Source organism: Nocardioides palaemonis, from assembly GCF_018275325.1.
In the GTDB taxonomy this organism is placed as follows: Bacteria; Actinomycetota; Actinomycetes; order Propionibacteriales; family Nocardioidaceae; genus Nocardioides; species Nocardioides palaemonis.
Genome location: NZ_JAGVQR010000001.1, coordinates 1965376 through 2193005 on the forward strand (window position 1 = coordinate 1965376; position 227630 = coordinate 2193005).

Sequence of the window (227630 nt, forward strand, 5' to 3'; positions counted from 1 at the left end):
TCGACGACGATCGCGTCCGTGGGGCCGAGTGCGGCGACCGCGCGCGAGGTGATGCCGCCAAAGAGGTCGCGCACCTCGTCGCGGTGGGTGTCGGGGTCGGTGCCGGACACCCCGAGGCGACGGATGACGTAGGGCAGGGTGCCGCCGTAGAGCAGGAGCGACACGACGGCGACCACGAAGGCGACGGTCACCAGCAGCGTGCGGTCGTCGATCTCCTCGCCGATGGTGAGGGCGGCGGCCAGCGTGACGACGCCGCGCATGCCGGCCCACGACAACACGGCTCCACCGCGCGCGGTCACCGGCTCGCTCTCCTGGTAGGCCACGTCCGCGCGGCCGCGCTCCACGCGGCGCCGGAACTGGCCGATGCGACGCTCGCCCCGCGGTCCTTCGAGCCGGGGGCTGGGTCGGTCGGAGAGCGAGTCGACGCGGTCGCTGATCTCGTCGAGGCGCTCACGCATCGCGTCGAGCCTCGGCTGCTGGCGGCGCTCGCTGAGGACCTGCACGCCGACGAACCCGACCCGGAGCACCAGCAGGAGCGCGAGGATGACGGCGGACACCACGGCGACCTGGCCGGGGGTGTTGTTGGAGTTGTCGAGGTCTCGGAGCAGGCCCTCGAGCTGGAGGCCCATCAGCAGGAACACGCCGTTCTCGACGAGGAACTGCAGGGTGAGCCAGTTGGTCCGCTCGGTGAGCCGCTCACGCGCGGTGAAGCGGCGCGCGCCGTGGTGACCGGTGACGAGGCCGGCCACGACGACGGCGACGACGCCCGAGGCCTCGGCCTCCTCGGCGGGGAGGAAGGCGAGGAACGGGACGATGAAGCTGACCGCGGTCATGAGGACCGGGTCGGCCAGGCGGGCGCGCAGCCAGACGGTCGCGTGCCCCACGACGTAGCCGATCACCAGCGCGAGCACGACCGCGCGGACGAAGTCGAAGAGCGCGTCGGTGAGGCTGAAGCCGGCGGTGACGGCGAGGAGGGCCGTGCGCAGGACCACCAGCGCGGAAGCGTCGTTGAGCAGGCTCTCGCCCTCGAGGACGGTCATCAGGCGATGGGGGAGCCCGAGCCGCTTGCCGATCGCGGTGGCGGCGACGGCGTCGGTGGGGCTCACCACCGCGCCGAGGGCGACCCCGGCGGCGAACGAGACGCCCGGGACGAGCAGGTGGACCACGGCGCCGACGGCGAGCGCGGACACCACGACGAGGGTCACCGACAGCCACGTGATCATCCCGAAGCTGCGGCGCAGGTCGAGGACCGGCACCTGGACCGCGGTGGCGTAGAGCAGCGGCGGCAGCGCGCCGACCAGGATCCAGTCCGGCTCGAGGACGAACTCCGGCGTGCTCGGCACCAGGCTGAACACGATCCCGACGACCAGCAGCACGAGCGGCGTCGCGATGCCGGTGCGCCGCGACAGCACCGCCGCGACCACGATGGCCATGAGCGCCGCGATGGCGAGGGTCAGCAGCTCCACGTGGTCAGGGTAGGTGGGGGTGGGGCGTGGTAACAGCGGTGTAGTTCTCGGGGGTGCTGCCGGATCCGCTATCTGACATAATGTCAGTTATCGGCGGTATTGCTCGGGCGGGCGATCCCCGGCTGACCGGGGATCGCTGAACATGTCAGGCCGTGCATGCCCTGACATGTTCAGCGAGAGCCTGACCGACCTGAACCCTGGAGAACGCCGCTGGGAGAACGCCGCTGGGAGAACGCCGCTGGGAGAACGCCGCTGGGAGAACGCCGCTGGGAGAACGCCGCTGGGAGAACGCCGCTGGGAGAACGCCGCTGGGAGAACGCCGCTGGGAGAACGCCGCTGGGAGAACGCCGCTGGGAGAACGCCGACGGGAGAACGCCGACGGGATTGGTCAGAAGACCGTGGAGTCCCTGCGTCACCTGGTGGCACCAGGGCTTCACGATCGCAGCAACTGACATAACGTGACGCCCGCTCAGGCGAACTTGCCGTACTTCTTGTGCATCGCCTGCTTGCTCACGCCCAGCATCGTGCCGATCTCGGCCCAGCTGAAGCCGTGGATCCGGGCGCGGCGCACGGCGACGGCCTCGGCCGCGGCGAGCTCGTGCTTGGCGCGGGCGATGCGCATGAGCTCCTCGAGAGGGCTCTCCTCCCCCGGCTCCTCGGCGTCGACAGCGGTCCCCATGCGTCAACCATGATTGACGAAGGACGGAAAGTCAACCCTTGTTGACGGACTGGTCCTGGACGAGGTGCAGCAGCCACTGGGTGCCGCCGGTGTGGATCAGCGCGAAGCGACGGGTCGAGGTCCGGCCGGACAGCACGAACAGCAGCCGGCGGTCCGTGCGGTCCTCGAGGGTCCACGTGCCGGTGTCGGCGATGGACTTGTGCTCGTCCTCGAAGTCGACGTGGTCGAGCTCGTGGTCGTCGACGGCGATCGCCAGGCGGTCGTGCGCCGGGTCGTCGGGCAGCCCCTTCGGCACCGCCCAGCTGCGGAGCACGCCGTCCTCCTCGAGTCGCAGGTCGAAGTGCGGGCTCGGGCGACGGTGGTCGTGCAGCACGAAACGGGACGGCACCGGCCGATCAGTCCTTCGGCCGCTCGTCGACGATCCGGCGCATCTTGCCGACCGACCGCTCGATGCCGAACGGCTCGACGACCTCCACCTCGACGCTCACGCCGATCATCCGCTTCACCAGGTCGGCCACGTGGCGTCCGGCGGCGTCGCCCACCTCGGTGCCGACGTGCTCGCGGCGCTCGATCCGGACGGTGAGCGTGTCGAGGTTGCCCGCGCGACGGCGTACGCACTGGAAGTGCGGGGTGAGCTCGGGGACGCCCAGGACGAGCTCCTCGATCTGCGTCGGGAACAGGTTGACCCCGCGCAGGATGATCATGTCGTCGGTGCGGCCGGTGATCTTCTCGATCCGGCGCATCGGGCGCATCGACCCCGGCAGCAACCGCGTCAGGTCGCGCGTGCGGTAGCGCAGGACCGGCATCGCCTCCTTGGTCAGCGAGGTCAGGACGAGCTCGCCCTCCTCGCCGTCCGGCAGCACCTCGCCGGTCGTCGGGTCGATGATCTCCGGGTAGAAGTGGTCCTCCCAGACGTGCAGTCCGTCCTTGGTCTCCACGCACTCCTGCGCGACGCCGGGGCCGATGATCTCCGAGAGGCCGTAGATGTCGACGGCGTGCATGTCGAGGCGCTCCTCGATCGCCCGGCGCATCTCGTCGGTCCAGGGCTCGGCGCCGAAGATGCCGACGCGCAGCGAGCTCGCGCGCGGATCGAGGCCCCGGCGCTCCATCTCGTCGACGATGTTGAGCATGTAGGACGGCGTCACCATGATCACCGCCGGCCGGAAGTCCTCGATCAGCTGGACCTGCCGCTCGGTCATCCCGCCGGAGACCGGCACGACGGTGCAGCCGAGCTTCTCGGCGCCGGCGTGCGCGCCGAGCCCGCCGGTGAAGAGCCCGTAGCCGTACGCGTTGTGCAGCACGTCGCCCGGTCGTCCGCCCGCGGCCCGGATCGAGCGCGCCACGACGGTCGCCCAGACGTCGAGGTCGGCGCGGGTGTAGCCCACGACGGTCGGCTTGCCGGTGGTGCCGGACGAGGCGTGCAGGCGCACCACCTCCTCGCGCGGCACGGCGAACATCCCGAACGGGTAGTTCTGCCGCAGCGTCTCCTTCGTGGTGAACGGCAGCCGCGCCAGGTCGGACAGCTCCCGGATCTCCCGCGGGTCGACCCCGGCGTCGTCGAGGGCGGCGCGGTAGTGCGCGACGTTGTCGTACGCGTGGCGCACCGACCAGCGCAGCCGGTCGAGCTGGACGCTGCGCAGCTCGTCGACGGAGACCTGCTCGATCGGGTCGAGCCGGTCGTCGGGTGGGATCGCTGCGGGCACGGGCGTCCTCCTGCTCGGTTTCCTGACCTCCCGGTCAGCATGTCACCGATGGGATCAGCCGGCACCCACCGGCGCGCGCACCGAGCGGAACGGTGACGCGGCCAGGGCGACGGCCACGAGCGCGAAGACCACGACCGCGGCAGCGAGCACCACGCGTACGCCGAGGGCGTCCGCGAGCAGGCCGGCGACGGGGGCGACGACCACGATGACGGCGCGGTTGGCCGAGCGCAGCGTGGTGTTGGTGCGGGCCTGGAGTTCGTCGGGCGTCACCAGCTGGCGATAGCTCATCTCGTGGGAGTTGCTCGCGCCCATCGCCAGCCCGAAGAGCGCCTGTCCGGCGGCCAGCACGGCGAAGGCGCCCGTCGCGGAGCCGACGCCGCCGGCGAGCAGCATCACCGCGATCCCGCAGGTCGTCACGACGTGGCAGGCGATGATCGTGCGGCCCGTGCCCAGCCGCCTCCCCACGGCGGTCGTGATCGACGCACCGACGAGCGCCCCGACTCCCCCGGCCGCACCGACCAGGCCGAAGCGGGCCGCCGAGAGGTCGAGCGTGACGAGGGCGTACGGCGCGAGGACGACGCCGACGATCGCGCTGCCGACGAACCACCCGTGGGTGACGAGGGCGAGGGTGCGCAGCCCGGACGGTCCGTAGGCCCAGCGCAACCCCTCGGCGACGTCCGCGAGGAGCCCGCGGACCGTGACGCCGGTCCGGGCCGGCGGCTCGTCGACCCTGATCCGGCGCAGCGTGAGCGCGGAGAAGAGGTAGGTCAGCGCGTCGACGACCACGGTGAGCGGCGCGCCGACGGTGCTCACCAGCAGCCCGCCGAGTGCCGGCCCCGCGGTCGACGACACCGCGTCGGCCCCGTCGATGCGGGCGTGCGCCCGCTGCAGGTCGGCGCCGTCGACGAGACGGGGCAGGAACGACATCGACGCAGCCATGTTGACCACGGCGGCGGTGCCGTAGGCCACCACGACCACCAGCAGCACCGGCAGCGACAGCGCGTCGAGCCACCACAGCAGCGGGATCGTGAGCAGCAGCACGGCCTGCAGGAGGTCGGTGCCGACCATCAGCGGGAGCCGGCGCCGGCCGTCGACGAGCGCACCGACGAGCAGCCCGACCACGAGGTACGGCAACCAGCGCGCGGCGTTGAGCCAGCCGACGTCGCCGGCCGTGCCGTCGAGGGTCAGCAGCACGAGCGCCTGGAGCGCGAGCAGGGTGACGTTGGTGCCCATGCCGGACACGGCGTCGGCCCGCCAGTAGCGGGCGAAGTCGGCCGAGATCACCCGAGCCGGCGCACCTGGTAGGTGCCGGTCGTGGTGGCGACCACCTCGCCGGACGTGTCGGTGAGCGTCGCCTCGAGCACGAACTCGCCCCTGCCGGTGGCGAGCGCGTCGCGCCGCACCCGTTCGGCGTCCGCGGGCGACAGCGTGGCCTCGGCGCGTACGACGCCGAGTGCGGGCCGGCGGAACCGGATGGTCGACTCCTTGACCAGCGGCACGAACCCGGCGAGCTCGTCCTCGAGGTCGAACGTCGCCAGCGCGAGGACCCCGCCGAGCATCTCGGCCACGCTGTAGAGCGAGCCCGCGTAGGTGACGCCGAAGTGGTTGCGGTTGGGCTCCGCGGGCAGCTCGGCGACGGCGTGCCCGGCAGCGACCTCGACCAGCCGGACACCCATCGCGTCGAGGATCGGGACGGAGGAGACGGACGCGGCCCGCACCGCCGCTGCTTCCTCCACTCTCAACGTATAGGCCATCAGGGGGCTTGCCGCAAGGCCCCGGGGAGGCCCCACACTGCACGGCGTGATGCACCCGGACACCTTCCCCTTCGCCCTGCCCGACGCCCTCTCCGCCAAGTCCGACCCCGCCCTGATCGACGCCGACCGGGAACACTTCCGCGCCCTCGGCGCCAGCCTCCGCGACGCGGTCGCCGACCTCGAGGCGAGCCTCGCCGAGGTCCGGCGCGCGCCCGCCCGGTACGGCACCGCAGCCCTCGAGCGCGACCAGGAGGTGCACCGGGTGTCCGCCCGGCTGCGCGCCCTGCGCCGCTACGACCTCGACCTCTGCCTCGGCCGCGTCGTGCACGCCGACCGGGACGAGGTGACCTACGTCGGGCGGTTCGGGCTCGCCGCCCGCGACGGGCGGCGACTGCTGGTCGACTGGCGCTCCCCCGCCGCCGAGCCGTTCTTCGCCGCCACCCACGCCCGGCCGCACGGGCTCGCGAGCCGTCGCCGCTACCGCTGGACCGGCGGACGGATCGTCGACTTCTGGGACGAGGCGTTCACCGAGGAGGCGTTGAGCCACACGGCGGCCCTCGACGACCAGTCGGCGTTCGTCGCCACGCTCGGCGGCAGCCGCACCGCTCGGATGCGCGACGTGCTCGGCACCATCCAGGCCGACCAGGACGCGATCGTCCGGGCGCCGTCGAGCGGGGCGCTGGTCGTGGACGGCGGGCCGGGCACCGGCAAGACGGTCGTCGCGCTGCACCGCACCGCGTACCTGCTCTACGCGGACCCGCGGCTGGGCCACCGCCGCGGCGGCGTGCTGTTCGTCGGTCCGCACCAGCCCTACCTGGCCTACGTCGGCGACGTGCTGCCCAGTCTCGGTGAGGAGGGCGTGCGGACCTGCACGCTGCACGACCTCGTGCCGGAGGCGGCGACCGCCACGCCCGAGGACGACGACCGCGTGGCGGCGCTCAAGGCCGACCTGCGGATGGTTGCCGCGATCGAGCCCGCCGCCGCGCTCTACGAGGAGCCGCCGACCGAGCCGCTGCTCGTCGAGACGCCGTGGGGCGACCTCCTGCTCTCGGCGCAGGACTGGGCGGAGGCGTTCGACGCCCCCGACCCCGGGACCCCGCACAACCTCGCCCGCGACGACGTGTGGGACGAGGTCCTCACCATCCTCGTCGACCGCGCCGACGGGCTCGACGAGGTGGGTCCCGACGACCTCCGGACGGTCCTCGACCGGCACCGCGGACTGCGCGACGCGTTCGACCGCGCGTGGCCGCTGCTCGAGCACACCGACCTGGTCGGTGACCTGTGGACCGTTCCGGCGTACCTGCGCCACTGCGCTCCCTGGCTCGCGCCCGACGAGGTCCGCGCGCTGCGGCGCAGCGACCCCGAGGCGTGGACCCACGCCGACCTGCCGCTGCTCGACGCCGCCCGGATGCGGCTCGGCGACCCCGAGGCGTCGCGCCGGCGTCGCCGGGCGCGGGCCGCCGAGGCCCGCGAGCGCGCCCGGATGGACGAGGTGGTCGACGACCTCCGCACGACCGCCCGGGAGACGGGGGCGGACGAGTTCGGCGAGGGGCTGGTGACGATGCTCGTCCACGACGACCTGCAGACCGCGCTGGTCGACGACGGCGCCCTGCCCGACGAGGACGCCGACCCGCTGTCCCAGCCGTTCGCGCACGTCGTCGTCGACGAGGCGCAGGAGCTCACCGACGCGGAGTGGGCGATGGTGCTGCGGCGCTGCCCGTCGCGCAGCCTCACCATCGTGGGCGACCGCGCGCAGGCGCGTCACGGTTTCGACGGGACGTGGGCCGAGCGGCTCGCGCGGGTCGGGCTGCCGGCCACCACGGTGATGCCGCTGACGGTCAACTACCGCACGCCCGCCGAGGTGATGACGGCCGCCGAGCCGGTGATCCGCGCCGCGCTCCCGGAGGCCAACGTCCCCACGTCGGTGCGCGAGAGCGGGATCCCGGTGCGCCACGGCGCCGCCGGCGACCTCGACGCCGTCGTGGCGGGGTGGCTGGACTCCCACGCCGAGGGCACCGCGGTCGTGATCGGTGCGGGAACTGACGATCGCTGGGGCCCTCGGGTGCGCGCGCTCACGCCGGTCCTGGCGAAGGGGCTCGAGTTCGACCTCGTCGTCCTCGTGCAGCCGGACCGGCTCGGCGACGGCGTCACCGGCGCCGTCGACCGCTACGTCGCGATGACCCGCGCGACGCAGGAGCTGGTGGTGCTCAGCGGCTGACCTCGTCGCGCACGAACGCGCTGGCGTAGGACGTGGTGCCGACCGCGATCGAGTACTCCTCGTAGTAGTCGGAGATCCCGTTGCGCTGGGCCGCGCGGTGGCGCGGGTGTTCGCGCCACCCGCGGTGGCTCTCCTCGTCGGAGAACGTCACGATCGTGGCCCGCTCGCCGTCGTCGGCGACGAACGTCTTGGTCTCGACGAAGCCGGGCATCGAGCGGGCCAGGTCGGCCACGACCTCGAGCTCGGCGGCATAGGCCTCGCGTGCAGGCTCGCGCAGCCGGTTGCGGAACACCGTGACGACCTGTCCGGTGTGCGGTCGGGTGCGGTCGGCGGTCACCGGCCGAGTGTCGCACGCAGGGCGGACACGTCCTCGGGCCCGACCCGGCAGCAGCCGCCGACCAGACGGGCCCCGTCGGCGACCCAGGACGCCACGTCGGCGGGATCGAACGCGGACTCCCCCGTCCAGGCGCGCGCCTGCGCGTCCCACCCCTGGCCGGAGTTGGGGTAGACCACGGCAGGGCCCCGCTCCCTCGCCAGCGCGACGACGGCGGTGGCGTCGGACGGGGTGGTGCAGTTGACTCCGACGGCGAGGACCTCGGCGACGTCGGCCGCCATCGCGAACGCCTCGGCGAGCGGTTCGCCGGCGCGGGTGCGGTCGCCGGCCACGGAGAGCGACAGCCACGCCGGCACGCCGGTGCCGTCGAGCTCGGCCAGCACGGCCTCCACCTCGGCCAGGCACGGGACGGTCTCGACGGCGAGGACGTCGGCCCCCTCCCCCACGGTCGCGGCCAGCACCTCCAGGCGTGGACGGTGGAACGCGCGCAGCCCGGCCACGTCGAGGTCGTAGTCACCGCGGTACTCCGACCCGTCGGCGAGCACCGCGCCGTACGGTCCGACCGAGGCGGCGACCCAGCCGCCGGGGGCCACGGCGTCACGGGCGGACGCCGCGAGCGCGACGCTGCGGCGCAGCAACCGGGTGACCTCCCCGGCGTCGACGCCGTCGGAGCCGAAGCCCTCGTAGGACACCTGGTAGGACGCGGTCGTCGCGACCTCGGCGCCGGCCTCGAAGAACTCGCGGTGCGCGGCCTCGACCGCGTCCGGGTCGTCGCGCAGCAGGCGGGCCGACCAGAGGTGCGAGGACAGGTCGTGGCCGTGTCGTTCGAGCAGCGTGGCCAGGCCGCCGTCGAGGACGACGGGTCGTTCGGCGACGGTGTCACGCAGGGAGGGACGGGCGGGGGCGCTCATGCCCCGATCGTCTCACCGCCGCAGGCGCAGCCGGCTCGGCGTGCCGGCCGTGGACGGTGGCAGTGCGAGGCCGCGCCGTCCGGGGCTGAACCGGCCGGCCACCCGGGCGGGGTGCGCACCCGTGGAGACGGGCACGCCGTGCCAGGACAGGAACCCCAGCAGGCACCACAGCACGGCCTCCTTGCCGTCCGCCGGCAGGCCGTGGGCCTCGCTCCGGACGAGCGGCACGTCACCGAGATGGCGCTGGAGCGCGGCCATGAGGACCGGGTTGGCGGTGCCGCCACCCGAGGCGACGACCTCGACGGGACGCGCATGGAGCACCGCGTCGGCGACCGTGGCGGCGGTCAGCTCGACCAGCGTGGCCTGCACGTCCGGCCACGGCTGACCGTCGAGCTGCCCGTCGAGCCACGCCGCCGAGAACACCTCGCGCCCGGTCGAGGTGCCCGCCCCCGGCTGGAGGTGGGGGTGGCGGAGCAGGCGCGCCAGCAGCTCGTGGTCGACCCGCCCGCGGGCGGCCAGGGCGCCGTCGCGGTCGAACGGCTCGCCCGTCACCCGCTCCGCCACCACGTCGAGCAGGCAGTTGGCCGGGCCCGTGTCGCGGGCGGCGGCGCCGGTGGGCCCGACGACGGTGATGTTGGCGATCCCGCCGAGGTTGAGCGCCGCGCGGACGTCGCCGCCCGCGAGCCACAGGGCGTCGAGCACGACTGCGAGCGGTGCGCCGTGGCCTCCCGCGGCCACGTCGGCGGTCCGCAGGTCGCTCACGACCGGCAACCCGGTGGCCTCGGCCACCCAGGCCGGCTGCCCGAGCTGGAGGGTGGTCAGGCACCGCTCCCCGACCACCTCGTGGTGGACGGTCTGACCGGGCGACACGACCAGGTCGGGCCGGACCGGCGCGTCCTCGCACGCGGCACGGGCGACGGCCGCCACGGCCTGTCCGACCGCCGCGTCGAGCAGCGCGAGGTCGCGCGCGGTGGTCACCGCCGGCGGCAGCACCGCGAGGGCCTGCTCGCGGACACCGTCGGGCCAGGGCGCGGCCGAGGTCGAGAGCACCTCGGCCTCGACGACCCCGTCGTCGAGCGACAGGTCGACCAGCCCGACGTCGAGCCCGTCGGCCGAGGTGCCCGACGCGACGGAGAGGACAATCACGACGTGGCCCGCACCAGAGGCCGCGCGAGCTCGACGGCCACGCGGGCCCGGCCCCCGCCCTCGGACAGCAGCCGGTCGGCCTCGGTCGCGTCGACCCCGGCCAGCACGGCGACCAGGGCGGTCTTGGTGCGCCAGCCGGAGGCCTCGAGCGCCGCGAGGGCGGTCGGGTCGTCGACCCCGGCGGCCTCGCGGACGATCCGGCGCGCGCGGCGGCGCAGCTTCTCGTTGGACGCGGCGACGTCGACCATCCACGCGCCGTAGGCGTGGCCTGCACCGACCATGGCGCCCGTCGAGACGACGTTGAGCACGATCTTCTGCGCCGTGCCTGCCTTCAGCCGGGTCGAGCCGCCGAGCACCTCGGGGCCGGTCAGCACCTCCACGGCGACGTCGGCGGCCGCTGCGACCGGGCTGTGCGGGTTGTTGACCACCGCGACGGTGGCGGCACCGGCGGCGCGGGCGTGCTCGAGCGCCGCGAGGACGTACGGCGTGCGACCCGACGCCGTGATCCCGACGACCAGGTCGCGCGCGGTGAGCCCGCGCGCGTCGAGGTCGGCGACGGCGGAGCCGCGGTCGTCCTCGGCACCCTCGACCGCCTGGGTGGCGGCGCCCTCGCCACCGGCGGTGAGCGCCACGACCTGGTCGGGCGTCACACCGAAGGTCGGTGGGCACTCGGCGGCGTCGACCGCGGCCAGCCGACCGGGGGTCCCGGCCCCGACGTAGAGCAGGCGTCCGCCGGAGGTCAGCGCGCCGCGGGCGAGGTCGACGGCCCGGGCGAGCGCCGGGGCCGCGGCGGAGAGCGCCGCCGGGACCGTCGCCTCGGCGTCGAGGAGCACCTGCACGAGCTGATCGGCGTCGTAGGTGTCGAGGTCAGCGAGGTCCGGGCGGCTCTGCTCGGTGGCGAGCACGTCGACGTCATCGACCGACGAGGTGCGCGGCGCGGCGACGTGGATCGGGCCGCAGCGGACCACCGCCTCCTCGTGGGGCAGGTCGGTGAGCTGGGCCAGCAGGAGGGCACCGGCAGCGGGGTCACCCGCGGCGCCGACCAGGTGCACCTCTGCCGGCCACGTCGGGCTGGCGGCGGCCGCGAGCCCGCCCACCAGCGCGAGCTCGGGCACACCGGCCGCCTGCACGGCGCTGGTGCCGAGCTCGACCCAGCTCGCGAGCGCGCGGGCGACGACGTCGGCAGCGGCCTGGTCGTCCTCCGCCGCGGCGGCGAGGACGTCGGGCGCGAAGGTCGCGGTCGTGCGGGCGGTGCTGCCCGCCGCGGCGAGCGTGGCCGGCAGTGCCTGGAGGTCGCCGAAGCGCGCGGTGGCCGCAGCGGTCAGAGCCGTCGCCGGCCCCCGTCCCTCACGGTGCATCAGCACCGCGCGCAGTCCCTCGCGACCGATCCACGCGCCGCTGCCGTCGTCCCCGAGCCAGGGTCCCCAGCCGTCGACCTGCGTGCGACGCCCGCCTGCGTCGACGGCGAGCGCGACGACGCCGGTCCCGAGCGCGAGGACGGCGCCGGGGCGCCCGCCGAGGGCGCCGACGTGGGCGGCGACTGAGTCGGACGTCACCGCGGTCCGGGCGCCGGGGAGCGCCTCGGCCAGGGCACGTGCGAGCTCGCGCGCCGCGGCAGGAGCGGCCTCGGCGCCGGCCGCCCCGACGGCGACCGCCTGGACGGCGACCGCCTGGACGCTGCCGGACCGCGGCAGCTCGTCGAGCACGGCGAGGACCGCCCGCAGCGCGGCCTCGACGCCACCGTGCTCGGCCAGCCCGGGCGCACCGGTCCCGGCGGCCTCGATGCCCGCGTCCGTGCGGGCGCGGCAGCCGGTCTTCCCGAGGTCGACCCCGACGATCACATGTCCTCCTGCGTGTCCGTGACGAGTGCGTGGCGCACGGCGAGGGCGGCGGCGCGCCCCCCGGCGTGGCTGGTGAGCTGGTGGGTGGCGGGCGGCGCGTGCGGGTCGTCGGGCCCCAGGTGGACGACGAGCGTGTCGGCACGCTCGGCCAGGACGGCCTCGACGACGGCCCGGCTGCGCGGCCCGCTGCGCCCCTCGACCGCGACGACCGGTCGGCCCTCGCGTCCGCGCACGTGGCGCAGCGCGGCGTCGGGGTCGTCGACCGCCACCACGTCGTCGAGGTGGCGGGCCAGCTGGGACGGACGGGTGCCCGCCGCGTACGCGGTCTCGCTGGGCGCGAGCAGCACCGGGACGCCGGGCGCGAGGCCGACGTCGCCGCGGCGCGACAGCGCCGCGCCGGCCGCACGGACGCCGAGCGCGAGGGCCTCGGCGTCGGTCGGAGCAGCTCCGGGGGCCGGCATCCGCAGCGCTGAGACCCGGGCGGCCGCCTCCTCGAGCCGCTCGCCCGGGACGCCGAGCGCGATCGCGTCGACGAGCTCGCGGGCGGCGGCCTCGTCGTCGTAGCGCTCGGGGAAGACCGGGTTGCCGACGCACACGAGGTCGACACCGGCCCGCAGCGCGGCGGCGGCGCCGCCGGCACGTCCGACGCGGGCGCTGAGCGCCTTCATGTCGATCGCGTCTGTCATCACGACGCCGTCGAACCCGAGCTCGTCACGCAGCAGCCCGAGGACTCGCGGCGACGTGGTCGACGGCTGGTCGTCGAGGGCGCGGACGACGACGTGGGCCGTCATCACGCAGTCGACACCGGCCTCGACCGCGGCGGCGAACGGCGCGAGGTCCCGTCGCCGCCAGGTGGCCTCGTCCACGTCGAGCTCGGGCAGCGTCAGGTGGGAGTCGGTGCGGGTGGCGCCGTGGCCGGGGAAGTGCTTGGCGCACGCCGCCGCTCCCCCGGCGTGCAGGCCGCGCACGAACGCCGCGGCGTGGCGGGCCACCAGGTCGGGGTCGGCGCCGAACGAGCGCTCCCCGATCACCGGGTTGTCGGGCTCGGAAGCGACGTCGGCCACCGGCCCGAGCACCACGTCGACGCCGAGCGCGCGGGCTCGTGCGCCGAGCCCGCGGGCGACCTCGGCGGTCACCGCGACGTCGTCGAGCGCGCCCAGGGTCGCGTGTCCGGGCCACGGTGAGCCGGCGGCCACGTCGAGCCGCGTGACGGTGCCGCCCTCCTCGTCGGAGGTGACCAGCACGCCCGGCCGGACCGCGTGGAGGGAGTCGGTGAGGGCCCGGACCTGCTCGGGATCGGCGACGTTCTGGCCGAACAGGCACACGCCCGCGAGGCCGTCGTCGAGCAGGTCGAGGAGCCAGGGCGGTGCGGTCGTGCCGTCGAAGCCGGGGACCAGGACCGCGGCCGCCAGCCGGCGCAGCGTGGGGTCGATGCTCATCCCTTCACCGCCCCCGCGACCATGCCCTCGGAGAGCCGCTTCTGGACGACGATGAAGAAGATCATGACCGGGACGGTGATCAGGGTGGAGCCGGCCATGACCGAGCCCCAGTCGGTGCCGTACTGGGTGAAGAACTGGCGCAGGCCCGCGGCGACGGTGAACTTGTCCTCGTCGTCGAGGAAGGTGATCGCGAAGACGAACTCGTTCCACGCCGTGATGAAGGAGAAGACGCTCGTCGCGACCAGACCGGGTCCGACGAGCGGGAACAGCACCGACCAGAACATCCGCGGCCACGACGCGCCGTCGAGGTAGGCCGCCTCCTCCAGCTCGGGCGGCACAGCCGCGACGAACCCGCGCAGCATCCAGATCGCGAAGGGCAGCGAGAAGGCGACGTAGACGACCATCAGGGCGATGAGGCTGTTGAGCTGGCCGAGCGAGCTGACCTGGATGAACAGCGGGATCACCAGTGCCTCCAGCGGCACCATCTGCACGACCAGCACGAGCACCAGCACGGTGGTGCGCAGCCGGAACCGGAAGCGGGCCACGGCGACCGCGGCCAGCAGGGCGAGCAGGCCGCTGACCACGACGGTCCCGAGCCCGACCGCGAGCGAGTTGAGCAGGTAGCGCCCGAAGCCGCCCTCGCCGAGCACGAAGGAGAAGTTCGCGAGCGACAGGTCCGACGGCAGCAGGGCGCGCGAGCCGTCGTTGGCGCGGCTGTCGAAGGCGGTGGAGACCATGATCAGCACCGGGAAGATGCTGAAGGCCAGCACCACCACGAAGCCGAGGCCCTCGGCCAGGCGGACCGCCGGGCGCTTGCGCACCCTGGGCGGGCGGGCACCTGTCGCGGCCGGCGCGGTGCCGGTCGTGGTGAGGGCGCTCATCAGAGCTCCTTCTGCTTGAAGAGGGTGCGGAGGTAGACGCTGGTGACCGCCAGCAGCAGCACGGTGAGGACGACCGCGACGGCCGCGCCGTAGCCGAACCGGTTCTGCGAGATGCCCTCGAGGTAGGACCACGTCCCGAGGTTGAGCAGGTCGCGGTCGGTGCCGGACCCGCCGGGCATGAGGTAGATCTGGGTGAAGACCTTGAAGTCCCAGATGGTCGAGAGCACGACGACCACGGCGAAGATCGGCTTCATGATCGGGTACGTGATGTGCCAGAAGCGTCGCCACGGCCCGGCGCCGTCGATGGCGGCCGACTCCAGCACCTCCTTGGGCACGGTGAGCAGCCCTGCCAGCACCGTCACCGCGACGAACGGGAACCCGTGGTGCACCACGTTGAGCGTCGCGATGGAGTAGAACGCGAGCCGGTCGGTGAACCAGTTGGTGGTGTCCGGGTCGGCGAGGCCGACCGAGGACAGCAGGCGCATCACCATGCCGTCGCTGGTGTCGAAGACGTAGACCCAGACGTACGTCCCGCTGACCGCGGGCATCGCCCACGCCGCCATGATCGCGGTGGTCAGCACGCCGCGGCCCCACGGCCCGAGCCGGGCGAGCAGCAGCGCGACGAGGGTGCCGACCACGACCGTGAGCACCACGCACACCGCGGCGAACACCACCGTGTTGGGCAGGGCGGTGCGCCACAGCGTGGGGTTGGTGAGGATCTCGGCGAAGTTGTCGAGCCCGGTCCAGTGGAAGCCGCCCTCGCGCAGCTCGCGCAGGCCGAAGTCCTGCACGGACAGGGAGAAGACCCACAGGAGCGGGTAGACCAGCAGGCCGCCCACGACGAGGAGCGCGGGCGCCAGCAGCGCCCACGGCAGCCACCCGGGGGTGAGCCCCCGGTGGCGCCGCGGGGGCGGTGTCGGTGCCGCCGGAGTCGTGTCCCGGCGCGCGGTGTCGTCGTGGACGACCTGCTGGGTGGTCATGCGGGTCAGCTGCCCTTCTGGAAGATGTCGTCCATCTCGTCGGCGGCGGCCGAGCTCGCCTCCTCGACGCTCGCGTCGCCGGAGAGGATGCTCTGGAGCATCGCCGAGACGGTCTTCTTGCCCTGCACCTGGCCGTAGAGCGGGGTCACCGGGACCGACTTGCCGGCCTCCGAGAACTGCTCGGCGAAGGGGGCGACCACGGGGTCGTCGGAGCCCGCGACGTCGGCGACGAGGTCGTTGGTGCCGGGGAAGAACCCGGTCTGCTCGCCCCACTCCGCGCCGTACTCGCCCGTGCTCATCAGGCGCACCAGCGCGAAGGCGAGGTCGGCGTCGTCGGTGGTGTCGAACACGCCGAGGTGCGAGCCGCCGAGGAACGACGGCGACAGGCCACCGTCCGGGCCGGGGATCCGGAAGGCGCCGATCTTGCCCTCGAGGTCGGGGTTGGCCTCGACGAGCGCGGCCGGCGTCCAGCTGCCGGCGATCATCATCGCGACGTCGCCGCGGCTGAAGGCGTCGGACAGGTCGGCCTCGTCCCACGTCGTGGCGGCCGGGGTGGAGAAGCCGTGCTCGGTGGCGAGGCCGGTGTAGAAGGAGATGCCCTCCTGCGCCTCCGTGGAGTCGATCTGGGAGGTCCAGGTGCCGCCCTCGTCGGTCGCGACCTCGCCGCCGTTGCCCCAGACCCACGGGTAGAGGCCGTACTCGCTGTCGCCCGGGACCGGGAAGGTGATCATGTCCGGGTTGGCCTTCTTCAGCGTCTCCCCCACCTCGACCAGCTCGTCCCACGAGGTCGGCGGCTCGACGCCGGCGTCCTCGAAGACGTCGGTGCGGTAGATCACGGAGCGGACGCCGGCGTACCACGGCATGCCGTAGAGGCCGCCGTCGACGGTCCCGGCCTCCTGCAGCCCGGCGACCAGGTCGCCGTCCAGCCCGGCCTCGGAGACGGCGTCGGTGAGGTCGACGAGCGCTCCGGCGTCGGCGAACTCTGGCGTCCAGGTGGTGCCGACCTCGGCCACGTCGGGCGTGGTGCCGCCGGCGATGGCCTTGACGAACTTGTCGTGCGCGTCGGCCCACGGCACCATCTGCACGTCCAGCTCGGCGCCGGTCTCCTCCTCGAACGCCTTGCCCAGGTCGTCGAAGTAGGTCGTCGCGTCGGCGTTGGTGCCCTCCATGATCCACACGTCGAGGGTCTTGCCGCTGCCGTCGACGTCACCGCCGGCGTTGTCGATCTCGGTGTCGCCGCCGCCGGTGCCGCCCGCGCAGCCCGCGCTCAGCAGGGCGAGGGCCGCCAGGGCGGCCGCTGTGCGTCGTTGCCTCATGCCGTTCCTTCTTTCGTCCGAGTGGTGTCGACCGGGTCCGCCGGCGACGGGGGGAAGATGTCGACGACGATCCGGTAGCGGTCGCCGCGGTAGGTGGAGCGGACGAACTCCGCGACCCGGCCGTCGGCCAGTCGCGAGGTCCGCTCGAAGAGGAAGACGGGGTCGCCGGGTGCGACGCCGAGCAGCCCGGCCTCCTCGTCGGGCACGAGCGCCGGCTCGACGCTCTGGGTGCCGGACACGACGCGCGTGCCGTAGCGCTGCTCGAGGAGGTCGTAGAACGATGCCCCCTCGAGGTCCGCGCCGGTGAGGCCGGGCGCGACGCTCGCCGGGACGTGCAGGTCCTCCAGCGCCATCGGTACGTCGTCGGCGAGGCGCAGGCGTCGCACGCGCAGCACCTCGGTCTGGGCCGGCACGCCGAGCACGGCCGCGAGCATGGTGCCCGCGGGCGCCAGGCGCGTCGACACGGTGTGGCTGTCCGGCCGCAGCCCGCGCGAGCGCATGTCCTCGGAGAACGACGACACCGCCAGGCGCTGAGAGACCTTCTCCTGGCCGGCCACGAACGTCCCCGAGCCGGGCCGGCGGACCAGTCGCCCGTCGGCGACGAGGGTGTCGATGGCGCGGCGCAGCGTCATCCGGGCGACGCCGAGCTCCTGGGCCAGGACCCGCTCCGCAGGGAGCAGGTCACCGGGACCGAGGCTGCGCAGCCGCTCGTCGATGGCGGCGCGGAGCTGCTCCTGCTTGGAGCCGTCGGCGCGTTCGAGGGTGGTCATCGCCCGCCCTTCGTGGGGTGGTGGTGGCGGTGGGTGGTGCGCGAGGCCGGGCGGCTCTCGCGGTGAGCCCGGTCGAGGGCGGTCACGACGTACGTCGTGGTGGCGCCCGCGCGCGCCCCCGTCCAGGAGGTCGAGCCGTCCGCGACGACGGCGACGAGGTGCGCGGCGTCGGCGAGGTCGCACGCCGAGGCGCGGCGGCCGGGGACGGCGTAGACGGCGTAGCGCTCGGCGCCGCGGACCGCGCGCCAGTCGACCCGCACGGCGTCGCGGCCCTCGTGGACCCGCAGGTGGTGGACGCCGCTCGGCGCCCGACCGGGGACGTCCTCGGTGACCGGCAGGAGGGCCGGGCGTGAGTAGTGGTCGGCCTGGACGAGGTCCATGTGGCCGAGCCGGTTGGCCCGGACGTCCTTGGCGGAGAAGTAGATGTCGCCGTCGACCTCGGGCACGTCGCGGTTGAAGGTGAGGTGGCGGCTCATCTCCCCGGGCTCGAGCCACGCCGGCGACTGGGCCGGGGTGACGCCGACCTTGTAGGTGGCCTGGCCGACGTAGAGCTGGACGTCGGTGTCGCGGACCTGGTCGGCCCACCACGGCACCAGGACGGCGTAGTCGGCGACGGCGAAGCCGATGTTCCAGTAGACCTGCGGCGCGACGTAGTCGAGCCACTCCTCGCGCACCCAGCGGCGGGTGTCGGCGTAGAGGTCGTCGTAGGTCTCGGCGCCGGCCTGGGTGGCCGAGCCCTCGGGGTCGGTGCCGGCGTTGCGCCACACCGCGAACGGCGAGACGCCGAAGAGCACCCACGGCTTCGCGGCGTGGATCCGCTGGTCGAGCCCCTCGACCAGCAGGTCGGTGTTGTACCGGCGCCAGTCGGCGCGACCCTCGACCGTGTCGGGGAAGCCCGCGCCGTGGGCGGCGAACGTCGCGTCGTCCGGGAAGTCCTGGCCGGCGACCGGGTAGGGGTAGAAGTAGTCGTCGAAGTGCACGCCGTCGACGTCGTAGCGCTCGACGACCTCGAGGATCACCCGTGTGGTGAGCTCGCGGACCTCGGGCAGCCCGGGGTCGTAGTAGAGCTTGCCGCCGTACTTCACCACCCAGTCCGGGTGCTGCGCGGCGGGGCTGCCGGGGTCCAGCGCGCTGCGATCGGTGTCCATCGCCACGCGGTAGGGGTTGAACCAGGCGTGCAGCTCGAGGCCACGCTCGTGCGCCGCGCGCACCGCGAAGGCGAGCGGGTCCCAGCCGGGGTCGGCGCCGGGCGTGCCGGTGAGGTAGCGCGACCACGGCTCGAGGTCGCTCGGCCAGAAGGTGTCGGCGGTCGGTCGCACCTGGAGGACGACGGCGTTGAGCCCGCGGGCGGCGGCCTGGTCGTACAGAGCGACCAGCTCGTCGCGCTGCTGCTGGGCCGTGAGGCCGGGCTTCGATGGCCAGTCGATGTTGACGACGCTCGCGATCCAGTCGGCGCGCATCTGCCGCTTCGGCGTGGCCGCGGACGGTGCGCAGTCTCCGTGCCCGTGTCCGCCGCCCGGGTGGCGGGCGGCGGTACCAGCAGGGGCGGCGCCCGGAACGGCCAGGCAGAGGCCGGCGGCGAGGACGGTGGCGGTGGTGAGCGAGGATGCTGGCCCGAGCAGGCGCATGGTCATGGAGGTCCCTTCCCGAGATAGACCTTTGGTCTAGTCCAAACCTCCACCGAACCGCGTCGAGTTGTCAACCCCCGCGCCGTCCCGCCCCTCCGGGTGGGAGTCTTGGCGCGGCTCGGCAGGATCGACCCGTGCCAGAGGGACACACCATCCACCGCCTCGCGCGACGTCACGCGCGCCTCCTCGGTGGGCAGCGAGTCACCGCCGACAGCCCGCAGGGCCGCTTCGAGGACGGTGCGAGGCTGCTCGACGGTCGCGTCCTGGACGCGACGGACGCCTGGGGCAAGCACCTCTTCCACCGCTACGACGACCTCTGGCTGCACGTGCACCTCGGGCTCTACGGCAAGTTCCGTGACGGCGCACTGCCCGCTCCCCCGCCCCGCGGCGCGCTCCGGCTGCGCCTGCTCGGCGAGGCGTCGTGGCTCGAGCTGCGGGGGCCGACGGCGTGCGAGGTCCTGACCGACGCCGAGCGGAGGGTGGTGCTCGACCGGCTCGGCCCGGACCCGCTGCGGCGCCGTCCCGACGTCGACGCCTTCGTCGACCGCGTACGCCGCAGCCGGGCTCCGATCGGCCGCATGCTGATGGACCAGGCGGTCATCGCTGGCGTGGGCAACATCTACCGCGCCGAGGTGCTCTTCCGGCAGCGGATCGACCCGTTCCTGCCCGGCCGGCAGGTCGAGGAGTCCCTGGTGCTCGCGGTGTGGGACGACCTGGTCGGCCTGCTGCGCGCCGGCGTCCGGGCCGGGCGGATCGTCACGACCCACCCGGAGGACCGCGAGCGGCCGTCAGGGCGCCCGCGTCGCGTCGACGCCCACTACGTCTACGGCCGCGCCGCCTTGCCGTGTCGGGTCTGCGCGACGCCGGTGCAGGACGCCCTGGTCGCGGCCCGGCGGCTGTTCTGGTGCCCGGTCTGCCAGGCCTGACCGGGCTCAGGCGCCGACGTAGTCCTTGAGGTGCTTGCCGGTGAGGGTGGGCTCCCCCGAGGCGACCATGTCGGCGGGCGTGCCCTCGAAGACGACGGTGCCGCCGTCGTGGCCGGCGCCCGGGCCGAGGTCGATGATCCAGTCGGCGTGCGCCATCACGGCCTGGTGGTGCTCGATGACGATGACCGACTTGCCGGAGTCGACGAGCCGGTCGAGGAGGCCGAGCAGGTTCTCGACGTCGGCGAGGTGGAGGCCGGTCGTGGGCTCGTCGAGGACGTAGACGTCGCCCTTGTCCCCCATCTGCACGGCGAGCTTGAGGCGCTGGCGCTCGCCCCCGGAGAGCGTGGTGAGCGGCTGGCCGAGGGTGATGTAGCCGAGCCCGACGTCGACGAGCCGGTCGAGCACCTTCACCGCGGCGGGGATCTTGGCCTCGCCCTCGCTGAAGTGCGCGAGCGCGTCGTCGACGGACATCTCGTGGACCTCGGCGATGTCCTTGCCGCCGAGCGTGTGCTCGAGGACCTCGGCCTTGAACCGACGCCCCTCGCACTCCTCGCACGGCGACTCCACGGTGGCCATCGGCCCGAGCTCGGTGAAGATCACCCCGGCGCCGTTGCAGGTCGAGCACGCGCCCTCGGAGTTGGAGCTGAAGAGGGCGGGCTTCACGCCGTTGGCCTTCGCGAACGCCTTGCGGATCGGCTCGAGCAGGCCGGTGTAGGTCGCGGGGTTGCTGCGCCGCGAGCCCTTGATCGCGCCCTGGTCGATGACGATGACGTCCTCGCGCCCGGCCAGGGAGCCGTGGATGAGCGAGCTCTTTCCCGACCCGGCGACCCCGGTGACGACCGTGAGCAGGCCGAGCGGCACGTCGACGTCGACGTCCTTGAGGTTGTGGGTGCTCGCGCCGCGGACCTCGATCGCGCCGCTCGCGGAGCGGACGGACTCCTTGAGCCGCGCCCGGTCGTCGAGGTGCTTCCCGGTGGTGGTGCCGCTGGCACGCAGGCCGTCGACGTCGCCCTCGAAGCAGACCGTGCCGCCGCCGGAGCCGGCGCCGGGGCCGATGTCGACGACGTGGTCGGCGATCGCGATCGTCTCGGGCTTGTGCTCGACCACGAGCACGGTGTTGCCCTTGTCGCGCAGCTGGAGCAGCAGGTCGTTCATCCGCTCGATGTCGTGCGGGTGCAGCCCGATGGTGGGCTCGTCGAAGACGTAGGTGACGTCGGTGAGCGGGGAGCCGAGGTGGCGGATCATCTTGGTGCGCTGGGCCTCACCGCCTGACAGCGTGCCGGCGGGTCGGTCGAGCGAGAGGTAGCCCAGGCCGATCTCGGAGAACGAGTCGAGCAGGTGCTGCAGGCCCTTGAGCAGCGGGCCGACCGACGGCTCGTCGAGGTCGCGCACCCACGCGGCGAGGTCGCTGATCTGCATCGCGCACAGGTCGGCGATCGACTTGCCGTTGATCGTCGACGACCGGGCCTCGGGCGTCAGGCGGGTGCCGTCGCACTCGGGGCAGGTCTGGAAGGTGACCGCGCGCTCGACGAAGCGCCGCACGTGGGGCTGCATCGCCTCGGGGTCCTTCGACAGCATCGACTTCTGGATCTGCGGGATCATCCCGGTGAAGGTGAGGTTGACCCCCTCGACCTTGAGCTTGGTCGGCTCCGACCACAGCATCGTCTCGAGCTGCTTCTTGGTGAAGGAGCGGATCGGCTTGTCCATCGGCAGGCCCATGCCCTCGAACAGCCGGCCGTACCACCCGTCCATCGAGTAGCCCGGCACCGTGAGCGCGCCGTCGCGCAGCGACTTGTCCTCGTCGTAGAGGGCGGTGAGGTCGATGTCGTTGACCTTGCCCATGCCCTCGCAGCGCGGGCACATGCCGCCGAGGTAGACCTCCTGCTTGGCCACCCGCCGCAGGGTGCGCCCGCCCTTCTCGGTGGTCATCATCCCGCTGGCCTTGCGGGTCGGGACGTTGAAGGAGTACGCCGTCGGCGGCCCGACGTATGGGTCGCCGAGCCGGCTGAAGAGGATCCGCAGCATCGCGTTGGCGTCCGTGGCGGTGCCGACGGTCGAGCGCGGGTTGGCGCCCATCCGCTCCTGGTCGACGATGATCGCGGTGGTGAGGCCCTCGAGGTGGTCGACGTCCGGCCGCGCGAGGGTCGGCATGAAGCCCTGCACGAAGGCGCTGTAGGTCTCGTTGATCAGCCGCTGCGACTCCGCGGCGATGGTCGCGAAGACCAGCGAGCTCTTGCCCGACCCGGAGACCCCGGTGAAGACGGTGAGCCGCCGCTTGGGCAGGTCGACGTCGACGTCCTTGAGGTTGTTCTCCCGCGCGCCCTGCACGCGGATCACGTCGTGGTCGTCGGCGGCGTGTGTCGTCGTCATGGCGTGCTGTCTCCCCTGTGTGCTCGCGTCCCGCGCTCCCGTGGCTGCGGGTCATCCTGCCAGTTCGACGACCGGCGGAGCGTCGGTGTGACCGGCCCCGGTGACCGCCCGTGCGGATGGTGTGTCCCGGCCCGGACGCGTGCGAGTGTCGAGGGCATGACCGACCACGACGACCAGCTCGGGACCGTTGCCGAGATCATGCGCAAGACCGACATCGCGGTGCTCACGTACGTGTCGCTCGAGGGGGCGCTCGTGTCGACGCCGATGGGCACCCAGGACTTCGAGGAGCCGGCCACCACGTGGTTCCTCACCGAGGCCAGCTCGGACAAGGCCCGGGCGATCGAGGCGGACCCGCGGGTCAACGTGGCCTACTCCAGCAAGGCGGGCTGGGTCTCGCTGTCCGGCACGGCGCGGGTCAGCCGGGACCGCGACAAGCTGCACGAGCTGTGGGACGCATCGGCCGGCGCCTTCATGAGCGGCGGTCCGGACGACCCGGACAACGTGCTGCTCGAGATCGACGGCGCGACCGCGGAGTACTGGGAGTCGCCGGGCAAGGTCACCGCGGTGGTGCAGATGGCCAAGGGCCTGCTGCAGGACTCCCGTCCCGACCTCGGCGACAACGACACCGTCATCCTCTGAGGCCCGCGTGCTCGTCGACGCGCACGGCCCCGCCCACCCCGACGAGGTGTGGCGGCGCTTCACCATCCCGGCCGAGTGGCCGGGCTGGGCGCCGCTGATCCAGGACGTCGACTGCGCCGACGACGTGGTGCGCCCCGGCACGACGGGTGTCGTGCACGGGCCCGGTCCGGTGGCGGTGGACCTCGAGGTGACCGACGTCGACCCGGTCCTGCGCTCGTGGACCTGGCGGGTCTCACGCGCCGGCGTGTCCGTGACCATGGACCACCACGTGCTCCCCGCCCCGGGCGGCGGCAGCCGCGCCCAGCTGCGGGTCCGACCGCCGTCGACCGCCCTGCTCCAGCCCTACCGGCTCCCCGCGGCCGGGGCCCTGCGCCGCCTCGTCGGCGATCCGGGTGGGCATGCCGGGGGCGCGGCCCCGGAGCCGGTCCGGACGTTCGACCTCGCGTTCGCCCCGGCGTACGCCCTCGCCGGCCGCGCCTTCGGGATCAGCCCGGCCACCACGACGGTCGAGGTCGGGCCACAGTGGCTCTACGTCCGCTACGGCCCGTGGCGCCTGGTCACGCCGCGGGCCAACATCGCCTCGGCCGAGCCGAGCGGCGGCTTCTCGTTCGTGAAGACCGCCGGTCCCCCGCACCTCTCGCTCGCCGACCGGGGCGTCTCGTTCACCACCAACGGCGACGCCGCGCTCTGCCTGACGTTCCACGAGCCGGTTCCGGCCATCGACCCGACCGGCGTGATCCGCCACCCCGGCGCCACGATCTCGGTCGCCGATCCGCACGCGCTGGCGGAGGAGCTGGGGTTCGGGATCTGAGGCGGTCGTGGCCGGTCTTCTGGGGTAGGCCGCAGCACGAGCCGTTGTCGGTGGCGGCACCTACAATCGAACACATGCCCGACACCCTCCTCGACCTCGACCCGCACGGCCTGCTGGCCGCGGCGGCGGACGCGGTCCGGGAGCGGCGTCTCGCGGAGGTGCGTGATCTCGAGCTGCTCGCTCAGTGGGCGGCGGTGCACTCGACGGACCCGACCGAGGGACCCGACGGTGCTCGTGCCCGTCGGGTCGGCAACGTGCTCGTCGAGCTCGGCGGCGACGGCACGCCGCGCGTCCAGGACTTCTGCCTGGGCCAGATCGCGCTCGCGCGGGGCACCGGCGTCACTGCCACGACCAATGCGCTGGCCGACGTGCTCGACCTCCAGCACCGGCTGCCCCTGACCTGGGCCGCCGTGCGCAGCGGCGAGGCCGAGGTGTTCGTGGCGCGCCGGGTCGCGCGCCTCTCCCGGCACCTCCCGGCCGACCGGGTCGGCGTCGTCGACTCCGCGGTGGCGCGGACCATCGCCCACGAGGCCGGCGGGCGCGTCCTCGCGGTGGCCGAGGCCAAGATCATCGAGGCCGACCCAGCGCTCCACGACGAGCGCGCGGAGGCCGAGCGTGCCCGGCGCTACGTCGGCTACGGCCGCACCGACGAGCACGGTCTGCGCACGGTCATCGCCCGCATCGAGGCGGGCGACGCGGCTTGGATCAAGGCGACCCTCGAGCGCGTGGTGGAGATCCTCTCCCCCACCCACCCCGACACCTGCGCCGACGAGCTGCGCGCGATCGCCTTCGGCTACCTCGCCCGCCCCGCCGAGCTGCTCCAGCTGCTGCTCGAGCACGCCGACCCGACGCTCGACGTCGACCTCGGGTCCGAGGGCGCTCCCAGCCGTGCGACCGCGTTCCCCGAGGACCTGCTCGACGCCCTGCGCGAGGCGGACCTGTCGGTGCTGCGCCCGAAGGCCGTCCTGCACGTCCATTTGCACGAGGCCGCTCTCACCGGAGCCGCCGCCGTCGCCCGGGTCGAGGGTCTCGGTCCCGTCCCGCTGTCCGCATTGTGCCGGCTGCTCGGCCGCACCGGCCTCGTGGTGCGGCCAGTCCGGGACCTGTCCTCCCGCGTGCGCTCCACTGCGTACGAGCACCCGGAGTCGCTGAAGGAGCAGACCTACCTCCGCACGGTCGGCGACTACTGGCCCTACGCCACCTCGATGAGCCGCGACGTCGACTACGACCACCCCACGCCCTACGACGACACCGGGCCCCCCGGCCGGCACCAGACCGGCTCGCACAACTCCGGCCCGCTCGGTCGGCGACACCACCGGTGGAAGACCCACGCGGGCTACCGGTCACGTCAGTGCGGCGACGGTCGCTACGTCTGGACCACACCCGACGGCCTGGCGTTCCTCGTCGACCACCTCGGCACCCACGCGATCCACCCCGACCGGGCGGAGGCGATCATCGACGCGCCTCCCGGCGTGGACATCTACTTCGCCTGAACGCCCGCCGGAAAGCGGCTTGTGCGGACGTCGAGGACCTCGCGGAGCGTCATGGCCGCTGGCTGCGCCCGCGACAGTCGTCCATGACGTCATGAGAATCGCCGGTTCGAACCGCGAGAGCTCATGACGTCCTGACAGTGGCCGGAGCAGACGCGCGGGTCGCGATCTCGTCAGTAGCCTCCCGGCATGTCCTTCGACGTCTTCTTCCAGCGGTTCCGCGACGGTGACGCCGCCCCGGGAGGGGGTGCGGCCATGCGGTCGGTCCTCGCTGCCCACGTCGCTCGCGACGAACCGGACAGCTCCTTCGCGCACGTCGTCGTTGGTGACGGTGCTGCTGATGTCTACCTCTCCGATGACAGCATGCTGGCCAACAACATCACTGGCGAGCAGTCTTGGGACCTGCTCGTCGAGGGAGCGAAGGCCGCTGGGTGGGCGATCATGCCGGTCGGCTGTCCGGTGCTGATCACAGACGAGTCTGGTCGCGCGCACCTGCCCGACGGGCTCGGCAAGGACGCGGTGCACGTCTCTACCGGAAAGGACGTCGTGCGCGCGATCATCGGGTCTTGATGGCGCGTCGGCGTCTCGGCGGATCCGGTCGAGCTGATCGTGGCGAGAGCGTCGTTGCTTCCGAACCCTTCGGGTGTCTGCAGACCTCACGGCAGTCACGTGGTGCGAGACTCCGCCTACACCACAGAACGGGGGCCGCATGAGTCATCAGGAGCCGAGCGGGCAGGACGAGCCACCTCGCCATTCGCGTGCTTGGCGTCTGCTCCTGAATCGACGTGGTGCAGCTGCAGCAGCCCTCTTGGTGGTGGGTCTGGCGATCGGCTACATCGCAGGGCAGCAGCGCCCTGCCATGCACGAGGCGGAGGTCCGGTGTCTGTCGGCCATCGACACCATCTCGTGCACCGACGACCCCGACCCGGGTCACGGCGAGTTCTGGGTCCCGCGCGACGTCGCCTGGATCGATTCCACGGGAGGCTTCCACATGGGCGGGCGTCCCGAGTGCCTCCCTCCCACCGGCCGCGGGACCGAGGGGCCGATCGCGATCACCTGGGTCACGGTCGAGGCATCGGGGAGATCATGGAAGCAGGCTGTCGGCGTCGAGTGCTGACGGCCGCCAACTGACGCACGCCCACCGCCGCAGCCACGACACACACGACCGTGCCGACCGGCCTAGGGTGGCCGCCATGGGAATCGTGCACCGCGGAGCGTCCATCACGCCGACCAAGCAGGAGCTCGTCGAGGCGTGGCTCCCGAGCCGACCGTGGGCGGGCGGGCGACTGATCGCGGAGAAGGTCGCGGAGTACCGACTCGACGACCCGGCCGGCGAGGTCGGCGTCGAGACCATCGTGTGGCGCACCGACGACGGTGTGCTGCTCCAGGTGCCGCTGACCTACCGGTCCGCCCCGCTGCCCGACGCCGCGGAGCACCTGGTCACCACCATGGAGCACTCGGTCCTCGGCACGCGGTGGGTCTACGACGGCTGCGGCGACCCGGTCTGGGCCGACACCCTCGTCCGGACGGTCCTCACCGGCGGGCGCCAGACGCCGATGTTCTTCGAGAAGGACGGCGAGCGCGTCGACATCCCGTCTCGGATGGAGGTGCGCGGCAGCGGCGACGCCGCCGACACCCCGCAGATCGACCGGATCGAGGCGCTGCGCGACGAGGGAGCGACGACCGTCGTCGACGCTGGCGGGCACCACGTCGTCCTCGCCCGCGTCCTCGGCACGCCGCTGGGCGAGGGCCCGCACCTGGCCGGCGCCATCGGCGACGATCCCGAGCCGCACGTGCTCGCCGTGCTGCGCGTGGGCTGGCCCGCCTAGCGACCGATCCGGCTCCGCCTGCGGCGGCGTGGCGCCGTGACGGCACCGGCGGCCTGCTGACAGTGTGCGTCCCCGGAGCGGACGATGGTCCGCGAGGCACCGGGGGGTCCGCTTGTCCGACACCGTCATCGAGACGCGCGCGCTGCGCAAGGAGTTCCGGTCGCGCCGCGGCCAGCTCCGCGTGGCCGTCGCCGGGCTGGACCTCTCGGTCCCCGAGGGCGGGGTGCACGGCTTCCTCGGCCCCAACGGGTCCGGCAAGACGACGACCATCCGGATGCTCCTCGGCCTCGCCGCCGCCACGTCGGGCTCCATGCGCCTCTTCGGCACCGAGGTCCCCCACCAGCTCCCGGCGGTGATCGACAGGGTCGGCGCCGTCGTCGAGATGCCGAAGTTCCTGCCCAACTTCACCGGCCGGCAGAACCTCGAGCTGCTGGCCCGCACCCGCAGCATCGCCCCGGCGCGGATCGACGCGGCGGTCGAGACCGTCGGTCTGACCGGGCGCGACGGCGACCGCTACAAGTCGTACTCGCTCGGCATGAAGCAGCGGCTCGCGATCGCGGCAACCCTGCTCAAGGACCCCCGTCTGCTGATCCTGGACGAGCCGACCAACGGCCTCGACCCCTCTGGCATCCGTGAGATCCGCGAGACCATCACGGCGCTCGGCGAGCAGGGCGTGACGGTGCTGCTGAGCTCGCACATCCTCGCCGAGGTGCAGCAGGTGTGCGACGGCGTGACGATCATCGGCAACGGCCGGATGCTCGCCAGCGGCCGCGTCGACGACCTGCTCGGCGGCAGCGCCGGACACCGCGTCGTGGTCGCCGACCCGGAGCGCGCCGCGACCGTGCTCGAGCGCGCCGGCCTCAGCCCCACCCGCGAGGGCGACGCCCTGCGCGTCGAGACCGACCGGGCGCCCGAGGAGATCACCCGCGTCCTCGCCGCCGAGGAGATCTGGGTACGCGAGCTGGGCCCGCTGCGGGCCGACCTCGAGACCGTGTTCCTCCAGCTGACCGAGGGCGAGGCCCTCGGCCAGGCGGCCGCCGCAGAGGCCGGTGACGACGCATGATCGCGCTGGTCCGCACCGAGATCACCCGGCTGCGCTGGCGGCGCGCCGTCCTCGTGCTGCTCGCGGCCGCCGTCGTCGTGCCGCTCCTCATCGCCGCCGGCACGGCGTGGTCGACCCGGCCCTACTCCGACGCCGAGGTCGCGCAGGCCACCGAGCTGGCCCGGTCGCAGCCGGGCTTCGACCGCGAGGTCCGCCGCTGCGAGAAGCACCCGCGCCGCACCGGCGTTGCCGACGCCGCGGACTGCGAGGCCCAGATCACGGAGTGGTGGAGCGGCCTCTACCGCAAGCCGCTCGACCTGCGCGACCAGCTCCGCGAGTCCAGCATCGGCGCCGCGAGCGTCCTGCTCGCGCTCGTGGTGCTGATGGGCACCACGTTCGCCGGCGCCGACTGGGCGTCGGGCTCGATGAGCAACCAGCTCCTCTTCGAGCCCCGCCGGCTGCGGGTCTGGCTGGCCAAGGGCACTGCCGTGGGCCTGGTCGCCACCCTCCTCTCGGCGGTCGTGATGACGCTCTACTGGCTGGTCCTCGCCGGCGTGGCGGCGTCCCGCGACATCGCTCCACCACCCGGTGTGACCGGCGAGATCGCCTGGCAGGTCGCGCGCTCCACCTTCCTGGCCGCGGTCGGTGCCGGCGCGGGCTACGCCCTCACCATGCTCTCGCGCAGCACCGTGTTCACGCTCGGCGTGGTCTTCGCGGTCTCCGCCGCCGGCACCGGCCTCGTGGCCGCGCTGCCGCTCGGCGACGAGAAGGAGCGCTGGTTCCCGCCGACCAACCTCCTGGCGGTCCTCCAGGGCCGTGCCACCTACTACCGGCCGCCGCCGGCGGAGTGCTCGCTCCCCGGGGCCGACCCTGCCGCGTGGGACGCCGCGATGCGCCAGATGTGCAACGGGACCGGCTTCGTGACCCTGTGGCAGGGGCTGGCGTACGTCCTGGTGCCGGTGGTGCTCGTCGTGGTGCTCAGCGTCTGGTCGTTCCGGCGCCGCGACGTCTAGGGCCGCGCGACCTCGAGCCCCAGCCACTCCCCCAGCGCGTCGAGCTCGGCGTGCACCCGGCGGCGGCGCGCTGCCGACCAGTCGCCGTCCTCGTGGACGGCGTCGACGAGGAGCACGCCGGCCTCCCGGTCGGCGGTGGCGTCGACCTTGCCGACGAGTTCGTCGCCGTCGAGCAGCGGCATCGCCCAGTAGCCCCAGCGGCGCGCGGCCGCAGGCTTGTACATCTCGAGCTGGTAGTCGAACCCGAACAGCTCCTCCATCCGCTTGCGGTCGAAGACCAGCCGGTCGAGCGGCGACAGGACGACCGTGCGGCCCTCGAAGTCGTCGTCGAGCAGCGACGGGTCGACCCGCCAGGTCCCCCGGACCCCCTCGACCCGCGCCGCCTCGCCCACGTGGCGTACGTCGTAGGGCTCGTGCCAGGCCTCCAGCGCCCGCGGGCGGGCCAGCCCCAGCGCCCGGAGCCGGCGCCGGGCGAGCTCGACGTGCGCCTCCAAGGCCGGCACCGCCGGATCGCCCGGGTGGACCCGGCTCGCGAGGTCCCACCGGCGCTCGCGGCCCTCGCGGGAGGCGACGGCGACCTCGCCGCGCGCCTCGAGGCACTCCAGCAGCTTCATCACGTTCTTGTCGTTGGTCCACCCGCTCGAGCGCCACGGCACCTCGCAGGTGTCCGGGAGGTCGCGGGCGGCGGTCGGGCCCTCGGCGCGCAGGTGCGCCAGCACGTCGCGGCGGCAGCCGTCGTTGGCCGCGACCCAGTCGGCCAGGTCCTCCTGCCACTCCTTCAGCGGCGGCTCGCCAGGCCAGGCGTCCATGTCGGCGCGGAACAGCGCGACGTCCTCGGCCGGCCGCAGCAGCGCCTGGAGCTCGACGACCGCCCCGTCGCCGAGCAGGTCCTCGAGGTCGTCGGGTGCGTACGCCGCACCGAGCCGGCTCCACAGCGCGAGGTCGGCGTGGTGCGCCACGACCCGCGTGAGGTCGACCTGCAGGAAGCCGAGGTGGTGCACGACGTCGAGGACGCCGGTCGGGCGCGGGGCGGAGAGCAGCTGGGCACGCACCGCGATCCTCCGGGCCTGCACCCGGGTCAGCTCGCGCACGACTCCCCCTGCCGACATGCCCCGATCGTAGGGCGACGGGCATGGTCCGTTCGGGTCATTGGGCCCCGAAATCGGGCACTTCCCCGCGAATCGCGCCTGAGCGCCCGGCGCCGGTGCCACCCTCGAAGACAGACCGGGCGATCATCTCGGACCGCCGAACTGCTGTGGGGAGCACCATCATGTGGGACACCGTCGAGACCGGGTCGAGCCACCTGTCGCACGACCTGCCGTGCAGCGCGTGCGGCCACGCGGGCCACACCTACCTGCCCTGCTCGGACACGTGCGACTGCGCGCACGGCCATCTCCTCACCGCTGTCTGACGCCGTCGCGCACCTTGTCGCGCACCCGGCGTCGCAGCCCCCGACCGAAGCGCTGCCGCACCGTCTCGTGGGCCGGCGGGCGCCCGTCCTCGTCGAGCTCGTAGCTCGCCACCTTCGCCAGCCGTGGCCGGTCGTGGGCATCGACCACCTCCCCGGTGACCCACCACATGCGCAGCCCGCGGCCGGCGAGCTGCAGGCAGGCCAGGTTGTTGTCGAACCACGGGCCCTCCGCGTAGCGCCAGGTCAGCGGCGCGTCGGGCACCCGGGTCGACTTCGACGCCAGCCGCCCGATCGGGCCGGCAACGCCGTAGGACAGCACCGCCGTCGCGAACCGCATGTTGCGCGAGAGCGGGTTGCGGATCGGTGAGCAGACCGCCTGCAGGAGCGTCGACCGCACGCGCCGGTGGCTGTCGGCGGGCCGCGCCTCGCTGACATAGCTGTGGTGCACGTCGCCGGACAGGAAGGTCACGGTCGACGGCGCCCGACCGCGCCTGCCGTCGGCCACCTCGAGGACCTGCGCGCAGACCTCCTGGAAGCTGCGCTGGAAGGCGCCCCAGTGCTCGAGGTCGACCGTCTGGCGCACCTTCTCGCCGAAGCGCGCCCCGCGCTCGCCCCACGCGCCACCGGCGAGGGCCTCGCCGAACGCCTCGAGGTGGTGCAGCCCGCGGGCCAGGAGGAACGGCAGGGACGTCGCGACCAGCAGGTGGTCGACGTCGCCGCGCAGCTGCTCGTCGAGCCACGACGCCTCGTCGGGGTCGAGCAGCGCGCGGTGGTGCTCCTCGAGCTGACGGGCGGCGCGCGAGTCGACCACGACGAGCCGCGCCTGGGTGTCGAAGTCGCGGGTGTAGCTCCAGCGGTAGGTCGCGGGCTGCTGGTCGACGCGTTCGGCGAACGCGTCGAGCGTCTCGCCGAGGTCGTGCTCGTCGTCACCCTCGTACGCGACGACCTGGCGCCAGATCTCGTCCTGCGCCCGCTCGGCGGGCGACAGGTTGCCGATGTGCTGGTAGACCCAGTACGACGCCAGCCCGGCCACGATGCGGCCGTGCCACCACGACGTGGCCTCCATCTCGCGGCGCCACTCGATCGAGGTGTTCCAGTCGTCGCGGATGTCGTGGTCGTCGAAGATCATCGAGCTCGGCACCGTCGAGAGCACCCAGCGGTTGGCGGGGTCGGTCCATGCGAGCTGGTAGAGGTGGGCGTACTCCTCGTAGTCCTGGAGCTCGGTCCACGGCGGCTGCTCGATGTCGCGGCGCGACTCGATGAACGCCTGCATGTCGGCGGTGGTCTCGTCGGCGTAGACCTGGTCGCCGAGGAACAGGACGAGGTCCGGCAGCTCGGGTGCGAGGTCGGGGTCGGCGGCGTCGGCGGGCGCGACCTGGTCGGCGAGGCGGAGCGCCCAGGCACGCAGGGCGTCCACGCCGTGGGTCCGGTTGCCCTCCTCGTCGTGCGAGACCGCCGTCCGGCACGACCCGAACGCCATCCGCAGGGGCCGTCCGGCCTCCAGCGTGGAGATCACGGGTGCCGGGAACGGCGAGCCGGCCTCCGGCCACACCTGCTGGTCGTCGACAGCGACCGTGTAGGGCTCGGACGACCCCGGCGCGAGCCCGTCGAGCTCGACCAGCGCGTAGTGGTGGCCGTGCACGGCGAACGTCCGCGCGTGGGCGACGTGCTCGCCGCGCGTCACCGTCACCGTCGCGCGCTCGCGCGTCTCGACCCACACGGCGGCCGTCGTCTCGTCGACGTGGCGCAGGAGGGGACCGAGGGCTAGCAGGCCGTCCGACCCGCTCACGGCTGCAGCAGGACCTTGGTCGCGCGGCGCTCGTCCATCGCGCGGTAGCCCTCGGGCGACTGCGACATGGGCAGCGTCAGGTCGAACACCAGGCCCGGGTCGATCGACCCGGACAGGACCCGCTCGAGCAGGTCGGGGAGGTACGCACGCACCGGCGCGATGCCGCCGGCCAGGCCGACGTTCTTCTGGAACATCCGGCGCACCGGCAGCTCGACGCCGTGGGGCACGCCCACGAACCCGACGGTCGATCCCGGCCGGGCGATGGCGAACGCGGTCTTCATCGACTCGTCGGTGCCGACGCACTCGAGCACGGCGTCGGCCCCGACCCCGTTGGTCAGCTCGGCGATCCGCTCGCCGCCCTCCTTGCCGCGCTCGGCGACGACGTCCGTGGCGCCGAAGGCGCGGGCGATCTCCTGGCGGCTCTCGTGGCGCGACATCGCGATCACCCGCTCCGCGCCCATCTCGACGGCGGCGAGCACGCCGCAGAGGCCGACGGCGCCGTCACCCACGACCACGGCGGTCCCGCCCGGCCGGACGCCCGCGGACACCGCGGCGTGCCAGCCGGTCGGGAAGACGTCGGAGAGCGTCAGCAGCGACGCGATGAGCTTCTCGTCGGGCATCCCGTCGGTCTTCACCAGGCTGCCGTCGGCCTGGGTCACCCGCGCGTACTCCCCCTGGCCGCTGGCGGTGAACCCGCCGTTCTGGCAGGCCGACTGCACGCCGGCGAGGCAGTGCGGGCAGGTGTTGTCGCTGTGGCAGAACGGCACGATGACGAAGTCGCCCGGGCGGAAGTCGCGCACGTCGGCGCCGACCTCCTCGACGACGCCCACGCACTCGTGGCCGATCGTCGCGCCCGGGTCGATGTCGTTGTGGCCGCGGTAGGGCCACAGGTCCGAGCCGCAGATGCAGCCGGCGACGACCTTCACGATCGCGTCGGTCGGCTCCTCGATCGTCGGGTCGTCGACCTCCTCGAAGCGGATGTCACCGGGGGCGTGGATGGTCGTTGCGCGCATGCTCGGATCCTGCCACGCTCCCCCACGCCCCGGCGGGTGGGCCGGACCACCCCCGGCACGCCGCGACTGGCTTTATCTCATATCTGAGATACCTTGGTCGGCATGGCTGACTACAAGGGCCGCATCGGCAACCTCATCCGCGACGCCCGCAAGCACCGCGGGCTCACCCAGCACCAGCTCGCCGAGCTCCTCGGCACGAGCCAGAGCGCCATCAACCGGATCGAGAAGGGCCACCAGAACCTCTCCCTCGAGATGCTCGCGCGCATCGGCGCCGCCCTCGACTCCGAGATCGTCGCGCTCGGCGCCGGCCCGACGCACCTGCGCGTCGACGGACCCACCACCCTCTCCGGCTCCATCGACGTCAAGACGTCGAAGAACGCCGGTGTCGCGCTGCTGTGCGCGTCCCTGCTCAACAAGGGACGTACGACGCTGCGCAAGGTCGCGCGGATCGAGGAGGTCAACCGCCTGCTCGAGGTGCTCAACTCCCTCGGCGTCACCACCCGCTGGCTCAACGACGACAACGACCTCGAGATCATCCCGCCGGCCGACCTCAACCTGGTCGCCATCGACGAGGCCGCCGCCCGGCGCACCCGCTCGGTGATCATGTTCCTCGGCCCGCTGCTCCACCGCTACGACACCTTCAACCTGCCCTACGCCGGTGGCTGCAACCTCGGCGAGCGCACCGTGGAGCCGCACATGTCGGCGCTGCGGCCGTTCGGCCTCGAGGTCAAGGCGACCGACGGCGCCTACCACGCGAGCGTCAACCGGGCCATCGAGCCGGAGCGCCCGATCGTGCTGACCGAGCGCGGCGACTCCGTGACGGAGAACGCCCTGATGGCCGCGGCGCTGCACCCCGGCACCACCGTCATCCGCAACGCCTCGTCCAACTACATGGTCCAGGACCTCTGCTTCTACCTGCAGAAGCTCGGCGTGGAGATCGAGGGCGTCGGCACCACCACCCTCCGGATCACGGGCAAGCAGTCCATCGACGTCGACGTCGACTACGCGCCGGCCGAGGACCCGATCGAGGCGATGTCGCTGCTCGCCGCCGCGATCGTGACCAAGTCCGAGATCACCATCCGCCGGGCGCCGATCGAGTTCCTCGAGCTCGAGCTGGCGATCCTCGAGGAGATGGGCTTCCGCTACGACCGCTCCGAGGAGTACGTCGCGCTCAACGGCGAGACCCGCCTGGTCGACCTCACCACCCACCCCTCCGAGCTGCGCGCGCCGCTCGACAAGATCCACCCGATGCCCTTCCCGGGCCTCAACATCGACAACCTGCCGTTCTTCGCCGTCATCGCGGCGGTCGCCGAGGGCCAGACGCTCCTGCACGACTGGGTCTACGAGAACCGCGCGATCTACCTCACCGAGCTCAACAAGCTCGGCGCGCAGGTCAAGCTGCTCGACCCGCACCGGGTGCTCGTCGAGGGTCCGACGCACTTCTCCGGCGCGGAGATCGTCTGCCCGCCGGCCCTGCGCCCGGCGGTCGTGCTGCTGATCGCGATGCTCGCCTCGAAGGGCCGCAGCGTGCTGCGCTCGACCTACGTCATCCACCGCGGCTACGAGGACCTCGCCGAGCGGCTCAACGAGCTCGGCGCGAACATCGAGACGTTCCGCGACATCTGAGAAGCCTCGCTGGTTGAGGTGTGAGGAGCGCCAGCGACGAGCCTCGAAACCTGCGTCCGGTGGTGTGGTTTCGAGGCTCGCTGCGCTCGCACCTCAACCGCCGAGCAGGTGGTGTGGTTTCGAGGCTCGCTGCGCTCGCACCTCAACCACCGACTGGGTGCGCTCGCACCTCGACCACCGAGGCCCGGCTCAGCCGAAGAGCGTCTCCACCCAGGCGCGCGACTGCTTGCCGACGGACGGCGGAGCGGTCATGTCGGCGGTGATCCGCGGCATCGGGGCCGTGTGCTGGCCGGCGTTGGCGTGCCAGTCGTTCTCGGCCTCGACGAGGACGCCGAGGTCGGCGCGCGAGAGGAAGACGCCGTGCCCGTCGGGGCACTGGGCGACGGTGGCGCCGCCGAGCGCACGCTCCTGCATCTCAGCGCCGCAGCGGGGACACGTCATGCTCTCCATCTCCGTCTCCATCCTCCGAAGGTACTCCTGCCCCCATACTTCTGGGCGTGAACCCACCGGGCTACCTCGACGCGCCGCTCCCCCTCGCCTTCGCCCACCGGGGCGGGGCCTACCACCCCGAGATCGAGGGCCTCGAGAACACGCTGACCGCCTTCGCCCACGCGGTCGCGCTGGGCTACACCTACCTCGAGACCGACGTCCACGTCACCCGTGACGGCGTCCTGCTCGCCTTCCACGACACCGTCCTGGACCGGGTGACCGACCGGACCGGGAGCGTCGCGGAGGCGACGTACGCCGAGGTCCAGCAGGCGCTCATCGGTGGGTCCGAGCCGGTCCCGACCCTCGGCGAGCTCTTCGACGCCTTCCCCGAGGCACGCTTCAACATCGACCTCAAGTCGGCCGGGGCCGTCGACGCGCTCGCCGCCTTCGTCGAGGAGCGCCGCGCCTGGGACCGGGTGCTGGTCGGGTCGTTCTCGGCCCGGCGGCTCGAGGCGTTCCGGCGTCGTACGCGCGGGCGCGTCGCCACGTCCGCCCACCCGCTCGAGGTGGCGGCGTTCGTGCTCTCCCCCACCGCCGCGGTCGCCCGGCGACTCACCCGCGGGCAGCCCCGGGCCCTCCAGGTCCCGCACCGGCAGGGCCGGTTCGTGGTCGCGTCCGAGCGCCTGGTGCGGCTGGCGCACGCCGCCGGGGTGCAGGTGCACGTCTGGACCATCGACGACCCGATCGAGATGAACCTCCTCCTCGACCGTGGTGTCGACGGCATCATGACCGATCGCACGGACATACTCAGGGACGTCCTCCGCGCACGCGGACAGTGGAGAGGTGACACATGAGCCAGATGGACGGCATCGCCGACCTCCGCCCCCTCGCGCAGGCGAAGGAGCAGAAGGCCTGGTACTGGTACGACTGGGCCAACAGCGCCTACGTCACCACCGTCAGCACCGTGCTCTTCGCGCCCTACATCATCGCGATCGCCAAGGAGGCCGCGGTCGACAACCGGATCTCCCTGCTGGGGATCTCGGTCGCGCCGGGCTCGCTGCCGTCGTACCTCGTGACCATCTCCACGATCATCTCCGCCATCGTGCTGCCGCTGATGGGCCCGGTGGCCGACCGCACCGCCGACAAGAAGCGGCTGCTGGCCGTCTTCGCCTGGCTCGGCGCGCTCAGCGGCTCGCTGATCTTCTTCGCGACCGGCTCGAACTGGCAGATCGGCGCGATCGGCTTCTTCCTCGCCAACATCTTCCTCGGCGCCTCGCTGGTGGTGAACGACTCGATCCTGCCGCTGATCTCCGACGAGGAGAACCGCGACCGGGTGTCGTCGCGCGGCTGGGCGTGGGGCTACCTCGGTGGCGGCCTGCTGCTCGCGGTCAACCTCGCCGTGGTGACGCTGCTGCCCTTCGGCCTGTCGACCGGCGAGGCGGCGCGCCTGAGCATGCTGTCGGCCTGCATCTGGTGGGCGGCGTTCACGCTGATCCCCTACCTCCGCCTGAGCAACCACGACCCGGTCCCGCTCGCCGACGCCGACGGCGGCAACGGCGGGATCTTCGCCCAGAGCTTCGGCCAGCTCGGCAAGACGCTGCGCGAGCTGCCGCGCTACCCGGTCGCGCTCAACTTCCTGCTCGCCTACCTCTTCTTCAACGACGGCATCCAGACCGTGATCGCCTCGGCCTCCACCTACGGCTCCGAGGAGCTCGGCTTCGGGCAGTCGGTGCTGATCGGCACGATCCTGCTGGTGCAGTTCGTCGCCTTCGGCGGGGCGCTGGTCTTCGGCCGGCTCGCGGCCCGCTTCGGCTCCAAGCACACGATCCTGGGCGGCCTCGTGGTGTGGATGCTCATCGTCACGGCGGCGCTGTTCCTGCCGGAGAAGGGCCTGGTGCCCTTCCTGCTGCTCGGCGTGGCGATCGGTGTCGTCCTCGGCGGCACCCAGGCCCTCGCCCGGTCGTACTTCTCGCTGCTCATCCCGCGTGGCAAGGAGGCGGAGTACTTCAGCTTCTACCACGCGATGGACCGCGGTACGTCGTGGTTCGGCACGCTGGTCTTCGGCCTGGTCTTCCAGCTCACCGACTCCTACCGGCCGGCCATCTTCGCCCTGATCGTGTTCTTCGTGCTCGGCGGGCTGCTCCTGCTCCGGGTCGACACCGAGCGCGGGATCCGCGACGCCGGCAACGAGGTCCCGGCGGTCATCTGAGCCACTGCACCCTTGAGGGTGAAGTTCGTCTCGCCTGAGCGTGGAGGTGGCGCCCACGAATCCACGGAATGTGGACGATCCCGCTACCGTTGAAGGATCAAGGAGGGACGAGCGCGTCTTCACGAGCGGCGTCATGGATCACCGTCCGGCCCGTCCCCTCACTGCCCGAACACACAATCAACGGGGTCAGCAACCCATCTGGAGGTGGCTACGGTGGCGGAGCGCACACTGCGTGGCGCGAGGCTCGGCGGCCAGAGCTTTGAGGACGAGCGCGGCATCGAGTTCGCAGCCCGTCAGCAGGTCGGCTACAAGTGCAAGCAGGGTCACGAGTTCGAGGTGACCATGTCGGTCGAGGCCGACATCCCGGCGGTGTGGGAGTGCCCCCGCTGTGGGGCCGAGGCACTCAGCACCGCTGGCATCCTGCCCGAGGAGAAGGTCGAGAAGCCTGCCCGCACCCACTGGGACATGCTCCTCGAGCGTCGCTCGGAGAAGGAGCTCGAGGACATCCTCAAGGAGCGGCTCGAGCTGCTCCGCGGCGGGGAGATCGGTCCGGCGCACCTGCACCGGGCCAACGCCAAGAAGCGCAAGGTCTCCTGACCGCAGACGTCAGTCGACCACGTCGCCCCGGACCACCGGCCCCTCGGGACCCGGTCCGGGGCGTCGTCCATCTCCGGGTCCTCCGGGGACGGTCCCCGGGACCATGACGAGGCGGCGTTCCACCACGGAGGTGAGCAGCCGCCGCGCGACCGGTCGGGTGAAGGGCAGGATCAGCAGGATCCCGGCGACGTCGAGCACGAAGCCGGGGCTCAGCATCAGCGTCCCGCCGATCAGGATGAGTGCACCGTCGGCGATCTCGCGGGCCGGCATCCGGCCCTCCTGGAGTGCCTGGCGCAGCGCGCGCCAGGCGCGCCCGCCCTCGCGCTTGATCAGCCAGGCACCGACCATGCTGTCGAGGACGAGCAGCACGATCGTCCACCACGCACCGATCAGCTGCCCGACCTGGATGATCACCCAGACCTCGGCCAGCGGGATCGCCACGAAGGCGGCCGCGAGCAGCGGCCGCAGCCAGCCGCGCCTCACGTCCGCCCCCACCGCCGGCGCAGCTGCGCGCGACGCTCCGACAGGCCCCACCGGGTGATCTTCTTCAGCGACTCGCTCGCGACCTGTCCGCTCATCTTCGAGTCGCCGCGCACGCGCTCGATGAACTCGATCGGCACCTCGGTCAGGCGCAGCCCGCGCGAGACGGTGCGGTAGGCGAGGTCGGTCTGGAACACGTATCCAGTAGACCTCACCGACGCAAGGTCGATCGTCTCCAGCGTCGTCCGGCGGAACAGCCGGTAGCCGGCGGTCGCGTCCTTCACGCGGATGCCGAGGAGCAGGCGGACGTAGAGGTTGCCGCCGCGCGAGAGCAGCAGGCGCTGGACCGGCCAGTTCACCACCGACCCGCCGGGGACGTAGCGCGAGCCGATCACCAGGTCGGCGTCGTGGAGCGCGTCGAGCAGCCGGTGGAGCTGCTCGGGCTGGTGGGAGCCGTCGGCGTCCATCTCCCCGACCACGTCGTAGCCGGCGGCCAGGGCGACGTCGAAGCCGTGGAGGTACGCCGCGCCCAGCCCGGCCTTCTCGGTGCGGTGCACGACGCTGACGGCCTCGTCGGACGCGGCCAGCCGGTCGGCGATCGCCCCGGTGCCGTCGGGGCTGTTGTCGTCGACGACCAGGACGTCGACGCCGGGCTGCGCGGCCCGCAGCCGGCCGACGATCCACTCCAGGTTCTCCGACTCGTTGTAGGTCGGGATGACCATGACGCAGCGGCCGAGTCCGTCGACACTCACGCGGGATACCTCACTCAGGGGCTTCGGTGCGGGCAGGCGCGGGCGGCGTCCCGCGTCGGCGACGACGATAGGCGATCAGCACCCACACCGTGTGCGCCACGAGGAAGGTCATCACGAGACGCGACGGCCACGTCCCGAGGCGCACGGCCGGAGTGATCGAGGTGCTGAGCCCGACGCGCTCGACGAGCACCTCCTGCCCGCGCGCCGGGACCGAGGCGACGACCGACCCGTCCGGTCGGACGACCCCCGAGATGCCGTTGATCGCCGCGACGACCACCCAGCGGCCGGTCTCCTGGGCGCGGAGCCGACTGATCTCGAACTGCTGGGCGAGCTGGCCGGTCCGGCTGAACATCGCGTTGCTGGTCTGCACCGTCACCAGCTGCGCGCCACGCGCCACCTGGCCGCCGATCCCCTCGTCGTAGGCGACGTCGAAGCAGATCGCGTCGGCGACGCGGATCCCGGCGACCCGGATCGGGTCGAGGGTGGTGCCGCGGACCATGTCGCGCGGGACCTCGGTGAGCCGGCCGTAGGTCGAGGGCATCAGCGGGTTGCCGCGGAACGGGACGTACTCGCCGTAGGGCACCGGGTGCCGCTTGGTGTAGCGGTCACCGCCGCCCACGCCGGGCTGGAACACGATGCCCTGGTTGAGCACCTGCGTGTCGTCGAGCGGGTTCGTGTTGGTGCCGCCCACCACGATCGGGACACCGATCGCGTCGGACGCCGACACGATGCCGGCGTGCACCTGCGCGTCGAGGAACGGGTCGACCGCCGTCGAGTTCTCCGGCCAAAGCACGAAGTCGGGTCGCGGCTCCTCCCCCGCGTCGACGGCGTCCGCGAGCTCGGTGGTGAGACGGACGTGGTTGGCGGTCACCTCGCGGTGGACCGCCGGCACGTTCAGGCCGGTGCCCGGTACGTCGCCCTGCACGGCGGCGACCGTGGCCGAGCCGCTCCGCTCGACCGGGGGGTGCACCAGTGTCGGCGCGAGCGTCACCACGACCAGGGCGCCGACGGCGACCAGGGCCCGGCGGCTGGCCGCACGACGGGTGAGCAGCAGCCACGCGAGCGTCGTGCCGCTGAGGGCGACCAGGAAGCTCACGCCGACCATCCCGACCCACGGCAGCGACTGGCCCCACGGGGTGTCGGCGGTGGCGTAGGCCAGCCGGCCGAACGGCATGCCGCTGAACGGCCAGCCGCTGCGCCACGTCTCGACGCCGACCCACCACAGGGCGGTCCACACCGGCCAGAGGCGCAGCCGCATGCTCCACGCGAGCCCGAGCCCGAGCGGCACGAAGAACGCGGTCTCGACCGCGCACATCGCGATCCAGGCGTCGGTGCCGACCGAGCGCATCCAGACCATGACGGCGTAGATGAAGGTGAGCCCGAAGAGCACGCTGGGGATCCACGCGCGGGCGGGGCGCAGGCCGTGGACGCTGAGGACCAGCGCGGCGATGCCGAGCGGCATCAGGACGGCCCATCCGACCGGCTCGAACGCGGCTGCCAGGACGAGTCCGCCGACGAGGGCGAGGAGGCAGCGCTGCGGCACGGGTCAGACCGTAGCCGACCGGGGCGAGCCTGCAGCGGTGCGGGAGGGACGACGACGCTTCGGACCGACGCACGACCGCCTGGCTGACGATCGCGCGAAGTTGTCTACGGCGTCGGGGTCCCTCCCGCATCCGGCCCCCGCAGGGCACTGTCGACGGGTCGTTCGACGGCGGTCATCGCTGGCGCTGCGATCCGCATGTCTTGCTCCCCGTTGCCGACAACACCGCCTACGGGCTGCACAGGCGGACGCGGGAACCCTGCCTCGCTGCACGCGCGCTGTCAACAGCGCCCTGACCTGCGACTTTGCGCATCGGTGCAGGTCAGGGACGGGCGCGCCGAGGTCGGGACCTTCGGGCAATTTCTCCGACACCGGCGTGTCGCGGACAACACGCCGGGACCGCGGTGCGGGTGTGACGAGTGGGGTCGTCACGCGATCCTCAGCGGGGCGGGACGACGACCGTGCCGGTGGCCGTGGTGGCGACCACCGGCGGGTCGAGGACCTCGGCGGCGCCCGGTGCGTCGGCCGTGGGGGCCCCGCGCCCGACGACGTGCACGGCGAAGTCCATCACCCGGCTGCGGGTGCCCTCCTTCACCAACGTGGCCGTGATCTCCAGGACGTCCCCCGCGCGGACGGGTGCGCGGAACTGCACGTCGGAGTAGGACGCGAACAGCCCCTCGTCGCCGTCGAGGACGATGCACATCTCGGTCGCCACGTCGCCGAACAGCCCGAGGCTGTAGGCACCGTCGACGAGGTTGCCGGCGTAGTGGGCGTGCGCGTAGGGGACGTAGCGACGGTGCGTGACGACGGTGCCGACGCGGCTGGTGGGCTCGCTCACGAGGCCTTCTCCTGGTTCCTGGCGGGACGGGGGCCGGCGATGCGGTGGACGATGAACGAGGCGACCTCGCCGGGCGTGGTGCCGCGGGTGAACACCCGGTCCACGCCGAGCTCGTCGGCCATCGTCTCGTCGAAGCGCGGACCGCCGACGACCAGCAGCGGCCGCTTGTCCGAGGGGTACGCCTCCCGGAACGCCGCCGACATCTCGCGGGTGTTGAGCAGGTGGGCGTCGCGCTGGGTGACGACCTGCGAGACCAGCACCGCGTCGGCCTTCTCCGCGCGGGCGGCCTCCACCAGCTGCGGGACGGAGACCTGGGCGCCGAGGTTGACCACCTTGAGCTCGCGGTAGTACTCCAGGCCCTTCTCCCCCGCGAACCCCTTGATGTTGAGGATCGCGTCGATGCCGACGGTGTGCGCGTCGGTGCCGATGCACCCGCCCACCACGACCAGCCGGCGCCGCATCGAGCGCTTGATCGCGGCGTTCGCCTCCTTGGGCGTCAGGAGCGGGTAGTCGCGCTCCACGACCTCGACCGTGCTCGGGTCGACGAGGTGGTTGACCCGGCCGTAGACGACGAAGAACGTGAAGCCGTCGCCCATCGCCTTGGCGTGCACGACGAGAGCGGGGTCCATGCCCATCTTGTTGGCGAGCTGGACCGCGGCACCCTCGGCGACCTTGGAGTGCTCGATGGGCAGGGTGAAGGACAGCTGGACCATGCCGTCGCCGGTGGTGTCGCCGTAGGGGCGGATCAGGTTCATGCTCACGGCTGGTCTCCGTCCAGGATCTCGGTCGCGGGGTTGTAGTAGCCGTCGGCCTTGCGCGCCACGCCGTCGAGGCCCTTGCCCTTGTCGGCGGGGCGCTTCATCAGGCCGAACGTGCCGTCGGCGATCGCCGACAGCAGCGGCGGCTCGCCCGGCACGCTGCGGTCTGCCTTGATGTCCTCGAGCAGGTCGATCGCCTCGCCCAGCACCTCACGGGCGCGGCTGGCGATGAAGCCGTCGGGGGCCGGGTGGAAGTCCTCGCGCAGGTTGCCCGCGGCGTTCATCACGTAGCGGACGTTCTGCAGCGCGAGGTCGCGGTCGGAGATCCAGGGCGTGACCACGGCCTCGGTCATCATCCCCACGAGCAGGATGCCCTGGCCGGTCATGGCGCCGACGAGGTTGAAGAACCCGTCGAGGAGGTAGCCCTTGAAGATGTCGCCGGTCATGTGGCGCGTGGGCGGCATCCACTTCAGGGGCGCGTCGGGGAAGAGCTCGCGCGCCAGCATCGCGTGGGCGAGCTCGAGGCGGAACGAGTCGGGGACCTCGGGGTCGATCTCGAAGGCGTGGCCCAGGCCGAGCTGCCAGTCCTCGAGCCCGGCCTCCTTGGCGAAGTACTCGTTGAGCAGCTGGCTGGTGGTGACGGTGTGCGCCGCCTCGACGGCGTCGGCGGTGGTGAGGTAGTTGTCCTCGCCGGTGTTGATGATGATGCCGGCGCGGGCGTGCACCTGGCGGCTGAAGCGCTGGTCGACGAACGTGCGGATCGGGTTGATGTCGCGGAAGAGGATCCCGTACATCGAGTCGTTGAGCATCATGTCGAGCCGCTCGAGGCCGGCCAGGGCGGCGATCTCGGGCATGCAGAGGCCGGAGGCGTAGTTGGTCAGCCGGACGTAGCGGCCGAGCTCCTTCGACGTCTCGTCGAGGGCCGCGCGCATCAGGCGGAAGTTCTCCTGCGTGGCGTAGGTGCCGGCGAAGCCCTCCCGGGTGGCGCCCTCGGGCACGAAGTCGAGCAGCGACTGGCCGGTCGAGCGGATCACCGCGATCACGTCGGCGCCCTCGCGGGCCGCTGCCTGCGCCTGCGGGATGTCCTCGTGGATGTCGCCGGTGGCGACGATCAGGTAGATCCAGGGCTTGCTGGGCGCGTCGCCGACCTTCGCGATCATCTTCTCGCGGGCGACCCGCTGGCGGTCGACCTGCTTGATCCCGGCACCGACCGCCTTGCGCGCCGCGCTGGTGGCGCGCGCGGCGTCCTTGCCCTCGGGGACCCGGAAGGTGACGGACCCGGCGGCGGCCTTCTGCGCGAGCGTGGTGAGGTCGTCGCCCTCGGCGCGCAGCAGCGCGTCCCAGACCGGGAGGCTCACGCCGTGCTCGAGGCCCACGTCGGCGCGCACGGCGTCGGCGAGCCGGTTGACCCACGGGGTGCCGTCGGGGTCGGCGCCGCCGAGGCCGGCCAGGCGCAGGGTGGCGCGCTCCACCGACACCGTGGTGTGGCGCTGGGCGAGGTCGACGATCGGCTTGCCGACCTGACGGGCGAGGGTGCGCGCGCGGCGTACGTCGGCCCGGTCGATACCGAGCTGGCTCGGCGACTTCGTGCGTGCCATCAGATCCTCCGCTCGAACAGTCCGCGGACGCCGGCGTCCGCGCGCAGCAGCTCCATGGCGTAGGCCGCGTGGCCCGGGACGTAGCCGTTGCCGACGAGCATCCGTACGTCGGCGGCCAGGCCCTCCGCGCCCAGGGCTGCGGCGCTGAAGCTGGTGGCCATGGAGAAGAAGATGACGGTGCCGCCCTCGGCGGTCGCGAGGATGGCGCCGCCCTCGCAGCCCGGGACGTCGACGCACACGACCGTGACGTCGGCGGGACCGCCGGCCGCGGTGACCGCGTCGCGCAGGGCGACCGGGTCGCGGGCGTCGGCGATCGTCACGGCGTCGGCCAGTCCGGCCCCGGTCAGCAGGTCGTGCTCGCCCTGGTGGGGCACCACGCCGATGGTCCGCGCGGCGCCGGCCGCGCGGGCGGCGGCCAGGCTGAGCGAGCCGGACTTGCCGGCGCCACCGATGACGGTGACGGTGGGGGCCTGGCCACGCGCGGCGTACTCCTCCACCACGCGGGCGGTGAGCGCCGGGGCGCCGCAGACGTCCATCACGCTGAGCGACAGCGCGGGGTCGAGGTCGTCGGGGATGACGGCGGCGATGGAGCGGCCGAAGAGCACGGCGTAGCCGTCGCACGGCACCTGCTCGCTCGCGCCGTCCCAGCGCGCGAGGCCGTCCTCGATGACGAGCGGGGTGAGGCTCAGGCTGACCAGCGTCGCGACGCGGTCGCCGACGGAGAGGCCGAGCGGCGAGTCCGGGCCGACCTCCTCGACCGTGCCGACCAGCATGCCGCCGGAGCCCGTGACCGGGTTCTGCATCTTGCCGCGGGTGGCGACGATGTCGAGCACCTCGGCGCGCACGGCGTCGCCGTCGGTCTCGCCGAACCGGGTGTGCTTGCCCTCGAGCTGGCGGAAGGACGCTGCGTCGAGGTTGAGCCGCTCGACCCGCACGCGCACCTCGTCGGGCCACAGGTCGGCACGGGTGTCGAGGCGCTGCGCGGCCTGCGGGAGCACGGTGGCCTCGTCCAGGACGCGGTGCAGACCGGTGGGGTCACCGGCCCTCTGGTCCGTTCGGATGTCCGAGGGGGTGGTCAATTCAGGTCATCCTTCTCGTTCTGCGCTGTCAGGCCGGAAATATTGCGGCGTGGCATTGGACGCACCGCACTTTCTCCGCGTACTCTCCCAGATGTGGCGCCGCCCATACAACCGGCACGCCGTCAGCCCGCTTCAAGGAGATCTCATGAGCATCGAGACCGCCAGCGCCCCCGGCCAGGCACTCGACACCGGCCAGCCCTACCCCTACCAGCGGGTCGAGCTGGTCGAGCCCGACTGGACCCGGTTCCCGGGCTGGGCCGACGTGACCGCCGCCGACTGGGCCTCGGTCCAGTGGCAGCGCGCCCACTGCATCAAGAACGTCAAGCAGCTGCGCGAGCTGATGGGCGACCTGCTCGACGAGCGGTTCTACGCCGACCTCGAGCGTGACCAGGCCGAGCGCGCCACGATGTCGATGCTCGTGCCGCCGCAGATGATGAACACGATGGTGCCGGCCGTGACGCCCGCCGGCGCCGGCTCGCTCACCGAGGCGTTCTACGCCGACCCGGTGCGCCACTACATGATCCCCGTCTTCAGCGACCGCCGCACCGACTGGCCCTCGCACCCGCACGCGGCGCGCGACTCGCTCCACGAGCACGACATGTGGGCGACCGAGGGGCTCACCCACCGCTACCCGACCAAGGTGCTCGCCGAGCTGCTGCCGACCTGCCCGCAGTACTGCGGCCACTGCACCCGCATGGACCTCGTCGGCAACTCCACGGTCGTCATCGACAAGCTCAAGTTCGCCGGCAAGCCCAACGACCGCCTCGGCGACATGCTCGACTACCTGCGCCGCACGCCGTCGGTGCGCGACGTCGTGGTGTCCGGCGGCGACGTGGCCAACATGCCGTGGCCCCGCCTCGAGGCGTTCCTCATGTCGGTGATGGAGGTCGAGAACATCCGCGACATCCGCCTCGCCACCAAGGCCCTCATCGGCCTCCCCCAGCACTGGCTGCAGCCCGACGTCGTCGAGGGCGTCGGCCGGGTCGCCGCGGTCGCCCGCTCGCGCGGCGTCTCGCTGGCGATGCACACCCACGCCAACCACGCGAACTCCGTGACCCCGGTGGTCGCCGAGGCAGCGCGGGCGATGCTCGACGCCGGCCTGCGCGACGTGCGCAACCAGGGCGTGCTGCTCAACGGCGTCAACGCCGACCCGCACGCGCTGCTCGACCTGTGCTTCCGCCTGCTCGACGGCGCGCAGATCATGCCCTACTACTTCTACATGTGCGACATGATCCCGTTCTCGGAGCACTGGCGGGTCTCGCTGGCCGACGCCCAGCGCCTCCAGCACCACATCATGGGCTACCTCCCGGGCTTCGCGACGCCGCGCATCGTGTGCGACGTGCCGTTCGTCGGCAAGCGCTGGGTGCACCAGAACGCCGACTACGACACCGAGCACGGCATCTCCTACTGGACGAAGAACTACCGCACGTCCATCGAGGCAGACGACGCCGAGGCCCTGTCGCGCTTCTACGAGTACTACGACCCGATCCACACGCTGCCCGAGTCGGGCCAGCAGTGGTGGGAGCAGCACGGTCGCCTCGACGAGGCCTCCCTCAAGGCCGCCGAGATGGCCGAGGCCTCGCGCCGCACCGCCGCGCTCCAGGCGTACTGAGGGTTTCCGGGGTCTCCCGGGCCTCCTTTCAGCGATCCCCGGTCAGCCGGGGATCGCTGAACTTGTCAGGCCGTGCAACCCCTGACAAGTTCAGCGAAAGCCTGACCGAAGTCTCGAGACGTCCGCTCACCGTACGGGCCGCTCGGTGTCCACAGGCGCCCTTCGGACGGCACCGTCCACAGCCCGCGGCGATCTCGGTCGCGAGCACTCGGTCCACGCGCCACCGTGTGCCCATGGACGCACACCTGAGAGCCCTCGTCGCCGAGCACGGAGTCTTCCTCCGGAAGGAGGCGCTGGCCGCCGGCTACCACGACCACGCCATCGTCGCCCTCGTCCGCAGCGGCGCCTGGGTACGCGTGCGTCGTGGCGCGTACGTCTTCGGGGACGGCTGGGCGTCACTCACGGCCAACCAGAGGTACGCCGTGCTGTGCCGCGCCGCGGTCCGGCAGGCCAACACCGAGGTGGTGCTCAGCCACACGAGCTCGGCCGGCGAGTACGACGCCCCGCTGTGGGAGTGCGACCTGTCGCTGGTCCACCTGACCCGTCCCGACCGGCGAGCCGGGCGCGCCGAGGCGGGCATCCGTCAGCACCGCGGTCTGCTGATGGAGGGCGACGTGGTCGAGCGCAACGGGCTGAAGGTGATGAGTGCCGAGCGCACCGCGCTCGAGCTCACGCTGGTCCTCGACGTCGAGCACGCGATGGTCGAGATCGACCACCTGCTCCACCAGGGCTTCACGACGGTGGCGGACCTCCGCACGCGCTACGAGTCGATGACGCACTGGCCGGACAGCCTCACCACCGACCTCGTGCTCCGTCTCGTCGACGCGCGCTCGGAGTCGGTCGGCGAGACGCGCGCCCGCCATCTGTGCTGGGCGCAGCACCTGCCCGCGCCGATCCCGAACTACCCCATCCTCGACGAGCGCGGCGTCGAGATCGCTCGCGTTGACCTCGCCTGGCCGACGCTCGGGGTGTTCCTCGAGTTCGACGGCAAGGAGAAGTACCTGAGGCACCGCCGCGAGGGTGAGTCGGTCGTCGACTGCGTGCTGCGCGAGAAGCAGCGCGAGTCGCGCATCTGCGAGCTGACCGGCTGGCGCTGCGTACGCATCACCTGGGCCGACCTCTACCGCGCCGACGAGGTCGCGGGGCGGGTACGGGCGCTGTTCCGCGCCACTGCCGCCTGATCGGTCAGGCTCTCGCTGAACGTGTCAGGCCGTGCATGCCCTGACAAGTTCAGCGATCCCCGGTCAGCCGGGGATCGCTGAAAGGGCCCCGGCCTCCCCCGGATCAGAGGCGGGGCTCGAGGACGGCGGCACCGGGGCCGGCGAGCTCGTCAGCGGTGACGGGGCGGTGGTAGACCAGGCGCAGGGCCGCCTCGACGGAGAGGGTCACGTCGGGGCCGGAGCCCCACGACCAGTCGGCGTCGGGGACGACCAGCCGCACGCCGGACACGCGACGCCGGGCGCTGCCGCCGATCACGCCGGCGAGCGGGCCGGGGGTGGCGAGGGCGAACCCCGCCACCGAGGCGAGCGCGTCGGGCGGGACGTCGTGGGCGAGGCCGAGCGGGCGTCGTACGTCGATCGCGTGGACCACCGCGTCGGCGAGCGCGGCGACGGGCGGCATCCCGAACGGCCGTGCGGCCGTCGCGCCGTTGTCGCGGAGCTGGTCGAGGATCGCCTCCGTCCCGCGGGTCGACCAGTCGACCGCCGTGCCGGCGATCATCCGGTTCACCGAGAAGCGGTGGCGGGCCATCGCGGACAGGGCGCCGGACGGACCGAGGACCGGCATCCACGCGAGGTGGGCCGCGACGTCGACCGCGCCATCCCGCGCAGAGCGAGGGGGCGTCCCACTGCGCATCCGTGAGCCCGGCCAGCGTGTCGACGAGCGCGAGCCGCTCCGCCCGCGTGAGTGCGTGCAGGTCGGCCATGGCGACTCCTAGTCCAGCGGGCGGTTCTCGTAGGGCGTGGAGAGCACGATCGTGGTGCGCGTCGACACGCTCGCGGCCCCGCGGATCCGGGCCAGCAGGTCCTCGAGGTCGCGGGGGGTCGCCACCCGGATCTTCAGGATGTAGGACTCCTCCCCCGCCACCGACCAGCACGACTCGATCTCCTGGATGCCGACCAGCCGGTCCGGGTAGTCGTCGGGCTGCGAGGGGTCGATCGGGGTGATCGAGATGAACGCCGTGAGCGGCCGGCCGAGCTGGTCGTGGTCGACGGTCGCGCCGTAGCCCTTGATCAGGCCGCGCTGCTCGAGCCGCTTGACCCGCTGGTGGACCGCGGACGTCGAGAGGTCGGTGGCCTTGCCGAGGTCGGTGAACGACATCCGCCCGTCGGTCGCCAGCAGGGCGAGGATCTGCCGGTCCTTGGACTCGACCTCCGATGTGCTCACAGCCACACCCTAGTGCGATCCGGAGAGGGCCTCCACGAGGCGCACGGCAGACGAGCCGAGGCCCCAGCGCTCGTCGAGCGCGAGCAGCGCGTCGTGGTCGGCCGGCGTACGTGGGCGGGTGAGGTCGGGCGACCCGAGGTCGAGGTCGCGGCGCACGGCGACCACCTCCGGCGCGACGTCGAGGTAGTCGACGGCTGCCTTGATCTTGCCGCGCGGTCCCGGGCCCATGTCGGAGTCGGGGTCGGCGGCCGCGGCGACGATCGCGTCGACGTCGCCGAAGCGGTTGATCAGCGTCGCCGCCGTCTTGTCACCCACACCTGCCACGCCCGGCAGGCCGTCGGAGGTGTCGCCGCGCAGCGTGGCCAGGTCGGCGTAGTGGGCGGCGTCCACGCCGTACTTCGCCCGCACCCACGCGTTGTCGACGCGCTCGTGCTTGCTGACGCCGCGCGCGACGTAGAGCACCCGGACGCCCGCCTCGTCGTCGACGAGCTGGAACAGGTCGCGGTCGCCCGTGACGATGTCGACCGGCATCCCGGCGTCGGTGGCGAGGGTCCCGATGACGTCGTCGGCCTCCATCTCGGCGTGGCCGACGACGGGGATGCCGTAGGCGGCCAGCACGTCGAGGATGACCGGCACCTGCGCCTGCAGCGGGTCGGGCACCTCCTCGACGTCCGGGCGGGGGCCCGGGACCTCCCGGACCACGCGGTGCGCCTTGTAGGACGGGATCAGGTCGACGCGCCACTGCGGGCGCCAGTCCTCGTCCCAGCAGCAGGCGAGGTGGGTCGGGTCGTACTCCCCCACCAGCCGGCTGATGAAGTCCATCAGCCCGCGCACGGCGTTGACCGGGGTGCCGTCGGGCGCCTTCACCGAGTCGGGCACGCCGAAGAACGCGCGGAAGTAGAGGGACGCGGTGTCGAGCAGCAGCAGGCGGTCGGTCACGCGGGTGAGCCTGCCACAGCCCACCCACGGCTCACCGACGGCTCACTCGGCCAGCACGCTGTAGGCGATCACGCCGCGCTTGAGCGCCTTCGCCGTGGCCCGGGCCGTGTTCCGCAGCGGCGCCTCGCCGGCCGCGTCGGCCACCTGGCCGCACAGGTCGAGCAGCTGCTTCATCCAGCGGACGAAGTCGCCGGCCGACAGGCCGGTCGCCATCAGCACGTCGTCGAGGTCGTCGCCCTCGGCCCAGCGCCACGCCGCCCACGCGAAGCCCACGTCGGGCTCACGCAGGAAGTCGAGCTTGTGGTCGCGCTCGAGGGCGTCCAGCTGGCCCCACAGCCGGACCAGCTCGCCGAGCACGGGACGCACCTGGCCGCCCGGCAGCTTCGGCGAGGACGCGTCGTCGGCGCGCCGCGCCTCGAACACCAGGGCGGACAGGACGGCCGCGAGCTCGGACGGTGCGAGGTCGTCGAGGAGCCCGGCCCGGATCGCCTCGGCCGCCACGAGATCCATGTCGGTGTAGATGCGTCGCAGGTGGACGCCCTTCTCGGTGACCGTGTCGCCCTCGAGGTAGTCGAGCGCGGTCAGCACGTCGCACACGCGGTCGAAGGTCCTCGCGACGGTGTTGGTGCGGTTCTCCACGCGGCGCTTGAGCGTCTCGGTGTCGCGCTCGAGCTTGAAGTAGCGCTCGGCCCAGCGGGCGTGGTCCTCGCGCTCGGGGCACTGGTGGCACGGGTGCGCCTTGAGGTCCGCCCGCAGCCGGCCGATCTCGCGGTCGGTGGGGGTGTCGCTGAAGGAGTCACGCTGCTTCTCGCGGCGCGGGCCGGGCGCGTCGAACGAGTCGGCCCGGGCACGCAGTGCGTTGGCGAGCTCGCGCCGCTGACCGGGGTTGCGCCCGTTGAACGACTTGGGGATCCGCAGCCGGCCGATCGACTCGACCGGCACCGGGAAGTCCATCATCGCCAGCCGCCGGGCCTGGCGGTCGGCCGTGACGACGTAGGGGCGCGGCTCGTCGCCTGACGCGCCCGGGTCGATGACGACCGCCAGCCCGCTGAACTTGCCGGCAGGGACCCGGATCACGTCGCCGGGGCGCAGCCGGCCGAGCGACGCGGCGGCCTCGCCACGGCGGTCCTGGCGCCGCTCGCGGGCGGCGCCCTTCTCGAGGTCGGAGATCTTCCGGCGCATCGCGGCGTACTCCATGAAGTCGCCGACGTGGCAGGTGGCGGCCTCGCGGTAGCCGTCGAGCGCCTCCTCGGCCTTGTGGACCTGACGCGCGAGGCCGACGACGGCCTTGTCGGCCTGGAACTGCGCGAACGACTGCTCGAGCAGCTCGCGCGAGCGCGCCCGTCCGAACTGGTGCACGAGGTTGACCGCCATGTTGTAGGACGGCCGGAACGACGAGCGGAGCGGGTAGGTCCGGGTCGACGCGAGGCCGGCGACCTCGCGGGGGTTCATGCCGGGCTGGTAGAGCACGACGCCGTGGCCCTCGATGTCGAGGCCGCGACGCCCCGCGCGCCCGGTCAGCTGGGTGTACTCCCCCGGGGTGAGGTCGGCGTGCGTCTCGCCGTTCCACTTCGACAGCTTCTCGATCACCACGGTGCGCGCGGGCATGTTGATGCCGAGGGCGAGGGTCTCGGTGGCGAAGACGACCTTGACCAGACCGTCCTGGAACAGCTCCTCGACCACCTGCTTGAACGCCGGCAGCAGCCCTGCGTGGTGGGCGGCGATGCCGCGGGTCAGCCCGTCGAGGAACTCGTGGTAGCCGAGGACGTGCAGGTCCTCCTCCGGCAGGGTGCGCGACGCCTCCTCCACCCGCGCGAAGATCTCGTCGCGCTCCGCGGCGGTGGTGAGGCGGGTGTTGGCCTGCACCAGCTGGGTCACGGCCGCGTCGCAGCCGGCCCGGCTGAAGATGAACACGATGGCCGGCAGCAGCCCCTCGCGGTCGAGCCGCTCGACGACGTCGACGCGGGTCGGGATCCAGACCCGCCGGCCGTTGCCGACCGCGCGGGGGTTCTTCGACGAGCCCGGCTTGCCCTTGCGTGGGGAGCGGCGGTCGCGCATCAGCCGCGAGCTGGCCCAGTCGTCGCGGGCGATCCGGGTGAGCTCGTCGTTGACCGGCGCGCCCTCCTTCACGAACCCGGCGCTGGCGTCGACGTCGGAGGAGGCGAACAGGTCGAGCAGGCGCCGGCCGACCATCACGTGCTGGAACAGCGGCACCGGCCGCTTCTCCTCCAGGATGGTGGTGGTCTCGCCGCGCACGGTGGCCAGCCACTCGCCGAACTCCTCGGCGTTGGACACGGTGGCCGACAGCGACACGAGGGTCACCGACTCCGGGAGGTGGATGATGACCTCCTCCCAGACCGCGCCGCGCATCCGGTCGGCGAGGTAGTGCACCTCGTCCATCACGACGTAGCCGAGGCCGAGCAGCGTGCGGGAGCCGGCGTAGAGCATGTTGCGCAGCACCTCGGTGGTCATCACGACCACCGGCGCCTCGCTGTTGACGACGTTGTCGCCGGTCAGCAGGCCGACGTTCTCGGAGCCGTAGCGCTTGACCAGGTCGTGGTACTTCTGGTTCGACAGCGCCTTGATCGGGGTCGTGTAGAACGCCTTGCGTCCGGTCTGGAGCGCGAGGTGGATGGCGAACTCGCCGACGATCGTCTTGCCGGAGCCGGTCGGCGCGGCGACCAGCACGCCGCGCCCGTCCTCGATCTCCTGGCAGGCCCGCACCTGGAAGTCGTCCAGCGCGAAGCCGTAGAGCCCGGCGAAGTCCTTGAGCATCGGGTACGGCTTGTCGCGGCGGAAGGCGGCGTAGCGCTCGGCGGGGCTGAGCTGCTCGTCGTCCGGGGTGCCGGTGCTCATGCGATCACCTCCAGCGCGCCGGGCACGCACTCGACGGTCAGCGGCAGCGGCCCGAAGCGCTCGCCGTCGGCGTAGGACACGATCCCGGGCGCGGCGACGGTCACGCGCTTCACGCGGTGGTGCACGTACTCCTCCACGCCGTCGATGCGGCCGGTGAACAGGCGCGGGTAGGACCGCACCAGCTTGGTCTTGGACATCCGGGTGATCACCACGACGTCGAGCATGCCGTCGTCGAGCAAGGCGCCCTCGGTGATCCGCAGCCCGCCGCCGAACGACGGACCGTTGCCGACCGCCACCAGCATCGCCTCGTGCTCGACGCTCTCGGGCCCGGACCCGCGGTCGAGCTCGAGGACGTACGGGATCGGGCGGAACGTGCGCAGCTCCGCGAGGGTGGCGAGGTTGTAGCGCATCTGCCCGCGCGGCCAGGTCATGGCGTTGGCGCGCTCGTTGACGATGGCGTCGAACCCGGCCGCGAGCACAGTCACGAACCAGCGGTCCCCGCTGCGGGCCAGGTCGATCGTGCGGCGGCGGGAGGCCACCACCCGGTCTGCTGCGGCGACCGGGTCGGTGCGCGGGAGGTCGAGGTAGCGGGCGACGTCGTTGCCGGTGCCGGCGGGGATCAGCCCCAGCGGGACCCCGGTCCCGGCCACGGCCTGCACGCCCAGGTGCACGAGGCCGTCGCCTCCGCACACCACGAGCGCCTCGACGCCGTCGGCGACGCAGCCGCGGGCGAGGTCGGCCGCCTCGTCGGCGTCGCGGCCCGCGAGGTTGCGCACGACGAATCCGCTCTCGCGCAGCCGGGCGAGCGCCGCGTCGCGGTGACGGGCACCGCGACCCTTGCCGGCGGTGGGGTTGGTCAGCAGCGCGATCTCGCGCCCGCGCACGGGTCCGGGCGCTGTCGGGTCGTGCATGAGCGCGACCCTATCCCCGGTGCTAGCCGCCGAGGCGCAGGAGGGCGGCGTAGCTGCCGACGTGTGCGCCCACCGACCGGGCGAGGCGTCCGAGGGCGTCGAGGACCAGGTCGGGGTCGAAGCGCGTGCCGGGCACGGCCAGCACCATTCGGCCGCCGACCTCGCCCACGACGACCTGGCCGTGGCGCCAGGCCTGGTGCACCGCCGTCCGGGTGTCGGCGTCGACCACGGGCTCGGGGTACGCGTCGTCGACCGCGAGCAGGTCGCACACCAGGTCGGTCTCGCCGACGGCGGTCAGCCGACCGGCGACCAGGTGACCCGTCGCGAGCCCCTCGTCGGAGCGCCAGACGACGTCGGCGGTCCCGAGCCACTCCGGCAGGTCGAACGGGTCGACGTGGTCGATGGTGGCGTGCATGGAGCCAACCCTGTCAGACGCCCCCGGCGAGGGTGGCGGCGCGTGCGCGCGCACGCCGGCGGTCGTTGAGCCGGGCGATGACCTCGGAGGCGAAGAAGAGCAGCATCATCGGCACGGCCATCAGGCACATCGAGAACGGGTCGGTCGACGGCGTGGCCGCCGCGGCGAAGACGAACGTGCCGATCACGATCCAGGGGCGGTAGGCGGCGAGCTGCCTGCCCTTGACCACGCCCGCGAAGTTGAGCAGCACCACGAAGACCGGGATGTTGAACGCGAGGCCGAAGACCAGCAGCGTGCGGGTGAAGAACTGCAGGTAGTCGTTGAAGTCGATCAGGTTGGTGACCCCGTCGGGGTTGAACCCGATCAGCACCTCGAGCGCGACCGGCAGCGTGAAGTAGCCAAGTGCGACCCCGACGAGGAACAGCGGACCGGCGATCGCGACGAAGATGCGCGTCATCTTGCGCTCCTGGGCGTAGAGCCCGGGGAGCACGAACGCCCAGATCTGGTAGAGCCAGTAGGGAGCCGTGACGACGACGGCGGCGAAGCCGGCGAGCTTGAGCCACAGCGTCAGACCGGCGCCGGCGCCGCTGGTGGTGGCCTCGGTGACGCCGTCAGCGAGCTTGCGCTGGGCGTCCTCGTAGGGGCCGAAGACGGTGTCGAGCAGGACGTGGCGGAACACCAGCGCCACCGCGAAGGCGACCGTGAACGCGAGCAGGCAGCGCAGCAGGCGCGCGCGGAACTCGCGGAAGTGGTCGGACAACGCCATCCGACCGTCCGGCCCGACGGCGTGGCGCGGGCCTCCCCTGAACAGGCCGACGAGGCCTCCGAGCCTCACTCAGGCAGTGGTGTCGTCGCGGCGCTCGCGGAGCACCTCGCCCGAGGTCTCGTCGTGCGCGTCGGCCTGGGCGTTGCGCGCCTGGATCTCGCGCTCGGCCTCGAGCTTCTGCGCGTCGTCGTCGTCGCGCAGGCCCTTGGTCTCGGACTTGAAGATCTTGAGCGCCTGACCCGAGCTGCGGGCGAGCTCGGGCAGCTTGGCAGCACCGAACACGAGCACGACGATGGCGAGGATCACCAGCCACTCCGCACCCTGCGGCATGCCGATCATCGGGTTGATCATGGAAGTCACTCCGTCATTGGGGTTGGGGGCGGTCCGTCGAGGACCCCTACGAGTCTACGCCGTCGTCCTGATAGAGCCTGAGCGCCGCCCGGGCCTGGTCGGCGAACGTCTCGACCCACGCGGCGGGGGCGAGGAGGGTGCCGTGGGGCGCCAGCCGGAACAGCAGCGCCTGGGCCCACTGCTCGCTGGCGACCTCGAGGTCGACGTCGATCGTGCCGTCGGGACCGGGGCGCTGGTCGGTGACCTGGTAGTACTCCACGACCCACCGCGCCGGCGGGGCCAGCCTCAGGGTCACGGTGGTGGTCTCCGCGTCGGTGAACCAGCCGCCGGTCAGGTCGCGCGGGCGCGCCCCCTTGTCGGCGACGTCGGTGTCCAGCTCGGTCGCGGCGAGGATGCGGTCCACGCGGAACGCGCGGTCGCCCTGCGCGGTGTGGCACCACGCGTCGAGGTAGAGCAGGTCCTCCACCCGGGCGATGCCGCGCGGGTCGACGACCCGGACGGACTCCTGGTCGCGCGAGGGCACGTGGTAGGTGATCTCGACCTGGTGCCCGTGGGCGATCGCCGAGCGGAGCACCGGCACGACGGCGCTGGCCTCCAGCGGCGTCGGCGTGACGTGCAGGCGCAGCAGGTCCTCGCCCTCCGCGCCGGCGGCCGCCTCGAGCTTGGCGAGCGTGCGCGCGATCACGTCGGCAGCGCCCTCGGGTGCCGAGTCGGCCATCGTGCGCAGCGCCACCACCAGAGCCGTCGCCTCTGCCGGGGAGAACCGCACGGGTCGTGCGAGGTAGTCGGCGTTGTCGACGCGGATGACCCGGTCGCCCTCGAGCGCCTCGAGGTCGACCTCGATCAGGTCGCCCGGGAGCCCCGGGGACAGGCCGGTCATGAACAGCAGCCGCAGGTCGCGCTCGACCTGCTCGGCGTCGGTGCCGAAGTGGGCCGCGGCGTCGTCGAGGCGTACCTCCCCGCGAGCGAGGAGGTAGGGCACCATCGCCAGCAGTCGCGCGACCTGGTCGGGGGCGGTGTCGCCCTGCGTGCTCATCGGGCACCCTCCACGATCGAGCGGAGGCGGGACACGACCTCGTCGCGCAGCGCCTCCGGTGCGTCGACGACCACGTCCGCGCCGTAGGTGAGCACCTCGTCGGCGAGCTCGTGGACCGGGCCCTCGACCGTGACGGCGTCCCAGCCCGGGCGGTCGGCGAGGGCCGCGACGGCCTCCGCGCGACGCCGGAGCCCCACGCCGGTCCCCTGCCGCACCCTCAGGTCCGCGCGGACCGTGGGGAAGGTCCGCGAGAGGCGGCGGGCCATCGCCCGTACGTCGGTCCCCGGCGGCACGGTGTAGGCGCCCGACTTGCCGGTGGCCCGGACCGGGCCCACGATCCGGGAGAGCCGGAAGACGCGCTCGGCGCCCCGGTCGACGTCGTGCCCCACGACGTACCAGCGGCCCGAGGAGCGCGCGAGCCCCCACGGCTGGAAGCGTCGGTTGGTCGGCTCGGTCTCGTCGGCGCGCTGGTAGGGGAAGGCGACCTGGCGCCGCTTGCCGATGGCGTCCCAGAGCGGCTCGAAGGCCGGCTCGTCGGCGCTGATCGAGGGGGCGACGACCTCGAGCCGGCTCGGGTCGATCTCGACGCCCTGTCCCTTGAGCTTGGCCAGCGCCCGACCGGTGGCCTTGGCCAGGGTCGCCTGCTGCCACACCTGCGCGGCCAGGCCGAGCACGGCCGCCTCGTCGGACTCGAAGCGGATCTCGGGCAGCGAGGTCTGCTCGGTCGGGATGCGGTAGCCGATCTCGTCGTCGAAGAACGCGTCCGCGCTCCCGACCTCGATCACGGCACCGATCTGGCGCAGCGCGTCCTTGTCCCGCTCGAAGGCGCGCTCGAACGCCTCGTCGCCGGCCGGCCCGTGGGCGTGCTCGGGATAGCACGCCGCACGGATCACGTCCTTGCCGACGAACCGCTTCGCACCCAGCAGCAGGATGTGCAGGTTCATCAGCCGTTCGGCCCTGGGCTGCGCCATCCGGGTCAGCTCCGGGTCACTTCACGCCGAGGATGTCGACGACGAAGAACAGCGTGTCGGTGCCCTTGATCCCGGCGCCCTCGTTGCCCGTCGCGCCGTAGCCGTCGGCTGGCGGGATCTCGAGGATCACCCGCGAGCCGACCGTGCGGCCGACGAGGCGCTCGTCCCACCCCTTGATGACCGAGCCGACGCCGATCGGGAACTCGGCGGGCTCCTTGGTGTAGGACTCGTCGAACGGCGCCTTGGCGTCGTAGACCTGGCCGAGGTAGTCGACGGTGATGGTCTGCCCGCTCTTCACCTTCGCGCCGTCACCCTTGACGAGCGTGGTCGCGATGAGCTTGCCGCTCGGCTGGTGGGCGTCGGTGAAGTCGAGGCCGGTGATCACGCCGTCCTTCTCGATGAGGGTCGGCGCCCAGCCGGCGGGCTTCTTGTCCTCGCCCTGCGGGCCGTCGAGCGGCGGCACCGGGGGCACGGTCTCCTTGGCGCCCATGATGTCGACGACGACCAGCACGGAGTCCTTGTTGCCGATGCCGATGGACGGGTTGCCCGCCTCGCCGTAGGCCTGGTCCGCCGAGGTCAGCACGACCACCCGGTCGCCGACCTGGTTGCCGATCATCGCGTCGCGCAGGAAGGGAAGCACGTCCTTCGTGAGCTCGACCGACTGGGTGGCGTCGGCGTCCTTGGTGTAGGTGCTCTGCGCCTCCTCCTCGGTGAAGCCGTTGCCGATCCACCAGTTGGCCTCGACCGTCTGGCCGTCCTCCACGGTGTCGCCGTCACCCTCGACGAGGACCTCGGTCTCCTCGTCGGAGCCGTCGAGGCGGCCGTCGAAGGTGACCTTCGGCTCCACGCCCTGCTTGCCCTCGATGGTGACCGAGCTCAGGGACTTGCCGCCCTCCTCGCTGTCGCTGGAGGACGACCCGCACGCGGCGAGTCCGACCAGGCTGAGGGAGAGCAGGCCGCCGAGCGCGGCGGAACGTACACGGGTCACGGGTCCAAACCTCATCAGTCGTCACAGAGTTGCCGGGTCACCCTATCCAGCACGGCCCAGCACGCGGGCGGACACTCCGGTTCGGGGGACGACCGGGGTCACATCCCGTCGATCAGCCGCTGCACGCGCTCGTCGTAGGCCTTGAACGGGTCCTTGCACAGCACGGTGCGCTGGGCCTGGTCGTTGAGCTTGAGGTGGACCCAGTCCACGGTGAAGTCGCGGCGGCGCTCCTGGGCCTTGCGGATGAACTCGCCGCGCAGGCGGGCCCGGGTGTCCTGGGGCGGGACGCTCTTGGCCTCGAAGACCTTGAGGTCGCTGGTCACCCGCGCCACCGCGCCCCGCTTCTCGAGCAGGTAGTAGAGGCCGCGACCGCGGTGGATGTCGTGGTAGGCGAGGTCGAGCTGGGCGATCCGGGCGTCCCCGAGGGACAGCCCGTGCTTGGCGCGGTAGCGCTCGATCAGCTTGAGCTTGATCACCCAGTCGATCTCGCGGTCCACCAGCCCGAGGTCGTCGGACTCGACCGCCTTCAGGCCGCGCTCCCACAGGTCGAGCGCGCGCTCGATCGTCGGCGTGGAGATCTGGCGCCGGTCGACGAAGTCGCGCGCCTTGGAGAGGTACTCCGCCTGGATCTCCAGCGCGCTCGCCTCCCGCCCGTTGGCCAGGCGGACCTTGCGGCGCCCGCTCGGGTCATGGCTGATCTCCCGGATGGCGCGGATCGGGTTCTCCATCGTGAGGTCGCGCATCACCACGCCCTCCTCGATCATCCGCAGCACCAGGTCGCACGAGGCGACCTTGAGCATCGTCGTGGTCTCGCTCATGTTGGAGTCGCCGACGATGACGTGCAGGCGCCGGAACCGCTCGGCGTCGGCGTGCGGCTCGTCGCGGGTGTTGATGATCGGCCGGCTGCGGGTGGTGGCGCTGCTGACGCCCTCCCAGATGTGCTCGGCACGCTGGCTCACGCTGTAGGACGCGCCCCGCGGGGTCATCACCACCTTGCCGGCGCCCACCACGATCTGCCGCGTCACGAGGAACGGGATGAGGATGTCGGCGAGGCGGCTGAACTCCCCCGCCCGGCCCACGAGGTAGTTCTCGTGGCAGCCGTAGGAGTTGCCGGCCGAGTCGGTGTTGTTCTTGAACAGGTAGATGTCGCCGGCGATCCCCTCCTCGTGGAGGCGGTTCTCGGCGTCGAGCAGCAGCCCCTCGAGGATCCGCTCCCCCGCCTTGTCGTGGGTGACCAGCTCGACGACGTCGTCGCACTCGGGCGTGGCGTACTCCGGGTGGCTGCCCACGTCGAGGTAGAGCCGGGCGCCGTTGCGCAGGAACACGTTCGACGAGCGGCCCCAGCTGACGACCTTGCGGAACAGGTAGCGCGCGACCTCGTCGGGGCTCAGGCGGCGCTGGCCCTTGAACGTGCACGTGACGCCGTACTCGTTCTCGATCCCGAAGATCCGACGGTCCATGACCCCACCCTAGGTCCGCACACCACGTCTGCCGCCGGAACCGAGGCGAAATCGCGTCCCGGGCGCGCCGTCCGGGTTGTCCGGGCTGCCAAGGTTGTCGGCATGACCGCCCCGACCCGCACGTCTCGGACCCCTGACCTCACCGACCTGGCCACGGCCGCCGCCACCGGTGCGATCACCGCGTGGCTCCCCGCCCACCGCTGGAGCCGGCGGGCGCAGTGGAGCATGCACGGCGGATTCGGCGCGCTGGCGGCCACCGGGGCGCTGGTCGGAGGGCGGGTGCGCCGCCGGGACCCGCAGGCCGAGCCGGTGCCCATCGCCACGCTGGCCGGCCTCGCCGGGGCGCTGGGACTGCTGACGACTGCCGTCAGCCGCGGCGGGCAGGGCGCCGACGCGTGGGTCGAGCGCCGGCTGGCCGCACGGGGCGTACGCCGCCCGCGGCTGTGGATGGGGGTGGGTGCCGCCGGCATCTCGCTCGCGATGAGCGTGGCCGAGCGCCGGGCAGCGACCCGCCCCGAGCGTCCCGCGCCCGAGGACACCACCCTTGACGGGCCCGACGCCCGCGGGTGAGCGTGGGGCCATGGGAGCCCGCCACCTCGTCGCGACGGTCCTCGCCGACCCGGCGGTGGTGACCGACCTCGAGCTGCGGGTGATGACCGACGACCTGTGGCTGTGGCCGGTCCGCACGGCCCCGGTGGTCCTCGACGGTCCCCGCCTCGAGTTCCAGCTGAGGCGGCGGCTGGTCGAGCAGCGCCGGGGCGAGTGGGACGACGCGGCCGGGTGGACGCCGGTGTGGATCGGGTTCGGCGACGCCTGGCACGAGTTCGGGCCGGACGGCAACGTGCGTCCCACCGGGCCGCTGCCGTGGGCGGCCCACCAGCGGCTGTGGGGCGCGCTCGAGGAGTTCGCCCCGTCCGTGCGCTACCGGCGCCGGCTCAGCGGGATCCCCACGACGCCGACGCAGCAGTGGCCGGGGCTCAACCTGCGCTAGCCCTGACCGGGCTCCACCGGCGGTGCCACCGGCGCACCAGGTGCCTCGGGCGCCTCCGACGCGGCCGCTCCCCGCTCGCCCAGGATCTCGGCGAGACGCGACTCGCGCAGCCGCAGGAACTTGCGGGGCTGGGTGCGGGTGCGGTCGAGCACGGCGACCTCGAGGTCCTCGACCGGGATCACCCGGTCGTCGGTCTCGCTGTGGCCGAGGGCGGCCACCGCGAGGCGCAGCGCGTCCTCGAGCGACGCGCCGCCCTGGTAGTGCTCGCGGAGGTGACCGGCGACGACGTCCGCCGCGCCGCCCATGACCGCGAACCCGTGCTCGTCGGCGACCTGGCCGTCGTAGGTGAGGCGGTAGATCTGGTCGTCGGCCTCGTTGTCGCCGATCTCGGCGACGAAGATCTCGACCTCGTAGGGCTTCTCGCCGCCGGAGGAGAAGATCGTGCCGAGGGTCTGGGCGTAGGCGTTGGCGAGCCCGCGCCCGGTGACGTCGCGCCGGTCGTAGGCGTAGCCCCGCATGTCGGCGAGCCGGACGCCGGCGATGCGCAGGTTCTCGAACTCGTTGTAGCGCCCGACCGCGGCGAAGGCGATCCGGTCATAGATCTCGCTCACCTTGTGCAGCGCCTGCGAGGGGTTCTCGGAGACGAACAGGACGCCGTCGGCGTAGTGGATCGCCACGACCGACCGGCCGCGGGCGATGCCCTTGCGGGCGAAGTCGGCCCGGTCCTTCATCAGCTGCTCGGGCGAGACGTAGAAGGGCATGCTCATGCGAAGGGGCTCCTGGCTCAGGTCAGGGAGGCGGCGGGACCGTCGGGGCGCTGCATCCGGGAGGCGAGCATCGCGTCGGCGATGACCGAGACCTCCGAGTCAGGCATCCGTCGGCCGCCGGCCGGGGTGATCACGTGCACGACCGGGAAGATCCGCCGGGTGATGTCGGGCCCGCCGGTGGCGGAGTCGTCGTCGGCGGCGTCGTAGAGCGCCTGGATGACCGCGGTGACGGCCCCGGTCTCGTCGAGGTCGTCGCGGTAGAGCTTCTTCAGCGAGCCGCGGGCGAACAGCGACCCGGAGCCGACCGAGTGGAACGCGGTCTCCTCGTAGCGGCCGCCGGTGACGTCGTAGCTGAAGATCCGGCCCTGGTCGGCGACGAGGTCGTAGCCGGCGAACAGCGGCACCACGGCGAGGCCCTGCATGGCGAGGCCGAGGTTGCCGCGGATGAGGGCGGCGAGCCGGTTGGCCTTGCCGTCCATCGACAGCGTGCTGCCCTCGATCTTCTCGTAGTGCTCGAGCTCGGTCTGGAACAGCCGGACCATCTCGACCGCGAGGCCCGCGGTGCCGGCGATGCCGACGACGGAGAACTCGTCGGCCGGGAAGACCTTCTGGATGTCGCGCTGGGCGATGATGTTGCCCATCGTCGCGCGCCGGTCGCCGGCCATCACGACGCCGCCGGCGAAGGTCGCGGCGACGATGGTGGTGCCGTGCGGCGCGAGGTCGCCCGCGTCACCGGCGGGGACGGCACGCCGTCCGGGCAGGAGGTCGGGCGCCTCGGCGCCGAGGAAGTCGGCGAAGCTCGACGTGCCCGGCGCCATGAACGAGGTGGGCAGGCGCGGGTCGCCGGTGCGGCTCACTGGCCGCCCTTCTGGATGAAGGACTTCACGAAGTCCTCCGCGTTGGTCTCGAGCACCTCGTCGATCTCGTCGAGGATCGCGTCCACGTCCTCGTCGATCATCTCCTTGCGCTCGGCGACGTCCGTCTCCACGACCTCCTCGGTCGAGGTCTCCTCCTGCGAGGACCTGCGCGGCTGCTTCTGCTCCTGGGCCATGGCTCGACCCTATCCACTCCCACCGACGCCACAAGCGCGTTCACCGTGGGCGGACGGCGCGTCGCGCGCCTCAGCGGGTGATCGCCGCGACCAGCTCCTGGGCGGTCGCGCTGCGGTCGATCAGCTCCCCGACGTGGGCGCGGGTGCCGCGCAGCGGGTCCAGGGTCGGCACCCGCTGCAGCGACTCGCGTCCCGGGAGGTCGAAGATCACCGAGTCCCACGACGCCGCGGCCACCGAGTCGGCGTACTTCTCCAGGCACCGGCCGCGGAAGTACGCGCGGGTGTCCGACGGCGGCTCGTGCATCGCCGCCTCCACGGCGGCGTCGTCGAGCAGCCGCTCGATGCGGCCCGAGGCGGCGAGGCGGTGGTAGAGCCCCTTGTCGGGCCGCACGTCGGCGTACTGCAGGTCGATGAGGTGCAGCTTGGCGTCGTCCCATGCCAGCCCGTCGCGGTCGCGGTACTGCTCGAGCAGCTTGAGCTTGGCCACCCAGTCGAGCTCGGTGGCGCACTCCATCGGGTCGCGCTCGAGCCGGGTCAGCACCGACTCCCAGCGCTGGAGGACGTCGCGGGTCTGGTCGTCGGCGTCGGCGCCGTAGCGGTCCTCGACGTACTTGCGGGCCAGGTCGAGGTACTCCATCTGGAGCTGGACCGCGGTCAGCCGGCGTCCGTCGCGCAGCGCGACCAGGTGCGTCAGCGTCGGGTCGTGGGAGACGTCGCGCAGCGCCCGCACCGCCCCCTCGACCGACAGGTCGGTGCCGATGAAGCCGTCCTCGATCATCGCGAGCACCAACGCGGTCGTGCCGGACTTGAGGTAGATCGAGGTCTCGGCGAGGTTCGCGTCGCCGATGATCACGTGCAGGCGGCGGTAGACGGCCGGGTCGGCGTGCGGCTCGTCGCGGGTGTTGATGATCGGGCGCTTGAGCGTCGTCTCCAGGCCGACCTCGACCTCGAAGTAGTCGGCGCGCTGGCTGAGCTGGAACCCGCGCTCGGGGGTCGTGTCGCGGCCGTCCTGGCCGATGCCCACCCGCCCAGCACCGGTGACGACCTGGCGCGAGACGAAGAACGGCGTGAGGTGCCGGACGATCTCCGCGAACGGCGTCGAGCGCCGCATCAGGTAGTTCTCGTGGGCACCGTAGGAGGCGCCCTTGTTGTCGGTGTTGTTCTTGTAGAGCAGGATCGGCGCCGCACCCGGGACCTGCCCGGCCATCCGGGACGCGTCGAGCATGACCTGCTCCCCCGCCTTCTCCCAGCGCACCACGTCGAGCGGCGAGGTCACCTCGGGGGAGGAGTACTCGGGGTGGGCGTGGTCGACGTAGAGCCGTGCGCCGTTGGCGAGGATCACGTTGGCCAGGCCGAGGTCCTCGTCGGTCAGCTGGCTGGGGTCGGCCACCTGCCGGGCCATGTCGAAGCCGCGGGCGTCGCGCAGCGGCGACTCCTCCTCGAAGTCCCAGCGGGCCCGACGGGCGCGCACCGTGGAGCTGGCGTAGGCGTTGACGACCTGGGACGAGGCGACCATCGGGTTGGCGGTCGGCTGCCCCTGCACCGAGATGCCGTACTCGACCTCCGTGCCCATCACGCGTCGTACGCTCATGGTCATGAGCCTACGGCTGTGGGACGAACGCGTGGTGCCCCGCCTGACCGACGCGAGCCTGCGCGGCCACGAGGTCGGCGAGCTGCGCGGGCTGACGTGTGCGGGGCTCGCCGGTCGGGTGCTCGAGATCGGCTTCGGCAGCGGGCTGAACGTGCGGTGGTGGCCGCCTGAGGTCACCGCGGTGACCGCGATCGAGCCGTCCGACCTCGGGTGGCAGCTCTCGCAGCGACGCCGCGAGCGCTCGACGGTGCCGGTCGAGCGCGCCGGGCTGGACGGGCAGGCGCTCGACCTCCCCGACGACTCCCACGACGGCGCGCTGGTGACCTTCAGCCTCTGCACGATCCCCGACCCGGTCCTCGCGCTGCGCGAGGCGCGGCGGGTGGTGCGACCTGGCGGACGGCTGCACGTGCTGGAGCACGGCAGCGCGCCCGACGAGGACGTACGCCGCTGGCAGCGCCGCCTGGAGCCGGTGCAGCGCGCCGTCGCCGGCGGCTGCCACCTCACGCGGGACGTGCCGGCGATGGTCCGCGAGGCCGGGTGGACGGTCGAGGAGGTCGTGCAGGACTACCTCCCCGGCCCGGCCGTCTCGCGGCCCTGGGTCCACGTGACCAGGCTCAGCGCCCGCGCCGCAGGAACCCCATGAGGAACAGCACGACCAGCACGACGACGACGATGATGAGGATGGTCTTCATCCGGTCAACCTAGTGCGCCGGCCCCCTGCGCACCCCCTCCTCCGGGGTGGCGCGCTCAGCGCCCGCGCGACTGCCAGGCGTGGGCGACGTTGACCGCGACGATGCCGGCGAGCGTCACCAGCAGTGCCAGGAACTGGTCGTTGACGCCGAGCACGATGCTGATCGGGATGAAGGCCACCAGCGACACGATGCCGAGGGCCAGCTGGCGGGCGCCGCCGCCGGCGACCGCCGCCGCGCGTCGCTGCTGGAGCGCCACCTGGTCCGCGACCCGACGGTCGACGGCCCGCTCGATGCGCTCGGCGAACCCGTCCACGAGCTCGGCGTCGTAGCGGGCGCCGAGCTCGCGCCGGGTCGCGAGGGCGGCCTCGATGTCGCCGTGGCCGAGACCCTCCTCGCGCTCCATCACGTCACAGGTACTGGCCGGTGTTGGCGACCGTGTCGATGGACCGCCCCGGCTCGGTGCCCTGCTTGCCGGTGATGAGCGTGCGGATGAACACGATCCGCTCGCCCTTCTTGCCCGAGATCCGCGCCCAGTCGTCCGGGTTGGTGGTGTTGGGGAGGTCCTCGTTCTCCTTGAACTCGTCGACGCACGCCTGGAGCATGTGCTGGACCCGCAGCCCCCGCTGGGCGGGGTTGAGGTCGCTGTCGAGGTAGTCCTTGATCGCCATCTTCTTGGCGCGGTCGACGATGTTCTGGATCATCGCGCCGGAGTTGAAGTCCTTGAAGTAGAGGACCTCCTTGTCGCCGTTGGCGTAGGTCACCTCGAGGAAGCGGTTCTCCTCCGACTCGGTGTACATCCGCTCGACGGTGGCACGGATCATCGCGTTGACCGTCGCCGCGCGGTCGTCGTGGAACTCGGCGAGGTCGTCGGCGTGCAGCGGCAGCGTCGGGGTGAGGTACTTGGAGAAGATGTCGCGCGCCGACTCGGCGTCGGGACGCTCGATCTTGATCTTCACGTCGAGCCGCCCGGGACGCAGGATGGCCGGGTCGATCATGTCCTCACGGTTGGAGGCGCCGATCACCAGGACGTTCTCCAGCGCCTCGACGCCGTCGATCTCGCTGAGCAGCTGCGGGACGATCGTGTTCTCCACGTCGGAGGACACGCCCGAGCCGCGGGTGCGGAAGAGCGAGTCCATCTCGTCGAAGAACACGATGACCGGCGTGCCGAGCGACGCCTTCTCCCGCGCCCGCTGGAAGACCAGGCGGATGTGGCGCTCGGTCTCGCCGACGTACTTGTTGAGCAGCTCGGGGCCCTTGATGTTGAGGAAGTACGACTTCCCCGACGCGCCGGTGCGCTCGGCGACCTTCTTGGCCAGCGAGTTCGCGACGGCCTTGGCGATCAGCGTCTTGCCGCAACCGGGCGGGCCGTAGAGCAGCACGCCCTTGGGCGGCTTGAGCTCGTGGTCGGTGAACAGGTCGGGATAGAGGTAGGGCAGCTCGACCGCGTCGCGGATCGCGTCGATCTGCGCGGTGAGGCCGCCGATCGAGCCGTACTCGATGTCGGGGACCTCCTCGAGGACGAGCTCCTCGACCTCGGACTTCGGGACGACCTCGTAGACGTAGCCGGCACGCGTGTCGAGCAGCAGCGAGTCGCCGGCCCGGATCGTGACGTCCTCGGCGCGCAACGGCTCCGCGAGCCGCACGACCCGCTCCTCGTCGGCGTTGGCGATCACGAGCGCGCGCTCGCCGTCGGCCAGGATCTCCTTGAGCATCACGACCTCGCCGACCTGCTCGAAGTCGAGCGCGGCGACGACGTTGAGCGCCTCGTTGAGCATGACCTCCTGGCCGCGCACGAGCCCGTCGAGGTCGACGGCCGGGCTGACGCTGACCCGCAGCTTGCGACCGCCCGTGAAGACGTCGACGGAGTCGTCGTCGTTGCGCGTCAGGAAGGTGCCGAAGCCCGCCGGCGGCTGCGCCAGCCGGTCGACCTCCTCCTTGAGCGTGGTGATCTGGTCGCGGGCGTCGCGCAGGGTCTGCGCGAGCCGCTCGTTCTGGCTCGACACCGCGGCCAGCGAGCGCTGCGCCTCGTCGAGCCGGTGCTCGAGGCCGCGGGCCTGGCCGGGCGCGTCGTCGAGACGGCGGCGCAGGTCGGAGACCTCGGCCTCCAGGTAGCGCACCTGGGTGGCCAGCTGCTCTCGGGTGGGCTCGGACATCTCGGTCATCTCGCACCTCCTGTCCAGTGACACTACCCACCAACCGGAGGGACCGACGGCGATATCTCGGAGTGTTGGTCAGCCAATCGGGTCGTTGAGCCGACGGATCGCCGCGAGCTCGGCCTCGCTGAAGGCACCGGACGCCTCCAGCACCTGCTGGAGGACGGCCGACTTGCCGGCCAGGTAGGTGTCGATGTCCATGTCGGGATCGGCCGCGAGGGCGCGCTTGACCGAGCCGTACGCCTCGCGCAGGTCCGGGTCGCGTCGCAGCACGTCGCGGACCGCGAGGTGGTTGCGGACGTTGGCGGTGCCGTCGGTGCAGACGTACACGTGGCGCCGCGGGTCGTCGTCGGGCGCGTGGAACGCCTCGCGTCCCGCCACCCCGAGGTCGCCCCGGTGGACGTAGCCGACCGACTCGAGGGCGGCCACGGCAGCGGACGCGTCGGCGGCGTCGACCACCACGTCGACGTCGAGGATCGGCTTGGCCGCCAGCCCCGGGACCGACGTCGAGCCGACGTGCTCCACGCGCGCCGACGCCACGTCGGCGAGGGCGTCATGCAGGACGGCGGCGACCGCCCCGAACTGCTCCGCCCACCGGGGAGACCAGTCGACGACCTCGATGGCGCTCACTGGTCGGCGTCTGCCCGCGCGGCCGTCACGTCCTCGAGGCTCGGCACGTCGGCCGGACGCGGACCGGTGTAGTCGGGGCCGTACGCGCCGGGGGCGGGGCGGCGGGTCTTGCGCGGCGGCCGCTCCCCCGGCGCCATCCGGCGGGCAGTGACGAGGAACGCGGTGTGGCCGATCATCTTGTGCCCGGGGCGGACGGCCAGACCCTCGACGTGCCAGTCGCGCACGAGGGACTCCCACGGCTGCGGCTCGGTGAAGCCGCCGTGCGCCCGGAGGGTCTCGACGACCCGCGACAGCTGCGTGGTGGTGGCGACGTAGGCGCACAGGATGCCGCCCGGGACCAGCGCGTCGGCGACCGCGTCGACGCAGTTCCACGGGTCGAGCATGTCGAGGATGACCCGGTCGACCTGCGTGCCGAGGGCGGGCAGGCCCTCCTTGAGGTCGCCGAGCCGCAGGTCCCACGCCGGGTGGGTCTGACCCTCGGGGGCGGAGAAGAACTGGTGCACGTTGCGGCGGGCGACCTCGGCGAACTCCTCGCGCAGCTCGAACGACGTCACCGATCCCCAGGGGCCGACGGCCCGCAGCAGCGAGCAGGTCAGCGCTCCCGAGCCGGCGCCTGCCTCGACGACGCGCGCGCCCGGGTAGATGTCGGCGAGCGCCACGATCTGCGCGGCGTCCTTGGGGTAGACGACCGCCGCGCCGCGCGGCATCGAGACCACGAACTCGTTGAGCAGCGGACGGAAGACGAGGTACTGCCCGCCGGCCGACGAGGTGACGGTGAAGCCCTCCTCGCGACCGATCAGCTCGTCGTGGTCGAGGTGGCCCTTGTTGGAGAAGAACCGCTTGCCGGCGACCAGCTCGAAGTTGTGCTTGCGCCCCTTCTGGTCGGTCAGCCGCACCCACTCGCCCTCGCGGAGGGGGCCGCGGTGGACGCCCGACCACGCCTCGGCGGGGACGTCGGACCGGTCTTCGGTGGTGCGCTCGGACATGGCGCAGACCCTAGTGGCCGAGGGGCCGATCCACTCAGCCGGCGGCGTTCGCTCGGAAGGCCCGGTCGACGTCGGCGGTCGACAGCACGCCGTAGATCCGGCCGTCCTCCTCGACGAGGAGGTACTCCTCGGCCGGGCGGCGGCTGATCGCGAGGATCAGCTCCTCCCCCGCCACGGTGGCGGGCAGCGTCAGGCCCTCCTCCAAGGCCCGCGCCACCGTGGACACCGCGACCCACGGGCGTCGCTCGGGCGGCATCGCGGCCACGGCGGCCTCGCTGACGATGCCGAGGGGGCTGCCGTCGGGGGCGACCGTGACGATGCTGCCGGCTTGCGCCTCCTGCGCCCGCCGGACCGCCTCCGCGAGCGGGAGGTCCTCCGGGACGGTGAGCGTACGCCGCGCGAGCGGGCGCGCGACGAGGGCGGGGAGACGCTGGCGCATGCGGGCGTGGGCGAGGGCGGCGGTGGCGCCGGTCCACAGGAACAGACCGAGGATGAAGACCAGGACGAGGTCGAGGATCGTCGGCGGCTCACCGATGACCCGGTCCTGGACGAGCGGCCAGGCGAGCAGGGCGAGGGCCACCACCCGTCCGCCCCAGGCGGCGACGATCGTGGCACGGTGCTGGTTGCCGGAGGCGCCCCAGACGAGCGCCTTCAGCACCCGCCCGCCGTCGAGCGGCAGACCCGGCACGAGGTTGAGGACCCCGATCACCAGGTTCGCCCCGGCCAGGCCCTCGACGGCCACCTGCAGCAGTCCGTCGGGCACGACGAACCACAGCCCGACGGCCGCGACCCCGATCGCGATGGAGGTCAGCGGCCCGACGACCGCGATCCAGAACTCGTGGCGCGGGCGACGCGACTGGCCGTCGATCTCGGTCATCCCGCCGAGGAAGTGCAGCGTGATCGAGGTGACGCCGTAGCCCAGCCGCTTGGCCGTGACGGCGTGCGAGGCCTCGTGGAGCAGGACGGAGAGGTAGAGGATCACCGCGAACACGAACCCGGCGACGTACTTCAGGACCCCGAGGCCCGGCTGCACGACCTCGATGCGGGGGGCGAACGTGACGGCGATGAGGAACGCCACGACGAACCACGAGCTGGTGATCAGCACGTCGATGCCCGCGATCGAGCCGATCCGGAGCGTGCCCGGAGGGCGGGGCGGTGCGGGGGTGGACACGGGACGACCCTAACCAACGCGGCCCACGCCCGGCTCGTCGCGCGGGTCTGTCGGTGCCGTCGCCTAGAGTCGCCGCGTCATGACCGCACCGACGCAGGACCCGTCCCCCGCCGAGCGCCTGTCGACGCCGGTCGACGGCGTCGAGGTGGTGGGTGCGCTGTCGCCGAGCCGGGCGGGCGACTTCATGGCCTGTCCCCTGCTCTACCGCTTCCGCACCATCGACCGGCTCCCCGAGGAGCCCTCGCCCGACGCCACGCGCGGCACACTGGTCCACAAGGTCCTGGAGGACCTCTTCGACCTTCCCGCCCCCGACCGCACGCCCGAGCGCGCCGCGGAGATGCTCGCGCCCCGGTGGGACGCGCTGCTCGAGGCCGAGCCCGCGCTCGCCGGGATGTTCGGCGACGAGGGGCCGGACGTCGTGGCGTGGATGGACTCGTGCCGGACCGTCCTGAGGCGCTACTTCGACCTCGAGGACCCCCGTCGCCTCGAGCCGGCCGACCGCGAGCTCTACGTCGAGGCCCTGCTCGACTCCCGGCTGCTGCTGCGCGGCTTCGTCGACCGGGTCGACGTCGCCCCCGACGGCCGGATCAGGGTGGTGGACTACAAGACCTCGCGGTCCCCCAAGGAGGGCTACGAGGCCAAGGCGCTGTTCCAGATGAAGTTCTACGCGCTCGTCCTCTGGCGGCTGCGCGGCGTGGTGCCGTCGGTCCTCCAGCTGATCTACCTCGGCAACGGCGAGACCCTGCGCTACGAGCCCGACGAGGACGACCTGCGCGCCACCGAGCGCAAGGTCGAGGCGATCCACCGGGCGATCGCCCTCGCCCGCGAGACCGGCGACTGGCGCCCGAGCCCGTCACGGCTGTGCGACTGGTGCTCGTTCCACGCCTACTGCCCGACCAAGGGCGGCACGATCCCGCCGCTGCCGGACCTCGAGCCCGAGCCAGTCGACGCCTCGGTCGACGAGTCCGACGACTGACCTCCCCGGACCCGACGCCGAGCGGACGTCGGGAGCGGTGGCTGAGCCACATTCCGCGTCCCCGAAGTGTGGGTGGGGCACCGCTGCCAGCGTGGCGTACACGCGCCCGTCCGATGGCGGTGGCTGAGCCACATTTCGCGGCCCCCGAGTGTGGGTGGGGCACCGCTGCCAGCGTGGCGTACACGCGCCCGTCCGATGGCGGTGGCTGAGCCACGTTCTGCGGCTCTGGAATGTGGGTGGGGCACCGCTGCGGCGGGCTAGGGCGCGATGAACGCCTCCGGCGGCACGTCGGGCTCGGCCGGGGCCGCGAACCCGTCGGTCACCAGCTCGGGAGCGACCTCGTGCCGCTGGATCTCCCCCGCCGCGATCTGCTCGGCGAAGTGGCAGGCCACCCGGTGGCCGGGCGAGACCCCGTCGACCTCGACGACCCGCAGCTGCGGCCGCTCGGTGTCGCAGCGCGTCTCCTGGCGCCACGGGCAGCGGGTGTGGAACCGGCAGCCGGTGGGCGGGTTGGCGGGTGAGGGCAGGTCGCCGGTGAGCAGGATCTGCTCGCGGCTGTCCTCGACGGTCGGGTCCGGCACCGGCACGGCCGACATGAGGGCCCGCGTGTAGGGGTGCAGCGGGACGTCGTAGAGCTCGCCGGCCTCCGACTCCTCGACCAGGCCGCCGAGGTACATCACGCCGATCCGGTCGCTGATGTGGCGCACCACGGCCAGGTCGTGGGCGACCACGAGGTAGGTCAGCCCGAGCTCGTCCTGGAGGTCCTGGAGCAGGTTGATCACCTGCGCCTGGATCGAGACGTCGAGCGCGCTGACCGGCTCGTCGGCCACGATCAGGTCAGGACCGACCGACAGCGCCCGCGCGATCCCGATGCGCTGGCGCTGGCCGCCGGAGAACTCGTGGGGGTACTTCGACAGCGCGGACGGCGGGAGCCCCACCGACGACATCAGCTCGCGCAGCCGGTCACGCGTGGCGGCCTTGTCCTGGTCGAGCCCGTGGGCGCGCATCCCCTCCAGGAGCAGCGACTCCACCGTCTGGCGGGGGTCGAGGCTCGACATGGGGTCCTGGAAGACCATCTGGAAGCGCTTGCGCTCCTTGCGCAGCACCTCGCCCTTGAGGGAGGCGATGTCGCGGCCGTCGAACACCACCGACCCGGCCGTGGGCGGCTCCAGGTTGAGGATCGCCTTGCCGAGGGTGGACTTGCCGCACCCGGACTCCCCCACCAGGCCGTACGTCTCGCCGCGACGGATCGTGAGGTCCACCCCGTCGACCGCGCGGACGTGGCCGACGGTGCGGTCGAACACGATCCCGCTCTTGATGGGGAAGTGCACCTCGAGGCCGCTGACCTCGACCAGCACGTCCTCGTCGTGCGCCGGCCGGTCCTCCATCTTCTCGTCCTGCACCGTGCCGCTCACTGCGCGCCTCCCGTCGGGTTGAAGCAGCGGTAGCCCACCACGTGGTCACCGTCCCACTGCGGGGTGTGGCTGGTGCACGTGTCGAGCCTGCGCGAGCACCGCGGTGCGAAGGCGCAGGCCGAGGTCCACGGCAGGTTGTCGGCGACCGAGCCCGGCACCGGCGACAGCTTCTCGCCCCGCTCCGCGTCGAGCCGCGGGATCGAGTCGAGCAGGCCGGTGGTGTAGGGGTGGCGCGGCTGGCGGAACAGCCCGTGCCGCTCGCCGCGCTCGACGATCTTGCCGCCGTAGAGCACGTTGACCTCGTCGCACAGCCCGGCCACGACGCCGAGGTCGTGGGTGATCATCACCAGCGCGGTGCCGGTGTCGACCACCAGCTCCTTGAGCAGCGCCAGGATCTGCGCCTGGATGGTGACGTCGAGCGCGGTGGTGGGCTCGTCGGCGATCAGCAGGCGCGGGCTGCAGGCGAGCGCCATCGCGATGAGGGCGCGCTGGCGCATGCCACCGCTGAGCTGGTGGGGATAGTTGACCAGCCGTGCCTTCGGGTCCGGGATGCCGACCCGGTCCAGCAGCTCGGCGGCCTTGGGGGTCGCCTCGCGGCGGCTCAGGCCCTGGTGGCGCTCCATCACCTCAGTGACCTGGCGCCCGATCGTGACGACCGGGTTCAGCGACGACAGCGGGTCCTGGAAGATCATCGCGATGTCGGCGCCGCGCCGGTCGCGCATCGCCAACGGCGACAGCGCCAGCAGGTCCTCGCCGTCGAAGACCGCGCGGCCCTCGACGGTGTTGCCGCGGTCGGGCAGCAGGCCCATCACGGCGAGCGAGGTCACCGACTTGCCGCAGCCGGACTCGCCGACCAGGCCGACGGTCTGGCCGGGGCGTACGTCGAAGCTGACGCCGTCGACGGCGTGGAACGGCTCCTGCCCGCGCCGGGCGAAGGTGACGCGCAGGTCCTGGACGGACAGCAGCGGCTCGGAGCCGCTTGTGGGGTGGCGGGTCATGCCGGTCACCTCCGCGACTTCGGGTCGAGGGCCTCGCGCAGCGACTCGCCCATCAGCGTGAAGCCGAGCGCGACGACGATGATGCAGCCGGCCGGGTAGAACGCCAGGTGCGGTGCCTCGGAGATGTACTGCTGGGCCAGGCCGAGCATCTGCCCCCATTCGGGTTGTCTCTGGTCGGGGTTGCCGAGTCCGAGGAAGGACAGGGCGGCGGCGTCGATGATCGCGACGGCCAGCGAGAGCGTGGCCTGCACGATCACCGGACCGAGCGAGTTGGGCAGCATGTGCCGGAACACGATCGCCCGCGGTCGTACGCCGAGCGAGCGCGCCGCGAGGACGTGGTCGCTGGAGCGCTGGGCGAGCATCGACCCGCGCAGCAGGCGGGCGAAGACCGGCACCTGGATGATCGCGATCGCGACCACCAGCGTCCACTGGCTGGGGCTGCGGGCGAGCGAGGCGATGGTGAAGGCCAGCAGCAGCGACGGGATGGAGAGCATCACGTCGACGACGCGCATCACGAACGAGTCGACCCAGCCGCCGAAGGCACCGGCGAGGGTGCCGAGCGTGAGCCCGCCGATGAGGCCGAACAGCGTGGCGAAGACGCCGACGATCAGGGTCTGCCGGCTGCCCACGATGAGCCGCGACAGCAGGTCGTGGCCGCGGTCGTCGCCGCCGAGGAGGTGGCCGGCCTCGGGGCCGGGGACCGGGTTGGTCTGCGGCCGGACCTTGTCGAGCAGCGGGGTTGCGGTGGGGTCCCACGGCGCGACCCACGGAGCGATGATCGCCAGCACGACGAAGGCGAGCGTGATGCCGGCGCCCACGAGGAACACGGGGTTGCGGCGAAGCCGCTGCCAGGCGCTGCGCAGGAGGGAGACGCCCTGCTCCTCGGCGGCCGCGCCGGCGGCGAGCGTGTCGATCCGCTCGCGGCGCAGCCCGCCGTAGGTGGGACGGTCCGTGCGGTCGGGGCGGTCAGTGGGTTCGGTGGGTTCGGTCACCGGGCTCACCTCGTCCGGATCCGGGGGTCGATCACCGCGTAGGCGATATCGACCAGCAGGTTGACCAGGACGTAGATGACCGCCGCGGCGAGGATCAGCACCTGCAGCACGGCGTAGTCCTTGTCGCGGAACGCGGTCGCGAGCGCCTGTCCGACGCCCTGGTAGGAGAAGACGGTCTCGGTCAGCACCGCACCGGCGAGCAGTCCGCCGACCTGGAGGCCGATGGTGGTGACCACGGGCAGCATCGCGTTGCGCAGCACGTGGCGGGCGCGGATCACCTTGGTGGTGAGGCCCTTGGCCTCGGCGGTGCGGACGTAGTCCTCGTCGAGGACGTCGAGCACCGAGGCGCGGGTGATCCGGAAGATCACCGCGAACGGGATCGTCGCGAGCGCGACGGCCGGCAGGATCAGGTGCTTGAGGGCGTCCCACGCGGCGTCCCACTCGCGGGTCAGGATGCCGTCGAGGACGAACATCCCGGTCACGCGGGTGGCGTCGAGGCCGGTGCTCTGGCGCCCGGAGACGGGCAGCAGGTTCCACTCGACGGCGAAGAAGTACTTCAGCAGGAACGCGGTGAAGAACACCGGGACAGCGACGCCGACCAGCGAGAAGATGACGGCGCCGGTGTCGGCGGCGGAGCCGCGGCGACGCGCGGCCATGTAGCCGAGCGGGATGCCGAGGGCGACGGCGATCAGCAGGGCCAGCGCGGACAGCTCGATCGTCGCGGGGAGCCGGTCGAGGAAGATCTGGAGCGCGTCCTCGCCCGGCAGCACCTTGGTGGAGACACCGAAGTTGCCGTGGACGGCGCGGTCGAGGAACTTGAGGTACTGCACGGGCAGCGGCTGGTCGAGGCCGAGCGCGGCCTCGAGCGCCGCCCGGCGCTCCTCGGTCTGCCGCTCTCCGAGGATCGCGGACACGGGGCCGCCCGGCAGCGAGCGCAGCCAGGCGAAGACGAGCATGGACAGCACGACGACCACCAGCACCATCTGCAGGAGCCGTCGTACGACGAAGCGAACCACGAGGGGGATCTCCTCACACGCCTGCGTGGGCCGGCGGCCGCCGATGACGGCGACCGCCGGGCCTCACGCAGATGGATCGGTCAACGGGTGGGCGTCAGCGCCCTCCCGTCACTGCCCGCCCTCGACCGACACCGAGGCGAACTCCTCGGCGGTCAGCGGGCTCGGCACGACGCCGTCGACGCCGGGACCGACGACCAGGGCCGGCGGCGAGTGGCTGATCGGCAGGCCCGGGAGGTAGTCCTCCATGATCTGCTGGTTGATGTCCTCGAACGCCGCCGCGCGCTGCTCGTCGTCGACGATCGCGTCGGCCGACTTCAGGTCCTCGGAGAGCTGCTGGCCCCACGGGTAGGCCCGGGTGCCGAAGTCGTTCTCCTTGAGGTTGCCGAAGAACGTGCCGATGAAGTTGAACGGCGAGTCGTAGTCGCCGGTCCAGCCCAGGATGTAGGCGTCGTAGCGACCGGCGGTGACGTTGTCGAGGTAGCCGCCGTTCCAGGAAGCCGTCTTGACGTTGACCTTGATGCCCACGGCCTCGAGGTCGGTGCGCAGCGCCTCGTAGATCTTCTGCGGGTCCGGCATGTAGGGGCGGCTGACCTCGGTCGGGTACGCGAAGGTGAGCTCCATTCCCTCGGCGCCGGCCTCCTTGAGCAGGCGCTTGGCCTCCTCGGGGTCGTACTCGTAGGGCTGCAGGTCGGTGTTGTAGCCGCTCACCGTGTCGGGCATGAACTGCGTGGCCTCGGTCGCGCCCTCGGGGAGCTGGGTCTGCACCAGCTGCTCGCGGTTGAGCGCGTGGTAGAGCGCCTGGCGGACCTTGAGGTCCTTCAGCTGCGGGTTGGCCTCGGGGTTGAGCCCGAGGTAGAGGATGTTGAAGGCGTCGCGGATCTCGACGCTGTTGCCCGCGTCCTCCAGACCGGCCCAGTCGACCGGGTTGGGGAGGTCGTAGCCGTTGATGCTGCCGGCCTCGAGCTCCTGGCGCCGGGTGCTCTCGTCGGGGATGACGCGGAAGACGAGCTCGCTGACCTGGGCCGGGTCGCCCCAGTAGTCGTCGTTGCGCTCGAGGGTGATGGTGCCGTTGGCCTCGTCGTACTCGCCGAAGGTGAACGGGCCGGTGCCGACCGGGTTGTCGGCGTAGTCGGGGAAGCTGAAGCCCTCGCCCTCGGCGGCGATGCCGTTGGCGTCGCCCTCCTCCATCGCGGTGGGCGACTGCATGGCCAGCGACGCGAGCGACAGCATCGTCGGGAAGCCGGAGGTCGGACCGCTGATCGAGATCGTGGCCTCGAACTCGTCGGTCGCCTCGCAGCCCTGGTAGAGCGAGTTCGCGGCGTCGTTCTTGAACGAGCCCATGACGTAGCCCCAGTACTCGCCGGCGGTCTGGCCGGCCTCGTTCTGGTCGAACATCCGCTCGAAGTTGGCGCAGACGGCCTCGGCGTTGAAGTCGGTGCCGTCGTGGAAGGTCACGTCGTCGCGGAGCTCGAAGGTCCACTCGGTGCCGTCGTCGTTGGGCGTCCACTCGGTGGCGAGCTCGGGCACCACCTCGGCGGTGCCGGGCTCGATGCCGACGAGGCCCTGGAACATCTGCCGCGTGACCCGGAAGGTCTCGCCGTCGGTGGCGTAGAACGGGTCGAACATCTCCGGGGCGCCGGCCGCGCCGAACACGAAGGTCCCGTCGTCGCCACCGCCCTCGCTGTTGTCGTCGCGCTGGCTCTCCGCACAGCTCGCCAGGGTGGCGGCGGTCAGCACTGCTGCCGCCAGGGTCGCCGCGGTACGTCGTGGAGACATCCCGAGATCCTTCCGTCCGTTATCCGGTCCAAGTTGTCCCGAACCCTATGCGCACGGACGTGATCCGGGCCACACCACCCCGGTCACGTCCCGATCACGAACGCATCACGCGTCGCGGGCCAGCTTGGCCAGCGCATCGGTGTCGACTCCCACCAGGGTGTCGGCGAACACCCGGCGCTCCCCCTCCAGGATCGGGACGTGGTGGGGCACGCACACCACCGTGCAGCCGGCCGCCACCGCCGACTTCGCGCCGGTGTTGGAGTCCTCGATCGCCACGCACTCCGCCGGGTCGACGCCGAGCTCGGCGGCCGCGGTGAGGTACGGCTCGGGGTGCGGCTTGCCGAGCTCGACCCGGTCACCGGTCACGACGGTGCTGAACGACCCCTCGGGCAGCTGGGCCAGGATCGGGTCGACGAAGCGCTGCCACGACATCGTCACCAGCGCGCACGGGACGCCGCGCCCGACGAGGTCGGTCAGCAGCTCGCGGGCGCCGGGACGCCACGGCACCTCGTCCTCGACGCGGGCGACGACGCCGTCGAGCAGCTCGTCGACGATCTGCTGCGGGGTGCGGTCGATGCCCATGTGGACCCGGATGTAGTCGCCGGAGTCCAGCAGCGCGCTGCCGACCAGGTTCATCGCGTGCTCCTGCGACCAGGTGCCGCCGTACTTCTCGGCCATCGCGTACTCGGTCTCGATCCAGTACGGCTCGGTGTCGACCAGCGTGCCGTCCATGTCCCACAGGACGGCGGCCGGCAGCTGGTGGTCGGTCAGGGGCGCTGTGGAGGTCTCAGGCACCCGGACATCCTGACACCCGGCCTCAGTCCTCCGGGTCGTAGCCCAGGTTGGGCGAGAGCCAGCGCTCCGCCTCGGCGAGGGTCCAGCCCTTGCGCTCGGCGTAGTCGGCGACCTGGTCACGCGCGAGGCGGCCGACCACGAAGTACTGCGACTGCGGGTGGGAGTAGTAGAAGCCGCTGACCGACGCACCCGGCCACATCGCCATCGACTCCGTCAGCCGGATGCCGGTGTGCTCCTCGACGTCGAGCAGCTCCCAGAGCGTCTGCTTCTCGGTGTGCTCGGGGCACGCGGGGTATCCCGGGGCCGGGCGGATGCCGTCGTACTGCTCCTTGATCAGCCCCACGTTGTCGAGGTGCTCGTCGGGCGCGTAGCCCCACAGCTCCTTGCGCACCCGCTCGTGCAGGCGCTCGGCGAACGCCTCGGCGAGCCGGTCGGCCAGTGACTCGAGCAGGATCGCGTCGTAGTCGTCGAGGGACTCGCGGAACGCCTTCACCCGCTCGCCGAGCCCGTCGCCAGCCGTCACGGCGAAGGCCCCGACGTGGTCGCGCAGGCCGGAGCCCTTGGGCGCGACGAAGTCCGCGAGCGCGCGGTTGGGCACGCCGTCGCGGTGCTGGCCCTGCTGACGCAGGTGGTGCAGCGTGGCGTGGACCTGCGACCGGTCCTCGCCGAGGTAGACCTCGACGTCGTCGCCGACCGACGCCGCGGGGAAGAAGCCCACCACGCCGTGGGCGCGGATCCACCGCTCCTCGACGATCCGGTCGAGCATCGCCTGGGCGTCGTCGTAGAGCTTGCGGGCCGCCGGACCGGAGCTGGGGCTGTTGAGGATGTCGGGGAACGCGCCCTTCATCTCCCACGCGTTGAAGAACGGCTGCCAGTCGATGTAGCGCCGCAGGACCGAGAGGTCCTGGTCGCGGATCACGCGGACGTGCTGGGTGACGGCCGTGCCGGTGAGCGGCGACACGGCGTGGTCCTGCTGGAGCAGCATCCGCGGCCTGGGCGGGTGGTAGCCGGTCCAGTCGATCGGCGTCGCGTTGGCGCGGGCCTGGTCGAGGGTGATCAGCGGCCGGTCGTTCTTGGCCGCGTGGCGGGTCCGGAGCGAGTCGAAGTCGGCCTGCACGTCGGCCATCAGTGTGTCGCGGCCGGTCTCGTGCAGCAGCGCCGCCGCGGTCGGCACCGAGCGCGACGCGTCCTTGACCCAGACGACGGGGCCCTCGTAGCGCGGGTCGACCTTGACCGCCGTGTGCGCCCGGGAGGTCGTCGCGCCGCCGATCAGCAGCGGGATGGTCAGCCCCTGGCGCTGCATCTCGGTGGCGACGTTGACCATCTCGTCGAGCGACGGGGTGATCAGGCCGGACAAGCCGATGATGTCGGCACCGACCTCCTGGGCGGTGTCGAGGATCTTCTGCGCGGGGACCATCACGCCGAGGTCGATGACCTCGTAGTTGTTGCACTGCAGCACCACGCCGACGATGTTCTTGCCGATGTCGTGGACGTCGCCCTTGACCGTGGCCATGACGATCGTGCCGTTGGTGTCCTTCGCGGTGGCCAGGTCGGGGTTGTCGAGCTTCTCCTGCTCGATGAAGGGGATGAGGTAGGCGACCGCCTTCTTCATCACGCGTGCGCTCTTGACGACCTGCGGCAGGAACATCTTGCCGGCGCCGAAGAGGTCGCCGACGACGTTCATCCCGTCCATCAGCGGGCCCTCGATGACCTCGATCGGGCGCCCGCCGCGCTCGGCGATCTCGGCGCGGAGGATCTCGGTGTCGGACTCGACGTGGGCGTCGATGCCCTTGACGAGGGCGTGGGTGATCCGCTCGCCGATCGGGAGGGCGCGCCACTCGTCCTCCGCCGCCTCCTCGGACGCGGCGGTGCGGTTGTGCGCCTCGGCGACCTCGAGCAGCCGCTCGGCGGCGTCGGGGCGGCGGTTGAGGACGACGTCCTCGATCCGGTCGCGCAGCTCGGGGTCGACCTCGTCGTAGACCGCGAGGGCGCCGGCGTTGACGATGCCCATGTCGAGGCCGGCGCGGATGGCGTGGAACAGGAAGACCGCGTGGATCGCCTCGCGGACCGGGTTGTTGCCGCGGAAGGAGAACGACACGTTGGAGATGCCGCCGCTGACCTTGGCCCCGGGGAGGTTCTGCTTGATCCAGCGGGTGGCCTCGATGAAGTCCTCGCCGTAGGTGGCGTGCTCCTCGATGCCGGTGGCGATCGCGAAGACGTTGGGGTCGAAGATCACGTCCTCGGGCGGGAAGCCGACCTCGTCGACGAGGATCCGGTAGGCCCGCTCGCAGATCGCCTTGCGCCGCTCGAGGTTGTCGGCCTGGCCGTCCTCGTCGAACGCCATCACCACGACGGCTGCGCCGTACTTGCGGCACAGCCGGGCGTGCTCGCGGAACGGCTCCTCGCCCTCCTTCATCGAGATGGAGTTGACGATCGGTTTGCCCTGCACGCACTTCAGGCCGGCCTCGATGACCTCCCACTTCGAGGAGTCGACCATCACCGGGACGCGGCTGATGTCGGGCTCGGCGGCGATCAGCTTGAGGAAGCGGTCCATCGCGGCGACGCCGTCGATCATGCCCTCGTCCATGTTGACGTCGATGACCTGCGCGCCGGCCTCGACCTGCTGGGCCGCGACGCCGAGCGCCGTGTCGTAGTCGCCGTCCTTGATGAGGGTCCGGAAGCGCGCCGACCCGGTGATGTTGGTGCGCTCGCCGACGTTGACGAAGAGGCTCTCGGCGGTGATGGTGAGCGGCTCGAGGCCCGAGAGCCGCATCACCGGCTCGACCTCGACCGGGGTGCGCTGCTCCTTGTCGCGCACCGCCGCGGCGATCGCCGCGATGTGGTCGGGCGTGGTGCCGCAGCAGCCACCGACGAGGTTGAGGAAGCCGGCCTCCGCGAACTCCGCCAGCACGGCCGCCGTCTGGTCGGGGGTCTCGTCGTACTCGCCGAACGCGTTGGGCAGGCCCGCGTTGGGGTAGACGCTGACGAACGTGTCGGAGAGGCGGGAGAGCTCGGCGACGTAGGGCCGCATGTCGCGGGCGCCGAGCGCGCAGTTGAGGCCGATCGCGAGGGGCCGGGCGTGGCGCACCGAGTTCCAGAACGCCTCGGTGACCTGGCCCGAGAGCGTACGGCCGGAGGCGTCGGTGATGGTGCCGGAGATGATGACCGGCCAGCGGCGCCCCTGCTCCTCGAAGAGCGTCTCGACGGCGAAGATCGCGGCCTTGGCGTTGAGGGTGTCGAAGATCGTCTCGATCATCAGCAGGTCGGCGCCACCGTCGACCAGCCCGCGGGCCGCGACGAGGTAGGCGTCGGCGAGCTGGTCGAACGACACGTTGCGCGCACCCGGGTCGTTGACGTCGGGCGAGATGGAGGCCGTGCGGGTGGTGGGGCCGAGGGCGCCGGCCACCCAGCGCGGGTGCTCGTCGGTGGCGACCGCGTCGGCGGCGGCCCGCGCCAGGCGGGCCGACTCGAGGTTCAGCTCGTAGGCGAGGTCCTCGAGGCCGTAGTCGGCGAGCGAGACCGCGTTGGCGTTGAAGGTGTTGGTCTCGATGACGTCGGCGCCTGCCGCGAGGTACTCGTCGTGGATCGCCCGGATGATCTGCGGCTGGGTGATCGTCAGCAGGTCGTTGTTGCCGACCAGGTCGCTCGGGTGGTCGGCGAAGCGCTCGCCGCGGTAGCCGGCCTCGTCGGGCCGGTCGCGCTGGATCGCCGTGCCCATCGCGCCGTCCAGCACCATGATCCGCTCGCGCAGGATGGCCGTCAGGGCGGCGGTGGCGTCGGGACGGTGCTGCGGCTTCACGGGTGGGGTGGTCCTCTCGGGCGTCGATCACGACCAGCCTAGGAACGGTGTCCGACAGACGGACCGGTTTCCCACATGGTGGCACCGCGCGCGACGGCCAGCGAAATCTCCACGGCTCGCTGGGGGAAGCGCCCTAGGCTGGGCAGGTGATCGAGTTCGACGACGTGCAGGACCTCGACTCCCCCGTGGTGATCGCCGCCTTCGAGGGGTGGAACGACGCGGCGGACGCCGCCTCCGGGCTCGTCGACCACCTGATGGAGCAGTGGCAGGCCGAGGTCATCGGTGCCGTCGACCCGGAGGAGTTCTACGACTTCCAGGTCAACCGCCCGGTCATCGGCACCGACCAGCACGGGCACCGCCGGCTGACCTGGCCGACCACCCGGATCGCGGTGGCCCGCCCGGCCGACCTCGGGCGCGACGTGATCCTCGTGCGCGGCATCGAGCCGAACATGCGCTGGCGCCAGTTCTGCGCCGAGCTGCTCGCCGCCTGCGACGACCTCGGCGCGGAGCTCGTGGTGACGCTCGGGGCCCTGCTGGCCGACAGCCCGCACACCCGCCCGATCCCGGTCTCCGGCACCGCCAGCGAGCCCGAGCTGGTCGACCGCCTCGACGTCGAGCAGTCCAGCTATGAGGGCCCCACCGGGATCGTCGGCGTCTTCAACGACGCCTGCACCCAGCTCGACATCCCGTCGGTCTCCTACTGGGCGGCCGTCCCCCACTACGTCGCGCAGCCGCCGTGCCCCAAGGCGACCCTCGCGCTGCTCCACCGGCTCGAGGAGCTGCTGCAGGCGCCGATGCCGCTCGGCGACCTCCCCGACGACGCCAAGGCGTGGGAGCGCGGCGTCGACGAGCTCGCCGCGGAGGACGAGGACGTCGCCGACTACGTCCGGGCGCTGGAGGAGACCCGCGACACCGCCGACCTCCCCGAGGCCAGCGGCGAGGCGATCGCGCGGGAGTTCGAGCGCTACCTCAAGCGCCGCGACACCGACTGAGCAGCGGCGTCTACCGCTGCTCGAGCGGACGTATGGCCGCCTGACGCACGCCATGGCGGTCGACAAGCGTCCACGGCGGTCGACAAGCGTCCACGGCGGTCGACAAGCGTCCACGGCGGTCGACAAGCGTCCACGGGTCTACTCGAGCGGACCTACGTCCGCTCGACAGCCCGTGCCGCGGTGATGGCCCCGTCCAGCAGCCGGAGCGAGACCACATCCGCGCACGTGCGGCGGTTCGCGCCCTCGCCGATGTCAGCGCGGGGCCACCTCCACCGCACGTGCGGTTGTCCGTGCGGACGCGCGGCTCCTTCATGACGTCATGACAATCCGCGGTTCGAACCGCGAGAGCTCATGACGTCCTGGCATCGACCGATCCGGTCGTGGGACGTCAAGGGCATCCTGGAGCGAACGCCCTGCGTCCGCCCGGCGGCACCGCCCGTGCGGGACGGCGTACGTCAGAGCGCGAGGCCCAGCGCGGCGTCGAGCAGCCGGTGGACCGTCGCGGCGGCGTCGCGGTCGGAGGTGTCGGCCAGGCCCGTGGTGCCGACGGTCGCGTCCACCCACTCCTGCACGGCGGCGACGGCGGTGGGGGCGTCGAGGTCGTCGGCCAGCGCGGCGAGCACCCGCTCGACCACCGGCGCCGACGGGGCGCCGGCGCCGAGGGACAGCGCACGCCGCCACGTGGCGAGGGTGTCGACCGCGTCCCAGAGCTGGTCGTCGGTCCACTCCCAGTCGCTGCGGTAGTGGTGGCGCAGCAGGACGAGGCGGATCGCCATCGGGTCGACGTCGCTCATCCGCAGCGCGGAGACGAAGACGAGGTTGCCGCGCGACTTCGACATCTTCTCGCCGTCGTAGGCGACCATCCCGGCGTGGGCGTACGCGCGCGCGAACCGCTCCCCCGGGTGCGCGACCTGGGCGTGCCCGGCCGACATCTCGTGGTGCGGGAACACCAGGTCGCTGCCGCCGCCCTGGACGTCGAACGAGGTGCCGAGGTGGTCGAGCGCGATCGCGGAGCACTCGATGTGCCAGCCGGGACGACCGGGGCCCCACGGGCTGTCCCACGCGGGCTCGCCCGGGCGCTCGGCGCGCCACAGCAGGCAGTCGAGCGGGTCCTTCTTGCCGGCGCGGTCGGGGTCACCACCGCGGTCGGGGAAGATCTGCAGCATCGTGTCGCGGTCCCAGCCGGAGACGTCACCGAAGGCGTCGTCGGAGGTGACGGAGAAGTAGAGGTCGTCCTCGACGCGGTAGACCGAGCCGGTCTCCTCGAGCCGCTGGATGAGCGCGATGACCTGCGGGATCGACTCGACGGCGCCGGTGTAGTGGTGCGGGGCGAGGACGCGCAGCGCCTCCATGTCGTCGCGGAACAGCTGGGTCTCGCGCTCGGCCAGCTCGACCCAGTCGACCTTGACCTTGGCGGCGCGCTCGAGCAGCGGGTCGTCGACGTCGGTGACGTTCTGCACGTAGGTGACCTCGTGCCCGGCGTTGCGCCACGCCCGGTGGAGCAGGTCGAAGCCGACGTAGGTCGCGGCGTGGCCCATGTGGGTGGCGTCGTAGGGCGTGATGCCGCAGACGTACATCCGCGCCGGGCCCTCGGGCCGGGTCTCGACGAGCGTGCCGCCAGCCGTGTCGTGCACCCGGACGGCCGGGCCGGTCACGGGGAGCTCGGGAACCTCGGGGGACGTCCAGGCGCGCATGGCAGGAAGACTATCGACCGGCCGTGCGCCACCGGGAGAAGGGGCGCGGCGTCAGAACGGCGGCCAGGGGATGACCGGGTACGACGAGGAGGCGGGCGCCGGGAACTCGCCGCGCGCGAGCAGCCGCTCGACCCGACGACGCGTCACGGCGACCTCCGGACCGGTCAGCAACCCGGCCAGCGCCTGGCCGAGGTCGCCGTCGAGCGCGGCGGCGAGGCGGCGCAGGCCGTCGAGCTCCTCCTCGACCAGGGCCTCCCCGACCCACCCCCACAGGACGGTGCGGAGCTTGGTCTCGACGTGGAAGGTCAGCCCGTGGTCGACGCCGTGGCGGTGACCGTCGGGCATCGGCAGGACGTGGCCGCCCTTGCGGTCGGCGTTGTTGACGACCACGTCGAACACCGCCATCCGGCGCAGCGCCGGGGAGTCCTCGTGCACCAGCGAGACGCCCCGGTCGTGGGCGTCGAGGCCGTCGAAGACGTGCCGGAACCCGTCGGGCACGGTGCCCTCGGCGACGATGTCGACCGGCGCCTGGTCGGGGTCCTCGTCCCGCCAGAGCTGGACCATCCCGATGCCGTGGGGGCCCTCGCGCAGGACGGTCGGCGGGACGACGTCCCAGCCCAGCGCCTCCGACACGGCGTGGGCCGCGACCTCGCGGGCGGCGAGGGTGCCGTCGGGGAAGTCCCACAGCGGCCGCTCGCCCGCCACCGGCTTGTAGACGACCCGTACGCCGTCGACCTCGCCGACGAACGTCGCGTTCGACGCCGGCAGGACCCGGCCGTGCAGGGTGATCTCGCCCTCGGGGACCTGCGCGTCGACGGGTCGGTCAGGGCTCACGGCGGCGGAAGCCGTTCGCACGCACGCAGAGGTGCCCGTCGGGGTCGACGGGCTCCCCGCAGAACGGGCAGTCCGGGCGTCCGGCGCCGATCACGGTGCGCGAGCGCTCCACGAACGACCGCGCAGCCGCCGCGGTGATGCGGACCAGGAAGATCTCCTCGGGCTCTGGCTCGAGGAGGTCCTCGAGGTCCTCCTGGAGCTGCTCGGGCGACACGACTGCCGCCTCGGAGAAGGGGAAGACCTCGATGACGACCCGCTCGTCGTCGGAGTCCCACGACAGCGTCATGGTGCCGGCGCGGAACTCCTCCTCGATCGGCTGTTCGAGCGGCTGGTTGTCGACCAGGTCGCGCGGCGCGATCGCCGGGATCAGCACCTCGTCGCCGGCGGCGCCCATCAGCTCGTCGAGGAGCTCGTCGACGCGCTCGGCCAGCGCCGAGACCTGCTGCTTCTCCAGCGACACGCTCACCAGGCGCGCACCCTGGCGGGCCTGGAGGAAGAAGGTGCGCTGGCCGGGTTCCCCGACGGTCCCGGCGACGAAGCGCTCGGGCGGGTCGAAACGGTGGACGACGGGCATGTCACTCACCCTAGGACCTCTCCGTCTGCGCACCAGGTCCGGCTCCGCCGCCGACGGCCGCGTCGCCGCTGCGGGCTCGCGCGCCGCGGCGGGCCTTCTTCGGCGGGGTCAGCCACGACAGGTCACCACCGTGGGTGTTGGTGCCGAGCACGAAGGGCCGCGACTCGGTGTAGCGGATGACCGAGACCGACGCCGGGTCGACGTGGATGCGCTGGAAGAGGTCGAGGTGGGTGCCGAGGGCGTCGGCGAGGACCGACTTGATCACGTCGCCGTGGCTGACCGCGAGCCACACGGCGTCCGGTCCGTGCTCGGCGGTCACCCGCGCGTCGTGCCGGCGCACCGCCGCCACCGCCCGGTCCTGCATGGCGCGCATCGACTCCCCGCCGGGGAAGGTCGCGGCGGACGGCTGGGCCTGCACCACCTTCCACAGCTTCTCCTTCGCGAGCTCCTTGAGCTCCCTGCCCTGCCAGTCGCCGTAGTCGCACTCGGACAGCTGCTTGTCGGTGCTGGGACGCAGCGGCTCTGCCTGGCGCCGGAGGACCTCGCGGGCGGTCTCGCGGCAGCGCTCGAGCGGACTCGTCACCGCCGCGGAGAGGCGTACGCCGGCGAGCCGGTCGCCGACCGCGGCGGCCTGCGCCACCCCGGTGTCGTCGAGGTGCACTCCGGGGAGCCGACCCGCGAGCACGCCGGTGGCGTTGGCGGTCGACCGACCGTGGCGGACGAGGATCACGGTTGCCATGTCCCGACCCTAGTGGTGGCTGCCGAAGCGGCGCGCTCCCAGCGACTAGCCTGACGAGGTGATCGTCGACAACGCCCTCTACCACCGCGGCCAGCGGGTCCCGCTGGGCGCGGAGGGGCACGAGAGCCTGGGCCACGCGCGGGTGCCGTGCGACCCGGGCGACTTCCAGTGGATCGGCGTGCACGACCCCACCGCCGACGAGCTCGACCAGATCGCCCGCACCTTCGACCTGCACCCGCTCGCGGTGGAGGACGCCGGCGACTCCCACCAGCGCCCCAAGCTCGAGCGCTACGGCGACACGCTGTTCCTGGTCCTCAAGACGCTCTGGTACGTCGACGAGGAGGACGCGGTCGAGACCGGCGAGATCAACATGTTCGTCGGCCCCGACTTCGTGGTGACCGTCCGCCACGGCCAGGGCATCGACCTGTCCTCCGCGCGCCGCGACCTCGAGCGGCGCGCCCAGGTCCTCGAGCACGGCCCGATGGCGGTGCTCTACGCGATCTGCGACCGCGTGGTCGACGAGTACGAGCGCGTCGGCGCCGCCCTCGAGATCGACGTCGACGAGGTCGAGGCGTCCGTCTTCTCCCCCGCCCGCACCGACGACTCGACCCGGATCTACGTGCTCAAGCGCGAGATCGCGGAGGTCCGACGTGCCGTCCTGCCGCTGCGCGAGCCGATGCGGAAGTTCGCGATGGGCGTCGACGAGCGGATCACCCCCGAGACCGCGACCTACTTCCGCGACGTCGCCGACCACCTCCAGCGTGTCGCCGAGGTCGTCGACAACCTCGACATGCTGCTGTCGACCGCCTTCGAGGCACACCTCGCCCGGATCTCGGTCCAGCAGAACGAGGACATGCGCAAGATCTCGGCCGGCGCCGCGCTCGTCGTGGTGCCGACCCTCGTGGCTGGCGTCTACGGCATGAACTTCGACCACATGCCCGAGCTGCACTGGCGCTACGGCTACCCCTACGCACTGCTCGTCATGGCGTCGATGGTCGCGGCGCTCTGGGCGTTCTTCAAGAAGTCCGGCTGGCTGTGAGCCGCACCCCGCCGTCCGCGTGGCGGGTGGTGTGGTGGTTCGGGTTCGTCAGCCTCGCGGCCGACATGGTCTACGAGGGTGCCCGGTCGGTCTACGGCCCGCTGCTCGCCGCGCTCGGGGCGTCCGCGGTGGCGGTCGGGCTGGTCACCGGGGCCGGCGAGGCCGCGGCACTGGTCGCGCGCCTGGCGTTCGGGTCGCTCGCGGACCGCACCGGCCGCTACTGGAGCCTGACCATCGCGGGCTACGGCCTGACTGCCGTGTGCGTGCCGCTCCTGGCGCTCGCACCGCGGCTGGGGGCCGCCGGGCTCGCGTTCGCCTCGACGATGATCCTGCTCGAGCGGCTCGGCAAGGCGGTCCGCTCGCCCTCGAAGTCCGCGCTGCTGGCCCATGCCGCGTCCGCCGTCGGACGCGGACGGGGCTTCGGCGTCCACAAGGCGCTCGACCAGGTCGGAGCGTTCGCCGGTCCGCTCACGGTCGCAGCCGTCGTGTCGGTCGGGTCGCTGTGGTGGGGCGTCGGGGTGCTCGCGGTGCCGGGGGCACTGGCGATGCTCCTGCTGCTCGCGCTGCGCCGCCAGGTGCCGGACCCGGCCGTCTACGACGACGCGCCCGCTGCTGAGCACGTCGCCCCCGACCCGCCCCGCGGGTGGTGGGCGTCGGCCGTCGGCGCCGGGCTGCCGCGCGAGTTCTTCCGCTACGCCGTCGCCGCGTCCCTCACCACGGGCGCGCTCGTGACCTTCGGGATCATCGGCTACCACCTCGTCACCGCGGACCTGCTCCCGGTCGCCTCGGTGCCCCTCGTCTACGCCGCCGCCATGGCCGTCGAGGCCGTGGCGGCGCTGGGCGTCGGAGCCGTCTACGACCGCACCGGACCGCAGGTCCTGCTGGTCGTGCCGGTCCTCGTCGCCCTCGTCCCGGCGCTGGCGCTGGGGTCTGCGCTCGTTGCCGTGCTGCTCGGCGTCCTCGCGTGGGGCTTCGCCCAGGGCGTGCAGGACTCGACGGTCAAGGCGGTCGTCGCCGAGCTGGTCGAGGCACCGCGGCGCGCCACCGCGTACGGCGTGTTCGCCGGCGTGCAGGGTCTCTTCGCCGTCGTGGGTGGCGTGGGCGCGGGGTGGCTCTACGAGCGCTCGCTGCCGGCCCTGGTGGTGGTCGTCGTCCTCACCCAGGCGCTGGCGCTGGTGCTGCTGCTGGGCACCGTCAGGCGCTCAGCACGCCCGCGCCCAGCAGGATGAGGGTCGCCGCGCCGAGGGCGATCCGGTAGAGCACGAACGGGGTGTAGGAGCGGGTGCTGACGTAGCGCAGCAGCCATGCGATGGCGGCGTACCCGACCACGAACGAGACCACCGTCGCGGTGATCGTCGGTCCCCAGCCGAAGTCGTTGTGCCCGTGCGGGATCTCCTTGAGCTCGAAGAGCCCGGCTCCCACGACGGCCGGGATCGCGAGCAGGAAGGCGAAGCGGGTGGCGGCCTCCCGCTCGAGGCCGAGGAAGCGCCCGGCCGAGATCGTGGCGCCCGAGCGCGAGACGCCCGGGATGAGCGCCAGCGCCTGCGCGGCCCCCATCAGGACGGCGTCCTTGAGCGTGATCTTGCCGAGCGAGCGGTCGGTGCGCCCGACGCGGTCGGCGATACCGAGCACGACGCCCAGGACGATGAGGGTGGTGCCGATGATCCAGAGGTTGCGGAAGTCGCGCTCGATGACGTCCTTGAGCAGCACGCCGAGCACCACGATCGGCAGCGAGCCGACGATGATGTACCAGCCCATCCGCGCGTCGAGGCCGCCGCGGTACTCGGGCTGGAACAGCGAGCGGACCCACGCGCTGCCGATGCGCCAGATGTCCTTGCGGAAGTAGATGAGCACCGCGAGCTCGGTGCCGATCTGGATCACCGCGGTGAAGGCGGCGCCCGGGTCGCCCCAGCCGAAGAGCTCGGGGAAGATCCGCAGGTGCGCGCTGCTCGAGATCGGCAGGAACTCGGTGAGCCCCTGGATGATGCCGAGCACGACCGCTTTGAGGAGATCCGTCACAGCGGGTCAGCCTACGGGCGCGTCCGTGCCGCGCCACGCACGACCCGTGGCTACCCTCACCTCCATGCAGCAGCGTTCGCTCGGCGCCACCGGCCTCAAGGTCTCCCGGCTCGGACTCGGCACGATGACCTGGGGTCGTGACACCGACGAGCACGAGGCGCGCGACCAGCTCGTGGCCTTCGTCGAGGCCGGCGGCACGCTGCTCGACACCGCCGCGGGCTACGGCGACGGCGCGAGCGAGGAGCTGATCGGCAGCCTCCTCGGCGACGTGGTCGCCCGCGACGAGGTGGTGCTGGCCACCAAGGCCGGCATCTCCCGCCGCACCGGCGAGCGGGTCACCAACACCTCGCGCGGCCACCTCCTGCCGGCCCTCGACGCGTCGCTGAAGCGGCTCGGGGTCGACCACGTCGACCTGTGGCAGGTGCACGTGTGGACCGACGAGACGCCGCTGGAGGAGACGCTGTCCGCGCTCGACCACGCGGTCACGTCCGGACGCGCGTCCTACGTCGGGGTCTCCAACTACACCGGCTGGCAGACCGCCCAGGCGGCGACGTGGCAGCGCGCCGTCCCGGGGCGTACGACGCTCGCCTCCACCCAGGTCGAGTACTCCCTGCTCAACCGGACGATCGAGCACGAGGTGCTGCCCGCCGCCCAGGCGCTCGGCCTCGGCGTGCTGCCGTGGTCGCCGCTCGGGCGCGGGGTGCTCACCGGCAAGTACCGCACCGGCACGCCGTCGGACTCACGGGCCGCCACAGAGCACTTCGGACGCTTCGTCGGGACCTACCTCGACGAGCGCGGTCGCGGCATCGTCGAGGCCGTCGCGCGCGCGGCCGACGGGCTCGGCTGGTCGCCGCTGGAGGTCTCGCTGGTGTGGGTGCGCGACCGCGCCGGGGTGACCGCCCCGATCGTGGGCGCCCGCACCGCGGCCCAGCTCGACGGCGCCCTCGGCGTCGAGGACCTGACCCTTCCCCCCGAGATCGTCGCCGCCCTCGACGACGTCTCGGCCGACTGACCACCGACGAGAGGAGACCGCCATGGCCAGGGTGCACCGCCGTCCTCCGGGGCGCGGCATCGAGTGGGAGTTCGAGACGCTCGTGCTGCCGAAGGACTTCTCGCGCAACGTGGTCACCCGACTGCTCGTCGAGCGCGCCGAGCACGGCGGCTGGGAGCTCGACCGGCTCCGCATCGGCAACGACGGCAAGCGCCGCGTCGTCCTGCGCCGCAAGATCATCCGGCAGCGGCTGACCCTCTTCGCCGGCTGACGTCCGACGGGCGCCGGTCCCACCATGGGGTGAGGACCCCATGGCGCCCCGCGCCCGCCCGTGGTCTGCTCGGGAGGAGGGGTCGCTCGGGCCCCGCCGAGGGGATGAGGCAGATGAGCAGGTTCTCCCGTACGACCCGTCGACCGGCCATCGGGATCGTTGAGCTGGCCGTCGACCCGGCCGACGTCGACCGCGAGACCTACCCGGTGCGGATGCGTCTGACCCGCGCCCTGACCGCCTACGAGGTCGACGCGCTGGCCGCCAGCCAGCCGGACGTGCGCAGCGAGGGCGACGCGGTCGTCCTCCCCCGCGCCCGGCTCGACGACGTCGCCCGCGAGGTCGACGCGTGGACCGCGCGTCTCGAGCAGGCGCAGGCCCGCGCCGACGAGCTCGAGGGCGAGTCGTGGGTCGCCGACGACCGGCGTATCGCCGAGCAGCAGCGGCACGGCTCGCACCTGCTCAGCCAGCAGGTCGACGACCGCGGCCTGCACTGAGCGGGCGGCACCGACCGGCTGGGGTCACCAGCCCGAGGTGCCCGGCGCTCCCTTGAACGGCCCGGTCACCCGGGACGTGATCCAGCCGCCGTAGAAGCTGCCGGGCTGGGGCTGCACGACCTCGCCGTCGACGGTGCACCGGTCGACCCGACCGGGGTAGAGCGCGACGTGGTCGACGAGCGCCTCGAAGCCCTTCGACGGCGTCGGGTACGTCCAGGCGATCGCCGGCAGCACCTCGTCGCCGACGACGAGGTCGAGGTAGGACGCCTGGCCCTTCCACTCGCACCACGACGCGCCGTCGCCGGGACGCAGCACGCCGTCGGCGAAGGCGCTGCGCGGGAGGTAGTAGGTCGGCGGGTGGCTGGTCTCCAGCACCCGCAGGCTCGCCGTGGTGTCTGCCACGACGACCCCGCCGTGGGTCACCACCACGTGCTCGTCGCTCGGCTCGACCCGCGGCGGGCGCGGGTAGTCCCACACGGACTCGGTCGGCTCGGTCATGGCGCCACTCTAGGAACCGCCGCCAATCCGGCGCCCGTCCTCCACACCCCCCGGACTACCGGGGTGGGTCAGGCGGGTCTGTGGACGGACGCTCAGCCCGGCTCGTGTCCCGGCGGGTACGCGCGCCACTCGCCGCGGCTGCCCGGGTGGTCCCGCAGGTGCTCCTGCACCCGACGCAGGTCCGCCTCCTCCTGCAGTCGCGTCGGGCTCTCGGGCGTCTGGCTGGGCTCGAGCTCGTAGGTGTAGTAGACGAGGTAGGGCGCATCCGCCGCCTCGGCCTCGGCGAGCGCGCGGCGCAGGTGCTCGGCCGCGCCGTCGAAGGAGCCGTGGATGGGCCCGACGAGACTGCTCCAGTCGTCCTCCGTCATGACGATCTCGACGCGACGCCGGCCGGTCCGGAGACGAATGCGTCCAGGGGTCGAGGCGTCGACCTCACCCATCCTCGCCAGCAGGTCCAGGAGCCGCTCCCAGAGGCGCGCGTAGGGCTGCATCAGCCCGACACCGAGGCCGCCGTCGTCCGCAGCGCCTCGACCATCGCGTCCGGGTCGTCGGCGGAGTAGACGGCCGACCCGGCGACGAAGACGTCGGCGCCGGCCTCCGCGCAGCGCTCGATCGTCTCGAGCGAGACGCCGCCGTCGACCTGCAGCCAGGTCTCGACGCCGTGCTTGTCCATCAGGGCGCGGGCGGTGCGGATCTTCGGCAGGCACAGGTCGAGGAACTTCTGGCCGCCGAAGCCCGGCTCCACGGTCATGATCAGCACCATGTCGAGCTCGGGCAGCAGCGCCTCGTAGGGCTCGATCGGGGTGGCCGGCTTGAGGGCCATCGACGCTCGGGCCCCCTGCGCCCGGATCTCGCGGGCGAGCCGCACCGGGGCCTTGGCGGCCTCGACGTGGAACGTCACCGAGCCGCAGCCCGCCTCGGCGTACGCGGGCGCCCACCGGTCGGCGTCCTCGATCATCAGGTGCGCGTCGAGCGGCTGCGCGGCGTGCCTGCTGAGCGCCTCGACGACCGGCAGCCCGAGCGTCAGGTTGGGGACGAAGTGGTTGTCCATCACGTCGACGTGCACCCAGTCGGCGCTCGGGATGCGCGCCACCTCGTCGGCGAGGCGGGACAGGTCGGCGTTGAGGATGCTCGGAGTGATCTGGATGCCCACGACGACGATCCTAGGGACTCGTCGTCCCGTCCATCCGCGCGGCACCGCTCCCCCGCGGCACGACGACGTGCAGCGCGTTGCGGTCGACCTCGAACGTGGCGGGCGTGGTCGCGGCGATCTCGCCGTCGAGGTTGACCTCGAGCGGCTCGTCGGTGACCAGCCGGACCCGGCGCCCCGTCACGTGGTGCACCCGCTCGTGCTCGACGAGGTGGCCGGTGCGGAGCAGGCGCGCCACCGAGACGTGGTCGCGCAGGCGGCCCCGCTCCACGGCGTAGACGTCGAGGAGGTGGTCGTCGATCGACGCGGTCGGCGAGACGGTCAGCCCGCCTCCGTAGTGGCGCCCGTTGCCCACCGCGACGTGGAGCAGGTCGTCGAGCTCGAGGGTGGCGCCGTCGGCGAGCTCGAGGCGGGCTGCGAACGGGCGGTGCGAGCGATAGGCGGCGAGCGTGGCGACGGGGTACGCGAAGCGCCCCAGCCGGCGCTTGAGACCCGGGGTGAGCCGGCGGGTGACCGCGACCGACAGCCCGAGCGACGCCACGTTGAGGTACGCGCGACCGTCCACCCGACCGAGGTCGACGTCGACCACGTGGCCGTCCGTCAGGGTGCGGACCGCGGCTGGGACGGCGGTCGGGATGCCGAGCGTGCGGGCGAAGTCGTTGGCCGTGCCCAGCGGGAGCACGCCGAGGGCGGTGCCGGTGTGGGCGACCCGGGCCGCCGCGCAGCCGATGGTGCCGTCGCCGCCGCCGACGACGAGCAGGTCGGGGCCGTCGGCGAGCGCCGCGTCGAGCGCTGCGGCGAGGCCGCCACCTCCCTCGGCCGCGTGCACGACGACGTCTCCGGCGCGGCCGCGCAGCGCCTGCTCCACCAGCGGCAGCGCCCGGGCTCCCGAGCGGGCGGCCGTGTTGACGACGACCGCGACCCGGTCGGTGGACGGCTGGGTGTGCATGCCGTCGAACCTAGGCAGCGTGCGTGAGAGGACCGTGAGGACGACCTGTGCGCCGCCTGAGACGCGGGTGTCGGCTGCCTCACTCCTCGGCGAGGTCGGGCGTCTCTCGCCCCTCGGCCTCGTCGCGGTCGGCCCACTCGAGCAGCGGGGCGATGTCGAAGGGGTGGGCGTCGATGTCGCCGTGCAGGTCACCGATCTCGGCGAAGCGCCCCGGCACGGTGTCGATCGTGAAGTCGTCGGGCGCGCAGTCGTCGACCTCGTCCCACCGCACCGGCGCCGACACCCGCGCGTTGGCGACACCGCGCACGGAGTAGGCCGCGGCGATGGTGTGGTCGCGGGCGTTCTGGTTGTAGTCGACGAAGAGCTGGGAGGGGTCGCGGTCCTTGCGCCACCACGCGGTGGTGACGTCTCCCCCGGCCCGGCGCTCGACCTCCCGGGCGAAGGCGAGCGCGCCGCGGCGTACGTCCTGGAAGCCGTGGTCGGGCGGGATCCGGACGTAGACGTGGAGCCCGGACCCGCCGCTGGTCTTGGGGAACCCCGTCGCCCCGAGCTCGTCGAGCACCTCGTGGACGACGTGGGCGACCCGCTGGACCGTCGCCCAGTCGCAGTCCGGCCCGGGGTCGAGGTCGATGCGCCACTCGTCGGGCTTCTCGGTGTCGTCGCGGCGGCTGTTCCACGGGTGGAACTCGACCGTCGACATCTGGACCGCCCACACCACGCTGGCGAGCTCGGTCACGCAGAGCTCGTCGGCGGTGCGCTTCCAGCGCGGGAAGAACAGCTGCACGGTCTCGACCCACTCCGGCGCTCCGGCGGGCAGGCGCTTCTGGTGCACCTTGTCGCCGGCGAGACCCTTCGGGAACCGGTGCAGCATGCAGGGTCGTTCGCGCAGCGCGTTGACGATCCCGTCGCCGACGCTGAGGTAGTACTCGACCAGGTCGAGCTTGGTCGCCCCGGTCTCCGGGAAGTAGACCCGGTCGGGGTTGGTGACCTTGACGACCCGGTCGTCGACCTCGACCTCGATGAACGGAGACGCCACGGGCCGACCCTAGCGCCGACGGCTACTGCGTCGACTGCGTCTGGGACTCGGGCGTGGCGGAGCCGCGCACGGCCGGTGCGTCGACCGTGACCGGGTCGGACCAGCCCTCGTCGGCGTACTGGCTCTGCGGGCGGTGCCAGCGGTACTGCGTCGTCTCGGTGACCTGCACGGTCGCTCGGGCGACGCCGTCGGGGTCGGCGAGCACGGGGCCGCCCTCGGCGCGCCACGCGCCGCCCGCGGTGCGCGACTCCAGCACCAGCGGGTCGCCGGTGAGTCGCCCGGACGGATCGGTCACGCGGCCGGAGACGACCACCGCGTCCTGCGAGCGGTCGACGGCGGCGGTCGTGGCGAGGGCGACGCCCTCGAAGTCGATGGCGGCTCCCCCGGTGCTGATCGCGTCGAGGTTGAAGGCGTGCCCGTCGCAGCCGAAGCCGGTCACCACGAACCCGGGACCGTCGCCGTGCTCGGCGGCGAACGCGGCCGGCGTCGCCGACCCGGCACGGGAGATGGTGGCACGCGTGCCGAGGTCGACCAGGGACCAGTCGAAGGTCAGGTCGTGGGCGGCGATGCGGGTCCACGACCCGGGGGCGACGCTGAGGCCGGAGCGGCCGACCCACGCCGTGCCGGGCGGGTTGGCGGCGGTCACGGTGACGAGGTGCGCCACCCCGGTGGTCCCACCGGTCGCGGCGACCTCCAGCGACGCGTCGACAGCCGCGATCGAGTCGATGCGCGCGTAGGGGCCGGACGCCGTGCCCCCGCCCCGGGGCACCAGCCCCAGCGAGCGTCGTCCGACGGGAGCGTCGTAGGGACCGAGGTTGATCCGCGGCACCGGTGCGGTGCCCGCGCCGAACACGTCGTCGCACGAGAGGTAGGTGAGGAACAGCCCGTCGTCACCGGTGGAGGGACCGCTGACCGTCCGCGGCGCGGCCTGCGCCGGCCCGGCGACGGCGACCGCCGCCAGGCTCGCCGCGGCGAGCATCGTCCCTGTCCTGCGCACCCGCATACGTCTTTCCTGCTCCCCGTGACCTGCGGCACCCCTCCGATGCCGCGAGCGTGCACCCATCATGCTTGCCCACACCAAGGATGGGAACCCGCGACGCGCAGCGGAAACCCCCAAATGTGGGGTGGGTGCCGGAACCGGGTGGCTAGGTTCGGTCCCATGCCGCTGAGGAGCACGCCCGTGCCGCGTCACCCGGTACGCCGGGTGGAGGCGCGCGCCGGCCACGGGCTCGCGCCGGACGCCTATCCCGCCTCGATCCCCGCGGTGCGCCAGGTCCTCGCCGACGGGCTCGACCTCGGTCCGGGCGTGACCCTCCTCGTCGGGGAGAACGGGTCCCGCAAGTCGACGCTGGTGGAGGCCGTCGCGACCGCGTTCGGCCTGTCGCCCGAGGGCGGCACCACCGGCAGCAGGCACTCGACCCGGCCCACCGAGTCGGCCCTCGGCGACGCACTGCACCTCGTGCGCGGCGTGGGCTCGAGCAAGCGGGGCTTCTTCCTGCGTGCCGAGACGATGCACGGGTGGTACTCCTACCTCGAGGAGCACCCGTCGACGAGCAAGGACCCGGAGCCGGAGCCGCGCTTCCACGAGATGAGCCACGGCGAGTCGTTCCTGAAGGTGCTCGAGTGGCGCTTCTCGGGCTCCGGGCTGTTCTGCCTCGACGAGCCGGAGGCGGCGCTGTCGTTCTCCTCCACGCTGGCTCTGGTGGCGGTGCTCCAGCGGGTCGCAGCGCAGCGCGGGCAGGTGCTGTGCGCGACCCACTCCCCCGTGCTCGCGGCGCTGCCGGGCGCACGGATCCTCGAGGCCGGCCCGTGGGGCCTGCGCGACACCACGTGGGAGGACCTGGAGCTGGTCGACCACTGGCGCCGCTACCTCGCGGACCCGACGGCCTACCTGCGCCACCTGTCGGACTGATCCGGTCGCCGATCCGCCGGGCGGGATCAGGAGCGACGGCGCAGGGTGGCGGCGTACATCGCGTCGGTGCCCTCGCGGTGCGGCCAGAGCTGGAAGTCGTCGACCCGGTCGGTGTCGTCGCGGCGGCCCAGGACCGCGTCGACGACGTGGGTCGTCTCGGCCAGGACCGGCGAGCAGGTCGCGTAGACGACGACCCCGCCCGGGCGCACCGACTCCAGCGCGACGTCGAGCAGGACCTGCTGGAGGCCGACGAGCACGTCGACGTCGGCCGGCGAGCGGCGCCACCGCGACTCCGGTCGGCGCCGCAGCGCCCCGAGCCCCGAGCACGGCGCGTCGACCAGCACCCGGTCGAAGGTGCCCGGGGTCCAGGCGGGTCGGGTCCCGTCGCCGGCGAGCACGTCGACGGAGCCTGCGGGCAGGGCAGCCATCGCCGACGCGACCAGCGCCGCACGGTGCGGCTGCCGCTCGTGGGCGACGAGGCGCGCGCCCCGCTGGGCGGCGAGGGCGGCCAGCAGCGCGGCCTTGCCGCCGGGCCCGGCGCACAGGTCGAGCCACCGCTCGTCGCGGCCGTCGAGGTCGGCGTCGGCGAGCGCGAGCGCGACGAGCTGCGAGCCCTCGTCCTGCACGCCGGCGCGGCCCTCGGCGACCGCCGGGATGGCCGCGGGGTCGCCGCCCGCCAGCACGGCACCGTGGGGCGAGAGCCTGGTACGCGTCGCGCCGGCCGCCTCGAGCTCGCTGACGTCGGCGAGACCGGGCCGGGCGACGAGCGTGACGCGCGGCGCAGCGTTGTCGGCGGCGAGCAGGTCGTCGAGTTCGTCGTCCGAGCCGAGCGCCTCGGCGAGCAGGTCCACGACCCAGCGCGGGTGCGACTGCGCCACAGCCAGGTGGCCGTGGAGGTCGAGGTCGCGGTCCGGGGCGACCTCGGCCACCCACTCCTCCCGCGAGCGCCGGCTGATGGTGCGGAGCACCGCGTTGACCAGGCCCGCCGGTCCCTGTCCGACGGTGGCCCGGACGAGGTCGACGCTCGTCGAGATCGCCGCGTGGTCCGGCACGCGCATGGACAGCAGCTGGTGCACGCCCAGGCGCAGCACGTCGCGCACCTCGGCCTGGAGCCGTGGCTTCGTCAGGCACGCGTCGATGACCGGGTCGTAGAGGCCGTGCATCCGGATCGCGCCGGACGCGAGCTCGGTCGCCAGCGCCGCGTCGCGGCCCTCGAGGCCGTGCTTGCGCAGGACCTGCGGCAGCTCGAGGTTGGCGTAGGCCCGCTCGGCGCGGACCGCGGTGAGCACGTCGAGCGCGGCCCGGCGGGGCCGGTCGACCGGCCGCCTGCGTCGCTCAGCCACCGAGGTGCTCCTTCACCAGCCGCTTCGGCGCGCGGTGGGCCCACGCCTCGGTGATCACCTCGACCAGCTCGGTCCGGCTGATCTCGCCGAGCCGGGACTGCTGGACGAGGACGGCGTTGTAGCCGCGGAAGTGGTCGATGGTGAAGAACGGTGTCGCGTCGTCCTCCACCAGCGCCAGCTTGTCGGCCTCGGTGGGGGTGACGATGACGACCAGGTCGTCGTACATCTCGCCGGTGTCGGGGTCGACCGCGGTGTGGTGCGGGTGGCGGTAGAGCACGAAGCCCTTGCCCTTGTCCCCGCGCGGGACCTTCCACGTGGGCACGTCGCCCCACGACGTCCCCAGCTCGGTCTCCGGGAGCGCGGCGCAGATGTCGTCGACGTCCTCGGGCACGGCGGGCCGGTCGTCCGGGGCCGTCACGCCGTCACGCCCCGTCGCCGAGGCGTGCGCCGGACTCCAGCCGCACGCCGCGGGCCCAGTCGGCGGCGCGCATCTGCTTCTTGCCGAACGCCTTGACGTCGCCGAGCTCGACCGGCGCGGTCGCGGTGCCGACGAACACGGCGTTCTTGGTGACGTCCAGGACCCCCGGGCCGAGGGGCTCGCGGTCGGTGGGACGCACCGGACCGAGCTTGATCCGTTCGCCCTCGAACGTGCTCCACGCCCCCGGCGCCGGCGTGCAGGCGCGCACCTGCCGGTCGATCGCGACCGCCGGGTGGGACCAGTCGACGCGCGCGTCGTCGACGAGGATCTTCGGGGCGAAGGAGACGCCCTCCTCCTGCTGCTCGCGGGCCTGGAGCGTGCCGTCCTCGATGCCGTCGAGGGTCTGCACCAGCAGCCCGGCGCCGCCCTCGGCCAGGCGGGCGAGCAGGTCGCCGGCGGTGTCGTCGGCACGCACCCGCTCGGTCATCACCCCGAAGACCGGGCCGGCGTCGAGCGCCTTGACGATCCGGAAGGTGGTGGCGCCGGTCACCTCGTCGCCGGCCCACAGCGCGTGCTGCACGGGCGCGGCTCCCCGCCACGACGGCAGCACCGAGAAGTGCAGGTTGATCCAGCCGTGCGGCACGAGGTCGAGGGCCGACTGCGGCAGCAGCGCACCGTAGGCGACCACCGGGCAGGCATCGGGGCGCAGCGCGGCCAGCTCGGCCTGGAAGTCCGGGTCGCGGGGGTGCTCCGGCTTGAGCACCGGTACGCCGAGCTCCTCCGCACGCTGCGCGACCGGGCTGGCGACGAGCCTGCGTCCGCGACCGCTGGGCGCGTCGGGCCGGGAGACGACGCCGACCAGCTCGTGGCGGCTGCCTGCGATCGCGTCGAGGGCGGGCACGGCGACCTCGGGGGTGCCGGCGAAGACGACGCGCATCAGCGGTGCCCCCTCATCGGCCGAACCCGTGCGTCGCGTGGGGGCTGACCTTGACCGTGGGCTTCTCCAGGCCGAACCACTCGGACTCGCGGATCTCCTTCATGGCCGCCTTGCGGGCCGCGGTGTCGAGCTTGTCGATGAAGAGGATCCCGTCGAGGTGGTCGGTCTCGTGCTGCATGGCCCGGGCGAGCAGGTCGGAGGCCTCGATGCGCTGCGGCTCGCCGTGCATGTCGAAGCCGGTGGCGATCACCGAGAGCGCGCGGAGGCAGTCGTAGGTGAGCTCGGGCAGCGAGAGGCACCCCTCGGCGCCGTCCTGGGTCTCGTCGGAGAGCTCCAGCGACGGGTTGACGAGGTGGCCGACCTCCCCGTGGACGTTCCAGGTGAAGACGCGCAGCCCGACGCCGATCTGCGGGGCGGCGAGCCCGGCGCCGGGAGCGGCGAGCATGGTGTCCGTCAGGTCGGTCACGAGCTGGCGGACCTCCTTGTCGAAGTCGTCGACCTCGACCGCGCGCTGGCGCAGGACGGGATCGCCGAAGAGACGGATGGGCTGGACGGCCACGGAGCTCCTAGTGATGGCATGGATGGGCGGTGCACGAACGCCCCAGTCTAGGGACGCGTGGACCGCGCGCCCCAGACGGGCGGCGCCCCGCTAGATGGTGAGGGGGTCCACCTGGACCCGCACCGGGTCGAGCTTGCGGGCCGACCGGAGCCGCTGCAGGTCGCCGAGCGCGCCGGACAGGGCCGGACCGTGCGCCCACGGCACCCGCAGCACGACGCGGTGCTCGTCGGCCACCGGTACCGGCCCGAGGACCTCGGCACCGTCGGGGAGGTCGAGCAGGTGCAGCGCGTCGTCGAGCGCACCGAGGTCGCCGGCGAGGGTCGCGATGCGGGCCGCCGGCGGCAGGTGCGCCGCGGCGCGCTCCTCCGCCTCGCGCCGGGCGAACCCGGCCGGGTCCCAGCGGACCAGCGCCTGCAGGATCGGGTGGGCCGGGTCGCCCACCGCGACGACGTGGCCGCCCGCGCGCACGAGCGCGGCCGCGTTGAGCCAGCGGCGCAGCGCCTCCTCGGTGGCGCGCAGGTCGTCGCGGGCCAGCGTCAGCCACGTGTCGAGGACGACGACGGCGGCATAGCCCTTCGCGGCGACCGGTTCGGCGCCGACGGTCGCCACGACGACGTCGGCACGCTCCCCCACCGACGCGAGCACCCGGTCGCCGCTCGAGCTGCGGACCGTCGTGCCGGGGAACATCCGGCCGAGCTCCTCGGCGGTGCGTGCCTCGCCCCGCACCGGCGCCCGCAGCCCGCGCCCGCCGCAGGTAGGACAGGCCCACGCCGGCTCGGTGTGGCCGCACCAGCGGCACTGCGGTGGGTCGACGGGACCGGGGACGCTCAGCGGACCGGTGCAGACCGAGCAGCGGGCCGGGGTGCGGCACGTGTCGCAGGCGAGGGCGGCGGCGTAGCCGGCGCGCGGGGTCTGCACCAGGACCGGCCCGGACTCCAGTCCGCGGCGGATCGCCTCGTAGGCCGGCCTCGGGATGCGGGTGCCGACGGCGCGGTCCTCGGCGGGGACGGCCTCGACGCGGACCCGGGCGCGGAGGACGGACCGCGGGGTGGCCAGCTCGCGGGCCCACCCGGAGGCGAGCAGGTGCTGGGCCTCCGGGGTGCGGGCGACCGCCCCCAGCAGCGCCGCGGTGCCCTGCTGCTCGGCCCGCGTCAGGAGCACCTCGCGGGTGTGGGGGTAGGGGGCGCGGGGCTCGGCGTGCAGGTCGTCCCCGTCGTCCCAGACCACGACCAGGCCGAGGTCGTGCACCGGCGCGAAGGCCGCCGAGCGGGTGCCGACGACGACCCTGCGGGCGCCCCGCGCCACCGCGAGGAAGTCGCGGTAGCGGGCGGCGGGGCCTCCGTCCGCGGTCAGGCAGACGTGGTGGCCCTCCCCCAGTCGTGCCGTCAGCGCGGCGTCGACCCGATCGACGTCACGCCGGTCCGGGACGCAGACCAGCGCGCCGCGGCCAGAGGCGTACGCCGTGGCGACGGCGTCGGCGACCATGGCCGGCCAGTCGTCGGCTGGTGCCGCCGACCACACCGCGCGAGGCGCCTCGGCCGCGGCGAGGCGGCGCAGGAACGCATCGGCGTGCGCGACGTCGCCCCACGTCGTGGTCGGCCCGCCGGTGAAGGGAGGCGCCGGGACGGAGGTGTCCTTCTCGGCGCGGGCGTGCCGCGGCGGCACGGCGAGCCGGAGGACGTCGGAGCGGGCGCCGGCGTAGCGCCGGGCCAGCGTCTCGGTCAGCCGCACCACCTCCGGCAGCAGCACCGGCTCCGGGCTGACCACACGGCGCAGCGGCTGGAGCCGCCCGGTGTGGTCGGTCGTCGAGGCCCGCTCGACGACGAACCCGTCGACGTCCTGGCCGGCGAAGCGGACCTTCACCCGCGCGCCGGGCGCGGCCGTGTCGGCCATCGTCTGCGGGACGGCGTAGTCGAAGGGACGGTCGAGGTGGGCCAGGGCGATGTCGACGAGCACCCGCGCGACCGGGTCGGTGGTGGCAGGCTCCCAGTCGGCGGCCTTGCGGCGCCGCGTCGCGGCCGCCTTGGCGCGGGCGTCGTCCACGGCAGCACGAAGCCCCGGGAGCATGTCTGCTTCCGGGGCCTCGTGCGACGTCATGGCCGCGATTGTGTCAGCGTCCACCGACGCCGGATGTCATACCCCAGCGGCAGCCTTGAGCTTGTCGGCCCGGTCCGTGCCCTCCCAGGTGAAGTCCACGAGCTCGCGGCCGAAGTGGCCGTAGGCGGAGGTCTGGGCGTAGATCGGGCGGAGCAGGTCGAGGTCGCGGATGATCGCGGCGGGGCGCAGGTCGAAGACCTCGAGCACCGCCTCCTGGATCCGCTCGTCGGGCACCACGCCGGTCCCGAACGTCTCGATGAAGACGCCGACCGGGGCTGCCTTGCCGATGGCGTAGGCGACCTGCGCCTCGCAGCGACGCGCGAGCCCGGCCGCGACCACGTTCTTCGCCACCCAGCGCATCGCGTAGGCCGCGGACCGGTCCACCTTCGACGGGTCCTTGCCCGAGAAGGCACCGCCGCCGTGGCGGGCCATGCCGCCGTAGGTGTCGACGATGATCTTGCGGCCGGTGAGGCCGGCGTCACCCATCGGGCCGCCGATGACGAACGTGCCGGTGGGGTTCACCAGCATCCGGTAGCCCTCGGAGGGGATGTCGAACGTCGCGAGGACCGGGTCGATCACGTGCTGCTTGATGTCGGCCTCGAGCGTGGCGTGGTCGATGCCCGGGTCGTGCTGGGTCGACAGCACGACGGTGTCGATGCGCAGCGGCCGGTCGTCCTCGTCGTACTCGATGGTGACCTGGGTCTTGCCGTCGGGACGGAGGTAGTCGAGCGTGCCGCTCTTGCGCACCTCGGTGAGCCGCTGGGCGAGGCGCTGGGCGATGGTGATCGGCAGCGGCATGAGCTCGGGGGTGTCGTCGCAGGCGTAGCCGAACATCAGGCCCTGGTCACCCGCACCCCGCTTGTCGAGCTCGTCCTCGCTGGAGCCCACGCGCGACTCGTGGCCGGCGTCGACGCCGGCGGCGATGTCGGTGGACTGCGCACCGATGGCGACCTGCACGCCGCACGTGGTGCCGTCGAAGCCCTTGTCGGAGGAGTCGTAGCCGATGTCGAGGATCGCCTTGCGCACGATGTCGGCCACCGGGGCGTACGCCGTCGTGCGGACCTCGCCGGCCACGACCACGAGGCCGGTGGTCAGCAGCGTCTCCACGGCCACGCGCAGGTTCGCGCGGTCGGGGTCCTCGGCCATGAGGTGGTCGAGGACGGAGTCGCTGATACGGTCAGCGATCTTGTCGGGGTGCCCCTCGGTCACCGACTCGGAGGTGAACAGGCGTCCAGCCACGTTGGATCTCGATTCTCGTGTCGATCAGTTGACTTCAAATCTACCCGGCGCCCGGCATCCGGGACGGCCGTCTCAGTCGACGACTCGCCGTACAACCTCGTCCCAGATGACGTGCGCGAGCGCCGTCTTGCTCCCCCGCGGCACCTCGACGGCAGCACCGTCGGCGGCGAGGATCACGGCCTCGTTGTCGGCGCTGCCGAAGACCGCACCGCCGCTGACGTCGTTGACGACCAGCAGGTCGCAGCCCTTGCGCGCCAGTTTGGCGCGACCGAGCTCGAGGACCGTGCCGGTGTCGTCGCCGGTCTCGGCGGCGAAGCCCACGATGACCGCTCCCGGACGGGCGCGGTCGTGGGAGATCTCGGCGAGCACGTCGGGGTTCTGGGCCAGCTCGATCGCCGGCGCCGAACCGTCGGGAGCCTTCTTGATCTTGGCCTCGCTCACCGCCGTCGGCCGGAAGTCGGCCGGCGCCGCGGCCATCACGACCGCGTCGGCGGTGGCGGTGGCGGCGAGGACGGCGTCGCGCAGCTCTGCCGTCGTCTCGACGCGCACCACGCTCACGCCCGCAGGGTCGGGGAGCGTCACGTTGGCGCTCACCAGGGTGACGTGCGCGCCCCGCGCCGCGGCGGCACGCGCCAGCGCGTGGCCCTGGAGGCCGGACGAGCGGTTGCCGAGGAAGCGCACGGGATCGAGGTACTCCCGGGTGCCGCCGGCCGAGACCACGACCTTGCGGCCGGACAGGTCCTGGGGTGCGGCGTGCCCGCGCTCGAGGACGGCGCTCGCGAGCTCGAAGATCTCGGCCGGGTCGGGCAGGCGGCCCTTGCCGGTGTCGGCTCCGGTCAGCCGGCCCTCGGCGGGCTCCACGACCACCACGCCGCGCGCGCGCAGGGTGGTGACGTTGGCCTGGGTCGCCGGGTGCTCCCACATCTCGGTGTGCATCGCCGGCGCGAGGACCACCGGGCACCGTGCGGTGAGCAGCGTGTTGGTGAGGAGGTCGTCGGCCAGGCCGTGGGCCGCACGGGCGAGCAGGTCGGCCGTCGCCGGGGCCACGACCACCAGGTCGGCCTCCTGGCCGATCCGCACGTGCGGGACCTGGTGGACGTCGTCCCACACGTCGGTGGAGACCGGCTTGCCGGACAATGCCGCCCACGTGGGGGCGCCGACGAACTCCAGCGCGGCGGCCGTGGGCACGACGGTGACGTCGTGCCCCGACTCGGTGAACCGGCGCAGCAGCTCGCAGGCCTTGTAGGCCGCGATGCCGCCGGCGACCCCGAGGACCACCTTCGGCGCGGGACGCGCCTCGCGGCTCATCGCGGTGCCCGCGTCACTCCGTGGCGTCGCCGGCGGCGGCAGCCTCGGCAGCAGCAGCCTCGGCGGCGGGGTCGATGTCCTCGCAGGTCAGGAGGTCGTCGTTGATCTCGCGCAGGGCGATCGAGAGCGGCTTCTCCTGCACGTGGGTGTCGACGAGCGGGCCGACGTACTCCAGCAGGCCCTCGCCGAGCTGGGAGTAGTACGCGTTGATCTGGCGGGCACGCTGGGCGCTGTAGAGCACCAGCTTGTACTTGCTGTCGGTCTTGGTGAGCAGGTCGTCGATCGAGGGGTTGGTCACGCCCTCGGCGGCGATGGTGGGAGAAGCCACGGTGTGGGTGCCTCGCTAGTCGTGTTCGTCAGGATGTCGGTGAAGCCGGTCCGACCATCAAGGCTACCAACTCGTCCGCAGCAGCGTGAACTTCGTGGTTGACGATGGTGACGTCGAACTCCGGCTCGGCGGCGAGCTCCTCGCGCGCGGTCTCCAGCCGGCGCTCGCGCTCGGCCTCGGTCTCGGTCCCGCGGCCGACCAGCCGGCGCACCAGCTCCTCCCACGACGGCGGCTTGAGGAACACGAAGAGCGCCTCGGGCATCGTCTCGCGCACCTGGCGGGCGCCCTGGAGGTCGATCTCGAGCATCGCGGGGTGGCCCGAGGCGAGCGCGAGGTCGACCGGTCCGCGGGGCGTGCCGTAGCGGGCCGCCTTGTGGACGACGGCCCACTCGAGCAGGTCGCCCTTGTCGACCATGGCGTCGAACTCCTCGTCGGAGACGAACCAGTAGTGGACGCCGTTCTCCTCGCCGGGGCGCGGGGCCCGGGTGGTGGCCGAGACGGAGATCCAGACCTCGGGGTGCGTCTCGCGCACGGCGGCGGCGACGGTGCCCTTGCCGACGGCCGTGGGTCCGGCGAGCACGATCAGCCGCGAGCGACCCGGGGCACTGTCTGCTGCCGGTCCGGTCACGACGCGTCGGGGCCGAACTCGCGCTCGAGGGCGGCGATCTGCTTCACGCCGAGCCCCCGCACGCGCCGGCTCTCGGCGATGTTGAGCCGCTCCATCACCTGGCGCGCGCGCACGCGGCCCAGGCCGGGGACCGACTGGAGCAGCTCGACCACCCGCATCTTGCCGATGACCTCGTTGGTCTGGCCCTCCTGGAGGACGTCGAGGATCGAGCCCCCGGAGTTCTTCAGGCGGTTCTTGACCTCGGCGCGCTCACGGCGCGAGGCCGCAGCCTTGTCGAGGGCTGCCTGGCGCTGCTCGGGCGTCAGAGGGGGCAAGGCCACGAAAGCTGTCCTTCGTCGGGTGTGGTCGGCGGGTGCGGGTCAATCTAGTCAGGTCCGACGGAGGCAGGCAATCGAGCGCCCGGCCGCCCGGCGCAGAGGTGATGTTCACCATGTCCGGGCCGACTCGTCAGCGCGCGAGCGGGGTCCCGCAGACGTCGAGGGCGTGCTGCTCCACCGCGACCATGGCGGTGACCGTCCGCTCGGAGCCGACCTCCCGGGCCGCTGCCTCGATGTCGCGCCGGGCGGAGGGGTCGAGCCCGGCAGGCGGGTCCTCGGCGGAGTACGACGAGGGGTCGACGTCGTGGGCGTCGAGGACGTCCTGCAGGTCGTGCAGCGGGGTCACGACGGCGTCCCAGTCGTCGGCGACGTCGCGCGGCGCCTGCTCGGCGAGGTCGTCGTAGGCGTCGAGCGCGTCGAAGAGGGCGCCGGTGTCGTCGGAGGCAGCCACCTCGGTGAGGTCGGCCTGGTGGTCGCGGACCGCCTCGCAGTAGTCGGCCTGCGGGTCGTCCGAGCAGGCGACGGTCGCCAGCGGGAGCGCCAGGGTGACGGCGCCGAGGAGGAGACGGGCCCGGGTCACGCCCCCAACCCTCGCACGGCGTCGTTGCCGCGGAGCGCGGCGTCGCGCAGGGCGGCCACGTCCGGTCCGGCGCGGAGCACCTCACGGCTCGAGCTCGGCAGCGCCCACCGCGCGGCACGACCGAAGATCCGCTCCAGGTCCGCGACGGTGCCGCCCTGGGCGCCGTAGCCGGGGACCAGGAGCGGTCCGTTGACGTCGAGGTCCTCCCCCGTCTCCCCGATCGTCGCGCCGACGACCGCCCCGAACGACCCCACCGGCTCGGCGCCGGCGTTGAGCTCGCGCAGGCGCGCCAGCACGGTCCCGGCCACCGTCCCCTCCGACGTCCGTGCGTGCTGGACCTCCGGACCCTCCTTGTTGGAGGTCAGCGCGAGGACGAACAGCCCGGCGCCGTGGCGCCGGCACGACTCCACCATCGGGTCGAGCGAGCCGAAGCCGAGGTAGGGGCTCGCGGTGATCGCGTCGCACGCGAGCGGCGACGTCGGGTCGAGGTACGCGTCGGCGTAGGCCTGGCTGGTCGAGCCGATGTCGCCTCGTTTGACGTCGAGCAGCACGAGCGCGCCGGCGGCGCGGGACTCCGCGACCACCCGCTCCAGCACCGCGACCCCGCGGCTGCCGAACCGCTCGTAGAACGCGCTCTGAGGCTTGACCACCCCGACGACGGGGGCGACCGCCTCGACGACGGTCAGCGCGAACCGCTCTAGCGAGGCGACGTCGTCGCCGAGGCCCCACTCGTGGAGGAGCGCGGCGTGCGGGTCGATGCCGACGCAGAACCGGCCGCGGTCCTCGATCGCCTGGGCCAGCCGGGTGCCGAACGGGGTCATGCGTCCTCCTGCGGGTCGGAGTGGGAGACGTGCTGCGCGGCGAGGTCGGCGCGCAGCCGGGTGACGGTGGTGGGGTCGTGGACGAGGGCGGAGCCGACCTGCACCGCGACGGCGCCGGCCTCGAGGTAGATGCGGGCGGAGGCGACGTCGTGGACGCCGCCGCACGCGACGACCGGGACCGCGGGCAGGGCCCGCGCGACGGCGAGCACGCAGCGCAGCGCGACCGGAGCGGCCGCCGGTCCGCCCAGACCCGCCGACCGGCCGTCGGGGAAGGCGGCCGGCACGGCGTTGCCGACGACCACCGCGGTGGCACCCGCCTCGTGGCAGGCGCGGGCGCCCTCGACCACCCGCGAGGCGTCGGGGCGGAGCTTGGCGAGGACCGGGCGGTCGGCAGGGAACTCGCGCCGCACGGCCGCGACGACGCTGGCGGCGTGGAACGGCTCGCGGGTCTCGAACACACCGGCCGCGACGTCGTCCGGTGAGCCGAGGTGGACCTCGAGGCCGGCCACGCCCGGTGCCCGCGACAGCCGGCGCGCGAGGTCGGCGTACTCCCCCATCGTGGAGCCCGCGACGGACACGACGACCTCGACCCCGGCGCGCACGAGCCACGGCAGCTCGGTGGCGAGGAAGTGCTCGAGGCCGGGGTTGGGCAGCCGCACGTCGTGGAGCAGGCCGCCGGGCACCTCCGCCACGCGCGGGTCCGTGCTCGCCGGGCGCGGGTCGAGGGTGAGCGACCGTGTCACGAACACCAGGCCTGCGAGGCCGTCGGGACCGGCGTACGCCGCGAGCTCGCGGCCGGTGCCGCCGCAGCCGGCCGCGACCATGACCGGCCCCGGGACGACGGCGCTCACAGGACGTCCCAGCGGACCCGGTCGCCGCGGACGACCGGCCCTTCGGTGCAGGCGCGGACGACGCGGTCGACGGAGTCCTCGCCGACCACCGGCAGCGGGCAGCCGTGGCACAGCCCGGTGCCGCAGGGCGTCGGCACCTCGACCGCGACCTGGCTCCACGCGCCGTGGCGCTCGGCGGCCGCGGCGACGGCGCGCAGCACCGGGGCCGGACCGGCGGCGTAGACGACGTCGACGTCCCGGGCGACGAGCTCGTCGGCGTGGTCGGCCGCGGTGCCGCGACGACCGACCGACCCGTCGGCGGTCAGCACCGTGACCGAGCGCGCGGAGCGGCGGGCCTCGAGCGCGGAGAGGAGGCGGGACTCGTCGGGCGCGGAGACGACCAGCGCGACGGCGCAGCCGCGCTCGCGGAGCCGCTCGGCGAGGGGGAACATCGGCGCGGCTGCGTAGCCGTCGCCGACGAGGAGGCACGCGACCGGGTCCTTGGGCAGGGCGAACGGCCGTCCCAGCGGGCCGGTGAGGGTGACCGGCGTCCCGACCGGCTGGGAGGCCAGCCACGTCGTGCCGGGGCCCGTCGGCTCGACGACGACGTCGAGGGTGGGGCCGTAGGCGCTGGACGCGCGCACGCGGTGCACCCAGAGCGCGCGGCGCGCGGTGTGGCCGGGGACGCTGACCGCGACGAAGGTGCCCGCGCGGAAGCGTTCGGGGACCCCGGGGGCGGTGAGGGTGAGGTGGCGGTAGGCGCCGGCGCGCCTGGTGGCGACCATCTCGCCCACGACGTGGACGGGCTCGTGCGGCCCGACCGCCACCCGCTCAGCCACCCGCGACCAGCCCCCGCACGATCCGCCGTGGCCACAGCGGCCCCTCGTAGACGAAGGCGGTGTAGCCCTGGAGCAGGTCGGCGCCGGCGGCCAGGCGCCGCCGGGCGTCGTCGACGGTCGTGATCCCGCCGACGCCCACCAGCGTGAGGCCGGGGCCGACGCGGTCGCGGAGCATCCGCACGACGTCCTCCGACCGGGACGTCAGCGGCCGGCCGCTGAGGCCCCCGGCGCCGATCCGCTCGACGTCGGCGGCCGCCGTGGCGAGGCCCTCGCGGCTGATGGTCGTGTTGGTGGCGATGATCCCGTCGAGGCCGGCGGCGGTGGCGAGGTCCGCGACCGCGAGCACGTCGTCGTCGCTGAGGTCGGGCGCGATCTTCACCAGCAGCGGGACCCGGTGGTCGGGGCGCACCTCGTCGGCCCGGCGGCGTACGGCCGCGAGGATCGGCTCGAGCTTCTCGACCGCCTGCAGGTCGCGCAGGCCCGGGGTGTTGGGCGACGACACGTTGACCACGAGGTAGTCCGCGTGCGGAGCGAGCAGGCCGGCCGACTTCTCGTAGTCGCGGGCGGCCTCGGCCTCCGGGACGACCTTGGACTTGCCGATGTTGACGCCCAGAACGGGCGGACCGAGGAACGAGGTCCGGCCGTGATGCGAAGCGGCCTCAGCCACCGGGGGGTTACGTGATCTCCAGGCAGCAAGCCGGCGCGCCACCACCTCGGCGCCGTCGTTGTTGAAGCCCATCCGGTTGACGATCGCGTGGTCGTCGGTCAGCCGGAACAACCGCGGTTGCGGGTTGCCGGGCTGGGCCTCGCCCGTGACGGTGCCGACCTCGACGTGGCCGAAGCCGAGCGCGGCGAGCCCGTCGATGCCGACGGCGTTCTTGTCGAAGCCGGCGGCGAGGCCGAGCGGGTGCGGGAAGGTCAGGCCGAGTGCCTCCACCGGCGCCGACGGCAGCCGCACCGCGCGGCCGGTCAGCGGTGCCGCTGCCCGGATCGCGCGGAACGCCGCGTGGTGGATCCGCTCGGGGTCGACCCGTGCGAGCCCCTGCCGGAACAGGACGTCGTAGGGACGTGGTCTCGAGGCTCGCTGCGCTCGCACCTCAACCACCGATGGTCGGGCTCGTGGTCGGGGTGGTGGTCAGACGGCCCGCCCAGTCCTGCAGCGACCGCACGCCGATGTCGCCGCGGCGCATCGCCTCCAGGCCCTGCACGGCGGCGCCGAGGCCCTGGATGGTGGTGATGCACGGGATGTCGGTCAGCACCGCGGCCGTACGGATCTCGTAGCCGTCGGCGCGCGGCGACCCGCCGCTGGTGGCGCCGTGGGGCGTGTTGATCACCAGGTCGACCTCCCGGTCCAGGATCCGGCCGACGATGGACGGCTCCCCGTCGGGGCCCTCGCCCTCCGACTGCTTGCGCACGACGGTCGCCTCCACGCCGTTGCGGCGCAGCACCTCGGCGGTGCCCGCGGTGGCGAGGATCTCGAAGCCCATGTCGGCGATCTGCTTGACCGGGAAGATCATGTGCCGCTTGTCGCGGTTGGCGACCGACACGAAGACCTTGCCGGCCAGCGGCAGCGAGCCGTAGGCCGCGGCCTGCGCCTTGGCGAACGCGGTGCCGAAGAAGGCGTCGAAGCCCATCACCTCACCGGTCGAGCGCATCTCCGGCCCGAGCAGCGCGTCGACGGTGCGGCCGTCGGCGGTCTTGAAGCGGTCGAACGGCATGACCGCCTCCTTGACCGCGATCGGCGACCCGTCGGCGAGGTGGCCCCCGTCGCCCTCGGCCGGCAGCACGCCCGCGACCCGCAGGTCGGCGATCGACTCCCCCAGCATCACGCGGGCCGCGGCCTTGGCGAGCGGCGTCGCGGTCGCCTTGGAGACGAACGGCACGGTGCGCGAGGCGCGGGGGTTGGCCTCGAGGACGTAGAGCACGTCGGAGGCGAGCGCGAACTGGATGTTGAGCAGCCCGCGCACGCCGAGCCCCCGGGCGATCGCCTCGGTGGAGCGGCGGATCCGCTCGATCTCCTCGCGGCCCAGCGTGATCGGCGGCAGCGCGCACGAGGAGTCACCGGAGTGGATGCCGGCCTCCTCGATGTGCTCCATCACGCCACCGAGGAAGAGCTCCTCGCCGTCGAAGAGCCCGTCGACGTCGATCTCGACCGCGTCGTCGAGGAACCGGTCGACGAGGACCGGCTGGCGCTCGTTGATCAGCCCGTTGGCGACGTACTTCTCCAGGTAGGCCTCGAGCGCGGCGTCGTCGTAGACGATCTCCATGCCGCGTCCACCCAGGACGTAGGACGGGCGCACCAGGACCGGGTAGCCGATCTCGTGGGCGATCCGCTGCGCCTGCGGGTACGACGTCGCGGTGCCGTGCTTGGGCGCCGGGAGGCCGGCGTCGGCGAGCACCCGTCCGAAGGCGCCCCGCTCCTCGGCGAGGTGGATCGCCTCGGGGGTGGTGCCGACGATCGGCACGCCCGCGTCGGCGAGCCCCTGCGCGAGGCCCAGCGGGGTCTGGCCGCCGAGCTGGCACACGACGCCGGCGACGGGGCCGGCCTGCTGCTCGGCGTGAACGATCTCGAGCACGTCCTCGAGCGTGAGCGGCTCGAAGTAGAGCCGGTCGGAGGTGTCGTAGTCGGTGCTGACAGTCTCGGGGTTGCAGTTGACCATGATCGTCTCGTAGCCCGCGTCGGCGAGCGCGAGCGAGGCGTGGACGCACGAGTAGTCGAACTCGATGCCCTGGCCGATGCGGTTCGGGCCGGAGCCGAGGATGATCACGGCCTCCTTGCCCTCCGCGCGCGGGCGCACCTCGGTCTCCTCGTCGTAGGAGGAGTAGTGGTACGGCGTGCGGGCGGCGAACTCGGCCGCGCAGGTGTCGACGGTCTTGAACACCGGGCGGATGCCGAGCGCGTGGCGCACACCGCGGATCACGTCGGCGCTCAGGCCCCGGATCTTGCCGATCTGCTCGTCGGAGAAGCCGTGCCGCTTGGCCAGCCGGAGCAGCTCGGGGGTGAGCTCGGTGGCGTCGATGAGCTGGACCGCGACCTCGTTGATCAGCGCGAGCTGGTCGACGAACCACGGGTCGATCTTGGTGGCCTCGAAGATCTCCTCGGGCGTGGCACCGGCGCGGATCGCGTCCATCACCTTCTTCAGGCGACCGTCGTGCGGGACCGTGATCTCCTCGAGCAGCGACGCCTTGTCGAGCTCGACGAACTCCTTGTGCCAGTCGAAGGGCGCGTGCTTGCTCTCCAGCGAGCGCAGCGACTTCTGCAGGGCCTCGGTGAAGTTGCGGCCGATCGCCATCGCCTCGCCGACCGACTTCATGTGCGTGGTCAGCGTCGGGTCGGCCTCGGGGAACTTCTCGAAGGCGAACCGCGGGACCTTCACCACGACGTAGTCGAGCGTCGGCTCGAAGGAGGCCGGGGTCTCCTCCGTGATGTCGTTCTGGATCTCGTCGAGGGTGTAGCCGATGGCCACCTTCGCCGCGATCTTGGCGATCGGGAAGCCGGTGGCCTTGGACGCCAGCGCCGAGGAGCGCGACACGCGCGGGTTCATCTCGATGACGATGAGCCGGCCGTCGGCGGGGTTGACGGCGTACTGGATGTTGCAGCCGCCCGTGTCGACGCCCACCGCACGGATGATGGCGATCGCGAGGTCGCGCATCTTCTGGTACTCGCGGTCGGTGAGCGTCAGCGCCGGCGCGACGGTGATCGAGTCGCCGGTGTGGACGCCCATCGGGTCGAGGTTCTCGATGGAGCAGACGATCACGCTGTTGTCGGCGCGGTCGCGCATCACCTCGAGCTCGTACTCCTTCCAGCCGAGGATCGACTCCTCGAGGAGCACCTCGGTGGTCGGGCTCGCGGCCAGGCCCGCACCGCCGATGCGGCGCAGGTCGGCCTCGTCGTAGGCCATGCCGGACCCGGTGCCGCCCATCGTGAACGACGGGCGGACGACCATCGGGTAGCCGAGGTCGCCGGCGGCCGCGAGCAGGTCGTCCATCGAGTGGCAGATGACGCTGCGGGCCGACTCGCCGCCGAGCTCCTCGACGATCTTCTTGAACTGCTGGCGGTTCTCGCCGCGCTCGATCGCATCGATGGAGGCGCCGATCAGCTCGACGCCGTACTTCTCGAGGATGCCGGCCTTGTCGAGCGCCATCGCGCAGTTGAGCGCGGTCTGGCCGCCGAGGGTGGCGAGCAGCGCGTCGGGGCGCTCCTTCGCGATCACCTTCTCGACGTAGTCCGGCGTGATCGGCTCGACGTAGGTCGCGTCGGCGAACTCCGGGTCGGTCATGATCGTCGCCGGGTTGGAGTTGACCAGGATGACCCGCAGGCCCTCCTGGCGCAGCACGCGGCAGGCCTGGGTGCCGGAGTAGTCGAACTCGCACGCCTGGCCGATGATGATCGGCCCGGAGCCGATGACGAGGACGGACTGGATGTCGGTGCGCTTGGGCATCAGAGGGTGCCTCCCATCAGGTCGCAGAACCGGTCGAACAGGTACGCCGCGTCGTGCGGGCCGGCGGCGGCCTCCGGGTGGTACTGGACGGAGAAGCTCTTCAGCGCTCCGTCGGGCCCCCGCAGCTCGAGGCCCTCGACGACGTCGTCGTTGAGGCAGACGTGGCTGACCGACACCTCACCGAACTCCGTGGTGGTCGAGCCCTCGAGCGGGGCGTCGACCGCGAAGCCGTGGTTGTGCGCGGTGACCTCGACCTTGCCGGTCGTGCGGTCCATGACGGGCTGGTTGATGCCGCGGTGGCCGTACTTCAGCTTGTAGGTGCCGAAGCCGAGCGCGCGGCCGAAGAGCTGGTTGCCGAAGCAGATGCCGAAGTAGGGGATGCCGGCGCGCAGCGCGTCCTGCAGGAGCGCGACCTGGCCGGTGGTCGCCGCCGGGTCGCCGGGGCCGTTGGAGAAGAACAGCCCGTCGGCGCCGGTCGCCTGCACGTCAGCGAGCGTCGCGGTGGCGGGCAGCACGTGGACCTCGATCCCGCGCTCGCTCATCATCCGCGGCGTGTTGGCCTTGATGCCGAGGTCGACCGCCGCGACGGTGAAGCGCTTCTCGTCGACGGCAGGGACGACGTACGCCTCGCTCGTGCTCACCGCCTCGCTCAGGTTGGCGCCGGCCATCTCGCCGGACTCGAGCACCCGGGCGAGCAGGCGCTCGGGGTCGGTCTCGGTGGTGGAGATGCCGACCCGCATCGCGCCGCGCTCGCGCAGGTGGCGCGTGAGCGCGCGGGTGTCGACGCCGCTGATGCCGACGACGCCCTGCTCGCGCAGCGAGTCGTCGAGGGTGCGGGTGCTGCGCCAGCTGCTCGGCACGCGGGCGGGGTCGCGGACGACGTAGCCGGCGACCCAGATCCGGGAGGACTCGGGGTCCTCGTCGTTCATGCCGGTGTTGCCGACGTGCGGGGCCGTCATCACGACGACCTGGCGGTGGTAGCTGGGGTCGGTCAGCGTCTCCTGGTAGCCGGACATGCCGGTGGAGAAGACCGCCTCGCCGAAGGTCTCGCCCTCGGCACCGAAGGACTCACCGCGAAAGATGCGCCCGTCCTCGAGGACCAAGAGCGCTGGGGCAGGCAGAGCCATGCCGTACCTCCTTCTCCGCCTCACGGGACGGATCGTTAAAGGATGTTCGAGCCGTCCGCGACACTACCAGCGCGAGGCCGTCACGGCCTCATCGCGTCCACGCCGCGAGTCCCAGCTCCGGGCCCTCCCAGCGGCGTCGCAGCCAGCGGTCGTGCGAGGCGAGCACGACGCCGCCCGGAGCCGTCGCGAGGGCGTCCTCGAGCTCGCCGGCGAGCGCCAGCGAGACGTGGTTGGTCGGCTCGTCGAGCAGCAGCAGGTCGGGCGCGGCGGCGATCGCGACCGCGAGCAGCAGCCGCCGCCGCTGGCCCACCGACAGGCTCCGCACGGGCGTGCGGTGGTCCCGCGGGTGCAGCAGGCCGAGGTCGCGCAGCGCGGGTGCGCCCGGCAGCGCACGGACCGCGTCGTCGTACGTCGCCGCCGCCGACCGCGTCGGATCGGCCACGTCCGGGTCCTGGGTCAGCTCGCGGACGGTGCGGGCGGTGACCTCGAGGGTTCCCGCGGTCGGTGCCAGGCGGCCGGACAGCACGCCCAGGAGTGTCGACTTGCCGGCCCCGTTCGCGCCTTTGACGAGCAGGTGCTCCCCCGCCGCGAGGTCGAGCCGCGGCAGTCGCAGCCGCCCGTCGACCACGACGTCACGGGCCTGCACGAGCCGGCCGGTGGCCGCGGACGTCAGGTCGCCGCGGAACCGCAGCGGCGCGGCGGGCTTGCGGACCTGCTCCCGCTCGGCCACCTCGAGGCGGCGCTGCGCGTCCTTCTTGCGCCGCGAGAGGGTCTGCTCGACCCGCGCGCCCTTGAAGCCGTAGATGTACTTGTCGCCGTCGGTCGGCCCCCGGTCGTGGGCGATCGTGCCGGTCCCGATCCGCGTCGCGGCGCGGAGCCGGGCGATCTCCTCCTGCTGCGCGGCATAGGTCTCCTCCCACCGGCGGCGGGCGTCGGCGCGCGCCGCCTCGTAGGCGCTCCAGCCCCCGCCGAAGCGCCGGCCCCCGCTCCCGTCGGTGCCGAGCTCGCCGGCGTCGAGGTCCACGAGGTCCGTGCACACGTCGTCGAGGAGCACGCGGTCGTGGCTCGCCAGCAGCACCACGCCCGGCAGGTCGAGGAGGAACTGGGTGAGGACCTCGATCGCGTCGTCGTCGAGGTGGTTGGTGGGCTCGTCGAGGAGCAGGCAGGTGGGGCGGGTGGTCATGATCGTCGCGAGGGCCAGACGGGTGCGCTGGCCGCCCGACAGCGTGCCGACCGGTCGGTCGGCGTCGATCCCGTCGAGCCCGAGGCGGGCCGCCGCCACCGTGGCGCGACGGTCGGCGTCCCAGGCGTCGTGCGCGACCGCGAGCTCCAGCGCACGCTCGTACGCCGCGGCGCCGTCGTCGGTGTCGAGGTGGGCGGCGAGCCGCTCGACGTCCGCGACCGCGGTGCGCAGCGGCGCCAGCGTCAGGGCCAGCACCTCGGCCACGGTGTCCGTGTCGCGGAATGGCGGCTCCTGGCCGAGCAGCACCAGGTCGTCGGGAGCGTCGATGCTGCCCGCGAGCCGCGCCCGGTCGGGAAGCCGGCCGGCGACGGCGCGCAGCAGGGTCGACTTGCCGGCGCCGTTCTCGCCGACGAGCCCGATCCGGCGCCCCGGCTGGGCGAGCAGGTCGATCCCGCTCAGCACGGTGCGGTCCGGGAAGCTCACCGAGAGCCCGGTGACGACGAGGGGTGCGACGCCCGGGACGGGGCGGGTGGAGGCGGATGACATGCGGAGTCCTTGCGGGTCAGCGGGTGGACTCGCCGGGCACGGGCGCACGGGGTGCGCCGCCGCGGTCGCGAGTCGGGTCAGTCCTGGATCCACATGGTGGGTCGAGCCTAGCCGCGGCGGTGCTGCCCGCCAACCGGTTTTGCCCACGCGCAGGTTTGCGTCGCCCGCGCGGCGGGCAGCACCCGTCGCATGACCCCCTCCACGACCGTCCTGTCCCGCGTCGCTCTCGCTGCGGCCGCCCTCGTCTGCCCCGCCGCTCTGGTGGCGGCACCCGCCCACGCCGAGGTGGTCATCGACTGCGCCGGTGGCGCCGTGACCGTCGACCAGAGCGTGGAGACGGTGACCCTGACCGGCACCTGCACCGACGTCGTGGTCTCGGGCAGCAACACGGTGGTGACGATGCCGGGCGCCACCAGCCTGTCGGTGACCGGGGCCAACACCGACGTCACGTCGTCCGGGCCGGTGGGCGACCTCGAGGTGTCGGCCGGCAACAGCTCGGTCACCGCGCCCGCCGCCGGCACCGTGACCCTCGGCGAGGGCAACGACTCGGCACGGATCGCGGGCACCGTGGGCCGGGTGCGCCTGCTGGCCGGCAACACCCGCCTCGTCGCGGGCCGTACCGGCGCCGTGCTCGTGCGCACGTCCAACGCCACCCTCCGCGCCGACCGCGCCAGCAAGGTCGTCGTGCGCGGCGCCAACAACACCGTGCGGGTCGGTCGCCTCCCGACGCTGAAGGTCGTCGGGGCCAACAACCGGGTCACGGTGGCGAAGGGGCGTACGGCCGTGACCGTGCGCGGCGCCAACAACGTGGTGCGGGTGCACCGGAAGGCCTGAGCCCGGGGGCCGAAGGTCCCGTGGATGCTGCCCGCCGACCGCCCCGGCTGGCACGCTGGACGCATGCGCGTCGTCGACCTCGGCCAAGCCGTCCGCGCAGTGCGGGAGCACTGCGGATACCTGACCTCGCCCCGCGTGGTGACGAGCGGCAACTTCGCGTCGCCGGTGACGGTGCTCGGCCCGCTGCTGGCCGAGCTGCCCGCGGCCCGGTTGCACGCGCTCAACGCCCAGGCCTCCCTGCCGCTGCACGACGGGATCGTCCCGGAGACGACGTTCGTGGGCCCCGGCTACCGGCGCCACCCGCGTCTGTCCTACGTCCCGTGCCGGCTCTCGATGGTGCCCCGCTTGTTCCACGGACCTCTGGCGCCCGACGTCGTGGTCGTGCACACGACGCTGCCGCGTGACGGCAAGGTCTCGCTCGGCCTCGAGGTCAACGTGCTGCCCGCCGCGGTGGAGGCGGCCCGCGCCCGCGGCGCGCTGGTCGTGGCGCAGCTCAACCCGCGGATGCCGTGGACCTTCGGCGACGCCGAGCTGGCGCTGGACGCGTTCGACCTAGGCGTGGAGGTCGACGAGCCCATGGCCGCGCACGTCGCGGCCGCCCCCGGCGACGACGCCCGCCTGATCGGGTCGCTGGTCGCGGCCGAGATCGGCGACGGCGCGACGCTCCAGGCCGGGATCGGCGAGGTGCCGGACGCGACCATCGCCGGCGTCCTCGAGCGGCGCGGCCTGCGCGTGTGGACCGAGATGTTCAGCGACGGCGTGCTGACCCTGGAGAAGGCGGGCGCCCTCGACCGGGGCACGCCGGTGCGGACCTCGTTCGTCTTCGGCAGCCACGAGCTCTACGACTGGGTCGACGACAACCCGCGGGTGCGGATGCTGCGCACCGAGACGACGAACGCGCCGGCCGAGATCGCGCAGCAGCCGGCGATGACCTCCATCAACACCGCCCTCCAGGTCGACCTGTTCGACCAGGCCAACGCGTCGCGGATCGGCGCCCGGATCCACAGCGGGTTCGGCGGCCAGACCGACTTCACGGTCGGGGCGAGCCACTCCCCCGGCGGCCGCGCGTTCATGGCGCTGCGCAGCTGGCACCCGAAGGCCGACGTGTCGACGATCGTCCCGCTGGTGGACGAGCCGGTGACGTCCTTCCAGCACAGCGCGGTCGTGACCGAGCAGGGCGTGGCGTGGATGTGGGGGCGCGACGAGCGCGAGCAGGCGCGGAACCTGATCGAGCAGGCGGCCCACCCGGCCGTCCGCGAGGATCTCTGGGAGGAGGCGCGGGCGCTCGGGCTGGCCTGAGCGGGCCCGTCAGAGCCAGGGCTGGGCCGAGACCTGCGCCACCGTGCCGTCGGCCTCGCGCCACACCACGACCGCCAGCGCGCCGTCGGGGTCGTCCGAGAGGATCCGGCCGAGGTCGGCGCACGGCACCACGGGAGCGGCCACGTCACCGGGCAGCGCCAGCACGCCCGTGCACACGGCAGGCGCGGCGTCGACACGCTGCGGCGGCCCGGACGCGACGGCGCGGCCGCCCCGGACCAGGGCGGCACGCACCGTCAGCGTCGTCCCCCGCACCTCCTCGGCGACGACGAGGTCCCAGGTCGCCTCGGCGGGGATCCGGGCTCCGTCCTCCCGGAACCTCGCCCCGTGCAACACCTGCGCCGTCTCGGCGTGGCCGGTGAGGTCGCGCGCGAGCACCTGCTCGTCCTCGAGGAACCACACCTGCGGGTCGAAGGTCGACCCGTCGGTGCACGAGGCGTGCCACCGGTCCCACGCGGCGTCGTGTCCGCCCAGGAGCCGGGTGCCCGATGCCGTCAGCCGGTCCGACGGCGGACCACCACGTCGGTCGCGCGACCGACCGGGCACTGCGCCGTCTCGGTGCCGTCGTACCAGCCGGCGTGCCGACCGGGTGCGTAGTCGCCGGCGCCCCGGGGGCCGGGCAGGTCCGGGCCCCAGGCGATCCGGATGCCCGCACAGCTGCGTACCGCCCGGCCCGGCGGCAGCAGGCACAGCGAGGTCTCCGCGACGCCCGCCACGGGGTGGGCCGAGCGCAGAACGTGCCACCCGTCCGGGACGGGGACCACGAGGTCCGGGCCCGCGCCCACGACGCGGTGCGGCTTGGTTGCATCCGTCGGGCTCGCGGCGGTCGGGCTCGCAGCGGTCGAGGTCGCTGGTGCGGGGGACGGGGACCTCGCCGCCTCCCGGCGGCGCAGGCCGGGAGGGCCAGCAGGACGGTCACGGCCAGCAGCCGCAGCGGCGTACGTCGGATCACCCCGGTGGGACGCGCCTGCGCCGCGTCGGGTTGTCGTCGCGGTGCATGTCGCGCTGGGTGTCGGTCAAGCGACGAACACGCAGAAGACGTGACCGGCCGGGCTGGCGTAGGCCCGGAGCGGCTCGTCGGGGTCGTCGGTGCGGTCGAACCGCAGCTCGCCGCCCAGCGCGAGCACCCGGTCGTGCGCGGCGTCGAGGGCCGCCCTCGTCGCGACGGTCGTGTCGAGGTGCGAGACCGACGGGTGGCCGGGCTCGGGCCAGCGGCTCGGCTCGAGCGCGTCGACCCCCTGGATGGCCAGGATGCGGGTGCCGTCCGGCCGGGTCAGCACCAGCCAGTCGGCGTCATCCGGACCGTCGGACGGCACCTCGTCGCCGGCGCGGTAGGCCAGGTCGAGCAGGCGCCGCCAGAACTCCGCCTCCCCGCGGACGTCGACGGCGTCGAGGACGGTGTGCAGCAGCTGCGGGGCGTCGCTCATCACCCGACCCTACGAGGGTGTCAGGATCGGGGCCATGGTCCCGTGGATCCAGATGTTCCTCGACACCCCCGCCGTGCACCTCGACGAGGCGGTGACCTTCTGGTCCGCGGTGACGGGCTGGCGGCCCTCCGAGCGGCGCGGGGAGGACGGGCAGTTCCTGACGCTCCTGCCCGGTTCCGGGCCGGGCTGGGTCAAGCTCCAGGCGGTCGACGGCGCGGGAGGGGTGCACCTCGACCTCGACTCCGACGACCGACCGGGCGCGACCGAGGCCGCGCGCGCCCTCGGCGCGACCCACGCGTGGACCTACCACGACGTCGAGGTGATGCGCTCCCCCGGCGGTCTCACGTTCTGCCAGACCCTCGTCCACGGCCCCACCATCCTCGAGCGGGACGGTCGCACGATCCTGGACCAGGTCTGCATCGACGTGCCGCCCGCCCACTGGACCGCCGAGGTCGACTTCTGGTCCGGCCTCAGCGGTCGTACGCCGGAGGTCGGCGCGCTCCCCGAGTTCGTCCGGCTCGTCGAGGCCGGCAAGCCCCGGATCCTGCTCCAGCGCACCGCTGACGCCGACGGGCCGGTGCGCGCGCACCCCGACCTCGCGACGGCCGACCGCGCGTCCGACACGGTCCGGCACCGCGAGCTCGGCGCGGTCGTCCGCGCCGAGCACGACTTCTGGACCGTCCTCGAGGCCCCCGGCGGTCAGGTCTACTGCCTCACCGACCGGGATCCGGGGACCGGCGGCCGCGCCTGAGCCGAGCGACCCTCGACCTTGAGTCTCTGAGCGACTCACGTGTCCAGGGTCGCCCCGACACGCCCGGCCCGCAGGTTGAGTCTCTGAGCGACTCAGGTGCCCAGGGTCGCCCCGACACGCCCGGCCTGCAGGTTGAGTCTCTGAGCGACTCAGGTGCCCAGGGTCGCCCCGACACGCCCGGTGTGCAGGTTGAGTCTCTGAGCGACTCAGGTGCCCAGAGTCGCCCCGACACGCCCGGCGTGCGCCGTGAGTCTCCGGGAGACTCAGGTGCGCAGGGTCGCTCAGGCGAGCGCGCCGTCGCGCACCGTCACCCGGCCGCCGTAGACGGTGTGGACGACGTGCGAGGTCAGCGTCTGACCGTGCCACGGGTTGTTGCGCGACAGCGACGCCGAGGCGTCACGGTCCACCGTCACGGAGGCGTCGGGGTCGACCAGCACGACGTGCGCGGGTGATCCCGGCTCGAGCGCGCGGCCCTGGTCGGCGAGGCCGGCGATCCGGGCCGGCGCCACCGACATGACCCGCGCGAGGTCGGCCCACGACAGGTCCGGCATCGCGGTCCGGACGACTCCGAGGGCCGTCTCGAGGCCGAGCATGCCGAAGGCGGCGTCGACGAACGCGTGCTCCTTGTCGTGCCGGGCGTGCGGCGCGTGGTCGGTGGCGACCGCGTCGATGGTGCCGTCGGCGAGCGCGGCACGCAGCGCGTCGACGTCCTCCTGCGGACGCAGCGGCGGGTTGACCTTGTAGGTCGGGTCGTAGCCGGTGAGGAGGTCGGTCGTCAGGAGCAGGTGGTGCGGCGTCACCTCGGCCGTGACCGACCAGTGCCCGTCACGTTCGGACTGGGCCTTCGCCCAGCGCAGCACCTCCACCGACCCCGCGGTCGAGACGTGGGCGACATGGACGCGGGAGCCGGTGTGCCGCGCGAGCATCACGTCGCGGGCGACGATGACCTCCTCAGCGATCCCGGGCCAACCGGGGAGGCCGAGCCGGCCGGAGACCTCGCCCTCGTGGCAGCAGGCGGTCGGGCCGGCGAGGGCCGGGTCCTGGGAGTGCTGGGACACGACGCCGCCGAACGCCTTGACGTACTCCAGCGCGCGGCGCATCACCCGGGCGTCGTGGACGCACTTGCCGTCGTCGGAGAAGACCGTGACGCCTGCGCGCGAGCGGTGCATCAGGCCGAGCTCGGCGAGCTCCTCACCGGCCAGCCCGCGGGTGACCGCACCGACCGGCTGCACGTGCACCAGCCCGGCCTCGCGCCCGAGCTCCCAGACGCGGGTGGCGGCCTCGGCGGTGTCGGTCACGGGCGAGGTGTTGGCCATCGCCAGCACCGCCGTGTAGCCGCCGAGCGCGGCGGCGCGGGAACCGGAGAGCACCGTCTCGGCGTCCTCCCGGCCGGGCTCACGCAGGTGGGTGTGCAGGTCGACGAGGCCCGGCAGCGCGACCAGGCCGTCGGCGTCGATCGTCTCCGCGCCCGCGGGCGGGGCGTCGACGAGCATGCCGGCGTCGTCGACGTAGAGGTCGACGGTCTTCTCCCCGAGCAGCGAGGCTCCGGTGATCACGAGCGACATCAGCTGATCCCTCCGTCGGATTCCCCTGCCAGCAGGTGGTAGAGCACGGCCATCCGGATCGCCAGCCCGCTGGAGACCTGCTCCAGCACGACCGACTGGGCCGCGTCGGCGGCGTCGGCGGCGATCTCGAGGCCGCGGTTCATCGGGCCGGGATGGCAGATCGGCACGTCGGGCCGCAGGCGCGAGAGCCGGTCGCGGGTCAGGCCGTAGCCGACGGTGTACTCCCGCGGGCTGGGGAAGAAGCCGCCCGACATCCGCTCCCGCTGGACGCGCAGCATCATCACCGCGTCCGCCTCGGGCAGCACCGCGTCGAGGTCGTACGACGTCTCGAAGCCCGCCGACTCCGACCAGGCACGGATGCCGCTGGGCATCAGCGTCGGCGGGGCCACCACGGTGACGTGGGCCCCGAGCTTGGTCAGGCACTGGACGTTGGACCGGAACACGCGGCTGTGGGTGAGGTCGCCGACGATCGCGACGTGGCGCCCGGCGAGGGAGCCGAGGCGGCGCTGGAGGGTGTACGCGTCGAGCAGCGCCTGGGTCGGGTGCTCGTGCATCCCGTCGCCGGCGTTGACCACCGCGGCGTCGACCCACTGGCTGACCTGCAGCGCCGCACCGCTGGCGGGGTGGCGGATCACGAGACCGTCTACGCCCATCGCGCAGACCGTCAGCACGGTGTCGCGCAGGCTCTCGCCCTTCGATGCGCTCGAGCCCTTGGCGCTGACGTTGATGACGTCGGCCGACAGCCACTTGCCGGCGATCTCGAAGGACGACCGGGTGCGGGTGGAGTCCTCGAAGAACATGTTGACGACCGTGCGGCCGCGGAGCGCGGGGAGCTTCTTGACCTCGCGGGACTGCACGTCGTGCATGTCGGCGGCGGTGGCGAAGATCGCCTCGACCTCGTCGGTGGACAGGTCGTCCACGGAGAGCAGGTGCTTCACGAGATGGTCACCTCGTCGGTGCCGTCGACCTCACTGAGCCGGACGCTGACCCGCTCGGCGAGGGCGCTCGGGAGGTTCTTGCCGACGTGGTCGGCCCGGATCGGCAGCTCGCGGTGGCCGCGGTCGACCAGGACCGCGAGCCGGACGGCCGACGGCCGCCCGAGGTCGGCCAGCGCGTCCAGGGCGGCACGGATCGTACGACCGGAGAAGAGCACGTCGTCGACCAGCACGACCACCTTGCGGTCGATGCCACCGGCGGGCAGCGCTGTCTTGTGGGCGCGCCGCGTGGGCTGGGAGCGCAGGTCGTCGCGGTACATCGTCACGTCGAGCTCGCCGACCTCGACCGGCGCGCCCTCGACCGCGGCGATCTTCTCGGCGATCCGCCGGGCGAGCGGCACGCCGCGGGTGTGCAGCCCGAGCAGCACGAGGTCGCTCGCGCCCTTGTTGCGCTCGAGCAGCTCGTGGGAGATGCGGGTGAGGGCCCGGGAGATGTCACGGGCGTCGAGGACGGTGCGGTCCGTCCGGGCGGACTCGTGTCCAGGTGGGGCATCGGGTGCAGGCATCTGCGCGCCGGACCTCCTTCTCCGCCTCACGGGACGGCTCGTTAAAGGATGTCGATCGGCCCCGACCCTACCGGATCGAGCGGGCACTCATCGCTCGAGGATCGCCACCACGCCCTGGCCGCCGGCGGCACAGATCGAGATCAGCGCGCGGCCCGAGCCGCGCTGCGCGAGCAGCTTGGCGGCCACCGGCAGGATCCGGCCCCCGGTCGCGGCGAACGGGTGCGCCGCGGCCAGCGAGGAGCCGTTGACGTTGAGCTTGTCCCGGTCGATGGCACCGAGCGGCCCGTCGAGGCCCAGGCGCTGCTGGCAGAAGACCGGGTCCTCCCACGCGGCGAGGGTGGCGAGAACCTGGGACGCGAACGCCTCGTGGATCTCGTAGTAGTCGAAGTCCTGGAGGGTCAGGCCGTTGCGCGCGAGCATGCGCGGGACGGCGTAGGCCGGGGCCATCAGCAGGCCCTCGTGGCCGTTGACGTAGTCGACGGCGGCGGTCTCGGCGTCGACGAGGTGCGCCAGCACCGGCAGGCCGCGCTCCTCGGCCCACTCGTCGGAGGCCAGCAGGGCGACGGACGCGCCGTCCGAGAGCGGGGTGCTGTTGCCGGCCGTCATGGTGGCGGCCGACCCCCTGCCGAAGACCGGCTTGAGGGTCGCGAGCTTCTCGACCGTCGAGTCGGGGCGGAGGTGGTTGTCCCGCTCGACGCCCCGGAACGCGGTCACGAGGTCGTCGTGGAAGCCCTCGTCCCACGACCGCGCGAGGTTGTGGTGGGAGCGTGCCGCCAGCTCGTCCTGGGCCTCGCGGGTGATCCGCCACTCCAGCGCGGTCAGGGCAGCGTGCTCACCCATCGACAGGCGCGTGCGCGGCTCGCCGTTCTGGGGGATGTCGAGACCGATGTCGCCGGGCCGGATCGCACCGAGCGCCTTGAGCCGGCTCGCGGTGTCCTTCGCCGCGTTGACCTTCATCAGCTTGCGCCGCAGCCGGTCGCTGATCGCGACGGGGGCGTCGGAGGTGGTGTCCGTGCCGCCGGCGACCCCGGCGTCGATGACACCGAGCGCGATCTTGTTCGCCACCTGGATCGCCGCCTGGAGACCCGTCCCGCACGCCTGCTGGATGTCGGTCGCGGGCGTCTCCGGCGCCAGCCGCGAGCCCAGCACCGATTCGCGGGTGAGATTGAAGTCGCGCGAGTGCTTGAGCACCGCCCCGGCCACGACCTCGCCGAGCCGCTCGCCGCGGAGGTCGAACCGCTCGACCAGCCCGTCGATCGCGGCGGTGAGCATCTCCTGGTTGGACACGCCCGCGTAGACGGTGTTGGAGCGGGCGAACGGGATCCGGTTGCCGCCGACGACGGCGACGGGGCGGGTGGTGGGCTGCATGTTCCTATCCTTGCCCGTGGGCACCGGTCCGCCAACGACGTGAGGGACACGTCACGAAAAGTGGACTCCGAGTCGAACACTGAGTTACACACGACTCGTCCCACCCCGGCAGAGCCGTCACGCAGAGGAGAGCACGTCAGATGAGCGACCGCTACCAGGGCTTCGCGTCCTCCCCCATCGGCCGACTCGTGGTCAGGAACCTGGGCCTGCCGAACCCGACGGCGCTCGAGCGCTGGCACGACGGCGCCCCCCTGGTCGACGGCCTCGTCGTCGTCGGGGGTGACGGCCGGCTCGCCGGGGCGCTGCCGACGGTCCTCGACGACCTCGGCGTGGCCTCGACCACCACGCTCGACGACGGCGTACGCGCCAAGGGCCTCGTCCTCGACGCGACCGGCATCACCGACACGCCCGGCCTGGCAGCGCTGCGGGAGTTCTTCACCGCGCTCCTGCGCCGCCTCGAGACCTGCCCCCGCATCGTCGTGCTCGGCACCCCGCCCGAGCAGTGCACCGGCTCCGAGCGCGTCGCGCAGCGCGCGCTCGAGGGCTTCACCCGCTCCCTCGGCAAGGAGGTGGGCCGCGGCGGCACCGTCCAGCTGGTCTACGTCGCGCCCGCCGCGGACGGCGCGATCGCCTCCACGCTCGCCTTCCTCCTCTCCCCCAAGTCGGCCTACGTGTCCGGACAGGTCGTCCGGATCGGCGCCCACGGCTCGACCGCCCCGGGCGAGGTCAGCGACTGGTCGCGCCCGCTCGAGGGGCGGGTCGCGCTCGTCACCGGCGCCAGCCGAGGCATCGGCGAGGAGATCGCCCGCGTCCTGCACCGCGACGGCGCGACGGTCGTCGGCGTCGACGTGCCGCAGGCGGCCAGCGAGCTGCAGACCCTCATGACCGAGCTCGACGGCGACCACCTCGTCCTCGACATCACCGCCCCCGATGCTCCGCAGCGCATCGCCCACCACCTGCGCGAGCACCACGGTGGCGTCGACGTCGTGGTGCACAACGCCGGCATCACCCGCGACAAGAAGCTCGCCAACATGGACGACGCCCGCTGGGACAGCGTGATCGCCGTCAACCTCACCGCCCCGGAGCTGATCAGCCGCGAGCTCCTCGACGCCGGCGTGGTCAACGAGGGCGGGCGGATCATCGGCGTCGCCTCCATCGCCGGGATCGCCGGCAACGTCGGCCAGACCAACTACGCGACGTCGAAGGCGGGCGTCATCGGGCTCGTCGAGAGCCTGCGCGACGAGCTGGGCGACGGCATCACCGTCAACGCCGTCGCGCCGGGGTTCATCGTCACCCAGATGACCGCCGCGGTCCCGTTCGCGACCCGCGAGGTCGGCCAGCGGCTCAACGCGATGGCCCAGGGCGGCCTGCCGGTCGACGTCGCGGAGACCATCGCGTGGTTCGCCAGCCCGGGGTCCGGAGCCGTCAACGGCAACGTGGTCCGGGTCTGCGGACAGATGATGCTGGGCGCCTGATGGCCACCCCGCGCACCCTCACCGGACCGTCCGGCGGCGTCGCGACCCTGGTCCGCGCCGCGCTGCCGGCCGTCCCGGGGTTGAACCTGCTGCCGGGGGTCCGCAAGGCGCCCGCCAAGGGCTTCGGCGGCCTGACCTGGCGGCGGCCGGGCGTCGTCGTCGACCGCGACCACGTCGAGGCGTACGCCGCGGTGTGCGGCTTCCCGCGCCGCGAGGCGGTGCCGGTGACCTACCCCCACCTGCTCGCGTTCCCGCTGCACATGGCGATCATGTCCGACCCGGCGTTCCCCTACGCCGCGCTCGGCATGGTGCACGTCGAGAACGTGATCACCGCCCACCGCGACGTCGCCGCCGGCGAGCGGCTCGACGTCCGCGCCTCCGTGGGACCGGCCCGCCCGCACACGCGCGGCGTGCTCCTCGACTTCGACACCGTCGTGACCGCGGGCGGCGACCCGGTGTGGGAGTCCCGGTCGACCTACCTGCGCCGCGGCCGCACCGTCGAGGGCGAACCCGCTCCGGGGCTGGAGGTCCCGGACGCCCCGGTCGGGGTGCTCGAGTGGCGCCTGCCCGCCGACCTGGGTCGGTCGTACGCCGCGGTGTCCGGCGACCACAACCCGATCCACCTCCACCCCCTCACCGCGCGGGCACTGGGCTTCCCGCGCCAGATCGCGCACGGGATGTGGACGCTGGCGAGGTCGGTGGCCGCGATCGAGAACCGCCTGCCGGCGGCGGTCACCGTCGAGGCGGCGTTCCGCAAGCCGGTCTTCCTGCCGGGCACCGTCGCCCATGCCGCCCGGCGCGACGGCGACGCGATGACGTTCTCGCTCACCCGTCCCGCCGACGGTGCCCCACACCTCGTCGGGAGGGCGACACCGGCCTGAGCGGCCGACGGCTCGCTACGCGCGGGCGTCGCGCATCCGGATCAGGCCCTCCTGAGCGACGGTGGCGACCAGCTCGCCGGACTGCGAGAAGACCCGCGCGAGCGCGAGGCCGCGCGCACCGCCGGCGAACGGCGAGAACTGGTCGTAGAGCCACCACTCGTCGGCTCGGAACGGCTTGTGGAACCAGATCGTGTGGTCGAGCGACGCCGGCTGCAGCCGCGGCGAGGCGATGTGGACCCCGTGCGGCACCAGCGCGGCGCCGAGGAGGGTGAGGTCGCTGGCGTAGGTGAACGCCGCCACCTGGACCGTGGGGTCGTCGGACAGCCGGTCGTCGACCCGGATCCAGAGCCGCGCCTGTGCCGGGTGCTCCGGGTCGTCGGGCAGCCCGCGGCCGGTGATCCCGACGTGGCGGACGTCGAGCGCCGACCACTCGCGCTCCCAGTGCTCGGCCGCCTCCGCCCCGCGCTCGCGGGCGATCTCGACGAGCGGCAGGCCCTGCTCGGGCGGCGCGACCTCCGGCATCCGGTCCTGGTGCTCGAGGCCCGGCTCGGGGATCTGGAAGTTCGCCGTCATGTAGTAGATCGGGCGCCCGTGCTGGCGGGCCGACACCCGCCGCGTCGCGAACGAGCGTCCGTCGCGGATCCGCTCGACGTCGTAGACGATCGGCACAGCCGGGTCCCCGGGGCGCAGGAAGTAGGAGTGCAGCGAGTGCTGGACGAAGTCGCCCTCGACGCTGCGGGTCGCGGCCACGACGGCCTGGGCGGCCACCTGCCCGCCGAAGACGCGCTGGCGCTCGGTGCGGGCCTGGCCGCCCCGGAACAGGTCGACCTCGAGCTGCTCGAGCTCGAGCAGGCTCGCGAGCTCGGCGGCGCTGCCGGCCATCAGCGGTCCTCCCAGCCGGTGGCGTCGTCGTCGGCCTCGCCCTTGCCGGGCTCGTCGAGCTCGGCGAGGAACGCCTCGAACGCGCTGCCGATCTCCTCGCCGGTGGGCAGCGGGCCGTCGCCGGCCAGCAGGGACGAGCCGGAGGCCTCGGCCTCGCGGAAGGAGTCGTACTGCTGCTCCAGCCCGCGCACCACCTCGCCGACCTCGTCGTGCGAGGCGAGGTAGCGGTCGACCTCGGTCTCGGTGATCTCGGCGGCCTCGCGGACGTCGGCGAGGTCGATGGTGAGCCGCCCGCCGATCTCGAGGTGCTCGAGGAGCACCAGGGCGGCCTGGGGGTACTCCATCTGCGCGAGGTAGTGCGGGATGTGCGCGACGTAGCCGAGCGCGTCGAGGCCCCACTCGCCCAGCCGGAGCTCGAGCAGCGCCTGCGCGCTCGCCGGGACCCGCAGCTCGCCCTGCCACGGGCTCTCGCCCGGCACCAGGTCCGGACGGTTGGCGTGCGGGGTGATCGCGATCGGGCGGGTGTGCGGCACGGCCATCGGCACCGCGCCGAGGCTCACCGTGCGCGCGACACCGAAGTGCTCGACGACCTCGCGCACCGCGCGGGCGAACGCCTCCCACCGGATGTCCGGCTCCGGGCCGGTCAGCAGCAGGAACGGGGTGCCACCGGTGTCGCGCAGCGCGCGGACGACCAGGCGCGGCGCCTCGTAGTCGGCGTAGTGGTCGCGCACGAACGACATCGGCGGGCGGCGGGCGCGGTAGTCGTGGAGGGCGTCGACGTCGAAGGTGGCGACCACCTTGCCGGCGCCCTGCCCGCGACCGAGCCCCGCGAGGTGGGAGGCGGCGAGCTCGGCGGACTTCCCGGCGTCGAGGAAGCCGGTCAGCACGCAGACCAGGGTGAGGTCGCCGGCCTCGGCCAGCACCTCCGCGTCGTCCACGATGTGCACGAGTCGTTCGACCATGGGGGAAGCCTAGTGAGTCGGACGCCGTGACCCGACACACACCCGCGTGTCTGGGCAGGCATTGTTACCGAGGGGTAACGTGATCCCACCCTGTCCGTACCTTCACCCAGGAGCAGCCAGTGCCCCGTCCCCAGCGTGAGGTCGTCTTCGTCGACGGCGTGCGCACCCCGTTCGGCAAGGCCAAGGGCCAGTACGCCGAGACGCGCGCCGACGACCTCGTCATCAAGTGCATCCGCGAGCTGATGCGCCGCAACCCGTCCCTGCCGCCCGAGCGGGTCGACGAGGTGGCGCTCGCCGCCACGACCCAGATCGGCGACCAGGGCCTCACCATCGGCCGTACGGCCGCGCTGCTCTCCGGCCTGCCGCAGAGCGTCCCGGGCTACTCGATCGACCGCATGTGCGCGGGCGCGATGACCGCGGTCACCAACACGGCGTCCGGCATCGCCTTCGGCGCCTACGACGTCGCGATCGCCGGCGGGGTCGAGCACATGGGCCGCCACCCGATGGGCGAGGGCGTCGACCCGAACCCGCGGATCCTGTCCGAGCGGATCGTCAACCCCGACGCGCTCGTCATGGGCAAGACCGCGGAGAACCTGCACGACCGCTTCCCCACGATCACCAAGCAGCGCGTCGACGCGTACGCCGTGCGCAGCCAGCAGAAGACCAAGGCCGCCTACGACGCCGGCAAGATCCAGCCCGACCTGGTGCCCGTCGCGACCCGCTCGGCCGACGCCGGCTGGGGCCTCGCCACGCTCGACGAGCCGATGCGCCCCGAGACGACGCTGGAGTCGCTCGCCTCGCTGAAGACGCCGTTCCGCTCGCACGGCAAGGTGACCGCCGGCAACGCCGCGGGCATCAACGACGGCGCGACTGCCGCGCTGCTGGCCGACGAGGAGACCGCGCGCGAGCTCGGCCTCCCGGTCAAGATGCGCCTGGTGACCTACGCCTTCGTGGGCGTCGAGCCCGAGGTGATGGGCGCCGGCCCGATCCCGGCGACCGAGAAGGCCCTCAAGCTCGCTGGCCTCACCATCGACGACATCGACGCGTTCGAGGTCAACGAGGCCTTCGCCGTGCAGGTGCTCGCCTTCCTCGAGCACTACGGGATCGCCGACGACGACGCCCGCGTGAACCCCTACGGCGGCGCGATCGCCATGGGCCACCCCCTCGCGTCCTCCGGCGTGCGGCTGATGAACCAGCTCGCGCGGCAGTTCGAGGAGCGCCCCGAGGTCCGCTACGGCCTCACCACCATGTGCATCGGCATCGGCATGGGCGGCACCGTGATCTGGGAGAACCCCCACTGGAACGGAGACACCAAGTGAGCACCGACATCTTCGAGCGCGCGCAGGCGATCGTCTCCGACGCCGAGCGCGTCACGCAGGCCCACCTCCGCAAGGTCACGCTGCCCGGCGTGACGTTCGGCCTGATCACCCTCGACAACGGCGAGGACCACACCAAGCCCAACACGTTCGGTCCGGGCTCGCTGCTGGCCCTGAACACCGCAATCGACGCGGCGCTCGCCGACGACTCGATCGACGCGATCGCCGTCACCGGCAAGCCGTTCATCCTGGCTGCGGGCGCCGACCTCACGTCGATCCAGGGCGGCGGCCCCGACGCCGTGCGCACGGTGGCCGAGCTCGGCCACGCGGTCTTCCGCAAGCTCCAGGACGGCGGCAAGACGTCGTTCGGCTTCGTCAACGGCCTCGCCCTCGGCGGCGGCCTCGAGGTCGCGCTGCACTGCCACTACCGCACGATCATGGACTCCGCGCCGGCCGTCGGCCTGCCCGAGGTCATGCTCGGCCTGGTCCCCGGCTGGGGCGGGGCCTACCTCGTGCCCAACCTCGTGGGCGCCGACCAGGCCGTGACGCTGATCCTCGAGAACCCGCTCAACCAGGGCAAGACCCTCACCGGCCAGAAGGCCTTCGAGATGGGCCTGGCCGACGCGGTGTTCAACGGCGCCGACTACCTCGAGCAGTCGCTGCTGTGGGCGGCCTCGGTCGTGCGCGGCGAGACCACCGTCGAGCGGCCCGAGGTCGACCGGGGCGAGGCGTGGGACGCCGCGATCGAGCGCGCGAAGGGCATCGTCGCCAGCAAGACCGGCGGCGCCTCACCTGCGGCCGCGAAGGCCGTCGAGCTGATCGCCGCCGCCCGTGACACCGACCGCGACGCCGGCTTCGCCGCCGAGGACGACGCCCTCGAGGCCATGTCGCAGACCGCCGAGCTGCTCGCGTCGCTCTACGCCTTCGACCTGGTGCAGAAGCGTGCCAAGCGCCCCGCCGGTGCGCCCGACACGTCGTTGGCCCGCCCGGTGACCAAGGTCGGCATCGTGGGCGCGGGCCTGATGGCCAGCCAGCTCGCGCTGCTGTTCGTACGCCGCCTCGAGGTGCCGGTCGTGCTGACCGACCTCGACCAGGAGCGTGCCGACAAGGGCGTGGCCTACGTGCACGCCGAGATCGACAAGCTGCTCGCCAAGGGCCGGATCAACCAGGACAAGGCCAACCGCCACAAGGCGCTCGTCTCGGGCGAGACCGACAAGCAGGTCGCGTTCGGCGACGCCGACTTCGTCATCGAGGCCGTCTTCGAGGAGATGTCGGTCAAGAAGACCGTCTTCGCCGACGTCGAGAAGGTCGTGAGCGCCGAGTGCGTGCTCGCGACCAACACGTCGTCGCTGTCGATCACCGAGATGGCGTCCGACCTCGAGCACCCCGAGCGCGTCGTCGGCTTCCACTTCTTCAACCCGGTCGCGGTCATGCCGCTGCTCGAGATCGTCAAGGGCGACGCCACCGACGACGCGACGCTGGCCACGGCGTTCGCCACCGGCAAGGCGCTGAAGAAGACGACCATCCTGGTCAAGGACAGCCCGTCCTTCATCGTCAACCGGCTGCTCGGCCGGTTCATGAGCGAGGTCGGCCGGATCGTCGACGAGGGCACGCCCCTGCAGGTCGCCGACGGCGCGTTCGCCGGCGTCGCCCCGATGCCGCCGTTCTTCCTGCTCTCCCTGGTGGGCCCGGCGATCGCGCTGCACAACAACGAGACGCTGAAGGGCGCGTTCCCCGACCGCTTCTACGTCTCCCCCGCCCTCGAGCGGGTGGTCGCGGCGAAGAAGTCGTCGTACTACCTGCCCGACTTCTCCATCGACCCCGAGGTCGAGGCGCTGCTGGAGAAGCCGGAGCAGCCGGTCGTGCTGACGGCCGAGGAGGTCCGCGCGAAGACCCTCGCCGGTCTCGCCGAGGAGGCGCGCCTGATGCTCGACGAGGGCGTCGTGTCGGCGCCGCAGGACATCGACCTGGCGATGATCACCGGCGCCGGCTTCTCTTTCTGGAACGGCGGGCTGACCTTCATGCTCGACGTCGCCGGCATCTCCGAGAAGGCGACCGGCCAGCGGTTCCACTGACCGAGCGCTGACCCATTCGGCGCGACCGAGGGGCGGTGCGCCAGCCACATTCCGTACGCGGGAAAGGTGGCTGGCGCACCGCCCCTCCGCGTGTCGGCCCTCGACACGCCCGAGAGCGGTGACGGAGCCACACTCGCCGACCGCAGAATGTGGCTGGGCCACCGCCCGACGAACCGGATCGCGTGGTCAGGTCGTCGGTAGGGGTGACCCACTCCCACCCACGAGGAGCACCCATGACCCGACGCGACCCGGCGGACTTCGCCGAGTTCGTGGCTGCGCGGTCCACGGCGCTGCACCGCACGGCGTACCTGATGGTCGGCGACCGCGGCCTGGCCCAGGACCTGCTGCAGGAGGCGCTGACCAGGACCTACGTCGCGTGGCCGCGGCTGCGGGACCCCGGAGCGGCCGAGGCCTACACGCGCAAGGCGATCACCACGACCGCTATCACGTGGTACCGCCGCCGCAGCTGGGGCGAGCGTCCCACCGACACCGTGCCCGAGCGAAGGTCGAGCGCCGACCACGCCGATGACGTGTCGACCCGCGACCTGCTGTGGTCGGCGCTGCAGGCGCTGCCGCCACGGCAGCGCGCCGTGATCGTGCTGCGCTACTACGAGGACCTCTCCGAGGCCCGCACCGCCGAGGTCCTCGGCTGTGCGCCCGGGACCGTCAAGAGCCAGGCCTCGGCCGCGCTCCGCAAGCTCCGTGACCACCTGGGCGAGCGCGCCGACGGCGACCTGCTCCCCCTGCACCTGCTGGAGGTGACCCGATGACCGGGATGCTGCAGGACCTGCTCCACGAGCGCGCCGACGAGGCCGGCGCACCGCACGTCGACCTGGCGTCGATCACCCGCGACGGCGAGCGGCGCGTACGCCACCGGCGCACCGCCGTCCTCGGCGGGCTCACCGCCGCGGCCGTCTCCGTCGTCGCCGGCGTCGCTCTCCTCGGCGGCGGCCCCAGCCCCTCACCCGACTCTGGTCGGGATCGGCTCGCCGACGGCACCGACTCCACCCCCGTCGCGCTGTCCTGGGTCGAGGGGACGACGCTGCACCGTGCCGGCCAGCCCGACGTCGACCTCGGCGTCGAGGTCCGCGCCTGGGTGTGGGCGGGTGACGACGTCGTCTTCACCGACCCCGATCTCCGGGTCCGGGTCTGGAGCGGTGACGCGCTCGACGTGGTGGGCGAGGTCGCGAAGCCGCCGAGCGACGAGGCCGAGCTGGTCGCGGACGGCACGCGCGTGGCCTGGGCCGACCCGCAGGGCAGGCCCGTACGCCTCGACGTGTCCACCGGGGAGGTGGTGACCGGGCCGCGCCTGCCCGGACGTGACCTGCGGGTCACCGCGATCGACGGCGCCGTGGTCTACGCCGCTGGGTCCGGCGGTGTGCACGTGTGGCAGCCGACCAGTCCCGACGGCTTCGAGACGCTCGTGGACGACGCCCGTGGCACCGTCATCGACGCCGAGGGCGGCACCCTGGTCCGGGAGACCGGGGACCGGGAGGCGCGGGTGACCGGGCCGGGTGGACGCGTCCTCACGCTGGCCACCGACGGCTTCGCGAACCTGTCACCCGACGGCTCCCACGTCGCCTCGGAGAGTGACGACACGGGCGTGCTCCTCGACACCGACACCGGCGCACAGGTCACCCTGGACACTGGCTTCGCGTGGGCGCTGCCCTACCAGTGGCTCGACGACGACACGGTCGTGGTCCTCGCCTTCTCCGGCCTCGACAGCAGCCAGGACGAGGTGCCGCACCTGCTGACGTGCGAGGTGCCGACGGGCGCCTGCGGCGACGCCGTCACGTTGCCGAGCACGTTCCAGCTGCCGATCGGGATCCACCTCGAGCCCTGACGAGCGGTGTCCCACCCACGTTCCCGCGCCCAGGAATGTGGGTGGGGCACCGCTCGGGCCGGATGCGGAGCCGGCGTAGGTCAGTCGCGGGCGGAGTAGTCGCGCGCCGGCTCGCCGATGCCCTGGCCGACGCGGCTGTGCTTGTAGCCGTAGCCGAAGTAGATCGCGAAGCCGAGCGCCATCCAGACCAGGAACCGCAGCCAGGTCTCGGCGGTGAGGTTGAGCATCAGGAAGACGCAGATCGCAGCCGAGAGCCAGGGCAGGAACGGCGAGAACGGCACCCGGAAGGACCGCTCGAGGTCGGGACGGTTCTTGCGCAGGATCGGCACTGCGATCGACACGAGCGCGAACGCCGAGAGCGTGCCGATGTTGACCATCTCCTCGAGCTTGCCGATCGGCGTCAGCGAGGCGACCAGCGCGACCACGAAGCCGATGGCGAGCGTGATCCGCACCGGCGTGCCGGTCCGCGGGTTGACGTGGGCCAGCGCGGTCGGCATGAGTCCGTCGCGGCTCATCGCGAAGAAGACGCGCACGGCGCCGATCATCAGGGTCATCACGACGGTCGTGAGACCGGCGACGGCACCCGCTGAGATCAGGGTGGCGTAGCCGTCCTTGCCCTGGTCGATGAACGCCGTCGCGAGCGCGGCGTCGGGGTTGATGTCGTCGTACTTCACCATCCCGGTGATGACCAGCGCGACCGCCATGTAGAGCACGGTGCAGACGACGAGCGAGCCGATGATGCCGCGCGGCAGGTCCTTCTGCGGGTTGCGTGCCTCCTCGGCCGTGGTCGCGACGACGTCGAAGCCGATGTAGGCGAAGAAGACGAGGGACGCGGCGAACAGGATGCCGGCGACCCCGTAGACGCCCGGTGCGCCGAAGACGGTCTGGATCAGCGGCGTGTGCAGCCAGCCCTCGCCGGTGGTGCCCGGCGCGCTCGGCGGCACGAACGGCTTGTAGTTGTCGGTGTCGATGAACTGGATGCCCGCGATGATGACGAACAGCACGATGAAGAGCTTGAGCGCGACGAGGACGAGGTTGACCCGCAGCGACTCCTTGATGCCGAAGGCCACCAGAGCGGTGAGGACGGCGACGAGCAGGAACGCCGGCGCGTCGAACGTGTCGCCGTAGCCGATGCTCGCGGGCCAGGTGAGGCCGATCTCGCCGAGGAAGGTCTCGAAGTAGGACGACCAGCCCTGCGCGACGACCGACGCACCGAGCATCAGCTCGAGGATCAGGTCCCAGCCGATGATCCACGCGATCATCTCGCCGAGCGTGGCGTAGGAGAACGTGTACGCCGATCCCGAGACCGGGACGGTCGAGGCGAACTCGGCGTAGCAGAGGGCGGCGAGGCCGCAGCAGACCGCGGCGACCATGAAGGAGAAGACGACGCCGGGCCCGGCATAGGCCTGCGCGACGCGGCCGGTGAGGGTGAAGATGCCGGCCCCGATGATCACGCCGATGCCGAACACCGTGAGGTCGAGGGCGGTCAGGCTCTTCTTGAGCTTGAACTCGGGGTCTTCCGTGTCCGCCATCGAGTGCTCGATGGACTTGGTGCGCCAGATGCTCATCTGAGCAACCTAGGCCACACCGGCCCGCTACCGGCGGGTCACCGTGCAGCGGCGGACACGGCGCGTCGCGGGCCGTGCTCAGGCGGGGTGGTCCACCTCGACGAGCGCGGCGCCCTCGTCGAGCGCGGTGACGTCCTCGACGATGCCCCGGGCGATGGTCTGGGCGTCGAGGCCGATGCGGGCCAGGATCACGTCGCGCTTGGCGTGGTCGAGGAACTCCTGCGGGATGCCGTGGAGCCGGAACGGCGTACGGACCCCGGCGTCGTTGAGCGTCTGCAGCAGCGTGGCGCCGCAGCCGCCGACGCGGCCGTTGTCCTCGACGCTGACCACGAGCCGGTGCTCGCGGGCCAGCTCGACGATCGCGGGGTCGACCGGCTTGACCCAGCGGGGGTCGACGACGGTGACGCCGATCCCCTGGGCCGTGAGCCGCTCGGCCACCTCGACCGCGGTGGTGCACATCGAGCCGACGGCGACGATCAGCACGTCCTGCTCGCCCTCGCGGACGAGGACGTCGGCACCGCCGGCGCGGTCGATCGCCGGTACGTCGGCCGGCGGCGGGCCCTTCGGGAAGCGCACGACGGTGGGGGCGTCGTCGACCTCGACGGCCTCGTCGAGCAGCTCGTGGAGCCGCGTGACGTCGCGCGGGGCCGCGAGCCGCAGCCCGGGCACGACCTGCAGGATCGACATGTCCCACATGCCGTTGTGGCTCGCGCCGTCGTCGCCGGTGACGCCCGAGCGGTCGAGGACGAACGTGACGCCGCAGCGGTGCAGCGCGACGTCCATCAGGACCTGGTCGAAGGCCCGGTTGAGGAAGGTGGCGTAGACCGCGAAGACCGGGTGGAGACCACCCATCGCGAGCCCCGCGGCCGACGTCGCGGCGTGCTGCTCGGCGATGCCGACGTCGAAGGTGCGCTCGGGGAACTTCTGCGCGAAGGTGTCGAGCCCGACCGGGTGCATCATCGCCGCGGTGATCGCGACGACGTCCTCGCGCCGCTCGCCGATCCCGACGATGGCCTCGGAGAAGTGGTCGGTCCAGATCTTGCCCTTGGGCTTCTCGGCGCCGGTCTGGACGTCGAAGGGACCGGGCGCGTGGAACTGGTCGGCCTCGTGGCGTAGCGCCGGGTCGTAGCCCTGGCCCTTGCGGGTGATCGCGTGCACGATCACCGGGCCGGCGAACCGCTTCGCGCTGGTCAGCGCCTGCTCCATCGCGGCGCGGTCGTGGCCGTCGACCGGGCCGACGTACTTCAGGCCGAGGTCCTCGAACAGGCCCTGCGGGGCGAGCGCGTCCTTCATGCCCTTCTTCACCGCGTGCAGTGCGTCGTAGGCCGCGTGGCCGACGCCCGGCACGGCGTTGAGCCGCTTCTTCACGAGGTCGAGGACCTGCTCGTAGCGCGGGTTGGTGCGCAGCGACGTCAGCGCCGTGGCGAGGCCGCCGATCGTCGGGGTGTAGGAGCGCTCGTTGTCGTTGACCACGATCACCAGCCGGCTGTTGCGGGCGATGGCGATGTTGTTGAGGGCCTCCCACGCCATCCCGCCGGTCAGCGCACCGTCGCCGATCACCGCGACGACGTGGCGGTCCTCGCCCTTGACTGCGTAGGCCTTGGCGAGGCCGTCGGCGTAGGACAGCGAGGTCGACGCGTGCGAGTTCTCCACGATGTCGTGCTCGGACTCGGCCTGGCTGGGGTAGCCGCTGATGCCGCCCTCCTTGCGGAGGGTGCCGAAGTCCGCGTGTCGCCCAGTGACGAGCTTGTGGACGTAGGACTGGTGGCCGGTGTCGAAGACGACGCGGTCACGCGGGGAGTCGAAGACGCGGTGGATCGCCAGCGTCAGCTCGACGACCCCGAGGTTGGGACCGAGGTGACCGGAGTTGGTGGCGACGGTGCGGATCATCACGTCACGGATCTCGGCGGCCAGCTCGTCGAGCTGCTCCGGCGAGAGTCCGCGGAGGTCCTGCGGAGACGCGATCGAGTCGAGGAGTCCCATGGGGGTTGAGTCTATTTCATGCCAGGTCGACGACCGCCACCGACGGCTCGTGGAGGCTGCCGAGCCACACTCGCCCGTCGTGCTCCCGCACGCCGGTCACCATGTGGTAGCCCGGACCCGACGCCGGCGCGGCGAGGTCGAGGTCGTGGACCAGCCGACCGTCGTCGGCGTAGGCCTGCACCCGGATGGACCGCTTCGGCTTCGGCTGGAGCGCCTCCGGGATCCGCGTCACGGCGCGGCGCAGCACCATCGGGGCCGACCCGAGGCGCTCGACGAGCGGGTCGACGGGGCTGGCGATCGTGACCCAGACGAGCCCGTCGCTCCCCCGGCTGATGTTGTCGGGATAGCCCGGGAGCCCGGTCACCAGGTGGTCGCGCTCCCCCGCCCGCGGGCCGGTGAGCCAGAGGCGTACGACGGTGCGCCCGCGGGTCTCGGCGACGGCGACGTAGGACTCGTCGGCCGCCAGCGCGACGCCGTTGGCGAACGCGAGGCCGGTGAGCACGACCGTGACCGTCCCGTCCGGGTCGCGGCGCAGCAGGCGCCCGGTGCGGGTGTCCTGGACGAAGTCGTCCTTCCACTGCTCGACCCCGAAGTGGAGCGAGGAGTCGCTGAACCAGATCGTGCCGTCGGCGGCCACGGCGGCGTTGTTGCAGAACTGCATCGGCCGGCCGTCGACACGGTCGAGCAGCACCGTCACCTCGCCGCTGCCCGGGTCGAGCCGCAGCAGGCCCCGACGGGCGTCGCAGACCAGCAGGTCTCCGTCGGGCATCAGCTCGAGGCCGAGGGGGCGGCCGCCGGTGTCGGCGACCCGCCGGACGCTGCCCGTGGTCGCGTCGACGGCCCAGACCACGCCGTCCTCGGTGCCGGTGAACACCGTGCCGTCGGCGGAGACGACGACGTCCTCCGCGCCCATCGACGGGACGGGGTGGACGGTGGGGGCGCCGTGGCTCATGGCGCCATCGTGGCGTAGACGTCGCTGCGGAGGAAGGCCGGCAGGATCGCCTCGGCGCCCTTGGTGACCCGCAGGGACGGGACCGTGGCGGGGTCGACGAACACGATCCGGCGGCCTTCGCGGCAGTCGATGTCGGCGTCGGTGAGGTCGCTCGCCGCGGCGTAGACCCACATCCGGTCCCACGTGCCGTAGGACGCGCGGTGGTCGTTGGCGAACGCGCCGACCGCGCGCAGGTCACCGGGGTCGAGGCGTACGCCCGTCTCCTCCTCGAGCTCGCGCAGCGCACCCTCGGCCGGGGTCTCGCCGGGCTCGAGGTGCCCGCCCGACAGCCCCCAGCAGTCGGGGTCGATCCGGGGGTGCTCGTCGCGCTCCTGCAGCAGGATCCAGCCGCGAGGGTCGACGAGGATCACCCCCGCGAAGCCGCGGGCGTCGTCCGGCGGGACCGGCGTGTGGTGGACGGCCCAGGCGCGGACGGCTGGCAGCGCGGTGGCAGCGGGACCGGCCAGGGTCAGGTCGTCGAGCGTGGCCGGATCGACGAACACCATCTGGCGGCCCTCCCGGCAGTCGACGTCGTCGTTGCCGAGCTCAGTCGGTGCAGCGAAGCACCGGAAGCCGAGGACTCCACGCGGCCCTCCCTGCTCGAAGTGGCCCAGGTCGTGAAGCTGCGCGACGTCCACGACGACGCCCGTCTCCTCCGCGAGCTCGCGAACGGCGCCGGCCGCGGGTGTCTCTCCGTCCTCCAGGCCTCCTCCCGGGAACCCCCACGTGTCGGGCCACTCAGGTGCGTGGTCGTCGCGCTCCTGCATCAGCAGCCATCCGCGCGGGTCGACGAGGACGACGGAAGCGAAGTGGGTGCCGGTCACGCCGCGACCCTAGCCAGCACTCACATCCGCTCCCGGTAGCGCCGACCGCGCAGCGCGTCCTCGACCAACCCCACCTCGCGGCGTACGCCCATCAGCCGGGCGTCCTCGAGCTGGAACGTCTGGACCGCGGCGCGCACCACGGCCTCGGTCGCGACGTCGCGCAGGTCACCGCGGATGTCGCTCAGCCCGCGCCGGGTGGCGAGCTGCTGCGCCTCGACGTGCAGCACGGCGAACCTGGCCAGCACCACGACGTGCCGACGCAGGCCCGGGAACCGGCGGTAGTCCGGCGGGCACAGGTCGAGCAGCCACGAGGCGGCGGTCGCCTCCCAGTCGGGTGCGCCCGGCGGACGCACCTCGCGCGGCCATCCCGGCGGTGCCACCCCGTCGTACCCGACGGCCGGCTCGGGCCGGCGCTTTGGCTTCGGGGCAGGGAACACGAGCCGAGTCTATCGAACGCATGTTCGTTTGCGTCAGCTCTCGCGCAGCGCGGCCTCGACCTCCGCCAGCTCCGGGTCGCGCAGGCCGACCAGGTCGAGCCGCCACCAGACGTCGGGGTAGACCAGCCGGCCGGTCATCCACGGCTCGTGCCCGTCGACGAGCAGCACCTGGCAGGCCGGCTCCGGGATGCGGAGCGAGGGTCGCTCGAGCCCGTGGGCCGACGCGGGCCGCCACCCGCGCGCGCCGTAGTAGCCGGGTGCGCCCTCGAGGAAGACGAGCGGAGCGCCGAGCCGCGCGGCGGCCTCGGGGACCGCGGCCAGCAGCGCGGTGCCGATCCCGCGGCCCTGACGGTCCGGCGCGACCGCGAGCGGGCTGAGCACCAGGACGTCGACGAGCCGCTCGCGCGCGTCGAGCCACGCGCGGGACAGCGCGACGCACCCGACGACCTCGCGGTCGTCGATGGCCACGAGCTCGACACCCATGTCCTCGACGCCCCGCAGTCGCGCCATCACGTCGTTGACCGCGGCGCCCTGGTCGCCGAACGCGCCCTCCACCACCGCCTCCACGGCCGGGGTGTCGCTGTCGCCGGCCTCGCGGACCTCCACCGTGCTCGCCACGCCCACCACTCAGCCCGCCACGAACGAGAAGCGCACGGTGCGCTCGTCGTTGTCGACGTTGAGGTCCACCAGGCAGATGCTCTGCCAGGTGCCGAGGGCGAGCCGCCCACCGAGGACCGGGACGGTCGCGTGGGGCGGGACGATCGCGGGCATCACGTGCGAGCGCCCGTGGCCCGGGGAGCCGTGCCGGTGGCGCCAGCGGTCGTCGGCCGGCAGCAGGTCGGCGAGGGCGGCGAGGAGGTCGTCGTCGGAGCCGGCGCCGGTCTCGATGATGGCGATGCCGGCGGTGGCGTGCGGGACGAACACGTGCAGCAGGCCGTCACCCCGGTCCGCGGCGTACGCGGCGGCGTCGCGCGTGAGGTCGAGCACCGCCTCGTCGCCCCCGGTCCGGTAGGTCCTCGTCTCGGAGTGCATGCGGCCACGCTAGTCCTGCAGCCGCTCGCGCAGTCCGGCGCCCATCCCGGCGACGGTGAGCGCGTCGAACGCGCCTCCCACCACCTCCGCCAGCCGGCGACGGCGCACCGGTCCGAGCCGCAGCCGGAGGTGCAGCCTGCTTCCGTCCCCTGCCGGGCGGAGCAGCAGGCACCAGGTGAGGTCGGTGCGTCCACGCCGGGAGGTGTAGAGCAGCAGCCGGGGAGGCTCGATCGCCGCGAGCGTGAACGTCGCGTCCCTGCCGCCCCAGTCGGGGATCACGTCCCCCACCTCGTGGGCGAGCAGGGCGGGGTCGACGCGCCGCAGCGCGCGGCGCGAGGACGGTACGAACCGTTCCACGGCGCGCGGGAGGTACCACCCGGCGCGCCGCTTGCCGAGCTGCACCAGCCACGGCCACACCTCCTCGGGCGGCGCGGGCAGGTCGAGGCCGCGGTCCATCACGACGTCGGCGTCGACCAGGTCGTCGCCCGGGAGCGACGCAGCGGCTTCTGCCGTCGTTGCCCGCGCGAGATCCATGGCGTCAGGTCTACACCTCCGGACCCCGAACAGGTCTAGCCTCCCGGTCATGGCCTCTCCCGGACCCCGCCGCACGGCGGCAGCAGCCGTCGCGGTGGCCTGCCTCGCGGTCCTCGGCGGCTGTTCCGGCGGCGGGTCGGGACCGGCCGGCGACGGAGGCGCGGAGACCGACCGGACCCGGGCCCCGAGCAGCTCGCCTGCGACCGAGGCCGCCCCGTCGGTCGAGGTGGGCGCCGGCCCGGTCGGCGTGGCGGCCGGCGACGACGGCTCGGTCTGGGTGGTGGGCAGCGGCGCCGACCAGGTCGTACGGATCCCCCCGGGGTCGGACGAGCCCGACCTGGTCGTCGACGTGCCGGGCACGCCGCTGCGGGTGGCCGTCGACGACGCTGCTGCCTGGGTCACGTCGTTCCGCGGCGAGCGCCTCGTGCGCATCGACACCGCCACCGGCCGCGTGACGGACCGGCTCCGCACCGGTGCCGGACCGGAGGGCGTCACCACCGGGTTCGGTGCGGTCTGGCTGGTCGAGCAGGACGCGGGCCGGCTGGTGCGGGTCGACCCGCGTACGCGGCGGGTCACCGCCCGGGCCGACATCGGCGTGGGCTCGCGGCTGGTGGCCGCGGGCCGCGAGGCCCTCTGGGTCGCCGCGTTCGCCGACGACCGGGTGCTCCGGGTCGACCCGCGGACGCTCGAGGTGACGCGGGGCCCGAAGGTGTGCTCGGGGCCGCAGGGCATGGCCGAGCTCGACGGACGGCTCTGGGTGGCGTGCACCTTCGACGACCGGGTGGTGGCGATCGACCCGGCGACCCTGCGCGCGACCGCGGAGATCGACGTCCCGGGCCTGCCCGACAGCGTCGTCGCGCACGACGGACGGCTGCTCGTGGTCGCGGAGGAGGGTCCCCGCCTGGTGGTGGTCGACCCGGGGTCGGCGAGCGTGGTCGATGAGGTGGTCCTCGGCGACGCCACGGCGCTCTACGACAGCGCCAACCTCGACGTGGCGGTCGCCGGCGACGAGGTGTGGGTGACCTCGTTCACGTCCGACCTGGTCCACCACGTCCCGGTGCCGTGAGCGGCAGCGTCAGTCCCGCAGCGCCTGCTCGATCCGCTCCACCTTGGCGGTGAGCTGGCCGTCGTAGCCCGGGCGGATGTCGGCCTTGAGCACGAGGCCGACCCGCGGGGACACCTCGGCGACGACGTCGACGGCCCTCTTCACCACGGCCATCACCTCGTCCCACTCCCCCTCGATGTTGGTGAACATCGCGTTGGTCTCGTGGGGCAGGCCCGACTCGCGGACCACGCGGACCGCGGCGGCCACCGCCTCGGTCACCGACCCGGTCGGGTCGCTGGACATGGGCGAGAGCGAGAAGGCCACGATCATGCGGCCCACGCTAGGCCACGCCGTCGGCGCCCCCACCCGCGCGGGTGGGCGTGCCATCCGGACCGCTGCCTACGGTCGAAGGATCCGTGAGCGGTCCCGCACAGGCGGGGCCCGGACGAAAGGAACACCGTGCCCGAAGTCACCGCACACTCCGGTCTCCTCAGCTCCACGAAGGTCCACGTCGAGGACTCGGGTGGCTCCGGCCGGCCCGTCGTGCTGATCCACGGCTGGCCCCTCTCCGGCGAGTCGTGGAGCGAGCAGGTCGGCCCGCTGACCGCGGCCGGCCACCGCGTCGTCGCCTACGACCGTCGCGGCTTCGGCCGCAGCGACAAGCCGTCGAAGGGATACGACTACGACACCCTCGCCGACGACCTCGAGGGCGTCCTGTCCGAGCTCGACCTCTCCGACGTCACGCTGGTCGGCTTCTCGATGGGCGGTGGCGAGGTCGCGCGCTACGTCGCTCGGCACGGCGAGGACCGGATCCACTCGGTCGTCTTCGCCGGTGCGGTCCCGCCGTACCTGATGCAGACCGACGACAACCCGGACGGCCCGCTCACCGCGGACGCGGCCCAGCAGATGGAGGACGGCCTGAAGGCCGACCGCACCGCGTTCTTCGACGGGTTCACCCGCGACTTCTTCACCGCGAACGGCGAGCTGAAGGTCACTGAGGAGCAGCGCCAGCAGGCCATCGCGCTGGCCCACCAGAGCGACCAGACGGCCGCCCTCGGCTGCATGGAGGCGTTCGGCACCACCGACTTCCGCGACGACCTCACCAAGATCACGGTCCCGACGCTCGTCATCCACGGCGACTCGGACGGCATCGTGCCGCTCGAGGGCTCCGGACAGCGGACCCACGAGGCGGTGGCGGGCTCCGAGCTCGTCGTCGTCGGGGGCGCCCCGCACGGCTTCAACGTCAGCCACGCCGACGAGTTCAACCGTGCCCTGGTCGACTTCCTCGCGCGCTGAGCCGTGCCCGCGCTGGCCCTTGAGTCTCCTGGAGACTCAAGGGCATGAACGGTTGAGTCTCCAGCAGACTCAAGGGGCGAGTGGCGGTTGAGTCTCTCGGGGACTCAGCCGCCCAGGGCCCTGGAACCGAGGGCGATCAGGCGTTCGTGCCCTCGCCGGGCAGCGCGCCCTGCGGGTCGGGCGTGCCGCCCTGGCAGCTCACGCCGAACTCGGGCGCGGTGTGCCCGTCGCCGTACTCCTCGAGGAAGAGCGCCAGGCGACGGTCGTCAGCCCCATCGAGCTCGAGCTGGGCGCCCCAGACGGTCACGACGACCGGTGACGGGAGGTCCTCGCGCGGCGACATGATGCCGTTGTCCGGCAGCGCGTCGGCGAGGCGCTCGAGGTCGGCGGTGGGCAGCGACGGGTCGTGGGTGATCCACACCGACCCGTGCTCGAGGTCGTGCACCGCGTTCTCCTCGCGCACGGGCTCGTCGTAGACGCCGCAGTCGAGCCAGATCGGGGCGTGCGGACCACCGGCCGGCGGGTCCTGCGGGTACGCCACGTCGCCCGCGGTGTGTGCCCGGTCCTCGATGTCGTAGGTCCGGACCAGGGTGAGGTCGAGGGCCCTGCGTGCCGCCTCGTCGCCGCGGATCGCGCGGTCCACCAGCGGCGCGACCAGCGCGCCACCGAGCACCACGATCGCGAGGGCGGACGAGAGCACCAGCGGGAGGTGGCTCGGCGCGGCAGGCTCGGGCTGCCCGGGCTCGTCGTCCTCGATCACCGGGTCAGGCTACCGGCGCCCTCCGCGGCCCCGTCGTCGACCGGCAGCGCCTGCCGCAGCCGCGCCAGCGCGTCGCGGGTCTGGGACTTCACGGTCCCGGGCCGGATCCCGAGGGTCGCGGCGATCTCGGCCTCGCTCAGGCCCTCGTAGTAGCGCAGCACCAGCACGGCGCGCTGGCGCGGCGCGAGCGTCGCGAGGGCGGCACGCACCGCGAGCAGGTCGTCCTGGTCGGGGGCGTCGGCGAGCGGCTCGGGGAGCACGTCGGCGGCCTGCTCGCGCCAGCGGCGCCGCCGCCACCGCGTGACGTTCTCGTGGACCATCGTGCGGCGGACGTATGCCTCGGGGTCGTCGCGGATCCGGCGCCAGTGCGGCACCGCCTTCACCAGGGTCGCCTGCACGAGGTCCTCGGCGTCCTGCGCGTGACCGGTGAGCAGGTACGCCGTGCGCAGCAGCGCCGCCTGGCGGGCCACCACGAACTCGGCGAACCCCTCAGGCGTGGCCACGTCGCCCCCTCCACCTCAGCACCCGCCAGAGGGCGAGGCCGGCGACCAGCACCCCGACGCCGACCAGGCGCGGGTCCGGAGCGAACGGTGGGTCGGGCGCCGGGACGAGCTCCGCCGCCCAGGCGTCGGCCGCGACCTGCGGCGTGTTCCCGGAGACCTCCAGGAGGTCGGTCGTCTCGCCCGTGCCCAGGTCCAGCGACGACGCCTGCAACACCTGCGACGGCCGCCCGTCCTCGCCCTCGGCCACCGAGGCGACGACGACCTGGCTCGGGGACCGCCACCCCAGCACGTCGAAGGCCAGGACGTCGTCGACCACCCGGAGGCGGACCACACCGTCCTCGACCGCTCCGACGACCAGCTGGTCGGGCTCCCCGGTCGAGACGGTCGCGTCCGGCCGGAGCAGGGCGACGACGCTCGCACCGTCCGGCGACAGCGTGGCGCTGACGACGCCGGCGGATGGCGGAGCGCCGGACGGCAGCACGAGGTCGAGCGTCCGGCGCTCGTCGCCGCTGACCACGACCAGGCCACGGCGTCGGGGATACGCGACGAACCCGTCCGGTGCGCTCCGCACCTCGAGCGGGCTCACGCGGGCCTCGGCACCGGTCGGCACGCCGCGCTCGCCGCTCGCGAAGTCCCAGCGGCGGGTGGCGATGTCCGTCCCACCGACCGCGGTCTCCCCGAACCGCGTGACCTGGCCGGCCGACCACCACAGCACGTCACCTGCCCAGGCGAGCCCGTTCGTCGCCAGCCCGTGCTCGGTGTCGAGCCTCCAGACGTCCCGGTCGCCGGTACGGAGGTCGAGGACGGCGACCCCGACCGCGGGCTGCGTGTCCTCGACCGTCGGGCCGCCCATCGTCAGTGGCTCGCCCGGCACCTCGCCCGTGACCCAGTACGCCAGGCGCCAGCCATCGGCCGACAGCGCCGGAGCGTCCACCGTGTCCGCCGCGTCGGGCAGGTCGAGGAAGCGCGACTCGCCCGTCGTCGCGGACACGCCCCACCACGCGGCCCGGCTCGACCACAGGCCCGACCTGGTCCCGAAGCCGACAGCGGAGAGACGTCCCGGCGCCTCCGGGAAGGCGGGCTCCCAGCCGCCGGGCTGGCGGAGCAGGTCGGGCAGCACCATGCTCGCGGCGGCGTCCGCCACCTGCGCGTCCTGGACCCGCTGGAGCACCAGTGGGGCGGTCGTGGCGCCGAGCAGCCCGACGACGAGGACCGCGGCGACCGCGGCCGCACCGCGCAGCCGCTGCCGCCGACGACCACGCGACCACACCGCGTCGGCGTCGACCCCGTGCGCCGGCGCGTGCGCGGCGAGGCGCTCGAGCCGGTCGACGACGTCGGTGGGCGGTGCGGTCATGGGGTGCTCCTCGGGTGCGGTGGACAGCCTCACACCTCCACACGCCGCGAGGTGGCCGACCGGAGGGGTCCACCGGGCAAATTCCGCCGGGAATGCCGACGGGCCGCGTCCGGGAGGTCCCGGACGCGGCCCGTCAGGGTCCGCTCAGCAGCGTGTCAGCCGCGCAGCAGGTTGCGCAGGACGTACTGCATGATGCCGCCGTTGCGGTAGTAGTTCGCCTCGCCGGGGGTGTCGATCCGGACGACGGCCTCGAACTCGCTGGTCTCGCCGTGCGCCATGTCGGAGCCGGGAGCCGGCTCCACCTTGACCGTCACGGTCTTCGGGGTGGTGCCGTCGTTGAGCTCGGTGATGCCGGAGATCGAGATGACCTCCGCCCCGGTGAGCCCCAGGTCCTCGGCGGTCTTGCCGGCCGGGAACTGCAGCGGGATGACGCCCATGCCGATCAGGTTGGAGCGGTGGATGCGCTCGTAGGACTCGGCGATGACGGCCTTGACGCCGAGCAGCGCGGTGCCCTTGGCGGCCCAGTCGCGCGAGGAGCCGGAGCCGTACTCCTTGCCGGCCAGGACGACCAGCGGCGTGCCGGCGGCCTGGTAGCTCTGGGAGGCCTCGAAGACGCTGGTGACCTCGCCGTCCTTGGTGAAGTCCTTGGTCACGCCGCCCTCGGTGCCCGGCGCGATCTGGTTGCGCAGGCGGATGTTGGCGAACGTGCCGCGGATCATGACCTCGTGGTTGCCGCGGCGCGAGCCGTAGGAGTTGAAGTCGCGCTGCTCCACGCCGTGCTCGGCGAGGTAGCGGCCGGCGGGGCTGTCCTTCTTGATCGCACCGGCCGGGCTGATGTGGTCGGTGGTGACCGAGTCGCCGAGCTTGAGCAGGACGCGGGCGCCGACGATGTCGGTGACCGGCTCCGGCTCGGTGGGCATGCCGTCGAAGTACGGCGCGCGGCGGACGTAGGTGCTGTCCTCGTCCCACTCGAAGGTGTTGCCCTCCGGGGTGGGGAGCGACTGCCAGCGCTCGTCGCCGGCGAAGACGTCCTTGTAGGACTCGCCGAACATGTCGGAGTTGATCGCGCGGGCGATCGTCTCCTCGACCTCGGCCGGGCTCGGCCAGATGTCCTTGAGGAAGACGTCGTTGCCGTCCTGGTCCTGGCCGAGCGCGTCGTTGAACAGGTCGAGGTCCATCGACCCGGCCAGCGCGTAGGCCACCACCAGCGGCGGGGACGCCAGGTAGTTCATCTTGATGTCCGGGTTGATCCGGCCCTCGAAGTTGCGGTTGCCCGACAGCACCGAGGTAACCGCGAGGTCGGCCTCGTTGACGGCGGCGCTGACCTCGGGGATGAGCGGGCCGGAGTTGCCGATGCAGGTGGTGCAGCCGTAGCCGACGAGGTTGAAGCCGAGCTTGTCGAGGTACGGCGTGAGGCCGGCGCGCTCGTAGTAGTCCGAGACGACCTTCGAGCCGGGCGCGAGGGTGGTCTTGACCCACGGCTTGCGCGTCAGGCCCTTGTCGACGGCGTTCTTGGCGAGCAGCGCCGCGCCGATCATCACGCTCGGGTTGGAGGTGTTGGTGCAGGACGTGATCGCGGCGATGGTGACCGCGCCGTGGCCGATCTCGAAGGTCTGGCCGTCGAGGGTGACGCTCGCCTTGGCGTCCTTGTCCTCGGTGTAGTCGGCGAGCGCCTTCTCGAAGCTCTCCTGCGCCTTGCTGACCTCGACGCGGTCCTGGGGACGCTTCGGGCCGGCGAGCGACGGGACGACGGTCGACACGTCGAGCTCGAGCTGCTCGCTGTAGCGCGGCTCGGCGCTCGGGTCGTGCCAGAGGCCCTGCTCCTTGGCGTACGCCTCGACGAGCGCGAGCTGCTCCTCGGAGCGGCCGGTGAGGCGGAGGTAGTCGACGGTCTGCTCGTCGATCGGGAAGACCGCGATGGTCGAGCCGAACTCCGGGCTCATGTTGCCGATCGTGGCGCGGTTGGCCAGCGGCAGCGCCGAGACGCCCTCGCCGTAGAACTCGACGAACTTCCCGACCACGCCGTGCTCGCGGAGCATCTCGGTGATGGTGAGCACCAGGTCGGTGGCGGTGGAGCCCTCGGGCAGCTCGCCGGAGAGCTTGAAGCCGACCACGCGCGGGATCAGCATGGAGACCGGCTGGCCGAGCATCGCGGCCTCGGCCTCGATGCCGCCGACGCCCCAGCCGACCACGCCGATGCCGTTGACCATCGTGGTGTGGGAGTCGGTGCCGACGCAGGTGTCGGGGTAGGCCACGCCGTCGCGCACCATGACCACGCGGGCGAGGTGCTCGATGTTGACCTGGTGGACGATGCCGGTGCCCGGGGGGACGACCTTGAAGTCGTCGAAGGCGCCCTGGCCCCAGCGGAGGAACTGGTAGCGCTCGCGGTTGCGCTCGTACTCGATCTCGACGTTCTTCTCGAACGCGGCCGGCGAGCCGAACACGTCGGCGATGACCGAGTGGTCGATGACCATCTCGGCGGGGGCGAGCGGGTTGATCTTCGTGGCGTCGCCGCCGAGCTCGGCCATCGCCTCGCGCATGGTGGCGAGGTCGACGACGCACGGCACGCCGGTGAAGTCCTGCATGATCACGCGGGCGGGCGTGAACTGGATCTCCTGGTCGGGCGCGGCGGACGCGTCCCAGCCGGCGATCGCCTTGATGTGGTCGGCGGTGATGTCGGCGCCGTCCTCGGTGCGGAGCAGGTTCTCCAGCAGCACCTTCAGCGAGAAGGGCAGGCTCTCGACGTCGAGGCCCTCTCCCTCGACCGCGCTGAGGCGGTAGATCTCGTAGGACTGTCCGTCCACGTCCAGGGTGCCCTTGGCACCGAAGCTGTCCTGACTGGCCATCAGCCATCTCCTCGGGGATCTCGTGGGTACGCCGCCATCCTGCCCTCGCTGGCGAGGTGACGGGAAGGCGCACGTCCCGCATCTTCAGACGTCGCAGTATCTTGACGTCAAGATACCACAGAGCGCGATGCCCCTCGGTACCCTCCCGGCGTGCCGGTACTCCTCCACCTCAACGGTCCCTCCGGCGTCGGCAAGTCGACCCTGGCCCGCGCGCACGCCGCCGCCCACCCCGGGACGCTGCTGTGCGACATCGACGAGCTGCGGTCGTGGGTGTCGGGCTGGGAGGACGACTTCGTCGGCACCGGCGAGGCGGTCCGGCAGACCGCGCTCGCACTGATGACGGCCTACCTCCGCAGCGGGCGCGACGTGGTGCTCCCCCAGCTCATCGTGACCCCGGCCCAGGTGGAGCGGTTCGAGGCGGCCGCGGCCGAGGCGGGAGCGACCTACGTCGGCGTCGTGCTCGACGTCGCGCCCGACACGCTGCTCGAGCGGCTCCACGCCCGCGAGGTCACGCCCGTCACCGCGGTGATCTCGCGGATCATCGAGGAGCGCGGGGGCGACCCGCTGGTCCTCGAGGGACGCCGGCAGCTCCTCGACCTGGCGGGCGAGCGGGACTGGCCGGTGGTCGACACCACCGACCGGGACGCGGCGCTCGACGCGCTCGCCCGGCTGGTCGACTAGCGGCGCTCCAGGAGCGCGACGCACTCCACGTGGTGGGTCATCGGGAACAGGTCGAGGGCGCGGACCGCGGTGAGCTCGTAGCCGTGCTCGGCGAAGATCGCGACGTCGCGGCCGAGCGCGGCGGGGTCGCAGGCGACGTACGCCACGGCGCGAGGGCGGCGGTCGACCACCTGCTCCACGACGGCCCGCTTCGCGCCCTCGCGCGGCGGGTCGAGCACGACGAGGTCGAACGGCTCGTCGTGGCCGTGGCGCAGGACCCGGTCGACCGGGCCGCACTCGACGTGGGCGCGCTCCAGCCCGGCCAGGTTGGCCTTCGCGTGCCGGCAGGCGTCGCGGTCGGCCTCGACCGCGACGATCCGGGCACCGGTGGCCGCGCCGAGGAAGCGGGCGAACAGGCCGACGCCGGCGTAGAGGTCGAGCGCCCGCTCCCCCGGATGCGGGTCCAGCAGGTCCATCACCGTCTCCACCAGGACACGCGGTGCCTCGGGGTGGACCTGCCAGAAGCCGTCAGCCGCGACGGTGAAGGCGTGGGTGGCGCCAGCGGCTGTGACGTCGTGGGTGACGGGGTCTCGTGACGGGCGCTGCGCGCCCTCCTCGACCAGCGATTGGGGCTGCGCTCCCTCCTCGACCAACGGTTGGCGCTGCGCGCCCTCCTCGACCAACGGTTGGGGCCGGGCGCCCTCGGCGGCGATCAGGCAGTCGTCGACGGGGACCAGGGCGTGCGAGCGGTGGGCGCGCATCGCCGGCGTGCCGTCCGGGAGGGCGGCGTAGCGCTGGCGGGTGCGCCACCGCAGGCCTTCGTCGGGACGTCCCGGGACCGGGACGGCCTCGACGTGCAGGCCCGACACGAGGTCGGAGCCGGCGTCGAGGCGGCCGAGCCGCACCAGCTGCTCGCGCACCACGGCGGTCTTGAGGTCGCGCTGGGCGGGCAGCGCGACGTGCTGGAAGTCGCAGCCGCCGCAGAGGCCGGGGCCGGCGACCGGGCACGGCGAGTCGACGCGGTCGGCGGACGGCTCGAGGACGGTGACGGCGTCACCGCGCCAGAAGCGGTCGCCGTCGGTGCCCTCGGTGACCTGCACGACGACCCGCTCGCCGGGCAGCGCGTGCCGCACGAAGACCACGCGGGCGTCCGGCTCCGGGAGCCGGGCGACGCAGTGGCCGCCGTGGGCGACCGGGCCGACCTCGACCTCGAACCGCTCGCCGACCCGGGACCGGCCACGGGCCTTGCGGGGCCGCGCGTTCCGGCTCACAGGTCGTCGTTCCGGCGGGGCGAGTCGCCGCGCGAGAGCACCCGTCCGCGGCGCAGGTCGCCGGCGTGGACGCGGACCTCGTCGCGGGCCTCGCGCTCGCGCGCCACCTGCGAGGAACGCAGCTGGTAGGGGACGGAGATGACCATGACCCCGGGCGTGAACAGGAGGCGGCCCTTGAGGCGCAGGGCGGTCTGGTTGTGAAGCAGCTGCTCCCACCAGCGCCCGACGACGTACTCGGGGATGTAGACCGCGACGACCCCGCGAGGCGACGCGCGCCGGATCTCCTGGGTGTACTCGACGATCGGCCGGACCACCTCGCGGTAGGGCGAGTGGAGCACCTTGAGCGGGATGTCGAGGTGCCGGTCGTCCCACTCCTCCAGCAGCCGGTTGGTGGCCTTGGCGTCGATGCTGACGTAGATCGCCTCGAGCACGTTGGGGCGGGTCGCCCGCGCGAACGCGAGCGCGCGCAGCGTCGGCTTGTGGAGCTTGGAGGCGAGCACGATCGCGTGGACGCGCGTCGGCATCACCTTGTCCTGCTCGTCGGCGGCGAGCTCGAGCTCGACCCGGGCGTAGTGGCGTCCGATCGCCTTCATCAGCAGGAAGAAGAAGCCCATGGCGAGGATCGTGATCCACGCGCCGGCGAGGAACTTGGTCAGCAGCACGATCACCAGGACGACCGCGGTCATGCCGAGGCCGAACGTGTTGATCGCGCGCGAGCGCATCATCCGCCGGCGCACCGCCGGGTCCTGCTCGGTGCGCAGGTGGCGCGTCCAGTGGCGGATCATGCCGAGCTGGCTGAGGTTGAAGGACACGAAGACGCCGACGATGTAGAGCTGGATCAGCTTGGTCGTCTCGGCGTCGAAGATCCAGATCAGCAGGATCGACATGGCGGCGAGGAAGACGATGCCGTTGCTGTAGGCCAGCCGGTCGCCGCGCGAGCCCAGCGAGCGCGGGGCGAGCCCGTCCTGGGCGAGGATCGAGCCGAGCACCGGGAAGCCGTTGAACGCGGTGTTGGCCGCCAGCACCAGGATGATGCCGGTCACGGTGAGGACGAAGTAGAAGCCCGGCGTGAAGTGGTCGAAGACGCCGGCCGCGATCTGCGCGATGACCGGGTGCTGGTCGTAGGAGTCGGGGACGGGACCGCCCGAGGCGGTGCGCAGCCGCTCGAGCTCGTGCGGGTCGACGTACCGGATGGCCATCTGCTTGGCCAGCACGATGACGCTCATCATCATCGAGATCGCGATCATGCCGAGCAGGAGCAGCGTGGTGGCGGCGTTGCGGCTCTTCGGCTTGCGGAAGGCGGGCACGCCGTTGCTGATCGCCTCGACACCGGTGAGCGCGGCACAGCCCGACGAGAAGGCGCGGGCGAGCAGGAACAGCAGGGCGACCTGGTTGAGCGGGCCCTCCCAGCCCTCCTGCGGCTCGATCTGCAGCCCGGCGCTCTCGGCCTGCGGGAGGTCGCCGACGAGCAGGCGCAGCAGGCCGTAGCCGCACATGCCGAGGATCGCGACCATGAAGAGGTAGGTGGGGACCGCGAAGAACGCCCCCGACTCGCGCACACCGCGCAGGTTCATCGCCGTCAGCAGCAGCACGGCGATCACCGCGATCGTCGCCTCGTGGCCGATCAGCCCGTTGATCGCACCTGCGGCGTACTGCGCGGCCGACGAGATCGACACCGCGACGGTGAGGACGTAGTCGACGAGCAGTGCGCTCGCGACGGTCACGCCGGCGTTGCGGCCGAGGTTGACCGTGGCCACCTCGTAGTCGCCGCCGCCGGAGGGGTAGGCGTGCACGGTCTGGCGATAGCTGGCGACGACCGTGAGCATCACCAGCGCGACCGCGATGCCGATCTTCCACGACCACACGTAGGTCGACGCGCCGGCCACGGCGAGCATGATGAAGACCTCGTCCGGGGCGTACGCCACCGAGGACAGCGCGTCACTGGCGAACACGGGCAGCGCGATGCGCTTGGGCAGCAGGGTCTCCCCCAGCTGGCTGCTGCGCAGCTTGCGGCCCAGCAGGATCCGCTTGGACACGTCACCGACACTCACGGGCGCGAGCCTAGACCCGGGCGCGCCAGAATCCTTGCTGGGATACGGTTCACGGGTGCACGTCGTGATCATGGGTTGTGGCCGCGTCGGTTCGACGCTCGCCCGCAGCCTCGAGGACCGCAACCACACCGTGTCGATCATCGACAGCGAGCCGGACGCCTTCCGCCGCCTCGGCCCGGAGTTCAACGGCGACAAGATCACCGGCTACGGCTTCGACCAGCAGGTGCTGGAGAAGGCCGGCATCCGGCGCGCCGACGCGTTCGCCGCGGTGTCCAGCGGTGACAACTCCAACATCATCGCCGCCCGGGTCGCGCGGGAGACCTTCGGCCTCCAGCAGGTCGTCGCCCGCATCTACGACCCGGGGCGCGCCGAGGTCTACCAGCGCCTCGGCATCACGACCGTCGCCACGGTGAAGTGGACCGCCGACCAGGTGCTGCGCCGCCTGCTGCCGGCGGGCGCCGAGCCCGACTTCCGCGACCCGTCCGGCACCATCCGCGTCGACCACGTCCCGGTGCCGGAGGCCTGGATCGGCAGCCGCACCGTCGAGTTCCAGATGCAGTCGCGCAGCCGGATCGCGTGGATCGACCGCCTCGGCGAGGGCATGCTCCCGACCCGCGAGAGCGTGCTGCAGGAGGGCGACATGCTCCACCTCGTGATCCGCGAGGAACAGGCCGCCCACGCCTACGCCGTGCTCGAGGCCGGCCCCGAAGCCGACTGACCCGCACCCGAGACCAGGAGCACTGCACACATGCGCGTCGCCATCGCCGGAGCCGGGGCCGTGGGCCGCTCGATCGCCCGTGAGCTGATCGAGAACGGCCACCAGGTCCTGCTCATCGACAAGAACCCCTCCTCCATCCGCCCCGAGCGGGTGCCCAACGCGGAGTGGCTGCTCGCCGACTCCTGCGAGCTGTCCTCGCTGGCCGAGGCCCAGCTCGGGACGTGCGAGGTGGTGATCGCCGCCACCGGCGACGACAAGGCCAACCTGGTGACGTCGCTGCTGGCCAAGACCGAGTTCGGCGTCCCGCGGACCGTCGGCCGGGTCAACCACCCCAACAACGAGTGGCTCTTCACCGAGGCCTGGGGCGTCGACGTCAACGTCTCGACGCCGCGCATCATGTCGGCGCTGGTCGAGGAGGCCGTCTCGGTCGGTGACCTGGTGCGGTTGTTCACCTTCCGCCAGGGCAACGCCAACCTCGTCGAGCTCACGCTCGCCGCGGACTCGCCCTACGTCGGCACGCCCAGCGGGCTCGTGCCGTTCCCCGACAACTGCGCGCTGGTCACGATCCTGCGCGACGGGCAGGTCTACACCCCGGACGCCGAGCAGCCGCTCGAGGCCGGCGACGAGCTGCTGTTCGTCGTCCCCGCCGAGGTCGAGGGCGAGCTCGAGCAGCTGCTGTCACCCGGTCGCGGCGTCGGCTGACGCCACCGGCGTGCGGTTGCGCGAGAGCAGCCACACCATCGAGCCGAGCGCGGCGAGCTGGAGCGGCCACCCCAGCACGATCTTGAGCACGCCGAGCGCGGCGACCGCGGCGTCCGGGTCGAGGGAACCGGACGAGCCGGCGAGCCAGATCGGCGCCTGGACCGCGACGCGGACCGCGCACGGCAGGACCAGCAGCCAGGTGAGGCGGCTGCAGAGCCGCACGACCTGGCGGTCGCCGTGCCACGCCGTCGCGTCGCCGGTGATGCTGCCGACCATGAAGCCGACCAGCGGCCAGCCGATGAGGCAGGTCAGCGCGAGCACCACGGCGTACCCGCCGTTGTAGAGGATGCCGGGCAGGAAGTAGGCCAGCGCCTGGTCCTCCGCGGAGCCGCCCGAGGCGGCCGAGCGGTGCACGAAGTACCACCCGATCGCGATCCCGAACAGCGCGTTGACCACGAACTGCACCGTCGAGCGCTGGAACAGCCGCACCGCGAGCAGCACGAGCGCCGCGCCGATGCTGACGACCAGCGCCGTGTCGAGGTCGCGCAGCGTCAGCCACGTGACGGTGAAGAGGATCGTCGGGACGGCGGCCTCCGCCATCCCGCGCCGGCCGCCGAGCGCCTTGGCCAGCTGGCCGCGGACCACCTCCTCGACCGTCTCCTCCCCCACCGGCCGGGCCGCGGTCGCGGGACTGTCGTCGTCCGGAGCGGTCACGGGCGCAGCTCGTATCGCGGGTTGAACATGATCGGTACGCCGCCCTGGCGACCGATGCAGCCGGCGACGGTCACCGACCGGCCCGGCTCGACCCCGGAGATGCGGCGGCGACCCAGCCACACGATCGTGATCGTGCCCGACCCGTCGTCGAGCTCGGCCTCGAGGGCGGGGACCCCGCCGCGGGGGCGCAGCGTGACGGTCCGGAAGACGCCGTTGACCACGACGTGCTCACGCTCGGGGGCGTCGGCGATCGCGACCGCGTCCTGGCTGGTGTGGGTCTGACGCAGGTCGCGCTGGTGCTGGTCCTGGCTGTCGGCCCACCGGGACAGGGCCTGGCGGACCCGGCTCTTGGGCACCGCTCACCTCACCCGTCGGGCGTCGTCCGGCAGCCGCACGGGCAGCGGCTCGCCGACCGGCATGGCGTGCTCGCCGCGGCTCACGACGATCTGCGCCAGCGCGTCGTCCCACTCCGGCACGGCGTCCGGCTCGACGGCCGGGCGTCCGAGGAAGGAGGCCCGCAGCATCCACCGCGCGCCGTTGACGCCGACGATCCGCGACGGCTGGGTGGCCGCCGTGCCGTCGGGGCGCTGCACCGGCAGCTGGCAGACCAGCTCGGTGCCCCAGCGACCCTCGCGCTCCTCGGCCGTGCCGCCGCGCCGGGCGATGTCCTCGGCGATCTGCGGACGCACGGTCGACCACAGGTCGCCGCCGCGCGGGGCCGCGAAGGCCTGGAACTCGCAGGCGCCGTCGGGGCCGGCGAGCATCACCGCGCGCACCTCGCCCGAGGCCTCGTCGACCTGCAGCCGCAGCTCACGGTCCGCGATCGGCGGGACCAGCACGGAGCCGAGGTCGGCGCGCTCGACGCCGTCGCCCTCCACGTCGGAGACGTCGTACGGGCCGCCGTCGGGCTGCGTGGCCCCGGTGCCGGCGGCCTGGGGCGCGTCGGCCGCGGCTTCCGTCGTGGCGGTCTGCTCGGCCTTGCGGCGCAACCTCACGTCATAGCTCCTTCATGCTCGTTCCGGCTCACGGGCGCGAACCGGTACCTGTAGAACCGTAGCCCCCGGCGCCGCGGGACGACTCCGGGAGCACCCCCACCTCGACGAAGCGCGCCCGCTCGAAGCGCTGGACGACCAGCTGCGCGATCCGGTCCCCGCGGGCGAGCGTCACCGGCTCGACGGGGTCGTGGTTGACCAGGAGCACCTTGATCTCCCCGCGGTAGCCGGCATCGACCGTGCCGGGCGTGTTGACGATCGACAGCCCGTGGCGGTGCGCCAGGCCGGAGCGCGGGTGGATCAGCGCGACGTAGCCGTCCGGCAGCGCGACCGACAGCCCCGTCGGCACCAGCGCCCGCTCGCCCGGGGCGAGCGTGAGGTCGACGGTCGTGTGCAGGTCGGCCCCGGCGTCGCCCGGGTGGGCGTACGACGGCAGCGGCAGGCCCGGGTCGAGGCGCACCACCGCGACCTCGAGGTCTGCTGCGGGCGTGCGGTCGGGCGTGGGGTCGGGCGTGGGGCTCGGGTCGTGGTCGGGCACGAGGAGGCAATCTATAGGCTCTGCGCCGTGGACTACGCCGAACGCCTCACCGTGCCGCTGCGCTGGTGGGCGCAGGGCACGATGCTCGTGGCGTCGCTCTGGCTCGCCGTGCTGGCCGCGACCCCCGGCCCGGTCGCCTGGTCCACCACCCTCGGCGCGCTGGCGCTGATGGTCGCCCTCTTCGTGTCCTACGGCAACGTCCGGGTGGGCGTGGCCGGCGGCGAGCTGCGCGCCGGGCGCGCGCACATCCCGCTGACCCACGTCGGCGAGGTCGTGGCCCTCGAGCCGGAGGAGATGCGCCGCCTGGCCGGACGCGACGCCGACGCGCGCGCCCACCTGCTCCTGCGGCCGTACGTGAAGCGGGGCGTCCGTGTCGAGGTCACCGACCCGGCCGACCCGACGCCGTACTGGCTGATCAGCTGCCGGCGCCCCGACCGGCTGGTCTCGGCCGTGCGGGTGAACCACACCGGCCCGCACGCTGGGTAGGGTTGCCGCCATGGCCTCCACGGACTCGAACAGCAAGTTCTACTCGGCGTTCTCGCTCGTCGCGGCGATCGGCGCCGCCTCCATCGCCAAGAAGGCCCTCAACACCACGTGGCGGGCGACCACCGGCAAGAACCCGCCGGCCAACCCCGCCGATCCCGACGTGAGCCTCGCCGAGGCCGTCATGTGGGCGACCGTCAGCGGCACCCTCATCGGCGTGGCGCGGATGCTCGCCACCCGCCGCGCCGCCCACTACTACGCGAAGTCCACCGGTCACCTCCCGCCCCAGCTCCAGAAGGACGACCAGGACGCCGCGAAGGCGCCCGCGCCCCAGTCCTGACCCACGACGGTCCCGAACGGCCGGTCCTGACGCTCGGTCCGGACGCCCGTCCTGGAGCCCGGGGTCGACGCTCCCCGCTGAGTCTCTCCGAGACTCAATGCGTGTGAGGCGCTGACCGCCCTGCCTGCTGCCTCGGCGGTCGAGTCTCCCGCAGACTCAACCACGATGGCAGAGCACGGACGCGCCGACCGGGTCGACCCTCGACAGTGAGTCGCCCAGAGACTCAGCCGAGAGGGTCATCCACCCCCTCGGCCCGCCTGTCCCGCCCGACGGGGCACCGTCCCCAGCGTCGTCGGTGTGCGGCCCCTGGACCACGAAGCGTCCACAGGACGGGTCCGGGCCGGCCTGGAGGGGGCCCTGTGGAGAGGCCGCGGCGCGCTGTCGCACGTCCGTCGTCAGATGGCTTCAGGACACGCGTCCGACCGGGACGCGGGCGACGACAGGACGGGCGAGGGCATGGACATCACCGGCGAGGAACACGGCGGGGCGGGCGAGCGCGCGACGGCACACGACCGGCACGGCGGTCCGCACACGCGCCGGAGCTGGGCCGGAGCCGTCGCCCAGGATCCGTCGCCCGACATGGCGGACTGGACCGAGGCGGAACGCGTGGCGTGGGGCCTGGGACCGTTCGACGGCGGGATGCCGGGGATGGTGCGGCGCGTACGTCGGATCCTGGACGTGTCGCAACGAGGACTGGCCGCGCTGCTCGGGGTGTCGCAGTCGGTGGTGGCGCGCTGGGAGACCGGGCGGACGAGCCCGCGCGTCGCGATGCTGCAGCGGATCCTGGGGCTCGCGCGGCTGGCCCTCACGGTCCACGACGAGGAGTCGGGCGAGCTGGTCGAGCCGATGCGTGACGACGGGGCGCGCACGCGGGGCGGGAGCCGGTTCCCCGCCCACACCGACATCCGCGCCACCGGATGGTGGCTGCCGCGTCACCTGCGGACGTGGACGTCGATCGAGGCGTGGGCGTGCCAGCGGCGCTCGCGGGCTGCGCTGGTCCCGCTGATCCGCCACCGCACGTCGCCGCACTGGAAGCGGGTCGAACGGTTCCTCCTCGGCACCCCGGACGACCACCCCGCGCTGCACCAGATGGTCGCCGAGGTCCAGTCCCTCGACGACCTGCGCGAGGCGCGCCGCCGTGCAGCCGGCAACGGCCACCCGCATCCGGCGGCCTGACCCCGGCGACCTGACCCCGGGCACGACACAGCGCCCGCCCTCGAACGAGGAACGGGCGCTGTCGCGTACAGGTCCGGTCGCGGCTCAGATGCAGTCGCGGCAGATGAGCTTCTTCTCGTCCGCCAGCTGCGAGCGGTGGTGGACCAGGAAGCAGCTCATGCAGGTGAACTCGTCGTCCTGGCGCGGCATCACCTCGACCGCGAGCTCCTCGTGCGAAAGGTCGGCACCGGGCAGCTCGAAGGACTCGGCAGCCTCCGTCTCGTCCTCGTCGACCTTGCCCGAGTTCTTGTCGTGGCGCCGCGCCTTGAGCTCCTCGATGCTCTCCTCGCTCTGGTCCTCCTCGGACTTGCGCGGTGCGTCGTAGTCGGTGGCCATCTCTCCCTCTCCCCATGCTGTGGAGGCGCCCTGCCGGGTCACGGCAGGGGCGTCGCCAGTTGTGCTCGTCGTCGGCGCCAGATTGTGCACCATGAACCGGTTCCGTGGTGAGCCGGTCCGCGACGTGTCGCCTGAACAGTGGCCACCGTCTCCCTATTCCCCGGGAGCCCGGGGCGTTGCTGCGGCGATCCTGATCGGAACCGACCACCTGTTCGGGTGGTCGGGAACGACGCCGGAGGACCCGCTCAGGCGTGGACGGGCTCGAGGAAGCCGGCCGACTCCAGTGCCGTCACGAACTCGTCCCAGCCGGCCGCGGGGCTTCCGACCACGACGACGTCTGCGGGCTCGGCCTCGGCCGTGTGGCGCCCGCGCAGCACCCCGAAGCGACCACCCGCCTCGCGCAGCACCAGCCCGCCCGCGGAGTGGTCCCAGGGCTGCGGTCCCGCCTCGACGTAGCCGTCGGCGGCCCCCTCGGCGACGTGGCACAGGTCCAGCGCGCACGATCCCATCCGGCGGATGTCGCGCACCTCCGGGAGCAGCGCGGCGAGGCACGCCGCCTGGTGCTCACGCACCTCGCGCTGGTAGCCGAACCCGGTGAGCACGAGCCGCTCGGCGAGCGGCGGGACGGGTCGCACCGCGAGCGGGACGCCGTCGCGGGTGCTGCCCGCGCCGGCCGCGGCCGCGTAGGTGAGCCCGGTCCAGATGGCGACCACGGCGCCGGCGACGACGTCGCCGTCGACCTCGACCGCCACGGAGACGGCACAGTCGGCGAGGCCGTAGAGGTAGTTCACGGTCCCGTCGATCGGGTCCACGATCCACCGCACGCCGCTCGTGCCCGGCCGGTCGTCGCCCTCCTCGCCGAGGACGGCGTCGTCGGGCCGGTGCTCGGCGATCCGGCGCCGCAGCAGGTCCTCGACGGCTCGGTCCGCCTCGGTCACCACGTCCACCGCGCTGGTCTTGGTGTCGGCGACCTCGATGCCGCCGCGCCGCATGTCGCGGGCCAGGCCGGCTCCCTCCCGCGCGAGCGCGACGGCCAGGTCGCGGAGCGCGGCCGGATCCGGACGCTCGGCTGCCGTCACGAGTCGGCCCCGCAGAGCGCGGGGCGCTCGCCGCGGGCGTTGGGGCAGCACCCGACGCCGCAGACGTCCGGGCCCGCGGGCATCGACCCGACGGCCGGGCGCTCGGGGGATCCGCCCCGCTCGGCGGCGGCGCGCTCCAGCACCAGGTCGCGGACCATCGCGACGAACCGGGGGTCGGTGCCGGCGGTCGCGGCGCGGGCGGCGCGGATGCCGAGGCGCTCGGCGGTCGCCATCGCCTCGGTGTCGAGGTCGTAGATGACCTCCATGTGGTCGGACACGAAGCCGATCGGGGCGAGGACGACGTCGCTCACCCCGTCGGTGGCCAGCTCCTCGAGGTGGTCGTTGACGTCGGGCTCGAGCCACGGCGTGGACGGCGCGCCCGAGCGCGAGCAGTAGACCAGGTCGTGGCGGTGCGCACGCCCCGTCGCCTCGCGCACCCGCCGGGCGATCTCGTCGGCCACGCTGCGGTGCTGCCGGACGTACGCGCCGCGCGGCTGCCCCGCCGGGTCGAGCGAGCCGCTGGTCTCCCCCATCGCCGTCGGGACCGAGTGGGTCACGAACACGAGCCGGGCCGTGTCCCCGTTGTCGGGCAGCTCCGAGAGCGCGGCCAGCACGGCATCGACGGCGGGCTCCACGAAGCCGGGGTGGTTGTAGTACTGCCGCAGCTTGTCCAGCCGCGGGGCGCCCGGCACCTGCTGCACCGCGTCGTAGAGGTTCTCCCGGTACTGCCGGCACGACGACCACGACGAGTACGCCGACGTGGCGAAGACCGCGGCGCGCTGGACGCCGTCCGCCGTCATCTGCGCGAGCGTGTCGGCGAGGTACGGGTCCCAGTTGCGGTTGCCGAAGTAGACCGGCAGGGCGATCCCCTGCTCGGCGAAGTCCTTCTCCAGCGCCGCGATCAGGGCGCGGTTCTGGTCGTTGATCGGGGACTTGCCGCCGAAGAGGAAGTAGTGCTCCCCCACCTGCTCGAGCCGCTCGCGCGGGATGCCGCGGCCGCGGGTCACGTTCTCGAGGAACGGGACCACGTCCTCGGGCTTCTCGGGGCCTCCGAACGAGAGGACGAGGAGGGCGTCGTAGGGCTGCACGTCGGGACCCGCGGAAGTCATGTCGACAGGATAGAGAGCGCCCCGATGCGCTCCGCGGGCACTCCTGGTCCGGACCGCCCGCCCATCGACGCGCAGATGGCCTACCGTGCGGCCATGACGACGCCCTTCGACGGCACCCGCTGGCGCAACTGGTCCGGCCTCGAGGAGGCCGTCCCCCAGCACGTCGAGACACCGGCCGACACCGCCGCGGTCGTCGACGCGGTACGCCGGGCGCGCCGCGACGGCACGACCGTCAAGATGACCGGCACCGGGCACAGCTTCACCGCGATCGCCGCGCCCGAGCACACGCTGCTCACCCCGGACGCGATGGCGGGGATCCTCGCCGTCGACCGCGAGGCGATGACCGTGACCGCCCGTGCCGGGACCCGTCTCGCGGACCTCAACCTCGCCCTCGAGCGGCTCGGGCTGTCGCTGCACAACATGGGCGACATCGCCGAGCAGACGCTGGCGGGCGCCACCTCCACCGGAACCCACGGCACCGGCGGCGTCGCGGCCGGCCTGGCCGCCCAGCTCGCCGCCCTCGAGCTCGTCGACGGGACCGGTGAGGTCGTGCGCGCCTCGGCGGGGGAGAACCCCGACGTCCTCGAGGTCGCGCGCGTCGGCCTCGGCGCGCTCGGCGTGCTGACCAGCCTGACCTTCCGCGTGGAGCCGCTCTTCGTGATCGAGGCGCACGAGCAGCCGATGCGCTGGGACGAGGCGCTGGCGTCCTACGACGACCTCGTCGCCGACGCCCACCACGTCGACATGTACTGGTTCCCCCACACCGACGCGATGATGGTCAAGCAGAACCACCGCACCGACCTCGAGCCGGGCGAGCAGGAACCGCCGTCGCGTCTCGCGGCGTGGCGCGAGGACGAGCTGGTCTCCAACACCCTCTTCGGGGTGCTGTGCCGCGTCGGGTCGCGCGCCCCAGCACTGATCCCCCGGATCAACCGGGTCGCCGGCCACGCCCTCTCCGAGCGGCGCTACACCGACCTGGCGCACCGCGTCTTCGTCAGCCCGCGGCGGGTGCGCTTCCGCGAGATGGAGTACGCGGTCCCGCGCGAGGTCGGCCTCGACGTGCTGCGCGAGTGCCGCCGGGTCATCGACGCGAGCGACTGGCGGATCGCGTTCCCGGTCGAGGTCCGGACCGCGCCGGCCGACGACATCGCGCTGTCGACCTCGCACGGCCGCGACAGCTTCTACCTCGCCTTCCACGTCCCGATGGACACCGACCATCGGCCGTACTTCGACGGCCTCGAGCCGGTGCTCCGCGAGGCGGGCGGGCGACCGCACTGGGGCAAGGTCCACACCCGCACGGCGGCCGACCTGGCTCCAGCGTACGACCGGTTCGACGACTTCCTCGCGATGCGCGAGCGGCTCGACCCGGACCGGGTCTTCGCCAACGCCTACCTCCGGCGGGTCCTCGGGGACTGACCGGGGACGAGCCGGCGTCGGACCGGCGTCAGACGTTGGCGGGCCCGCGCGGCATCGGGGCCTGCCAGCCGCGCACGAGCGCGAGCAGTCGCCAGCCCAGGCAGGTACCGAAGCCCGCCGCGGCGACCACGAGCAACGAGACGTCGGCCCGGTCGAGGACCACGGCGACGGCGGCCCCGGCCAGCGCCGGGGTGGCGTAGAGCGCGCCCTCGAAGATCACCGGCACCCGGCCGGCGAGGACGTCGCGGAGCACGCCGCCACCGATGCCGGTGACCATGCCGAGCAGCGCCGCGGGCAGCGGCCCGAGGCCGTAGTCGACGGCCTTGAGGGCGCCGGTCACGCAGAACAGCGCCAGCCCGAAGGCGTCGAAGAGGGTGACCACCCGCTCGAGGCGGCCCACGGTCGGGTGGAAGACGAAGGTGACGACGCCGGCGGCGACCGGGACGAGCAGGTAGCGCCAGTCCGCGAGCGCGGCCGGCGGGGTGGCTCCGATGAGGACGTCGCGGATGAATCCGCCGCCCAGCCCGGTGACGCCGGCGAGGACGGTCGCGGCGAAGAGGTCGAGGTGCTTGCGGACCGCGACCAGGGCGCCCGTCACCGCGAACACGAAGATGCCGAGCAGGTCGAGCACGACCAGCGTCACGGCGAGCTCGGGAGAGGGCACGGACGCACAGGCTAGTCGCACACCCGCGGCAGGCGCGCCGCAGGCGTAGCGCCGCCGGGGCGCGGCGCTGGCGTAGGCTCGCCGGAACGGATGCCGCGCACCACGACGGACCCATCCGCGACCCGCCCAGACCACCCGATCGCAGTCAGGAGCCCGCCGGCCATGGCACAGCTGACGTTCCGCGGACGCAGCGGTGACGGCAAGCGCCTGCTGCTGGTGGACGACGAGGGTCGCGAGCACTCCGTGGTGATCGACGCACGGCTCCGCCGCGCCCTCACGGGCGTGCCCGACAGCACCGGCCAGTTGGAGATCCCGATGGAATCAAGCCTCCGTCCCCGCGACATCCAGACGCGCATCCGCGCGGGTGAGACTCCGGAGTCGGTCGCCCACGCCGCCGGTACGTCGGTCGAGAAGATCATGCCGTTCGCGGCACCCGTGCTGGCCGAGCGAGCCCACGTCGCCGACCGCGCTCAGCTCGCCTCGGTGCGGCGCCGCTCGCCCGAGTCGGGTGCCCGCACCCTCGGCGAGGCCGTGAGCGCCCACCTGCGCACCCACAACGTCGACCCGAGCACGGTGGAGTGGGACGCCTGGCGCCGCGAGGACGGTCGCTGGACCCTCACCGGGCTCTACGACGTCGCCGGCCGCGCCGGCATCGCGACCTTCTCCCACGACCCGCGCGGCAACTTCGTCACGGTCGACGACGACGACGCCCGCTGGCTGGTCGGCGACGCGGCACCCGCCGCCGCGACCCCTGCGTCCGACGACCTCGCCGCCGCGCGCCAGCGCCGGCTCAGCGCGGTGGGCGACGAGGACCTCCCGCTCGGCGACGACGCCCTCGAGATGGTCTCCGGCGAGCAGCCATCGGCCACCGCGGAGGACGACACCGACGACGCCCCCACGGCTGAGCTGGCCGCGCTCGGCACCGAGCAGCCCGTCGAGGCCTACCTCGAGGGCACCGACGACGTCGCCCGCGCCGGGTCGTCCGAGCCGGCCGGCACCGACGACGCCCCCGACGAGCAGCCGGCCGCGCCGGCCGCCTCCGAGCCGCGCAGCAAGCCCGCGCGCAAGCGGGGCCGTGCCTCCGTCCCGAGCTGGGACGAGATCATGTTCGGCGGCGGCAAGAACGACTGACGGTGCGCCTGACCCACATCGGCGTCCACCCGCTCAAGTCCGGCGCCGCCCGCTCCGTCACGTCCGCCTCCGTGCTGCCGCGTGGCCTGCGCGACGACCGGTCGTGGATGCTCGTCGACGCCGAGGGGCGCCTGGTGTCCGCCCGCGAGTCGCGTGCGCTGCTCACCGTGGTGGCCGACACGTCGACCACCGACCCGACCGTGGCCGCCGGCCTGCGTCTGCGGGCGCCGGACCTCGACGACCTCGACCTGGCGGTCCCCACGGGCGACACCGTGCCGATCCGGTTGCACTCCCTCGACCTGCACGCGGTCCCGGTGCCGGAGGCGGACGCCTGGCTGGCGAAGGCGCTCGGTCGCGACGACGTACGCCTGGTGTGGTGCGACGACCCCACGCGGCGTCGGCTCCAGCCGGGCTTCTCGGTCGAGACCGACCACACCGCGTTCGCCGACTCCTTCCCCGTCACCATCGCCTCGCTCGCCTCGCTGCGCCGGCTCGACGACTGGATCACCGAGCAGGCCCTCGAGCGCGGCGAGGAGCCGCCGGAGGCCTTGCCGATGGAGCGCTTCCGCCCCAACCTGGTCGTCGACGGCGACGAGCCGTTCGCCGAGGACCGCTGGCGATCGGTCACCGTGGGCGCCGTGCGGTTCCGGGTGGCCAAGCCGGTCGGCCGCTGCGTGATGACCACCATCGACCCGGGGACGCTGACCACCGGCAAGGAGCCGGTCCGCACCCTCGCGCGTCGCCGGCTCGACGACGGCAAGACGTTGTTCGCGGTGCACCTCGTGCCGGAGACCTCCGGCCGGGTGAGCGTGGGCGACGAGGTCGTCGCCGACTGATCAACGCCCGGTCGCGACCGGGCGGGACGGGTCGGTGACCCACCCGCTCCAGCTGCCGGGGTAGAGCGCGGCGTCGATGCCCGCCGACGCCATCGCGACCAGGTCGTGGGCGGCCGTGACCCCCGACCCGCAGTAGGCCGCGACGGTTCGAGCGGTGTCGGCGCCGACGGCGGCGTAGACCTCGCGCAGCCGCTCGGGCGCCAGGAACCGGCCCCGCTCGTCGAGGTTGGCCGTGGTCGGCACGTTGACCGCGCCCGGGATGTGCCCGGCGACCGGGTCGACCGGCTCGGTCTCCCCCGCGTACCGCTCGACGGCCCGGGCGTCGACGAGGACCTCGACGTCGGTGACGTCGTCGGGGCCGACGACGCGCATCTGCTTGGTGGGGCTGACGTGGAAGTCCCCGGGCTCCGGTCGGACGTCCCCCGCCTCGACCGGGTGGCCGTCGGCACGCCAGGCGCTCAGGCCGCCGTCGAGGACCCGCACGTCGCGGTGACCGTGGTAGCGCAGCAGCCACCAGGCACGGGCCGCGGCGCGACCCTCCCAGTCGTCGTAGACGACCACCGGGCGGTCTCCGAGCACGCCGACACGGCGCATCGCTGCCTCGAAGGTCCCCTCGTCCGGCAGCGGGTGGCGCCCGCCGTCGCCGGGCGGTGCCGCGAGGTCGGCGTCGAGGTCGACGTACGCCGCTCCCGGAACGTGGCCGGCCCGGTGCTCGTCCCGGCCGGGTGGCCCGCCCATCCGGTAGCGCACGTCCAGCACGGTGACGTCGCCCAGCTCGCGGGCGAGGGCGTCCGGCGTGACCAGCGGGCCGCGGTCGGACAGGGCCCGGGGAAAGTCGTCCATGCCCGGCACGGTAGCCGTCGCCCCGGAGGGTCGCTGTGACAAGATCGCCCGGACATGGCTGAACTGCACTTCTTCACGGGCACGATGGACTCCGGCAAGTCGACGCTGGCGCTCCAGACCAACCACAACCACGCGGCGCGCGGACGGGTCGGGCGGATCTTCACCACCCACGACCGCGCCGGCCAGGCGGTGCTCTCCAGCCGGCTCGGGCTCACCCACGACGCGCTCGAGGTCGACACCGACTTCGACTTCTGGACCTACGTGGTCGACACCCTCACCCGCGGCGGTCGCATCGACTACCTGATCTGCGACGAGGCCCAGTTCTACTCCCCCGCCCAGATCGACCAGCTCGCCAAGGTCGTCGACGAGCTGCAGATCGACGTGTTCGCGTTCGGCATCCTCACCGACTTCCGCTCCCAGCTGTTCCCGGGCAGCGGCCGGCTCGTCGAGCTCGCCGACCGGATGAACGTCCTGCAGGTCGAGGCGCTGTGCTGGTGCGGCAAGCGCGCCACCCACAACGCGCGCACGGAGGACGGCGTGATGGTCACCGACGGCGAAGTGGTCGTGGTCGGCGACGTCGACCAGGTCGACGAGCCGCCCGCCCACGTCGCGTACGAGGTGCTGTGCCGCCAGCACCACCGGCGGCGACTCACCGCCGCGCGGGCCAAGGCCGTCAGCCTGGCGCCGGAGCCGCTCCCCTTCGGATGAGCCCTGGGCGGTTGAGTCGCCCAGAGACTCAGCTGCCGTCGATGACGGCTGAGTCTCCTGGAGACTCAGGTGCTGATGTCGGTTGAGTCTCCCAGGGACTCAACATGCCATGGGGGGTGAGTGGAGGTTGAGTCTCCGGGAGACTCACTCGTGCAAGGTGGCGCCGGGACCCCGGAAAGCCCGGCTCAGCCGAGGAGGATCGGGATGCTCATCTCGGCCGAGGTGAGCGACCCGTGCAGGCCGACGAGCGTGGTCTCGTAGGCGAAGTCGCGCGACGACACGACGGCCACATCCTCGTGGCAGGCGACCATCACGTCGCCCAGCCGCGGCAGGACGCCGGGGTGGACGGCGCCGAACCAGCCGCGCGCGACCGCGTCCTCGCGGGCGAGCACCGTGGCCCGTGGTCCGAGCACCTCGCGCCAGGTCGCGACCACGTCGGCGACCGCGCCGGCGGAGCAGTACACGTGGCGGAAGCGGGCCTCCCCGCCGAGGAGGGCCACGCCGTCGCGCATCCCGTCGACCGCGTCGACGTCGACCCGGGCCTGCGTGGGGCTGTCGACCATGCCGTGGTCGGCGACCACGAGCAGCCGGGTCGACGACGGCAGCGCCTCGCGGAGCTGCTCGGCCTCGGCGTCGACCATCGCCAGCTGTTGGAGCCACTGGGAGGAGGCGACCCCGAACTTGTGCCCGGTCCAGTCGAGGTCGGAGTCGTAGACGTAGGTCAGCGACGGGGTGTGCGCGGAGGCCGCCACGACCGCCGCGATGCGCTCGCCGACCCGGTCCGCGCCGACGTAGGTCGCGCCGCGCTGCGAGGCGACCGTGAGCCCGGATCCGTCGAAGTCGCGCTTGTTGACCGACGTGACGTGCACGCCGGCCCGCGCCAGCCGACCGAACGCGGTGGGGTGGGGCTGCCACTCGAGCGGGTCGACGTGCTTGTCCCAGCCGAGGTGGTTGATGAGCCGGTTCGTGCCCGGGATGCGGGCCGTGTAGCCCACCAGGCCGTGCGCGCCGGGTGGCAGACCGGTGCCGAGCGAGGTCAGCGAGGTCGCGGTCGTCGACGGGACCCCGGCCGTCCCGGTCACGCTGCCCTCCACGAGCGAGGCGAGGTAGGGCGCCGCGTGGGCGTGGCGGGCGAGCAGCTCGGCCCCGAGGCCGTCGACGAGGAAGACGACGTAGGACGGCGCGGACGGCAGCTCGAGGCCCGTCGGGTGGTCGGCCAGCGGCACCCCCAGCGCGCGCGCGACCGAGGGGACGACGTCGGCGAGCGAGCGGTCGCCGTACGCGGGCTCGGTCAGACCGGCCCCCTGCGACGCGGAGGGCACCGGGGGCACCGAGGTCACCGGGCGGTCATCCGCGGGTGCTCGCCGACAGGGCGTCGGCGAAGGCCAGCAGCCCGCCCACCGCGTCGGCGCCCTCGGCCGCGGCGGAGACGCGCAGCGTGTAGTCGTCGCCGGCCAGCGTGCCGGTGTAGCCGTGGTCGGCGTCGCAGGAAGGGTCGGAGCAGCCGGCCGGCTCCAGGTCGAGGCGTCCGACGCCGCCCCAGCCGATGGTGAGCACCGCCTCGGCGGGCGGCGCGACGCCGGCGGTCGGGTTCGCGACCATCCGCGTGACGACGACCGTGCGGATCGAGGCCAGGGTCACCGCCTCCGTCGTGGTGGACGTGTACGGCTCGGGCAGCAGGTCGTCCCCGGGGTGCTCGTCGGTGTGGGCGATGACCAGTCGGGTCGGCGTCAGCAGCAGGGCGGTGAGGTGCCGGCGCACCTCCTCGTGGTCGAAGGTCGTCTCGTGGTGGACGAAGTAGGAGACGACGTCCTCGCCCCCGGCGGCCGAGAACACGCCGTCGGCGACGACCTCCGGGTAGTAGCCGGTGCGGTGGATCGCCTGGCGGAGCTCGTCGGAGACGTCCGCGACGCGGGTGGAGCGGGGCATGGATGAAGTCTGTCACGCAACCCCGGTCAACCGGGGAGCGTGTCCCCCGGCATCGTGGACAGCCGCCGCACGAACCAGTCCGAGCGGGGGTCCTTGACCGGCTCGACCCGCACGCTCGCACCGAGGACGGTGGCGCCGTCGGCCCCCGCCAGCACGAGCGGGAGCTGGAGCGCCCGGACCTGCGGCAGGTCGTGCTGCAGCTGGGCGACTTGGCGCACCAGCCGCTCGATCTCCGCGACGTCGACGATCTCGCTGCCGCGGTAGCCGAAGAGCAGGGGCGATGCCTTGATCTCGCGGACCATGTCCTGCGCGTCGTGGTCGGCCAGCGGCGGGATCCGGTAGGACCGGTCGCCGAGCAGCTCGCTCAGCGGGCCGCCGATGCCGAACGACAGGACGGGGCCGAAGAGCGGGTCCTCCATCGTCGCGATGGTGACCGGGACCCCGGGCGGCGCGTTGCGCTGGACGACGAACCCGGCGCGTGCCGCGTCGGTGATGACCTGGTTGAGCGTCGTCCAGGCGTCCTGCATCTCCTCCGGGGTGTCGATGTTGCGCCACACGTGTGCGAGGTCGGGGCGGTCGCGCAGGTGCTCGGCGGTCGCCTTGAGGACGACGTCCCAGCCGAGCTGCTCGCCCGCGGCGACCGCCTCGTCGAGGGACTCCACGGCGTAGGTCTCCCACAGGTGGATGCCGTACGCGGCCAGCAGCCGGTGCTGCTCGGGGAAGTCGAGCTCGCGGCCCTCGGGGTGCTTCATCAGCAGCTCGTTGACGAGGTGCCGGGCGGCGTCGCGGTCGTTGACCTCCGCCTCGCCGCCACCGGTCTGTGGCACGCGGACCCACACGGCGTACTCGACGACGCGCGCGAGCGCCCGGACCGCCGCCTCGACCTCGGGGTAGGACGGCACCGATCCCCGTCCGGCGCTCGAGCCGGCGACGTCCGGCACGCGCAGCAGCTCGGGGACGCCCTCGGTGCCGAGGAAGGTCGACACGATCGGCTTGTCGGACTGCTCACCGACCGCGGCCAGCACGTTGGCGACGTCCTCGCGGGCGCCGGCGACGTTGAGCGGCGGGATGAAGATCGCGACCACCGAGTCGACCTCGGGGTCGTCGATCGCGGCGTCGAGCGCGTCCTCGAAGTCCTCCGCCGTGGCGTCGGCGCCCAGGGCGACCTGCTTGTTGACCACGAGGCCGACCGAGTTGGCGGCGTCCGCGGCGAGCAGCCCGAGCGCGTCCGAGTTGCCCACGATCGCCACCCGACGCCCGCGCGGCAGCGGCTGGTGCGCCAGCAGCTGGGCGACGTCGAACATCTCCTCCAGCGACTCGACCTGGATGATCCCGGCCTGGCGGAACATCGCGTCGACGGCCTCGGTGGGCGCCGCGATCTTGCGGACCGCGTGGCCCATCGGCACGCCCTGGGAGCTGCGCCCGGAGCGGACCGCGACGATCGGCTTGCGCCGGCTCACCCGCCGCGCGATCCGGGAGAACTTGCGCGGGTTGCCGATCGACTCGAGGTAGAGCAGGACCACCTCGGTGGCGTCGTCCTCCTCCCAGTACTGCAGGAGGTCGTTGCCGGACACGTCGGCGCGGTTGCCGGCGCTGACGAACGTGGTGAGGCCGAGGCCGCGGTTCTGGACCTTCTCCAGGATCGCCGAGCCCAGCGCGCCGGACTGGCAGAAGAAGCCGGCACGACCGCGCGGGGGCATCACCGACGACAGCGAGGCGTTGAGCGAGACCTCGGGGTCGGTGTTGATGATGCCGAGCGCGTTGGGGCCGATCAGCCGCAGGCCGTAGGAGCGCGACAGCCCGACCAGCCGGCGCTGGCGCTGGCGGCCCTCCTCGCCGGTCTCGGCGAACCCCGAGGAGATCACCACCAGCCCGTGGACGCCCTTCGCGGCGCAGTCGAGCACGACGTCCTGCACTGCCTCGGCCGGCACGGCGACGACCGCGACGTCGACCTCGCCGGGGATCTCCCCCACCGACTTCCACGCCGGCATGCCGGCGACGGAGTCCGCGCTCGGGTTGACCACGTGGATGCGGCCGGAGAAGTTGCCGAGCACGAGGTGGCGCACGAGGGCGCGGCCGATCGTGTCCTGGCGGCGGCTCGCGCCGATGATCGCGACCGACTTCGGCGAGAAGAACCGCTCGATGGACGCCTGCTCCGCACGGTGCTCGCGCTGCTCCATCACGCCGATCGCGGTCTCGGTCGGGTCGATGCGGAAGACCAGCTCCATCACGCCGTCCTCGAAGGCGCTCTTCACCTGGTAGCCGGCGTCCTTGAAGGTGTGGATCATCGCCTGGTTGTCCGGCAGCACCTCGGCGACGAACTCCTCGACGCCGCGCTCGCGCCCCGCCTGGGCGAGGTGCTCGAGCAGGAGCTGGCCGATCCCGCGCCCCTGGTGCTTGTCCTCGACGAGGAACGCCACCTCGGCGTAGCCGGGGCGGATGGTGTCGTAGCGACCGACGGCGATCATCTTCCCCGCGACCAGCAGGATCAGCGCCACCCGGTCGCGATGGTCGACGCGGGTGAAGCGGTCGAGGTCGCGCTCGGAGAGCTCGGGCATCGGCGAGAAGAACCGGTAGTACTTCGACTGGTCCGAGACGCGCGCGTAGAACTCGACGAGCAGCGCCCGGTCCTCGGGCTGCATCGGGCGGATGTGCGCCGTACGGCCGTCGCGCAGCAGGACGTCGGCCTCCCAGTGCCGTGGCGGCGCCGTCGTACCCGGCTCGTCGGTCGTCGCGTCCACGTCGCTCACACCGGCAATCTATCGGTGATACCCCGCCCGGCGTGCCCCTGTCGGCGGACGCGCCCCGACCGGGGACAATGGCCGGCATGGCACGACGTACGACGAAGCAGCCCCTCCCGGACGACTTCGAGGAGCACATCCTCGACACCGACATCCGCGACGAGATGCAGACGTCGTTCCTGGAGTACGCCTACTCCGTCATCTACTCCCGCGCGCTCCCCGACGCCCGCGACGGCCTCAAGCCCGTCCAGCGCCGGATCCTCTACACGATGGACGACATGTCGCTGCGGCCCGACCGCGGCCACGTCAAGAGCGCCCGCGTCGTCGGCGAGGTGATGGGCCGGCTGCACCCGCACGGCGACGTCGCGATCTACGACGCCCTCGTCCGGATGGCGCAGCCGTGGTCGATGCGGCTGCGCACCGTCGACGGGCACGGCAACTTCGGCTCGCCCGACGACTCCCCCGCCGCGATGCGCTACACCGAGTGCCGGATGGCGCCCGCCGCGGTCGCGATGACCGCCTCCATCGACGAGGACACCGTCGACTTCAAGCCCAACTACGACTCGCGCGAGATGGAGCCGGTCGTGCTGCCGGCCGCGATCCCGCACCTGCTCGTCAACGGCTCGGCCGGCATCGCGGTCGGCATGGCCACCAACATCGCGCCGCACAACCTGGTCGAGGTCGTCCAGGCGCTCAAGCACCTGATCACCCACCCCAAGGCATCGCTCGACGACCTGATGCGGTTCGTCCCCGGTCCCGACCTGCCCACAGGGGGAAAGATCGTCGGGCTCGACGGGATCCGCGACGCCTACGAGTCCGGGCGCGGCACCTTCAAGATGCGGGCCACGGCCCGGGTCGAGTCGGTCACCGCCCGCCGCAAGGGGATCGTCGTCACCGAGCTGCCCTACGGCGTCGGCACCGAGCGGGTGATGGAGCAGATCAAGAAGCTGGTCCTGGCCAAGAAGCTGCAGGGCATCGCCGACATCAAGGACCTCAGCGACCGCGACCACGGCCTGCGCCTGGTGATCGAGGTGAAGAACGGCTTCGTCCCTGAGGCGCTGCTCGAGCAGCTCTACCGCCAGACCGCGATGGAGGACTCGTTCGGCATCAACGCGGTCGCGCTCGTCGACGGCCAGCCCCGCACGCTCGGCCTCAAGCAGCTGCTCGAGGTCTTCCTCGGCCACCGCTTCGACGTGGTGCGGCGGCGCTCGGTCTTCCGGCGCACGAAGGCCGCCGACCGGCTCCACCTCGTCGACGGCCTCCTCATCGCGATCCTCGACATCGACGAGGTCATCCAGGTGATCCGCTCCTCCGACAACGCCGCCGCGGCCAAGGAGCGCCTGATCCAGGTCTTCGAGCTCTCCGAGGTCCAGGCCGACTACATCCTCGACATGCCGCTGCGCCGGCTCACGAAGTTCTCCAAGCTCGAGCTCGACAAGGAGAAGGCCGAGCTCGAGCGCACCATCGAGCACCTCGACGCGATCCTCGCCGACGAGAAGCTGCTGCGGAAGGTCGTCTCCGACGAGCTCGGCGACGTCGCCAAGGAGCACGGCACCCCGCGCCGGACCGTGCTGCTCGGCGCCGCGCCGGCGGTCTCGGCCGCCGCGACGGCCGTCGAGGTGTCCGACGACCCGTGCTTCGTGCTGCTCTCCTCGACCGGCCTGCTCGCCCGTACGCGCGACACGTCCGCGCTGGGCTCGGGCGGCGACCGGGCCAACCACGACGTCGTCGTGTCCGCGGTGCTGACCTCCCGGCGCGGCGAGGTCGGGCTGCTCACCAACCGCGGCCGGCTGGTGAAGGTGGCCGTCCTCGACATCGGCGCCGAGCTGCCCGCCACCGCCAACGACCCGAACGTCGCCGGTGGTGTCCCGCTGACCGAGCTGGTCTCGCTGGAGGCCGGCGAGCGGGTCCTCGCCCTCACCACCCTCGCCAGCGACGGCTGGGGCCTCGCGCTCGGCACCCGCGACGGCGTCGTCAAGCGGGTCAACCCCGAGGTGCTCAACCGCGACGACTGGGAGGTCATCGGGCTCAAGGACGGCGACGAGGTGGTGGGCGCCGTCGAGCTGCGCACCGGCGACGAGGAGCTCTGCTTCATCTCCACCGACGCCCAGCTGCTGCACTTCCCCGCCTCGGGCGTACGCCCCCAGGGACGCTCGGGCGGCGGCATGGCGGGCATCAAGCTCGGCCTCGGGCAGCGGGTCGCGTTCTTCGGCGCCTTCGACCCCGCCGACGCGGTCGTGGTGACGGCCTCGGGCTCCTCGACCGCGCTGGAGGGCACCGAGCCGGGGGCGGTCAAGGTGACGCCGTTCAGCGAGTACCCCGGCAAGGGCCGCGCCACCGGCGGCGTGCGCAGCCACCGCTTCCTCAAGGGCGAGGACGTCCTCGTCACCGCCTGGGCGGGCCCCGGGCCCGCCCGCGCGGCGGCGGCCAGCGGGGCGCCGGTCGAGCTGCCGGCGGCCACCGGCAAGCGCGACGGCTCGGGCGTGCCGGCCCCGCAGCCGATCGCCGCGGTCGCCCCGCCCGCGGCCAGCCAGGTCGACGCCGACGCGTCGGAGCCGCCGGCGACCGCGCCTGTGGAAGGCTGAGCGCATGCGTGCTCCCCTCACCGGACGAACCCGTCTCACCGCGACGGCCACGGCCGTCCTCCTGGCCCTGCCGACCCTCGCCGCCTGCTCGGGCGACGACTCCCAGGCCGCCGACGGCACGTCGCCCGAGGAGGTCCTGTCCGAGGCCTCCACCAAGCTCGCCCGGACCAGCGGCGTCGACCTCACGCTGTCGACGCCCGCCCTGCCGGACGGCGTCGCGGGGATCAAGGAGGCCGCCGGCACGGTGACCGACGCGCCCGCCTTCGAGGGCACGATCACCGTGGTCTTCGCCGGGCAGACCGTCGACGTCCCCGTGGTCTCGGTCGACGACACGGTCTACGCACAGCTCCCGTTCACACCGGGGTGGAACAAGGTCAACCCCAAGGAGTACGGCGCCCCTGACCCGTCGGGCCTCGTCGGCCAGGACGGGTTCGCCGGCCTGCTCAACCTCACCGACTCCCCCGAGGCGGGCGAGAGCGTGCGCGGCGGCGCGGACAACAAGGAGGTGCTCACCACCTACTCCGGCACCCTCCCCGGCGACGCGATGGACGCCGTGATCCCGTCGGCCTCCGGTGACTCCTTCGACGCCGAGTGGCAGGTGAGCGACGACGGCGAGCTGCGCAAGGCGACGCTCACCGGGGTGTTCTACCCCCACACCGACCCGATGACCTACACCGTCGAGTTCGCCGACTACGGCACGGAGAAGGACATCACCGCGCCGTGAGCCGGCCCTCGGAGCCGTCCACGGACACGGTGCCGCGCAGCTCGCGGCTCCTGCTCGCGATCGCCGCGGTCGCCGTCGCGTTCGCCGCGGCGGACACCTACGTGGTGGTCCTCGCGCTGCCCGACATGATGACCGGCGTCGGGATCCCGATCGACCAGCTCCAGCGCGCCGCCCCGATCGTCAGCGGCTTCCTGCTCGGCTACGTCGCGATGCTCCCGCTGATCGGGCGCATCGCCGACCTGCGCGGACGCGTCCCGGTGCTCGTCATGGCGCTGGTCCTGTTCGCGCTCGGGTCGCTGGTGACGACGCTCGCCTACGACATGCCCAGCATCGTCGCCGGACGCTTCCTGCAGGGCGTCGGCGGCGGCGGACTGGTCCCCGCGACGCTCGCGCTCGTCGCGGACCTCTACCCCGTCGACCGCCGCGGCGTCCCGCTCGGTGTGGTGTCGGCGGTCCAGGAGGTCGGGTCGGTCCTGGGGCCGCTGTTCGGCGCGCTCGTCCTGGCGGTCGCCGACTGGCGGGCGATCTTCGCGGTCAACCTCGCGGTCGGCCTGGTCCTCGCCGCCGCGGTCCGCGCGCTGGCCCGCTCCTCGGTGGTCGAGGCGCGAGCCGATACCTCGGTGGTTGAGGTGCGAGCCGATACCTCGGTGGTTGAGGTGCGAGCGGAGCGAGCCTCGAAACCCCGCCCCGACCTCGTCGGCCTCCTCCTCGTCGTGCTCACCCTCGTCGCGGGCGGCGTCGTCTTCCTGCGCCCGCCGGCGCTGATGCGCGACCTGACGTGGGGGCAGCTCTTCATCCCGTTCGCCGGCGACGGCCGCTGGCTGACTCCCGCGGGCACGGCGGCGGTCGCGGCGCTCGCCCTCCTGCTCGCGTGGTCGTGGTTCGCCCCTCGCCCGCTGCTCGACCTGCGCGGCTGGGTGCGGGTGCTGCTCGAGGCCGACCTCGTCGGGGCGCTGCTGCTGGCCCTGGCGCTCGGCGGGGTGATCCTCGCGTTCGCCACCGCTGACCCCAAGGTCGAGGTCTTCTCCCCGCGCGGCCGCTGGTACCTCCTCGGCGCGCTCGTCGCCACCGCCGCCTTCGTCTGGCACGTACGCCGCGCGGCCGCGCCGCTGGTGCCCCGCGGCGCGCTGCGGCGTACGCCCGCGTGGGGGGCGCTGCTCGTCAGCTTCTTCGTCGGCGCGGCGCTGATCGCGGCGCTCATCGACATCCCGCTCTTCGCCCGCACCACGGTCTACCCCGACGACCAGCTCCCGGCGGCGCTGGTGCTGGTCCGGTTCCTCCTCGCGCTGCCGGTGGGCGCGGTCGCCGGCGGCTACCTGATCCGCAGCGTCGCGCCGGGCGTCGTCACGGCCGGTGGCATGCTGCTCGCCGCCGCCGGCTTCGTGCTGATGACCCGGTGGGGGCTCACGACCATCGAGGAGCCGGTCGCCAACGTGGCGCTGGTCGTCGGCGGCCTCGGCTTCGGCCTCGCGCTCGCACCGGTCAACGCCGCGCTCCTCGCCTTCACCGACGACGACGTCCACGGCGTCGCCAGTGCCTTCGTCGTCGTCGCCCGGATGGTCGGCATGCTGGTCGGGATCTCTGCCCTCACCACGATCGGGCTGCGGCGCTACTACTCCGAGCAGCAGGCGATCCCCCCGGTCCAGGACGTGTGTGACGGGAAGAGCCGGTGCACGGCGTTCTCCGACCTGCTCCGCGTCGCCGGCATCGCCCAGGAGCACGCCGTGTTCTGGGGCGCGGCCGGGTGCGCGGTGGTGGCGGCGGTGCTGGCGCTCGTGCTGTTCCGCGAGGTCCGGCCCACCCGGCTCAGCACCCGGGACCTCTTCGCCTCCGGTGGCTGACGGGCGCTAGCCTGCGGGTCGTGGCTGACTCCTCGCACGACTTCGACGACCTGCTCGACGCCAACCGCGCCTTCGCCGACGCCTTCGACCTCGGCGGGTTCGACGGCAAGGCCCACGCCGGGATCGGCCTGATCACCTGCATGGACTCGCGCATCGACCCACTGCGCATGCTGGGGCTCAAGCAGGGTGACGCCAAGATCTTCCGCAACCCCGGTGCGCGGGTCACGCCGCAGGCGCTCGAGGCGCTGGTGCTCGGCGTCCACCTGCTCAACGTCCAGCGGATCCTCGTGGTCCCGCACACCCGCTGCGCGATGGCCTCGGCCAGCGAGCAGGAGCTGCGGGTCAAGGTCGGCGAGTCAGCGGGCGTCGACGCCAGCTGGGCGTCCTTCGGGGTGGTCACCGACCAGCTCGACCAGCTGCGCCAGGACGTCGCCAAGGTCCGCACCCACCCGCTGATCGGCGACCGTGCCAAGGTCGGCGGCTTCCTCTACGACGTCGACTCCGGGCTGCTCACCCAGCACGTCTGAGCGCGGGGCTGAGACGCCTTTCAGCGATCCCCGGCCGACCGGGGATCGCTGAACATGTCAGGGCGTGCACGGCCTGACAAGTTCAGGAAGGGCCTGACAACCCCTGGCGTCCGCCCGTGCCCCGACCCTCGGCCTGCATCTGCGCGATGCGCTGGTCGGTCCGGTCGATCCGGTACGCGTCGAGCGTCCCGTGGCGCACGCCGAGCCGGATGATCCAGTAGACGACGAGCGCAGCGAGCGCCCAGAGCACGAGCAACAGGAGCAGCGGCACCGCGGATTCCAGCATGCGAGCAGGCTAGCGGCATCGGGTGGCCCCGGCGCGGACCTCAGGCGTCCAGCGTCTCCACGTCGACCTCGTAGGCGCCCTGCACGATGAACTCCTTGCGCGGGGCGACGTCGGAGCCCATCAGCAGGTCGAAGACCCGGCTGGCCTCGTCGACGTCGTCGATCGTGAGCTTGCGCAGCGTGCGGTGGCGCGGGTCCATCGTCGTCTCCGCGAGCTGGTCGGCGTCCATCTCGCCGAGGCCCTTGTAGCGCTGGACCGGCTCCTTCCAGCGGACGTTCTTGCGCTTCAGGTCGGCCAGCTTCCGCTGCAGCTCGGCGTCGGAGTAGGTGTAGATGTACTTGTCCATGCCCTTCTTCGGGTTGGACAGCTCGATGCGGTGCAGCGGGGGGACGGCGGAGTACAGCCGGCCGTCGCGCACCAGGTCGGGCATGTACTTGAAGAACAGCGTCGCCAGCAGGCAGCGGATGTGGGCGCCGTCGGAGTCGGCGTCGGCCATCAGGATGATCCGGCCGTAGCGCGCGGCCTCGAGGTCGAAGGTGCGCCCCGACCCGGCGCCGACCACCTGGATGATCGAGGCGCACTCGGCGTTCTTGAGCATGTCGCCGACCGAGGCCTTCTGGACGTTGAGGATCTTGCCGCGGATCGGCAGCAGCGCCTGGAACTCGCTGCTGCGCGCCGCCTTCGCGGTGCCCATCGCCGAGTCGCCCTCGACGATGAACAGCTCGGTGCGGTCGGTGTCGGTGCTGCGGCAGTCGAAGAGCTTGGCGGGCAGCGCGGAGGACTCCAGCGCGTTCTTGCGGCGCTGGTTCTCCTTGTGCTGGCGGGCGGCCAGCCGGGTCTTGGACGCCCCGGCGACCTTCTCCATCAGCAGCTTGGCCTGCGCCTTCTCGGCGCGCTTGGTGGAGGTGAGGAACGCCTTGAGCTCCCCGGCCACGACCTTGCGGACCACGCTGCGCGCGGCGGGCGTGCCGAGGATCTCCTTGGTCTGGCCCTCGAACTGCGGCTCGGCGAGCCGGACGGTGACCACGGCGGTCAGGCCCTCGAGGACGTCGTCCTTGATCACGTCGGTGTCGGCGGCCTTGAGCACCTTCGCACCGCGCATGGCGTCGTTGAAGGTCTTGGTCAGCGCGGCCTCGAACCCGCCGACGTGCGTGCCGCCCTTGGGGGTGGCGATCACGTTGACGAACGAGCGCAGCTCGGTGTCGTAGGCGGTGTCCCACCGCACGGCCACGTCGACGGCCAGCTCGCGCTCGACCTCCTGCGGCGTCATGTGCCCCTGGTCGTCGAGCAGCGGCACGGTCTCGGTGAAGGTGTCGGTGCCCTGCAGGCGCAGGATGTCGGTGACCGGCTCGCCGTGGGAGAGGAACTCCACGAACTCAGCGATCCCGCCGTCGTGGCGGAACTTCTCCTCGACCATCTCGCCGGCGCGCTGGTCACGGATGACGAGCTCGAGGCCGGGCACGATGTACGACGTCTGGCGGGCGCGCCCGACCAGGCCGTCCATCTCGAAGCGGGCGTCCTTGGTGAAGATCTGGCGGTCGGGCCAGAAGCGGATCCGGGTGCCCGTCCTGCCCTTGGCGACGCGCTTGCCCTTGCGGGTCAGCCCGGACTGCGGCGTGAACGCGGCGCCGGGACCGTCCCCGTCGAACACGCCGGGCACGCCGCGCTGGAACGAGAGGCCCTGCTGGGCCGGCGAGCGGTCGACGTCGATGTCCATCCGCGAGGACAGCGCGTTGACGACCGACAGGCCGACGCCGTGCAGGCCGCCGGTCGCGACGTAGGACCCACCGCCGAACTTGCCGCCGGCGTGCAGCTTGGTCGCCACCACCTCGACACCCGGCAGCCCCGTCTTGGGCTCCTTGTCGGTCGGGATGCCGCGGCCGTCGTCGTAGACCTCGACCGAGCCGTCGTCGTGCAGCGTCACCTCGACGAGTCGCGCGACACCGGCCAGCGCCTCGTCGACGCCGTTGTCGATGATCTCCCAGAGGCAGTGCATGAGGCCGCGGGTGTCGGTCGACCCGATGTACATGCCCGGGCGCTTGCGCACGGCGTCGAGGCCCTCGAGGACCAGGAGGTGCGCTGCGTTGTAGGTGTTGTCTGCCGGTGCTGCCACGGACGTCCTGTCGTGCTCGGGTGGATCTCGGAACGCCCCGACACTACCCGCGACACGCCGTCGCGCCGCGCAGGCACGCCTGCAGGCCCGCCTGCAGGGGCGTGGGGGCCGACACCCACCCGGTCTAGCCTGGACGTCCGGACGTTGGTCCCTCGTCCACAACATCCGGTACACGCTTGCGGACAACGCCCACGTCGGACGACGTGGCGTGATTCACTGGAAGACAGCACGACACGAGGGCGCCAGCGGGGAATCTTTGTCCCACTGGCTACGTTGGGCCAGACACCGATGAACAGAAATGAGGCTGACGTGACCACTGCCACCGCACCCACCCAGGCCGTCCTCACGGCCGGTGACCGCTGCGACCGCTGCGGCGCCCAGGCCTACCTCCGGGTGGAGCTCCAGACCGGCGGCGAGCTGCTGTTCTGCGCCCACCACGCCCGCGAGCACGGCGAGAAGCTGCGCGAGGTCGCAGCCACCGTCCACGACGAGACGCACAAGCTCGAGACCCCGGCCGCGGGCAGCGAGGCCTGAACCGGCACCGCCACACCGACTCCCAGCACGACCCCGGACACGCTCTCCGGGGTCGTGCTGCGTCCGGGCCCGGTTCGGGCCGTCGGTCTGGGAGGCTGGCCCGGTGAGCCTCACCGAAGTCCTCGTCGCCGTCGCGATCGCCGTCGGCATCGCCGGCATCATCGTCCCCGTGCTGCCCGGCACGCTGCTCGTGCTCGGCGCGGTCCTCGTGTGGGCCCTCGACGTCGACACGTCCACCGCGTGGGTCGTGTTCGCGGTGTGCACGGTGCTGCTCGCGGGCGGCTCGGTCGTGAAGTTCCTCGTGCCGGGCCGTTCGCTCAAGGCGTCCGGCGTGCCCAGCCGCACCCTCGCCGTCGGCGCTCTCCTCGCGTTCGTGGGTTTCTTCGTCGTGCCCGTCGTGGGGATGTTCATCGGGTTCGTGCTCGGCGTCTACCTCGCCGAGCGCGCCCGCGTGGGCGCAGCAGCGGCGGGCCCGTCGACCCGGGCGGCGCTGCGCGCCGTCGGGGTCTCGATCCTGATCGAGCTCGTCGCCGCCTTCCTCGCCGCGACGGCGTGGGTCGTGGGCGTCGTGGTGACCTGACGTGGCGGTCCTGCTGTCCCTCGCCGCGGCGGTCGCCTACGGCCTCTCGGACTTCGTCGGCGGGCTCGCCTCGCGCCGGACCTCGGCGTGGCCGGTCGCCTTCGTCGGTACGGCGTCGGCGTGCGTCGGGGCGGTCGTCCTCGCGCTGGTGACGGACGGGGCTCCCACCGCCGCCGACCTCGGCTGGGATGCCCTGGCCGGCGTCGGCACCGGGACGGGTGGCGCGTTCCTCTACCGCGGGCTCGCGGCAGGCCGGATGGGCGTGGTCGCACCGGTGTCGGCCGTCGGGGCCGCGCTGCTGCCCGTCGTGGTCGGCGTGGCCACCGGCGAGCGACCGGCGCTGCTGGTGTGGCTCGGCCTGCTCGCCGCGGTGCCCGGCATCTGGCTGGTCAGCCGCGAGCCCGGCGGAAGCGGCGACCTCGCCGCCGGGATCCTCGACGGCGTCCTCGCCGGGGCCGGCTTCGGGCTGCTCTTCGCCGCGACCGGGCAGGTGCCGGAGGAGGCCGGCTTCGCACCGCTGGCGGTGGGCCAGGCGGTGGGTATGGTGTGCGTCGCCGTCACGGCGACCGTCCTGGGCGGACGCTGGATCCCCGACCATCCGTCGCAGGCCTGGGGCGCGGCGGCGGGACTGCTCGCCACGGCAGCCGTCGTCGCCTTCCTCCTCGCCACCCAGACGGGGCTGCTGACGGTCGCGTCGGTGGTGACGTCGCTCTACCCCGCCGTCACCATCGCGCTCGCGGCCGCCGTGCTGCGCGAGCGGGTGCACGGGTCGCAGGGCGTCGGCCTGCTCCTGTGCGGGCTCGCCGTCGGGCTCGTCGCCGCCGCCTGAGCTGCGCCCGTCACGCCCCGAGGCCGGGGGCGATCGGGAGGCTCCAGCGGTGTCGCTTCGGCGCCCAGTCCATGACCGGGTGCGAGCCGTCGGCCTCGTCCACCATCTTCACCGACACCCGGACCTCGGCGGGGTCGCCCAGGCACGCCCGGCTCACGACGGCGCGGAACACGTCCTTGCGCCACTTGGGGCGCGCCGAGTAGTCGCAGTCGACCCGGTCGTCGCTGCCGTGCCACCCACGGGCCTTGGTCAGCACGTAGTCGGTCCCGTCCCCGAGGCCGCTGCTGAGCACGTACTCAGGTCCGCGGGCGGCCCGGTCGGTGTCGATGTAGACCGACAACCCGGCCGCGCTCGAGCGCACCAGCTCGGCGAACCTGACCTTGACGAGGAGCTTCCGGCTGCCGTGCATCGCGTCGAAGCCGGTGATGTCGCTGAGCGAGGCGGTCGCGTCCGCCGGGTCGTCGATGCTGTAGTACTCCGCCCCGGCGGGCGCCGCGACCAGACCGGCGAGCAGCAGCGCGGGCACGGCGGCGAGAGAGATCCGAGTTCTCATGGATCGAGTGTGGCACCCCGCCCCCGGTGCGCGTCCACCCACTTCTGGGGGGTCGACACCGGCGCGGTGGCACCATGGCCGCATGGGCGGGCAGGCGCGGGCGACCGGACGCACCCGCGTACGGCCGCACCTGGCCGCCGCGCTCGTCCTCGCCGCCGTGGCGGGTGGGGGATGCTCCGCCGCCGATCGGCCGGCGCCCGGCCCCGGCGGGCCGCAGCCGGCGCGGCCGAGCACGACACCGGCGCCGGCGCCGCCCGATGACACCACCGCGTCACGCCGCGAGCCGGTCCGGATCGCCCTGGCCGGCGACGTGCACTTCGAGAGTGCGCTGGCGGACCGGCTGCGGCGGGTGCCTCGCGACGCCCTCGCTCCTGTTGCACGCGTCCTGGGCGCCGCCGACGTCGCCGTGCTCAACCTCGAGACATCGGTGGGCACCGGGGGCCGGCCCGAGCCCGGCAAGCGCTTCGTCTTCACCGCCCCTCCCGCGGCCTTCGAGGCACTGGCCGCCGTCGGCGTGGACGTCGCCGTGATGGCCAACAACCACGCCCTCGACCTGGGCCGGGCGCGGGTCCGGCAGGCCCTGCGGGCCGCGCGCGTCGCGGGGGTCGACGTCGCCGGGATCGGGCGCGACGCGCGGTCGGCCCGGCGCGCCGTCGTGACGAGCGTCCGCGGCACCCGCGTGGCCACCGTGGCCGCCTCCGTGGCCGACCAGGACCCGACCGCGGACCCGACCGGCCACTGGGCCGCCGGCCCGGGGCGACCCGGGATCGCCGTCGCGCTGGACCCCACCGGGCTCCTGCGCGAGGTGCGGCGCGCGCGGGCGGTCGCCGACGTCGTGCTGGTCTACCTGCACTGGGGCGTGCAGGGCGAGCGGTGCCCGTCACCGGACCAGCGCGACCTGGCCCGGCGCCTGGTCGACGCGGGCGCGGACGTCGTCGCCGGCGCCCACACCCACCTCCTGCAGGGCGACGGCCGGCTCGGTGAGGGCTACGTCGCCTACGGGCTGGGCAACTTCGCCTGGTACTCCCCCGGGCCCTCCGGTGTGCTGACCCTCCGCGTCCGGCCGGCCGTCACCCGCGGCGAGCGGGCGCGCGTCACCCGGACCCGCTGGTGGCCGGCGGCCATCGGAGACGACGGCGTGCCCCGCGAGGCCACCGGACCGGAAGCGGCGGGGTCCCGTGCCGAGCGGCGCTCGCTGCGCAGGTGCGCGGGGCTCGGCTAGCCCCGTCGGGGCGCCAGCCAGGCCAGCACCAGGCGGCCCACCCGCTCGAGCTGGTCGGGCGACACCACGCGCGGCACGTCCCCGGACGAGTGGTAGCCGGCGTAGGGCGTGGATCCCAGGCGCGCGCCCGGCAGGCCCTCGCGGACGAACGACCAGTGGTCGCTGCTGCGCTGCCCGCCCTCGGCCACCACCGGCACCCCGGAACGGCCGGCCGCGGCGAGGAGCGCGCGCTGCACCGCGTCCCCGTCCCTCGCCGACCCGACCGGCACCACGTCGCCGACCCCGACCCGGTCGAGCGACACCATTCCCCGCACGGCGCGCCGCTCGCGCCCGCCGAGCGCGGCGACGTAGGCCCGGGAGCCGAAGTGGTGCAGGTCGTCGCCTGCTCCGCGGGGCTCCTCTGCGCCGAAGGCCACCAGCACCACCGGCAGCCGGGCGCGCCGCTCGGACAGCGCCTCGGCGACGGCCAGCAGCACGCCCACCCCCGACGCGTTGTCCTCCGCCCCGGGGGCCTGCGGGACCGTGTCGAGGTGGGCGCCCACCAGCAGGTGGGGCTCCGCGCGGTCGAGGCCCGGCCGCGCGGCCACGACGTTGACCGACCGGCCGGCAGGTACCGCCACGCCCCACGACTCCCCCGCCGGGACACTGAATCCTTGGCGCTCGACCTCGTAGCCCAGCCCCCGGAGCTCGGTGGAGACCCAGCGTGCCGCCCGCGCGTACGCCCGCCCGGTGGCCTCCCGCGGGCCGATCCGCCCCGCGAGGTGCGCGACGGCCGCGACTGCCCGGCGCGGGTCGAGGTCGTCCGGGGACACCGGACTCGGCGGCTCAGCATCCCGCCCCGGCTCCGACTGCGGTGGCGGTGGCTCCGCACTGGTCGACGTGGTGGGCCCGGCGGGTGCGGACCGGTCCGGCCCCTCGTCGTCCGAGCAGCCGGCCGCGAGCGCCGGGAGCGCCACGCACGCGACCGCGAGACCCGCGAGCCGGGTCGCCCTCGAGCCGCCGGCGTCCATGCGACCACCGTAGCCGCGGGCCGTGCGCCCGGGCTTGACCTCGACTTGAGGGTGGTTTGAGGACGACGCACGCCGGTGCGGGGCACGATCTCCCCACCTGCCCCCGGAAAGGATCCCCATGACCACCCTCCTGCGTCCCGCCTCCTACCGCGCCGCCGCGGCCGCATCCGCCGTCGCGGCCACCGCGGCGAGCCTGGTGCTGCTCACCGTCCCCGCCTCCACCGCTGCCGGCGACGGCTCCGCCGGCGCCACGACGAGCGACCGCGCGGCGAAGCGCGACCGCGACGACGACGGCCTGCGCAACCGCGTCGAGCGCCGTCTCGGGCTCGACCCCCGCGACGAGGACTCCGACGACGACGGCATGGACGACGGCGACGAGGTGCACGACGACAGCCGCTCCACCGACCCCTCGGACCGTGACACCGACGACGACGGCGTGCGCGACGGCGACGAGGACGCCGACCACGACGGCGTCGACAACGAGGACGAGGACGACCTGCTCGAGTCGTGCGCGGCCGACGACGACGACAGCGACCACGACGGCGTGCGTGACGAGGACGAGAACGAGCACGGCACGCGCGCCGGGGTCGCGGACAGCGACCACGACGGAACGGTCGACGGCGAGGAGGACAGCGACGACGACGGCGTCAGCGACTCCGACGACGACGACTCCACCGAGGACCACTGCTCATCCGACGACGACCAGCACGACGAGGACGAGACCGACGACCACGGATCGGACGACCGCCGCTGACGCGTACTCGTCCCCGGATGCCCGTCCGGACGCCCCGTCGGACGCACGAGGGCCCGACCGCGGCTGCGGTCGGGCCCTCGTCGCGTCGTGCGCCTGACGCTCAGTCCAGGTAGTCGCGCAGCACCTGCGAGCGGCTCGGGTGGCGCAGCTTGGACATCGTCTTCGACTCGATCTGGCGGATCCGCTCGCGGGTCACGCCGTAGACCTTGCCGATCTCGTCGAGCGTCTTGGGCTGGCCGTCGGTGAGGCCGAAGCGCATCGACACCACGCCCGCCTCGCGCTCGGAGAGCGTGTCGAGGACGGCGTGCAGCTGCTCCTGCAGCAGCGTGAACGACACGGCGTCGGCGGGGACGATCGCCTCGGAGTCCTCGATCAGGTCGCCGAACTCGGAGTCGCCGTCCTCGCCGAGCGGGGTGTGCAGGGAGATCGGCTCGCGGCCGTACTTCTGGACCTCGATGACCTTCTCCGGGGTCATGTCGAGCTCCTTGGCCAGCTCCTCCGGCGTGGGCTCGCGGCCCAGGTCCTGGAGCATCTGGCGCTGCACGCGCGCGAGCTTGTTGATGACCTCGACCATGTGCACCGGGATGCGGATGGTGCGGGCCTGGTCGGCCATCGCGCGGGTGATCGCCTGGCGGATCCACCACGTCGCGTAGGTCGAGAACTTGTAGCCCTTGGTGTAGTCGAACTTCTCGACCGCGCGGATCAGGCCGAGGTTGCCCTCCTGGATCAGGTCCAGGAAGAGCATGCCGCGTCCGGTGTAGCGCTTGGCGAGGGAGACCACGAGGCGGAGGTTGGCCTCGAGGAGGTGGTTCTTCGCGCGGCGACCGTCCTCGGCGATCCACTCGTACTCCTCGAGCATCTTCGCGCTGATCCGACCGCCCTTGGCGAGCTTCTCCTCCGAGAACAGGCCGGCCTCGATCCGCTTGGCGAGCTCGACCTCCATCTCGGCGTTGAGCAGCGGGACCTTGCCGATCTGCTTGAGGTAGTCCTTGACCGGGTCGGCGGTCGCGCCGGCGACCATGACCTGCTGCTCGGGCTCGTCGGTCTCGTCGGCCGCGGAGACGGTGAAGGCCTGCTTCTCGTCCTCCTTGATCGTCGGATCTGCGGCGACGTCCTTCTCGAACTGGTCGTCCGGGATGTCCGGGAGGACCTTCTTGCCGTCCGGGCCCACGGCGGGCGTCTCGACCGCACCGAGGTCGACGACCTCGTCGGCGCCGGTCGCCGTGGCAGTGGCCTTCTTCGCCGCCGCCTTCTTGGCGGGCGCGGCCTTCTTGGCGGGCGCGGCCTTCTTCGCCGGCGCGGCGGGCTCGGCGGCGGCGGACGCGGCCGCCTTCTTCGCCGGGGCCTTCTTGGCCGCTGCCGAGGTGGACGCCCGCTTGCTGGTGGCGGCGACCGCGCGCAGGCTCGAGGCATCGAGCTGGACCGTGATGCCGAGCTCCCCGAGGTGCACGAGCAGCGCCTTCAGGTGACGAGGCTCGACCCCCGCCTCGTCACTGGCCCGGCGCACGTCCTGGGGGGACACGGTGCCGGTCGGGGCGCCGCCCTCGACCAGGGCGGTGATGGAGGGGTGCGACAGCACCTCCGCGGGGAGCAACTTGCGTGCGTGTGAGGACACGAACACCTCTCGTCAAGCAACTTCGGGGCGCGGCGAGGCCCGGAGACGTCAAGAGCCGCTCGGTCATTCTGCCACGAGGGTCCACGGAGGCGTGGATCGCCCTCACTGCGCGTCGCGCGCCGCCGCCTTCTTCGCCTTCTTGAAGTCGCGCACCTTCTGCAACGAGTCGGCGTCGACGACGTCGGCGACCGACCGGTGGCCCTCGAGGGCGTAGTCGCCGACGGCGGCCTCCCACCCGTCCGGACGTACGCCGAGCTGCTTGGCGAGCAGGGCGACGAAGATCTGCGCCTTCTGCTTGCCGAACCCGGGGAGCGACATCACCCGCTTCAGCAGGTCCTTGCCGTCGCGGGCCTCGGTCCACAGCCGCGACGCGTCACCGCCGTAGGTGTCCTCGACGATCCGGGCCAGCTCCTGCATCCGCGCCGACATCGACCCGGGGAAGCGGTGGATCGCCGGCGGGGTGGACGCCATCGCGGCGAACTCCTCGGGGTCGGCCGAGGCGATCGCGCCCGGCTCGACGGTGCCGAAGCGGTCGAGGACCTTGGCCGGCCCGCGGAACGCGTGCTCCATCGGGTACTGCTGGTCGAGCATCATCCCCACGAGCAGGGCGAAGGCGGAGTCGTCGAGGACCTTGTCGGCGGCCGGGTCACCGGTGATCTGGAAGCCCATGCGGGCGATTGTGCCAGTCCCGCGGCCCGTCCGGCGTGTGCCGGGTGGGCGTCACCGCGAGGTGGTCACGTCGCCCTGGTGGTCACTGGGCCTTGACGGCGAGGACCGGGCAGGGTGCGTCGAGCAGCACGCGCTGGGCGTTGCTGCCCAGGATCAGCTTGCCGACCGGCGAGCGGCGGCGCAGGCCGATGACGAGCAGCTCGGCGTCGTTGGCCTCGGCGATGCTGATCAGGTCCTCGGCGGGCTCGAAGCCGCGCACCAGCTGGCGCACGTCGTGCTCGACGCCCGATGCCTCGAGCTTCTCGCGGATCGTCGCCATGTCGTCCTCCGCGGCCCGGGCCTTGACGCCGTCGAACTCCTGGCCGCCCCGGTGGGAGTTGACCACGACCAGCTTGCCGCCGCGCAGCTTCGCCTCGCTGATGCCGGCTTCCAGGGCGGCCTCGCCCTCCGGCTTCGGGACGTATCCGACGACAACGGTGCCCATGGGGTCTCCTCTCGCGGCCGCAGCCCCGTGTGGCTGGCCTGCTGGCACCGTAACGGAAACCTCGTGGGTTGGGCAGCCTGTGGACAGGCGCGCCGGGGCGCCTCCCGTCCGTCAGGGTGGGACGGTGCTCCGCAGTGCCGTCCACGCACCGATCGACCGCGAGACCCACGCGGTGCTGCGCGCCGCCGTGCTGGCGCTGGTCGACGCGCGACCCGGCAGACGCTTCGCGCCGGTCCTCCACGCCGGACGCCCCGGTCTCGCGGTGCGCCACCAGGACCCCCGCCCCGGGTCCGCGGGTGCCGTTCCCGTGGACGACGCCGGCCTGCGTGCCGACCTCGCCCTCGCGCTGCTGCGCCGGGCGCGGGCGCTGCACCGGGAGCCGCTCGTCTGGCTGACCCGTCCCGGAGAGCTGAGCGTGCACGACGACGACCTCCGGTGGCTCGGGCCGACGGCGTGGGCGGCGCAGGCGCTGGGCCTCCCGGCCGGGCTGGTCGTCGTCACGCCCCGCGGCTGGTTCGACCCCGTCTCCGGCGTGCAGCGCGAGTGGCAGCGGATGCGGCCGCGCGCCCCGGGATGACGGTCAGTCCCACTCGTGGACCGGCTGGTTGCTGTGCATCCGCTCGCGGTAGTCGAGGAGGGCCGCCCGGAGCGTGTCGTAGCGGTCGGCTCCCCCGCGCTCGTGCACCCGGCCGACGAACCACGCGGCGCCGCTGGTCTCCTTGAGGCAGCGCTGCTCGATGATGCCGAGGTAGCGGTCGCTCTCCTCCGCTGGCACGCCGTAGGAGTCGAGGCCGGCACGCGCCATCGGCAGCAGCCGGCGCAGCACCAGCTCGGTCGCCCGTACCTGTCCGATGCCGGGCCAGTAGACCTGGGCGTCGACGCCCATCTGGGCGGCGACCTGGAAGTTCTCCTCGGCCGCCGAGAACGACATCTGCGACCAGAGCGGGCGCTCGCTCTCCGCGAGGTGGCGGACCAGGCCGAACCACAGGGCTGCGTTGGCGATCGTGTCGGCCACCGTCGGTCCGGCGGCGAGCAGCCGGTTCTCGACCCGCAGGTGCGGCACGCCGCCTGCGATGTCGTAGACGGGCCGGTTCCAGCGGTAGATGGTCCCGTTGTGCAGGCGCAGCTCGTGGAGCTGCGGGGTGCCGCCCGCGTCGAGGACCTCGAGCGGGTCCTCCTCGTCGGTGACCGGCAGCAGTGCCGGGAAGTAGCGGACGTTCTCCTCGAACAGGTCGAACACCGACGTGATCCACCGCTCCCCGAACCACACGCGCGGGCGCACGCCCTGCGCCTTGAGCTCCTCGCTGCGCGTGTCGGTGGCCTGCTCGAAGAGCGGGATGCGCGTCTCGCGCCAGAGCTCCTTGCCGAGCAGGAAGGGCGAGTTGGCCGAGACGGCCACCTGGATCCCGGCGATCGCCTGCGCCGCGTTCCAGTAGGCGGCGAACTGGTCGGGCGAGGTCTGCACGTGGAACTGGGTGCTGGTGCAGGCCGCCTCGGGCACGATCGAGTCGGCGGTGGCGGTGAGCCGCTCGCGCCCGGAGATGGCGATCGTGATGTCCTCGCCGCGGGCGTTGAGGATCTGCTCGGACAGCAGCTTGTAGCGCGGGTTCGCGCTCAGCGCGGAGACGCTCATGTGGCCCTCGGCCAGGGTCGGGAGGATCCCGATCATCACCTGGTGCGCCCCGACCTCGGCGGCCTTCTCCTCCGCGTTGTTGAGCGAGCGCCGCAGGCTGTCCTCGAAGGTGGAGAGCCCGCCCTCGCGCAGCTTGGCGGGCGCGAGGTTGACCTCGATGTTGAACTGGCCGAGCTCGGTCTGGAAGTCGGGGTCGGCGAGCGCCTCGAGCACCTCGGCGTTCTTCAGCGCCGGGTCGCCGGCGTCGTCGATGAGGTTGAGCTCCATCTCGAGCCCGGTCATCGGGTCGTCGGTGTCGAAGCGCGACTCGCGCAGCATCCGGGCGAAGACGTCGAGGTTGCGACGGATCTTCTCGCGGTGGCGCGTCCGGTCAGCCCGGCTGAACTCCTGCTGATCGACTTCTTCTCCCATGGGCGCACCCTAGTCAGGCGCACGGGGCGGCGGGAACGCCCGCGCGGCGGCGTCTCACGCCGCGGGGTCCCCCGAACCACCCAGCACCGGACGCAGGCCCTCCCACGCGTCGGGGCTCACGGCTCCGTCGAGGACGTGGGCGACGAGCCCGGCCAGCGAGTGGTCGGGGCACCCCTCGCGGCTCCGGTCGACCGCGCACCACGCCAGGGCGCCGTCGCCGAGCAGCCACGCGGCGAACGCGAGGACCGCCGCGGGACCCGCGACGTGCTCGAGCGGCAGCCGGCGCACCGCGTCGGACCACAGGTCGACCGCGGCCCGCGCCTGCTCACGGGTCAGCGACACCCACGCCTCGTCCCGGAGCGGACCGCTGGTGACCGTCACCGCGACCCGCGCCAGCTCCGCCGTCGTGAACGACCTGGTCCCCGCGGTCCGCCGGCGGCACAGCGCGCCGAGCCCACCGGGCGCGAGCGGGACCGCGTCGCGGATCCGGGCGGCCGTCCGTGCTGCCTCCTCCGGGTCGGGCGCGATGGTCGCGCGCAGCGCGTCGCGGCTCGGGTGGGTGACGCGTCCGTCGAGCACCCCCTGGGCGGTGAACGGGTGGTCGGTCAGGGTGAAGGGCACGCCGCGGTAGGCCTCGAGGGGAGCCCCGGGCAGCACCGCGTACCAGTGCGAGTCGTGGACCCGCAGCACCTCGTGGACGGTGACGCCCTCGGCCGTGAGCTCGTCGTGGAGCGCCCAGGCCGCCTCGTCGGCGACGGTCGTGTCGTCGTCGTAGACCACGAGGACCACCTCGCGGACGCGGTGGCGCCGCACCGGCCGCACCAGCGCCTCGACGACGTCGTCGACGTCGTCGGGGTCGTGCGGGAGGTCGACGCGGGCGTGCAGGCCGCCGGGCGCGCCGACGCTGACCAGGACGACCGAGTGCTGGGGCTGGAAGCCGAGCGCGAGCGGGACGAAGGCGACGAGGTCGGCGGGCGTGCGAGCGCGCATCAGGGTGGCAGGCCGCGCGGGGTCGGGCACCGGGACCCTGCCCGGCTCGGGAGCGATGGGGTTCGTTGTCATGACGAGGACGCTTCCCGCACCCACCGACCTCCCACGCCTCCCGGTCCGCCGGCCTGTGGAGGAAGGCCCGCGGGGCTCGCCTGTGGATGGTTGGTGGACTGGGAGACTGGTCCGGTGACGTCGCACTCCCCCACCCCTGGCCTCGGGTCCCCGGCCTGATGCGCGCCACCGCCTCGATCCTCCACGTCGACCTCGACGCGTTCTTCGCAGCCGTCGAGCAGCGCGACAAGCCGTCGCTGCGCGGCAAGCCGGTGATCGTCGGCGGCACGGGCGGACGCGGCGTCGTCGCCACGGCCTCCTACGAGGCGAGGCGCTACGGCGTGGGCTCGGCGATGTCGGGTCGCGAGGCGCGGGCACGGTGCCCCCACGCCGCGTTCCTCAGCGGACGCTTCCACGCCTACCGCGAGACCAGCAGGCAGGTCATGGACGTGCTGCGCGAGCTGTCCCCGCTCGTGGAGCCGCTCTCGCTGGACGAGGCGTTCGTCGACCTGGCGGCGGCCGGGCTGTCGGACCTCGAGGTGGCCACGGTGACTCAGGTCGGGGCCGAGCTGCGCCGCCGCGTGCAGGAGGTGACCGGGGGGTTGACCGCCACGGTCGGGATCGCCTCGTCGAAGTTCCTCGCCAAGGTGGCCAGCGAGCTTGACAAGCCCGACGGCATGACGGTGGTCGCTCCCGGGACGGAGCTCGATCTCCTGCGGCCGATGCGGGTGGGCGTCATCCCGGGCGTCGGGCCGGCCACGGCCGACCGCCTGAGGCGTGCCGGGATCCACACCATCGCCGAGCTCGAGGGCACCGGCGAGGACGAGCTGGTCGCGCTGCTCGGCAAGGCGCAGGGGCACGGCCTGTGGCAGCTCGCACGTGCGCGCGACGACCGCCCCGTCGTGGCCGAGCGCGAGGCGAAGTCGATCAGCGTCGAGGGCACGTACGACTCCGACCTCACCGACCGGCGGCTGATGGAGGGGCTGCTGACCCGCCAGGCGCGCGACGTCGGCGCCCGGATGCGCAAGGGCGGGCACTCGGGGCGCACCGTGACGATCAAGGTCCGGCTGCACGACTTCACCACCCTCAGCCGCTCCAGCACCCTGTCCAGCCCGACCGACGACGGCGCCACGATCGCCCGCGTCGCCCGCTCGCTGCTCGCCGACCTCGACACGACCGGCGGCGTCCGCCTCCTCGGCGTCGGCGTCTCGGGGCTGGCCGACTGGGTGCAGGAGGACCTGTTCGGCACGGACACCGACTCCGAGGAGGACGTCGAGGTCGAGCTGCCGGCGCCGCCGCGACGGCTGTGGCCACCGGGCGCGGACGTCGTCCACGACGAGATGGGCCCGGGCTGGGTGTGGGGGTCGGGGTCGGGTGTCGTCACCGTCCGCTTCGAGACTGCGCACACGCCGCCCGGGCCGGTGCGCAGCTATCGCAGCGACGACCCCGCCCTGCATCGCGTCGAGCCTCCCGCCGAGGACTGAGGTCGCGGCCGCCCACCGCTCCCGCGGCACGGGCCCGACATGGTGAAGGGCTCCCGGCGGTATGAGCGCCGGGAGCCCCTCGATTCGGCCGGGTGTGGTGACGTCCGGCCCACCGGACCGGGCACCGCGTCCCCGCCTGCCCCGTCACCGGGCCTGCGCGGCGAGCACGCTCGCCGGGTGGAACTCGTGCCGTCCGATCCGATCCCCGACCCCGCAGGAGCGGCGTCGGTAGGCAGAGTTCTATGCCCCTCGTCCCCGCCGGCACAAGGGCCTGGCGGCACAAACCCGGGGTCCCACAGGGTTGCCCACAGAAGTCGTCCGGTCCTCCACAGCGGGGCGACGGCCCTCCACAGGTGCCGGGACGTTCGGTCCGGGTGCACGGACCCGATCGGGAACCCCTGAGAAGTCCCTGAGAGTTCGTCGATCGTGCAACTCACGGGGTACCTGAGTCGTCAAGGCAGGTGAAGGCACCGGCAATCGGCGGGGAACACCGCGTCGAACACAGGTGTTGGAACAGGCGTGCGACACGGGGTGGTCGCACAGGACGCAGGAGGACCGCATGAGCACTGCACAGGCCAACCGCAGCACCACCACGACCCGCGAGATCGAGGGCCGCGACAGCGTCGGGCTCTACCTGGACGAGATCGCGCGCACCCCGCTCCTCGACGCCGAGACCGAGGTCGAGCTGTCCAAGACGATCGAGGCCGGCCTGATGGCCCAGCACCTCCTCGACACCGGACGCGTCGGCCGTCGCAAGGGCGGCGCGCCGATGAGCGCCAACGAGGCGGAGCTCGAGTGGCTCGCCGAGCAGGGGCGCCTCGCCGTCGACCGGTTCATCGAGGCCAACCTGCGCCTGGTGGTGTCGATCGCCCGCAAGTACGGGCGCTCGCAGATGCCGATGCTCGACCTCATCCAGGAGGGCAACACCGGCCTGATCCGTGCGGTCGAGAAGTTCGACTACACCAAGGGCTACAAGTTCTCCACCTACGCCACGTGGTGGGTGCGCCAGGCGATCACCCGCGGCATCGCGCAGCAGGCGCGCGTCGTGCGGCTCCCCGTCCACGTCGTCGAGGAGCTCAACCAGGTCGGCAGCGCGCGTCGCACGCTGGAGCGCCAGCTCGGCCGCGAGCCGGAGCCGCAGGAGATCGCCACCGAGCTCGGCATGGACCTCGACCGGGTCCTCGACCTGATGAGCTGGGGTCGCGACCACGTCTCGCTCGACACCCCTGTCGACGAGGACGGCGACACCTCGCTCGGTGACCTGATGGCGCAGGAGACCGCCCCCGGACCCGACCTGAACGTGCTCGACGCGGAGGCCCGTCAGCGCCTCGAGGACCTCGTCGGGATCCTCGACGAGCGGTCGGCCGACATCGTCCGGGCGCGCTACGGCCTGGCCGACGGACGCCAGCACAAGCTCGCCGACATCGGTGCCCGCCACGGCATCTCCGCCGAGCGGGTCCGCCAGCTCGAGCGGGAGGCGCTGCAGAAGCTCCGCCGCGCCGGCGACCCCGACCTCGCGGCCTGATCCGGGGGCGCGTACCGGTCCTTTCAGCGATCCCCGGTCAGCCGGGGATCGCTGAACATGTCAGGCCGTGCACGCCCTGACATGTTCAGCGAGAGCCTGACCGGTACGCCGCCTGGTCAGTACGCCGCGGACTCCAGGTCCGCGCTCGCGGCCCGTGCCCGGTCGACCACGTCGGCCGGCACGGGCCGTTGTGCTGCCAGGCGCGCCTGCCACATCTGCACCGCCACCACGCGGGCCGCGGCCTCCTCGACCCGGGCGCGGGACACGTCGCCCGAGCGGAGCGCGTCGACGACGACCTGGTGGGTGGCGGCGTTGTCGACGGGCATCAGCAGCAGGTCCGCGCCGGCCTCCAGCGCCTGCAGCGCGGGGTAGGGCCGGCCCGCGACGGCGCCCATGCCGAGGGAGTCGGTGATGGTGACGCCCTCGAAGCCGAGGTCGTCACGGAGCATCGAGTAGACCTCCGGCGCCATGCTGGCGGGGACGTCGGGGGCGATGCTGGTCAGGTCGAGGTGGCTGAGCATGACCGCCGGCGCCGCGTGCTTGATCGCCGACTCGAAGGGCGGCAGGTCGTGCTCCTGGATCTCGGCGAGCGTCGAGCCCACCACCGGGAGGGTGTCGTGGCTGTCGGTCGTGGCGGTGCCGTGACCGGGGAAGTGCTTGACGGTCGAGACCACGCCGGCGTCGTCGTAGCCCTTGATCGCCGCGCCGACCGCCTGCGCCGCGACCTGCGGGTCCATCGACGGCGACCGGGCTCCAATGGTGGGGTCGGCGGCGCCGATGGTGACGTCGGCGACCGGCGCGAACACCCAGGTGAAGCCGAGGCTGCGCAGCTCGAGACCGGTGGTCAGTGCGGCCGCGCGGGTCACCCGTCGGCCGAGCCGGGCGTCGGCCTGGATCGCGAGGCCCGCGGACTGGAAGTGCGGGAAGTCGGTGGCGATGCCGCGCAGGTGGGAGACGTAGCCGCCCTCCTGGTCGACGCCGATGACCGGCGGGAAGTCACGGCCGTCGGCGGCCGACGCCTCGGCGATCGCGGAGGTCATCGCCCGCACCTGGTCGCCGTCCGTGACGTTGTCGGCCGTGATCGAGATGCCGGCGAGGTGCAGGTCGCGCACCATCTGCGCGGGCACCGCCGGGTCGGTGCCGTGGAAGCGTCCGACGATCACCTGGCCGGCGAGCCGCTCGTCGCTCCAGCCCGCCACCATCTCCTGCGCCTGCTCGAGCTCGCCCACCGTCGGTCCCCAGGAGGTGGGGGTGTCGGCGTCGACCGTCGGGGACGCCGAGGGCGCCGGCTCGGACGGCGTCGACGAGCCGGACGACGAGCCGGACGACGAGGCGGACGAGGTCGCGGGGGGCTCCGCCGGGTCGGCGCCGAGGCTCGCGCACCCGCTGACCAGCAGCAGTCCGGTCGCGATCACGGCCAGGCGGGGTCGGAGCGAGAGCACGCCCGGGAGGTTACCGGCCGGACCCTGACGACGAGGAAACGTCAGGCGCCCGCGACCAGGTCGGCGTGGAGCTCCTCCACCGCGCGACGCAGGTCCTCCTGCGTGCCGGTGTTGTCCAACACCCGGGTGGCGATCGCGAGCCGCTGCTCGCGTCCGGCCTGGGCGGCGATCCGCGCCTCCGCCTCCTCGCGGGTCCAGTCCCGGTCGCGCACCATCCGCTCGACCTGGACCTCGGTCGGGACGTCGACGACGACCACCTCGTCGAAGGACGCGGCCCGGTCGCCCTCCGCGAGCAGCGGGATGTCGTGGACGACCACCGCGTCCGGGGGCGCCTCCGCCTCGAGCTCGGCACCCCGCTGGTGGACGAGCGGGTGGATGATCGCCTCGAGCCGCTTGCGAGCCCCGGGATCGCCGAAGACCAGCCGGCCCATCGCCGGCCGGTCGAGGTCGCCCTCGTGCGTCAGCACCTCGGGGCCGAACTCCTCGACCACCGCCGCCAGCCCGGGCGTGCCGCGGGCCACGACCTCACGTGCCAGCACGTCGGCGTCGATCACGACGGCTCCCAGCTCGGCGAGCATCCGCGAGACGGTGCTCTTGCCGGAGGCGATGCCCCCGGTCAGGCCGACCCGTACGGTCACTGGTCCTCCCCCACGACGACGGTCAGGATCTCGTGGAGCGTACGACGCTGGGTGGGGGTGAGCACGTCGAGGACCCGCTCGGACGCATCACGGCGTACGTCGTCGATCTGCGCCACCAGCGCGCGCCCGGTGTCGGTGAGGGTCAGCGTGGTCGCCCGTCGGTCCGTCGGATCGGGCGCCCGGTCCACCCAGCCACGCTCCTCGAGGGCGTCGACGACCTCCGTGGCCGAGCGGGGCGCGATGTGCAGGTCGTCGGCGAGCGCGGAGGGACGCATGCCGTCCGGCCGCGACGCGAGCACCCGCAACGCGCGCGACTGGGACGGCGTCACCTGCCACCGCGCGAGCGCGTCGAGGTGGGCCCGCCGGACGCGGCGCGCGGCGGCCATCACCAGGTCTCCGGTCTGGGTCTCTCGCCCCACGGGAATACGTCCTGCCTGCATCGGGTTGCTACCTCATAGTGAGGTTACCTCACGTTATCCCGGTCTCCCAGAGAGAGGAGCTGGTCGCATGGCTGACCACGCACGCTCCACCCCGTCCTCCCCGCCGGCCGAGGCCCGTGAGGCTCGCGGCCCGCGCGGCTCGCGAGTCGGTCGTCGTGACCCCGCCGACCTCCGCCAGCTCGCGGACTCCCCCGTCTCCCTGCGCCGTGTCGCGCGCCTGTTCACGCCCCACAAGGCCACCCTCGCGGTCGTCGTCGCCCTCATCGTGCTGAGCTCGGTCGTCGGACTGGCGCAGCCGTTCCTGGTCCGCCACGTCATCGACGACGCGCTGCCGCGCCAGGACGTACGCCTGCTCCTGCTGCTGGTCGGCGCCATGGTCGGCGTCGCCGTCGCGACCGCCGTGATCGGCGTCGTGCAGACCTTGTTGTCCACCTCGGTCGGCCAGAGGGTCATGCACCGCCTGCGCAGCGACCTGTTCGCGCACCTGCAGCAGCAGTCGCTCGGCTTTTTCACCCGCACCCGAGGGGGCGAGGTGCAGTCGCGCCTGGTCAACGACATCGGCAGCATGCAGGGCGTCGTCACCCAGACCGCCACGTCGATCGCCGCGAACCTCACCGTCGTGATCGGCACAGCGGTCGCGATGGTCGCACTGAGCTGGCGCCTCGCGCTCATCTCCCTCGTCGTGCTCCCGCCGGCCGTCCTGCTCACCCGGCAGGTCGCGCGGATGCGGCACCGGGTCACCGGCGAGCGCCAGCGCCGCCTGGCCGACCTGCACGTCCAGATCGAGGAGGGCCTCTCCGTGAGCGGCGTGCTGCTCACCAAGACCCTCGGCGCCTCGCCCCGGCTCACCGCGAGGTTCGAGGACACCTCGGCCGACCTGGTCGGCCTCGAGATCCGCTCGCAGCTGGCGGGTCGCTGGCGGATGGCCACGATGACCATCGTCTTCGCCGCCGTACCGGCCGCGATCTACCTCGCCGCCGGCTTCCCCGCCACGTCGGGAGGGATGACGATCGGCACGCTGGTGGCGTTCATCGCGCTGCAGGGCAGCCTGTTCCGCCCGCTCATGGGCCTGCTCAACGTCGGCGTCGACCTCACCGCGTCGATGGCGCTGTTCAGCCGGATCTTCGAGTACGCCGACCTCCCGGTCGAGATCGCCGAGCCCCGGTCCCCCACCCACCTCGACCGCGCCGACGCCCGCGGCGAGGTGCGCTTCGACCACGTCGGCTTCGCGTACGACCCCGACCGGCCGGTGCTGACCGGCATCGACCTCCACGTCCCGGCGGGCACCACGCTCGCCCTGGTCGGCGAGACCGGCAGCGGCAAGTCCACGCTCGCCTCGCTGGTCCCCCGTCTCCACGACGTCACCGACGGCAGCGTGAGCATCGACGGGGTCGACGTCCGCGACCTCCCCTCGTCAGACGTGGCCGAGCTCGTCGGCGTGGTCACCCAGGAGACCTACCTGGTGCACGCCTCGGTCCGCGAGAACCTCCGTCACGCCCGCCCCGAGGCCACCGACGCCCAGATCGAGCAGGCCGCGCGGGAGGCTCGGATCCACGACCTGATCGCATCGCTGCCCGACGGCTACGACACCATCGTCGGCTCCCGCGGCCACCGCTTCTCCGGCGGCGAGCAGCAGCGACTGGCCATCGCGCGGACGTTGTTGCGCGATCCCGCCGTGCTGGTGCTCGACGAGGCCACCAGCGCACTCGACAACGAGACCGAGCGCTCGATCCTCGCCACGCTCGACGACGTCACCCGCAGCCGTACGACGATCACGATCGCCCACCGGCTCTCGACGGTCCGCGACGCCGACCAGATCGCCGTGCTCAGCCAGGGCCGAGTCGTCGAGCTCGGCACCCACGAGGACCTGCTGCTCCTCGGCGGGCGCTACGCCGCCCTGGTCCGCGGAGGGCTCACCGGGGACCGGATCGCGGCCTGAGCCTGCGTCAGGCGGACGCCTTCTCGGCAGCCGCGAGCAGCACGCAGGTCGCCACGACCTCCATGGCCGCGGTGACCTCGGCGACGGGCGGCATCGTCGGCGCGAGGCGGATGTTGGTGTCGTCCGGGTCCTGCTTGTAGGGGTACGACGACCCGGCGGGCGTCAGCGCGACGCCGACCGCCTTGGCCAGCTCGACCACGCGCGAGGCCGTGCCGGGCACCACGTCGAGGTTGACGAAGTAGCCGCCGGCCGGGGTGTTCCAGGTCGCCACGTCACGACCGCCGAGGCGCTCGGAGAGGACGCGGTCGACCTCGGCGAACTTGGGCGCGATGATCTCGCGGTGCCGGGCCATGTGGTCGCGCACGCCCTGCGGCGAGCCGAAGAACTCGACGTGGCGCAGGTGGTTGACCTTGTCGGGCCCGATCGAGCCGTTGCCGAGGTGGCGGAGGTACCACGCGACGTTGTCGGTGGACGCGGCCAGGAAGGCCACGCCGGCGCCGGCGAAGGTGATCTTCGACGTCGAGGCGAACATGATCGGGCGGTGCGGGTGTCCGGCCGCGGACGCGAGGGTGAGCACGTCGGCGCTCTTGGCCTCGTCCTCGGTGAGGTGGTGCAGCGCGTACGCGTTGTCCCAGAAGATCTTGAAGTCGGGCGCCGCCGTCGGCATCGACGCGAGCCGCGCCGCCACCTCCTGGCTGACCACGGCACCGGTCGGGTTGGCGTAGGTGGGCACCACCCACATGCCCTTGATGCTCGCGTCGTCGGCGACCAGCGCCGCGACGGCCTCGGCGTCCGGCCCGTCGTCACCCATCGGCACCGTCACCATCTCGATGCCGAGGCTCTCCAGCAGCGTGAAGTGCCGGTCGTAGCCGGGGACGGGGCAGACGAAGCGCACCTTCTCCTCACGGCCCCACGGGCGCTCGGAGTCCACGCCGCCGAAGAGCATCAGGTAGAACAGGCAGTCGCGCATCATCGTCAGGCTCGAGCTGCCGCCGGCGACGAGCTGCTCGGGCTCGACCCAGAGCAGCTCGGCGAACATCTCGCGGAGGTCGGCCAGGCCCTCCAGCCCGCCGTAGTTGCGGACGTCGACCCCCCGGGAGTCCAGGTGGGTCGTGGGCAGGCGCAGCAGGTCCTCGGCGAGGTCGAGCTGCTGGGCCGAGGGCTTCCCGCGCGTGAGGTCGAGCTTGAGGCCCTTGCCCTTCAGCTCCTCGTAGGCTGCGCGCTGCTCCTCGAGGAGCGCGGCGAGGTCGTCGGCGGACAGGTCGGCCAGCGGGGTCGCGTTCACGACCCCAAGGCTACCGAGGTCCGCGACCGGGTCAGGCGGGCGTCTTGAAGCTGCGCCGGTACTCCTGCGGGCTGACGCCGCGCGAGCGCCCGAAGTGGTGGCGCAGCGTCGCGGCGTTGCCGAAGCCCACCTCGCCGGCCACCCAGTCGATGGAGTGGTCGGTCTGCTCCAGCAGCTCCTGGGCCGCGCGCACCCGCTCGCCGAGGATCCAGGAGTACGGCGTGGTGCCGGTCTCCTCCTTGAACCGGCGCGCGAAGGTGCGCGCCGACATGTGCACCTGGCGCGCCAGCGTCTCGACGTCGAGCTCGTCGGCGAGGTGGGCGCTGATCCACGCCAGCAGCGGGGCGAGCGCCTCGGACTCGCACACCGGCACCGGGCGCTCGATGAACTGCGCCTGTCCGCCGTCGCGGTGGGGCGGGACGACCATCCGCCGCGCCGTCGTGGCCGCGACGCGGGCACCGAAGTGCTGGCGCATCACGTGGAGCGCGGCGTCGAGCGCGGCGGCCGAGCCCGCACCGGTGACCACGGTGCCGTCCTGGACGTAGAGCACGTCGGGGTCGACGATCGCGCCGGGGAACGTGGCGGCGAGCTCGGCGGCGTAGCGCCAGTGGGTGGTGCAGCGACGGCCCTCGAGCAGGCCGGCCTCGCCGAGCATGAAGGTGGCCGAGCAGTGCGCGAAGAGCATCGCGCCGCGTGCGTGGGTGGCCCGCAGGAGCTCGGAGACCTCGGGCGAGGTCCCCCGGTGGTCGCTCTTGGGGGCCAGGCAGACCAGGTCGGCGTCGGCGGCCTCGTCGAGGCCGTGCTCGACCACGAGGTCGAAGCCCGCGCGGGTGCGCAGCCGGCCCGGTCGCGGCGTGACCACCCGGAAGTCGAAGACCGGGTTGTCGTCCTCGGGGTGGTAGGGCTCGGCCCACACCTCGCACAGCGCCCCGAGACCGAACGGCTCGGGCTGCTCCTGGACGACGACGGCGACCTTCTTCACCCGACCAGCGTCGCCGACACGTGGCAGGAAGTCAACGGATCCTGTCGTTCCTGCCACTCGTGGCAGGACTCGTGCGAGCGGAGAATTACTGCCATGAACACGATCCTCGCCCTCCTGGTCCTCGCCGCCCTCGTCCCGCTCCTCGTCGGGTACGCCCGCCACGACCGCTTCGGCGGCCCCTCCGTCTCCGCCCACCCGCGCGACGAGCTCGGGCCGGTCGAGGAGCGCCGCCACCTCGTCCCCCGCGCCTGACCGCTCGACGCTGCCCCTGGCGCGGCACAATGCCGCCATGGCAGCGACGAGCACCGCGGACGCCCTCGGACCCGGGTCGCGCGTCGCGCTGCTCGTGCCCGGCTCGACGGCCTACGTCGACCTCGTTCTCGCGCTGCTCGCCGACGGGATCTTCCCGGTCCCGCTGGACCCCGCCCTCACCGGGGCCGAGCGACGTCGCATCCTCGCACCGATCGCCCCCGACCTCGTCGTCGACCGGGCCGAGCAGGTCGAGGACCTGCTGGCCGGCCGCACCGACCGGACCAGGGCCGTGCCGCGCGGGCGGCCGATCCACTGCACGAGCGGCACCACCGGGACCCCCAAGGGGGTCTTCTCCGGGCTCCTCCCCGACGACCAGGCGGCAGCCCTGGTCGCCGAGGAGAGGGAGCTCTGGGGCTTCTGCGCCGACGACGTCAACCTGGTGCTGAGCCCGCTGCACCACTCCGCGCCGCTGCGCTTCGCGACCGGGACGCTGCTCGCCGGCGGTCGCCTCGTCGTCCCCGGGAAGTTCGACCCCGCCCGGGTCACCGCCGCGATCCGCGACGAGCGGCCGACCACGATGTTCTGCGTCCCGACCCACCTCCAACGGCTCCTCGCCCACTGGGACGACGTCGGCGTCCCCGACCTGACCTCGTTCCGCCTCGTCGCGCACGCCGGGGCGCCGTGCCCACCGGCGATCAAGGAGCGGCTCGTCGAGCTGTTCCCGTCGGGCTCCACCTGGGAGTTCTACGGCTCGACCGAGGGCCAGTTCACCGCGTGCCGCTCCGAGGACTGGCAGCGCCGCCCGGGCACCGTCGGACGCGCACGACCCGGCCGGACGCTCTCCGTCGACGCCGACGGCCACATCTGGTGCGCCGTGCCCGACCACGCCCGCTTCACCTACCTCGGTGCGCCCGAGCAGACCGCGGCCGCCTGGCGCGACACCCCGGACGGGCCGGCCTTCACGGTCGGCGACGTCGGACGCATCGACGACGACGGCTACCTCTTCCTCGACGGCCGTCGCACCGACCTGATCATCTCCGGCGGCGTCAACGTCTACCCGCTCGAGGTGGAGAACGCGCTGCGGGAGGTGCCGGGGGTCCGGGACGTCGCCGTGCTCGGGGCGCCGGACCCCGACTGGGGCCAGCGGGTGGTGGCGGCCGTGGTCGGGGACGTGGAGCCCGAGACGCTGCGCGCCCACGCACGCGAGGTGCTGGCGCCGGCGAAGCGACCCAAGGACTACCTGCCGGTCGCGGAGCTGCCGCTCACCCCGACCGGGAAGGTGCGGCGCGACCGCCTGGCGGACCTGCTCCTGGGCGGCGCCGTCGACCCCGCGCCGTGACGTTCGCGTCGGCTTCGGGCCCGCGCGGGCCGGTACCCGCATAGGGTCGGTGGATGTCCCGTCTCGTGGTCCTCGCCCTCATCTCCGCCTCGCTCGCCCTCCTCGCGGTCGACCCCGGGCGGTCCGCGGCGGCGCCTGCCCCCGTCCACGACGTCGTGGTCGGCGTCGTCTCCGACCCGGCGGCCGAGACCTGGCCCGCGTACGCCGCGACCGTCGAGCGCTATGCCCTCCGCACGGGGTCGGCGACCCCGGAGGTGCGGGTGACGGCGACGTCGAGCGACCCCGACGCGAGGATCGTCGTCAACGGCCGCCCGGCCACGAGCGGCGACCCGCTGGTGCTCGCGGGACTCGCGAGCGGCGACGAGGTCAACGTCCAGATCGCCGACTCCGCCGGCACGTCCAACCAGTCGTGGATCGTGCTCCCGCCGGGCTTCCCCCGGCTCACCGCCTCCGGGCCCCACTCGGACCTGGCTGCGGGCGAGGTGGCGCTCACCCTCGGCTCGTTCCTCGGCGGCAACTACACCGCCGTCGTCGACGAGTGGGGGGTGCCGGTCCGAGCGGTGGCGGAGCAGATCAGCGACCTCAAGCAGTCAGCCGCCGACCCGACCCGCTACTCCGCGGCGCTCCCTGCCCCAGGCGGCGGCTGGCGCATCGCCGAGCTCGACGAGCAGTTCCACGAGCTCCGGTCGCACCAGCTCACGACCGCCCCGGCCGACACCACCGACTTCCACGACTCGGTGCTGCTGCCCGACGGCGGGGCCCTGCTGATGGGCTACTGGCCCGTCACCCGCGACGGCACCGTCCTCACCGACGCCGTCATCGAGCTCCAGGACGCCGCTGGCGAGGCCACGTGGAGCTGGAACAGCAAGGACCACGTGGACCCCGCGGAGGGCCTGGTCGACCGCTCGGCGGCGGACTACGCCCACATCAACTCCCTCCAGCTGCTGCCCGGCGGCGACGTGCTGGCGTCCTTCCGCAACCTGAGCCAGGTCATGCTGATCGCCGGCAGCGACGGTCCGGGCCGCGACGCCGGCGACGTCCTCTGGCGCTTCGGAGGGAACCGCAACGACTTCACCTTCGTCGACGACCCCTACGGCGGTCCGTGCGCGCAGCACGCCGCGACCCTGCTGCCCGACGGGCACCTCATGGTCTTCGACAACGGCGCACGCCGCGACGAGTCGGGCCGATCGCGCCGCAGACCGCCGACATGTGCCCCGCGCCCGGCGATCCCTCCGGTCCGCGGGTGGCGCGCCCGCAGAGCCGGGTGAGCGAGTACGAGCTCGACACCACCACCGCACCACCGACCGCACGTCTGGTCTGGAGCCACGTGCCCGAGGGGCGCTACGCGCCGTTCGCCGGCAACGCCCAGCCGCTCCCGGACGGCAACGTGATGGTGGGCTGGTCGCAGTCGCAGGTGCCGCAGGGCCAGGTGGCACCCGTCGCCACCGAGGTCACCCGCTCCGGTGAGGAGATCTGGTCGGTGTCGGCCGGCTCGTTCTTCTCCTACCGCGCCTTCAAGCTCGACGCGCCGGACGCGATCGAGCCGCGCATCGCCGTCACCTCGCCCGTCGACGGCCAGGAGGTCGCCCAGGGCGCCGAGCTCCCGGTCGAGGTCTCGTGCGTGGACACCGGCGGCTCCAACCTGGCAGCCTGCGGGACCGACGCACCCCCGAGCACCGACGAGCCCGGGGAGCACGACCTCGTCGCCCGAGCGACCGACCGGGCGGGCAACACGGAGACCACCACGATCACCTACGTCGTCACGCCGGCGGCACCGGGCACCCCCTCCCCCACCCCGACGGCAACACACACCCCGACGCCCACCCCGCAGCCCACGCCGACACCGGCGCGGACCGCCCGGGCGGACCTCCTCGCCCGCGGACCGTCGGGCCCGTGGGCCGGGCGCGACACCTACGGCGGACGCAGGCAGACCGTCACGGTGCGCTCGCGTGCGGGTTCGCGAGCCGTGGTCCGGTTCCGGGTGCGCAACGCCGGCGATGCCCGTGGGCGGGTGCTCGTGTCGGCGCGGGCCGGCGGCCGGCTCCCCGGGCGCTGGTGGGTCGGGGGCAACGACGTCACGTCGCGCGTGCGCAACGGCACCTTCCGGACCGCGCGGCTCGCGCCCGGCTCGACGGCGCGCCTGCGCCTCGTGCTGCGGTGGCCGCCGTCGGCGCAGGTGCGGCCGGGGGCACTGCGCCTGGTCGCGACCGTGGGCGACTCCCGCGACGTCGTCCGGGTCCGGGTCCGGGCGGGCGACTGAGCGGCGTCAGGCCTCCCAGACGCCGCGCAGGCGCTCGACGTGGTCTGCGGCCTGCCGCAGGCCGGCCTCGGCGGCGACCGTGCGGCGCGACGGGTCGAGCAGGTTCTTCCCGAACGCCGTGAGCGCGTCGGCGTCGGGGGTCACGACCGACCAGGCCCGCGGCCCGATGCCCTCCAGCTGGGCGCGGATCGAGGTCCGCCTGCTGAACGACCGCGGCAGGGGTGCCAGCACGACGACGCGTGCGGCGCCGGCCGCGACGTCGACGTTGGCGGTCGACCGCATCCCGCCGTCGACGTACGTCCGGCCGCCCACCTCCACCGGCGGCCAGACCGTGGGCACGGCGCAGCTGGCTGCGACCGCCGAGACGAGGTCGACCCCCGACCCCCGGGTGAAGACGGTGAACTCGCCGCTGACGGCGTCGACCGCGGTGATCCGGAGGTCGCGGTCCGGCCAGGCGTGCGCGGGGAGCCGCGCACGGATCACCGCCTCACGGTCGACGCTGCCGGGTGCGTGCGCGGCACGCGCCACCCGGCCGACGCGGGCCAGCTTCTGCCGGTCGGTGCCGGGCAGGACGTAGGGCGGCACGAGCTTCAGCGCCGCGACCCGTGACATCCGCCCGCCGAGCTCGGCGTCCGGGGGCTCGAGCTGCGCGGCGTAGAGGTCCTCCAGGGACCAGTCGCTCCCGAGCTGGGCGCCCACGACCGAGCCGGCCGACGTGCCGACCACGACGTCGGTGTCGGTGAGGTCGACGCCCGCGCGGGCGAGCCCCGTGAGGATCCCGAGCTCCCACGCGATGCCGGTGATGCCCCCGCCACCGAGGACGAGGGCCGAGGTGCCTGTGCCTGTCATGGGGCAGTTCTAGCGGACACGCCCTGACAGCGCCGGTCCGCGCACGACGACGGCCCGCCGGGAGTCCCGGCGGGCCGTCGTGTCGTGCGGTCGATCAGCGGATCAGGCGATCAGGCCTGGCCGCCGGTCAGCTTCTCGCGGAGCGCCTGCAGCGCCTCGTCGGAGGCGAGCGAGCCGCCGGTGTCGCCACCGGTCTCGGCCGCGACGTCGCCGCCCGAGGAGTACGAGGTGGCCTCGCCGGCCTCGACCTCGGCCTGCTTGGCCTCCTCCTGCTGCTTGACGTGCGCCTCCCAGCGGGCGTGCGCCTTGGCGTACTGGTCCTCCCAGACCGCACGCTGCTCCTCGAAGCCCTCGAGCCACTCGCCCGTCTCGGGGTCGAAGCCCTCGGGGTAGACGTAGTTGCCCTGCTCGTCGTAGGTCGCGGTCATGCCGTAGAGGGTCGGGTCGAACTCCTCCACGTCGGCGGCCGCGGCGGTCTCGTTGGCCTGCTTGAGCGACAGCGAGATCCGGCGACGCTCGAGGTCGATGTCGATGATCTTGACCATGACGTCGTCGTTGACCTGCACGACCTGCTCGGGGATCTCCACGTGGCGCTCGGCCAGCTCGGAGATGTGCACCAGGCCCTCGATGCCCTCCTCGACGCGGACGAACGAACCGAAGGGCACCAGCTTGGTGACCTTGCCCGGGACGATCTGGCCGATCTGGTGGGTGCGGGCGAAGTGCTGCCACGGGTCCTCCTGGGTCGCCTTCAGCGACAGGGAGACGCGCTCGCGGTCCATGTCCACGTCGAGGACCTCGACGGTGACCTCGTCGCCCACGGCGACGACCTCGGACGGGTGGTCGATGTGCTTCCAGGACAGCTCGGAGACGTGGACGAGGCCGTCGACGCCGCCGAGGTCCACGAACGCACCGAAGTTGACGATCGAGGACACGACACCCTTGCGGATCTGGCCCTTCTGGAGCTGGGTCAGGAAGCCGTGGCGGACCTCGGACTGGGTCTGCTCCAGCCAGGCGCGGCGCGACAGGACCACGTTGTTGCGGTTCTTGTCGAGCTCGATGATCTTGGCCTCGAGGGTCTGGCCGACGTAGGGCTGCAGGTCGCGGACGCGACGCATCTCCACGAGGGAGGCCGGCAGGAAGCCGCGCAGGCCGATGTCGAGGATGAGGCCGCCCTTGACGACCTCGATGACGGTGCCCTCGACGACGCCGTCCTCCTCCTTGACCTGCTCGATCGTGCCCCAGGCGCGCTCGTACTGGGCGCGCTTCTTGGACAGGATCAGGCGACCCTCCTTGTCCTCCTTCTGGAGGACCAGGGCCTCGACCTTGTCGCCCACGGAAACGACCTCGTTGGGGTCGACGTCGTGCTTGATCGACAGCTCGCGCGAGGGGATGACGCCCTCGGTCTTGTAGCCGATGTCGAGGAGGACCTCGTCGCGGTCCACCTTGACGATGGTGCCGTCGACGATGTCGCCGTCGTTGAAGTACTTGATGGTCGCGTCGATCGCCGCGAGGAAGTCCTCTTCGGACCCGATGTCGTTGACGGCCACCTGGGGCGCGTCGTAGTCCGGAAGAGTGGAGAGGGTGCTCGTCATGTGGAAGGAGGTTCCTTGGATGGATGGAGTCGTGCGGACGCACGCAGCCGTCTGTTTCACTGGTCCTCCCGACGCGTGAGGCGTCGTGGGGGACTCGGCGAGCCCGGGTCCGCTCGGTACGGGAACCGGGCAGACGACTGGCGCAACTCGCAAGCCTACGCGTGCGCGCGGGCCCCCGTCCAACCGGCGTGGCCCGTCCGAGCGCCCCCGGGTGCCACGCTCAGTGGTCGAACGGCCACGCGTGCAGGTCGCCCGTCTCGGCGACGGCCCGGAGCAGGACCTCCGCGCGGTCGGCGACCGGGTTCTCCCCCGCTCGCGCCGCGAGGTCCACCAGTGCCCAGAGGTCCGCCGCACGAGCCCCCTCGAGCAGGTCGTCCGCGCTCCCGCCGCGCAGGTCCGTCCACGCCGCGAGCACCCCCTCGACGTAGTCCGGCCGCCGGTCGAACCGGACCAGGTTGCCCACGTCGGTCCACGGGTGGCCGGCATGTGCGAACTCCCAGTCCACGACGCCGTTGACGTCGGGCCCCGCCGGTTCGACCAGCACGTTCTTCGGGTTCAGGTCGCCGTGGACCAGACAGGCCCGACCGACCGTGTCCAGCAGGTCCTGGGCCCGTACGGCGACGTCCTCGAGCTGCTCGCGGTCGCGCTCGGACCACGCACCGAGCCGTGTCCGCACCCACTCGACGAGACCGTCTCCGGGCAGCGCGCCGAGCGCGAGGTCGGCGTCGACGAAGACGCCCGGACGCAGCGAGGGCATCCCCGCGAGCGTGCCCGCGACGGTGCCCAGCGCCCGGCCCAGGCGCCCGGCCGCGCGGTCGCCGAGGCCCGGGAGGACCAGGTCGCCGCGCTCCCCCGGCAGCAGGCTGGTGACGAGCAGGCCGGGCACGCCCGTGCCCGGCAGCACCCGTCGGACCTCGAGCACCTCCGCTACGGGGACCAGGCCCCGCACCAGGCGCAGGACTGCCTCGTCGACCTCGGGCGGACGGTGGCCGCGGTCGTCCGCGGGCGGGTAGATCCGGACGACCGCCCGCTCCCCCGCCACCTGGGCGGCGAACGTGCGACCCGAGTGACCGCCGGGCAGCGGGGCCAGCACGCCGTCGAGGTCGCTCACGCGGGGATGGTGCCACGGACCTGCCAGATCGACGGATCGAGGACCACACCCATCCGGGCCGTTACCTTGCTGCGAATCTCTCGTTGACTGTCAAGACATCCTTGTCACCGGGCTGTTGCCGACACGTGGAGCAGCCCGTGGCACCAACCAGGGGGTAACTGCAGATGCACGCACGCACACCACGGCGGTCAGCCGCGGCGGGGGTCGTCCTCGCGCTGCTCGCACCGACCGCTCTCGTCACGCTCGGCCAGTCCGCGGCGTCGGCCGCGCCGTTGCCGGCCACCTACGGCGCCACCGCGCACGGCGACATCGTCGACCTCGACGCCCGGGTCCTCGGGACCGGGTCGCTCGCCGGGGCGGTGATCGGTCACAGCCGCAGCACCGTCGCCAGCACCGCCTCCGGCGGCACGAGCGACGCCACCTCGGCCAACCTCGACGCCCAGCTGCTGTTCGGCGGCGTCCCGATCACGCCGGACCGCGAGAGCGCGACCGCGCCGCCGTCCAGCGACCCGCCGGAGCGCAGCCTCGTCGACCTGCCGCTCGACCTCGTCGCCGGCGTCGGCGCGGTCACCGGCGACGTCCAGGCCGCGTGGGCCGGCACGGACGCGTGCGTCCCCGCGACCGGCGGCGAGCGGGTGCTGTCGGACGCACGGACCAGCCTGGCCGGCGTCACCCTCGTCGACCTGCCCGCTCCCGTCGGCACGCTCGCCGAGGTGCAGGCGTCGCAGACCCGGAGCCGGACGGCGCTCGTCGACCGCGGGGCCACGTCCGACGTGGTCGCGCGCACCACGACCACGGTCGGCGCCATCGACCTGCTCGGTGGCCAGGTGACCGTCGACGTGACCAACCCGGTCGTGCTCCAGGCCCGCTCCGACGGCACGACCGGCAGCGCCGGCTTCGTCAGCCCGCCGACGATCACCGCCACCGTCGGGGGCACCCCGATCGCCATCCCGCTCAACGGCCAGCCCCAGCGCATCGACCTCCCGGCCGCCCTCGAGCCGCTCGCGGACCTGTCGATCACTGCCTTCACCCCGACCAACGCCTCGTCCGGCGCCACCGGACGCGGCACGCTCGACGCGCTGCTGCGCATCGACCTCGACGTGCTCGGCCTGCTGCCCGGCGCCCCCGCGGCCGCCGACGTGACGCTCGCCGTCGCCCCGATGAGCGTCGAGGCGACCGCGCCAGGTGGAGGCGTCGAGTGCGGCGCCGACGACACGACCGCCCCTGCGGCACCCGTGATCACCGCGCCGGCCGACGGCACCGTGACCAACGACGCGACGCCCGGGTTCTCCGGCACCGCCGAGCCCGGCTCGACGGTCGTGGTCCGCGGGCCGGGCGGCGAGGAGGTCTGCACCGACCAGGCCGACGCCGACGGTGCGTGGAGCTGCACCCCCACCACCGCGCTGCCCGACGGGCGTGACACCTACACCGCGACGGCCACCGACGCGGCCGGCAACACGTCGGGTGCCGACTCCACCACGATCACCGTCGACACGACTGCCCCGCCGGTCACCGTCTTCATGCCGGCCGACGGCTCGGCGACCACCGACCCGACCCCGACCGTCACCGGCGTGACCGAGCCGGGAGCCGCCGTCACGGTGCGGGAGGGGGGCACCACCGTGTGCACCACCACCGCGGACGGCGACGGGGCGTGGTCCTGCACCGGCGGGGTCCCGCTGGTCCTCGGGGAGCACACCTTCACCGCGACCGCCGTGGACGCGGCCGGCAACTCGGCGGACGCCTCGACGACCTTCACCGTCGTGTTCATCGGCGGCGGCGACACCACTGCTCCGGCGGCACCGGTCATCACCGCACCGGCGGACGGCGCGTCCCTCCAGGACACCACGCCGCGCATCACCGGCACCGGTGAGTCGGGGGCCACGGTCACCGTCAGCGAGGGCGGGACCGTCCTGTGCACGGCGGTCGTCGGCGGCGACGGCACCTGGGCCTGCACGCCCGCCCGCGAGCTCGCGCTCGGGCAGCACACCGTGACCGCGACGCAGACCGATGCGTCGGGCAACACCAGCGAGGCGGACACGACGACCTTCACGGTGGTCGCGGCGCCCGGTCCGCAACCCGGCAACGGCAACGGAAACGGCAGCGGCGACACCGACGGTGACGGCCTCGACGACCAGCAGGAGGGCACGCTCGGCACCGACCCCGGCAACCCGGACACCGACGGCGACGGGCTCACGGACGGCGCAGAGGTCACCACCCACGGCACCGACCCGCTCCGCAAGGACACCGACCGCGACGGCCTCACCGACGGTCGCGAGGTCAACGGCATGAGGATCCGCGAGCGCTTCGAGGTGTGCGGCCGCAAGGCCCGCTCGTCGATCAGGGTCCGGACCAACCCGCTGCGCAAGGACACCGACCGCGACGGGATCTCCGACGGCCGTGAGGTCAAGGGCTACACGATCAAGCAGCGCGTCCAGGTGCGCGGCAAGGGGAAGGGCGTCCGCACGATCGTGATCGGCAAGACGCGCACCAACCCACGCAAGAAGGACACCGACCGCGACGGCCTGAAGGACAAGGTCGAGAAGACCGGCAAGGCCAACAAGCGGTTCGGCAAGGCGAAGTCCGACCCCAGCACGTGCGACACCGACCGCGGCGGCGTGAGCGACGGCAAGGAGGTCCGGGCGGGGTCCAACCCGAGCGACGTCCGCTCCGGTCCGCGGCGCCCGATGGCACGCACCGGTCGCAGCGACCGGCTGCCGGGCTCCATGGGCTGACCGACCCCTGGGAAGAGGTGGGGCACCGGGCGCGACGTCGCCCGGTGCCCCACCGCCCGGTGCCGGTGGCTACGCTCGTCGACGTGGAGGACCACCTGCCGCAGTCCGTGCGGGTCGAGAGACGTCCGGTCACCGAGCGCGAGTCGCGGCGGGCCAACGGACCCGACTGGGACCGGTACGCCGACGAGTACCAGGCCACCCACGGCGCCTTCCTCGGCGACGCCGGCTTCGTCTGGGGTCCGGAGGGACACACCGAGGACGAGCTCGCGATCCTGGGCGACGTCGCCGGCCGCGACGTCCTCGAGGTGGGCAGCGGAGCGGGTCAGTGCTCCCGCTGGGTGCGCACCCGCGGCGGTCGCGCGTACGGGCTCGACCTCTCCCACCGCCAGCTCCAGCACTCGCTGCGCCTCGACGAGGAGACCGGCACGGTCGTCCCGTCAGTCCGCGGCACCGCCACCGACCTGCCCTTCTCCGACGACGCCTTCGACGTCGTCTTCTGCTCCTTCGGCGCCCTGCAGTTCGTCAGCGACATCGACGACGCGCTCGCCGAGGTCGCCCGCGTGCTGCGGCCGGGGGGCCGGTTCGCGTTCTCGGTCACCCACCCGACGCGGTGGATGTTCCCCGACGACCCGGGTCCCGCCGGCCTGACCGCCACGCAGTCCTACTGGGACCGCACGCCCTACGTCGAGATCGACGACGCGTCCGGCGTGGTGTCCTACGTCGAGCACCACCGCACGCTGGGCGACTGGGTCCGGCTGCTCGCCGCCCACGGCTTCACCCTCGCCGACCTCGTGGAGCCCGAGTGGCCCGAGGGGCACGATCGGGTGTGGGGCGGCTGGTCACAGGTGCGCGGCCGGCTGACGCCGGGCACCGCGATCTTCGTGGCGCACCTCGGCGCCGCCGGGCGCGCCAGCTGACCGTCGGCGCGCACGACCGGCGAGCAGCGACGCCGGGTTGACGTACGACCAGGCACGGCGGCGCCGGCCCTCCCGGCCCAGCAGCTCGCGCCTGGTCGCCCGGCAGTCGTCCCAGAACCGGCGGCCGTCCTCGGGATCCGCGGCGACCGGGGCGAAGACCGTCGCGTCGGCGCGCCGGGCGAGCTCGACACCGGTGCCGAGCGCCCGGGCCTGGGCGACGCGGCTCCAGCCCTCCGGCACCGGACGACCCAGGTCGCGGGCGGTGTCGAGGACCTCCTGCCAGCCGTCGACGTGCACGGCGGTCGGGGCGCCCGACGACCTCCGCCTGCGGCGGACCGCCTTGAGGACCGGTACGGCCGCCCACAGCAGCAGCGCGGCGCCCGCCAGGACGGCGACCGCGACCCCGACGACCCACCACGGGCCGTGGTGCTCCTCGATCACCGCGTCGGGCGGCAGGTCGATGTCGGCGCCCTTGGGGATCTTGATCTCGGAGTCGTCGATCTCGAGCTCGCGGGTGACCCACTCGCCGGCGTCGACGACCTGGTCGCTCTCGTCCTCGGTGTAGGGGTGCACGCCGGTGTAGCGGCTCGGCTCGAGGGTGCGCCACGTGCCGTCGGCGAACTGGAGCTCGACCCAGGACTCCACGTCCGACTGCAGGACCACGCCGCCGCGGCCCGGCGCGGCGCCGACCACGACCCGGGCCGGTACGCCGAGGCGCGACGCGGCGAGCGCGGTCACCGCGGAGTACTGGAAGGGCGTCGCGACGATGTGCTTGGCACCCATCAGCCGCAGCCCGAGGTCGACGGGCGCCTGCGACGAGGTGCCGCTGAGCCGCACCTCGCCGTTGAGCCGCAGGTAGCGCGCCATCAGCAGGACCCGGCGCAGCGGGCTGAGGTCCGCGCGGTCGAACGGCTCGAGGAACTGGTCGAGGAACGCGCCGCCGGGCTGGAGCTGGTCGTCGGTCGGCTCCATCGTCGGCTCGTCCGGGGTGAAGCCGTCGGGCGGCGCCACGGCGGTGAAGGTGTAGTCGTCGCGCGGGTTGACGCCCCCGACGACGAGCGCGCTCGACGACGCCTGGTTGTAGCGGACGTCCGCGAGCTGGGTGCGACCGTCGGTCGACTCGAGGCGGATCGAGGTGAGCTCACCGAAGGTCGGCAGCCAGTCGCTCGCGTAGGCGGGCCGGATCCGGACGCGGACCCCGACCTCCTCACCCGCGTGCAGCGGCTCGACCTCCGGCGACAGCCGGCGGAACGTCCCGTCCGGGCCGGCCCCCGGCGACTCGTCGGCGGCGGTCCACGCCTCGTCGGTGTAGGAGTCGAGCGCCCCGAACCGCACGCGTGCGCCCTCGGGCAGGCCGATCGCCTTGAGGAGCGGCTCGCGCCCCGGCGCCGGTGCGATGAGCGAGTCCACCGTCCGCGCGGCCACGCCGTCGCCCTGCGGGTCGAGCCGGGTGCGGTCGGTCTGGTCGTCGTCGGGCGTCAGCACGCCCACCAGGGCCGACACGGACGCCACCACCACGACCGCCACCACGGTGCCCACCAGTCCCGACCGGAACGACGCCACGACCGCCTCGCGGCGCCGGCTGCGCGCCGCCGCCCAGGTCAGCAGGACGATCGTGAGGACGACGCCGCGCAGCACGTAGTGGTCCGGGACGAGCACCGCCATCGGGATCGTCGCCGCGAGCCCACCCAGCAGGGCGACCACGGGAGCGAGCGGGCGACGGGTGGCGACCGCCAGCCACGCGGCCGGGAGCGCGGTGCCGAAGCCGATCGCGTAGGGCAGCAGCATCACGCTGCCGGAGGCCTCCACGGGCGGGAGCGTGCTGACGAACAGGCCCGGGGCGGACCACGTGTCACCGAGCACCCGGCTCATCGTCTCGACCGTGGGCAGCACCCACGGTCCCGGTCGGCGCAGGGCCGCCAGCGCGCCGAGCGGCGCGTAGGCCAGCACGGCCACGAGCGCGTAGAGCCACACGCCGTCGGCGGACCGGCGCAGGGTCCACGCCAGCACCAGCAGGAACACGACGGGGACCAGCCCGGCGACCAGGTAGTCGCGCGACCAGAAGCTCTCGTCGAGCAGGGTCAGGACGAGCGCGACGACCGCGACGACGACCAGCGAGTCGACGAGCGTCGCGCGCCCGTCGCGGGGGTCCGGCGCAACCGGTTGCGTGCTCATCGGCGTCCCCGAGCCATCAGCTCCGGCAGCAGGCCGAGGTCCGGCACGACCACCTGGTGGACGCCCGCCGTGTCGTCGGTGGCCGGTCGACCCTCGCTGTCGGCCCGCAGGACCAGCCGGTCTACGCCCTGGCCGAAGGATCCGACGGCCGCGTGCAGGTCCGCGCCGGCCCGCCGGGCACCGGTGACCTGGACCACCAGCCCGGTGCCGCCGACCGTCCCGGCCGCCTCGACCGAGAGCGCGGCGTACGCGTCGTCGCGGGTCGTGACGAACCGGCAGCTCGCGTCGGTCATCGCGGCCGCGCTCCGCCCGCGGGCGACGTGCGGCCCGCAGCGCAGGTAGGTGTCGAAGTCGTCGCGCACCGCCCGCAGCGCGACCGAGGCGGCCACCGACACCGCGAGCTCGAAGTCGCGCAGGCGGGTGTAGGAGTCGGCGCAGTCGTCGAGCAGGATCGTCACGTGCCCGCGCCGGGTCTCGTGGTACTGGCGCACGAGCAGCTCGCCGGCCTTGGCCGAGCTGCGCCAGTGGACGTGGCGCAGGTCGTCGCCGGGCGCGTACTCCCGCAGCGCGTGGAAGGCCAGGTCGTTCATCGACAGCTGCTGGCTGGTGGCGCCGTCGAGGTCGTTGGTCAGTCCCCCGGCGAACACGGCGAGCTCGACCACCCGGGGCGCGACGAAGAGCTCGATCGGCACCCCGGACGCCACCCTCCTGCTCACCATCCCGACCGGGTCGGCCTTCTCGTGCGCGACCGGGCCCACGGGGTGCACGCCGCGCGGCAGTGCGGGCAGCGCGACGGTCGCGGCGTGGTCGGCGTAGGGGCCGAGGAACGGCAGCCGGATCCCGACCTCGCGCGGACCGACCGGCACGACGACCTTCGGGAAGAGCATCGGGACGGCACCGGCGTGCACGCGCACCTCCGCCGTGGCGGTGGGACCGCCCTCGACCAGGCGGCTCGGGCGCAGCACGAGGGAGGCCGTCGGCGCACCCGGCAGCGCCTGCCAGCACAGGCCGAGGACGACCAGGGCGATCGCGGCCACCCCGAGCTGGACGAACTCCTGCCAGTTGAGCGTGGTCGCGACGACGAGCGTGACGACACCGGTCAGCAGCACGCCCCGGCCGAGCGGCGTCACGAGGTCGGGCCACCGTCGCGCGGAGACCGCCAGCGCGCCGAGCCGGCCGCTGCTGCGCGCGTCGTCCCGGCTCCGAGGGCTCACGCGCCGCTGCGGGGCACCGGGACCTGCGCGAGCAGGTCGTCGATGACCTGGTCCGGCGTCAGGCCGCCGAACGCGGCGCCCGACGACATGAGGAGCCGGTGCACCAGCACCGGGTGGGCCAGGGTGGCGATGTCCTCGGGCACGACGTGACCGCGGCCCTCGGCCAGGGCCCACGCCTTGGCGGTGCGCACCCAGGCGAGGGCGCCACGCGTGGAGAGGCCGATCCGGACGTCGGGGAGCTCGCGCGACGCCTCGGCGAGGCGCCGGACGTAGGAGATCAGGGACCGGTCGACGTGCACCATGTCGGCCAGCTGCGCCATCTGCTGGACCTCGGTCGCGCTGATCACCGGGCCGAGGCCGGCGGCCCGGTCGCGCACCCGCGACTCGGCCAGCAGCATCTCGGTCGACTCGGCGTCGGGGTGGCCGACGCTGGTGCGCATCAGGAACCGGTCGAGCTGCGCCTCGGGCAGCTGGTAGGTGCCGGCCTGCTCGATCGGGTTCTGGGTGGCGATCACCATGAACGGGCTGCGCACCTCGTGGGTGCGGCCGTCGACGGTGACGTGCCCCTCCTCCATCACCTCGAGCAGGGCCGACTGCGTCTTGGGCGAGGCCCGGTTGATCTCGTCGGCGAGGACCACGCTGTGGAAGATCGGCCCGGGGTGGAAGGTGAACTGGTGCTGGGCCTGGTCGTAGACAGTCACGCCGGTCACGTCGGAGGGCAGCAGGTCCGGCGTGAACTGGATCCGCGCGAACGAGCAGTCGATGGACTTGGCCAGCGAGCGCGCCAGCATCGTCTTGCCGGTGCCGGGCAGGTCCTCCAGGAGGAGGTGCCCGCCCGACACCAGGCAGGTCAGCGCGAGGCGCACGACGTGCCGCTTGCCGAGCACCGCGGACTCCATGTTGCCCACGGCGCGGTCGAAGGTCTCGGAGTACCACCGGACGTCGTCGCTGTGGACCGTGGCGATGTCAGGCATGCGGTGGCGGAGCTACCTCTCGGGGATCGTGCGGCGGGCTCAGGCGGAGCGGCGACGCATCAGCTGCAGCGCGATGCCGATCAGCAGCGCCGGGATGCCGACGATCCAGCCGATCAGCGGCACGGTCTTGGTGACCAGGTCGAGCGCGCTGGAGTTGGACTTGGCGTCGTCGGCGTTGCCGGCCACCTGCTCGTCGGTGAACCCGTAGTCGAGGATCAGGAACGGGTTGCCGTCGGAGTCGATGCGCTCCTGGTGCTCGGACTGGTTGATGATCGCGCCCGTGGTGGGGTCGATCCAGATCTCCCGCTCGACCGAGTAGGTGCCCTGCACGCCGTCGCTCAGCTCGATCGGGGCGTCGGAGACGTTGATCGCGTAGACGTAGGTCTCGAGCCCGTCGACGTCCTCGGTGCGGTCGTAGACGGCGTCGACCGGCTCACCGGCGTAGCCGTCCCAGTACTCGTACGTCTTCTTCTCCGCCTCGAAGGGCCACTTGTTGATCAGGCCCTGCTTGTCCTCGGCGCTCGGCGGGAGGTACTTCGGGTCGTCGACGGCGAGCGCCGTGCGGCGGTTGGTCGCGAAGTTGTCGGTGCTCGCCGAGACGAGGCGCTCCTCCGGGTCGTCGGCGCTGACGCACTCGTCGATGCCGCCCTCGTCCTTGACGAGGCAGCTGGAGTTCTGGAAGACGATGACGTCGGAGTCCGAGCGCTCGGAGTCGGCACGCGTGACGCTGAAGGCCTTCACCGGGAACTCGGTGGTGCCGCCGTTGCCGTCGGAGAGCTCCGCGGTGCCGTCGAGCAGCGTGAGGCTGTCGGTGTCGAGAGGCGTCTTCATCAGCCGCCCCGGGGCCCAGAACTGGGCCAGGATGGCCAGGGTGACCAAGAATCCACCCAGCACCGACAAACCGATGCCGAAGCCCTTGCGCATAGCGTTTTTCCTCCCGGTCGCCTCAAAGTCTGGGCGACTCTAGCAGCGAAGTGACTTCCCGGTAGCCAATCTGACACGCACTTTTTCGCTCGCTCCTCGCAGCACCTCACGTCGGGGTTAGAGTCCGCGCATGTCGATCGTGAGGACCGCCCGCGCCCGGGTGTCGCGCACCGGTGCCCCGGCCCCCGTCGGCTCCGAGCGGCTCCGGGCGATGGACAGCCTGCGTGGCCTCGCCATCGTGGTCGTCGTGCTCTCGCACGGGTGGATCCTGTGGCCGATCGAGTGGATCGACGACCACGCGTGGGTGCGACCGGTGTTCCGCAGCGGCAACTTCGCCGTCACCATCTTCTTCGTCGCGACCGGGTTCCTCGTCCACCGCTCGCTGTCGGCACACGGCCTGGCCACCATGAACCCCGCGGTCGGCATCGTCCGGCGCGTCATCCGGGTGGCGCCGGTGGTGCTCGTCGCCGTCCCGGCGGTCATCGTCGCCGGCGCCCTGGTGGATGACCCGAACTCCAGCAGCACCAACGCCAGCACGACCTTCCACGTGTTCACCTACACGTGGAACTGGTACCTCCAGACCGACGCCATCGACTCGCGGTGGGACCTCGGGCACCTCTGGTACCTCTCGGTCGACATGCAGGCCTTCGTCGCCCTCACCCTGCTCCTCTACTTCGTGCGCCGGCGGCCGGTCGCCCAGGTCGCGTCCCTCACGGGGCTGCTGCTGCTGCTGACGTGGTGGCGCATGCACGTCGCCGACCTCGAGTCGGTGATCAACGTCCTGCTCCGCACCACCGCTCGCATGGACGCCGTCGTCGTCGGCGTGCTGCTCGGCGTCCTGCTGACCTTCGTCCCGCCCGGGCGGTTCTCGGAGCGGGCGCTCACCTGGACCGGTGGCGCCGCGCTCGCCGCGCTGGTGCCGCTCTTCTGGTACTGCTCCGACGACGCCCGCTTCCTCGGGTGGGGCGTCACCCTCCTCGAGCTGGACGTGGCCGTCCTGCTGGGGACGATCGCCCTCGGCGCGCGGGTGCTCACGACACCGCGCCTCTCGGCGCTCAGCTTCCTGGGGCGGCACTCCCTCGTCATCTACGTGTGGCACTACCCGGCGTTCGCCGCCGTCGAGGCGCGGACCCGCTCGTGGGACTGGCCGCCGCGCGCAGCAGTCGCGCTGGTGGTCACCGCGGTGCTCTGCGTGGCCACCCACTACCTCCTCGAGCGCCACGTCGCGCGGCTGCTGCGCCACCCGGTCTGGCTGCGCCTGCGGCCGCGGGGCCCTGTCGCCGCCGCCGGTCCACGCCGCGACGAGCTGGCTGCCGACGACCTGTCGGTCCCGGTGGCCGCCGGTCCGGCGGACGGGGCTCAGGACCCGAAGCAGAACGTGTAGGTGCCGCCCGCGTCGAAGGTGACGGCCAGGTCCGCGAGCTGGGCCGTCGTCGCGACGTAGGTCCACTCGTCGGGCGCCGACCTCCACGTCACCGGGTCCGAGGTCAGGTCCTCGTCGGGACGCGACAGCACGGTGGTGACCGAGCCGGCCGGTCCGCGGAAGCGGAACCCCGCCCCGAGATAGCTGGTGAGCACCAGGGTGGGCGTCGCGTTGGTGGCCTGGAACGTCCGGCAGCTCGAGCGCCCCGTCACCTCCGGTGTGAAGGAGTCGGAGTCCAGGCTCTGCGGGGGTGCGAGCTCGAGCTCCTCGCCCCTGACCGCGACGTAGTAGTTGCTCTCGGCGTCGAGGCGGTCCTGCTCCGACGGGTCCAGGTCGGGCAGCTCGGAGCGCAACGCCGGGTCGGCGAGGCGCTCGAGGTCCTCCCCGCTGATGTAGGACCCGCGGACGGCGTCGGTCAGCAGCTTCTCCTGCGCCTCCGACGCGAGCATCGTGCCGGCCAGGTGCGTGCGGGTCAGGTCGCCGATCGCGACGACGGACTGCCCCACGCGGTACTGACCGAGGGAGGCGTGCACCAGCCCCAGGCACGCGACGACACCGACCAGCACGAGGGCGGGTCGGCGGGTGCGCACGTCCATCGCACGCGCGACCGCGGCGACGACGACGTCGAGCAGGACCGCGAGGCCGGGCAGGAGGAGCGCGAGGACGACGTAGCGGTAGCGGCTGGTCGTCACCTGCTCGATGCCGTAGGGCACCTGGGCGATCGCGCTGACCACGGCGTGGAAGACCGCACCCACGACACCGGCCACGGCAGCCTGGACGAGGAGCGGGTGGCGCCGCGCCGACACGACGATCGCGACCACGACGCCGAGCATGAGGACGGGCCCGGCACCCCAGCCGCCGGACACGTTGTCGAAGGGAGCGACGAGGAGCGCGGCCGCCGACTCCGGGACCTGGAGCACGTCCTCCCGGCTCAGCAGGATGCGCGTCGACCCGCGGCCCCACACGGCGTACCAGCCGAGGAACGCGACCGCGGGCACGGCGACGACCCGCAGCATGGCGACGAACCCGCGCGACAGCGCGAACACACCGACCCAGACCGCGGCCACCACGCCCCCGAGGGAGATGGTCACCGCGACCAGCAGCAGCACCCCGGCCGCCAGGCTGCCGCGCCGGTCGGCGTCGCGGCGGACCAGCACCAGCATCGCGACCGCACCGAGCAGGATCGACGAGGTCAGCGCCACCGGGGCCTCGACGAGGAACGCCTCCGACCCAGCCCCGTAGGTGAGCAGTGCGAGGGCGGCGACGAGGGACGCGACGCGTCCGCACCCGAGCCGCCGCAGCAGGCGATGCAGCACGACGACGAGGGCGAGGTGCACGAGCACGGTGAGAGCGAGGTAGGGCCAGTACGCCGTGAGGCCGACCAGCTTGAAGGGCAGCAGGTAGACCAGCACGAGCGTGAGCTGCCAGTGCGACGCGTGCGGAGCCATCAGGCTCTCGGTGCCGCCGGGCGCACCGCCCCGCTCGACGTAGTAGTGCAGCAGGTCCCCGCTGAACCAGCCCCGCCCGCCCAGCCACAGCGCGACACCACCCTGCACGACGAGCGCCGCGAGGAGGATCCACGAGTCCCAGCCGAGAGGCGGGGGGCGCAGACGACGCCGTCCCGCCGGGACGGTCACGTGCGCTTGCGCAGCTTGGAGAGCCGCCCGAGGACCTTGTGGGCCGCCTCGTCGGAGATCCCGAGACGACGCTTCAGCCGGTCGTAGACGTCGAGCACCGTGCGGTCCGCGACGATCGCTGCCTTGCGGGCGCGGCCCTCGTCGGGGCGGGCCTGGTAGTTGGTGGACCGGCGGACCGGGGCCGCCTCCTCGGTGAAGTAGTACATCGCCAGCGACCGTCGGGCCACGTCGGGCGGGCAGGTCAGCCCGTCGGGGTGGCCGTGGAAGGAGTCCTCGGTGGTGGTGAAGACCAGCATCCGGTTGCCGGCGGGCGTCACCGTGCCCTGGCAGGCCGTCATCGCCGGGTCCCAGAGCTCGAGCTTGCCGCCCCAGTCGTCGTGCCACTCCTCGTTGAGGTAGAGCAGGATGTTGACCCGCCGCGCCCAGTTCTCGTGGGTGTGGTGCGTGGTGAAGTCGGCGTGGATGTTGAGGTGGCCGCCGCGCTTGGTCATGTGCAGCCCGCCCCCGTCCATCGTGTAGTCCGGGATCAGGTTCGCGATGCCGGTGAGGTCCTCGAGGTAGGCGACGAACTCGGCCGAGCAGAACTCCTGGGCCACCGCCTGGAGGCTCTGCGCCCAGGTGTCCGGGTCGGTGTTGCTGAACTTGGTCTCGTTGACGTGGAGGTAGCCCTTCCAGAACTCGTCGTCGATCCCCGGGAAGTCACGGACCGCGGCGGCGAACGCCTCGGGCCGGAGCACGTCGTCGAGGACGACGTGCGGGAAGGGTGTCGCGGACTGGTACTGCGCGGCCGTGGCGTCGCGGCCGGCGTCGAGGCGCGTCATGTCGACGAGCTGCAGGGCGGTCTCCATGGCGCGCATCATGCCACCACGACCCGCTGCGGGAGGAGCACTCCCGACCATTGCCCGGGCCTTCGCGCGAACCGCGCCTGCGGGGGCTACTCACGGGTTACACTCGGCCGGTTCGTGAGGCGCACGTCACGTGGAGCGCCCGCTGGCACGCCCCCCTGGAGGAAGTCCCGTGAAGTCTGTCGACGTGCCGGAGGTCACCGGCCAGGAGGCCCGCACCCCCCGTGTGGGAGTGCTCGTCGTCGCCTACAACGCCGCCTCGACCCTGGAGCGCACGCTCTCGCGCCTGCCGGAGTCGTTCGCCGCCTCCGTCGACCACGTGATGGTCTGCGACGACGCGAGCCAGGACGACACCTACGAGATCGGGATGCGGTTCCGCGACACCGCGACGTTCCCGGTCACGGTCGTCAAGCACGAGCGCAACCTCGGCTACGGCGGCAACCAGAAGGCCGGCTACCGCTGGGCCATCGAGCACGGCCTCGACGTCGTGGTGCTGCTCCACGGTGACGGCCAGTACGCCCCCGAGTGCATCGAGGACCTGGTCGCGCCCCTCGTGAGCGGCGACGCCGACGCGGTCTTCGGCTCGCGGATGATGGAGAAGGGCGGCGCCCGGTCCGGCGGCATGCCCGCCTACAAGTACGTCGGCAACCGGATCCTCACCGGCTTCCAGAACGCCCTGACCGGGCAGCACCTCTCGGAGTGGCACTCCGGCTACCGCGCCTACCGCACCGACTCGCTCAGCGACCTCGACCTCGCGTCCTACTCCGACGACTTCGACTTCGACACCGAGATCATCCTCGGCCTGGTGCGCGCCCGGAAGCGGATCGTCGAGGTGCCGATCCCCACCTACTACGGCGACGAGATCTGCTACGTCAACGGGATGAAGTACGCCCGCGACGTCGCGGGCGACGTGCTGCGTCACTGGGCCACCGAGCGCGGCTTCGGCGGCGGCGTCGCCTCGACCGAGTCGGACCTCTACGAGCTCAAGGCGACCGGGTCCCACGGCGTGCTGCTCGAGTGGCTGTCCGGCCGCCAGCCCGCCAAGGTCCTCGACGCCGGCTGCTTCGACGGCCGGTTCGCCGACCTGGTGCGCCGCCAGGGCCACCACGTCACCGGTCTCGACCGCCAGAAGTTCGACGGCGTCGCGGAGCGGGTCAACGCCTTCATCGAGGCCGACCTCAACCAGCCGCTGCCCGACGCGATCCGGGCGGAGTACGACGTCGTCGTCGCCGGCGACATCCTCGAGCACGTGATGGAGCCCCAGCAGCTCCTCGACGACCTGGTCTCCAAGCTGGTCCCCGGCGGCGAGATCCTCGTGTCCGTCCCGAACTTCGGCCACTGGTACCCCCGCGGGCGGATCGCCGTCGGCAAGTTCGACTACGACCAGCGCGGCCCGCTCGACCGCGGCCACGTGCGGTTCTTCACCCGCGACACGATCGAGCGGCTCTTCGCCGAGTCCGGGCTCCGCGTGGTCGAGCGCCGTACCGTCGGCACGCCCTTCGAGTCCGTCGTGGACCGTCCCGGCACCCCGCCCGCGCGGCGCCGGCTCGTCAACGGCGTGACCCGCGCCGACACCGCGATGGTGCGGGCGTGGCCGCGCCTGTTCGGCTACCAGTTCCTCTACCGACTGGAGGTGGCGTGACCGATCCCGACCACCAGCGCCGGGTCATCAGCACGTCAGCAGGGCTCACCATCGGTGGCATCATCCACCTCCTCACCCTCTTCAACGTCTCGCGCGATCTCGGGCGTACTGCCGCGTCCGGGTTCTTCTCGGGCGTCTACGAGCTCCAGGCACGCGCCTTCCTCGACGGACGCATCGCCGTCCCCGACGGCAGCATGGCCATCGAGGGGTTCATCCGCCACGGCGTGACCTACATGTACTTCCCGCCGTTCCCGGCGCTGCTGCGCCTGCCGGTCCTCATGACGACGCACGAGTTCGACGGCAAGCTCACCGTGCTGTCGATGGCGCTGGCGTGGATCGTGTTCGTCGTCTGCACGACCAAGCTGGTGTGGTGGCTGCACGCCCGCGTCAACGGGTCGACGCAGGTCTCACGCGGGCAGGCGTGGCTGGTCGGGGTGTTCCTCGCCGCCGCCAGCGGCGGCACCTTCATGACCTACGACGCGTCACTGCCGTGGGTCTACCACGAGGTCTACGCCTGGGCGATCGCCTCCACCGTCGGCGCCCTCTACTGGCTCCTGCGCGTGCTCACCGCGCCGGGCTGGCACGAGGTGCGCTGGCTGGGGGCCTTCTGCCTGGCCGCGATCGGCACCCGCGCGACTGCCGGCTGGGCGCTCTGCCTCACGGTCGTCGCGGTCGCGGCGTGGTTCGCGGTGCGCCGCACCACCCCCGAACGGCGTCGCACCTGGTGGGGCATCCTCCTCGCCGGCGCGATCCCGCTCACGCTGTCGATCCTCTACAACCTGCACAAGTTCGACCACGTCTACATGTTCCCGCTGCAGGACCAGGTGTGGACCCAGGTCAACGCCCACCGGCGCGAGGCGCTCGAGGTCAACGGGGGCGCCATCACCGGCCTGCAGTTCTTCCCGACCGCGTTCCACGCCTACCTGTGGCCGACCGGGATCCGGTTCGTCGACTACTTCCCCTGGATCACGTTGCCGGCGCGGCCGCCGGAGGCCCTGGCCGGCGCCTTCGTCGACCAGGCCTACCGGACCGGCAGCGCGACCGCGTTCATGCCGCTGCTGATGGCGCTGCAGGTCCTGTCGACGCTCGTGGTGTTCTGGCCGCGCGCGCCCCAACGGCTGCGGGTGCTGCGGGTACCGATGGTCGCGGCCGTCCTGGTCACCGGCGGCGTGATGGCGTACGGCTACTTCGCCGCCCGCTACGCCAGCGAGTTCGTCCCGGCGCTCGTCCTCGGAGGCGCCATCGGCACGGTGCTGGTCGGCCACCACCTCAGGGGTCGCCGCTTGTTCCGACCCGTTGCCGTGGTGGCCACGGTGCTCGCGGCCTTCTCCGTCGCCGCCCAGCTCGCCATCGGCATCAGCACCGCGTCGGTGGCGGCCCGCGGACCCGACCTGGAGCGCTACCTCGAGTGGCAGCGCGCCGCCACGCCGACCGCGCAGGCCCGCCTGGTGACGTTCGCCGACTCCCTCGACGGCGGGCGCACCGACGAGCTGCGGGTGGTGGGCGACTGCGACGCGCTCTACCTCAACACCGGCGACGAGTACGAGCCGTGGACCACGGTGCAGGCACGCGGTCGTGCCGTCCGGATCCGTCCGGATGGTCGCCTGCGCCCGGGACGCGTCCCGCTCTTCCGGATCGAGGGCTCCCAGGACACCGTCCTGCTGGAGGTGACCGACGAGCGCGAGCTGCGGTTCGTGCTCACCGGCCCCGACGGCGAGTACGGCGCCAACACGTTCGACTTCCCGCCCAGCGGCTACGCCGACCTCAACCTGCGCAACCAGACGCAGTTCGGCTTCTACGAGATCTCCGCGATGCCGTCGGGGCCGGTCGGGTTCCTGCGCTCGACGGCGACGGACGACGACTGGTACACCCGCCCGGCGCCGCTGGAGTGGGTCGGGTCGGCCGCGGCCGCGGCGCGGGTCGGGGTCAGCCTCGAGCAGCTCGAGGGTCTCGACATGCCGCTGTGCGAGGAGCTCGCCGGCGCTGCACGCACGCTCGCGGGGTCCTGACCGACGATGCGCGTCGCCCTCCTGTCCTGGCGGGACACCACGCACCCCGACGGCGGTGGCTCGGAGGTGTTCGTCGAGGCGGTCGGCCGTGAGCTGGCCCGGCGGGGGCACGAGGTGACCCTGCTGTGCGCCCGGCACCCCGGGTCGGCGGGTCGCGAGGAACGTGACGGCGTGCGACTGCGGCGGCTCGGCGGGCGGCTCACCGTCTACCCGTGGGGACTGGCCTGGCTGCTGCGCCACCGACGCGACGTCGACGTCGTCGTCGACGTCGTGAACGGCCTGCCGTTCGCCAGCCCGCTGGTGCGCCGGCGCGGCGTGGTCGCACTGGTCCACCACGTGCACGCCGCGCAGTGGCGCATCATCTACCCCGGGTGGGGCGGGCGCGTCGGCTGGTTCGTGGAGAGCCGCGTGGTCCCGCGCCTCTACCGCTCACGCCCGTTCCTCACCGTCTCCGACGCCTCGGCGCGCGACCTGGCCGCGCTCGGCGTCCCACCGACGTCGATCACGGTCGTGCGCAACGGCCTGTCCTCCGCGCCACCGGAGCAACCGCCCGCGAAGTCACCGACGCCCCGGGTCGCGGTCCTCTCGCGCCTGGTGCCGCACAAGCAGATCGAGCACGCGTTCACCGTCGTGCGGCGGCTCGCCGACGAGGTGCCGGACCTGCACCTCGACGTCGTGGGTGACGGCTGGTGGCGCGACGAGCTCGTCGCCGCGGCCGGTGCCGCCGGCGTGGGCGACCGGGTCACCTTCCACGGGCACGTGAGCGACGCGCGGCGCGACGAGCTCGTGGGTCGCGCCTGGGTGATGCTCATGCCGTCGGTGAAGGAGGGCTGGTGCCTCGCGATCACCGAGTCCGGCGCGCAGGGCACGCCGAGCGTGGCCTACGCCGGTGCGGGCGGCGTGACCGAGTCCATCCACGACGGCACCACCGGACGGCTGGTCGAGGACCTCGACGAGATGGTCGCGGTCACCCGCGACCTGCTGGCGGACGCCGACGCGCGCCGACGCATGGGGGCGGCGGCGCGCGAGATGGCTGCCTCCCTCACGTGGGAGGCGTGCGCCGTGCGCGCCGAGCAGGTGCTGCTGGCGGCCGGCGGTGCGGCGGATCAGTCGCCGTAGACGAGGATCTGCTGGCTCGCGGGGTTCTTGTCCGGCGCGGTGGTCTGGCTGTAGACGAGGCTGAACAGACCGATCGCGGCGAGGATGCAGCCGATGAGGATCGGGAGGAACATGGCCAGCCAGCCGCTCAGTGCCGATCCGGAGGTGCCCGTGCTGCTCACTGATCTGTCTCCCTCTGCCGAAGTTACCGAGCGTTAGGGTACATGAACCGAGCCCCCGCGTCTCGCACTCAGCGCGTCGACCTGTGACGTCCGTGCGTGGGCCGGGCCCGTCCGCGCGCGGCGGCCCCCAGCAGGGTGCCGAGCGCCGCGAGCAGGACGCCGAGCGCCACGGCGTGGGACCCCAGGACCGCGAGCCTCCGCGCGGCACCGCCGGCCGGTGCGGCCGGCTCACCGCCGGGGACGCGGAGCACCTCCACGACCGGCGTCTGCAGCACCGGCTCGAGCCCGGTGGTGTCGACCTGCGGCGCGTCCGGGTCGTCGGGGTAGAGCACCACCCAGGTGACCCCGAGGTCGGGCAGCACCTCGGCGGGGGTGCCGCGCTCGAGCGCGGCGCCGATCCTCGCCGCGAGCGGGCCCTCCCCCGGCACCAGGACGTCGCCGACCTGCAGCGAGTCGCTGGTGACCACGTCGGCGTCGACCATCCGGGTCGCCGGGTCGGACGAGGTGATGCCGTCGTGCGCCCAGTCGAAGGAGCGGTAGGCGCGCCACGGCAGCGTCACCACGACGCCCGGGACCCCGTCGAGGACAGCCGCCGCGCGGTCGAGGTCGTCCGGGAAGCGCACCGGGGCGACCGTCGCCCACGTCCGGACGGTGGCGTCCGGCAGCAGGAGCAGGGGAAGCAGCGCGACGACCACGACGCCGGCCCACGCCCCCTCGGTCCGGCCGAGAAGGGCCGTGGCACGGGCGGCGCAGGCGCCGAACGCGGCGGAGACCAGCACGACCGCCGGGGCCAGCAGCTTCTGGGTGTCGCGCAGCAGGCCGGACCCGGGCACGTGCTCGACGAGCCACACCAGCCCGCTCGCGCCCCACGGGGTCGCGGCAGCGAGCGCGGTCCCCCCGAGCAGGAGCGACAGCACCACCCACCGGACGGTGTC

Annotated in this window: 217 protein-coding genes (2 of these 217 only partly in view); 71 read left to right on the forward strand and 146 right to left on the reverse strand. The window is 73.0% G+C overall.

Annotated elements, in window-relative coordinates:
* From KDN32_RS09650 to KDN32_RS09675, 6 genes are all read right to left on the reverse strand, one after another.
* Positions 1-1466 carry the 5' portion of a cation:proton antiporter gene (locus KDN32_RS09650; protein WP_211731772.1) on the reverse strand. The gene continues 250 nt to the left of window position 1, outside the view, so the window shows 1466 of its 1716 coding nt (coding positions 1-1466); it begins with the start codon at positions 1464-1466; its stop codon lies beyond the left edge, outside the window.
* Between the two features lie 469 nt (positions 1467-1935).
* The gene (locus KDN32_RS09655) at positions 1936-2145 is read right to left on the reverse strand and encodes a helix-turn-helix domain-containing protein (RefSeq protein WP_249216400.1); all 210 of its coding nucleotides are present in this window, start codon (positions 2143-2145) and stop codon (positions 1936-1938) included.
* Positions 2146-2176: 31 nt separating this feature from the next.
* Positions 2177-2533: a DNA polymerase ligase N-terminal domain-containing protein gene (locus KDN32_RS09660; RefSeq protein WP_211731773.1), complete on the reverse strand. Its 357-nt coding sequence runs from the start codon at positions 2531-2533 to the stop codon at positions 2177-2179.
* A gap of 7 nt (positions 2534-2540) precedes the next feature.
* Positions 2541-3848 (reverse strand): phenylacetate--CoA ligase PaaK, encoded by a 1308-nt coding sequence (paaK, locus tag KDN32_RS09665; protein WP_211731774.1) that lies wholly within the window; start codon positions 3846-3848, stop codon positions 2541-2543.
* A 54-nt stretch (positions 3849-3902) separates the two neighbouring features.
* Positions 3903-5132: an MFS transporter gene (locus tag KDN32_RS09670; RefSeq protein ID WP_307853900.1), complete on the reverse strand. Its 1230-nt coding sequence runs from the start codon at positions 5130-5132 to the stop codon at positions 3903-3905.
* Positions 5129-5584: a PaaI family thioesterase gene (locus tag KDN32_RS09675; protein ID WP_211731775.1), complete on the reverse strand. Its 456-nt coding sequence runs from the start codon at positions 5582-5584 to the stop codon at positions 5129-5131. The genes KDN32_RS09670 and KDN32_RS09675 overlap by 4 nt, the downstream gene beginning before the upstream one ends.
* 67 nt (positions 5585-5651) lie before the next feature.
* Here KDN32_RS09675 and helR point away from each other — a divergent pair, with 67 nt between their 5' ends.
* Positions 5652-7820: an RNA polymerase recycling motor ATPase HelR gene (gene helR, locus KDN32_RS09680; RefSeq protein ID WP_211732472.1), complete on the forward strand. Its 2169-nt coding sequence runs from the start codon at positions 5652-5654 to the stop codon at positions 7818-7820.
* Here the strand turns inward: helR and KDN32_RS09685 are convergent.
* From KDN32_RS09685 to KDN32_RS09730, 10 genes are read right to left on the reverse strand one after another with little or no spacing between them, the layout of a single operon-like run.
* Positions 7810-8157 (reverse strand): antibiotic biosynthesis monooxygenase family protein, encoded by a 348-nt coding sequence (locus KDN32_RS09685; RefSeq protein ID WP_211731776.1) that lies wholly within the window; start codon positions 8155-8157, stop codon positions 7810-7812. The two genes, helR and KDN32_RS09685, sit on opposite strands and share 11 nt — an antisense overlap.
* On the reverse strand, positions 8154-9065 hold the full coding sequence (mmuM, locus tag KDN32_RS09690; protein ID WP_211731777.1) for a homocysteine S-methyltransferase: 912 nt from the start codon (positions 9063-9065) through the stop codon (positions 8154-8156). The genes KDN32_RS09685 and mmuM overlap by 4 nt, the downstream gene beginning before the upstream one ends.
* 12 nt (positions 9066-9077) lie before the next feature.
* Positions 9078-10211: an anhydro-N-acetylmuramic acid kinase gene (locus tag KDN32_RS09695; RefSeq protein ID WP_211731778.1), complete on the reverse strand. Its 1134-nt coding sequence runs from the start codon at positions 10209-10211 to the stop codon at positions 9078-9080.
* On the reverse strand, positions 10208-12052 hold the full coding sequence (murQ, locus tag KDN32_RS22845; RefSeq protein WP_211731779.1) for an N-acetylmuramic acid 6-phosphate etherase: 1845 nt from the start codon (positions 12050-12052) through the stop codon (positions 10208-10210). The genes KDN32_RS09695 and murQ overlap by 4 nt, the downstream gene beginning before the upstream one ends.
* A complete protein-coding gene (locus KDN32_RS09705; RefSeq protein ID WP_211731780.1) occupies positions 12049-13491 on the reverse strand; it encodes a glycoside hydrolase family 3 protein in 1443 nt (480 codons plus the stop codon). The genes murQ and KDN32_RS09705 overlap by 4 nt, the downstream gene beginning before the upstream one ends.
* Positions 13488-14372, reverse strand: coding sequence for a carbohydrate ABC transporter permease (locus tag KDN32_RS09710; RefSeq protein WP_211731781.1), 885 nt, complete (start codon positions 14370-14372; stop codon positions 13488-13490). Before KDN32_RS09710 ends, KDN32_RS09705 begins: the two co-directional genes overlap by 4 nt.
* Entirely contained in the window at positions 14372-15352 is a 981-nt protein-coding gene (locus tag KDN32_RS09715) for a carbohydrate ABC transporter permease (protein WP_211731782.1), read from the reverse strand. The genes KDN32_RS09710 and KDN32_RS09715 overlap by 1 nt, the downstream gene beginning before the upstream one ends.
* A gap of 5 nt (positions 15353-15357) precedes the next feature.
* Positions 15358-16668: a sugar ABC transporter substrate-binding protein gene (locus KDN32_RS09720; RefSeq protein WP_211731783.1), complete on the reverse strand. Its 1311-nt coding sequence runs from the start codon at positions 16666-16668 to the stop codon at positions 15358-15360.
* On the reverse strand, positions 16665-17438 hold the full coding sequence (locus KDN32_RS09725; RefSeq protein ID WP_211731784.1) for a GntR family transcriptional regulator: 774 nt from the start codon (positions 17436-17438) through the stop codon (positions 16665-16667). The genes KDN32_RS09720 and KDN32_RS09725 overlap by 4 nt, the downstream gene beginning before the upstream one ends.
* Positions 17435-19072: a glycoside hydrolase family 10-like protein gene (locus tag KDN32_RS09730; RefSeq protein WP_211731785.1), complete on the reverse strand. Its 1638-nt coding sequence runs from the start codon at positions 19070-19072 to the stop codon at positions 17435-17437. The genes KDN32_RS09725 and KDN32_RS09730 overlap by 4 nt, the downstream gene beginning before the upstream one ends.
* 128 nt (positions 19073-19200) lie before the next feature.
* Between KDN32_RS09730 and KDN32_RS09735 the strand changes: the two genes are divergently transcribed.
* Positions 19201-19992 carry an Fpg/Nei family DNA glycosylase gene (locus KDN32_RS09735; protein ID WP_211731786.1) on the forward strand — a complete coding sequence of 264 codons (792 nt, stop codon included), beginning with the start codon at positions 19201-19203 and terminating at the stop codon, positions 19990-19992.
* A gap of 6 nt (positions 19993-19998) precedes the next feature.
* Here KDN32_RS09735 and KDN32_RS09740 read toward each other — a convergent pair whose 3' ends face one another.
* Positions 19999-22362, reverse strand: a complete 2364-nt coding sequence (locus tag KDN32_RS09740; RefSeq protein WP_211731787.1) for an ATP-binding cassette domain-containing protein — start codon at positions 22360-22362, stop codon at positions 19999-20001.
* Between the two features lie 156 nt (positions 22363-22518).
* Between KDN32_RS09740 and KDN32_RS09745 the strand changes: the two genes are divergently transcribed.
* The 8 genes from KDN32_RS09745 (at position 22519) to KDN32_RS09780 (ending at position 29186) form a co-directional block, all read left to right on the forward strand.
* Positions 22519-23001, forward strand: a complete 483-nt coding sequence (locus KDN32_RS09745; protein WP_211731788.1) for a pyridoxamine 5'-phosphate oxidase family protein — start codon at positions 22519-22521, stop codon at positions 22999-23001.
* Positions 23002-23008: 7 nt separating this feature from the next.
* Entirely contained in the window at positions 23009-23812 is an 804-nt protein-coding gene (locus KDN32_RS09750) for an SRPBCC family protein (RefSeq protein ID WP_211731789.1), read from the forward strand.
* Positions 23813-23886: 74 nt separating this feature from the next.
* A complete protein-coding gene (locus tag KDN32_RS09755) occupies positions 23887-25305 on the forward strand; it encodes a hypothetical protein (RefSeq protein WP_211731790.1) in 1419 nt (472 codons plus the stop codon).
* A 186-nt stretch (positions 25306-25491) separates the two neighbouring features.
* Positions 25492-25872, forward strand: coding sequence for a hypothetical protein (locus KDN32_RS09760; RefSeq protein ID WP_211731791.1), 381 nt, complete (start codon positions 25492-25494; stop codon positions 25870-25872).
* A gap of 139 nt (positions 25873-26011) precedes the next feature.
* Positions 26012-26419, forward strand: a complete 408-nt coding sequence (locus KDN32_RS09765) for a hypothetical protein (protein ID WP_211731792.1) — start codon at positions 26012-26014, stop codon at positions 26417-26419.
* A 76-nt stretch (positions 26420-26495) separates the two neighbouring features.
* A complete protein-coding gene (locus KDN32_RS09770; protein ID WP_211731793.1) occupies positions 26496-27131 on the forward strand; it encodes a CG0192-related protein in 636 nt (211 codons plus the stop codon).
* A gap of 112 nt (positions 27132-27243) precedes the next feature.
* Positions 27244-28194 carry an ABC transporter ATP-binding protein gene (locus tag KDN32_RS09775; RefSeq protein ID WP_211731794.1) on the forward strand — a complete coding sequence of 317 codons (951 nt, stop codon included), beginning with the start codon at positions 27244-27246 and terminating at the stop codon, positions 28192-28194.
* Complete coding sequence (locus KDN32_RS09780; protein WP_211731795.1) at positions 28191-29186, forward strand: hypothetical protein; 996 nt, start codon at positions 28191-28193, stop codon at positions 29184-29186. Before KDN32_RS09775 ends, KDN32_RS09780 begins: the two co-directional genes overlap by 4 nt.
* Here KDN32_RS09780 and KDN32_RS09785 read toward each other — a convergent pair.
* The 3 genes from KDN32_RS09785 to KDN32_RS09795 all read right to left on the reverse strand — a co-directional run bounded on the left by KDN32_RS09785 (position 29183) and on the right by KDN32_RS09795 (position 33399).
* Positions 29183-30295: a DNA glycosylase AlkZ-like family protein gene (locus KDN32_RS09785; protein WP_211731796.1), complete on the reverse strand. Its 1113-nt coding sequence runs from the start codon at positions 30293-30295 to the stop codon at positions 29183-29185. The genes KDN32_RS09780 and KDN32_RS09785 overlap by 4 nt on opposite strands.
* 288 nt (positions 30296-30583) lie before the next feature.
* Complete coding sequence (locus tag KDN32_RS09790; protein ID WP_211731797.1) at positions 30584-32386, reverse strand: alkaline phosphatase D family protein; 1803 nt, start codon at positions 32384-32386, stop codon at positions 30584-30586.
* On the reverse strand, positions 32383-33399 hold the full coding sequence (locus KDN32_RS09795) for a zinc-dependent alcohol dehydrogenase family protein (RefSeq protein WP_211731798.1): 1017 nt from the start codon (positions 33397-33399) through the stop codon (positions 32383-32385). Before KDN32_RS09795 ends, KDN32_RS09790 begins: the two co-directional genes overlap by 4 nt.
* Positions 33400-33501: 102 nt before the next feature.
* Between KDN32_RS09795 and KDN32_RS09800 the strand changes: the two genes are divergently transcribed.
* Positions 33502-35025, forward strand: coding sequence for a helix-turn-helix domain-containing protein (locus tag KDN32_RS09800; RefSeq protein WP_211731799.1), 1524 nt, complete (start codon positions 33502-33504; stop codon positions 35023-35025).
* 189 nt (positions 35026-35214) lie between these two features.
* Here the strand turns inward: KDN32_RS09800 and KDN32_RS09805 are convergent, their stop codons facing one another.
* Positions 35215-35487, reverse strand: coding sequence for a TFIIB-type zinc ribbon-containing protein (locus tag KDN32_RS09805; protein WP_211731800.1), 273 nt, complete (start codon positions 35485-35487; stop codon positions 35215-35217).
* A gap of 35 nt (positions 35488-35522) precedes the next feature.
* Here KDN32_RS09805 and KDN32_RS09810 point away from each other — a divergent pair, with 35 nt between their 5' ends.
* The 3 genes from KDN32_RS09810 (at position 35523) to KDN32_RS09820 (ending at position 38260) form a co-directional block, all read left to right on the forward strand.
* The gene (locus tag KDN32_RS09810; protein WP_211731801.1) at positions 35523-36308 is read left to right on the forward strand and encodes a glycerophosphodiester phosphodiesterase family protein; all 786 of its coding nucleotides are present in this window, start codon (positions 35523-35525) and stop codon (positions 36306-36308) included.
* The gene (locus KDN32_RS09815; RefSeq protein ID WP_211731802.1) at positions 36305-37663 is read left to right on the forward strand and encodes an MFS transporter; all 1359 of its coding nucleotides are present in this window, start codon (positions 36305-36307) and stop codon (positions 37661-37663) included. The genes KDN32_RS09810 and KDN32_RS09815 overlap by 4 nt, the downstream gene beginning before the upstream one ends.
* 213 nt (positions 37664-37876) lie before the next feature.
* Positions 37877-38260 carry an RNA polymerase-binding protein RbpA gene (locus KDN32_RS09820; protein WP_211731803.1) on the forward strand — a complete coding sequence of 128 codons (384 nt, stop codon included), beginning with the start codon at positions 37877-37879 and terminating at the stop codon, positions 38258-38260.
* Between the two features lie 9 nt (positions 38261-38269).
* Here the strand turns inward: KDN32_RS09820 and KDN32_RS09825 are convergent, their stop codons facing one another.
* From KDN32_RS09825 to kdd, 7 genes are all read right to left on the reverse strand, one after another.
* Positions 38270-38743, reverse strand: a complete 474-nt coding sequence (locus KDN32_RS09825) for an FxsA family protein (protein ID WP_211731804.1) — start codon at positions 38741-38743, stop codon at positions 38270-38272.
* The gene (locus KDN32_RS09830; protein WP_211732473.1) at positions 38740-39462 is read right to left on the reverse strand and encodes a polyprenol monophosphomannose synthase; all 723 of its coding nucleotides are present in this window, start codon (positions 39460-39462) and stop codon (positions 38740-38742) included. The genes KDN32_RS09825 and KDN32_RS09830 overlap by 4 nt, the downstream gene beginning before the upstream one ends.
* Before the next feature lie 40 nt (positions 39463-39502).
* Positions 39503-41035, reverse strand: coding sequence for an apolipoprotein N-acyltransferase (lnt, locus tag KDN32_RS09835; RefSeq protein WP_211731805.1), 1533 nt, complete (start codon positions 41033-41035; stop codon positions 39503-39505).
* Between the two features lie 436 nt (positions 41036-41471).
* Complete coding sequence (gene kal, locus KDN32_RS09840; protein ID WP_211731806.1) at positions 41472-41870, reverse strand: 3-aminobutyryl-CoA ammonia lyase; 399 nt, start codon at positions 41868-41870, stop codon at positions 41472-41474.
* Positions 41867-42625, reverse strand: a complete 759-nt coding sequence (kamE, locus tag KDN32_RS09845) for a lysine 5,6-aminomutase subunit beta (protein WP_211732474.1) — start codon at positions 42623-42625, stop codon at positions 41867-41869. The genes kal and kamE overlap by 4 nt, the downstream gene beginning before the upstream one ends.
* 2 nt (positions 42626-42627) lie before the next feature.
* Complete coding sequence (gene kamD / locus KDN32_RS09850; protein ID WP_211731807.1) at positions 42628-44226, reverse strand: lysine 5,6-aminomutase subunit alpha; 1599 nt, start codon at positions 44224-44226, stop codon at positions 42628-42630.
* The gene (gene kdd / locus KDN32_RS09855; protein WP_249216402.1) at positions 44226-45305 is read right to left on the reverse strand and encodes an L-erythro-3,5-diaminohexanoate dehydrogenase; all 1080 of its coding nucleotides are present in this window, start codon (positions 45303-45305) and stop codon (positions 44226-44228) included. Before kdd ends, kamD begins: the two co-directional genes overlap by 1 nt.
* 145 nt (positions 45306-45450) lie before the next feature.
* Between kdd and KDN32_RS09860 the strand changes: the two genes are divergently transcribed.
* Positions 45451-46917 carry a KamA family radical SAM protein gene (locus tag KDN32_RS09860; protein WP_211731808.1) on the forward strand — a complete coding sequence of 489 codons (1467 nt, stop codon included), beginning with the start codon at positions 45451-45453 and terminating at the stop codon, positions 46915-46917.
* Between the two features lie 233 nt (positions 46918-47150).
* A complete protein-coding gene (locus KDN32_RS09865) occupies positions 47151-48098 on the forward strand; it encodes a type IV toxin-antitoxin system AbiEi family antitoxin domain-containing protein (RefSeq protein ID WP_211731809.1) in 948 nt (315 codons plus the stop codon).
* 103 nt (positions 48099-48201) lie between these two features.
* Here the strand turns inward: KDN32_RS09865 and KDN32_RS09870 are convergent, their stop codons facing one another.
* The 12 genes from KDN32_RS09870 to pafA form a co-directional block, all read right to left on the reverse strand.
* Positions 48202-48702: a maleylpyruvate isomerase mycothiol-dependent enzyme family protein gene (locus KDN32_RS09870; protein WP_249216403.1), complete on the reverse strand. Its 501-nt coding sequence runs from the start codon at positions 48700-48702 to the stop codon at positions 48202-48204.
* Positions 48703-48849: 147 nt separating this feature from the next.
* On the reverse strand, positions 48850-49302 hold the full coding sequence (locus KDN32_RS09875) for an Lrp/AsnC family transcriptional regulator (protein WP_307853906.1): 453 nt from the start codon (positions 49300-49302) through the stop codon (positions 48850-48852).
* A gap of 9 nt (positions 49303-49311) precedes the next feature.
* A complete protein-coding gene (locus KDN32_RS09880; RefSeq protein ID WP_307853907.1) occupies positions 49312-50241 on the reverse strand; it encodes a 5'-3' exonuclease in 930 nt (309 codons plus the stop codon).
* A 42-nt stretch (positions 50242-50283) separates the two neighbouring features.
* Entirely contained in the window at positions 50284-53097 is a 2814-nt protein-coding gene (locus KDN32_RS09885) for a DEAD/DEAH box helicase (RefSeq protein ID WP_211731810.1), read from the reverse strand.
* The gene (locus tag KDN32_RS09890; protein WP_249216404.1) at positions 53094-54008 is read right to left on the reverse strand and encodes a diacylglycerol kinase; all 915 of its coding nucleotides are present in this window, start codon (positions 54006-54008) and stop codon (positions 53094-53096) included. The genes KDN32_RS09885 and KDN32_RS09890 overlap by 4 nt, the downstream gene beginning before the upstream one ends.
* 22 nt (positions 54009-54030) lie before the next feature.
* Positions 54031-54423 (reverse strand): hypothetical protein, encoded by a 393-nt coding sequence (locus tag KDN32_RS09895; protein ID WP_211731811.1) that lies wholly within the window; start codon positions 54421-54423, stop codon positions 54031-54033.
* Between the two features lie 13 nt (positions 54424-54436).
* Positions 54437-55258, reverse strand: coding sequence for a twin-arginine translocase subunit TatC (gene tatC / locus KDN32_RS09900; protein WP_307853908.1), 822 nt, complete (start codon positions 55256-55258; stop codon positions 54437-54439).
* On the reverse strand, positions 55259-55540 hold the full coding sequence (gene tatA, locus KDN32_RS22855) for a twin-arginine translocase TatA/TatE family subunit (RefSeq protein WP_283093496.1): 282 nt from the start codon (positions 55538-55540) through the stop codon (positions 55259-55261).
* 46 nt (positions 55541-55586) lie between these two features.
* Positions 55587-56576, reverse strand: coding sequence for a helix-turn-helix transcriptional regulator (locus KDN32_RS09910; protein ID WP_211731812.1), 990 nt, complete (start codon positions 56574-56576; stop codon positions 55587-55589).
* Entirely contained in the window at positions 56573-57547 is a 975-nt protein-coding gene (locus tag KDN32_RS09915) for a helix-turn-helix transcriptional regulator (protein WP_211731813.1), read from the reverse strand. The genes KDN32_RS09910 and KDN32_RS09915 overlap by 4 nt, the downstream gene beginning before the upstream one ends.
* 16 nt (positions 57548-57563) lie before the next feature.
* Entirely contained in the window at positions 57564-58535 is a 972-nt protein-coding gene (locus tag KDN32_RS23295; RefSeq protein WP_211731814.1) for an FKBP-type peptidyl-prolyl cis-trans isomerase, read from the reverse strand.
* A 98-nt stretch (positions 58536-58633) separates the two neighbouring features.
* Entirely contained in the window at positions 58634-59995 is a 1362-nt protein-coding gene (pafA, locus tag KDN32_RS09925) for a Pup--protein ligase (protein ID WP_211731815.1), read from the reverse strand.
* A gap of 102 nt (positions 59996-60097) precedes the next feature.
* On the opposite strand from pafA, the gene KDN32_RS09930 reads away from it, so the two are divergent.
* Together KDN32_RS09930 and KDN32_RS09935 are read left to right on the forward strand one after the other, a co-directional pair.
* Complete coding sequence (locus KDN32_RS09930) at positions 60098-60565, forward strand: hypothetical protein (protein ID WP_211731816.1); 468 nt, start codon at positions 60098-60100, stop codon at positions 60563-60565.
* 10 nt (positions 60566-60575) lie between these two features.
* On the forward strand, positions 60576-60986 hold the full coding sequence (locus KDN32_RS09935) for a hypothetical protein (RefSeq protein WP_211731817.1): 411 nt from the start codon (positions 60576-60578) through the stop codon (positions 60984-60986).
* On the opposite strand, the gene prcA is transcribed toward KDN32_RS09935, so the two are convergent.
* The 4 genes from prcA to dop form a co-directional block, all read right to left on the reverse strand.
* The gene (gene prcA / locus KDN32_RS09940) at positions 60983-61753 is read right to left on the reverse strand and encodes a proteasome subunit alpha (protein ID WP_211731818.1); all 771 of its coding nucleotides are present in this window, start codon (positions 61751-61753) and stop codon (positions 60983-60985) included. The two genes, KDN32_RS09935 and prcA, sit on opposite strands and share 4 nt — an antisense overlap.
* Before the next feature lie 17 nt (positions 61754-61770).
* On the reverse strand, positions 61771-62571 hold the full coding sequence (prcB, locus tag KDN32_RS09945; protein ID WP_211732482.1) for a proteasome subunit beta: 801 nt from the start codon (positions 62569-62571) through the stop codon (positions 61771-61773).
* 35 nt (positions 62572-62606) lie between these two features.
* Entirely contained in the window at positions 62607-62804 is a 198-nt protein-coding gene (locus tag KDN32_RS09950) for a ubiquitin-like protein Pup (RefSeq protein ID WP_211731819.1), read from the reverse strand.
* A 70-nt stretch (positions 62805-62874) separates the two neighbouring features.
* Complete coding sequence (gene dop, locus KDN32_RS09955; RefSeq protein WP_211731820.1) at positions 62875-64395, reverse strand: depupylase/deamidase Dop; 1521 nt, start codon at positions 64393-64395, stop codon at positions 62875-62877.
* 4 nt (positions 64396-64399) lie between these two features.
* Between dop and KDN32_RS09960 the strand changes: the two genes are divergently transcribed.
* The gene (locus KDN32_RS09960; RefSeq protein WP_211731821.1) at positions 64400-65038 is read left to right on the forward strand and encodes a class I SAM-dependent methyltransferase; all 639 of its coding nucleotides are present in this window, start codon (positions 64400-64402) and stop codon (positions 65036-65038) included.
* Between the two features lie 104 nt (positions 65039-65142).
* On the opposite strand, the gene KDN32_RS09965 is transcribed toward KDN32_RS09960, so the two are convergent.
* The 5 genes from KDN32_RS09965 to KDN32_RS09985 form a co-directional block, all read right to left on the reverse strand.
* On the reverse strand, positions 65143-65490 hold the full coding sequence (locus KDN32_RS09965; RefSeq protein WP_211731822.1) for a hypothetical protein: 348 nt from the start codon (positions 65488-65490) through the stop codon (positions 65143-65145).
* 4 nt (positions 65491-65494) lie between these two features.
* Positions 65495-67249 carry a proteasome ATPase gene (gene arc / locus KDN32_RS09970; protein WP_249216405.1) on the reverse strand — a complete coding sequence of 585 codons (1755 nt, stop codon included), beginning with the start codon at positions 67247-67249 and terminating at the stop codon, positions 65495-65497.
* Between the two features lie 69 nt (positions 67250-67318).
* Complete coding sequence (locus KDN32_RS09975; protein ID WP_307853909.1) at positions 67319-67870, reverse strand: GrpB family protein; 552 nt, start codon at positions 67868-67870, stop codon at positions 67319-67321.
* Positions 67867-68856, reverse strand: coding sequence for a tRNA (adenine-N1)-methyltransferase (locus KDN32_RS09980; RefSeq protein ID WP_211731823.1), 990 nt, complete (start codon positions 68854-68856; stop codon positions 67867-67869). Before KDN32_RS09980 ends, KDN32_RS09975 begins: the two co-directional genes overlap by 4 nt.
* A 34-nt stretch (positions 68857-68890) precedes the next feature.
* Complete coding sequence (locus KDN32_RS09985) at positions 68891-70027, reverse strand: site-2 protease family protein (protein ID WP_307853910.1); 1137 nt, start codon at positions 70025-70027, stop codon at positions 68891-68893.
* A 79-nt stretch (positions 70028-70106) separates the two neighbouring features.
* Here KDN32_RS09985 and KDN32_RS09990 point away from each other — a divergent pair, with 79 nt between their 5' ends.
* The gene (locus tag KDN32_RS09990; RefSeq protein WP_211731824.1) at positions 70107-71003 is read left to right on the forward strand and encodes a RecB family exonuclease; all 897 of its coding nucleotides are present in this window, start codon (positions 70107-70109) and stop codon (positions 71001-71003) included.
* A gap of 257 nt (positions 71004-71260) precedes the next feature.
* Here KDN32_RS09990 and KDN32_RS09995 read toward each other — a convergent pair whose 3' ends face one another.
* The 7 genes from KDN32_RS09995 to metH all read right to left on the reverse strand — a co-directional run bounded on the left by KDN32_RS09995 (position 71261) and on the right by metH (position 81731).
* Complete coding sequence (locus KDN32_RS09995; RefSeq protein WP_211732486.1) at positions 71261-72391, reverse strand: ABC transporter ATP-binding protein; 1131 nt, start codon at positions 72389-72391, stop codon at positions 71261-71263.
* 23 nt (positions 72392-72414) lie between these two features.
* Positions 72415-73416, reverse strand: coding sequence for an ABC transporter ATP-binding protein (locus KDN32_RS10000; protein ID WP_211731825.1), 1002 nt, complete (start codon positions 73414-73416; stop codon positions 72415-72417).
* Between the two features lie 5 nt (positions 73417-73421).
* Positions 73422-74408 carry an ABC transporter permease gene (locus KDN32_RS10005; protein WP_307853915.1) on the reverse strand — a complete coding sequence of 329 codons (987 nt, stop codon included), beginning with the start codon at positions 74406-74408 and terminating at the stop codon, positions 73422-73424.
* A gap of 5 nt (positions 74409-74413) precedes the next feature.
* Positions 74414-75424 (reverse strand): ABC transporter permease, encoded by a 1011-nt coding sequence (locus KDN32_RS10010; protein WP_211731826.1) that lies wholly within the window; start codon positions 75422-75424, stop codon positions 74414-74416.
* A 108-nt stretch (positions 75425-75532) separates the two neighbouring features.
* A complete protein-coding gene (locus tag KDN32_RS10015; RefSeq protein ID WP_211731827.1) occupies positions 75533-77200 on the reverse strand; it encodes an ABC transporter substrate-binding protein in 1668 nt (555 codons plus the stop codon).
* A 105-nt stretch (positions 77201-77305) separates the two neighbouring features.
* Positions 77306-77995, reverse strand: a complete 690-nt coding sequence (locus KDN32_RS10020) for an HAD family hydrolase (RefSeq protein WP_307853916.1) — start codon at positions 77993-77995, stop codon at positions 77306-77308.
* A gap of 22 nt (positions 77996-78017) precedes the next feature.
* Positions 78018-81731: a methionine synthase gene (metH, locus tag KDN32_RS10025; RefSeq protein ID WP_211732489.1), complete on the reverse strand. Its 3714-nt coding sequence runs from the start codon at positions 81729-81731 to the stop codon at positions 78018-78020.
* 209 nt (positions 81732-81940) lie between these two features.
* On the opposite strand from metH, the gene KDN32_RS10030 reads away from it, so the two are divergent.
* Positions 81941-82786, forward strand: coding sequence for a PAC2 family protein (locus KDN32_RS10030; RefSeq protein ID WP_211731828.1), 846 nt, complete (start codon positions 81941-81943; stop codon positions 82784-82786).
* 455 nt (positions 82787-83241) lie between these two features.
* Here the strand turns inward: KDN32_RS10030 and mshC are convergent, their stop codons facing one another.
* Genes mshC through KDN32_RS10050 form a run of 4 tightly spaced genes read right to left on the reverse strand, consistent with a single transcriptional unit; the run spans position 83242 to position 86627 of the window.
* Positions 83242-84480, reverse strand: coding sequence for a cysteine--1-D-myo-inosityl 2-amino-2-deoxy-alpha-D-glucopyranoside ligase (gene mshC, locus KDN32_RS10035; protein ID WP_211731829.1), 1239 nt, complete (start codon positions 84478-84480; stop codon positions 83242-83244).
* Positions 84481-84531: 51 nt separating this feature from the next.
* On the reverse strand, positions 84532-85314 hold the full coding sequence (locus KDN32_RS10040) for an SCO1664 family protein (protein WP_211731830.1): 783 nt from the start codon (positions 85312-85314) through the stop codon (positions 84532-84534).
* Positions 85304-85888: a DUF3090 domain-containing protein gene (locus KDN32_RS10045; protein WP_211731831.1), complete on the reverse strand. Its 585-nt coding sequence runs from the start codon at positions 85886-85888 to the stop codon at positions 85304-85306. Before KDN32_RS10045 ends, KDN32_RS10040 begins: the two co-directional genes overlap by 11 nt.
* 10 nt (positions 85889-85898) lie before the next feature.
* Positions 85899-86627: a histidine phosphatase family protein gene (locus KDN32_RS10050; RefSeq protein WP_211731832.1), complete on the reverse strand. Its 729-nt coding sequence runs from the start codon at positions 86625-86627 to the stop codon at positions 85899-85901.
* Between the two features lie 58 nt (positions 86628-86685).
* Between KDN32_RS10050 and corA the strand changes: the two genes are divergently transcribed.
* Together corA and KDN32_RS10060 are read left to right on the forward strand one after the other, a co-directional pair.
* The gene (gene corA / locus KDN32_RS10055) at positions 86686-87666 is read left to right on the forward strand and encodes a magnesium/cobalt transporter CorA (protein WP_211731833.1); all 981 of its coding nucleotides are present in this window, start codon (positions 86686-86688) and stop codon (positions 87664-87666) included.
* Positions 87663-88895, forward strand: a complete 1233-nt coding sequence (locus KDN32_RS10060; RefSeq protein ID WP_307853918.1) for an MFS transporter — start codon at positions 87663-87665, stop codon at positions 88893-88895. Before corA ends, KDN32_RS10060 begins: the two co-directional genes overlap by 4 nt.
* Here the strand turns inward: KDN32_RS10060 and KDN32_RS10065 are convergent.
* On the reverse strand, positions 88861-89685 hold the full coding sequence (locus KDN32_RS10065) for an undecaprenyl-diphosphate phosphatase (RefSeq protein ID WP_211731834.1): 825 nt from the start codon (positions 89683-89685) through the stop codon (positions 88861-88863). The genes KDN32_RS10060 and KDN32_RS10065 overlap by 35 nt on opposite strands.
* A gap of 64 nt (positions 89686-89749) precedes the next feature.
* Here KDN32_RS10065 and KDN32_RS10070 point away from each other — a divergent pair, with 64 nt between their 5' ends.
* The 3 genes from KDN32_RS10070 (at position 89750) to KDN32_RS10080 (ending at position 91441) form a co-directional block, all read left to right on the forward strand.
* On the forward strand, positions 89750-90697 hold the full coding sequence (locus KDN32_RS10070) for an aldo/keto reductase (protein ID WP_211731835.1): 948 nt from the start codon (positions 89750-89752) through the stop codon (positions 90695-90697).
* Positions 90698-90719: 22 nt separating this feature from the next.
* A complete protein-coding gene (locus KDN32_RS10075; RefSeq protein WP_211731836.1) occupies positions 90720-90947 on the forward strand; it encodes a DUF5703 family protein in 228 nt (75 codons plus the stop codon).
* Positions 90948-91060: 113 nt separating this feature from the next.
* Positions 91061-91441 (forward strand): hypothetical protein, encoded by a 381-nt coding sequence (locus tag KDN32_RS10080; protein WP_211731837.1) that lies wholly within the window; start codon positions 91061-91063, stop codon positions 91439-91441.
* 24 nt (positions 91442-91465) lie between these two features.
* Here KDN32_RS10080 and KDN32_RS10085 read toward each other — a convergent pair whose 3' ends face one another.
* The 6 genes from KDN32_RS10085 to KDN32_RS10110 all read right to left on the reverse strand — a co-directional run bounded on the left by KDN32_RS10085 (position 91466) and on the right by KDN32_RS10110 (position 96071).
* Complete coding sequence (locus KDN32_RS10085) at positions 91466-91939, reverse strand: DUF427 domain-containing protein (protein WP_211731838.1); 474 nt, start codon at positions 91937-91939, stop codon at positions 91466-91468.
* Between the two features lie 92 nt (positions 91940-92031).
* On the reverse strand, positions 92032-92430 hold the full coding sequence (locus KDN32_RS10090) for a hypothetical protein (RefSeq protein WP_211731839.1): 399 nt from the start codon (positions 92428-92430) through the stop codon (positions 92032-92034).
* Positions 92430-93092 carry a ribulose-phosphate 3-epimerase gene (rpe, locus tag KDN32_RS10095; RefSeq protein WP_211731840.1) on the reverse strand — a complete coding sequence of 221 codons (663 nt, stop codon included), beginning with the start codon at positions 93090-93092 and terminating at the stop codon, positions 92430-92432. Before rpe ends, KDN32_RS10090 begins: the two co-directional genes overlap by 1 nt.
* A gap of 10 nt (positions 93093-93102) precedes the next feature.
* On the reverse strand, positions 93103-94038 hold the full coding sequence (locus tag KDN32_RS10100; RefSeq protein ID WP_211731841.1) for a lipid kinase: 936 nt from the start codon (positions 94036-94038) through the stop codon (positions 93103-93105).
* A 79-nt stretch (positions 94039-94117) separates the two neighbouring features.
* Positions 94118-95074, reverse strand: a complete 957-nt coding sequence (gene ligD / locus KDN32_RS10105; protein ID WP_211731842.1) for a non-homologous end-joining DNA ligase — start codon at positions 95072-95074, stop codon at positions 94118-94120.
* 22 nt (positions 95075-95096) lie between these two features.
* The gene (locus KDN32_RS10110; RefSeq protein ID WP_211731843.1) at positions 95097-96071 is read right to left on the reverse strand and encodes a hypothetical protein; all 975 of its coding nucleotides are present in this window, start codon (positions 96069-96071) and stop codon (positions 95097-95099) included.
* A 183-nt stretch (positions 96072-96254) separates the two neighbouring features.
* On the opposite strand from KDN32_RS10110, the gene KDN32_RS10115 reads away from it, so the two are divergent.
* A complete protein-coding gene (locus KDN32_RS10115; protein WP_249216406.1) occupies positions 96255-96986 on the forward strand; it encodes an AAA family ATPase in 732 nt (243 codons plus the stop codon).
* 26 nt (positions 96987-97012) lie between these two features.
* Here the strand turns inward: KDN32_RS10115 and KDN32_RS10120 are convergent, their stop codons facing one another.
* From KDN32_RS10120 to KDN32_RS10205, 18 genes are all read right to left on the reverse strand, one after another.
* Positions 97013-98329, reverse strand: a complete 1317-nt coding sequence (locus tag KDN32_RS10120; RefSeq protein WP_211731845.1) for an RsmB/NOP family class I SAM-dependent RNA methyltransferase — start codon at positions 98327-98329, stop codon at positions 97013-97015.
* Entirely contained in the window at positions 98322-98747 is a 426-nt protein-coding gene (locus tag KDN32_RS10125; protein ID WP_211731846.1) for an MmcQ/YjbR family DNA-binding protein, read from the reverse strand. Before KDN32_RS10125 ends, KDN32_RS10120 begins: the two co-directional genes overlap by 8 nt.
* Before the next feature lie 4 nt (positions 98748-98751).
* The gene (fmt, locus tag KDN32_RS10130) at positions 98752-99684 is read right to left on the reverse strand and encodes a methionyl-tRNA formyltransferase (RefSeq protein ID WP_211731847.1); all 933 of its coding nucleotides are present in this window, start codon (positions 99682-99684) and stop codon (positions 98752-98754) included.
* Positions 99685-99697: 13 nt separating this feature from the next.
* On the reverse strand, positions 99698-100243 hold the full coding sequence (def, locus tag KDN32_RS10135) for a peptide deformylase (protein WP_211731848.1): 546 nt from the start codon (positions 100241-100243) through the stop codon (positions 99698-99700).
* Between the two features lie 90 nt (positions 100244-100333).
* Positions 100334-102340, reverse strand: a complete 2007-nt coding sequence (locus KDN32_RS10140) for a primosomal protein N' (protein ID WP_211731849.1) — start codon at positions 102338-102340, stop codon at positions 100334-100336.
* 36 nt (positions 102341-102376) lie between these two features.
* Positions 102377-103579, reverse strand: a complete 1203-nt coding sequence (metK, locus tag KDN32_RS10145) for a methionine adenosyltransferase (RefSeq protein WP_211731850.1) — start codon at positions 103577-103579, stop codon at positions 102377-102379.
* Positions 103580-103651: 72 nt separating this feature from the next.
* Complete coding sequence (gene coaBC, locus KDN32_RS10150; RefSeq protein ID WP_211731851.1) at positions 103652-104887, reverse strand: bifunctional phosphopantothenoylcysteine decarboxylase/phosphopantothenate--cysteine ligase CoaBC; 1236 nt, start codon at positions 104885-104887, stop codon at positions 103652-103654.
* A 13-nt stretch (positions 104888-104900) separates the two neighbouring features.
* A complete protein-coding gene (gene rpoZ, locus KDN32_RS10155) occupies positions 104901-105215 on the reverse strand; it encodes a DNA-directed RNA polymerase subunit omega (RefSeq protein WP_207085295.1) in 315 nt (104 codons plus the stop codon).
* 28 nt (positions 105216-105243) lie between these two features.
* On the reverse strand, positions 105244-105801 hold the full coding sequence (gene gmk, locus KDN32_RS10160; protein WP_249216929.1) for a guanylate kinase: 558 nt from the start codon (positions 105799-105801) through the stop codon (positions 105244-105246).
* 38 nt (positions 105802-105839) lie between these two features.
* Complete coding sequence (gene mihF, locus KDN32_RS10165) at positions 105840-106163, reverse strand: integration host factor, actinobacterial type (protein WP_211731853.1); 324 nt, start codon at positions 106161-106163, stop codon at positions 105840-105842.
* Between the two features lie 127 nt (positions 106164-106290).
* Positions 106291-106740 carry a hypothetical protein gene (locus KDN32_RS10170; RefSeq protein WP_211731854.1) on the reverse strand — a complete coding sequence of 150 codons (450 nt, stop codon included), beginning with the start codon at positions 106738-106740 and terminating at the stop codon, positions 106291-106293.
* A complete protein-coding gene (gene pyrF, locus KDN32_RS10175; RefSeq protein ID WP_211731855.1) occupies positions 106737-107561 on the reverse strand; it encodes an orotidine-5'-phosphate decarboxylase in 825 nt (274 codons plus the stop codon). The genes KDN32_RS10170 and pyrF overlap by 4 nt, the downstream gene beginning before the upstream one ends.
* Complete coding sequence (locus tag KDN32_RS10180) at positions 107558-108412, reverse strand: beta/alpha barrel domain-containing protein (RefSeq protein WP_211731856.1); 855 nt, start codon at positions 108410-108412, stop codon at positions 107558-107560. Before KDN32_RS10180 ends, pyrF begins: the two co-directional genes overlap by 4 nt.
* The gene (locus KDN32_RS23300; RefSeq protein ID WP_211731857.1) at positions 108409-109230 is read right to left on the reverse strand and encodes an iron-sulfur cluster-binding protein; all 822 of its coding nucleotides are present in this window, start codon (positions 109228-109230) and stop codon (positions 108409-108411) included. Before KDN32_RS23300 ends, KDN32_RS10180 begins: the two co-directional genes overlap by 4 nt.
* A complete protein-coding gene (locus KDN32_RS10190) occupies positions 109223-110326 on the reverse strand; it encodes a quinone-dependent dihydroorotate dehydrogenase (RefSeq protein ID WP_211731858.1) in 1104 nt (367 codons plus the stop codon). Before KDN32_RS10190 ends, KDN32_RS23300 begins: the two co-directional genes overlap by 8 nt.
* 1 nt (position 110327) lies before the next feature.
* Positions 110328-113672, reverse strand: a complete 3345-nt coding sequence (gene carB / locus KDN32_RS10195) for a carbamoyl-phosphate synthase large subunit (protein WP_211731859.1) — start codon at positions 113670-113672, stop codon at positions 110328-110330.
* Positions 113672-114799, reverse strand: a complete 1128-nt coding sequence (carA, locus tag KDN32_RS10200; RefSeq protein WP_211731860.1) for a glutamine-hydrolyzing carbamoyl-phosphate synthase small subunit — start codon at positions 114797-114799, stop codon at positions 113672-113674. Before carA ends, carB begins: the two co-directional genes overlap by 1 nt.
* An 88-nt stretch (positions 114800-114887) precedes the next feature.
* Positions 114888-116528, reverse strand: coding sequence for an ABC-F family ATP-binding cassette domain-containing protein (locus KDN32_RS10205; protein ID WP_211731861.1), 1641 nt, complete (start codon positions 116526-116528; stop codon positions 114888-114890).
* 189 nt (positions 116529-116717) lie between these two features.
* Here KDN32_RS10205 and KDN32_RS10210 point away from each other — a divergent pair, with 189 nt between their 5' ends.
* Positions 116718-117362, forward strand: a complete 645-nt coding sequence (locus tag KDN32_RS10210) for a DUF3060 domain-containing protein (RefSeq protein WP_211732491.1) — start codon at positions 116718-116720, stop codon at positions 117360-117362.
* Positions 117363-117425: 63 nt separating this feature from the next.
* Complete coding sequence (locus KDN32_RS10215; RefSeq protein WP_211731862.1) at positions 117426-118661, forward strand: acetyl-CoA hydrolase/transferase family protein; 1236 nt, start codon at positions 117426-117428, stop codon at positions 118659-118661.
* Between the two features lie 9 nt (positions 118662-118670).
* Here the strand turns inward: KDN32_RS10215 and KDN32_RS10220 are convergent, their stop codons facing one another.
* The 3 genes from KDN32_RS10220 to KDN32_RS10230 form a co-directional block, all read right to left on the reverse strand.
* Complete coding sequence (locus KDN32_RS10220; RefSeq protein WP_211731863.1) at positions 118671-119225, reverse strand: hypothetical protein; 555 nt, start codon at positions 119223-119225, stop codon at positions 118671-118673.
* A complete protein-coding gene (locus tag KDN32_RS10225) occupies positions 119174-119464 on the reverse strand; it encodes a hypothetical protein (RefSeq protein ID WP_211731864.1) in 291 nt (96 codons plus the stop codon). Before KDN32_RS10225 ends, KDN32_RS10220 begins: the two co-directional genes overlap by 52 nt.
* A 231-nt stretch (positions 119465-119695) precedes the next feature.
* Positions 119696-120106 (reverse strand): VOC family protein, encoded by a 411-nt coding sequence (locus KDN32_RS10230; protein ID WP_211731865.1) that lies wholly within the window; start codon positions 120104-120106, stop codon positions 119696-119698.
* A 34-nt stretch (positions 120107-120140) separates the two neighbouring features.
* Here KDN32_RS10230 and KDN32_RS10235 point away from each other — a divergent pair, with 34 nt between their 5' ends.
* Complete coding sequence (locus KDN32_RS10235; protein ID WP_211731866.1) at positions 120141-120857, forward strand: VOC family protein; 717 nt, start codon at positions 120141-120143, stop codon at positions 120855-120857.
* Positions 120858-121138: 281 nt separating this feature from the next.
* On the opposite strand, the gene KDN32_RS10240 is transcribed toward KDN32_RS10235, so the two are convergent.
* The 4 genes from KDN32_RS10240 to KDN32_RS10255 all read right to left on the reverse strand — a co-directional run bounded on the left by KDN32_RS10240 (position 121139) and on the right by KDN32_RS10255 (position 125291).
* Entirely contained in the window at positions 121139-122422 is a 1284-nt protein-coding gene (locus tag KDN32_RS10240; RefSeq protein ID WP_211731867.1) for a dihydroorotase, read from the reverse strand.
* Positions 122422-123360, reverse strand: coding sequence for an aspartate carbamoyltransferase catalytic subunit (locus KDN32_RS10245; RefSeq protein WP_211731868.1), 939 nt, complete (start codon positions 123358-123360; stop codon positions 122422-122424). The genes KDN32_RS10240 and KDN32_RS10245 overlap by 1 nt, the downstream gene beginning before the upstream one ends.
* On the reverse strand, positions 123357-123923 hold the full coding sequence (gene pyrR, locus KDN32_RS10250) for a bifunctional pyr operon transcriptional regulator/uracil phosphoribosyltransferase PyrR (RefSeq protein ID WP_211731869.1): 567 nt from the start codon (positions 123921-123923) through the stop codon (positions 123357-123359). Before pyrR ends, KDN32_RS10245 begins: the two co-directional genes overlap by 4 nt.
* 87 nt (positions 123924-124010) lie before the next feature.
* Positions 124011-125291 carry an acetyl-CoA C-acetyltransferase gene (locus KDN32_RS10255; protein WP_211731870.1) on the reverse strand — a complete coding sequence of 427 codons (1281 nt, stop codon included), beginning with the start codon at positions 125289-125291 and terminating at the stop codon, positions 124011-124013.
* Between the two features lie 140 nt (positions 125292-125431).
* On the opposite strand from KDN32_RS10255, the gene KDN32_RS10260 reads away from it, so the two are divergent.
* Entirely contained in the window at positions 125432-126766 is a 1335-nt protein-coding gene (locus tag KDN32_RS10260) for a 3-oxoacyl-ACP reductase (RefSeq protein ID WP_211731871.1), read from the forward strand.
* Positions 126766-127647, forward strand: coding sequence for a MaoC/PaaZ C-terminal domain-containing protein (locus tag KDN32_RS10265; RefSeq protein ID WP_211731872.1), 882 nt, complete (start codon positions 126766-126768; stop codon positions 127645-127647). Before KDN32_RS10260 ends, KDN32_RS10265 begins: the two co-directional genes overlap by 1 nt.
* Before the next feature lie 15 nt (positions 127648-127662).
* Here KDN32_RS10265 and KDN32_RS10270 read toward each other — a convergent pair whose 3' ends face one another.
* Both KDN32_RS10270 and KDN32_RS10275 read right to left on the reverse strand, forming a co-directional pair.
* A complete protein-coding gene (locus KDN32_RS10270; RefSeq protein ID WP_211731873.1) occupies positions 127663-128529 on the reverse strand; it encodes an acyl-CoA thioesterase in 867 nt (288 codons plus the stop codon).
* A complete protein-coding gene (locus tag KDN32_RS10275; RefSeq protein ID WP_211731874.1) occupies positions 128529-129491 on the reverse strand; it encodes a PAC2 family protein in 963 nt (320 codons plus the stop codon). The genes KDN32_RS10270 and KDN32_RS10275 overlap by 1 nt, the downstream gene beginning before the upstream one ends.
* A gap of 119 nt (positions 129492-129610) precedes the next feature.
* On the opposite strand from KDN32_RS10275, the gene KDN32_RS10280 reads away from it, so the two are divergent.
* The 4 genes from KDN32_RS10280 to KDN32_RS10295 all read left to right on the forward strand — a co-directional run bounded on the left by KDN32_RS10280 (position 129611) and on the right by KDN32_RS10295 (position 134725).
* The gene (locus KDN32_RS10280; protein WP_211731875.1) at positions 129611-130810 is read left to right on the forward strand and encodes a thiolase family protein; all 1200 of its coding nucleotides are present in this window, start codon (positions 129611-129613) and stop codon (positions 130808-130810) included.
* The gene (locus KDN32_RS10285) at positions 130807-132882 is read left to right on the forward strand and encodes a 3-hydroxyacyl-CoA dehydrogenase NAD-binding domain-containing protein (protein WP_211731876.1); all 2076 of its coding nucleotides are present in this window, start codon (positions 130807-130809) and stop codon (positions 132880-132882) included. Before KDN32_RS10280 ends, KDN32_RS10285 begins: the two co-directional genes overlap by 4 nt.
* A 233-nt stretch (positions 132883-133115) precedes the next feature.
* On the forward strand, positions 133116-133652 hold the full coding sequence (locus KDN32_RS10290) for a SigE family RNA polymerase sigma factor (protein WP_211731877.1): 537 nt from the start codon (positions 133116-133118) through the stop codon (positions 133650-133652).
* Positions 133649-134725: a WD40 repeat domain-containing protein gene (locus KDN32_RS10295; RefSeq protein WP_211731878.1), complete on the forward strand. Its 1077-nt coding sequence runs from the start codon at positions 133649-133651 to the stop codon at positions 134723-134725. Before KDN32_RS10290 ends, KDN32_RS10295 begins: the two co-directional genes overlap by 4 nt.
* 80 nt (positions 134726-134805) lie before the next feature.
* Here KDN32_RS10295 and KDN32_RS10300 read toward each other — a convergent pair whose 3' ends face one another.
* From KDN32_RS10300 to KDN32_RS10335, 8 genes are all read right to left on the reverse strand, one after another.
* On the reverse strand, positions 134806-136293 hold the full coding sequence (locus KDN32_RS10300; RefSeq protein ID WP_211731879.1) for an amino acid permease: 1488 nt from the start codon (positions 136291-136293) through the stop codon (positions 134806-134808).
* A gap of 78 nt (positions 136294-136371) precedes the next feature.
* Positions 136372-138276: a 1-deoxy-D-xylulose-5-phosphate synthase gene (gene dxs / locus KDN32_RS10305; protein ID WP_211731880.1), complete on the reverse strand. Its 1905-nt coding sequence runs from the start codon at positions 138274-138276 to the stop codon at positions 136372-136374.
* Between the two features lie 16 nt (positions 138277-138292).
* Positions 138293-139228: an SMP-30/gluconolactonase/LRE family protein gene (locus tag KDN32_RS10310; protein ID WP_211731881.1), complete on the reverse strand. Its 936-nt coding sequence runs from the start codon at positions 139226-139228 to the stop codon at positions 138293-138295.
* Positions 139225-140091, reverse strand: a complete 867-nt coding sequence (locus KDN32_RS23305; protein WP_211731882.1) for an NUDIX domain-containing protein — start codon at positions 140089-140091, stop codon at positions 139225-139227. The genes KDN32_RS10310 and KDN32_RS23305 overlap by 4 nt, the downstream gene beginning before the upstream one ends.
* 20 nt (positions 140092-140111) lie before the next feature.
* Entirely contained in the window at positions 140112-140528 is a 417-nt protein-coding gene (locus KDN32_RS10320) for a hypothetical protein (RefSeq protein ID WP_211731883.1), read from the reverse strand.
* Positions 140529-140561: 33 nt separating this feature from the next.
* The gene (locus tag KDN32_RS10325) at positions 140562-141146 is read right to left on the reverse strand and encodes a GNAT family N-acetyltransferase (protein WP_211731884.1); all 585 of its coding nucleotides are present in this window, start codon (positions 141144-141146) and stop codon (positions 140562-140564) included.
* A gap of 9 nt (positions 141147-141155) precedes the next feature.
* Positions 141156-141560, reverse strand: a complete 405-nt coding sequence (locus KDN32_RS10330; RefSeq protein ID WP_211731885.1) for a YjbQ family protein — start codon at positions 141558-141560, stop codon at positions 141156-141158.
* Between the two features lie 9 nt (positions 141561-141569).
* Positions 141570-142094, reverse strand: a complete 525-nt coding sequence (locus KDN32_RS10335; RefSeq protein WP_211731886.1) for an SRPBCC family protein — start codon at positions 142092-142094, stop codon at positions 141570-141572.
* A gap of 49 nt (positions 142095-142143) precedes the next feature.
* On the opposite strand from KDN32_RS10335, the gene KDN32_RS10340 reads away from it, so the two are divergent.
* Positions 142144-143160 carry a Vgb family protein gene (locus tag KDN32_RS10340; protein ID WP_211731887.1) on the forward strand — a complete coding sequence of 339 codons (1017 nt, stop codon included), beginning with the start codon at positions 142144-142146 and terminating at the stop codon, positions 143158-143160.
* A 9-nt stretch (positions 143161-143169) separates the two neighbouring features.
* On the opposite strand, the gene KDN32_RS10345 is transcribed toward KDN32_RS10340, so the two are convergent.
* Entirely contained in the window at positions 143170-143469 is a 300-nt protein-coding gene (locus KDN32_RS10345; protein ID WP_211731888.1) for a thiamine-binding protein, read from the reverse strand.
* Between the two features lie 129 nt (positions 143470-143598).
* Here KDN32_RS10345 and KDN32_RS10350 point away from each other — a divergent pair, with 129 nt between their 5' ends.
* Positions 143599-144435 carry an alpha/beta fold hydrolase gene (locus KDN32_RS10350; RefSeq protein WP_211731889.1) on the forward strand — a complete coding sequence of 279 codons (837 nt, stop codon included), beginning with the start codon at positions 143599-143601 and terminating at the stop codon, positions 144433-144435.
* 136 nt (positions 144436-144571) lie between these two features.
* Here KDN32_RS10350 and KDN32_RS10355 read toward each other — a convergent pair whose 3' ends face one another.
* The 4 genes from KDN32_RS10355 to acnA form a co-directional block, all read right to left on the reverse strand.
* Positions 144572-145195, reverse strand: coding sequence for a thioredoxin-like domain-containing protein (locus KDN32_RS10355; RefSeq protein WP_211731890.1), 624 nt, complete (start codon positions 145193-145195; stop codon positions 144572-144574).
* Positions 145192-145698, reverse strand: a complete 507-nt coding sequence (locus KDN32_RS10360) for a SigE family RNA polymerase sigma factor (protein ID WP_211731891.1) — start codon at positions 145696-145698, stop codon at positions 145192-145194. Before KDN32_RS10360 ends, KDN32_RS10355 begins: the two co-directional genes overlap by 4 nt.
* A complete protein-coding gene (locus KDN32_RS10365; protein ID WP_211731892.1) occupies positions 145685-147052 on the reverse strand; it encodes a hypothetical protein in 1368 nt (455 codons plus the stop codon). Before KDN32_RS10365 ends, KDN32_RS10360 begins: the two co-directional genes overlap by 14 nt.
* Positions 147053-147207: 155 nt before the next feature.
* Positions 147208-149898, reverse strand: a complete 2691-nt coding sequence (gene acnA / locus KDN32_RS10370; RefSeq protein ID WP_211731893.1) for an aconitate hydratase AcnA — start codon at positions 149896-149898, stop codon at positions 147208-147210.
* 150 nt (positions 149899-150048) lie between these two features.
* Between acnA and KDN32_RS10375 the strand changes: the two genes are divergently transcribed.
* Positions 150049-150579, forward strand: coding sequence for an AAA family ATPase (locus KDN32_RS10375; protein ID WP_211731894.1), 531 nt, complete (start codon positions 150049-150051; stop codon positions 150577-150579).
* Here the strand turns inward: KDN32_RS10375 and KDN32_RS10380 are convergent.
* Entirely contained in the window at positions 150576-151829 is a 1254-nt protein-coding gene (locus KDN32_RS10380) for a class I SAM-dependent RNA methyltransferase (protein ID WP_211731895.1), read from the reverse strand. The two genes, KDN32_RS10375 and KDN32_RS10380, sit on opposite strands and share 4 nt — an antisense overlap.
* Positions 151826-153880 (reverse strand): APC family permease, encoded by a 2055-nt coding sequence (locus tag KDN32_RS10385; protein ID WP_307853924.1) that lies wholly within the window; start codon positions 153878-153880, stop codon positions 151826-151828. Before KDN32_RS10385 ends, KDN32_RS10380 begins: the two co-directional genes overlap by 4 nt.
* A gap of 55 nt (positions 153881-153935) precedes the next feature.
* On the opposite strand from KDN32_RS10385, the gene KDN32_RS10390 reads away from it, so the two are divergent.
* A complete protein-coding gene (locus KDN32_RS10390) occupies positions 153936-154598 on the forward strand; it encodes a potassium channel family protein (protein WP_211731897.1) in 663 nt (220 codons plus the stop codon).
* 30 nt (positions 154599-154628) lie between these two features.
* Positions 154629-155300 carry a potassium channel family protein gene (locus KDN32_RS10395; RefSeq protein WP_211731898.1) on the forward strand — a complete coding sequence of 224 codons (672 nt, stop codon included), beginning with the start codon at positions 154629-154631 and terminating at the stop codon, positions 155298-155300.
* Here KDN32_RS10395 and KDN32_RS10400 read toward each other — a convergent pair.
* The 4 genes from KDN32_RS10400 to dut are packed head-to-tail and all read right to left on the reverse strand — an operon-like array spanning position 155277 to position 157544.
* Positions 155277-156014 (reverse strand): DUF3159 domain-containing protein, encoded by a 738-nt coding sequence (locus KDN32_RS10400; protein WP_307853926.1) that lies wholly within the window; start codon positions 156012-156014, stop codon positions 155277-155279. The two genes, KDN32_RS10395 and KDN32_RS10400, sit on opposite strands and share 24 nt — an antisense overlap.
* The gene (locus KDN32_RS10405; RefSeq protein ID WP_211731899.1) at positions 156011-156370 is read right to left on the reverse strand and encodes an OB-fold nucleic acid binding domain-containing protein; all 360 of its coding nucleotides are present in this window, start codon (positions 156368-156370) and stop codon (positions 156011-156013) included. The genes KDN32_RS10400 and KDN32_RS10405 overlap by 4 nt, the downstream gene beginning before the upstream one ends.
* Positions 156371-156373: 3 nt before the next feature.
* Entirely contained in the window at positions 156374-157009 is a 636-nt protein-coding gene (locus KDN32_RS10410; RefSeq protein ID WP_211731900.1) for a DUF3710 domain-containing protein, read from the reverse strand.
* A 28-nt stretch (positions 157010-157037) separates the two neighbouring features.
* Entirely contained in the window at positions 157038-157544 is a 507-nt protein-coding gene (gene dut / locus KDN32_RS10415) for a dUTP diphosphatase (RefSeq protein ID WP_211731901.1), read from the reverse strand.
* Between the two features lie 27 nt (positions 157545-157571).
* On the opposite strand from dut, the gene KDN32_RS10420 reads away from it, so the two are divergent.
* From KDN32_RS10420 to KDN32_RS10430, 3 genes are all read left to right on the forward strand, one after another.
* Positions 157572-158030 (forward strand): DUF3093 domain-containing protein, encoded by a 459-nt coding sequence (locus tag KDN32_RS10420; protein ID WP_211731902.1) that lies wholly within the window; start codon positions 157572-157574, stop codon positions 158028-158030.
* Positions 158031-158040: 10 nt separating this feature from the next.
* Positions 158041-158367 (forward strand): DUF4235 domain-containing protein, encoded by a 327-nt coding sequence (locus tag KDN32_RS10425; RefSeq protein WP_211731903.1) that lies wholly within the window; start codon positions 158041-158043, stop codon positions 158365-158367.
* 399 nt (positions 158368-158766) lie between these two features.
* Complete coding sequence (locus tag KDN32_RS10430; RefSeq protein ID WP_211731904.1) at positions 158767-159543, forward strand: helix-turn-helix domain-containing protein; 777 nt, start codon at positions 158767-158769, stop codon at positions 159541-159543.
* Between the two features lie 84 nt (positions 159544-159627).
* Here the strand turns inward: KDN32_RS10430 and KDN32_RS10435 are convergent, their stop codons facing one another.
* The 3 genes from KDN32_RS10435 to KDN32_RS10445 form a co-directional block, all read right to left on the reverse strand.
* On the reverse strand, positions 159628-159918 hold the full coding sequence (locus KDN32_RS10435) for a DUF4193 domain-containing protein (RefSeq protein ID WP_056600397.1): 291 nt from the start codon (positions 159916-159918) through the stop codon (positions 159628-159630).
* Positions 159919-160163: 245 nt separating this feature from the next.
* Positions 160164-160997: an inositol monophosphatase family protein gene (locus KDN32_RS10440; RefSeq protein WP_211731905.1), complete on the reverse strand. Its 834-nt coding sequence runs from the start codon at positions 160995-160997 to the stop codon at positions 160164-160166.
* A complete protein-coding gene (locus tag KDN32_RS10445; protein ID WP_211731906.1) occupies positions 160994-162106 on the reverse strand; it encodes a ferrochelatase in 1113 nt (370 codons plus the stop codon). The genes KDN32_RS10440 and KDN32_RS10445 overlap by 4 nt, the downstream gene beginning before the upstream one ends.
* Before the next feature lie 93 nt (positions 162107-162199).
* Between KDN32_RS10445 and KDN32_RS10450 the strand changes: the two genes are divergently transcribed.
* Positions 162200-163522 (forward strand): D-arabinono-1,4-lactone oxidase, encoded by a 1323-nt coding sequence (locus tag KDN32_RS10450; RefSeq protein ID WP_211731907.1) that lies wholly within the window; start codon positions 162200-162202, stop codon positions 163520-163522.
* A gap of 28 nt (positions 163523-163550) precedes the next feature.
* Here KDN32_RS10450 and KDN32_RS10455 read toward each other — a convergent pair whose 3' ends face one another.
* On the reverse strand, positions 163551-164186 hold the full coding sequence (locus KDN32_RS10455; protein WP_211731908.1) for a trimeric intracellular cation channel family protein: 636 nt from the start codon (positions 164184-164186) through the stop codon (positions 163551-163553).
* A 162-nt stretch (positions 164187-164348) separates the two neighbouring features.
* Between KDN32_RS10455 and sepH the strand changes: the two genes are divergently transcribed.
* Both sepH and KDN32_RS10465 read left to right on the forward strand, forming a co-directional pair.
* Positions 164349-165317 (forward strand): septation protein SepH, encoded by a 969-nt coding sequence (sepH, locus tag KDN32_RS10460; RefSeq protein ID WP_211731909.1) that lies wholly within the window; start codon positions 164349-164351, stop codon positions 165315-165317.
* A gap of 2 nt (positions 165318-165319) precedes the next feature.
* A complete protein-coding gene (locus KDN32_RS10465; RefSeq protein ID WP_211731910.1) occupies positions 165320-166153 on the forward strand; it encodes an MOSC domain-containing protein in 834 nt (277 codons plus the stop codon).
* On the opposite strand, the gene KDN32_RS10470 is transcribed toward KDN32_RS10465, so the two are convergent.
* Complete coding sequence (locus tag KDN32_RS10470; RefSeq protein WP_211731911.1) at positions 166154-166996, reverse strand: sulfurtransferase; 843 nt, start codon at positions 166994-166996, stop codon at positions 166154-166156. It lies immediately after the preceding gene.
* A gap of 54 nt (positions 166997-167050) precedes the next feature.
* On the opposite strand from KDN32_RS10470, the gene KDN32_RS10475 reads away from it, so the two are divergent.
* Complete coding sequence (locus KDN32_RS10475) at positions 167051-167704, forward strand: thymidine kinase (RefSeq protein ID WP_211731912.1); 654 nt, start codon at positions 167051-167053, stop codon at positions 167702-167704.
* 185 nt (positions 167705-167889) lie between these two features.
* Here the strand turns inward: KDN32_RS10475 and KDN32_RS10480 are convergent, their stop codons facing one another.
* Genes KDN32_RS10480 through KDN32_RS10490 form a run of 3 tightly spaced genes read right to left on the reverse strand, consistent with a single transcriptional unit; the run spans position 167890 to position 172383 of the window.
* A complete protein-coding gene (locus KDN32_RS10480) occupies positions 167890-169044 on the reverse strand; it encodes an alkaline phosphatase family protein (RefSeq protein WP_307853932.1) in 1155 nt (384 codons plus the stop codon).
* 7 nt (positions 169045-169051) lie between these two features.
* On the reverse strand, positions 169052-169633 hold the full coding sequence (locus KDN32_RS10485) for a DUF5998 family protein (RefSeq protein ID WP_211731913.1): 582 nt from the start codon (positions 169631-169633) through the stop codon (positions 169052-169054).
* Positions 169634-169659: 26 nt separating this feature from the next.
* Complete coding sequence (locus KDN32_RS10490; RefSeq protein WP_307853934.1) at positions 169660-172383, reverse strand: bifunctional acetate--CoA ligase family protein/GNAT family N-acetyltransferase; 2724 nt, start codon at positions 172381-172383, stop codon at positions 169660-169662.
* A gap of 77 nt (positions 172384-172460) precedes the next feature.
* Here KDN32_RS10490 and KDN32_RS10495 point away from each other — a divergent pair, with 77 nt between their 5' ends.
* Genes KDN32_RS10495 through KDN32_RS10510 form a run of 4 tightly spaced genes read left to right on the forward strand, consistent with a single transcriptional unit; the run spans position 172461 to position 178051 of the window.
* Complete coding sequence (locus tag KDN32_RS10495) at positions 172461-174959, forward strand: DNA gyrase/topoisomerase IV subunit A (protein WP_211731914.1); 2499 nt, start codon at positions 172461-172463, stop codon at positions 174957-174959.
* Positions 174960-174963: 4 nt separating this feature from the next.
* Positions 174964-175683, forward strand: coding sequence for an LppX_LprAFG lipoprotein (locus KDN32_RS10500; RefSeq protein WP_211731915.1), 720 nt, complete (start codon positions 174964-174966; stop codon positions 175681-175683).
* Positions 175680-177524 carry an MFS transporter gene (locus KDN32_RS10505; protein WP_307853935.1) on the forward strand — a complete coding sequence of 615 codons (1845 nt, stop codon included), beginning with the start codon at positions 175680-175682 and terminating at the stop codon, positions 177522-177524. The genes KDN32_RS10500 and KDN32_RS10505 overlap by 4 nt, the downstream gene beginning before the upstream one ends.
* Positions 177525-177544: 20 nt before the next feature.
* Positions 177545-178051, forward strand: coding sequence for a beta-class carbonic anhydrase (locus KDN32_RS10510; protein ID WP_211731916.1), 507 nt, complete (start codon positions 177545-177547; stop codon positions 178049-178051).
* A gap of 82 nt (positions 178052-178133) precedes the next feature.
* Here the strand turns inward: KDN32_RS10510 and KDN32_RS10515 are convergent, their stop codons facing one another.
* The gene (locus tag KDN32_RS10515) at positions 178134-178337 is read right to left on the reverse strand and encodes a hypothetical protein (RefSeq protein WP_211731917.1); all 204 of its coding nucleotides are present in this window, start codon (positions 178335-178337) and stop codon (positions 178134-178136) included.
* A gap of 40 nt (positions 178338-178377) precedes the next feature.
* Positions 178378-180450, reverse strand: coding sequence for a DNA gyrase/topoisomerase IV subunit B (locus KDN32_RS10520; RefSeq protein WP_504739247.1), 2073 nt, complete (start codon positions 180448-180450; stop codon positions 178378-178380).
* A 288-nt stretch (positions 180451-180738) separates the two neighbouring features.
* On the opposite strand from KDN32_RS10520, the gene KDN32_RS10525 reads away from it, so the two are divergent.
* From KDN32_RS10525 to KDN32_RS10535, 3 genes are all read left to right on the forward strand, one after another.
* Complete coding sequence (locus KDN32_RS10525; protein WP_211731918.1) at positions 180739-180984, forward strand: DUF7455 domain-containing protein; 246 nt, start codon at positions 180739-180741, stop codon at positions 180982-180984.
* Between the two features lie 103 nt (positions 180985-181087).
* Complete coding sequence (locus tag KDN32_RS10530) at positions 181088-181564, forward strand: DUF456 domain-containing protein (RefSeq protein WP_211731919.1); 477 nt, start codon at positions 181088-181090, stop codon at positions 181562-181564.
* Between the two features lies 1 nt (position 181565).
* A complete protein-coding gene (locus KDN32_RS10535; RefSeq protein ID WP_211731920.1) occupies positions 181566-182393 on the forward strand; it encodes a DMT family transporter in 828 nt (275 codons plus the stop codon).
* Positions 182394-182403: 10 nt separating this feature from the next.
* Here KDN32_RS10535 and KDN32_RS10540 read toward each other — a convergent pair whose 3' ends face one another.
* Positions 182404-182946 (reverse strand): hypothetical protein, encoded by a 543-nt coding sequence (locus tag KDN32_RS10540; protein ID WP_211731921.1) that lies wholly within the window; start codon positions 182944-182946, stop codon positions 182404-182406.
* A gap of 82 nt (positions 182947-183028) precedes the next feature.
* Between KDN32_RS10540 and KDN32_RS10545 the strand changes: the two genes are divergently transcribed.
* Complete coding sequence (locus KDN32_RS10545; RefSeq protein ID WP_211731922.1) at positions 183029-184168, forward strand: CapA family protein; 1140 nt, start codon at positions 183029-183031, stop codon at positions 184166-184168.
* Here KDN32_RS10545 and KDN32_RS10550 read toward each other — a convergent pair.
* Positions 184165-185178, reverse strand: coding sequence for a M28 family metallopeptidase (locus tag KDN32_RS10550; protein ID WP_211731923.1), 1014 nt, complete (start codon positions 185176-185178; stop codon positions 184165-184167). The two genes, KDN32_RS10545 and KDN32_RS10550, sit on opposite strands and share 4 nt — an antisense overlap.
* 118 nt (positions 185179-185296) lie before the next feature.
* Between KDN32_RS10550 and KDN32_RS10555 the strand changes: the two genes are divergently transcribed.
* On the forward strand, positions 185297-185932 hold the full coding sequence (locus tag KDN32_RS10555; RefSeq protein ID WP_211731924.1) for a hypothetical protein: 636 nt from the start codon (positions 185297-185299) through the stop codon (positions 185930-185932).
* 100 nt (positions 185933-186032) lie between these two features.
* Here KDN32_RS10555 and KDN32_RS10560 read toward each other — a convergent pair whose 3' ends face one another.
* The 3 genes from KDN32_RS10560 to KDN32_RS10570 all read right to left on the reverse strand — a co-directional run bounded on the left by KDN32_RS10560 (position 186033) and on the right by KDN32_RS10570 (position 188700).
* Entirely contained in the window at positions 186033-187553 is a 1521-nt protein-coding gene (locus tag KDN32_RS10560) for an RNA polymerase sigma factor (protein WP_307853937.1), read from the reverse strand.
* A 96-nt stretch (positions 187554-187649) separates the two neighbouring features.
* Entirely contained in the window at positions 187650-188216 is a 567-nt protein-coding gene (locus tag KDN32_RS10565; RefSeq protein ID WP_211731925.1) for an HhH-GPD-type base excision DNA repair protein, read from the reverse strand.
* Positions 188217-188298: 82 nt separating this feature from the next.
* Positions 188299-188700, reverse strand: coding sequence for a universal stress protein (locus KDN32_RS10570; RefSeq protein WP_211731926.1), 402 nt, complete (start codon positions 188698-188700; stop codon positions 188299-188301).
* Positions 188701-188824: 124 nt separating this feature from the next.
* On the opposite strand from KDN32_RS10570, the gene KDN32_RS10575 reads away from it, so the two are divergent.
* Entirely contained in the window at positions 188825-189277 is a 453-nt protein-coding gene (locus KDN32_RS10575; protein WP_211731927.1) for a hypothetical protein, read from the forward strand.
* A gap of 3 nt (positions 189278-189280) precedes the next feature.
* Here KDN32_RS10575 and KDN32_RS10580 read toward each other — a convergent pair whose 3' ends face one another.
* Positions 189281-190744 carry a glutamate-cysteine ligase family protein gene (locus KDN32_RS10580; RefSeq protein WP_211731928.1) on the reverse strand — a complete coding sequence of 488 codons (1464 nt, stop codon included), beginning with the start codon at positions 190742-190744 and terminating at the stop codon, positions 189281-189283.
* 54 nt (positions 190745-190798) lie between these two features.
* Positions 190799-191806, reverse strand: a complete 1008-nt coding sequence (locus KDN32_RS10585) for a DUF4192 domain-containing protein (protein WP_211731929.1) — start codon at positions 191804-191806, stop codon at positions 190799-190801.
* Between the two features lie 158 nt (positions 191807-191964).
* Here KDN32_RS10585 and KDN32_RS10590 point away from each other — a divergent pair, with 158 nt between their 5' ends.
* Positions 191965-193269 carry a DNA polymerase IV gene (locus KDN32_RS10590; RefSeq protein WP_211731930.1) on the forward strand — a complete coding sequence of 435 codons (1305 nt, stop codon included), beginning with the start codon at positions 191965-191967 and terminating at the stop codon, positions 193267-193269.
* A 559-nt stretch (positions 193270-193828) separates the two neighbouring features.
* Positions 193829-194794, forward strand: coding sequence for a sigma-70 family RNA polymerase sigma factor (locus tag KDN32_RS10595; RefSeq protein ID WP_211731931.1), 966 nt, complete (start codon positions 193829-193831; stop codon positions 194792-194794).
* Between the two features lie 116 nt (positions 194795-194910).
* Here the strand turns inward: KDN32_RS10595 and KDN32_RS10600 are convergent, their stop codons facing one another.
* From KDN32_RS10600 to KDN32_RS10610, 3 genes are read right to left on the reverse strand one after another with little or no spacing between them, the layout of a single operon-like run.
* A complete protein-coding gene (locus KDN32_RS10600) occupies positions 194911-196236 on the reverse strand; it encodes a glycoside hydrolase family 3 N-terminal domain-containing protein (RefSeq protein WP_307853938.1) in 1326 nt (441 codons plus the stop codon).
* 41 nt (positions 196237-196277) lie between these two features.
* On the reverse strand, positions 196278-196874 hold the full coding sequence (gene coaE, locus KDN32_RS10605) for a dephospho-CoA kinase (protein WP_211731932.1): 597 nt from the start codon (positions 196872-196874) through the stop codon (positions 196278-196280).
* Positions 196871-197293 (reverse strand): MarR family winged helix-turn-helix transcriptional regulator, encoded by a 423-nt coding sequence (locus KDN32_RS10610; RefSeq protein WP_307853940.1) that lies wholly within the window; start codon positions 197291-197293, stop codon positions 196871-196873. Before KDN32_RS10610 ends, coaE begins: the two co-directional genes overlap by 4 nt.
* A gap of 88 nt (positions 197294-197381) precedes the next feature.
* Between KDN32_RS10610 and KDN32_RS10615 the strand changes: the two genes are divergently transcribed.
* On the forward strand, positions 197382-199253 hold the full coding sequence (locus KDN32_RS10615; protein ID WP_211731934.1) for an ABC transporter ATP-binding protein: 1872 nt from the start codon (positions 197382-197384) through the stop codon (positions 199251-199253).
* Positions 199254-199260: 7 nt separating this feature from the next.
* On the opposite strand, the gene KDN32_RS10620 is transcribed toward KDN32_RS10615, so the two are convergent.
* Positions 199261-200538 carry an aspartate aminotransferase type Ic gene (locus tag KDN32_RS10620; protein ID WP_211731935.1) on the reverse strand — a complete coding sequence of 426 codons (1278 nt, stop codon included), beginning with the start codon at positions 200536-200538 and terminating at the stop codon, positions 199261-199263.
* Between the two features lie 31 nt (positions 200539-200569).
* Complete coding sequence (locus KDN32_RS10625) at positions 200570-201520, reverse strand: GlxA family transcriptional regulator (protein ID WP_307853941.1); 951 nt, start codon at positions 201518-201520, stop codon at positions 200570-200572.
* Positions 201521-201613: 93 nt separating this feature from the next.
* On the opposite strand from KDN32_RS10625, the gene KDN32_RS22365 reads away from it, so the two are divergent.
* The 4 genes from KDN32_RS22365 to KDN32_RS22870 are packed head-to-tail and all read left to right on the forward strand — an operon-like array spanning position 201614 to position 205371.
* Positions 201614-201772, forward strand: a complete 159-nt coding sequence (locus tag KDN32_RS22365; RefSeq protein ID WP_249217027.1) for a hypothetical protein — start codon at positions 201614-201616, stop codon at positions 201770-201772.
* 37 nt (positions 201773-201809) lie between these two features.
* Positions 201810-203111: a class I adenylate-forming enzyme family protein gene (locus KDN32_RS10630; RefSeq protein ID WP_211731936.1), complete on the forward strand. Its 1302-nt coding sequence runs from the start codon at positions 201810-201812 to the stop codon at positions 203109-203111.
* Positions 203112-203164: 53 nt separating this feature from the next.
* Positions 203165-204379 (forward strand): aryl-sulfate sulfotransferase, encoded by a 1215-nt coding sequence (locus KDN32_RS10635; RefSeq protein WP_211731937.1) that lies wholly within the window; start codon positions 203165-203167, stop codon positions 204377-204379.
* Complete coding sequence (locus KDN32_RS22870; RefSeq protein ID WP_283093377.1) at positions 204355-205371, forward strand: hypothetical protein; 1017 nt, start codon at positions 204355-204357, stop codon at positions 205369-205371. The genes KDN32_RS10635 and KDN32_RS22870 overlap by 25 nt, the downstream gene beginning before the upstream one ends.
* Before the next feature lie 6 nt (positions 205372-205377).
* Here KDN32_RS22870 and KDN32_RS10645 read toward each other — a convergent pair whose 3' ends face one another.
* The 3 genes from KDN32_RS10645 to KDN32_RS10655 form a co-directional block, all read right to left on the reverse strand.
* Positions 205378-206220 carry a patatin-like phospholipase family protein gene (locus KDN32_RS10645; RefSeq protein ID WP_211731938.1) on the reverse strand — a complete coding sequence of 281 codons (843 nt, stop codon included), beginning with the start codon at positions 206218-206220 and terminating at the stop codon, positions 205378-205380.
* 110 nt (positions 206221-206330) lie between these two features.
* Positions 206331-207812 carry a 30S ribosomal protein S1 gene (rpsA, locus tag KDN32_RS10650; RefSeq protein WP_211731939.1) on the reverse strand — a complete coding sequence of 494 codons (1482 nt, stop codon included), beginning with the start codon at positions 207810-207812 and terminating at the stop codon, positions 206331-206333.
* Between the two features lie 220 nt (positions 207813-208032).
* The gene (locus KDN32_RS10655; RefSeq protein ID WP_211731940.1) at positions 208033-208923 is read right to left on the reverse strand and encodes a phosphotransferase; all 891 of its coding nucleotides are present in this window, start codon (positions 208921-208923) and stop codon (positions 208033-208035) included.
* Positions 208924-209087: 164 nt separating this feature from the next.
* Between KDN32_RS10655 and KDN32_RS10660 the strand changes: the two genes are divergently transcribed.
* Both KDN32_RS10660 and KDN32_RS10665 read left to right on the forward strand, forming a co-directional pair.
* Complete coding sequence (locus KDN32_RS10660; protein WP_211731941.1) at positions 209088-211655, forward strand: Ig-like domain-containing protein; 2568 nt, start codon at positions 209088-209090, stop codon at positions 211653-211655.
* 83 nt (positions 211656-211738) lie between these two features.
* Complete coding sequence (locus KDN32_RS10665) at positions 211739-212572, forward strand: class I SAM-dependent methyltransferase (RefSeq protein WP_211731942.1); 834 nt, start codon at positions 211739-211741, stop codon at positions 212570-212572.
* Here the strand turns inward: KDN32_RS10665 and KDN32_RS10670 are convergent.
* Genes KDN32_RS10670 through KDN32_RS10685 form a run of 4 tightly spaced genes read right to left on the reverse strand, consistent with a single transcriptional unit; the run spans position 212495 to position 217859 of the window.
* Positions 212495-214747, reverse strand: a complete 2253-nt coding sequence (locus KDN32_RS10670) for a transglutaminase-like domain-containing protein (protein ID WP_211731943.1) — start codon at positions 214745-214747, stop codon at positions 212495-212497. The genes KDN32_RS10665 and KDN32_RS10670 overlap by 78 nt on opposite strands.
* The gene (locus KDN32_RS23310; RefSeq protein WP_211731944.1) at positions 214744-215961 is read right to left on the reverse strand and encodes a DUF58 domain-containing protein; all 1218 of its coding nucleotides are present in this window, start codon (positions 215959-215961) and stop codon (positions 214744-214746) included. The genes KDN32_RS10670 and KDN32_RS23310 overlap by 4 nt, the downstream gene beginning before the upstream one ends.
* Complete coding sequence (locus KDN32_RS10680) at positions 215958-216935, reverse strand: AAA family ATPase (RefSeq protein ID WP_211731945.1); 978 nt, start codon at positions 216933-216935, stop codon at positions 215958-215960. The genes KDN32_RS23310 and KDN32_RS10680 overlap by 4 nt, the downstream gene beginning before the upstream one ends.
* A 39-nt stretch (positions 216936-216974) precedes the next feature.
* Complete coding sequence (locus KDN32_RS10685; RefSeq protein WP_211731946.1) at positions 216975-217859, reverse strand: PorA family protein; 885 nt, start codon at positions 217857-217859, stop codon at positions 216975-216977.
* A 130-nt stretch (positions 217860-217989) separates the two neighbouring features.
* Here KDN32_RS10685 and KDN32_RS10690 point away from each other — a divergent pair, with 130 nt between their 5' ends.
* Positions 217990-219243, forward strand: a complete 1254-nt coding sequence (locus KDN32_RS10690; RefSeq protein WP_211731947.1) for an acyltransferase family protein — start codon at positions 217990-217992, stop codon at positions 219241-219243.
* Here KDN32_RS10690 and KDN32_RS10695 read toward each other — a convergent pair.
* The gene (locus KDN32_RS10695; RefSeq protein ID WP_211731948.1) at positions 219219-220919 is read right to left on the reverse strand and encodes a hypothetical protein; all 1701 of its coding nucleotides are present in this window, start codon (positions 220917-220919) and stop codon (positions 219219-219221) included. The genes KDN32_RS10690 and KDN32_RS10695 overlap by 25 nt on opposite strands.
* Entirely contained in the window at positions 220916-221767 is an 852-nt protein-coding gene (locus tag KDN32_RS10700; RefSeq protein ID WP_211731949.1) for a 2OG-Fe(II) oxygenase, read from the reverse strand. Before KDN32_RS10700 ends, KDN32_RS10695 begins: the two co-directional genes overlap by 4 nt.
* 169 nt (positions 221768-221936) lie before the next feature.
* Here KDN32_RS10700 and KDN32_RS10705 point away from each other — a divergent pair, with 169 nt between their 5' ends.
* From KDN32_RS10705 to KDN32_RS10715, 3 genes are read left to right on the forward strand one after another with little or no spacing between them, the layout of a single operon-like run.
* Positions 221937-223406: a bifunctional glycosyltransferase/class I SAM-dependent methyltransferase gene (locus KDN32_RS10705; protein ID WP_211731950.1), complete on the forward strand. Its 1470-nt coding sequence runs from the start codon at positions 221937-221939 to the stop codon at positions 223404-223406.
* On the forward strand, positions 223403-225415 hold the full coding sequence (locus KDN32_RS10710) for a hypothetical protein (RefSeq protein ID WP_211731951.1): 2013 nt from the start codon (positions 223403-223405) through the stop codon (positions 225413-225415). The genes KDN32_RS10705 and KDN32_RS10710 overlap by 4 nt, the downstream gene beginning before the upstream one ends.
* A gap of 6 nt (positions 225416-225421) precedes the next feature.
* Complete coding sequence (locus tag KDN32_RS10715) at positions 225422-226534, forward strand: glycosyltransferase family 4 protein (RefSeq protein WP_211731952.1); 1113 nt, start codon at positions 225422-225424, stop codon at positions 226532-226534.
* On the opposite strand, the gene KDN32_RS10720 is transcribed toward KDN32_RS10715, so the two are convergent.
* Both KDN32_RS10720 and KDN32_RS10725 read right to left on the reverse strand, forming a co-directional pair.
* The gene (locus KDN32_RS10720) at positions 226522-226695 is read right to left on the reverse strand and encodes a hypothetical protein (RefSeq protein WP_211731953.1); all 174 of its coding nucleotides are present in this window, start codon (positions 226693-226695) and stop codon (positions 226522-226524) included. The two genes, KDN32_RS10715 and KDN32_RS10720, sit on opposite strands and share 13 nt — an antisense overlap.
* Positions 226696-226763: 68 nt before the next feature.
* A protein-coding gene (locus KDN32_RS10725; protein WP_211731954.1) for an MmpA family trehalose lipid delivery protein crosses the window boundary here: on the reverse strand, positions 226764-227630 show its 3' end. The gene runs 888 nt beyond the window's last position; the window shows 867 of its 1755 coding nt (coding positions 889-1755); its start codon lies beyond the right edge, outside the window; its stop codon occupies positions 226764-226766.

Coding starts and splice junctions, on each gene's coding strand:
- KDN32_RS09655 (WP_249216400.1), bottom strand. CDS start 2,145: ATGGGGACCGCTGTCGACGCCGAGGAGCCGGGGGAGGAGAGCCCTCTC.
- helR (WP_211732472.1), top strand. CDS start 5,652: ATGCACCCGGACACCTTCCCCTTCGCCCTGCCCGACGCCCTCTCCGCC.
- mmuM (WP_211731777.1), bottom strand. CDS start 9,065: ATGAGCGCCCCCGCCCGTCCCTCCCTGCGTGACACCGTCGCCGAACGA.
- KDN32_RS09705 (WP_211731780.1), bottom strand. CDS start 13,491: ATGAGCATCGACCCCACGCTGCGCCGGCTGGCGGCCGCGGTCCTGGTC.
- KDN32_RS09710 (WP_211731781.1), bottom strand. CDS start 14,372: ATGAGCGCCCTCACCACGACCGGCACCGCGCCGGCCGCGACAGGTGCC.
- KDN32_RS09715 (WP_211731782.1), bottom strand. CDS start 15,352: ATGACCACCCAGCAGGTCGTCCACGACGACACCGCGCGCCGGGACACG.
- KDN32_RS09720 (WP_211731783.1), bottom strand. CDS start 16,668: ATGAGGCAACGACGCACAGCGGCCGCCCTGGCGGCCCTCGCCCTGCTG.
- KDN32_RS09725 (WP_211731784.1), bottom strand. CDS start 17,438: ATGACCACCCTCGAACGCGCCGACGGCTCCAAGCAGGAGCAGCTCCGC.
- KDN32_RS09730 (WP_211731785.1), bottom strand. CDS start 19,072: ATGACCATGCGCCTGCTCGGGCCAGCATCCTCGCTCACCACCGCCACC.
- KDN32_RS09740 (WP_211731787.1), bottom strand. CDS start 22,362: ATGACGACGACACACGCCGCCGACGACCACGACGTGATCCGCGTGCAG.
- KDN32_RS09745 (WP_211731788.1), top strand. CDS start 22,519: ATGACCGACCACGACGACCAGCTCGGGACCGTTGCCGAGATCATGCGC.
- KDN32_RS09755 (WP_211731790.1), top strand. CDS start 23,887: ATGCCCGACACCCTCCTCGACCTCGACCCGCACGGCCTGCTGGCCGCG.
- KDN32_RS09760 (WP_211731791.1), top strand. CDS start 25,492: ATGTCCTTCGACGTCTTCTTCCAGCGGTTCCGCGACGGTGACGCCGCC.
- KDN32_RS09765 (WP_211731792.1), top strand. CDS start 26,012: ATGAGTCATCAGGAGCCGAGCGGGCAGGACGAGCCACCTCGCCATTCG.
- KDN32_RS09770 (WP_211731793.1), top strand. CDS start 26,496: ATGGGAATCGTGCACCGCGGAGCGTCCATCACGCCGACCAAGCAGGAG.
- KDN32_RS09780 (WP_211731795.1), top strand. CDS start 28,191: ATGATCGCGCTGGTCCGCACCGAGATCACCCGGCTGCGCTGGCGGCGC.
- KDN32_RS09785 (WP_211731796.1), bottom strand. CDS start 30,295: ATGTCGGCAGGGGGAGTCGTGCGCGAGCTGACCCGGGTGCAGGCCCGG.
- KDN32_RS09795 (WP_211731798.1), bottom strand. CDS start 33,399: ATGCGCGCAACGACCATCCACGCCCCCGGTGACATCCGCTTCGAGGAG.
- KDN32_RS09800 (WP_211731799.1), top strand. CDS start 33,502: ATGGCTGACTACAAGGGCCGCATCGGCAACCTCATCCGCGACGCCCGC.
- KDN32_RS09805 (WP_211731800.1), bottom strand. CDS start 35,487: ATGGAGACGGAGATGGAGAGCATGACGTGTCCCCGCTGCGGCGCTGAG.
- KDN32_RS09815 (WP_211731802.1), top strand. CDS start 36,305: ATGAGCCAGATGGACGGCATCGCCGACCTCCGCCCCCTCGCGCAGGCG.
- KDN32_RS09830 (WP_211732473.1), bottom strand. CDS start 39,462: ATGGTCATCCCGACCTACAACGAGTCGGAGAACCTGGAGTGGATCGTC.
- kamE (WP_211732474.1), bottom strand. CDS start 42,625: ATGAACCTGATCCGCCCCTACGGCGACACCACCGGCGACGGCATGGTC.
- kamD (WP_211731807.1), bottom strand. CDS start 44,226: ATGGCACGCACGAAGTCGCCGAGCCAGCTCGGTATCGACCGGGCCGAC.
- KDN32_RS09860 (WP_211731808.1), top strand. CDS start 45,451: ATGAGCATCGAGACCGCCAGCGCCCCCGGCCAGGCACTCGACACCGGC.
- KDN32_RS09865 (WP_211731809.1), top strand. CDS start 47,151: ATGGACGCACACCTGAGAGCCCTCGTCGCCGAGCACGGAGTCTTCCTC.
- KDN32_RS09870 (WP_249216403.1), bottom strand. CDS start 48,702: ATGCCGGTCCTCGGTCCGTCCGGCGCCCTGTCCGCGATGGCCCGCCAC.
- KDN32_RS09885 (WP_211731810.1), bottom strand. CDS start 53,097: ATGAGCACCGGCACCCCGGACGACGAGCAGCTCAGCCCCGCCGAGCGC.
- KDN32_RS09890 (WP_249216404.1), bottom strand. CDS start 54,008: ATGCACGACCCGACAGCGCCCGGACCCGTGCGCGGGCGCGAGATCGCG.
- KDN32_RS09895 (WP_211731811.1), bottom strand. CDS start 54,423: ATGCACGCCACCATCGACCACGTCGACCCGTTCGACCTGCCGGAGTGG.
- tatA (WP_283093496.1), bottom strand. CDS start 55,540: ATGATCAACCCGATGATCGGCATGCCGCAGGGTGCGGAGTGGCTGGTG.
- KDN32_RS09910 (WP_211731812.1), bottom strand. CDS start 56,576: ATGAGCACGCAGGGCGACACCGCCCCCGACCAGGTCGCGCGACTGCTG.
- KDN32_RS09915 (WP_211731813.1), bottom strand. CDS start 57,547: ATGGCGCAGCCCAGGGCCGAACGGCTGATGAACCTGCACATCCTGCTG.
- pafA (WP_211731815.1), bottom strand. CDS start 59,995: ATGGACCGTCGGATCTTCGGGATCGAGAACGAGTACGGCGTCACGTGC.
- KDN32_RS09930 (WP_211731816.1), top strand. CDS start 60,098: ATGACCGCCCCGACCCGCACGTCTCGGACCCCTGACCTCACCGACCTG.
- KDN32_RS09935 (WP_211731817.1), top strand. CDS start 60,576: ATGGGAGCCCGCCACCTCGTCGCGACGGTCCTCGCCGACCCGGCGGTG.
- prcA (WP_211731818.1), bottom strand. CDS start 61,753: ATGAGCATGCCCTTCTACGTCTCGCCCGAGCAGCTGATGAAGGACCGG.
- prcB (WP_211732482.1), bottom strand. CDS start 62,571: ATGGCGCCGGGCACGTCGAGCTTCGCCGACTTCCTCGGCGCCGAGGCG.
- KDN32_RS09950 (WP_211731819.1), bottom strand. CDS start 62,804: ATGGCCCAGGAGCAGAAGCAGCCGCGCAGGTCCTCGCAGGAGGAGACC.
- dop (WP_211731820.1), bottom strand. CDS start 64,395: ATGAGCGTACGACGCGTGATGGGCACGGAGGTCGAGTACGGCATCTCG.
- KDN32_RS09960 (WP_211731821.1), top strand. CDS start 64,400: ATGAGCCTACGGCTGTGGGACGAACGCGTGGTGCCCCGCCTGACCGAC.
- KDN32_RS09965 (WP_211731822.1), bottom strand. CDS start 65,490: ATGGAGCGCGAGGAGGGTCTCGGCCACGGCGACATCGAGGCCGCCCTC.
- arc (WP_249216405.1), bottom strand. CDS start 67,249: ATGACCGAGATGTCCGAGCCCACCCGAGAGCAGCTGGCCACCCAGGTG.
- KDN32_RS09980 (WP_211731823.1), bottom strand. CDS start 68,856: ATGTCCGAGCGCACCACCGAAGACCGGTCCGACGTCCCCGCCGAGGCG.
- KDN32_RS09990 (WP_211731824.1), top strand. CDS start 70,107: ATGACCGCACCGACGCAGGACCCGTCCCCCGCCGAGCGCCTGTCGACG.
- KDN32_RS09995 (WP_211732486.1), bottom strand. CDS start 72,391: ATGGAGGACCGGCCGGCGCACGACGAGGACGTGCTGGTCGAGGTCAGC.
- KDN32_RS10000 (WP_211731825.1), bottom strand. CDS start 73,416: ATGACCCGCCACCCCACAAGCGGCTCCGAGCCGCTGCTGTCCGTCCAG.
- KDN32_RS10015 (WP_211731827.1), bottom strand. CDS start 77,200: ATGTCTCCACGACGTACCGCGGCGACCCTGGCGGCAGCAGTGCTGACC.
- metH (WP_211732489.1), bottom strand. CDS start 81,731: ATGGTGCTGGACGGCGCGATGGGCACGGCGATCCAGCGCGACCGGCCC.
- mshC (WP_211731829.1), bottom strand. CDS start 84,480: ATGCGCGCCTGGACGTCCCCCGAGGTTCCCGAGCTCCCCGTGACCGGC.
- KDN32_RS10045 (WP_211731831.1), bottom strand. CDS start 85,888: ATGCCCGTCGTCCACCGTTTCGACCCGCCCGAGCGCTTCGTCGCCGGG.
- KDN32_RS10050 (WP_211731832.1), bottom strand. CDS start 86,627: ATGGCAACCGTGATCCTCGTCCGCCACGGTCGGTCGACCGCCAACGCC.
- KDN32_RS10070 (WP_211731835.1), top strand. CDS start 89,750: ATGCAGCAGCGTTCGCTCGGCGCCACCGGCCTCAAGGTCTCCCGGCTC.
- KDN32_RS10075 (WP_211731836.1), top strand. CDS start 90,720: ATGGCCAGGGTGCACCGCCGTCCTCCGGGGCGCGGCATCGAGTGGGAG.
- KDN32_RS10080 (WP_211731837.1), top strand. CDS start 91,061: ATGAGCAGGTTCTCCCGTACGACCCGTCGACCGGCCATCGGGATCGTT.
- KDN32_RS10085 (WP_211731838.1), bottom strand. CDS start 91,939: ATGACCGAGCCGACCGAGTCCGTGTGGGACTACCCGCGCCCGCCGCGG.
- KDN32_RS10090 (WP_211731839.1), bottom strand. CDS start 92,430: ATGCAGCCCTACGCGCGCCTCTGGGAGCGGCTCCTGGACCTGCTGGCG.
- KDN32_RS10100 (WP_211731841.1), bottom strand. CDS start 94,038: ATGCACACCCAGCCGTCCACCGACCGGGTCGCGGTCGTCGTCAACACG.
- fmt (WP_211731847.1), bottom strand. CDS start 99,684: ATGCGCGTCGTCTTCGCCGGCACCCCCGAGGTCGCCGTGCCCGCCCTC.
- KDN32_RS10140 (WP_211731849.1), bottom strand. CDS start 102,340: ATGACGTCGCACGAGGCCCCGGAAGCAGACATGCTCCCGGGGCTTCGT.
- coaBC (WP_211731851.1), bottom strand. CDS start 104,887: ATGAGCCGCGAGGCGCGTCCCGCGCCGAAGGTGGTCCTCGGGGTCGCC.
- pyrF (WP_211731855.1), bottom strand. CDS start 107,561: ATGACCCCGTTCGGCACCCGGCTGGCCCAGGCGATCGAGGACCGCGGC.
- carB (WP_211731859.1), bottom strand. CDS start 113,672: ATGCCCAAGCGCACCGACATCCAGTCCGTCCTCGTCATCGGCTCCGGG.
- carA (WP_211731860.1), bottom strand. CDS start 114,799: ATGGCTCTGCCTGCCCCAGCGCTCTTGGTCCTCGAGGACGGGCGCATC.
- KDN32_RS10205 (WP_211731861.1), bottom strand. CDS start 116,528: ATGTCATCCGCCTCCACCCGCCCCGTCCCGGGCGTCGCACCCCTCGTC.
- KDN32_RS10210 (WP_211732491.1), top strand. CDS start 116,718: ATGACCCCCTCCACGACCGTCCTGTCCCGCGTCGCTCTCGCTGCGGCC.
- KDN32_RS10215 (WP_211731862.1), top strand. CDS start 117,426: ATGCGCGTCGTCGACCTCGGCCAAGCCGTCCGCGCAGTGCGGGAGCAC.
- KDN32_RS10230 (WP_211731865.1), bottom strand. CDS start 120,106: ATGAGCGACGCCCCGCAGCTGCTGCACACCGTCCTCGACGCCGTCGAC.
- KDN32_RS10235 (WP_211731866.1), top strand. CDS start 120,141: ATGGTCCCGTGGATCCAGATGTTCCTCGACACCCCCGCCGTGCACCTC.
- KDN32_RS10240 (WP_211731867.1), bottom strand. CDS start 122,422: ATGTCGCTCGTGATCACCGGAGCCTCGCTGCTCGGGGAGAAGACCGTC.
- pyrR (WP_211731869.1), bottom strand. CDS start 123,923: ATGCCTGCACCCGATGCCCCACCTGGACACGAGTCCGCCCGGACGGAC.
- KDN32_RS10255 (WP_211731870.1), bottom strand. CDS start 125,291: ATGCAGCCCACCACCCGCCCCGTCGCCGTCGTCGGCGGCAACCGGATC.
- KDN32_RS10260 (WP_211731871.1), top strand. CDS start 125,432: ATGAGCGACCGCTACCAGGGCTTCGCGTCCTCCCCCATCGGCCGACTC.
- KDN32_RS10265 (WP_211731872.1), top strand. CDS start 126,766: ATGGCCACCCCGCGCACCCTCACCGGACCGTCCGGCGGCGTCGCGACC.
- KDN32_RS10270 (WP_211731873.1), bottom strand. CDS start 128,529: ATGGCCGGCAGCGCCGCCGAGCTCGCGAGCCTGCTCGAGCTCGAGCAG.
- KDN32_RS10275 (WP_211731874.1), bottom strand. CDS start 129,491: ATGGTCGAACGACTCGTGCACATCGTGGACGACGCGGAGGTGCTGGCC.
- KDN32_RS10290 (WP_211731877.1), top strand. CDS start 133,116: ATGACCCGACGCGACCCGGCGGACTTCGCCGAGTTCGTGGCTGCGCGG.
- KDN32_RS10295 (WP_211731878.1), top strand. CDS start 133,649: ATGACCGGGATGCTGCAGGACCTGCTCCACGAGCGCGCCGACGAGGCC.
- KDN32_RS10300 (WP_211731879.1), bottom strand. CDS start 136,293: ATGAGCATCTGGCGCACCAAGTCCATCGAGCACTCGATGGCGGACACG.
- dxs (WP_211731880.1), bottom strand. CDS start 138,276: ATGGGACTCCTCGACTCGATCGCGTCTCCGCAGGACCTCCGCGGACTC.
- KDN32_RS10310 (WP_211731881.1), bottom strand. CDS start 139,228: ATGAGCCACGGCGCCCCCACCGTCCACCCCGTCCCGTCGATGGGCGCG.
- KDN32_RS10330 (WP_211731885.1), bottom strand. CDS start 141,560: ATGCACTCCGAGACGAGGACCTACCGGACCGGGGGCGACGAGGCGGTG.
- KDN32_RS10335 (WP_211731886.1), bottom strand. CDS start 142,094: ATGGATCTCGCGCGGGCAACGACGGCAGAAGCCGCTGCGTCGCTCCCG.
- KDN32_RS10340 (WP_211731887.1), top strand. CDS start 142,144: ATGGCCTCTCCCGGACCCCGCCGCACGGCGGCAGCAGCCGTCGCGGTG.
- KDN32_RS10345 (WP_211731888.1), bottom strand. CDS start 143,469: ATGATCGTGGCCTTCTCGCTCTCGCCCATGTCCAGCGACCCGACCGGG.
- KDN32_RS10365 (WP_211731892.1), bottom strand. CDS start 147,052: ATGACCGCACCGCCCACCGACGTCGTCGACCGGCTCGAGCGCCTCGCC.
- acnA (WP_211731893.1), bottom strand. CDS start 149,898: ATGGCCAGTCAGGACAGCTTCGGTGCCAAGGGCACCCTGGACGTGGAC.
- KDN32_RS10395 (WP_211731898.1), top strand. CDS start 154,629: ATGCGCGTCGCCATCGCCGGAGCCGGGGCCGTGGGCCGCTCGATCGCC.
- KDN32_RS10425 (WP_211731903.1), top strand. CDS start 158,041: ATGGCCTCCACGGACTCGAACAGCAAGTTCTACTCGGCGTTCTCGCTC.
- KDN32_RS10430 (WP_211731904.1), top strand. CDS start 158,767: ATGGCTTCAGGACACGCGTCCGACCGGGACGCGGGCGACGACAGGACG.
- KDN32_RS10435 (WP_056600397.1), bottom strand. CDS start 159,918: ATGGCCACCGACTACGACGCACCGCGCAAGTCCGAGGAGGACCAGAGC.
- KDN32_RS10445 (WP_211731906.1), bottom strand. CDS start 162,106: ATGACTTCCGCGGGTCCCGACGTGCAGCCCTACGACGCCCTCCTCGTC.
- KDN32_RS10450 (WP_211731907.1), top strand. CDS start 162,200: ATGACGACGCCCTTCGACGGCACCCGCTGGCGCAACTGGTCCGGCCTC.
- sepH (WP_211731909.1), top strand. CDS start 164,349: ATGGCACAGCTGACGTTCCGCGGACGCAGCGGTGACGGCAAGCGCCTG.
- KDN32_RS10470 (WP_211731911.1), bottom strand. CDS start 166,996: ATGGACGACTTTCCCCGGGCCCTGTCCGACCGCGGCCCGCTGGTCACG.
- KDN32_RS10475 (WP_211731912.1), top strand. CDS start 167,051: ATGGCTGAACTGCACTTCTTCACGGGCACGATGGACTCCGGCAAGTCG.
- KDN32_RS10485 (WP_211731913.1), bottom strand. CDS start 169,633: ATGCCCCGCTCCACCCGCGTCGCGGACGTCTCCGACGAGCTCCGCCAG.
- KDN32_RS10495 (WP_211731914.1), top strand. CDS start 172,461: ATGGCACGACGTACGACGAAGCAGCCCCTCCCGGACGACTTCGAGGAG.
- KDN32_RS10500 (WP_211731915.1), top strand. CDS start 174,964: ATGCGTGCTCCCCTCACCGGACGAACCCGTCTCACCGCGACGGCCACG.
- KDN32_RS10515 (WP_211731917.1), bottom strand. CDS start 178,337: ATGCTGGAATCCGCGGTGCCGCTGCTCCTGTTGCTCGTGCTCTGGGCG.
- KDN32_RS10525 (WP_211731918.1), top strand. CDS start 180,739: ATGAACAGAAATGAGGCTGACGTGACCACTGCCACCGCACCCACCCAG.
- KDN32_RS10540 (WP_211731921.1), bottom strand. CDS start 182,946: ATGAGAACTCGGATCTCTCTCGCCGCCGTGCCCGCGCTGCTGCTCGCC.
- KDN32_RS10545 (WP_211731922.1), top strand. CDS start 183,029: ATGGGCGGGCAGGCGCGGGCGACCGGACGCACCCGCGTACGGCCGCAC.
- KDN32_RS10550 (WP_211731923.1), bottom strand. CDS start 185,178: ATGGACGCCGGCGGCTCGAGGGCGACCCGGCTCGCGGGTCTCGCGGTC.
- KDN32_RS10555 (WP_211731924.1), top strand. CDS start 185,297: ATGACCACCCTCCTGCGTCCCGCCTCCTACCGCGCCGCCGCGGCCGCA.
- KDN32_RS10565 (WP_211731925.1), bottom strand. CDS start 188,216: ATGGGCTTCCAGATCACCGGTGACCCGGCCGCCGACAAGGTCCTCGAC.
- KDN32_RS10570 (WP_211731926.1), bottom strand. CDS start 188,700: ATGGGCACCGTTGTCGTCGGATACGTCCCGAAGCCGGAGGGCGAGGCC.
- KDN32_RS10580 (WP_211731928.1), bottom strand. CDS start 190,744: ATGGGAGAAGAAGTCGATCAGCAGGAGTTCAGCCGGGCTGACCGGACG.
- KDN32_RS10585 (WP_211731929.1), bottom strand. CDS start 191,806: ATGACAACGAACCCCATCGCTCCCGAGCCGGGCAGGGTCCCGGTGCCC.
- KDN32_RS10590 (WP_211731930.1), top strand. CDS start 191,965: ATGCGCGCCACCGCCTCGATCCTCCACGTCGACCTCGACGCGTTCTTC.
- KDN32_RS10595 (WP_211731931.1), top strand. CDS start 193,829: ATGAGCACTGCACAGGCCAACCGCAGCACCACCACGACCCGCGAGATC.
- KDN32_RS10615 (WP_211731934.1), top strand. CDS start 197,382: ATGGCTGACCACGCACGCTCCACCCCGTCCTCCCCGCCGGCCGAGGCC.
- KDN32_RS22365 (WP_249217027.1), top strand. CDS start 201,614: ATGAACACGATCCTCGCCCTCCTGGTCCTCGCCGCCCTCGTCCCGCTC.
- KDN32_RS10630 (WP_211731936.1), top strand. CDS start 201,810: ATGGCAGCGACGAGCACCGCGGACGCCCTCGGACCCGGGTCGCGCGTC.
- KDN32_RS10635 (WP_211731937.1), top strand. CDS start 203,165: ATGTCCCGTCTCGTGGTCCTCGCCCTCATCTCCGCCTCGCTCGCCCTC.
- KDN32_RS10645 (WP_211731938.1), bottom strand. CDS start 206,220: ATGACAGGCACAGGCACCTCGGCCCTCGTCCTCGGTGGCGGGGGCATC.
- rpsA (WP_211731939.1), bottom strand. CDS start 207,812: ATGACGAGCACCCTCTCCACTCTTCCGGACTACGACGCGCCCCAGGTG.
- KDN32_RS10660 (WP_211731941.1), top strand. CDS start 209,088: ATGCACGCACGCACACCACGGCGGTCAGCCGCGGCGGGGGTCGTCCTC.
- KDN32_RS10670 (WP_211731943.1), bottom strand. CDS start 214,747: ATGAGCACGCAACCGGTTGCGCCGGACCCCCGCGACGGGCGCGCGACG.
- KDN32_RS10680 (WP_211731945.1), bottom strand. CDS start 216,935: ATGCCTGACATCGCCACGGTCCACAGCGACGACGTCCGGTGGTACTCC.
- KDN32_RS10685 (WP_211731946.1), bottom strand. CDS start 217,859: ATGCGCAAGGGCTTCGGCATCGGTTTGTCGGTGCTGGGTGGATTCTTG.
- KDN32_RS10690 (WP_211731947.1), top strand. CDS start 217,990: ATGTCGATCGTGAGGACCGCCCGCGCCCGGGTGTCGCGCACCGGTGCC.
- KDN32_RS10700 (WP_211731949.1), bottom strand. CDS start 221,767: ATGGAGACCGCCCTGCAGCTCGTCGACATGACGCGCCTCGACGCCGGC.
- KDN32_RS10715 (WP_211731952.1), top strand. CDS start 225,422: ATGCGCGTCGCCCTCCTGTCCTGGCGGGACACCACGCACCCCGACGGC.